A 230,686-nucleotide genomic window follows, 5' to 3' on the forward strand; every position below is an offset into this window, starting at 1 on the left:
AGCCATAATCCGAAGTCTTCGTAGATTTCTTCATTCTTCAAGACTGCTTGATACTCGGAGGCGGTTTTTTCTTTAGCTTGTCGTTTGATTAGCTGCTGGTATTCTTCTTCAATACTGTTTCGCGCAATCGGCAAGAAAGCCAAAGCTGCTTCAGTGATCATTTTCTTGGCTAATAAGTTTTGTAATTGACGTCTTTTTTGTAGATAACGCATATATTGCCAGACAGAGAAAATACCTAAAATCACTCCCGTGAAAATCACATAATCGATGAAGGGCTCTAAAGGAAGCTCATGGAGAAAGAACAAGCCTAAAAGACCGCTACTAAACAAAATCAAAAACAAATAGAACTTGCCGTAAAGCAAAAAATACTCTTTTAAGTTAATCATAGGCTTGTTCCTTTTCAATCAAATAGCCTTTGTTTTTCACTGTTTGAATCAAATCAGACAATCCAGTTTGACTTAATTTCTTTCGCAAGCGGGTCATGTTAACGGCTAATGTATTATTATCAATAAACTCTTCGCTATTCCAAAGCATTTCGATAATCGTTTCTTTGGGAACGATTTTCCCTTGCTGTTGCAAGAGTAAGGAAAGGATTCGAGATTCGTTTGGCGACAGCGGCAAAGATTCCGTTTTACTTTTCAGCAAATTTTCTATTGGATGAAAAGTGACTTCTCCTAATGAAAACGTCTGGACTTGTTGATGGGTATATTGGTAACTGCGGCGCAACAGTGCTTGGATCTTAGCCAAAACAAACGCCAAATCAAAAGGTTTTGTTAGATAATCATCGGCTCCCATGTTCATTGCCATGATTTGATTCATTTGTTGATCCATTGAAGAAAGAAAAATGATTGGCACTTCAGAAATGTTACGAATTTCTTGGCACCAATGGTACCCGTTGTAATAAGGCAAAGAAATGTCCAAAAGAACCAAGTCGGGACTTACCGCACGAAATTCCTGCAAAATTTCAGCAAATTTTTTGGCGGGATAACACTCATATCCCCATTGTCTTAAATAATCAGCCAGTACTGAAACGATCGTAGCATCATCTTCTACAAGGTATATTTTTTGCATGATTCTCTCCTATCACTAAATTGGTGAAGCTATCACAGACAGTGTACCAGAAAATAAAAAGAAACGTCTAGTTAAGATAAATCACTCTAGACGTTTCTTCAGTCCTCTAATCTGAGGACTGGTTGGCATTTATTTACACTTTTTCATTCGACTCACTTTTTTTAAGTGCATTGCGGATTGATGGGACTTGCTTGATTTTCATTAGATCTAATAAGAAAGTAAATAGTGGGATCCCCACGATCAGACCCCAGATACCAAAGAGATGCTCACCCAGATATAAAACAATGAACGTATAGAACATGGGAATCTCTGTTTTATGGGACATCAGCCGCGGATTGAGAACATAGGACTCGAGAGCATGAACAAAAATAATGATTAATAAAACATAGACAACATCATTGAGTCCGCCAATCGTATAGGCAATAAAGGTTAATGGAATACAAGAAATGATGACTCCTGCTACTGGAATCAAGCTTAAGAAGAAAATCATCATGGCCAAACTTAACAGCTGAGGAAAGCCCATGACAGCTAAAGCAAGCACTGTGATCACTGTATTAACGATAGCAATCAATAGCTGGGTTTCGATCACACTTCCGAATGCGCGGGTAAATTTCCTTGCGAGATAGTAAACATCCTCAAAAAACCAGGAAGCACTCCCTTGCAAAAAGAGCTGAGAAAATGCCACTGTTTTTTTGTTGTCAATCATAAAGAAAAAACTCAATAAGAAAGAGATCAATACAGTCAAAGCCAATTCACCGAAGTTGTAAAGATAATTGATGACGACGACGACTCCATTCTGGATTTTTTGGACATAATCGCTTGTTTGCACCAAATGTAGCAAATACTCTAATAACTCATTGTTAGAGTCTGCTTTTTGATAAAAATCGGTCACTGACTTGACCAGTTGCGCGGATTGGTTCAAAAGAATCGGTGCATACTTGGTAATGACTAAGTAAACCAAAGCGACAACGATCAAGTACAACACGATTGAAAGAAGTTTGATTGACACATTCACTTTCTTGCGTATTAGCTGGACCAGTTTGTAAATCAAATAAGTAAAAATAAAGGTTAATAAAATAATAGTCATCATACTGCGAAGCAGAAATAAGATCCCGCAAAGAAAGATCAGCACTGTCCAACGTCTTAATGGAACATTGGCAACAAACCGATGGTAGTAATTCATGAACACGCTCCTTTTTTCAAGTCGTCAATCAACGACTGTTACTTCATTCCCCAATTAATCTAACCACTTTTTGAAGCAATTATCAACTCAAATCAATTAAGAAGACTATTGTGGGTAGAGTCATATGCTAAAGCAAAAGCAGCCTGCTGTCAGTGGCAACTGGACCAAGTATCGTGAATGAAGGACTGATGATTATTTTCAAAAGATAAATGCCTATTTTTTCGAAAAGTTTATGGTTGTTTTAAGGTTACTATGACACAATAGACCTTGACATAATAATTTACAGTCTGTCTTAGCGGAAACTAAGGCAGACGCTTTTTTTATCAAAAACTGCCCTTTGTTCTGTTTGTATCGAACAAAGGGCAGTTTAAACGATTCTATATTTATTCTTATCAGTTGTTACTCCTAGACGAATTGTCTGCTTTCCTTAAAAGGACGCTCACTATGCGACTAGCTCACTATGACTAAAGAGACAATTCTTGACGAACTTCTCGAAGAATGGCATCAACGGTCAACCCATTTTCTTGTAGAAACTCATTTGCTTGATAACGGTCATGAAAGGCTTTATCTAAACCAAAATTGACAATTTTGATCGGAGCTTTTCCTAAATAACTAGCGACAGCTTGTCCATAGCCTCCTTCAAGAAGGCCATCTTCAAGAGTGAGCAACAATTGATGTGTAGCAATTAAGCCAGACAATGTGTCAGTATCTAATCCAGAAATAAATCTAGGATTAATGACCGTAGGTGTGATCCCAAGCTCGGTTTCTATCATGGCAGCTGCTTTTTTTGCCAGGCCAAGAGCATTTCCTACACCAAGTAAGGCAACTTTGCTGCCCGCTTGAATGAGTTGATTTTTGTTTAGTTGACTGTAATCTGTTTGATCGACACGACCTGATTCTAATGGACCGACAGGAACGCGAATTGCCACCGGGTGTTGGGATTGGTCAATAGACCAATCCAGCATCGCTAAATATTCTTCCTTATTGGTCGGTGCAAGATAAACAAGATTCGGAATATGACTCAAAAATGGAATATCAAAGATCCCTAAATGGCTTTCATCATTCATGCCATAAGCTGAAGCGCCATAAACTAAAATAGTTCCCGCCACATTGTTCAAAGACAAATCATGTGAGATTTGGTCAAAACTTCGTTGCATAAAGGTTGAAAAAACTGCCCAAACGGGTTTCGCCCCATTTTTTGCCAGACCGGCAGTCATGGTTGCAGCATGTTCCTCTGCGATTCCGACGTCAACAAATTGACTGCCGGCGATTTTTCGTTGTTCAGGGGTAAAAAGGATCATCGGCGTGCCAGCATTTACTGCAACGACTGTTGGATCCTGTGCCATTTTTTCTAAAAGATAATCGGTCGTTACCGTTGAATAATTTTCTCCACCAGAATTTGCAAGATAATCCCCTGTTTCAAGACTAAATGGTCCACCAGCATGGAATTTCTCGCGATTTTCTTCGGCAAATTTGAAGCCTTTTCCTTTAACGGTCTGAATATGAAGGACAACAGGATGATCGCTGTCTTTCACTTGTTTGAATAGATGCATCAAGGCTGTCAGATCATTGCCATCAGCAAGATAATAGTAGTCAAACCCTAATGACTTAAAGAAATTGTTTTCCGCTTGACCATTCGTATCTCGCAATGCTCGTAAGTTATTGTAGAGACCTCCGTGGTTTTCCGCAATCGACTGGTCGTTATCATTTACAATCACGATAGTGTTTGTTCCAGTCTCTGCGATATTGTTCAATCCTTCATAAGCCAGACCACCAGATAACGAGCCGTCACCAATGACCGCAATTACGTTCCCTTCTTCATTTTTTAAGTCTCGTGCTTTGGCAACCCCATTTGCTAAAGACAATGACGTGGATGTATGCCCCACTGTAAACAAGTCATGGTCACTTTCTTTTGGATTGGTATAACCAGAGACATCGCTATAATGCGCTGGATCCCAGAAGGCTTGACCTCGCCCAGTCAGCATTTTATGAATATAGGTTTGGTGAGAAACATCAAAAATCATTTTATCTCTTGGAGAATCAAAGACAGCGTGTAAAGCAACTGTCATTTCGACAACGCCCAAATTCGGTCCGTTATGTCCTCCATGATGGCTGATTTTTTCTAATAACACGGTTCTTGCTTCCTCACTAACTTGTTGTAGTTCTGCAGCGGATAGCTTCTTTAAATCTGCTGGATCTGTAATTGATTTTAATAACATCAAAAAACTCCCTTCTCTGTTTGATAGTATACTGCTTCACCTTCACTTTAAGTCAAGAAACTTTTGAAACTTTTTCACGAAAGTAAGCAACAGACAGGTAGAACACATGAACACAAAAAAGCCCACCCTTCAACTTGTCATGGTGATCTGTTTTATCAGCAGAAAAGTTGAAGGAGAGACTCTTTCAAAAGCATTCGTTATGAGACACGATCGTTTTCCAGCGTTAAATGATGTAAGTCAAATCACTTGCAGGAGTTGGATAAGCAAAGATCAGCGCTTCAATTTCTTGGTGAGTGAGCTGTTTTTCCAGAATCAAGCAGCACAAATTAATCAATTCATCTGCGATACTTGAAAGACAGGTAATCGCAATGATTTGTCCCTCTTGATTGTAAACAAGTTTAAGCATCGCAACAGGATCGTTGATGCGACGGTACGTAAACCAATCGGCAAGGTTGATTGGTTCACTATGGATCTGCAGATTTTGAGCGAGCTGTTTTTCACTTTGACCGATCCGAGCCAATTTCAACCCACCAAAGACGATTGTAGGAATCAGGGGATACGTGATTGCAGAACGAGAACCTTTTTGGCTCATTGAAGCGACCGCATATTTTGCTTCAAAACTTGAAACAGGTGTCAGTTTAGGTTGTTCCTTATCCAATACATCTCCACAGGCAAAAACTCGTGGGTTCGATGTTTGTAAATAATCATTGACTTTGATCCCGCGTTTGGAATAATCAACTCCTGCATTTTCTAAGTGCAAGGATTCAACATTTGGGATGCGTCCAACAGCACTTACCACGTAATCGGTGTCCAGCTCAAAGCCTGTACCTTGCAGCGTGTATCCTTCATTGATTTGGCTGATGCTTTCAATCTCAACATTGAAATGAAAGGAAATTCCTTGCTTTTGTAATTGCTCAACAAAGGCATTCACCAATTCTTGATCAAATGCTTTCAGTGGTCTGTCGTTATGATGAATAATGTGTACCTCTGCTCCTGCTGCTTGAGCGATTGTCGCGAGTTCAAAAGCAACATACCCCGCTCCTAAAAAAGTGATTTTCGCGGGCATTTTTTCCATTGCAAGAAAATCGGTGCTTGTATGCAAATATTCTTGTCCTTTAATCGGGAGTAGCGCAGGTCGTTGTCCTGTAGCAATCAAGAACTGATCAGCTGAAACGATTTCTGAACCAATCCGCAGCGTTTGTTCATCGATAAATCCCGCTTCTCCTTCATAGGTCGTGATTCCAGTATCCACTAAGCCCTGCTTCGTCTGTGTGGGAACAGTGTCCGTGTAACTGCGCTTGAAAGCCATCAAAGTTTTCCAGTCAATACCCAGCTCTCCAGTGATCCCTTTTCCTGCTAAGTGAGCAGCCTTCGCCTTTGCTTCAACGGCACTCATTAAAATCTTCTTGGGGTCGCACCCGCGGTTGGGGCAAGTTCCTCCCCAGAGATCGGCTTCAACGATTGCGACAGTCTTCCCTTGCTCGCTGAAAGAATAGGCCGCAGCAGTTCCGGCTGGTCCACCACCCACAACGATTACATCATAGTTTTGCATCTTGCTCCTCCTGACTTAGAAAATGAAAGATATCTGTACGGCTAACTTCACCAATCGCTTGTCCTTGTTCTGTAACAACCAAATGTTCGTGGTTGGCCAAGACTTCATATACTTGTGAAAGAGGGACTTTCACATCGAGGGACACTCCCTCTTGTGTAGTTGATTGTTGGTAGTAACCAGCATCAATAATCGCTTGAAGACGTTGTTCTTGCTGTGCTCCTTGTGTTTCGTCAAAAAAGGCGCGAACGAAATCCGTTTTTGGCTCTGTCCGTATTTTTTCAGGCGTATCACATTGTACCAGTCTGCCTTCATTCATCACACCGATTCGATCTCCCAATTTTAAGGCTTCATTCATATTATGGGTAACAAAGACGATCGTATTGCCTAATTTTTTATGCAAATCTAATACGAGATCCTGAAGATTGGTTCGAGAAATCGGATCAAGGGCGCTAAAAGGTTCATCCATCAAGATGATGTCCGGTTCTGCAGCCAACGCACGTAAGATTCCGATCCGCTGGCTTTGACCACCTGAAAGTTCAGCCGGCATCCGTTTTTTGAACGTCTCTGGTTCAAGTCCAACCTCAGTGAGTAGTTCATCGACACGTTGATTGCGACGATTTTTATCCCAACCGAGCATTTCTGGAATGATTTCAATATTCTCCTTGACGGACATCGTTGAAAACAAAGCAATTTGCTGCAACACGTAACCAATTTTCCAACGTAACTTTTGGAGTTGATAGTCTTTCACTCGTTTTTGTTTGAAGTAAACATTGCCTTCCGTCGGTTCGATCAGCCCATTGATCATTTTAAGGGAGGTTGTTTTTCCGCTTCCTGAGGGACCTACTAAGACAAAGATTTCTCCTTGATGAATGGAGAGATCCAATTCTTTTAATACGACTTGTCCCTCAAATTCTTTGGCAACTTGTTTAAATTCGATAATTGGTTCCATTTAGTTTCCCTCCCCAATAATCTTTTCTTTTTTTAGAAATTCACGAGCAACATCTGCCGGTTGTTTTCCTTCCACATTCACTTGATAGTTCATGTCAATCATCTGGTCCTCTGTGATTTTTCCTGATAGTTTTTCCAATGCTTTGACGACTTGCGGATGTTCTGCAGCAAATTCATCTTTCATCAATGCGGCTCCTTGATAAGGTGGAAAGAGCTGTCGATCATCTTCTAAAACGACGAGATCGTATTGTTTGATCTCACTATCTGTCGAATAAGCATCGATCACATCGACATCCTTGCTTTGGATCGCTTGATAGCGCAGTGCCGGTTCCATACTTTGGACAGAATCAAAAGTCAGCCCGTACTGTTTTTGGATCCCGCGATAGCCATCTTCCCGATCAATAAACTCTAAAGTAAAACCAGCCCGAAGCTCTGACTCATGAGCAACTAATTCAGAAATCTTCGTTATACCCAACTCTTCTGCTTGTTCACGACGCATGGCTAAAGCATAGGTGTTTTCGTAGGTCATCGGCTCTAACAGGCGCATATTAAACTGGTCACTAAGCAGTTTTGTTGCTTCTTGATAAGTTGATTCTGGAGAACCATCTATTTGGGTATTTTCTGGGACTTTGACTAGACTTTCTAATACTGTTCCCGTAAACTCGGGATAAATATCAATCTGGTCATTTTCAAGGGCGCTAAATAAGAAACTTGTTTTACCAAAGTTTGGTTTGATCTCGACGGTTAAACTAGGATCTTCTTCTTCGATCACTGCTTGATACATATTGATAAGGATATCTGGTTCTGAACCGAGTTTACCAGCAATCGTTACCGTTTTATTTGAAATAGGATTATACTGTGCGAAAAGAATTCCGCCGATTCCAAGAAAGATAACACCTAAAGAGATCAGTGTGGTTTTCATACTGCGGTTTTGTAAAAAACGAATCAGTCCACTGAATAAGATTGCTAATAGAGCCGAACTAACCGCCCCTATGAGTGTCAAACTCGGATCATTACGGTCGATCCCTAACAAAATAAAGGTTCCCAATCCACCAGCACCAATCAATGCTGCCAACGTGGCCGTTCCAGTGATCAACACCAATGCTGTACGTACCCCAGAAATGATGACAGGCATTGCAATAGGTAACTCAACTTTGAAGAGTTTTCGCAAGCGAGACATACCGAATGCATCCGCCGCTTCTTCAATCGACGGATCGATTTCGGAAAGCCCAATATACGTGTTTTGAAAAATGGGCAGTAACGCATAAACTACCAATGCTATTAGAGCGGGAACGGTGCCAATACCAACAAAAGGAATCAATAATCCCAATAATGCCAATGATGGAATTGTTTGTAGAATACTTGTGATCTGTAAAACAAATTCTGCCATTCGTTTCTTTTGGCTCAACAAAATTGCTAATGGAATAGCAATTAAAATGGCTAAAATCAACGCACTCAGCGAAATGGCCAAGTGTTGAAAGATTGCCCGCAGCAACTCCTCCTTTCGCTCGCTAAACGTTTGAATGATTTCATTCATATATTCCATCCTCCACTATTCTAGTCTGCCTTAAGTATAGCTGAATGCCCAAACGCAACAAAAAGATTCGCTCAGCAGGATTGGGAGAAAAGTTGGACTTTCGCATCTAAATAGGATCCATTTTTTCCTGACATTCTGTTACAATAAGTCTAAAAGAATGAGGTGCTTCTATGCCATTACTGGTTTTGATTGGTGCTCAGGCTGTTGGAAAAATGACTGTCGGTCGCGAACTTGAAAAAAGAATTGATGGTAAATTACTATTTAATCATCAAACTATTGATTTATTTGCCAATTATCTTGGGTATACGCCTGCGGCATTTAAGTTGTCTGATTCCACTAGGATCGAACTTTTCAAAGCATTTGTGGCTGGTGAACAGAATACAGTTAAGACAATCATATTTACTGTTTTAGTGGGATTTGATCAGAAAGAAGATATTGCTTTTTTACACAAAATTTCTGAGATCTTTTTAAGCGCTGGACAACCGGTTTATTTTGTTGAACTTGTTGCGCAATTAGAGGAGCGCATCGCACGTAACCGTCAGGAAGCACGTTTAAAAGCGAAGCCGTCAAAACGGGATCTTGCTTTTTCGCATCAAGAACTTCTTACTTTTAATGAAAAATACCGTTTGGAAAGCCATTCGACGGAATTGGCATCCCTTTTTCCAAAAGTAAAAACGATGAAAATCGATAATACTGAGTTGTCACCCGAAATGGTCAGCCAGAAAATTATTGCTAACTTCCAACTTGAATGAAAGATAAGAAGGACACTAATCTTAGGAAAGCAGATTAGTGTCCTTCTTTATTCTTATTTTAGTCAAACATCCGATGTCGCTGTGAAAAAACCATCAGCAAAAGAAAAGACTTCCCCAAGCACTTCTATTACTGATGGTTATTAAAATTCACGTTGCCTTTTTATGATAAGCGACGTGTATTGACACTACCAAATCTATTTTTTCATTCCTTCATGAATATTATGACTATCGTATAAAAATGAATAATCAGCTGATTCGAGTTTCCTTTTATAAAATCATCTTTCTACCTGATATCCTATCACTTAGGGAAAAAATAGTATAATCACTTTTTGCACTGGAACATGAAAAAAAAGAAATTAAAGACTTTACCACTTTTTTATTCTCAGTACTTGAAAAGCTACTCCATCTAACTGATTAATCAATCGTACTAACTCCTGTCACCGGTACAAGCATTTCTAAGTTCATTGACCATGATCATGGTCAATCAAGTCTGTCAATCCGCATATATCTATATTAGTACTACTGATTATTTATCTTTTTATAGAGACTTATAGCCCTTTCAATGCTGCGCTGTTTATTTGGCGATTGAAACGTTATGTGATTTTTTTAGTTGAACATAAGCAATATTCAAAATAAAGCCGACGACTGCTAAAGCAATTGCTGCATAGAATGCGTTTGTAAAATCTCCATTGTTGCTGGCAGCCATTCCTGCTGCTACTCGTGGTCCAAAGAAAGCAGCAGTAGAATAACCAACAAAGACGATTCCATAGTTGACTCCTTGGTTAGCTGGTCCGTAATTTTCCATTACGATCGATGGGAAACCCCCCATCACTCCGCCAAAGCAGAGTCCTAGCCCAATGATTCCCACTGCAAAGATCATCGCTGCACTTGAAAGTGTCAAAACGAGTAAAGATAACGCAACGACACCGTAAATGATCATCAATGTATTGGAGCGCCCAATCTTATCAGAAACTGTTCCCCAAATCACTCGACCTAAGCAATTGCTTAAAGAATATAGACTAACATAAAAAGCGGCTGTTGTAGCTGTTAATCCGAACATTTCCTGCCCAATCACAGCAGCATTGGAAGCAATCATCAAACCAGAAAATGCACCAACTCCGAGCATCAAGATAATCAAATAAAAAGCAGGTGTTTTCATCATCTCTTGCCAGGAATAATTTGCTGCGGTTCCTTTAGCCGCAGAAGTTTGTGGGACCCATCCTGCTGGACGATAATCTGCAGGGGCTTTTTTGATAAAGAAACTTGCCATTACAACGACGATCATATAAGCAATACCGATAAAACGAAAAGCAGTCAACACATCTCTTGATTCAATAATTGCATTCGCGATCGGTGCGGCGATGATGGCTGCACCGCCCATACCTGCAGTGATCAATCCTGAAGCAAGTCCACGTTTGTCTGGGAATAAACGAATCGTATTACTTAAGCAAGCAGAATAAGCAAATCCTTGACCAAGACCTGAAAGCACACCATAAGTTAGATAGAGCATCCCAGGTGATTCCACAAATCCAGTTAAGAAGAAACCTAGCGCAAATAATAAACCACCAAAAGTAATCGTCCATTTTGCCAATCCACGGTCGGTCAAGAATCCTCCTAAAATCATTGTGATAGGTCCGACAGCAGCATTGATTGTAAATGCCAGCATGATTTCTTCCATTGTCCAATTTTTTAGTTGACTAAGCGGTCCAGCGAAAACGCTAAATGCATAAACGGCACCTGTACATAACAGAACAGCAGTTGAAGCAATCAAGACTAGCCAACGGTTGAGTTTTGTTTCCATATTTTACCCCCAAAAAATAGTTTTGTTTAAATAAATTGAATGAATACACCTCATGTTACTTATTTCACATAACGTTTTGAAAGAAAATGTGCAGTGCGATTCTCTGCACATTTCTTTTAACCTATTAAAGATTTTCTGCAACTGCTGTCTTACCAGCGATCCGTCCAAAGGTAAAGATATCAGTCAATGAGTTACCACCAAGGCGATTTCCTGCATGGATTCCTCCTGCTACTTCACCAGCTGCATATAGACCTTTGATCACTTGATTTTCTTTTGATAACACATGGGTTTGTGTATCGATCTTTAACCCCCCCATGGTGTGATGTACTGCCGGTTTTCTTGGAGTTGCATAAAATGGAGCAGTCGTTACTTTAAGATCAAACACATCTTTGCCAAATTCAGGATCTTTTCCTGCATCGACATAGGCGTTGTATGCAGTGATCGTTTCTTTCAAGATGGTTGGATCAACATTAATTTGTTCTGCTAATTCTTCAAGGGTATCGGCGCGGAATAATGTTCCGTTAGCTACTTGTTTGTCGATTTTTTCTTGGGACGTATTGTACGCTGTTTTCTTGATTTCTTCATCAGCAATCAAATAGAATAGGCCACCATTATCGATTGCTGCTTGTGTCAATACATCACGGCTTTCATATTCATTGACGAAACGTTTGCCTTCTTGATTGACCATCACAAAGTTTGCGGGAGGTACTTGCAGACCGCTGAATAATGCTCCCGTATTCGGATCAGATACCGGCATCATTTGTGAGAAGCCCATTCCAACTAGATCCGCACCGGCACTTTCCCCTAGTTTGATACCATCTCCTGTGATTGCCGGCGAATTGGAAGTTTTGATGTCATCTTCGATTTCAGTCCAATACGTGTTGTACTGCTTCAGCATTTGTGTATTCGCACCGAAGCCACCAGAAGCTAAGATAACTGCTTTGGCATGGATCGTTACTTTTTGTCCATTGCGACCTTCCCCAATGATCCCTACGACTTGTCCCTCTTCGATGATCAATTCTTTGACTGGTGTGTCAGTAAGAATTTTCCCACCATTTTCATTGACGAAATTGTGTAGGGCAGAAACAAAAGCGTACCCTTCATTTTTCAATGGTTTATGGCCTCGGCGCCATTTTGCTCCAACTGGCATATCGACATGTTTGTAATCAAATTCAACGCCGATTTCTTCTAGCCATTTCACAGACTCTAGTGCACGATCAGTTAGGATTTTTACTAAGTCATATTGACCGTAAATCACATTTCCTTCTAAGTCGGTCCGTTTGCCGCCTAAATAAGTTTGGATACGATGCCAGATGGCAGAGTCAAATAAGAATTCTTTTTCTGGAGTCGTTGCTTGTAAATACGTTGTGATTTGTTCTTTCAACAATCGAAAATCAGCCAAGTATTCTGCATCAATGGTTGCTTCATCTACGGCAATGATTTCTTCTAGCGCAGCCCGTTCACCTGGAAGCGCAGCAAATGTTTTTTGCCAATCCGGATCTGCGGCATTCATTGGTCCACCCGTGCGAACGGTATTCCCACCGATGGCTGGGTATTTTTCAACTAAAATCACCTCTTTGCCTTCTTGGAGGATACTTGCTGAGGCACTCAATCCTGCCCCACCACCACCGACAACGATGATATCCGTGGTGTAAGTTTCATCTTCAGTTTTTAGCGCACTGGCTGCCTTAGGACGTTTTCTTAAAACATCTGGGTTTGCACCAGCCATTTTCACTGCTTTCGCGACACCATCAACGACACCGTTACTGGTAACGGAAGCACCTGAGATCGCATCGACGTTCAATGTTTGGCCTTCAATGATTTCTTGTGGAACACGCGCAAAGACCACATCTGCGATTCCTTCCGATTCACCGGAAGTATCGATATTGATTGCTTCGATCCGTTCTTCACTTAATGTAACCACCATTGGTAAATCACCATTGTGTCCTGGTGCCGTGACAGTATAATCCCCAGGCTGATAAACTACTTCTTCGGGAACATTCAAGATATTAGCAACTTCTGTAAAGCGAATGAATTTTCTAAAACAGCTTTCCAAAAAGTCAACAGTCCGTTGATCTTTCAGCTGCCCATTTTCATCGAATGCTTGATGCGCACGACCTAAAAGAAATTCATTACCAGGCATAACCGTTGCATTGACACCAGGTGCATCAAGAATTTGACGCAAGTGTAGTTGTGCCCGTGAAGAACCTTGGACGTCATAAGAAGCACCCACGATCATCACTGGTTTGCCATCAAACGGGTGTAGATTGAAGGACAACCACTCTAAGACACTTTTTAGTGCGGATGGTATGGAATGATTGTGTTCTGGTGTCGCGATAATCACGCCATCGGCAGCCAAAATTTTTTGATTTAATGTTTGAATGACTTCACTATTGGTTTGATCCTCTGTTTCATTGAACATAGGAACTTGATCAATTTCTAAAATTTCGATTTCTGCTAAATCGGCAAATGCTTGTTGCATATATGTCACCAGTTGGCGATTAGTCGATTTCTTTGCATTTGTACCGATCATACCGACAAATTTCATGGACATTTCCTCTCTTTCTTATACCTGTTCCCAAGAAAATTTCTTTGAGCGCTCTTTGGCAGTCGAATATTCACTGACGAGACGATTCGTGATTTCCACGAATAATTTGAATTCATTGAAGCAATCTTCTAATTCAGCGACTTTTTCCTCATCTTTTAAGCATCCTTCTTCATCAAAGGCTTGCATCGAATGACCGAGTAAAAATTCGGCACTAGGCATGATTCGTGCTTTGACTTCCGGTGCATCAAGAATTTGGCGAAGATGTGCTTGCGCTCGGGAAGAACCTAAAGCACCAAGTGAGGCACCAGTGATCATCACTGGTTTGTCGATCAAGGGACGGGTCGTATAAGAAAGCCATTCAATCATGCTTTTTAGTACTGCTGGAATGGAATGATCGTATTCAGGTGTACTGATAATCACGCCATCAGCAGCCTCGATTTTTTCTGCTAGTTCTCGAACTGCTTCAGGTGCTGTTCTGTCTTCTGGTTCATTGAATGCTGGCAGATCTTTGATTTCACAAAGCTCGATTTCTGCCTGATCTTTGAAATGGGTTTGGATAAATTGCAATAACTGGCGATTGGTCGAACGTGCAGAGTTAGTGCCAACGATTCCGATCAGTTTCATACTCATCTCTCCTAAATGTGATAAATTTAACAATTGATTCGATTATAACTCGCTTTTAGATCAATTGTTTCAAAAGTTAATCGTACAAATAGTCGTCTTAGAAAGATAAAAATGGTCAAACTCAGCTTAAATCTCTCTGATTTCATTCCGATAGAAGGATCTGAAGGACAATTTATTTGTTCCAATTAAGTACTTCTACAGTTTAGTCTGACCATTCACATTTGTGAAATATTTATTTAATTATATTATGATAACTTTTTTGTTATAATAGACATATTTCTACGGAAGGAGCAACTTCTATGTCTCTTAAAGATTCCCATTTGATGCTGCAGTACATCGACACATTACTAAAGTACAATAACTATACCAAAGCAGCGAAAGACCTATTTATTTCTCAGCCTTATCTTACGCAAGCCATCAAAAAAGTCGAACAAGAGTTGGGAACGGCCATCATTATTCGTCAGTCAGGTGTTTTGCATTTGACTGAAGCCGGTAAAATCTATTATCAATACCTTGAAACATTGGAAACCGCTTCCGCGAAATTTCGTCATCGGTTACTGCGCTACACATCACCAGAAACCAAAACATTGCGATTGGGTATCTTGCCCAGTCTGGGCTCGTTCTTGCTCCCACTTTTTTTACCTGACTATTTGGCAGAACACCAGGATGTGACCGTTTTTTTGCGTGAAGATTTGCCAAAGCACAATGAGAAACGTTTATTAAGTAATCAATTGGATTTTTTTGTTGGCCAGAACCCGGAGACTATTTCACCTAATTTGACGACTTACGCCACAAAGAGTGAAAATTATTTTGCGATCATCCCCCCTATTTCGCCTTTGTATCAAGCAAACAAAAAATTTCTCTCTCAAGACAGTGTTTCAATGAAAGAACTGTTACAAAGCCCGTTGATATTGACGACAAGCGGCTCCGCGATTCGTCGGCAAATTGATCAATTATTGAAAAAGTACAAAGTTGAACCAACCATTCTCGTAGAAAGCAGCAATATTTATACTGCAGCAGCACTTGCTGAAAACAATCTCGGGTTGGCCATCGTTCCTGAAAGTGTCTTGCAAGCAGCGACAATGACGCCTTTCAACCTTTATCCGATACCTGAAGAAATGCTAACGTTAAATTATTTTATCGCTCATCAAGCAGAGCGTCCGTTATCGATAGCTGATCAAAACTTGATTCGCTATTTTCTAGAAAAAGTATGATCGCTAAAACCGCCATCAAAAGTAAAAAAAACATACTCAAAGAAGAAAGAGTCAGAAGTAATGGTATGTCAAACGAGCTAAACAGATTAAGCAGGCACTTTAAGATCGTGCAATTGCCAGGGGGCGCAGTCATTCTGCTGTCTTGTTTCACCAGTTTAAATACTTCATTTACCAGACTCTGAAAGCTGCTTTGTCAAGGCAGTTTCGTCTCTATCTTTGAGTATGTTTCAATTAGGCTTTTTGATTCGTTTCAGGTAACTCAATCAGTGGTTGTAGCGTAGAGGGATAAAGCAATTGGCCTTGTCGGGTTACGATTAATCCAGTGATGCCATCGAGTTGGCTGAGTTGTTTCATGATTTCTTCAGGTTTTTTACCAAAGAGACGTGTGGTCCAAATTTCGCCATCCACTGAACGATCGGAAATAATCGTGATACTTGCTAACGCTGATTCTATCGGATAACCGGTTTTACGATTGAAAATATGATGATAGGTCTTACCGTCGACGGTGTGGGAACGTTCATAGATCCCTGAGGTTACGATAGAACGATCGCGGATTTTTAAGGCTGCCACGAAATTTCCTCTTGGCAAAAAAGGATTCTGAATTCCGATACGCCATAAGTGATCCGCATGATTTGGTGTTTCACCAAAGGTAACAACATTCCCGCCCAGATCAATCAAAGCGGCACTGACACCAGATTGCTTAAAAAAATCTGCCAGCTGATCTGCGAAATAGCCTTTGGCCACAGCACCTAGGTCTATTGACATACCGGCAGCTAAGGCAACGCTCTGCTGTTTGTTATCCAATTCGATTCGTTGAGGATCGGTCACCTGTAGTAATTCCGTCACTTTTTCGGCAGTCGGCACTTTGGCATCTGAGAAACCAATACGCCACTCCTGAATCAGGGGTCCCATCGCGATGTTCAAGAAACTATCCTCTGGCAAGCTGTGCTCTTTTGCTAAGGCGATCAAAGCAAACAAGTCTTTGGCTACTTTGGTCGGCTGAATTCCGGCGTTTTGATTGACTTTCATCAGATCTGAAGCAGGATCATTGGCACTAAACCGTTTTTCAAACGCTCTGATTTGTTGGACTGCTGCTTCCAAAATTGGTGTGGGATCTTCATGTTGGATCCAAAGCTGAATGATCGTTCCCATCGCTTTGACTTGTCTTTTTCCTTCTTGCATCCGTTCGTTTCGCCCCTAGTTTTTTTTGTTCATCATAGCAGTTTTTCAGAAAAAATTGAATGCCTTTAGCAAATAAATGCACCTATAAGAAAGTCGCGGACAGGCTTTAAAACATTAAATCACCCGGTTCAATGAAATCATTTCGATCAATCCTTGCGCCGCTTCTGAACCTTTATTGCCCGCTTTGGTTCCGGCCCGCTCGATGGCTTGTTCGATAGTTTCTGTAGTTAGAACGCCAAACATGACTGGAATGTCTGCCGCTAATCCAACTTGGGCCACGCCTTTCGCGACTTCATTGCTAACAAGCTCATAATGGGTAGTCGCACCGCGGATAACTGCACCCAGTGTGATCAAGCCATCGTATTGCTTCACGTTGACTAATTTTTTTGTTATATAGGGAATTTCAAAGGCACCGGGTACCCAGTAAACATCAATGTCTTCTTCTTTTACTCCATGCCGTATCAAATTATCTTGGGCGCCACTCAAAAGTTTCGCCGTAATAAACTCGTTAAAACGCGCAACCACGATCCCTACTTTCATTCCTTGTCCGTCAAATGTTCCTTCAAATTGTGTCATGTTGTGCTCTCCTTCTTTCTCAAAGTGATAATAAATGATGGAATTTTTCTTTTTTTGTTTGAAGATAACGATTATTTTCTGCAACTGGAGTTATTTCCAGCGGAATTCTTTCAGCAACATGAATGCCATGAGCTTCTAACTCGGTGATTTTTTCTGGATTATTTGTCAGCAAGCGAATCGTATCGATGCCAAGAGACTTCAGAATAATCGCCGCAAAACCATAATCCCGTTCATCTGGACGAAAACCTAATTCAACATTGGCTTCATACGTATCCAAGCCTTTTTCCTGTAATTGATACGCCTGCAGTTTCTGTTTCAAGCCGATACCTCGGCCTTCCTGACGCAAATACAAGATGGCTCCGGTACCTTCTTTTTCGATTTGACGCATGGCTTCATGTAGTTGTTCCCCGCAATCGCACCGCTGGGATCCAAAAACATCTCCGGTCAAGCATTCTGAGTGAAGACGAACCAATAATGGTTTTGCGGGATTAGTCAAATCCCCTTTTGCTAATACTAAGTGCTCAAGATGATGCTGATCTTCAAATAAGGTTAAATCGAAGGATCCAAATGCGGTTGGCAATTGAACGGTTAACTGACTTGTTGCCATATAAGTCGCTAACTCTTCGATAGTGATCATCGGCAGCTGCCATTTTTCCGCGAATTGAGCCAATTGTGGGCGGCGAGCCATCGTTCCATCCTCATTTAGAATCTCACAAATATAGGCCGCTTCACTTTGATTGGTCAATTTTGCTAAATCCAATGCAGCCTCGGTATGGCCCCTTCTTTCCAGCACCCCGCCTATTCTTCCGATCAACGGGAAAATATGACCTGGTTTTTGAAAGTCCTCTTCCTTAGTTTGAGGATTAGCCAATGCTCGGATCGTTCGCGCGCGTTCTTCAGCAGAAATTCCTGTTGTCGTTGAACGGTGATCGACACTTATAGTGAAGGCTGTTTTGAAAGTATCCGTATTTTGCGCGACCATTTCAGTTAGCTGCAAGCGGTGAGCTAGTTGAGCTGAGATAGGTGCGCAAATCAACCCTCGAGCAAATTTCGTCATAAAATTCACGCTTTCCATCGTAGCTAGATTAGCGATCCCAACAAGGTCTCCTTCCGCTTCCCGGTCGTCATCATCAGCAACAATAATTAATTGCCCATTTCTTAAATAGTCTAATGCTGTTTCGATTTTATTTTTACTCATAGGACATTTCCTTTCTTCCGCCACGGATCAGTTGATTGGCTTTGACATATTTTCCTAATAGATCTGTTTCAACATTCACTGCTTCACCGCGGTTAAGTCGCCCCAGATTGGTTTGATTTTTGGAATGAGGAATCAGTCCAACGGAGAAATAGCGCAGTGTGGTCTCGATAATCGTCAAACTAACCCCATTCAATGCGATAGAGCCCTGTGGAATGATCTCATTTCTCAGTTCGTCGGGATAAGCAAATGTCAGAATCAGCGCATTCTCCAACACACGCTTTTCTAGCAGTGTTGTCGTAGTATCTACATGACCTGCCACCAAGTGTCCTTCCAAGCGGCCGTTAAAAGCTAACGCTCGTTCCAAATTGACTTCGTCATTGATTTTTGCGGTCGAAAAGGTGGTTCGTTGATAAGTTTCCGGCATGATCTCGACAGTGAATTCTTGTTTGCCAGTCTTGATCGCTGTCAAACATACGCCATTGATCGCCATACTATCGCCAACCCGATAATCCGTTAACAATGCTTCAGAAGCATGACAAGTCAATGCAATGGTGCGACCACTAGGCACGATCCGTGTGATCTTACCCTTTTCTTGAATGAGTCCGGTAAACATTTTCCTGCCTCCTTCCAACGATCCTTAACTCTTCTCCGACCGGTTCAACAGTGACTTCCGTTAGCGCAAACATCTGATTCACTTCTCGAGAACTAGCAAAACTCGCTGTTCCATTGCCGCCGATAAGTTTTGGCGAAAGATAGGTGATAACTTGATCCCAATAACCATCCGCCAGAAAGGCATCATGAATGCTGCTTCCGCCTTCAACATAAACCGATTGAATCTTGCGTCGATACAATTCTTTCATGACAAACGAGAGAGTCAGTGAAGGCGTGGTAATGATTTTCACGTGATTTGAGAAAACAGTTTGGACTTTTTTCGTAGTAAAGACCAGTACAGGACTACTGGTATCCTCAAAAAGAGTTAGCTGCTGTTTCAAGGTTTCTCCTTTACGATCTAGGACCACTCGATAAGTCGGAAAGGCAGCCTCTGTCCGCAAAGTAGGATTATCGATTAAGGCAGTGCGGCTCCCTATCAAAATAGCCTGGTAGTCTGAACGTTCCTGACGAACCCGGCGCAATGCAGCTTCACCGGTTATCCTTGTTCGCTGACCAGCTAAAGCGATTTTTCCATCGAGTGTGGTTGCTTGCTTTAAAGCCACAAAAGGACGTTGCTCTTCGTGATACGTATTATAGTGGCGATTGATTTCACGTACCTCCTTTTCTAAAACACCTGTGATCACTGCTATTCCTTGTGATTCTAAAAACGCTTTGCCCTTGCCAGATACCAACGGATTGGGATCCAATTGACCAATTACCACTTTTTTGATGCCGCTTTGTAGAATAGCAGTTGTACAAGGTGGCTGTTTTCCGTAATGGTGGCAAAGCTCAAGGGTCACATAAATGGTTGAATCAATTAGTTTTTCGGGGGAACTACATGAATCGATGGCGTTCTTTTCCGCATGTGGCTGGCCATAAGCCATGTGGCTGCCTACAGCAACTATTTCCTCATCTTTCACAATGACAGCACCGACTAAAGGGTTCGTGAAGGTTTGTCCTTTGCCTTTTAGTGCTTCGGATATGGCGCGCTTCATATACGTTTCATGCATAAGCATTCCTCCTTTCTTTAAATAAAAAGACCTCGTGCATAAGTACACGAGGTCATGATTAGACAAACTCAAAGAAACGATGACAAAAAGGATAGACTCCTCCCGTCAATATTCTTGTAAGTTTTTCTTCTCCCATCCAGACTTTAACTGTCGGTTCCAGAGTTTCACTGGATCAACCGCACGAATGCGGGTCACGGACTTCAAGCATTGCTTGTCACCGTCGGTCGGGAATCACACCCTGCCCCGAAGAAACATATTCAATTCACGTTAGATACTACTATTTTTTAATTCAGGTGTCAAACCCCTCTTCTATCCTTTTTAAATAACAATTAAAACAAATGTTTAAGTGCAACATTCGCCGTTATCTGAGAAAACTTTAAAAAGTTTTTTAGGAATTAGCGACCTCCAAACAAACAATTAAAAGAGGTTTCCTGGATAAATTATTTCTCTTTTTATATTTTATTTATTTCGGTTGAATAACACGTTTTTTGAACAGATAAAAAAGACTTTTAAAGAGTTTAAGAAACAATCTCTTTAAAAGTCTTGTGAATGGAATAAATATGTTATTTTGCTGTAGTGAAATAAAGTTTCTGACTCGTTAAGTTTTCCAAAGAAAGCAGAAAGAAACTGGCAGCTAATAAATCGGCACTTCCGCCGGGTGAAACATTTTGCTGTTGACAATAGTTGTTCAATGCTTCAAAAGCGGCGCTAGGAATGGGCTGTTTATTGGCTTGCTTTGCCAACTGTTGAACATGGTTCAGCACTTGTTGATCGCTGCGATACAAAATACAAGTATCATCAAGAGTGGCCATGATCGCTAGGAGCATATGGAGTCTTTTTTCTGGTGAATCTTTTATTTGTCGTGACAAAAAATCAGATAATGCCACTTGAACATGAGGAAAACCTGCTGCTGCTTCCCCAAAAGCACCCGTATAACCATATTTTTGTTTGACTTTGTTTCCGTGACTTCCAGTAGCCGCAACTTGTATCCGACGATCTGGATAAGCGACCAGTTGTTGAATCTCTGTAAAAATCTTTGGTAAAAACAACTGACGATCACAGCTGTATTGGCTACTGATCACACTGATAAACAATCCCATTGCCCAAATGGCCCCTTTATGGGTATTGACTCCACCAGTAGCTGCAAACATGGCTGTTTCAGCACGGCGACCAATCTCAGCGATCGCTTCTCTGACGGCTTGGCTCGGTCTTTTTTGCCAAGAAGCCAGCGCCATTTCTTCAAAAAATGGTGTCAGCGTTTGTGCAGATAAGACAAATAGTTCGTGATTCATATCGCTATGTGAACCAGTTGTAAAACGATCGACTAAGCCTGGCTTGGGTGAGAGTTCCACTTCATCGATCAGCGCTTTTTCAACTAGTTTTGCCAGTTGATGACAGGTAGCGAAGGCAGATTGTTCTTCCATAAGATCCCCTCTTTTTATGAATTAATTACTAAATGGTCCTTTGATCCCTGACCAAATCACATGCAGAAGATAGCTTAATAAAAAGCTGCAGCTGGCAGTAGCTAAGTAGGCAACAAGAATCATGATTCCCGTTGGCAATTGTAATAGTGTATCTTTGAAACAAACTAGAATAACTTGAAATACAAATACATTGGCTAAATAGGTACGGTACGCATATACAGATAACCATTTGAATGCACGAAGCTGTGGTGCATTGTTCTTGATCATAGTTGAGCCTAACATAAAGACGCCGAAGATCACCACTAAGCTATAAAGACTTTGTAATGTATTCAAATAAGGTGCATGAGCGAAAGAAAGATCTCCGCTAAAGTGTAATAAATGATCAGCTGAAAATAAAGCTAATACTAAGCCAACTGGCAATAGTGCATAGCGCATTTTATATAAAAAGCGGTAAATGGCTTCATGATACATCAATGCCGCTTCGCCATAAATACCATAAATCACAAAGCTAGCAACGAAACGATCCAATAAGTACCAGTTGTCATGATGAGGTCCGGCAAAAACTTGCGCATCATAGAATAAATACCAAGCTACATATAAAACTGTCGCAACGATTAGGACAGGCCAAACATTTTTCTTGTTTGAAAAGACTTTGTAGCCTAACCATACGAAAAACGGCATCAATAATTGAATTTGAAGCATCATCACGGTATACCATAGATGGGGTGCGCCGTCACCGGTAATATATTTCAATAAGAATGAAGCAGTATCTGTGTAGGGTTGACCTTGTTGAACGGCTGGAAAGAGCCATAAGTATGCAGTCGTCCACAACAGATAAGGAACCACTAATTCAAAGAATTTTTCTTTCATAAATTCCCAATAAGAAAGATGTTGGCTTGTTTTTACCATATTATAAACAATTGCAAAAATAAACATTGGTGCGGTGTATTTCACGATGACATAAAATATACCAATAAAGGCGGCGGTTTTTTCGTTTTGGACATTTGCTAAAGCAAAACTCAAAACAGTCTGCATCATAACGGCGGTCACAGCAAAGACTTTTAGGAAGTCGCTGATATTGATTTTGATTTCTTTATTCTCGAACATTTTTTTCGCTCACTTTTCTTATATTTACCAAATCTCGTTGGTGAGTTTTGGCCCCTCGTCTGTCTTAAGTAATAGTTTCTTTTGGGGGTTCCTCAAATATTCTTTTAAGGAAAAACCGCCTTTTTTAGTTATTACTTGAATATCTAAATCATTGAAAAAATCTTTATTGTCCTGAATGAGTTGTAAAGGAAGTTGAGTGGCAGAATCAGCATAAAGCAAGAGATCCAAGTCACTGGTTACTTTGATCGCGGTTTGGTCTGAAGCCAATTCAAACCCCAAACTGCCACCCACACCCCACTGACAATCACACAACAATCGTTGTGCCTCACGATATTGGCGATAAACAGGATAATCTGCAATGTTTTTTTGGCGAAAACTTTCTTTGGCAATCAGCTGCCATGGATGAATGGTCGCCATCACATACTTGGAAAGTATCTCGGTGCCGAAGCGCTGTACCCGTTTTGTTCCTCGAAAGCCGACAAGGATATGTTGTGGGCTTTGAGGAATGCCTCTACGGACAGTCGCATACATTTTTTCCCTTTGTTGCAGCCAATCTGGTAAAACGAGATCAGCAAGCGCTTGGTTATCGATCAATACAATATCGTGGGCAAAGTTCATTGTTTAATCAGTCCATTCTTCATTCATACGGGCAAAAACTTTATTTGTTTCTAAACGACCGCCTTTAACAGCAATCTCGTTGGTGTATCGGTTGGTCAACATAGTGTCGTTTGTTTGACGAACATCAAGAATCGCTGCATTGATGGCGTCGATCACCGCATTGACATGGTCAGCGCTGGTTTCTTGATCCGTAATTGATTCTAAGAAAGTGAAAATCGCACCAAGCTTCGTATAATTTTTGATGTCGTAGGCAATACTTGGCACTTTTTCTGCTGCTGCTTCGATCGCTGCGATTGACCGTTTTGTTACACGGCTGGCGCTTTCTTTAGACATTGCTTGAACAGTGATATTGGTACTATTCAAAGCGATCAAGCGACTAGATTGTAAGCCATGGGCTAAGAATGCACCAGAGATCGCATTCCCAGCGATAAAGCCAATCACTGGATGACCTGCTTGACGCAATTTTGCATAAGCTGCAGCACTATTTGCTAAGGCTACGTGGATTCCAATCAATTCTTCGTTATAACCGTAAGCTTGACTTGGTACGTCGATCACGACAACAACCGGACGTTTCACGGCCTTCTCTTTGTCTTCTTGATAAACGGTTTCTAAGACATGAGCCATTTCAAAACCTTCGATCAAGCCAACTTCCCCATTACGAACACGGTACATTGGGTTTTGTGCATTTGGGACAATGGCTGTGACAACCGCATCTTCGTTGAATAAGTTTGAAGCTGCAGCATAAACCGTGGCACTTGTAGAAGTTGGGTGTTTCAACCCTGTCAATGCCGCAAACCAGTCGTAACCAACACTTGTAGCAGCATCTTCTGTCCCTTCTGTTACGTTGATTTCCTTCACAGCTGCTGATTTGTGAGCGGCTAATGCTTGATTGTACGCGTCAATCGCCATTGGTTTGGATAAATCTAGTTTTGCCAACAAAGAAAGATAAAAGTCGGCGTTTTCGCTGCGATGGCTGTCTTTCTTTTCGTTGATTGCTGCAATCACAGCTGCTTTGATTGCCTCAACGCTATCTGTTACTAATTCATCAACGATTTGCGCATTCAACCGTTGCCGGGCACCGATCGTGTTCCAGATCAAGTCTTTATCACTGGAATCAAATTCGCGAACACCCGCTTCTTGTTCAATCACTTCTGGTCCATTTAAACCGATCCGGGCTTTTTTGGTAGCAATCAAATAGCTCATTAAGGCTGAAGTGATGGACATCCCACCAAATGAACCAACACGACCAGGAACTAAGCCGATGACTGGAACATATTTTTTCAAAGCGACGATCAAATTACCAATTTCAGAAATCGAGAGCAACCCGTAATTGGCTTCTTGCAAACGGACACCACCAGTATCCAATACAATGATTGGATAGATTTCGTGGCCGTTTTGGTTTTCTTCCAGTACATGGGTCAAAGCGGCAATGATTTTCGCACCGGAAACTTCACCGATACCGCCACCTTGGAATTTACCTTCCATAGCAATAACGACAACTTCTTTGTCAGCAATTTTACCGCGGCTAACCACGATCCCGTCATCACTTTGGGGAACAATATCTTGTGCGACCAAATTAGGCGCGATCATTTGATCAAAGGGATCAATCAATTCACGGCCATTATCAACTAACGCATTGACACGTTCGCGGGCATTTAATTCAACAAAACTATTTTTCATCTGAAAGTTCCTCCATTGCTTGTGTTAATCGAAGATAGACAACTCCAGGAGTAGCACCAAAGTCATTGATAACCATGTCTGCGGTGATTGGGTAACGTTCAAAGAAGCGTGTCAAAACATTTTGCCAAACATCGCCAAAGCCGTCACTTCCGGTACAAATCTTCACTGAAGTTTCCGCTTTATCTGTTGGAAAAAGTAAAATTTCTAAATCGCCTGAACCCACCACACCAACATGGATTTTTTCTTTGATGGGTTTGGTTGTTTTATAGGTATATGCTAATTGTTCCATTTTATTCTTCTCTCCTTTATGACCAAGTTCTAAATTTCATAGGTGGTTGATACAAGCCATCAGACCATTCAATCAAATCATCCACGGTTTGCGCAGCTAGTAATGAACGTTTCGCATCGCTGCGTTTGATACCAAGATCTTCTGGTAATTTTACAATGCCAGCAGCACGCAATTGATCCAATGATTCTTTGGTACTCGTCATACCTAATGGGGTGACACCGCCGATTGCTGCGATTGCTGCTTGTTTTTGTTCTTTAGAAGTGGCTTTATAAAGGTAAGCAATTCCTTCTTCGGTCACAATATGAGTTGTGTCATCACTGTAGATCATTACAGGGGCGTTGGCTAATCCCGCTTGTTTTTGAACGTCCAATGCATCTAGTGTTTCAACAAAGACTGGTTTTTTGTTTGAGCTGTAAGTTTCGACCATTTGAACAACTAATTTTTGACCTTTGCCTAATGGATCCTTTTCGTCACGCAATGATTGCCATGCCGGTGTTGAGTGACGACGACCGCCAGGGTTATGACCCATGTTTGGCGCACCGCCAAAACCAGATAAACGTCCTTTGGTTACGGTTGAAGAATTTCCTTCATAATCCAATTGCAGAGTGGAACCGATGAACATATCAACCGCATATTGACCAGCTGTTTGCGACAAAGCACGGTTACTACGCATCGTACCGTCTTTCCCAACAAAGAAAATATCTGGACGAGCAGCAATATATTCTTCCATCCCTACTTCGCCGCCAAAACTGTGAATGCTTTCGACCCAACCAGATTCAATAGCAGGAATCATTGTTGGATGTGGATTTAAGACCCAGTTTTTAGCAACTTCCCCTTTGATTCCTAACGTTTCGCCATAGGTTGGTAAAAGTAGCTCGATCGCGGCAGTGTTGAACCCAATCCCATGATTCAATGATTGAACTTCATGTTCGGCATAAATTCCTTTTAATGCCATCATTGCCATCAAGATTTGTAATTCGGTGATGTTTTGAGGGTCCCGAGTAAATAATGCTTCTAATTGATAAGGTTGATCAGCCAAGACAACGATATCGATCCAATCACTTGGAATATCGACCCGTGGCAATTCGTCTACCACTTCATTGACTTGCACGATGACGATGCCATCTTTAAAAGCAGCAGCTTCAACGATAGTTGGTGTTTCTTCTGTATTGTAGCCTGTATAAAGATTTCCTTGTTTATCGGCTTTGTCTGCAGCGACAAGAACGACATTAGGAATCAAATCAACGAACAAACGTCCGTATAATTCTAAATAAGTATGAATATCGCCTAATTTCATTGTGCCGTCTTCGATCATTTGAGCGACACGTGTGCTTTGGGCACCAGCGTATGAAAAATCGATTTTTGCTGCGATGCCTTTTTCAAAAATAGTTAAATGTTCTGGACGAGAAATACTCGACATGATCATATGCAATTGATTGACTTTATCTGTATTGACTTGTTCCAAACTTTTTGAAAGGAAGCTTGCTTGTTTTTGGTTATCTCCTTCTAGAACGACTTTGTCACCTGGTTGAATAACCGTTTCTAACACTTCGATAATGGTTTCAGTTGGTACATATTTTCCATCAAGCAAATGTTCGATTTTTTTCATTGTTTGGGCTTTTTGCTCGCGTTTGCTGCCCCAGTTTCTTGCTGGTTTTTCCATTGTGTTCATCTCCATTTTTGATATAGGAATATGGCATCATCAATACCGTGTTGGTCCAAGTTGATGGTTCGGATCACCTTGTTTTCACCAAATTTCGCATGAATCAGCTTTGTTAAGGTATTGCCGGGAGGAAATTCAAGAGCGATATCGGTTCCCATTTCTTTTATGACATCCATCATTTTGTTCCATTGCACTGGATGAGCAATATTTTGTAACAGATCTTTGCGGATCTCCGCTGGATCAGTTGTCAATCGTCCGTCAATATTTTTGACATAAGGACAAGCTGGCGAATTGATCGTGACGTTCTGCAAGAAGGGCTCAAAGTTTTTGACGGTTTCGTCCATCAATTCACAATGAGATGGAACAGGAACTGCTAGTAGCTTTGCGGTCTGGGCATGATACGTTTTCGCATGGTCTAATGCTTGCTGCAAACCCTTGATATGTCCAGATAAGGTATGTTGCATTGGGCAATTTTCATTAGATAGATACACGGGAAAATTGATGTCAAAACTTTCTGCAACTACCTTTTCCGCTTCTGATCTTGTCAGCCCAACGATTACACCCATCGCATAGTCCGCAGGATACGCTTCTTTCATCAGTGTCGCTCGATGATAGACCAGACTGGCAGTATTTTCAAAGCTCAGACATTCACTAGCCAATGCTGCGCAAAAAGCGCCGATTGAATGACCTGCGACCAAATCAGGATAAATGCCTGCTTTCTTGATCTGGTCGGTATAATAAGCAGCTTTGACAAGCATAGCTAATTGAATATAGACAGTGTCATTTTCAATGTTCGATGCCTTTTTCAATTGATAGCCAGTAGCTTGTTCCAAGCGAATGAAGTAATCATCTGGTACATCATGCAACATGTCGCTTGTTTGACTGCCTTGACCTGGGAATAAGAAACCTGTACTCATGAAGAACCTCCTTAACAATTTCTCTTACACTGTTATTCTAGTCAAAGTTTGTTATAATAAAAAATACCAATTTGATGAGTATCCATAACAAAAAGGTATGGAATAAGGAGTGTCCTATGAACCTCGAACATTTACGTTATTTCCAAAAAGTCGCGGAATCTAAAAATATTACTCAATCTGCGCAAGAACTGTATATTTCGCAACCGGCATTGAGCCGGGCCATGAAACATTTAGAAAGTGATTTAGGCGTGCCTTTGTTCTATCATACTGGCCGTCACATTGAACTGACGATGTATGCGGAAGAATTTTACCCTTATGTCACTAAAACACTGGAACAATATGACCAGGGATTAGAAGCGATTCGATCTCTTAATGAAGAAATCATTCCTTCCATCACGATCTATTCTGAAGTTGCCTCGGTATCAATTCCCAATTTGGTCAAAACTTTTGTTGAGAAGCACCCAGATATTCAACTTTCAATCAAACAACACGGAAAAGCTGAAAAGGAAAAAGGTCGGGTCTTTTACATTACTTCTGAACCGAAAACCGGAATGACGAATTTACCCATTTTTACCGAACCGATTTTGTTGGCCATTCCTAAAAATCATCCATGAGCGAAAAAAGCAGCGCTATTGACCGCTGATATCGTTGATTTGCCACTAATCATGCTGGTATCGAATACACCATTACGACGTACTATTGACGAAGCATTTGAATCAAGGAAAATTGCTTTGAGTATTGGCGCCACCACAGATGATCCGGCAACATTGCGTTCATTAATCAATCAGGGATTAGGGATCACCTTCTTTCCTAAAGTGACCTGGGGCTACAAAGAAAGTGCCCCATTCGTATTGCGCACCTTGGATGATTTCCCGCTCTCTCGTACGATTTATCTGTCTTCCAGCTTTACCGAGGGCCATCCCATCGCAAAAATGATCGCGAAAACGTTGAAAGAGTTTTATCTCTCCTAAGATCGAAATAAAAAGACGAAGTGCTAATTGCCTTTTCGTCTGCCACCTAATTTAAATGAAAATCACAAAAAAAATTCACTTTATACGAGTGGATTTTTTTTTGTGATTTTTACTGTTTTGCTTGATTAGAAGTTGGAAAAGACCACATCATTGATACCTAAGTAATTCAGGACATACAAAAACAGGACTGCTCCGTTGATGAATGTAGAGATCAAAATAATCCCATACCTAATAGAAACGACCCGGTAAAAAAGATGAGGCTGGATACGAGCAAATTTTTTACCGCTATAGGTGAAAGCGATAATCAATAAAATGAGGGCAAAGAATACTTGTAAGATCATTCCCAACAAGTACAAGGATTGTGACGGTATGGAATGCAATTGAAAAAAGTAGCTAGCACAAGTAATCAAATCAATTAAAATAGCGATGACTGGCATCGAGAATTCCTTCTTTCACTAATAGGGTTTACACAATATAGCACGAAAAATGCCAGTCAGTAACTATCATTTTTGTCATCTCCAATCAAATCCTTCAATAGTAAAGAGAACAAAAAGGGCTAATTGAAGAAGATCAATTTTTTTAAGTAATTCTTTTCATTCTTTGATACTATAATAGTAATCCACAACATTGATTTGAAAAATGACGAAGGAAAATAGTGATTCACTTCTCTCAACTACTTATAAAGGAGCGCTGTTATGACCTACTCGGAACGGTTTACCTATGAAATGATTGAATCAAAATTTGATACGACAAGTTTTGACCCAACACCGTATATTAAAAGCACTTTGCTGGACCACTCGTTAAGAGAAAAATTAGTTAAAAATGTCATTGATGGCAAGAATCACATTAATTATTATTTCAATAGTTACTTGATTATTGAACGAGCTTCTCTGTTGGAGCCAACACTTTTTTATCCATACTGGGAGGATTTTTGGCAACTGCATGCCCATAAAAACTCCTATCATCGACGAATCGCCCATGATCTGGTCAGCCATTTAGTTGCTTGTGATGTTGAGAATAAGTTTTCAAATATCAAAGACGATTACCTGGGGATGATTGAAACTGAAAAAATCAGCAACTTGCTGATTATGCTTCAAAATGCGATTCGTGTTGCTCAAATTACCCCTCTTGAGGCATTGCCTGATCTGTTCTCCAAGTTAGAAAACCTACCGCACCTGACAGATAAGCAGAAACAAAGAATCAGTAAACTGCATCGGGAATACGAAACAGCCAGTTAATAAAAGAAGGCGAACAGCAACATTGCCTGTTTGATTTTCTTTAGAAGTTTCTTATTTAAATGGGTTTAGTATTTAAAGAGAGTGCCACATAAAAGTAGAGGCGAACTAAGCATTTCTCCTTTCATAAGCTTGTCCCCTTCTACTTTTTAGCGCTAAAGAAGCTTTTCTAGGACACGATTAAGAAAAGGAGATTTTTATGAAAGCTGAAACAAGACTTTTTGAAACGGTTAAATCGGAGTTACTTCAGCGGTATCCGACAGGTTGGGGTGGTGTTGCCGGTGCCTATTTAGATACTGATGAAATAGTAATTGGCATCTCGCCAGACTTTCCGAATGCCGGTTCCAGTGTGTGTATGGAACTAGGTTGTATGTTGGAAGCGGCTAAAATGAATGCACGAATCACCCATACCCTCTGTTTGGTTCGAGAGGACGAAAATGCTCCCTTCAAAATTTTTTCTCCCTGCGGCATATGTCAAGAACGGCTTGCTCTTTGGGGTGGTGATGTGTTGTGTGCATTGACCACAAAAGATGTTGACAGGATTGAATTTGCAGAATTGAGAAGCTTACAGCCTCATCATTGGCTTGAGGCTTATCAGAAATAAGGATATAATCGAAGGGTGTTTATAACAGATGATGGAAAACCAAATGAATATAATCGAAACAGCCATCCAGTTAAGAAAAGCTGGAAAATTTCAAGATTCAAATGACTTATTGCTAAAAATCTATCCAACTAATCCTGAGAATGCCTATCTAAATTATCAAATTGCTTGGAGCTTTGATGTCTTAGGAAAAGAATCTCAAGCGGTGCCTTATTATGAACGAGCGATTCAATTAGGATTGACTGAGCCAGATCTGGAAGAAGCCTACCTGGGATTAGGCAGTACTTACCGGGCTTTAGGGAACTATCAAAAAGCGGAACAAGTTTTAAGTGAAGCACAAGATAAATTCCCGACTAATAATGCGCTAAAGGTGTTTTATGCGATGGCTCTATTTAACCTTCAGCAATACAGCCAATCCAATCAAATTTTATTAGAACTGCTGGCACAAACTTCATCGGATCAAAATATCAGAGATTATCACAAAGCGATTGCTTTTTATGCTGACAAAATGAATCAAACTTGGGAATAGAATTCCGTAGAAAAAGGACTAGCGAAACAGCTAGTCCTTTTTCTATAGAATTTATGGAACTAGTTGAATCAGAAATGATCTCACACAACTATTACTCCTTATTGGTAAAGTGCCAGTCTTTCTAAGTGAAAATACCAAGTTTTTTAGCAAAAAGTCATTTGGTCTTGCGATAGTAATCTTACTTACTAGGAGTACCTTTATCTGTAGTTTTTTTGTTCTCTGAACTAACATGGTAAGCAACTGAAAAACCTATAAATAAGCCCCCAGTTATCCACCATTTGAAAGGTCTATCGATTAGAATAGATAGTCCCAAATTCAAAAGCAACCCGGCTAAAAAAAGAACCAAAAAAAATTTATAATTTTTCATGTCACCTACCTATTCTGATCTTAAATGATGATCGTTTAGTTGTAGCGCTAAGATATTCTGACATATCAACACAAGAAGATTGTTGATTCTCCTTTTCTTGAGGCAAATTAACAAGACAACATTATCTGACTCTGGGTCAATAATGTTGTCTTACCAAAATTTTAAAGTTTTTTTCTCTACCATCACTAATTATTAAGGAGCCAATGTTCCTCTAATATTTAGCGATGGATTTTGTTGCTCAAATTACCTAGTCTGGTGCATCTTCAAAAGTCCATCGTAAAGAACCATGATAGCTTCCTATATTATCAGAAGGATGGACAGCCAATTTTAGATCTTTCGATAAATCAAAAGAAGCACTTCCACTTCCTGACCAGATTTCTTGGTTATCAGCATTAATTTGCCAGTCCGTCTTATTCCCTTTTATGATTAAACGCTGAGCTAGTATTTTTTGATCTTCGTTCGTAAGTGGTTGTTCTTCTTTGACTTTCACTTTCCAGCGACTTCGATCTAGCTTACTATGATCTTCGATTTGTGCCTTATCTTTAGTAATTGGAAAGACGACTTTGTCCTCTGTAGGAATAGCAACTTCACCGAAACTGATTTCATCGGGAAGAGACAAGCTAGGGCCTTTTTCCTTTTCGATGATCCGCGTTTCCATATTCGATTCTTGACCATCTGTATCTTTCATGTAAAAAGAAACCTCATGACCAATCCATTCTTCAGGAAATGCGAAGGTAATTTTAGCAGCCCCTTTTTGAGGAGCAGACGGAATTTCTTTTACAACTTTTTCTTCATCCTGATACTTGGCAACGAAAGAGAGAGTTGACGCTTTCTCTTTTGAAGGGTCTTGAGAGTATTGGATAGCTAACTCCCTTTTGTTGTTAAACCTTGAGACCAGTAGGGGACTTTCTTTATTAAGAAGTTCAAAGTGTAAAGGTTGTCCTTTTTTGTAATAATGAGCAATCACTTGCTCATCTGGCAAAAAAAGTCCTCTATCTTTTTCTGTCCTTTTTATTGGATAGTATCCTTCTATTTGCGGATATTCATCAGAAAAATCAAAGGAGGTTGTAACGATCCCCTCTTTAACAAATGGCGCCTGCAAAATATCATCATTCTCATCTAGGAAAGGGACAGTCACTTTCCCTAGATAATTCACCAAAGATTCTCCAGGAAGCTCTCCTATTTTTTGCTCATTTCGGAATGTTTGAGTGCTAAACGGCAGTGATAGCTTCTCCTCTTTGACGAGGTCAACATTTACTGGGTATGATGCACCTTCCCATGTTAGATCTACAAAATAGGACAAAACAGTATCATATAACTCTGGGGAATTAAAATCTTTAATTTTAAAACTGATAACATCACTATCTGAAACATTTTCAATGGTAAAATATTTTGTCACATCTTCCCCGCTAAAATTGACGACTTTGGCATTTTTGATGGAATATTGTTTTGTATTATACATATCTTTTAAATTGAAAGAAACTTGGATAGAATTATTTTTTTGCCAATTTTCTATATTTGGAATAGTTTGCTGCGCTTTCAAGTAGACATCCTGATTTGCTTTTTCAAAAGATGATTGAACGCCGTATGCAGCAGGAAATTCTGGTTTTGCTAAAAATTTGGTATCATACTTTACCGACGAAGTAGTGGCATCATTATTATGGATCACAAATTTCATACTAGAAATCGCCTTGGTAGTTATTTCAAAACTTTGCCTTGGATCAACTGCCCATTCCCCGCCGCCTGCTGGATTTTTGAAATATACCCAATAATCATCTGCTCCTCCATCCCAAACATCATACCTGACATTTGTAGGATTGTTGGCGTACAATCCTTTGATCAGAGAACTTGGAGACAAAAAGCCGACATATTTATTTTGATTTAAGCCATAATAATTTAAAGTTGTTTCCAAAAATAGTGGGTTCCCGTTTTTATCCAAAAAATCATAGTTAACGATCATTTCCCCATAAATATAGATTCGCAAAAAATCTTTTTTCGTGAAATAAATCGATCCTCCATCTAGATTTCCTTTATTTCTTTCAAGTGTTATCATCAGATTAACTTCTTGCCCTTTATAGAAGCCGACATTTTTTACTAATGCTTTACTTCGATTCGTATTTCGGTTAACTTCTATGAAACTCTTACTCGCTTTTCCTTCTAGAGGTGTAACTGACAAACGATCATTGTAGTGCATGACAAATGTATTCTCAGCTGGTGTCACTGATTGATTGGCCCAATGAAAGTAGCCTAGATCAGTTAAAGGTCTTGGTGCAGCTTCTGCTGTAACTGCACCTAAAAAAATGCCGGAAAATAGTATCAACCAGTAGATTAGATGCTTATATCTTCTCATAAGGCATCCCGTTTATCCTTCTGATTCTTCTTCAATAAGTAAAGCGTAATAGCTGTGCCTAGTAATAGTACACCGAATCCTTGTAAGAAAAACGGCCTTTCTTCTCCAGTTTTTGGCAATGTTTTAGGTCCTACAGCCACACCATTATCCCCAACCGCTACTTTTTCCATTGGGATTACTTGATTTTTATTGGTAGGCTGATAGAAAGAGATTCCTACTTCGCTTTTGACTTGTTCACTTGCTGATACTGATACTGCTCCCCCAAGTAATACCATCAATAAGAATAGACTAAAGATTTTTTTCATTGTTCTTCCCCCATTCTATTGCTTTTTACGTTTCATATTGTAAATATAGCCGACTAATACCAGAATGATCACTAAGAACAGTGCAGCAATCACATAAATGAAGGTGTTGTCTTTTTCTTTGTTTACTTCGACTGCTTTCGTGTTAAGTTCTTCATCTTTCCCTTTGATTTCAAAGTCTTTCTTCAATTGCCATGCTTTTCCTTCGTCATTTTTCAAATCAATGACTAATTCATAGGTTCCTTTTTTTAACGGATCATTGTTCCAGCTGATTGGCAGACTGAATTTAGTCCGAGGAGCAAAAGAGACTTTTTTATTCATTTCTTTTAGCACATCTTTTTGGCCTTTTTTAGTGACCGTAGCATGCATATCCAATTTGCTCATGAGTATAGGTTGCGAATTCTCCAGGTCAGCAAAAACTGTTAAATAGCCATTATCTAAACCCGGCGTAACCTTTGTCAAAGCAAAGTCTGGTTGCACTTTTTTACCAGAACAAATCAATTTCGCTCCAATCGTATAGGCAAATTTGTTGTTTAGAGTAAACCCTTTGGATTGTTCTTCTTTTCCTTCCGTGTCTTCATAGCAATAAAATCCGCCTAGCACAGTTCCATCGAACCCTGCTTTAGGAATTTTCAGTTCAAAAGTAACATCTTTTTCTTCTTTCGGTTTTAAGGAGATTTTTTGTGACTTTGAAATCAGTTCTTCAAAAGAAGGTCCTCCGAGAAGTTTTTCCCCATGTTTAGAGTAGTCAATTGCCCCATTCTGATTGGTTACTCCATTGTTTGCTTCTACATTGACCTTGATGTCCTTTGTACTGGTATTTCGCAGTTTAAGAACTAACTTTTGTGAACTTCCAGGAGCAACTTTCAAATCGTAATAACTTGCTTCTGATTGTTGATTTTCCGGTAAAACAGCTTGTGCATCAAAAGAAACTTTATTGTCTGTTTTTGAATCGTCCTCAGCAAAGCCATTTAAGGGAGATGTACCTAACAAGAAGAAAATAGAAAAAATAAAAAAGATGGAGAATGCTATTCCCCATCCTCCGTGATTCTTAGGCTGGCGCATCAGTTAACACCCACGTTAGATCTGCTGTATAAGCTTGTGCCTCAACTCCTGCTCGTGGAACATAAAGCTTCACGTTTTGGTTATTGCCGTCTTCCCCTTCAAAAACAGCAGCAAAGCCACCAGCACCTTGCCCCTCTTTAGCAAGCATTAAGTCTTGGTATTGTTCATTCAATTCGAATGATGTGTCTGCCATCTTAGGCATAGGAGATTTGTTGTTTTTAGTGACAACTTTACCATTAGACAATGTCATTTTGGCTCCAGTTAGTTCGTTCCCATTTTCACCAACAAATGGTTTCAATGTCACACCAAGTGACCAATCTTTTGCTCCGCCCCGGGTGTCGTTTACTTGTACGTGTGGTTTTTGGTTCAATGCAAAGTACGTTTCGTCTCCTTGAGAGACTTCATGTTGACCAAATGTGATGTTCGAAGCGAAAGGAATTGATAATGAACCGGTATCTCCTGTACTTGGATCGTCATCATGGGTATCATCAGGAACGATTGGATCTACATCTTCTCCTGATCCAGGCGTAAAAGTTACGTCAGTTTTGTTCGTAATGCTTGTCAAAGGACTTTCTTGACTGTCTGCTAAAGCAGTCATACTTGTTGCGCTAAGTGCGAGTAGTCCTAGCGCGGTTGTAGCAACCAAAGTTTTTTTCATTTTGTAATTCCTCCTAAATAATAATTGATCTAATTAAGATCTAAGAATATTTTGCCATGCCCTGATTGCTTTTTCTAGTTCAAGAATTTTCTTGTTTCGAGAAGAAATTACGATTTAAAAAAGCAAATCTGCGTTTAACGCAAACTTGCTTTGATAGTTGTTAACTGAAATAACACTTCTCCAAGTTGGCGCCAGTTGCGCTCTGTAGGAATGTTTTTCATTAAAATCAATGGAATTTCACCAGTGTTGAAGTAGTAATTTGAAATCACTAAATCAACCTCCCTAATATTTGTTTGGTAATCATAAAATGCAAAGGTATAAGAATGTCCGAAAAGCGCATTGATTTTATTCATCAACCACAGCCGGTGAGTATGATGCAAATCATCATGAACTAAAATTTTTATCGGATCAATATAAAATGAGAAAAGATCGTAGTAATCGAGAATAAAATAATAATTTAAGAATAATTGTTCCCAGTTCTGCAAAAGAAGTGCTAAATCTTGATCTGTTGTGTCAGTCAATCGCTGATGGAATTCTTCAATAATGCGATATTTCTTTGGGCTTTCTTCTTTTACTTCATCGATGTAGGAACGATTAAAAAAAAGATCCGTATTTCCAAAGAAAAAGGAACTACGCTCATGAAACGCAATAAAATTAAAAATTAATTCTTGATCATCAACTGCTAGATTAAACTTAAACATCTCTCTTAAAACTTTATCCAAATGTAAAACAATTTTATAAGAACGGGTTTGATGTTTTTTTTGAACAGTAGCATAACTATTTTCATATTGGCTATTTCCATCGATAATACCAAAAGAATAAATTACTTGATAAAGAAAAAAGAGTTCATTTTCATCAAGAAACAAACCTGACTGATTGTTCCATTTTTGCAATCGCTCAAAATTAGGATCTGCTTGGATCACTGACTGATCATCAACAGTGACAACGACCTTTTTGATTTGACTTCGCTCTAAATTGATCGCCAGCCAATAAGAAAAGACCCTTTTTTGTAAAGGTTCTAATGTGATCTGATAGTTTTTTTCAAAAGAACTTATCAGATGCTCTATTTTGCTTAAAGTTATTTGGAAAGGCCATTTGTCACCATTTTCTCTAGTAGCATTCCAATAGAAGTAATAGAAAAAGCTGCGGATTTTTCTCTCATCTGCAGTTAAGTGCAATCGATATGGATGGAAATGTATTCGGTAACGATTAAAGTACTGTTCAAGAAGTTTCGCATAACGAAGAACAGTCGAGACACTAGTAAATTGTTTTTCAGCAAAGTCTTTCAAGGTTTTTTCTGGGTGATTGTACATGAACTGAATCAAATGATAATTATAGGATGCTTTGTAAAAATGAAGATAGATAGTGTATATCGGAAAATCTTCTTCTTTTTGGATTTGAAATCGTTTATTATTATCATTCAGCAACAAGATTTTGCTATCATATTTTTCGAATAATTCTGTTAGTTCGTCTATATAATTTAAGATTGATCGATCTGTTACATGAAGGATCTTTTTTAATTCGTCGATTTCACAGGGAGCGTTCTGTTCAAGTAAATAATCTAGTAGAACGATTTTCTTCAAGGATGTTTTTGTTAAAAAAGTTTGCATTGTTCGCACCTCAAATCTTTTGAATTATTTGCTATTCTCTGAAGTTCTTCATTCTAGCCGATCAAGTAAGGTCAGAGAAAAATAACAGCTTCTGGAACTTAAAAAAATCACCTACATATCTTATGGACGTAGGCGAATACTGAAATTAATCATTTAAAAAATCTTTTTACAGACTGATGTTCATTCGTCTATGAACATATATTGTCACGCTAAGTTTTTTGCTGAAGCCCCCATTTAGAAATCAATCTTTTTGATTCTCCAATTAGCTATCAGATAAAGAATAAGGATCATAAACGCTGTATACACAAGATCGATTGCTGCAACGGACCCTACTCCTAAAAAACTAAGTAAATACAATGGTGTCTCAAATAGAAAAGAAAGCCCGATATTGGCAGCACCAATCGAGATCAAAATTGGTAACAGGATCAGCAACAAAATAGTGATAGTCATCAGTGTTACCCCTTCGTATTTAACAAAAAACGCTAAAATCAACGCAATGCTCAAATAAAAAAGCGGACACAAGAGATAAGCCCCTATCGAAAGCAGAACTGGTTCCCAGGGAACTGTCACTTGAAAGCCAAATTGAAAGACTAAACTAAAAATCAATAATAACATTCCTGCCACAATACCTAGAGCAAATGCAGAGAGCAAAAGCGAAAGAAGATAGTTTCTTCTGCCTTTCTTTGTTTTAAAGAAGAAATCGCCAATATGCGTGTTTTGATCGTCTATTAGGAAATTAACAGCTAGTATAGGCAATAAAATAGGGAAAATAAAGTTAACCGCGCTCAGATAATCAGTGAAATCCAAAGGATCTCCCATGAAATAGTTTAGGAATGGCAATGCCAAACAAACCAGGCTTACTGCAATTAAATACTTGCTGCCAAAAGAGACGACGCGTCTTCGAATATCTTTTCTTGTTAATACGGATACATTCATCATTCTTTCTCCTTCCTACATTGAAAAATACAGCTCTTCCAAATTTGATTGGTATTTTTTTATTTCAGTTGGAAATAAATCAAAACGAACAAGTAATTTCATTAATTCAACTCTTACCGAAGCGTCTACGATAAAGGTTTCATTCAATTGTTCATATTCTCCAATTTGGCCGATCAATTTCTCAACGTTGGCTATGTCTTCTTTTGAGAAAACAAATTGATAACGCTCTTTTGCGCCGAGTTCCGCATGATAGACAATTTCGCCATTCTTGATGAAATAAGCTCTGTCACAAAGTTTCTCTAAGTCTCTTAAAATATGGCTCGATATGATTATCGAGAGATTTAAATCTTTCGCAAGGTGTTTCAGTGTGTCAATGGTTGCTTGAATTCCATCTGGATCAAGACCGTTCATCGGTTCATCCAGAATCAATAAATCATTCTTATTAATGAGTGCGATTCCCATCCCTAGACGTTGCTTCATGCCTAAAGAGAAGTTCTTTACCTTTTTGTTTTGATAGCCTTCCATGTTAAAAAGCGACTCGATATATTCTAGCGGGTAACTATCATTAGACATAGCCTGAAAATAAGACAAGTTTTCTCTTGCTGTCTTGTTTGGAAAATACTTTGGTCCATCAATCAACATCCCCACTCGTTCATCGCCAGTCACTTCCCCTGTATAGTTAACCGTTAAACCGCTCATTATCTTCATCGTGGTGGTCTTACCCGCACCATTCGGACCGATCAAACCAACGATTTCTCCCGGTCGAACGTCGAGGTCGATGTTGTTCAAAATCGGTTTGTTCTCAATCGTTTTAGAAATTTGTTTTAATTCCATTCTACCCACTTCCTTTTCATTTACTATCACCAACCGTTAAAATCACGCCTTTTAAACGAATTTCTTAAAATATTTCTTCCGCTAACTTGTTCAGACTTGTAATTCCTAATGCTTTAGAAAGAAATGTTTTCTTTCTGAAGCGGATAAGTCCGCCATTACCTTCTTGAGAGGAAAAAAATAACCCTCATCTACAATCTAAAGACATGAAAGTTCCCACAACAATTTTTTAGAATCAGGCCTTTTAATTTTTATACCTTTTATGAATAAACAGTGATGTCTTAATTATATGATGAGACGATCTTTAAGAAACGTCAATTGATAACCTCTTTTAATGAAAAATTGTCATTTTCTCTTTGTACAACTTATTACAGAAACTAGGGTCCAAAATCGACCAAAAATTATTTTCCCATGATAGGCAAAATTTTTCTAGTTTAATAAATTTCGCGAGAAGCGAATAAAAATGAACGTGTAGGGACAAAATGAAAAAGACCAGCTTACTTTCTTATGTAAACCAGTCCTTTCTAATAAAATGATTACTTTAGATTTTAAAAACAGCGGTTTTGAACTAGCACCGTGTATGAATTATCGGATTTGAAAGAGTCCTCCTTTATTGTTCATCTCCAGGGATTAGAACGATTTTACGTTTTTCCTCATTTCTTTCGAGGATCGAATGAGCCCAAGAGGCATCGGAAAAATGTTTGATGAGAATATTGTTTTCCAGTAATTTTCCCTGACCAAAATAGCGATTTATCTGTTCCCCAGCAGACTGAAGTTGAGAAATTGTAGCTAAACTAATCACAAATCCTTTGATTTGTTTATTCTGGGTATAGAAAGACTGCAGGGAAAAAGCAGCTGGTTGAATCGGTGCTGTGATGAGTCCTAGGACACCATTAACAGATAAGCAGTCCAGGTTTGTTTGTAAAGAGACTTGTCCAGAAGTATCAATCACAAAATCGACCCCTTGAGGATGCTTTTGATGAATCAGCTGAATTAGATCATCTGTATGATAACTGTAACACTCTTGGGTGCCTAAACTTCGGAGCCCACCAAAGGAATCAGGATGGCTCGTTGTTAAAACATGAGCACCTAAGTCACAAGCAATCTGAATCAACTTCTTTCCTAAATGCCCCGCGCCTCCCTCAATCAATAGTGTTCTTTCACCAGATAGATTTAGCACATCCTTCAGCAAAATAGCAGCAGTGGCTGCTGAATGTACAGAAGCAACAAGTTGCAATGGATCACAGTTTTCCGGCACGCGAAACAAGCGCTCCTCTGGAATGGCAGCGAGTGTACTGGTAATTCCTTGACGGCCTCCATAGCCCATGCTATTGGTCCAAACCCATTCTCCCACTTTAAACTTACTGGTTTTCTCACCTGCATCAATGACTTTTCCTACTGCATCACGTCCAATAATAAAAGGCAAAGGAATGGGTGTTTGGTAACTTCCAGAACGAATAAAGGTATCGACATGATTCACAGCAACACCGCATACTTCAATCAAAACTTCATTTGGCGAAATTTTCGGATCTGGCAACGTTACAATTTCTATTTTTTCCGGCGATCCAATGTGTTTAATCACTGCTGCTTTCATGTTTCTTATCTCCTTTTTATCCTTATGACGGCTTAAATGAATCCTTATTGTTCGTTCTTGGCGGCATAACAAGAACAAACGTTAAAAGCTTTGTTTTCGTTTTGAAAATCACTTTATTATTGAGGACCATTTGTCAAAGTCCAAGTTAATTGTCCTTCATATGTTCCTTTTTGATCTGTCGGATGAACCGTCATTCGAAGACATTCTGCGAGTTTAATCTTGGCAGCTCCTTTGCCTTCAAAAACCGGTTGGTACGTTGAGTTGATTTGAGTTATCTGTTCTTGTTCAACAATGCTCAATCGATGTTTTAGCTGATCCCCGTGACTATTCTGCAGAGGTTGTTCTTCGCGAACAGACAGGAACCACTCCTTCTTTTTACTGCTAGTATCATTCACTCGTATTTCTTGGTTACTTGGCAGATTCACAAACTCATCCGAAGCTGGAATTTCTTGCTCTTTGAAATCGAGGGTATCTGGTATTTCGAAGCGAGGTCCAACGTATTTGACTATTGTACTTGCATCGGATGATAATTCATTCAATGTTGCCACTGCAACAACTTTCGTCCCTTCTTTTTGTTGTGGAATTGGCAGCAGATATTTTCCGTTTTTGTTGACCGTCCCTTTTGCGATTTCGTTATCATTCACTTTGATTACAATTTCCGCTTTTGGCTCAGCCGTTCCACTTACTTGTGTACTTTCAGTGGTCAATGCATCAATCGTAGTTGGGGCGATCTCTGTTTTCTTTGAAAAACTGCCGCCAACAATTTTCCCAACTTTTCCTGAATCAAAATTCTTTAAGAAAGCTGCATTAGTTGATTCCAAGTCTAACGTTCGTTGGCCAGTTGTATAGGTATCTAGAACAAAACTTGCGGTTAAGGGGCCTTCATAAACAGCATCTGGTTCTTCTGATTCGGTATTCTTTACTTTCCACGTACTTAGTCCTTTTGACGAATCAACATGAACAGTTGTTGGAAGCGCCCAGGCCCCCAAAGCAGGCCCCTTACTATTGGAAATCTTGAAATTGGAACCTTCAAGGAGATTTAATTTGTTCCCAGTTTGAAGTGTTGCCTGCAGTCCTTCAGAGGAAGCAACCAATGTCCCATTGCTTTTGACTGTCACTGATCCATTATAAAGCAGAATCGCTTCTTCATCAGTTACCTTTGAACTTGTGTCTAATGTTCCAGCATGATCAATTACCAAGTTTCCTCCTGCTGCACCACGAATGGCAGAGTCCACATCGGAGTCGATCGTTACATTTCCGTGGACAGCAATGTTTCCGTTAGGATTATACATAGATAGTCCTAATCCTTTTGCAGCTACTTTTACATTTGCTTTTGCACCAACGTTTAGGCCGTCGCCTGTATTAAGAGCAATGTAATTTGCGGTATCTGTAAATTTCACCATCGCATCTTTTGCGATGTTTAACTGCTTTCCTTGAAAGATTTCTTCTAAATTGGCACTTGCTTCTATGGTTCCTTCCAAATTTGCCGTTCCATTCGCCAAATAAATAAACTGATTTCCTGTTGAAGTCACGTTCTTATAGTTAACGGTCACGCCTGGATACTCGGACCAGAAAAGCGGATAGATAGGCTGATTGGTTAAGTGAATGACTTCGATCCCACATACAGCGTTGTTTAACGCTACACCAATTTTTTGATAATTCATATCGATTGTATGACCATTTCCAAGAATCTTTTTATTATTGAAGATATTAAATGTTTCCAATACTTTAAGATCCTTAGCTAAAGTAATCGATTGTACCTTTGAGTCAAGCAACGCAGCCTTAAATTCAGGATATGTGTTTACCGTCACAGAGTTTTCTATTGATGCCTTTTTCAAGTCTTTTTTTGCAGGGTACTCTTTTTTTCCTTCTGACTCCATTTGCTTGTCCGAAATCGAATCTTCAGTTGTATTTAGAGTTTTTTTATCATTGGATGGTTGTTCGTCACTAGTTTTAACTTCAGTACTTGAAGATGAAGACTCAGAATTTGGACATTGCGATGCCGCTATTGAACATTTGGATGAATCATTCTTGAATGAATCAATAAAAGCTGAACTATCAGAACTAGCAGAAATTGTTCCTTTCTCTTCAGCAAATCCTATTTCAGTTTTGCTGATACATCCAGCTGTAAATACGACCAGAACTAGTAAACAATAGATTTTTGCTTTCTTTTTCATATCAATACTCCTTCATCTTTTTTAGTTATTCCATTTTTCATCGGTACATCCGTTACTTTTCGTCGGAAAGAATCACATATTGTGCAAAGAGGCGAGCATCACGTTCCCATTTCCCAATTGATACAACAATCTTTTAATTATCACTTTGCATAACTAAATTTCTTAAATCATAACTATCATTGGTTCCGTAATTGTTCCACCTACCGCAATCATCCAACACTTCGATTAGTCTGAGATGCGAGCATTTAAAACTTTCTCTTTAATATAAAGTGGATCACCATATATTTTTATTCTCTCATGAACAATTTGTCGCTTCTAGTGCAATGTTTTTCTTGGGAGCTGAAAAAATGCTGTTAATAAAATAATAAACAAAAATGGTTAAAGGGAACGCCCTTTCCTTTTATCTATAGCTGAGCCCATAGAAAAAAGATCTGAACGGTAACTACCATCTCAGATCTTTTTTCGTTTTTATGCAATTTGTTAAAAACACCTGTTGAATATTCTCAAAGGTTTCAGTTGATCATTTTTATCAAGCTTTATCCTAACAAAATCTCATACACGATATACAGTTCCCAAGTCGATACTTTGATTTTATAAAATTGCTCTAGAGTATAAAAAATCATCTGTGCATTCTGATAAAAAGGTTTCTGGTTTATTTTTAACTTATTGATGTCTTCCGGTACAGGATAATCTTCGGCTCCAAGAATTGTTCGTTCCACCATCAACGCCAAATGCATCATCAAGTTGAATTTCATTTTTGCATTCAATCTTAAGTTGAACCTTTTCTCGCACTTCTCTACCACATCTTCTACTTGACGAATAATGACATCAGGGTTCAAGAACTCTAGCTTTTCTGACAGTCCTTCTTTTGAGAAAAAATGGATGAACTCTTTGACTAATAATGGCACGCTACTTGGGTGAATCAAGTTTTTCAGTTGTTTATTCAAATGTCCCTCTGCATCTTCATCTAGTGCGTCAATCAAGTTGATACTAGGAACAGCCGCCGAATTATCTAGGTAAGAAGTGGTTACGATCAATGCGGTTTCTTTCAAGTAACCTTCTTCTGATGAGGCGCGCTCTAATGTATTCACTAGTTCACTATAATTCAATACAATCAGCTTGATATCAGGATTAAAATATTTCTCGCAAATGGCTTTGATTTGTTTGGCGATGTCTCGGCCAGATATACTGGCTATGATGACATTTTTTTCTACTGCAAACCCTTCAAAATATTGAATATTCGTAACAAAATCCTGCTCTGCCGTTTTGGCAATCTCGTAAAAAAAATGTCCATTTATTAGCTGCTGTCCGATCTCTAATGCGAAAGAGGTGGTTAAATTATTGATCACTAATAGTTCACCAAGAATCTGAGGTTTTAAACTTTTATACAAATGTGTCAATGAGCCCATATCTACTAGCATGATGACCCCTTCAGAAGTATCTCTTTCTGATAGCCAATCGCTAACTTTCAAAACGATATCTCTTGCGGAAGAAGTCAAAGGCATATCAATGGCATCAAAAACATAGTCACCGCACATTTTATTTGCCACAGCTTGGATGCTACTAGCGGTGGTATTTCCATGAGCAACAAGAAGCGCTTGATAGTATATATCTTCTGTAACTTTGCCAATAAGCAGCACTGCCAGAAGAAAATTTGCTATAGGTTGAATCTCATCGGGTAATGTCTTTGTTAAATTTGTTGATAAAAGCAAGGTTCTTGGGTATTCTTTTGAAAGAAGATGACGTTTCTCTGTTATTTTTTTCGTAGTAGTCTCGGTTTGTAATACTTGTATTAGCCGACAAACTAAGGAAGCAGCATCCTCTGTCAAAGACTCATTATCAATCACTAATCGGTTTTGCTGTTGAATGCTAGTGATAATGTTTATTGAAAGACTATCGTTCATCCAGGATATAGTTCGTTCAAGATACTTGTTATCAAAATCTTGTAACTTTTCTTTCATAACAATGAAATCACTTATATCAAGTAATGAAATCAGTTTCTGCTTCAAAAGATGAAGATTGGCCGAAGTTGCCTTTGGTGATGGTGGATAAGAGATTTGAATAGTATGTTCATTGTCCGATCCGATAAATAATGTTGAACTGTTTGGCGCTATCCGTAATGCATTGGCGCAATCCATTCTTACCTGGTTTGACAAGCTGCCAATGTTACCTGGAAGTACTTGGTGGGTTAATTCAGAAAAAACATCATTTGAAATGACGATACTTTTCTTGATGCGCTTTGCCTCCCGCTCAAATAAATGGGTGACCAAATCTACTCTTTCGAAAATGGGTCGTTCATGAAAAGAAGGTAAATCCACAATTACTGAAATTCGACGATAAAAAGTAGGCAGTAAAACTTCTTCAGGTGCTTCTGTCGTCGCAAATAAGAGTCGCACATTTGCTTGGACCATCTCTGCTTCTTCGCCAACTGGACGAAATCTCCCGGTATCCATAAATTGAAAAAGCTTCTCCTGATTCTCATGCGAGAGTCGATGAACTTCATCTAAAAACAATACCCCATTGTCTGCCAAAGCTAAAAGTCCGCTTTTTTCCTTTTCTGCTCCAGTAAAAGCTCCTCGCGTATGCCCAAATAGAATGGAAGACAATAGTTCGGGGTTATTCGCGTAATCAGCGCAATTAAAGACCAAAAACTTTTGTGCGCCTGGATATTTTTTCATTTGAAGATAATCAAAAATCAACTCCGCCAAAAAACTTTTACCTACACCGCTCGCCCCATGTAAGAGCAAGGGCAATCCTAATGGAGGGTATAAAACGGCTGACTTACACTTTTCAATGGCATTTTTTGCACTACCAGTACTGCCTATATACTGAGAAAAGACGTCTTCCACAAAAGTGTCATCTGAAACAAGCTCCCAGTAGACAGGCTTCGTTCCAACTTTACTTACGATGTTTTGATTTAGCAGTTCATTTAAGTACAAGCTGGTTGCTGAGCGACTCAACCCAATAGCGTTGGCAATTTCTTGCGTCGTCATGGCCTTTTCTTGTACTACTAGCTGTAGTATCTGTTCTCGTGTTTCTTTTCGCATATCTTTACCTCCCCCATAAAAAATACAGCATAGAAGAAAAAAAGTCACTCCGTCTCTGTAAGAGAATTAGTTCTGCTATAAACTTTCTTGTTAGGGGATAAAAATTCCTGTACTTTTTAAAAACGTTGATTGATTCCCCGATTTATACCCGATTAGAAAGCAATTGTGACAAAAGTAAAACGACAGCTTCTTCTGCATTTTTTGCTTGAATAATAGCTGATTCTCCCTTATCGCCAAACCGATTTAGCCAGATTGGCCGCCAGCCTGCCATTTGAGCGGGGATAATATCATTCGAATAGCTGTCTCCTAAATAATAGATTCGTTGTATTTGCTCTGGTAATTGCTTTGCCACTTTCTGAAAACAGCTTACATTGGGCTTCGCATCATCTATCTCTTCTGAGATAAACTGCCAATTTGGATCAATAAATTGATTAAGCATCAATTGATCGATTTTATTCTGCTGTTGCAACGTAAATCCATTGGTCAGCACGCCACATAAGATTCCGCTTTTCTTTAAGCTTCGCAAAAGAAGTTGCATCTCTTTTGATAGGAGTTGTTTTCCTTGGCGTAGATGGTAATAGTCGTCTAACTCAGAAATATTAACGATTGAAGTTGGCTGTAATGTTTGAAGAACTAACCGCCAGCGATCAGCCTTGTGCTTCCTGTTTCCATCTAAGTAGCTTTGATAGATCTTTTCACTGTTTTGGCGAAAGTTTCGATACAACCGTTTCAAAGCGAATTCATTCAGAGATCCAGGAAAGAATTCCTGGATCGTCTCCTTGAAGGCACAATAGTTATCTAATAATGTATCATCAATATCGAAAAAAACAGCTTGCTTATCTAACATATTCCTAACAGTCCCAAAATAATACCAAGAAACATAATCCCAAACATCACGGCGTTGACGTTCACTTTTTTCCGTAAGAGCCAAAAAGCAATCAATGTGACTGTTAATGGGACAATCCCCACAAATAACTGATCCAAATAATCTTGGATCTTCATTGCTTCCTTACTTCCTTCAACGCTTACTTCGAGAATGGTTTTAAACTTCACGTTGGATGCTGTCATTGAACCCATCATCATTAAACCAAGCATGCTAGATGCTTTCGTTAAAATCTTCATACCACCGGATTCATACATCCGCTGAATAAAACTAGCGCCAACCGAGTATCCGCTATAAAGTGCATAATAGTGAATCAAGAAGGCAGGAACGTTATAGATCACTAGAAATAAGATAGCACCTAATGGTGAGCCAGTCGCCGCGAGTGAAATACCGATTCCAGCTGCAATGACCCGCAAAATGCCCCAAAAGAAAGAATCACCGATCCCAGAAATAGGTCCCATCAATGAAGCTTTTACCGCTGTGATCGAACTCGGATCAAATTGGTCATCTTCGCTATTTTGTTTTTCCATAGATGCAACTAATCCCATAATGAAATTGTTGATATGCATCGTTGCATTGAACCAGGTCGTGTGACGGACGATCGCCTCTGCACGCTCTTCCTTCGATTGATAGAAACGATTGATTACTGGCAATAACGTATAGATCACACCTACTGCGTGGTATTGCGTTGCTCCTGTACGACTGGCGTTCATCGTCCATGAACGCCAAAAGACGGAGCGCATCATTTTCTTTTCTTCTTTGGATAAATTCTCTTGAAATTTCATGCGAAAAAGTCCTCCTCTTCTTCCGCTTTTGTCATCGGTCCAACATGGCGACTGTTTCCTCCATTGTTCACGTCGCGGATCTCTAAGCCTCGTTGCGCACTGACCACGCAGATCACTACACCAATAACTGCAACCGCAACTGCGGGCAATTGCAAATAAGCGGTTAGGACAAAACCTAAAATATAAAAGACCGACAGCTTCTTGTCCCACAAAAGTTTCATCAACATAGCAAATCCCACAGCCGGCAACAAACCTCCTGCTGCACTAAGCCCGTTCATCAAATTTTGAGGAATATTTTCAACAAATGTATTGACCGGACCACTGCCAACTAAAATACCAATAAAAGCGATAGAAGCGATAATCAAATAATAAATAAGCCACGTTCCATAATGCAAAAGCACGATCATTCTTTGATTATCCTCGCGAGCCGCCTTATCCAAGGATGGAGCAAAGATATTCATGAATACATTTTTTAAGAACATCACTACGAATGCAGCTAGCATACCGATAGGAACCGCTAATGTCATTGCTGCATTTTGTTCCACATTCGAAATAATTGCAAAAGTTGTTGCTAACGTTGTCGCTGTCACTGGTTCTGCAGCAATTACTCCACCAATATTTACATTTCCTAAAAAGACCGCCTCTAATGATGCACCCATTAGAATTCCAGTTTTCATATCTCCCATCAATATACCAGTTACAAGCCCTACCACTAATGGGCGCTCCAACATACTTTGACCAGTCAAATAATTTCCGGCAAAACAGATAAAGACCGCCAGAGCTGCCATCGTTGCATGCATTAACATTTCTTTCCCCTCCTATTTTAAAGCATCTTTTAAACTTAATTGCGGATTAGACGGCAAAACTTGGTTATAACAGGTAACACGGTCCAAACGCACCAATTCCCTTGCCGCAGCCAACTCATCAGGATTTAATTGCACACTCGGAAAAACCATCGTCTTTGTTGCTTTATCTGATTTGTCGAATCGACCAGCATTAGCAATGTTCACAGTTTCAACGGTTTCAACATTTTGAGCAATTTTGTTGGCATCTTTCACACTGTTTACAATCACAAAAATTCGTTTATCAGCTCCTCTAGGATCATTAAATAGTTGAATGGCCTCCTCGACGGATCGGATCAATAACTTCATCCCATTAGGCACCGCCATTTTCAATGTCATTTGCATCACTTCATTTTTTGCTGCCTCATCGTTGGCAACAACTAATAAGGGAGCATTCAATTCTTTTGTCCAAACGACAGCCACTTGTCCATGAATCAGGCGATCATCTACGCGTATTTGTGTTATCATCTTTTTTCCTCCTATAAATTCTTCTTATTTATCTAAAAAAGTGCTTCTTCCTCTGGTAATTGAGTGGACACTAAGCGAACCTGACAATCATTAATTGCTTCATTGATACTATTGTGAGTGAAAATTTCACTTTCAGGAGTCAGAACTAATGATAAAATAATTGCCAAATTACTGTTAGAAATGACAAAGATCTGCTCCTTCTTGTTTCTCATCAGCTCGGTCACCGCTGTTTGATTGACACTACCACCATAAAGGTCAGTAAAGATAATGCCTTGTTCATCAGCGTTGATCGAGTTGATAAAATCACTAATGATTGGCGTATAATCCTCATTTGTCAAATATGCATCAACAACGATAAGATCAGCGCCTCGACCAGCTAATATTGTCAACGAATTTTGAAAACCGCTGGCTAGTTTTCCATGTGTTGCCACTAAAAATTTTTTTTTCATATCCTTCACCTCACTCTATTAAAAGCAAGATTCATGCCAAAAAAGGAAAGGGTAAAAAGCCCTAAACTACAAGCTTTTTACCCTTTTTGGTCTGTTTAAACAGATTTTTTTATTTTAAACACATGATACTTTTCTTCACCTTCTAGTCCATTGACTTTGAGTCCCAAAAAGTATCACTTAATGACTTTTTATTGTAAATGGAATGGTTTGTAACAAGGAAAATTGTCTCTGATTCTAATTTATCAGAGATTGGATGGTATCCAAAACAGCACCAGAGTTATTCGTTCCAATCACAGTTGTCGCTGCTTCTTTAATCTTTTGTTGCGCATTTTCCATAGCAAAACTATTTTTGACACCCCTGATCATTTCTAAATCATTGCCGCTATCTCCGAATGTTGCCATTTCGTCTAAGCCGATTCCCCACTTTTCTCCTAAAATTTTTAGTCCGTTCAATTTATGAACTCCCGGGAGGATTAAATCGATGTCTCCATGTCCACTTGACACTGGAATCAGTATACCGGTTAAGGATTTTTTTAGAATGTGTAATTTTTCATTCGCGTCCTCTTCATCAAATGAAAGAGCCAGCTTAAAAATCGCATCATCTTCATCACCTATATCATATAGGTTAGCTATTTTTTTTAGTACAGGATAATAAAATTTTGCTTCATTTAGCGCGGAGTCTGATATCGTTTCAGAAATATAAGCGCTTTTTTTGCCGCATAAAATCAAATTTTTCGGTTGTAATTTTTCAAGAATTGCCAATGTCTTCTTGATATTCTCAGACGGGATTTCTGCATTATAAATATGTTTCCTTCCAATTAAAATATTTGCTCCGTTTTCTGCTACAAAAGCCATTCTTTCATAATGAGAAGGAAAAAAGGAACGTAACTGAAAATACTGATTGCCACTTGCTACCACAAATTTAATTTTCTTTTCTTCTAGGACCTGAAAAATCTGATTGAATTGAACGACATTATATTTCTTTTCATCATTTAAGAACGTCCCGTCCATGTCAACAGCGATCATTTTTATTGTCATTTTTATACCACCCTTCAAGGTGATTATAGTTAATGAAACGCGTTCCATGTCAAGAAAAATAAGCAAACGTAAATTTTTAATCATGATCTTCAAAATTTTAAAGCCGCCTAGGATAAGGCGGCTAATTTTGCTATTTTTTTCCATATAGTAAATCATTTTTATTCCATACGGATAACCAGATCGACCCGCTATCTTTCAAATGAACATTCGACCAGAACCAGCCACCTGTTCCTTTTTGGGCATTCGTCGCACTGATCACTTTTGCTGAATCAAAAACGAAATAGCTGCCTTTTTCAATCACTTGATCGCTAGTTTTGTTCCCATTTCGATCAACCTCAATCACATCACCTACAGCAATCCCATTATCTGTCCAATTAAAGCCAGTCGGTACGAGATCATTGGATTTGATTTGCCAAAGCCCATTTATATGCTGTAGATCATCTACTTTATAAACTTTTAGCCTTTGGTTGGGTGTAGGATTTGGATTGGTTTGATTGTTGAACGGTGGTCTGATCCACCCTTTGATAACACCCCATGAGTCATTGTATTTAATATAATGCTTTTGAACTCGTTGAACATTGTTAAAGTTTTGATCCGCTACCGTCATCCCATTCTTATCAGCATTAATAACAATTCCTGTATGTCCCCAAGGTGAGCCATATACCTGATATATAAAAATATCTCCTGTCTGAGGATAAAGATTAGCGCCATCTCTGATAACTTTGAAACCATTCTTATTACCCGTATTCAATAAATCAATTGCGCCAGCCCCCGAAAAACTTGTTCCAAATAGATCATAGGCATACTTGTTGATATAATCAAAGCATTGCGCCCCGTACACGCCATCAAAATCATAAGATTTACCAATAGAGCTATTTACCCAGGATGTTGCCTGAGAAGTCGATGTGGCAGAGGCATTTTCAGAGAAGAAAAGACCACCAAAAGTAACAACAAATAAGCCCGCAACAAACAAAAGACTCTTACGAAATTTTTTCATGTTCATCTATCTCCACACTCCTTCGTTTCTTTATATTAAAACCCATCATGATGGCTTAATACCTTATCCTAAGTCAGATTAAATAGCAATTAATAAATTAGTAAAAATATATTTTTTATTTTCTTAATTATACTATGCTCGTTTTTTTGAATCAATAATTTATTCATAGATTATTTTATTATCAAAAGAATATTTGTTGTTTTGTTTGACATACGGTTCCTTAGCAAAAAAAAGATCTTCCCAAAATGGAAAAATCCTTATTCTTAAGTATTATTTTTTCTAAGAGAAGTTATTTTAATGAGCAATGGTGCTTTGGAGAGACATGAAGACTAATTATCCTCTTTTCTCTTTTCTAAATATTTGTAAGTGACTATTTTTTATCGTGGTATGATTTAGTAAAAAGGAGGAGTTCAAAATGTGGCTTTTCAGTTTTGTTTGGTATGGTTTTATTGGCTTTGTCTTATACTGGATCATTCGGCTTGCTGTTAAACATGGCATCAACGATTCCAAAGAAGTATGACACTTCTTTAGTTTGACGACTGTTTGATAACAATACTAAAGATTAATGTAATAATCACCTATTCTTAACGAACTAAGGAAAAATTGAATTGAACGTAAAAATCTCTCCTACTTAATTCCGTGTAAGAGAGATTTTTAGTTACAATAATCATTCTGTAAATAATATTTACTTTTTTGGTTATTATGTGACTCTTTTGAGAGAAAACTGATAAACTATTATGGCTCTATGGCTCATCCATCAAAAAGCAAATACTTGGAGACACTAGCTAATAGATTAAACTTAAAAATATAACTTTTCGTGAGACCCTATTAACAAATTTGATACGGGCTCGATTACATTATCTTGTGTCTTATCTGATCAATTAGGTAGTGTATTTATAATCAGTTTGTTCAACAGTCTTTTTGAAAAGTCAGAAAGGCAGAAATTATTTTGCGCTTTTTTAAACTCCCCAATTGCCATAACTATCTCACTTGTTCTTTTGTACGAATTTCATCCACTAATTTCTCTTTTCATCAATAATACTTAGTGGTCATATGTTTAAAAATAAGACTTAGCTTGTTTAACATACATGTTGCTTTGACGTTTTATTTATTCGTCTTCTTGGCATGGTAAATTTCAATAAAAAAAGAAATGGTAAATGTGATCGTTACTATCCAAATCGAATACATTTTTAAAGACTGGCTGATAAAGGCTAGTAAACATGCACCAACTATGAAAGAGACAACGACTATAGTATAGTTGTGTGCATTCCGTTTTTGCATGGAAGATTTATCTTTTGAGGTCAAATACAAGTACCACTCGTTAAGCATCTTACGATAATTCCCCGAGGTCATCATAATCGTATAAGGATTTCCTTCAATTTGAGTACCGCTAAACGTCAGCATAAGTAAACCACTCCCGAAAGCAAGAATACCAATTTTAAAAAGCTGAAGATCTTGAGGTAATAATGGAATGACAAAACTAGATAAAATCGCAGGCAACATGGTGTAACTTCGCCAGTAGTCACTGAAGTTACTCCGTTTAAGAAGAATCCCTAATAAAAAACCTACTGTGAACATGATGATAGATAGGATTTTAGGAAGCATTTGCTGCCAATCATTGTGAGATAAATTCGACGCCATCAATATTATATTTCCGGTCTGTGTAGCAACTAGTCCATGTAAATAATTGTGACAATAGACATCTATTGCTCCTCCTGAAAAAGCCATTAGAATAGCAAATAAACGACTATTGTTCGAAACAGCAGGAACTTTGGGAAAAATTTTTTGCATAGTGGACTCCTCAACACTTTTTAAATTTTGTAACCAGATTTACACTTAACTATTCTACAGAAACACACCATTAGGAGGCTGTCTCATCAAAGAAAGCATCCACTTAGCATTCATTCATGTGAGCTAAAATGTTCTCCTCTATTCTTAGGGAAATCAGTTAATTTTCTTTCGTGGTTTTCATTTAACAGAAGCAGTATACTCCTCAGAATGGTTAATAAATGGGGATAATAATAAGTTTTCGCTAAAATATTCTGAAGTCTCTAGCTTTTTTGATGAAAAAACCTATTATATTCTATAAGTATTTTGAACTTTTATTTGATAAAAATCCAGTTATTTATAATATGAAAGTGATTTTATAAATTGTTTTCAATAAGTAAGTATGCAAAAATGTTTTAAAAAAATTTTACTTGTTATATGAATCAATTAACAAGTCTCTATTGTAAACAAAGCCCACTACAATTCAAAAAGCATCAAGTGAATTTATGGAAAATGATATACTTTCACTAAAATGAAAGCAGGAAAGTTATGAGTAAAAACTTTAAGAGACATGTAATACGGCCATCAATCTATTCTTAGTGTTACTAGTGTTCTTCTCTATTGCTACGATTATTTTATTTATTCAAAAAAATTACCTCTTTTACCTACTAAGTTTTATTTTTATTCCAATGATATCTTGGTATTACTATTTATTAAAAAGATCGATAAATAAATTCACAGATGATTAAAACTAATGTAGTTTGTTGCGAAGAAGTATTCGGTGATTATTAAAACGAAGATTATGATTGAATTTGAAGCAATGAAGAAAGGCCTTAGCATGGCTAGGGTCTTTGATTTAGTAAAACATTATTGTTAGATTTTATGTTTGTGATTGGACTAGCAAATAAGAATTCTGTATCTCTTGTTTTTTTATTTTTTGAGTATAGCTAATCATATTCGTACTTTTGTGCTACACTTCATACAGTTCTGATAGTTGAGGACTATGTCTCACATCATTTCGAACGTATGTTTGTACTTTGACAAAAAACCTCCTACCCAGAATCGAGTACGAGGGATTTTGATTTCTACACATAAAAATCTATTATTTCTCTATTGATTATTGATTTGTTAAACCCATTAACGTAATAAATAGAAAGATACCAAAACTAATAATTGATACGAGTGCCATGCCTCCAAAAAATATTTTTTGGGAGCTATCCTTCTCATTAAAAAGGCTATAATAACAACCAATTATTGACAATAAAGGAATTCCTAAAAAAAGAATTAATGTTGACGCAAGATTGTTTTGTACAACACTATCTAAAAAATTAGATAGGGCCATAAAAGATTGGTGAAACACAGACATTTTACCAAAAGTACCATAGGCTAAATGCAGCCAAATCAATAATAGAAAAGGAACTATTCCTACCATTTTTTTCATAATTAATGTCTCCCTATATAAGTTGATTTGTAACTATTCGAAAAAGTTGTCGGAAGATTTTGGGGTGGTATTAAATTCCAAGAATATCTAATCAGAAAAGTTTAAAATTATTCTTGCTGTAAATTCGTATTATCAATTCTTCTATTCAACTTATTGTATTTAGAAACAAATTTCCCTAATTGTTCTCGCCCTTCAGAGACCGTATCGATATACTCTTGGATAAAATCCATTAACTTGATTAGATCATCACGTAATTCATACATTCGATTTTGGGATTCATGATATGCCATATTTTGTGCTATTTCGAGAGAAGAATTGTCTTCTAGGTATCCAATTGAACTATGTTCCAATTCCTCAACCAAATTCATGATGAATTCATACTCATCAAATTTTTTTCCTTCTTCGATTCTCAATCCTAAGTTAGCTATTTTAGTACAAAGAAATTCGGTAGTTTCATCATAAAATTTCTTGAATTCTTGTAGGTCCTTATCATAATTAAAGTAGGTACTATCTAAATCAGTTAAATGGTCACAAAAAAATTCTAGCATATCTGATACGTGAATTAGTCTCTTCCAACGCAACTCGTCAGATGAATCCTTACAATCGTTAAATTCTTTTCCTACTCCATATTTCGTACCAGTAATATAAAAACTTGTTTGAGAAATATCTGTTAGTACTCTTTGAATATAGTCCTCAACATAAAATAGAGCTATTATATTATCCAATAAAATCTCACTTTCAATTGAGTCGTAGTATCCTAAAGACTCCTTTTCAATCTCTGGAATAATTTTATTTGTCAAGTGTCTTAAAAAAGAAGGATTTCGTGATATTATCCCTGATTCATAATTATTACCACTAGCCTCACTGAAATTCGCTGATCCTACAAAAGCGATCTCATTTGTCATGATAATTTTAATATGGTTATTAAAGTTGAAGTACATAGTCAACAGATAACCAAATTTTTTTGGATTGAAACTCTCTACATATTTACTTATTTTTTGTCTTGATTTACTTTTACTTCCTTTATTATAATACTCTTCAAATCTTCCAGGAATATTTGTAATAATTTTTACTGGAATTTCGTTTTTTGTAGCTTCTAAAATAGAATTCATTAAAAAACTATCTTTACTATTTTTACTTGTCGGAAGTGAATATGTAACTACAACAATAGATTTTGCATTACTGAATGAATCAATAACTTCTTGAAAACAAAGACTATCTTTACTAAATATAAATTTAGTATCTGATTCATCAAAATGAAAACTTTCAAAAAAGACCAATGTTTTTCTCCTATCATAAAAAATTTTTTTACTCCATATCTATGAAACCTTATTTAAGTGTACATGCCAATCTAATGTTTCTGTGTTAGAAATACCTCGATTTTTTGTATATCAATACATAGAAGAATCACTAATCTTTTGAAAAAACTCTGCTTCTTTGAACCAATTTTTTACCATACAAACAACTTATAAACCATCAATTTTCGCATTTGTCTTTTTTAGTGGTGTCCTACTACATATTTCTTATCTAGAAACATCAAGCATTTCTGATAACACTTGTTGAGTTATCTCTTTCTCCGTTTGTCTTAATATGAGTAGATAAACTATCGGTTTTCGGATTTTTCACATAAAATTTTTTTCAAAATTGAGAATGGTTCCTACTTAATATCTAAACTAGGTATTTGTTTTCCATCCGCATAACATATTATATTTTGACGAGTAATCCCTATCATTTTTAACAACTTCTTTGGACTTAGTTTATTTTTTAGAATTTTCCTTATCTTAAATCTAGGCTCTTGTTTAATTTGAATGCAAAAAAAAAGCATCTCCTCCATAAGATACTTTTATATTATACCAATAGCAATAAAACCACAACTGAAAATGTAATATTGTTTGTAACCCACTCCTATTGATCTTACTTTTAAAATCTTATTTCTTCGGCTCATCCTCGTCCATTTTCAAAACGGCCATGAAGGCTTCTTAAAATATCTCATTTTTATACCCTTTTCTATCCTTTTATCCAGATCTATTTGAGCGTTTATAATCGACTTTAATACAGTGATGTATTTCTATGTGCTCTTTTATATAGAGTTATTTTAATTTCTGGAATATTATATGTTTTTACATTTTTCGTGGGAATAATGTGGGAATTAATAATCTGTTCGCTTTACAAAAAAACGAATAAAGGTTCGTACAAATTCCGTGAGGAGTGATAATTATGGGAATGATTAAACATTACGAGAACCGGAAAAAATTAAAATGGATAGGTTTCTTTTTATCGGAACATACAACAAGTGTAAATAAAGTTGAAAAGGAACGAGCTACACTTACCCACCTAAACCGGAAATGGAAATTGAAGAAATTGGAGAATTTCTTCAAGAGGCTCTCTTGAAAAATAAAAAGATTGCTGTTCAGCTTAACTACACCCAGAATGACAAATTCTTGCCGGACATTGTAGGCTGCCTTTCCGGGCATAATGAAATAGGAATTTACGTTGATTCTACTCTCGTTGAATATGAGGAAATTCGAAATGTAGAATTTTACGCCGGGGAGCTAAAATGGTTTGATCTCTCATGAATGTAATCAGTCAGTATGAGCAGGGCTATATTTCTTATTCAGAGTTTGTACAGGAATTTCCTGATAGTATATCTGAATCTCAAGAGTGCGTTTTTGGAACTCGTTGCGTTGATCATTATGTCAAACTTACTTTAGGGAAAACTAATTTTAATTACTATGTACAACGATACGGTGGCGATAATCATGAAGTCATTGAAAGGTGTAGTTTCGAAGCCACGAGTGTTGAAAATATCGAGGACCCCTTTAGTGCGTTTCTCGCTGGATAATGTAAATTGTTTGATCGCTGCACACAGTCTCAACTTTTTAGCAGATGTGGACGAAGGAATGCGGATAGTAGTTGCTGGTGAGTTTAACGATCGTAAGCAGTTTGTTGTGAAGAAGTATTCGGTGATTGGAAAAACGAAAATTATGATTGAATTCGAGTCTTTGAACAGATCCTTTTGAGCCCTGAAAAGGGCTATTTTTTTACAAAAAAGGCAGGAAAAGCTTGATTATCCATACTATCGATAGTATAATATAAATATAGAAAGTGAGACATAGAAAAAAGAGAGCCCGAAAATTAGAAGTTGGCTTCGAAATCACACTTCTAATATTCAAGTTCTCAATCAAACTTAGCTGGGGTGGTTAACACCCCCTAGCTTCTATGTTCATTATACCATGAAAAAAGAATGGAAAAATATAATTATCACTTTAGAGAAAATTAAATTAGATTGGAAAGTGACTCTTGCCTGGATAGGTTTCATCGGATTAATCATTTGGCTTATTTGGTTTAAGTAAATAAAGGAGGCGTGTACCCTTGGAAGAAAATAGCAAACAGACTGAAGCAAATAAGAAATGGCAAGAAAAAAATCGCGAACACGCAAGATATTTGCGCAATCGTAGTACAACTAGATCTTTTCTTCGCAAGCAAGCTACTCTTGAGGATATAGAAGAGATGGAAAGATTGATATCAGAACGAAAAAAATCCCTCCTACTCGATTCTGAGTAAGAGGTTTTTTCATATTTTCATCTAAATAATAACTCGACATAGGTTTCTACATTTATTTTTGTTCTAAATTATTTATAAATGACCAAAAGGTTTACGTCATTTCATTTATTTCAGACGAAAAAATAGTCCATATATTATTAATTTTTACTAATAATATATATTTAAGATAGCTTATAAAAGTAATATAAAAATAAAAATTGAAAATAGGGAAAATATGAAAAAGTCAAGGTTAAAAAGTTTTGTTGGTATAGCATCTGCTATAATTCTTTTTGGTGCGTTATCGCCTACAGCGGCTGTAATGGCGCATGCGAGTGAAATAACTAGCAATGAAACATCAAAAAATGAGTTGTCTACGATGGAAAATACTGTTATCGCTGAGGATAATCAATACATCGAAGAAGAACAGCGAAGCGAACAAGCTCTCGAAATCATAGAGGAAAAGTATGCTGAAGCAGCAGAGGAAACAAATATTAATTCTGCCGAAGAAGTGGTGAATAGTGATGAATATACGCTAACTGCAGAAGATGAAGCACGAATAGATCAAGCAACAACTGAATACTTGAATTTAGTGGGTTATAGTCCTCGTCGATTAAGAGGATTCGGACGTCACTGGTGGAATAGTCGAAGTTTTGTTGGTAGTGTGATCGACGTTGCTTTCATTGTTCTGGGATTTGGAGCTGGTGTCAAGTCTGCAAGTCAAGCAATGAAAATAATTAGAGCAAATAGACGAAATATCACACGTGCAATTGAAAAACAATTAAAAGCTCGAATCGGTATAAGTATTGGTTCTTGGTTATCTGCTGGCTTAGATGTTGTGGGTGTCCTATCTGGAGTAAGTCTAGGATATGCTGTAGCATGGGGGATTGACTATGTTGATGGCAGAAGACTTGATGGATATATATTAGCGTAATATGAGTAAAGAATTCCGGAAATATTTAGCCAAAATAAATATATTTCTTATTGTACTAATAGTGTTCTTCTCAGTTGCTACTATTATACTATTTATCCAAAAGCAATTTCTTTTTTGTGTACTAAGCTTCGTCTTTATCCCGACGATATCCTGGTACTACTACTCTTTTAAAAAGGTACTAAAAGAGGATAAGGATTCCAATAAAAAATAAAATCTAGTTTGTCCTATATTACTTAAGCCAACCTATAACATTTGTAGAAACTAGCCCGCCTAAGCGGGCTAGTTGTTTACCATGGAAGTCTATTGTTATTCGATGCTCTCTGTAATGCTTTAACCATATCAGATACTGGACTGATAATTCCGTCAACCGTAATTCCTAATGCTTTTTGCATCGCTTTGATTGTTGCTTCACCACATAGACCATCAATTACACCAGAATAATATCCTTTAGCTTTTAGCCCCATTTGGATTGCACGAATCACGTCGGACCCGATCAAAGTAGGATCAAATTCTGCGGAATAGATATTTTGATTGTACTTTTGTTTGTATTGATGACTAATCACTTTATCTCTAGCTGTATTGTAGTATTCTTGCAAACGTAGAGTGACGAGTGGTCCCCATTGGTCATCGATTGCCAATTTAATCATTTGTGCGCTGTTGTCAGTGTTTGCATCAGAATTGCCGATTGTAACAATTCGATAGAAATGATGCGTTAATCGAGTGCTCATGTATGAATCATGGCTATCAGTATGGATTCCGTTCCAATAATACCGGTATGCCCTTCTGATCCATGAGAAGCCCCAGGAGTTCCGGCGATAAAGATATCCCCTCTGCTCACTTCTGCACGACTAATTTATTTGAGCACTGTTCCATTCATGGCAAATAGCGTTTCTGTTTCACACGTTTTAACACTTTAATTCCATTAACTTCCGTTGTGCATGCTCTTTGTATACTTCTGGCGCTTCACCGATCAAATCCATCAAAGAAGGATAAAAGAACGGACCTGTTGGCTGTCACTTGGTAATATAGAAGTCTGTACCTTGGACAATTACATGAGGAATACCGTATATAGCTTTCAAGTCAACCGCAACATCTTGAGCTGGTATAAACCATGCTGTTTGCGAATAAATTGGTGTGACTTCGTCTGGCAAGTCTTTGGGTCTAGCTTTACCGACTAGACCTGTCCCAAATTAGCGAAACATAGCCTGTTGCTTATCAGTAATTGTATAGGATAGTTAACTTAGCTCAAAAACAGTCAATTATAATAATGGATTGTCTACGATTCATCGGCTTGTTTTAGTAGTGTGGGGTTCTCGTAAATTCGGCATTCCACGCATTCTTGCTAAAGTTGCTGCAGTACGTCTGAACCTATGAGCATGGACGTTTGTTACTCCTGCTCGCTCCCCTAACCGGTTTACAAGCTTCTGAATTCCTGCTGACGTCATTTGGTTGCACAAAAGAAAATGATGAACCAGTTACACCTTACTCTATTAAATGGTCAGCAAATAAAGTCAAAAAACTTTGGCTCTCGATTTCCATTATCATTCATTGAGACACACTCATGCGACTATGTTATTAAAAGTAGGAACAAAGCCGAAAGCTGTTCAAAAGCAATTGGGTCATTCAAGAATCTCACCCATTTTAGATAAATATATACACGTTACAAAACAAATGAAAAGCGAGACAGTTGATCTCTTCTAAGAATCGCTAGTATCAAAAGTTGCTCTATTTATGTAGCTTTTATATTGTGTAATATCAGATACAGTATGCGCAGCGTAAACTACCTTTTGCAATAATGGATCTGCTTTAAATCTGTTGAATTTACCGATCCATTTTATTTTTCTTCTTTTTACGTAGGGACAAGCAAGCAGTTTCTATTCTTTTTCTTCAGAATAGACTTCCCCCACGACTTCCCCTACAGAAAATCTTTCGGAATTTTGCGAGGGTACTAAAATTATATGTCCGGGCCTTATATCATTTTGAAACTTAATCATTTGCTTAGCAGCAGATCCCATTTTTCTTTTGTTTCTAGAGTTGAACACAAGTCCATTTTCACTTATCAATTTAGCCCTAATTGTATCTGAATTCCAAACGTTCTGATCAACTTCCTCTGCAGAAATTCGTTCCATCCTATCGCAATATAGTTATTGATAAGAAAGTCATCATAAAATATTCCGCCTTCGCCTCTTACAAGCCAGTATTTAGTGTTCGGATCAAACTGTGGTAAATTTCTTATTGTGCTTTCTTGAATAATATTTTCCATAAACTCCGCCTCTTCTGATTCATATCTGCTAAATAAATTAAACCAAAAGGAAGCCTCGAAAACAAGCGTTTTCCTAGGCTTCCTATAGCAGATATAATCGTATGAGGATTATGTAAGAATTATACCAAACGACAGTTTGCATTTGAACAAAAAGGAGACAAGACACTACTACTAAATCAATAAATAAATATTGTATTCATGTTTTTATCCGTTGATTTTACATCTACATCGTTTTATAATATATTTGTACTAATTAAATAAAGAGAGAGGGTATTTTTATGAAGAAACTGTCAGTCACCACTTTTTCTATTTTCACGCTCCTTTCAACTTTTTTATTGTCAGGTCCTAGTGTAGCAAATGCAACTACTGTGCCCCCTGCTCAACAAGCAACTTCTGCACAAGTTGAAGAAACAGATGTACAATTTTATTTCATCTCAAATCAACAAGCATTCGACGCAGCAGAATCTGCAGGTATAAATGTGAAGAGTATTTTAGGCGAAGATAAATACAAAGCCGCTCTAAGACAGGATATGCTCCGTACAGGTAGCTCTTGGATCAAAACTTATAAGGTTGGCAAAGAAACAAGAATATCAATTGGAGTAAACTCAGCAATAGTAAAAACATGGAAGTATGGTGGACGAGCAGCTATTTATGCTATCCAAGCTTATGGAGCAGTTGTAGGACTCCCTTTGGATGCAATGGTGGCAAATGGAATGCATAATCAATTAAAATCCGTAAATGGCAACCGTGGTCATCAATGGGAAATTGGTACTAAGCCTTGGAGAATTATATCTAGTCGGACCCAAATGGGTGGTGGAGGAAGAGGCTTTTAGTCTACAGTCTAAAAAAGCAGTGAAAATCACTGCTTTTTTATTTTGTCTTTTAATTGTGAATAAAAAATTTTTAATTGCTCCGTTACCGGAATTCCTGTTTCTTTTTTTATTCTTAGCATCTCACCAATATGAACTGCAAAAATACCATAGAAAAAATAAGCTAAAACAGCCGCTACTAAAATGGATATAATAGAAATGATTATTAGCATTCTTAACCCTCCAATTGTTTATGGAATCTTTTTATTTTAGTCTATAAGAAATATATAAAAATTAATAGTAAATTTTTCTCAAATTAATTTTTATTTAATATACGATTTGTTTTTTTACTGCAACATATGTATTGACCGCCGAAGCGGGCTATTTGTTTACCATGGAAGTTTATTGCTATTCAATGCTCTCTGTAATGCCTTAACCATATCGGATTGCGGACTGATAATACCATCAACCGTTGTTCCTAATGCTTTTTGCATCGCTTTGATTGTTGCTTCACCACATAGACCATCAATTACACCAGAATAATATTCTCTTGCTTTGAGACCCATCTGGATTGCACGAATCACGTCGGATCCGATCAAAGTAGTATCAAATTCTGCGGAATAGATATTTTGATTGTACTTTTGTTTGTATTGATGACTAATCACTTTATCTCTAGTTGTATTGTAGTATTCTTGCAAACGTAGAGTGACAAGTGGTCCCCATTGCTCATCGATTGCCAATTTAATCATTTGTGTGCTGTTGTCAGTGTTTGCATCAGAATTGCCGATCGTAACAATTCGATAGAAATGATGCGTTAATCGAGTGCTCATGTATGAATCATGACTATCAGTATGGATTCCGTTCCAATAATACCGGTATGCCCTTCTGATCCATGAGAAGCCCCAGGAGTTCCGACGATAAAGATATCCCCTCTTCTCACTTCTGCACGACTAATTTTTTTGAGCACTGTTCCATTCATGTCAAATAGCGTTTCTGTTTCACACGTTTCAACCTGGATACTAGAATGTAGTTTTTTATTTCGTCGGATAACTGACTTTTAAAACATCTTTTATTTGCTATAATTAAAGTAAAAAGCAGGTGTAAGGAATGGATACTGCATTAAAACTTCGATTGCTTAAAGAAAAAAATTTACTCAAAAACCAGACTCATATAGAAGTGATGCGTCTATTAACAGACTCAAAGCTTATTGAAAAGTTGACGAGTATTGAACATAAAAATCTATTGAGTTATATCTGGAATTTAATCGGAATAGCAGAAATACCGAATTCAATTTACCTAGAACACACAAAAAACTTAATGCTCTTTATTAATAAAAATTTATCCACTGACAAAGGTTTTTCTTACACCGGATCAATTAATGATATTGTTCCTTGTTACAATGCAATGATTTTTGAAGCTTACTGCCGACTTGGTTTACATCAATCTACGGAGGCTCAAAATGCGCTTTATTGGATTAAAAACTATCAAGTTTTTGATCGTGTTACGAAAACTACTTGGCCCTACAGTGGTATTTGTAAACATGGCGGATGTATGAAGAATGTTCCTTGTTATATTGGTATAGGTAAAACAATTCGAGCATTAATTACCTATCGTGAATTTTCTCCTGTTCCAGATAAAGAGGTAAATCATTTAATTCATATCGGATTAGAATATATGTTACAGCACAATATGTTCCAACGCCTAAGTAATCGTCAACCGATTAGTGCTCATATTACCGACATTATGTTTCCTCAAAGTTATATGCTCTCCTTTACGGATCTTGTTTATATAGTCAGTAAAACAAATAGTTTTAATCGCCCAGAAGTTTCCCCACTGTTGGAAGTGCTCCGAAAAAAACAAACATCTTCTGGCGGATGGAAAACTGATTACAACTATTCTTATAACGGCTATACTCCATTTGATAACAGAAGAAAAGATTCTGAATGGATAACTGCATTATTCTCTAGCTGGTTAGGGTCCATTATTTTATGACCGCTTCGAAGTCAACTATTTCGGTGGATAAATGAATCGGCATAAAATAACATTGCCTTTTTATTTTATAGATGTATAATTTTGGACAAACGCTATAAGGGGTGATACTTCGTGTTACAACATTTGATTAAAAGACTAATTGCAACTTTTTTCGTTGGCATCGTATTCTATTTATTTTGCCTTATTACTAATACTCCCCATCCAGAAATAATTAGTTCCCTAGTTAAATTTTTTATTGCGGTTTTACTTGTTGATACTGCTACTTACTTTCTCAAGAAAAAGTCACCGAAGAATATCTAATCTCTATTTTAAACTAGCTTTCTAGCTAGTTTTTTTGTTGGATTGCTGACTTAATCATGTTGTGCCTAAATCAAGAATGTTGTAGTTATCGTTGTACTCCAACTAAGGTTCTTCGCATACTTCCCCACCAACTGTTGTGGTAACTTTTGCATCAGATGGCTAGTTTTTTAGTTCCTCAATTAGTTCAGCAACTGTCATTTATTTCCCCCCTATTCCGCTATTTCTGTCGATACTAGACTAATTCCCATTGATTATTCTTTTGGTTAAATTTAATTTTTTCTAAATCTACATTTTGATTGAATCTTCAAATCAGATTTGTTGAATACAGATAAACTTTGTACTTACCTTCACAAAAGTTAAGAGACTCATACATGGATGGTGAAAATCTTTCTGGCATATAAGCCCACATATTAATTGTACCAATTAAATAGTTTAGTTGTTCTCTATGTTCTTTTGTGTCTCAGTCTGTATTCCATGTCTTCTTGCTAAAGTTGCTGCAGTACGTCTGAAACTATGAGGCTGGACGTTTACTACTCCTGCTCGCTTCCCTAATTATTTTACAAGCTTCTGAATTCCTGCTGACATCATTTGTTTGCACAATGGAAATGGTGAACCAGTTACACCTAACTCTATTAAATGGTCAGCAAATAAAGTAAAAAAAAATTTGCCTACGAGCTAATCTAATCGTAGGCAAATGGTAGACAAAATATATCTTTGGACATGAAAAACTTAATTCATTTTCAAGAATCCTTTGCTATTTCTTCGGTTCATCCTCATCCATTTTCAGAACGGCCATGAAGGCTTCTTGCGGAACTTCTACTGAACCGATTTGTTTCATGCGTTTCTTACCTTCTTTTTGTTTCTCTAGGAGTTTCCGTTTACGAGAAACATCCCCACCATAACATTTCGCTAAAACATTTTTGCGCAGAGCCTTGATATCGGAGCGAGCCACGATTTTTTGGCCAATCGCTGCTTGTATCGGTACTTCGAATTGTTGACGCGGGATGAGTTTTTTCAATTTTTCTACGATGGCTTTTCCGCGTTCGTAGGCAAAATCTCGGTGAACAATAAAGCTTAATGCATCGACTTTTTCAGCGTTCAACAAGATGTCCATTTTAACTAACTTGCTGGTGCGGTAACCGGACATTTCATAATCCAGTGATGCGTAACCTTTTGTGCTGGATTTCAGTTTGTCAAAGAAATCAAAGACGATTTCAGATAATGGAATTTCATAGACGACATTGACCCGATAATCATCTAGATAGTCCATGGTGACAAAATCTCCCCGCTTACGCTGTGAGAGTTCCATAACTGCACCTACATAGTCATTTGGTACCATGATTTGTGCTTTGACAAAAGGTTCTTCGACATTTTCAATAGTACCTGGTTCAGGGAAATCTGCTGGATTATCGACTGTCACGGTTGTTCCGTCTGTCTTGTTGACATGATAGATAACAGAAGGCGCTGTCGTGATCAATTCCAAATTGAACTCACGTTCTAAACGCTCTTGAACAACATCCATATGCAAGAGACCTAGGAAACCACAACGGAAACCAAAGCCTAGCGCTTGAGAAGTTTCAGGCTCGAATTGGAGTGCCGCATCATTCAATTGCAGCTTCTCTAATGCTTCCCGCAGATCATTGTAACGAGAAGTATCGATTGGATAGAGTCCACAATACACCATTGGATTCATTTGACGATACCCTTCCAAAGCTTCTTGGGCTGGATTATTTGCTAGTGTCACAGTATCCCCTACTTGTGTATCTTTCACTGTTTTGATAGCTGCTGTGATATAACCAACATCTCCCACCATCAATGCATCCCGTTGGATCGCTTTAGGTGAAAACACCCCAACTTCGGTGACATCAAAGGTTTTTCCATTACTCATCATTTGAATTTTATCCCCAGGTTTGACCATCCCATCCATGATACGGACGTTCAGAACAACCCCTCGATAAGAATCGTAGACAGAATCAAAGATCAATGCTTTCAATGGCGCTTCAATATCTCCAGCTGGTGCCGGTACATATTCGACAATTTGTTCTAAGATATCTTCGATGCCAATTCCGGCTTTGGCACTAGCTAAAACCGCTTCACTTGCATCAATACCGATAACGTCTTCGATTTCTGTACGTACTCGTTCTGGGTCTGCTGCTGGCAGATCGATTTTATTGATGACTGGTAAGATCTCTAAGTCGTTGTCCAGAGCCAAATAAACATTGGCTAATGTTTGAGCTTCAATCCCTTGAGCTGCATCCACAACCAATACAGCACCTTCACACGCAGCCAAACTCCGCGATACTTCATAAGTGAAATCCACGTGTCCTGGTGTGTCGATCAGATGGAAAATATAGGTTTCACCATCTTTTGCGGTATAATTCAACTCAACCGCATTCAATTTAATGGTGATTCCCCGTTCCCGTTCTAAGTCCATGGAGTCTAATAATTGATTTTGCATTTCTCTGGACGTTACCGTATGAGTTTGTTCCAAAATCCGATCGGCTAGCGTAGACTTTCCGTGGTCAATATGAGCGATAATGGAAAAGTTACGAATCTTTTCCTGTCGTTTTTTCATTTCTTCTATATTCATGGATACGTTCCTCATTTCTTTTAGTCAGCTTTTCTATTATACCAACGAAATGCTGATAATTAAAGTATTTTTCTTGACCGATATCTAAACAAATTTGTTCAGGTTTTGCTATACTATAGCTAGTAAATAAATTGGAGTTGAAAGAATGGACAATAATTTTCATCAAGATTTGCATATTCGACCAGTAGAAGAAAAAGATGTCGATCAGTTCAATGAGCTTCTAAGCTATGTTTTTCAAATCACTGAGTCGGACATCGAGGAAAGCGGTTATGAAAGCAAGCGTGAAATGATCAAATCAAAACGACCAATCTTGGAATTATCTAAAGTGTTCGGGTGGTTCAACGGTGATCAGCTTGTTTCACAAATTGCTGTCTATCCCTGTGAAGTGAACATTCATGGAACTCTTTACAAAATGGGCGGCGTGACCGGTGTCGGAACTTACCCTGAATATGCGGGACATGGACTGATGAAAGACTTGATCAAACTCGCTCTTGAAACGATGCGAGCAGATCAGCAATGGATCTCTTATCTCTATCCTTATAATGTCCCTTATTATCGTCGTAAGGGCTGGGAGATGATGTCAGATAAATTAACCTTCAAAATACGTGATACCCAGTTACCAAAAACGGTGGAAGTTCCAGGGATCGTTGAACGAAAAGAGGTAGATGATCCTGACGTTTTCACTGTCTATAATCAATTCTCAAGAGAAAATCATGGCGCATTACAGCGGACCGCTTTCCACTGGGAAGAATACTGGCGCTACGAAAACGAAGAAAGCCGAACAGCAGCTGTCTATTATAATAAAAGTGGTCACCCCACTGGTGTACTTTTTTATTGGGTCGCCGAAGAAGTCTTTCACGTGAAAGAAATGTTTTACTTGAATCAAGAAGCCCGCAATGGATTATGGAACTTTATCTCTGCTCATTTCTCCATGGTCTACTGGGTCAAAGGCGATATTTATAAAAATGAACCTTTGGCTTTCTTATTGGAAGACAGCCAAATCAAAGAAACGATCGAACCTTACTATATGGCACGCATCGTTGACGTAACAGAGTTTTTGAAAAAATTCCCCTTTAAAGCATTCGATCAGCCTTTTCATTTCGTTGTCTCCGATCCTGTTGCTGAATGGAATAATGGTATTTTTGGATTGAACTATGCTAAAGGTGAAGTCATCGTTTCGAATGATCCGATCGGAAAAGCGGTCCAATTAGATATCCAAACGTTAACTTGCGTACTGATGAATTATCGAAGACCTGCGTATTTGGCTCGAATCGAGCGTCTCCATACCGATTCGGATACGTTACAGTTATTGGAGACTATTATTCCTGATATGGAAGCTTATTTTGGCGACTATTTTTAATCATGTTGATAAATGAAGGAGAATGAAAATGAATATTTACTTTGCAGCCCCCCTCTTTGCTAAAAGTGATCTGCTTTATAATGCCGATCTAGTCAATCAAATCCGAAGCACCTATCCACAAGCAGATATCTATTTGCCACAAGAAAATGCATCCATTAATGATAAGTCTGCTTATGCTGATAGTAAAATGATAGCTCAAGCTGATACAGAAAAAGTATTGGAAAGTGACCTAATGATTGCATTATTAGATGGTCTAACGATCGATCCAGGCGTAGCTTCAGAAATCGGCGTGGCTTTTGCCAAAGAAATCCCTGTCTTAGGGCTATATACAGACAGTCGCCAACAAGGAGCAGATAATCAGCAAAAGATTACTGCACTGAAAACTGTAGCCGAAAATCAATTTCATTATTTGAATCTCTATACAGTCGGTTTGATCAAACTGAATGGAGAGATCTATTCTTCAGAAACTGCTTTACTAGAAGGCTTGGCTGCCTATCTCGGGGAGGAACAATAAATGGGTGATAATTATAAACGTTTATTAAAACTATTTACACTATTTGGCTTCCTTGTTTTCGCATTTTCTGTTTGGGAATTCTTTCAAGGTGTCTATCCTAAACAGCAAGCACTGATTTTTCTAGTTCAAGCATTACTAGGTATTTTGTTGATCTATGTACCTGAATTCAGTAAAAAGCTGTTCCGTATTCAACTTCCCAATGCGACTATTTACTTTTATTGGTTCTTTCTGTTGATCTCGGTCTTTATGGGAACGATTTTGCATCTGATTGAAATTATTTCCTTCTGGGATAAAGTACTGCACACAGTTAGTCCGATGGTTCTGACAGCAGTTGGTTATGGGCTGATCTGTATGTTCCTAAAAGATGTTCCAGTACGAGAAGTTTCTCCATGGCTTTTTCTTCTGATGGGATTTGCTTTTGCAGGCCTGTGTGGTGTTTTTTGGGAGTTCTGGGAGTTTATCTGCGATTCGCTTGGTGGAATGAATCTGCAGCGCTATGCGACGCTAGAAGGCACCCCATTCATTGGCCGCGAGGCATTGATGGATACGATGGGTGATCTTTTGACCAACACGATCGGAGCTGTATTGATGGGATTGATTGCTTACTTCCAAGGGCGAGGCAAGCCTGATTATTTTGAAAGCTATCGTATCAAAAAAATTGAACAGTGATTTTTATCAACTGTCTGAACTAATAAAATTAGTTCAGACAGTTTTTTTATCCTAATGATTTCGCAAAAACTAATTTTGACAATGATCTTTTTTTAGCAAAAATCTCCCAAATTCATTGAACCCGCTTTCATTAATAAAGGAATAAACGTTATTTAATAATTTATGTTATTGGACGAGTCCTCTTTATACCAATAATTGCAAAAAGAATTGCCTGAAATGCAGTGTATTTGATTTCACGATTCTCAAAAGGTCTGTTATAATATTTAACAATAAGTCGACCTGGAAGTCAGTAAGGAGATCGCCATGATTTTGACGGTATTTTTTCTTTTGTGCTGCATGATCTTTTCATCTATTACCTATGCCTTTTCTAAAGATGCACGAAAATTCGTCCAACCCCTGCCTATTAAAATCATTTTCATTGCTTCTGCGGCGATTGCCGTTTGGACAATGTTCTTTTCCGTGATTGCGCTAGTAGCTTGGGTCGTTTAAAAAAGCATTCTTGCATGTTTCGAGTGAAGACTCGCTCCTGTGCAAGAATGCTTTTTTACTGTGCTTTTAAAATAATGAAATTTCACTTAATGGCCAGTAACGCAAGATAACTTTTCCTTGCATTTGATCGGCATCCACCACACCGAAAGAACGGCTATCTCTTGAAATCAGACGATTGTCTCCCATAACAAAATATTTTCCCTTAGGGACGGTAATAGAGAAATCTTCAGTGAATTGGGTTGCACTGGCCGCGATTTGCTGGAATAATTCCCGGTAGCTATATTCCTTTTGCAACTGATCATCCGCAAATTGCTTCTTAAAATCTTCTAAGTATTCTTCGTGATACTCTTTGCCATTGATTGTCAGGACGTCATTTTTCATCTCGATTTTATCTCCAGGCAAACCAATTAGGCGTTTCACCGCAATTTTACTGGTATCATCCGGTTCTACGCAAATAATCACGTCTTGCCGCTGATAACTTGAAATCTTGGAAGCAATCAAGCGTTGCCCATCAGCCAAAGTCGGATCCATTGAATGCCCGCTGACTTTGACAGGCGTTAAAATAAACAATCGAACGACAACAATCACCACAATAAAAGCGAGAATAAACCAATTCTCTTTTAAAAATTTCTGCATCTTATTTTATTTGCTCCTTCAACTATTTTCTCAGTAGATCCTTTATTAGAAAATAGACCTGCGTTTTGCGTTTACTTCTCAATCTTACGTTTAATTTGCCTTTTCGGCAAGTAAAATCTTTTTACGAAAGTTTTTTTTTACGAGAAATTTACCAATCTTTGTTTAATAAAAAGAAAGTTCTTAAACCACATTGACGTAGCATAATAACATGATGATTTTTTTATTCAAAAGAAAAAACCTGAAAAATAGCGGAATAGGCAGAAGACTTTATTCAGGTCTTTCCCACAGTATCATTCCGTCTATCATTCAGGTAATTCAAGGGGTATTTTTCTCGTTTAAGTTAGATGACTAAGAAATCTCTTATTCACTTATCGGTGTATTTTCAAAAACAAGCTGGTCTTTCAACACTTCTATCGTCACTTTTGTTTTCGGCAGAACACGTCCTGCAACGATTTCTTTAGCCAGAGGTGTTTCTACCTCCCGTGTAATGAAACGTCGCAATGGTCTTGCGCCATAAGCGGGTTCGTACGAATGCTCTGCGATCCATTTTTTGGCTTCTTCTGTAATGGATAATTGAATGTCTTGATTTTCCAATCGTTGAGACAATTGAGCAATAATTTTATCCACGATACCTGTAACATTGGCTAGGCTTAGTGGCGTGAACAAAATTGTATCATCGATACGGTTCAAGAACTCTGGTTTAAAATGACCGCGTAATAGCGAACGAACATTTTCAGCCACCGATTCTGGAATCGTTCCTTCCCCAGTCACACCATCTAATAGTATTTGCGAGCCAATATTGCTCGTCATGATCAAGACCGTGTTCTTGAAATCTACTACTCGACCTTTTGAATCCGTCAATCGGCCGTCATCCAATACTTGCAATAAAATATTGAAAACATCTGGATGGGCTTTTTCGATCTCATCCAATAAGACGATCGTATAAGGGTTACGGCGAACAGCTTCTGTCAGTTGGCCACCTTCTTCAAAACCAACATAACCTGGAGGTGCTCCGACTAAACGTGACACAGAATGTTTCTCCATGTACTCACTCATGTCAATCCGCACCATATGATCTTCTGAATCAAACAGATTGACGGCTAACGCTTTGGCTAACTCGGTCTTACCGACTCCTGTTGGCCCTAAGAATAGGAAAGAACCTAATGGTCGATTTGGATCTTGGAGACCTGCACGGGAACGGATCACCGCATCACTTACTGCATCGACTGCCTCGTCTTGGCCAATCACGCGTTGATGGAGTGTTTCATTCAATTTCAGTAGTTTTTCCCGTTCGCCTTCTACCAATTTCGCAACCGGAATGCCTGTTAGGCGACCAACAACTAGTGCAATTTCGTTTTCAGTCACAGATTCTTGCACCATTCGAACGCCTTCCGCTTGGTTTTTTGCTTCCAATTCGGCAAGTTCTTTTTCTAATTGCGGAATCGTTCCATGGCGTAAAACAGCAGCGCGCTCTAAATCATAATTATTTTCAGCATCTTCTAATTCATGTTTGGCTTTGTCGATTTCTGCCCGTTTATTGGAAACCGCATTGACTTCATCTTTCTCAGTTTCCCATTGCATCTTCATGGTATTGGCTTCTTCCCGCAAATCAGCTAATTCTTCTTGCAGGTTTGCCAACCGTTTTTTAGAAGCATCATCCGTTTCTTTTTTCAATGCGGCTTCTTCAATTTCCAGCTGCATCAATCGTCGAGTGACTTGATCAAGTTCAGTTGGCATTGAATTCATTTCTACGCGGATCGTTGCACTCGCTTCATCAATCAGATCGATTGCTTTATCCGGTAAAAAGCGATCTGTGATATAACGATCGGATAATGTCGCTGCAGCAACTAGTGCATTGTCATGAATGTTGACCCCGTGATGGATCTCAAAGCGTTCTTTTAGTCCCCGCAAGATCGAGATGGTATCTTCAACCGTTGGTTCCTTGACTAAAACTTTTTGGAAACGACGTTCCAAAGCTTTATCTTTTTCCATATATTGACGGTATTCGTCCAATGTTGTTGCACCGATCGTATGAAGTTCGCCACGAGCCAGCATTGGTTTTAGTAAATTACCAGCATCCATGCTGCCTTCCGTTTTGCCGGCACCCACGATATTGTGGATCTCATCAATAAATAAGATGATCCGTCCTTCAGATTTCTTGACTTCTTTCAAGACCGCCTTCAACCGTTCTTCAAATTCACCACGGAATTTTGCTCCAGCGATCAATGCGCCCATGTCTAAAGAGAAAATCGTTTTGTCTTTTAAGTTTTCCGGTACATCTTTTCTAACGATTCGTTGCGCCAGTCCTTCAACGATCGCTGTTTTACCGACACCAGGCTCTCCAATCAAAACAGGATTATTTTTGGTTTTTCTTGAAAGAATACGGATCACATCGCGGATCTCTTCATCCCGGCCAATGATCGGATCCATTTTTCCACTGCGGACTTGTTGAACGAGGTCCACACCATATTTTTCTAAGGCTTTGTATTGTTCTTCTTGGTTTTGAGATGTCACACGTTCTCCCCCTCTCAAAGATTCAATGGTTGCTTTTAATTCTTTTTCATTGATTCCTTGACCTTTTAAGTAATTGGTCAATGGATGGTTTTTTAGTTTCATTAATGCGAGTAAAACGACTTCAGTCGATAAATACTCATCATTGAACTCTTTTTTTAGTTGGTCTGCTTCAGAAAGCAAACGAAATAAGTTTTGACTCATGCTTTGTCCGTATTGAACATTGCCACCTTCAACAGATGGGATTTCATCCAATAGTCGGTCAACTTCCTTCTCGAAAGCATCGACATCAAGACCAGCGTCCGTATAAAAATTGCGGCCAAATTGATTGGCTTGCAATAAAATTTTCCATAAATGAGCGATATCTATCTCCTGATGATGGCGTGTTATCGCTACTTGTTGTGCTTCTGCAATGGCACTTTGTAAAGTTGTTGTCATTTTTTCTGGGTTCATTGTTCTACCTCCCCGTCATTTCTAGGATTTCTCCTACATTGTAGTATACCACTTTGGTCAGTAATGGTCAAAAGATATGCAAGCACTTTTTGACTTTCTTTTTTAGCAAACTATCAGCAAAAGTTGACACGAGGAAAGCTAAGATGTTATGCTTAATGAACAATTTCTACGGAGGAAAAGCAGATGTCACGCTACTATTTTAAATTTATCAGAAAATCTGCTCTTAACAAGAACACGATGAAGCATTGTTAAGAGCCTACAAGCGCCTAGCGCATCTGCTTCATCAAAGACTCGGAGTGAGGTTTCTTTCTCATGCCCTGGTTTTTGATGGATACTAAAAAGATTGTAAGCTGTAGACAATGACTGTCTATGGCTTTTTTATATGGAGGAAAATCATGTTAATACTATCAAATCTATCGCAACAATTCGGCGACAAAATCTTGTATGAAGAAGTCAGCGTTCAAATCAATCGTGGCGAGAAAGTCGGACTGATTGGACGAAACGGTGCCGGAAAAAGTACCTTGATCAAAATCATTACCGGGGAGATTCTTCCTGATGAAGGCCAGGTCACTTTCCCAAAAAATCTGAAAATGGGCTATTTGGATCAATATGTCAATGTGGACGAAACCCAAACCATTCGCGATTTCTTACGCTCAGCCTTTGCTGCTGATTTTGAAAAAGAGGCAAAAATTGCTTCACTATATGGTGAATATGCTGAAACATTGGATGATGAGTTACTTGAAAAAGCCGGTGAATTACAAAATCAATTGGATCAAGGTTCCTTCTATCAAATGGACACACTGATTGCTGACTTAGCGGAAGGTCTGGGCATTGCCATTCTTGGTATGGAGACCCCACTGGTCAATTTAAGTGGTGGGCAGCGATCAAAATTAATCTTAGCAAAAATGTTATTGGAAAAACCCGATATGCTGATCTTGGATGAACCAACCAATCACTTAGATGATGAGCACATCAAGTGGCTGGTTCAATTTCTCCAAGATTTTAATGGCACCTATTTGGTGGTTTCTCATGACCAACAGTTTCTCAACCAGATCACGACGCATATCATCGATATCGAGTTTGGCAAATTAACGAAATATACCGGCAATCTCGAAAAATCACTGAAGCTCAAAGCGTTGCAAAATGAAAGTTATTTGAAACAATATGAAGCCCAACAGGCACATATCAAGAAAACGGAAGCCTATATTCGAAAATATAAAGCGGGTTCTCGTTCTACGATGGCTAAAAGCCGAGAAAAACAATTAGCGAAAATCGAACGATTAACGCCACCAACAGATGCGCCGACACCGCATATTGCTTTTCCTTATGCCCCTATCGTCACAACATTGGCGTTGGAAACAACACACTTAGAAATTGGCTATGACAAACCGCTTTTGTCACCGATCGATTTGACGATACGCTACGGTGAAAAAATCGCTATTCGCGGGTTTAATGGAATTGGGAAATCAACGTTGATCAAGACACTCTTAGGTCAGATACCGGCTATCAATGGATCGGTTTCATTTCCCCAACACACAAAATTCAATTATTTCTCGCAAGACTTAACTTGGGAACAACCATTACAAAATCCTTTGCACTATATGAGCGATAAATTTCCTAAAGCTACAATCAAAGAACTACGCCGCCAATTATCCCGTGCAGGATTGCCGAGTCAGCTGGCACAAGAAGCGCTAAAATCATTGAGTGGTGGCGAACAAACAAAAGTCAAACTTGCTGAAATGATGATGATCAAAAGCAATTTTCTTCTATTGGATGAGCCTACTAATCATATTGACCAAGCAACCAAAGATAATCTGAATGCAGCACTGGCTGATTTTCAAGGAACTGTCTTAGTGGTTTCCCACGAAGCCGATTTCTACGAAGACTTTGCAGATCGAATTATTGAATTAAGTGAATAAGTACGACACTAAAAAATCTCGAAGAAGTGCCGAAATTTCAGCGAACTAGCTGAAGTTTTTGAGGCATGCCTTCGAGATTTTTTTGATTTAGATTTAATAGGAGAAAGAAAAAGTTTCATTCCTTTGCTCACGCTTTTTCGTTCTTCAACTCTTCCAACTCAGCACTCATGGTTTTGCGTTTTTCCAAAATGACATAGACGAAACCGATCACGAATGGCCAAATAAAAGTAGCAAATCGATAAAGCAACATCGATGACGCTGCATCAACAGTTCCTACCATTGGTCCAAAAAGTAACATATAAACAAATTCAAACGAACCGATTCCAGCCGGCGTAGGAATAACACCCGATAGGATCACTGCAAAACTGACAAAAGAAAGCGTCAGTAAGAAGTCGATTTCTGGATGTTTAGGTGCCAATACTACATAAGGAATCACATACCAAGCAGCCAATTTAACGACATTCCAGAAATAGATCCGTAAAAAAGCCGTACGATCACGGAGAATCGAATAGACTGTCTCCCGTAACGAGTAAATCTGCGTATTGCAAGTATCGATGATTTTGCGCATGCTCTTACTTTTGAAAAGTTTGTCGCTGATTACCACAAAAGCGACTTGAACGTTGACACTTACAGAAAGTGCAAGTAAAAAGGCAATAATCAGAAAAGTAACGACCATACCAGCTAATATCACCCAAATCATATTTGGGGCTTTCTCAAAGAATAAAGAAAATTGAATCACTAGCCCTGCGATAGCATAAGTCAAGACCGCCAATTTATACATGACCATATGCAACGTAGTCACACCCACACCTTGTGACAATTTCAATCCATTTTTACGATAAAAATTGACTTCTGATATCAACCTCCCAGCACCAAAAGTAATAATTCGATAGAATCCAGAGTAACAAACGGTAAATAAGCCGTCTTTCGTTGTAAACTCCGGTTGAAATCCTACAGCGATCTCTTTGACGGAACGTCCTTCAATAAATAAGTAAATTGTTCCTAACGCCATCACTGCTGTAACGATCGACAGACTGGTTTGTCTTAATTCCGCCAAAATATCAGTCATAGAGCTGCGAATAAAATAGTACATCGCACCTAAGATCACGACCATTAATAGCAGGTTTAAGGCAAATTTCACTTTTGCTTTCATTTTTAACTCCTTAGGCAAACTTAATAAACAATAGAAGATCTACAATCACACCGAAAGCAAAAAAAATATAAAATTTACGTTTGCGTGTTTTATGGTGAAAAACGCGTTGCGCGATCAATCCACCGATTCCGCCGCCAATCAATCCCATAAACAACAGATTCCATTCAGGGACACGCCATTTTTTTCTTACGGCTTGGTATTTATCATACCCCATCAAGCCAAAAAGATAAAGATTCGCTATAAGTAAATAAAACCACAATGGATTTTGTATAAATTCTGTCATCATTTCTCCCCTGGTTGATATTATTTAGCATCCAAGTCTTCTTCTTGAACACGGACACGAAGGGCCTGTTTCATCACCTTCATTTTAACAGGCAAATTATCTGTCGGATCGCCATCAGTTCGTGTATAAACAGTTTTTTCCTGAGCACGAATCTCAATTTCATTTGCAGTAAAGTACTCGACACCTGGCACTTTCGCAATACGACCACGTATGATCCGGGGCAAATAAATAATGAATTCCAATAGATTGAGTTTTGGCAATAAAATCATGTGAAACAGCCCGTCATCTGGTCGTGCCAACTCATCGAAATTGGTAAATCCGCCAGCTGAATTGGACATGACTACTGTTAACAATTGACTCTTGCCACGCCAGCGTTTTCCGTCTGCAATAATTTCTAATTTGTATTGTTTCTTTTTGAATAAATAATGGAAAAACCGCTTGGTAAAAGCGAGTGGTCCGAACTGTTGTTTTTCTTCTTGCGAAGTAGCCGCTGCCGTATCGGCCAGCAATCCGATGGTCATCGTCGAGATCATCATGGAGTCATTGACCAATCCATAATCAATTTGTCGATCAGTCCCATTCAATATCGTTTCAAATGCTTCTTCAGGTTTGAGAGGAATCCCTAACATACGGGCAAAGTTATTGACCGTTCCGCCTGGAATAATTGCCACTGTCAGCTTATCTAACTGATCCACAAATGTTTGCAGCGCATGATGGATTGTACCGTCTCCACCAATGATTGCAATCGTATCGATTTGGTGTTCTTTCGCATTTTTTTGGATTGTTTCCGGCTCAATATCAGGATTGGAAGGTTGCAAGACTGCTTCACTTTTAGGATCATGTTCTTCTAGATAGTTCTTAAAAGACTCTGCAGTATCCTTGGCATCGCTTTTACCAGCCGTATCATTATATAAAACCATGATCTTCATATTTTTCACTTCCTAAATAAAATAGGGCTGCGAATGGTGCAGACTTCTGCATCAAGTCTCAGCCCATTATTCAACTCATTTTTCATTATCAAGCGATATTTTTCCACTTGAAAACGAAACAAAATAAAGTTCTACTGTGCGTTTTTTTCGGCAATCTTCACGATTACATCAGTTGCTTTTTTCATTGATTCCAAGGAAACAAATTCATAGCGTCCATGCATATTTTCACCACCGGCAAAAATATTTGGTGTCGGAATCCCTAAATAAGAGATCTTCGATCCATCTGTTCCGCCTCGAACTGGTTCGATCACTGGCTCGATACCCAGATCTTCCATTGCAGACTTAGCTAACTCAATAATACTCATGTCTTTTTCAATGATTTCTTTCATGTTGTAATATTGATCATATAAATCCATTTGGATTCTTGCTTCGTCAAATTGAGCATTCATTTTTTCTTGGATTGTAAGCAATTGTTTTTTACGATTTTCAAACGTTTCACGATCATGATCACGAATGATATACGCCATTTTTGCTTCTTCGACGGTTCCATTCAACGCCATCAGATGGAAAAACCCTTCAGCACCATCTGTTTTTTCCGGCACTTGATCTTTTGGCAATTGATTATGAAAATCAATCGCCAATTGCAAAGCATTGATCATCGTATCTTTTGCGGTTCCTGGGTGCACATTTTTCCCTTGGATCGTCAGTTCAGCTTGTGCAGCATTGAAAGTTTCATATTGCAACTCACCCACTGGACCGCCATCCATGGTATAAGCAAAATCAACATTGAAATCAGCCACATCAAATTTATCAGCCCCCACCCCAATTTCTTCATCTGGTCCAAAGGCGATTTTGATTTCTCCGTGTTTGATTTCAGGATGGTTAAGCAAAATTTCCATCGCCGTCAAAATCTCTGCGATACCTGCTTTGTCATCGGCTCCTAAAAGCGTGCTGCCATCTGTCGTAATCAATGTTTCTCCACGATAATTTTTCAAATTAGGAAAGTCTTTGATATTCAGTGTAAATTTGCCCTCTTTATCCAATTTGATCGTTGACTCACCGTCATAGTTTTCAATAATTTGGGGATCCACATTCACCGCGTTAAAATCCGCCGTATCCATATGTGCGATAAATCCAATGGAACGAACTGGTTCGGAAACATTACTTGGTAACGTACCAATCACAAAACCATTTTCCTCATTATAATGGACATCATGAAGTCCTAATTCTTCCATTTCTTTTTGCAATGTCTTGGCAAACGCCACTTGCGTTTGTGTGGAGGGTGTTGTTTGGCTTGTCGCATCAGAACGAGTTTCCGTCTTTACATATCTTAAAAAACGCGGTAATAAATTTTCGTACATAATTGATCACTCCTATTTATATTGGAATGGATTTGTGGAAGTCTCTGAAGGAATAAAGTCTACCTGCCAACCTTCTTCCGCTTTCCATTCATTGAATTTTTTGATAAAACGAGGGATACATTCCCGTTCAATGTTATGACCTGGATCGATTGCCGTCAAGCTGTTTGCTTGTATATCATGAGCGGTGTGATAACTGATGTCTCCAGTAATATACACATCTGCTTTGGCCTTCACGGCTTCTTGATAAAACTGTTCGCCACTGCCGCCGCATATAGCAATCCGTTGAACGTTTTGCCGCTTTGCTTTTGGTTCGATCAAACGCAACCCCTCTAACTGAAAAACACTTTTGATTTCATCGATGAAATCTTCCAACAAAACAGGTGCTTTTAATTGACCTACTCGCCCGATCCCATAATGCTGAGACAAGTTATCCAAGGAATAAAGGTCATAGGCGGGTTCTTCATAGGGATGCGCCTCAACCATCGCTTGCAACACCTTTTCGGTGATGGTTTCTGGGAAAATCACTTCGATTTTTGCTTCTTGTACCGACTCTTCTTCCCCAATTTCACCAATCGCAGGATGCGCATCCTCTTGAGGAGTAAAACGGCCGGTACCAATCAGTGAATAGCTGGTGTTTTGATAATTGCCTTGCTGTCCAGCTCCAGCTTTTCCTAAAGCTTTCCTCATTGATGCGCCTTGCTCAATTGGAACAAAAACAGCCAATTTTTTCATTTTGATTGTATGGGTGGGAACGAGATACGTGGTTTCTTCTATTCCAAGCATTTCACAAAACCAGTCATTCAGCCCATCATGAATAATATCCATATTCGTATGCGCAGCATAGACTGAAATATTATGTTTGATCAGATCCATATACATTTTTTGTTGCGGATCATCGGCTCTCAAACGACGTATGGAACGAAAAATCGGTGGATGTTTGGCAACAATGAAGTCTACTTGTTTTTCAATTGCTTCTGCAACGACTTCTGGACGAACATCTAGTGTCATCATTACCCGTTGGATCTCGTTGTCCAACGTTCCGATATGCAATCCCACTGGATCACCATCTTCTGCTAACCATTGCGGACAATATCTTTCGAAACGTTCAATAAACGTTCTAGCTAACATTATTCCAGCACCTCCTTGATCCAATCAATCTGTTCGTTTAACTCACTTATTTTATCTTGAGGAGGAATTGCCGCTTTCTCTAGTTCTTGCAAAACGATTTCTCGCTGCTGCAATTCATGGGCCCATTTTTTATAAAAAACGAGATTTTTTTCTTTCAATAAACACGGGCCAAAAAATAATTCTTGTGGTGTATAGATTTTACTGCCTTCTTCAGCTACGATGATTTCGTAGTTTTTATGGTTTTCTTCAATCAGTTCTTCGTGTAAAATCATGTAATTATTCTCTTGAAGCCATTCTCGCAAAGTTCGCTCCCCCACATTGGGTTGCAAGACAAGGCGCTCCTTCCCAGTAATTTTCTGCTGAGATTTTCCATTTTCTAAAATTGTTCGAATCAAAGTGCCACCCATACCAGCAATAACCACCGTATCAATCTGATCATCAGGTTGGATTGCAGCTAACCCATCTGCTAAGCGAACAGTGATTTTGTCGCTCAAGCCATTTTTTTCGACTTGCCGTGAAGCAGATTCGAATGGTCCTTTTACAACTTCACCTGCTACTGCATACTGAATTTTATTTTGTAGCATCAATGCCACGGGTAAATAGGCATGATCTGATCCAATATCTGCCAAGCGGGCTTGATCCGGAATCTGTTCGCCAACACGAGTCAATCGCAGGGATAATGATTGTTCGTTCATAACGTCACTCCTTCAGAAATAGTATATCATTCTTTATTGCATTTTAAAGGGAGAGTTTTTACTCCTTTTATTTACGGCTTTACTTCGCCTAGAGTTGCTTTTGCACTTTTCGTAAAGAAAACTTGCATATCTTGCTTTTCAAACCAATCGTTGTGGTTCATACGAAGGTTACTACTCTCCCTTCGGTCGCCTAGTACTGCTCATCATCTGCTCTGTCTTGCTTCGCAAGCCAATCGCAGTGATTCGCAGCAAAACGCGTTGTCCGTTGGGACAACGCGTGGGGTTATTGCACGATTTCAACTGTTTTGATTGAATTTCCTGGAACTTGAGGTGGGATTGACATAGTCATTACTGGCAAGCCTGACAATGTGACTTGGACCGTTGTTCCTTTGGTCAACTCAGAAACTTGACCTTCAAATGATTCTTGCGGTGCGTGTAGGATCACGCCGTCTGTTTGAAAGTTAGGAACAATCGTTTCTTGATCGTCGACTGCTTCGATATCATTTAGAAAAATCTGTATCGTTTCGTTGTCGCCAGCTGTTGCATTTTCTTGAAGAACTCCTGTAAAAATAGTCGTTGCCTCGCTTTCGACAGTGCTATTTGTCGTGCTTTCATCGTTTTTAGTTGTTTCACTCATCGAATCATTATCTGACGGCGAACCGCAGGAAGCTAATAATAAGGTTGTCAAAGCCAAACCTAAAATCGTCAATTTCTTCATAAGAAGTTCTCCTCTCTTCTATATTTCCGAATTCCGGCGATTTTTGCCAGTCATTTGGATCTCTTTTGTCAAGTAACGAATTCGTTCCATGATCCGCTTGGCTTTCAATGGCTCTGATTCTCCACGTTGAGTAACGGATAGATGCTTCTCTAACTCTTGCATGGAAAAGTTGGAGGAAAAGAACGTTGGCAGTTGTTCTTGCATCCGATATTGCAGAATGACACCAAAGACTTCATCACGGATCCAGCTGCTCATGGCATCTGCACCAATATCATCCATCATTAGGATGGGGGCTTTTTTAACTGCATTGAGTTTGTCGCCAACCAAGTCTTTGCCGATTGCTTGTTTCATTTCGACAGCAAATGTCGGGAAGTGAACAAGGGTCGTCGTATAACCTGCTTCCGCAAGGTCCCGGGCAATTGCCCCTAGTAAATAAGTTTTGCCGATCCCAAAACTACCCACCAGATATAATCCTTTGTGAAAAGCCCTTGGATCGTTTTTTAGGTTTTCAATAAACTCGACTGCAGCCATCAAAGCTTCGCCCCGGCCGGGAGTACTTTCATACTGAGCAAAATTGGACTCTTGAATATCTTTCGGCATATCCATTGCTTTGATGCGACTACGGATCTCTTCTTGTCGTTGATGCGCTAAAAGCTCTTGCGTGGGCACATAAGTGACATCGATAAAATGAAAGTTCAACGCTAGTCGTGGCTCATATCCAGGTGCAATCATCGTAGGGTCATTCAAACGAAACTTTCGTTTTTCTTGAACAAATTCATAGAGTTTCGCATAACTTTTTTGGATATCTGCATCTGTCAGTTCCTCCCGATGTTCTGAAATGAATTCTTTGACATCCGGATCTTTCAATACGTCCCCCATCATTTCTGAGAAACGATCGCGATAGTTTCGTTTGTCTAAAATTTTTGATAGATTCTTCCCAACATCTTCCATTAATTGTCACCTGCTTTCTTTTGCAAGTAGGCTTGCAGTTTTTTGTCGATCTCTGCCTGACGTTCTGGGGATAATGTCGTTTCTTCAACTGGTTTTTCGGCCCAGCTTGGCAGTTTTTCTTCACGAATGATCTTTTTAGACGGGCTTTGCAGCCGTGTGCGTTTTTCTTTTGCTTCTTTAACTAAGTCCCGTACATGCTTGATCGCTTCTTCCGCGGTTTTTACTTGCAATTCAGACCATTGTGCCGCAATGTTATTGACATAACTTGCTGGCAAAGCCGCATTGTTCTTTACCACTAACACATAATGAATAAGAACATTGATCACACTATTGGATAATGGCGAGCGTTCCACTAAGCTTTTTAGCAGCCATTGTTCGGAGTCTGTGACAAAGCTCTTTTTTTCAGCTTTGATTGCTTTCAAGAATGCCATCGGCGCATTATTCTCACTTTCGCGGATCAATGCTAGATCGTTATCACTATACCCATTTTGTTTTAATGTATTAAATCGTCGGATCTCTTCATCTGAAGTGGGATCCACTTTATTTACAGTTTTGGTAAAACGCGTCCGTGCTTTTTGTAAAATCAATTGTTCTAATGCCTTCTGATCGATTTTTCCAGTAGTTAAAGAAACCGAATCTGTCATCAGATCCAACAGCTCCATCACATCATAGCCGTATAATGAATGGTATAGGAGTAGTTTTTGCCGAAAATCTTTATCGAAATTGTCTGCACGGATGTAGCGGCGTTGTGCTTCATAAAGAAGAAAATCCCAATCTAGTTGTTGTTCATCTAACACCAGTCTGCTTTGAGTGTCTTGGAATTTGCCATTGACTTCCTGTAATTCCTCTTCATTGGCTGCAAATTGTTGTGTATCCAAGCGATAAGCATCCATAAAAGAAGCCGTAACTTCTTGATAGCCTTCTGCTTGCCATTTTGCTGGTTGGAACAATGAAACAAGTTGTCGAAACTTTCGCTCGCCAACATGGTTAAGCAATAAGAAACTATAGAGTTCATCTTGAAAGAAATCGCTCGCATGAACTGGCTCTTGCAGGTGATACAAAAATGTGATTCCTAACTCGTCATCTTCTTTTTCAAACGTTTTGAGTAAGCCGATTCCTTCTAACTTATTTCGTGCTTGAATAAAACGCTGTAACCCTACATTCATCGCATTCAAAATATCTAGATGAATAAACTCACTTTCTTGCGGATCCTGCTGATCCGCAGTCAGTGTCAGATAGAGTGCTAAGGCATCACTTTCGATGATTGGCTGATAAAGATGAATCAGCGCATCCTTCCCTTCAGTTGTTAGTGGACGACTTTTGAAGACACGATACAATTGATTTGGTAATATGTTGCCCACCATTCAGGGACCTCCTATTCTTCTTGATTCTCTGCTGTTTCTTGCGGATCACTTGGTTCTTTTGCCTTTTCAACGATGTCCTGCAATTCTTTTAAGAAGACTGACATATCTTTGAATTGGCGGTAGACACTAGCAAACCGAATGTAAGCAATCTCATCTAAGTCGACTAGATCTTCCATGACATATTCGCCAATCATCGTTGTCGAAACTTCATTTTCACCTAGTGCTCGCACACGATTCTCCACATGATCAACAATTTTTTCCATTTGTTCCATTGTAACGGGTCTTTTTTCAGCAGAGCGTATCAACCCTCTTAATATCTTTTCACGATTAAATTCTTCACGAGCGCCATTTTTCTTAATAACTAATAATGGTGCTTCTTCAATTCGTTCAAATGTGGTAAATCGATAACCACAGTTTTCACATTCGCGGCGGCGGCGAATCACGCGACCATCGTCGGCTTGGCGGCTATCAATCACTCGAGAATTGTTATGATGACATTTTGGACATTGCATAGTTCCACCCCGTTCTCTCTTCCGTGTCTCGAATGATGGCGAGACAGCGATGATTTATATGCTTAATTATAACATGAAATTCTTTTATCTAATAGGTAAAGTCTTTCAAGCGAAAGAAATATTACAAATTTTAAATAATGTGACGGGTGTTTTTTTAGCCACAAAAGAAAAACGACAGAATCAATTCTGTCGTTCTCCTCCTTATCTCATTTGTAACAGTGACACAAACTCATCCAGAGTTTCCCGTTGTTCCATTTGTTGGTTGCATTGCTCACTGTCGCGACAAATGTAATTTCCTCGTTTGGTGTATGTTCCATCGCCACCACTTTTTGTCAACGATAAAAACATGGAGACAGTAGACTCATGCTGACATAAAGGACAGATTCCTTTTTTTACTTCTGTAGATAAATGACCATAGATTCCTTGGTAGCCTTTTTGAGTATTTACGATCATAAATTTACTTTGACTGCCGATGTCATCCCAAGCCAAATACGTATAATCACGAAGGTCTGTTTGGGAAAAATCAGGTACTTTTAATTTTTTTACTTTACGAAACAGTTTCTCTGTTTGTTTGACTGAAGGCACTTGAAAAGGTCGGACATTCTTTTTTAGTGCTTCAAGAATGGTCAAGCTCTTTGACATCGTCAAAGATGAATCAAAAAATTGACGAATCAGAGACTGTGCTTCTTTGTCCTCCTCAGAAAAAAATGGTTGAATGGCTTCTTTAGTTAACATTTCAACTGTGCGAATCGTATGGCGATCATTAACAGACTGATAAGTCCGAACTAATTGTTGGACTTGATGTTTGATGAAATGAAATTGATAGGGTTCAATGGTGGTCATAATAGATATCGATCCTCTCTTTAATGAAAAAACAAAAGATATTACTGATAAATTCCTCTGACCACAGTCAAGGACAATGCAGAATTCAGCATTTGTTGACCACCTCCTGGACTTCCCTTTTTTTGTGGAAAGTCATTGGCTATTATAGTTTTTCCTTCAGGGGTTGTCAATCATTGTCCGCAGACAGCATTCTTTTCTTGTCAAAGTGGAATTATTGATACCTTTTAAAACAGGATTTCCTTCTTTTTTATCTATTTATATTGATTGACGAATATGGTTTATCATAAAAAAAACTCCAGATCCTGTCTAGAGTTTTTCTTCGATTCCTGTATAATGTTTCAAATGATCAGCATCCCGTCGTTCGGTTGAAGAGATCTTTGCAGCATCTGTGTCTTCATTTTCGTTTAGCAATCGGTCCCGACCAAGTGTTTCTGATGTTTTATCACCTGGTTGAGCATCTAATTCATCATGCCGATCCTCAATTTCGTCTACCTGTTGTTGACGGTGATCTTTTTTGGCTTTTGCTTCATTTGCCTGTTCTTTTCCTTCTTGTTCCATTTTTTCATTATTGATCCATTCACCAATTTTTTCTTTTGCAGAACCAACAATTACATCTTTTTCGTCTTTCAATGATCCCATGATGATTCCTCCTTTTTTATTAGCATAGCAAGAATTTCTTCGATTGACAAAAGATACGTATGCGCTTCATTTAAAGATATGGTATACTGAATCAAATTTTCAGAATATTCTTTGACAAGGAGCAGTTTATGGACATCTTAAATTTTGAAGACATCCAGTTGGTTCGCAAGCAAACTGTTTTGTTGCAAGACATCAACTGGCAAATTGCTAAAAATCAGCATTGGGCACTTTTAGGATTAAATGGTGCTGGCAAAACACTTTTATTACAACTGATCATTGGGATGATCTGGCCGACTTCTGGCAAACGGCAAGTCCTAGGTCAAGTCTACGGAAAAACATCTGTGCCAGACCTTCAACGCAGAATTGGTTGGATAAGTGCGACCTTGCAAGAGAAGATTCCTGCTCAGGAGCTCTCAGAAATGGTCGTTCTATCGGGAAAATATGCTAGTATCGGTATTTATGAAGACTACCAAATGAAAGACTTGAACCAAGCTATTGCCATTCTTTGTTCAACTGGCGGCAGTCAACTGATTGGCCAGCCATTTCATCAGTTATCTCAAGGGGAACGTCAATTAGTCTTAATCAGCCGCGCTTTGATGGCAAATCCCGAATTGTTGATTTTAGATGAACCTTGTAATGGATTGGATCTTTTTGCTCGAGAAGAATTGCTAAGTCGAATTGGCGAGATGGCGCACAAGGAATCACCTACGTTGATTTATGTGACCCACCATACAGAAGAGATTTTACCGATTTTTGACCATATCATGATGCTGAAAAATGGTAAAATCCACGCTTCTGGCAAGCGCCAGCAAATTTTTAACGAAAAAACGTTATCTGCTTTTTATGGGAAACCTGTTTTTTTCCATGAAGTCACTTCCGATCGTCTGGCAGTTTTACCAAAAAGCAACTCACTAAACAAAAAATGAAACAAAAAAAGAGACAGCGACAACCAAAGCCTCTTTCCAGATATCCTTTCTAACTTCAGTTTCCAGCAAACGACAAAATAATGCGTCAACTGTTAGCTTTTCAGAAATAAAGGGGGCTCCTTTGTGCCGGTGTCTCTGTCTTAATTCTTTCTTTTAGCAAGCCATTCTTGTACTTGCGTCTTAACTTCTTCAATGGTTCCTTGATTGTCAAAGAGGATATCTGCCCGTTTGCGCTTCTCTTCTATTGGCATTTGACTATTGATACGTTGTTGGGCTTCGATGCTGGTTAAATGGTCTCGCTTCATCAGTCGCTGCAACTGGATCGATTCCGGAAGATAGACCACCGCTACTTGATCTAGCAGGGATTCATAACCAGTTTCGTATAACAAAGGAATATCTACGATCACAAGATCAGCTTTTGCTTTCATGACTTCAATCTGTCGTAGGATTTCTTTACGGATAAAGGGTCCTAATGTGCGGTTCAGCAATTCCCGTTTATTGTCATCCGCAAAAATGATTTTTCCTAATTTTTTCCGAGCTAGTGTCCCATCGGGATTGATGACCTCTGGCCCAAAAACAGTTTCGATTTTTTCAAGCCCTGGCATCCCTGGCTCCACCACTTCGCGAGCAACGATATCAGCATCGATGATTGGGATACCAGCTTCTTCAAAGCACTTGACAACGGTACTCTTGCCAGTAGCAATCCCGCCCGTTACACCTACAACCAAGCTCATCTTTCTGTCCCCGCGTGTAATTGCTGGCAGAATGGACAATAGTGGGTCCCTCGTTGTGCAACTTTTGTTTTTACGATCGGGGTACCACAGCGGACACAAGGATTGCCGGTTTGACCATAAACGTGTAGAGAGACTTGGAAATGCCCCGCTTCGCCTAACGCATTCAAATAGGTCCGAATCGTTGTGCCTCCTGCCTCCACTGCTCGGGCTAAGACATCAATGATCGCCCGATGCAACAAGTTAATTTCGGCTTCATTCAGTGTCGCTGCCGATTGCTCGGGATGAATCTTTGCTTCCCATAAAGCCTCATCCACATAGATATTGCCTAAACCTGTCACAAGCTTTTGATCTAAAAGCAGCGGCTTGATGGCTTTTTTTGATTTCTTTAGGTCACGAGTAAAGTCTGTCAACAGAAACAGTTCCGGCAATGGTTCCGGCCCCAACTGCATGATTCCTTTATACGTACTGCTCTGGTCTTTTTCAACTAAAGTCATACGTCCAAATTTTCGCACGTCCCGATAATGCAATTCACTGCCATCAGTGAATTGAAAAATCACATGCGTGTGTTTGTCCGGCACCCCTTCTTTTTCAAAAAATTCATACTTGCCTTCCATGCGTAAATGGGAAATCAGATCATAATCGGTCAATTTGAAAATCAAGAATTTGCCTCGACGATCAAAAGCTTGAAATTGTTGTCCTTTTAGCATCGCTGCAAAAATCGGTACTTCTGGAGATTCAATGATCCGGGGCCAACGAATCTCCATTTCTTTGATCGTTTTATTTAAAATCAGTTTCTCTAGTCCTCTGCGAACTGTTTCCACTTCTGGTAATTCCGGCACAACATTTCACCTCATTTATTTTGCTTCATACCACGTTTTGCCCCAGTTACTATCTGTCAACAATGGCACATGCAGTGAAACAGCATTTTCCATGACTTCTTTGACAAGAGCATCTAAGCGTTCTAATTCATCTTCTGGTACTTCGAAGACAAGTTCATCGTGGACTTGTAAAAGCATCGTTGCTTGTAATTTTTCATCCTTTAGACGACGATCCAAATCAATCATGGCAATTTTCAAAATATCTGCGGCACTGCCTTGGATCGGTGTATTGATTGCTGTACGTTCCGCGAATGTCCGCAAATTAAAATTGCGGGAATTGATATCTGGTAAATAGCGACGACGATGATACAATGTTTCCACATAGCCTTTGTCTTTCGCTTCACGGACAACTTCTTCCATATAAGTTTTGACCCCTGGATATTTTTCAAAGTAGGTATCAATATATTGCTGCGCCGCTTTGCGAGTGATCCCAAGATTTTGGGAGAGTCCATAATCAGAGATACCATAAACGATCCCAAAGTTGACCGCTTTTGCTTGACGTCGCATGTTTGGTGTAACTTCTTCTGGAGTGGAGATCCCAAAGACTCGCATAGCGGTACTTGAATGAATATCTTGTCCTTCTACAAAGGCCGCTTTTAAATGCTCATCATTCGAGATATGGGCTAAAACCCGCAGCTCGATCTGAGAATAATCCGAAGAATAAATGACCCAATCTTTGGCTCTTGGAACAAAGGCTTCTCGAATTTTCCGCCCTTCTTCTAATCGGATTGGGATATTCTGCAGATTTGGATCAACGGAACTCAAACGTCCAGTTTGTGTTAAAGTCTGCACGTAACGGGTATGGACTTTGCCATCTCCTTGAATCACTTTAAGCAGTCCTTCCACATAGGTGGATTGGATTTTGGCAATTTGACGATAGATCAAAATGTCTTCGACGATCGGTGCCTGTTCCTTCAACTGTTCCAAAACATCCACTGCCGTTGAATAGCCAGTCTTAGTTTTCTTGATCACTGGCAGCCCCATTTTTTCAAATAAAATCACGCCTAATTGTTTTGGCGAATTTAAATTGAATTCTTCGCCAGCTTCTTGATAAATCTTTTGTTCGATTTCATGCAAACGTTCTGCAAATTCGCCCTTCATCTGATGCAAACGAGAAGCGTCCACGCGAATCCCAGTGATTTCCATCTCTGCTAAAATTTTTGATAATGGCAATTCCATATCAGTAAAGAGTGCAGTCTGATTTTTCTCTGCTAGCTCTTTCGCCAAACGGACAGAAAGGTAGTTGATCGCCGCAACTTTTCGAGCTAAATGAGCGAAAAAGACTTCTTCATCTGCCGGTAGTCCTCGTTTCGCACCTTTGCCATAGATAGCTTCGTCCGATTGAATCGCATCAAATCCATAATGCTTAGCAACACCTGCAATATCATTATTTGAATCATTGGTATCTAGCAAGTAAGCAGCTAATAATGTATCAAAGACAATCCCTTGTGGTGCAGTCGCATAACGATTCAGCGCCACATACGTTCGTTTTGCATCATAGACTTTCTTCTGTGAAGAGGCATTTTTTAGCCAAGCAATAAAATACTCATTTTCAAAGAGATCATCTTGATTGGTCACATAAATTTTTTGCTGATTCCCCCAAGCGACACCAACGATATCTTCTAAATGATAGTTATCGCCCAGCATCTCGATATAAAGAGCCATATCCTCAGTAAACATTTCCGGAGTGACCTCTGTTACAACGTCAAAAAGAATATCTTCCATTTCTTCCGGTTCAGTCACCACATTTAATTTTTCCAAGAAAGAATTGAAGTTCATTTCTTGATAGAATGGAATCAATTTATCCAGATCTTTTCCTTCGTACTTCAATGAATCAATGGCCACATCCACTGGCGCATCCACATCGATCGTTGCCAATTTTTTTGACAAAAAGGCTGTCTCTTTATCATTGAGCAAGTTTTCTTTCATCTTGCTTGGTTTCATCTCATCGATATGCTCGTAGATTCCTTCAACTGAACCATATTCTTTCAAAAGTTTGATGGCCGTCTTTTCACCGATTTTTGTGACACCGGGAATGTTGTCAGAGGCATCTCCAGCTAATCCTTTCATGTCAATGATCTGTAATGGCGCTAAACCATCATATTTTTCTGCAACATGTTCTGGCGTATAACTTTCGATCTCGCTGACACCCTTTACTGTGATATCAACCTTCACATGGTCGGTAGCCAATTGGGTCAAATCGCGATCTCCAGATAATACCACAACATCAAATTGCTCTTTGTCAACTTTTTGTGCCAATGTGCCGATAATATCATCCGCTTCATAATTGTCCAGTTCATAATACTGAACACCTAAAGCGGTGATCAATTCGCGAATATAGGGCATTTGTTCCTTGAATTCTCCAGGCGTTTTTGAACGGCCGCCTTTATATTCCTCATACATCGCAGTCCGAAAAGTTGTTTTGCCCGCGTCGAAAGCCACCAGGACATGAGTTGGCTGTTCTTTTGCCATTACATTTTCAAACATGGTGTGAAAAGCGTAAATCGCATTGGTATGCAAACCATTGTTGTTTTTAAAACGTTCCAATGAATTGTGCAGTGCAAAAAAAGCCCGAAATGCGACACTATTTCCGTCAACTAGCAATAATTTATTTTTTGTCATTTGAATAACTCCTCACCTCAAAAGTTCTCTCTTATTCTATCAAAGAAATCCATGAAAAGCGATGGATTGCCTTTGTTCGATTAAGCCAATTGCAAAAAAAAATGCGAGTTTCCTCGCATTTCCTCATTAGTTGTTTTTACCAAAGATTCGCAAAATCGCTAAGAACAAGTTGATAAAGTCAAGATACAACTGTAATGCCATGAAGACAGCCATTCCAGTATTTGCTTGGCCATTCGTCGCTTGGTATAGATTACGGATCTGTTGGTTGTCATAGGCTGTGATTCCCATAAAGACAAATACTGTCACGATCGACAAGAAAAAGTCAACTGGACCACTATGCAAAATAAACACATTCAGCAATGTCGAAATGATGATCCCGATCAATATGCCGTAGCCGATTCGTCCCACAACACTTAAATCACGTTTTGTCATGATACCAAATGCTGACATTACGCCGAAAGTGATCGCTGCGGAAACAAATGCACCTGCGATCGATCCGAAGTCATAATACATTAGTGTAACTGACAGCGTCACCCCATTTAAAAGGGAGTAAACCAGATATCCTGCTATGGTCAGCGAAGGATTCTTTTGCGCTTTTGCGCCTAAGACCAAGACCAAAATAATTTGAAGGATCCATAACCCTGTAAAGCCTAGTGGAAAATTACGGATAAAATTCATTGTTTGTTCTGCAAATACTTGTCCGAAAAAGTAGGCAGACACTGCGCTGATTCCTAGTCCTACAGCAAAAAATAGATAGACTTTGGAATAAAAACGATTGAGCCCTTGGGCATTAACTACTTCATTGTTCATTTTCTTCACCTTCCTCTACGATTTTTGGAGGTTGGACCATCACTACTGCATCCAACACACGATCTTCTTGCGTATTGACAGCTTCAACAGAGATCGTCACTACGTCTTTCATCTTATCGACTTTGATCACTTCGAAATCGAAGGTCAACGTCTCATAATGAAAAACAGGTTCAATAAAGTTCACCGAAAAATTCACCACATGAGAACCTGGTCCTGGCAAATGTTTAGAAATCGCACTTGTAATAATCCCCATCAACATTACCGAAGGCACGATTGGCCGTTGGTATTCTGTTTTTTGGGTATAGTCATGCTGAATATAAAGCGGATTGGCATCATTTGTCAAACCGAGATACAACAAAAGCTGACAGTCTTCGATCGATTCTGTTAAAGATAACGAATCGCCTTCCTCGATTTCATCAATTTTCTTACCTAATTTTCGCGGTTTACCAATGTTCAAATTTATTTCCTCCAAAATAAATAATTTTACTCTGATTTCATTTTATCAGATGCAGATAAAAGTGCAAGTTCGTGGTGCGATGTCCCAAAAAAGCAAAAACGGGGCGCTGACTTTTGTCAAATCGATGCGAGCAATAGCAACGAAGGCTAAATAGTAGGTCTCACTGGTTGATTTTGTATCATAGTTCTGTTGACAGCCAGTGCAAATGAGATACCATTTGTTTCGTTGATCTGCTCGGGTGATTTGATTTGGTCATCGCTCCGTATTTTTTATAACACGTTTCGAGTCGTATTACTCAACAACTTTTCATAGGCTGATTCAAACTTTTGTACGTCCCCAGCACCCATGAAAATGATCACAGCATCTTGATGATCCAATAATGGTGAAACATTCTCTTCTTTGATCACTTGTCCACCCTTTTGAATCTTGTTCCCAAGATCTTCAATTTTCACATCGCCGCGAGATTCCCGAGCCGAGCCAAAGATATCGCATAGATAAACGCTATCGGCTAGATCCAATGCCTCTGCGAATTCGTCCATCAATGCAATCGTTCGGGTAAAGGTATGGGGTTGGAAAACAGCGATAATTTCTTTTTCAGGATATTTTTGGCGTGCGCCGTCAATTGTTGCTCTGATTTCTGCCGGATGATGAGCATAATCATCAACGATTGTCATATCAGCGACTTTCTTCTCACTGAAACGACGTTTAACACCAGGAAATGACAACATTTCTTCCGCAACTTCTGTCATATCCAGCCCTTCTTTATAGGCTACTGCAATGACCCCTAAAGCGTTGTTGATATTATGTTGGCCAAATGCCGGTAACACGAAATGACCGATGTTTTCGTTATGGATATAGGCATCGAACTCAGAACCTGTCGTTGTACGCTGAATGTTTTTTGCTTGTACATCATCATCATCATTCACACCATAATAATAGATCGGTACATCTGCTTCTAATTTTCTTAAATAGGCATCGTCACCAAACGCAAAGATTCCTTTTTTGACTTGCTTGGCCATCGATTGAAAAGCTGAGAAAACATCGTCGATCGATTGATAATAATCAGGGTGATCAAAATCGATATTCGTCATGATCGCATAATCTGGAGAATACGCTAAAAAGTGACGACGATATTCACAGGCTTCAAATGAGAAGAACTCTGCGTTAGGGTCTCCATGACCTGTTCCATCGCCAATCAGAAAACTAGTTGGACGAACACCGCTCAACACATGGGACAATAGACCTGTCGTACTGGTTTTACCATGAGAACCAGTGACTGCAATACTTGTGTAAGGTTGAATGAATTTACCAATAAAATCATGGTAACGCGTAATTTCTAACCCTAATTCCTTCGCACGAAGGATTTCTTCGTGGGTATCCGGAAAGGCATTTCCTTGGATAATCACCATTTCTGGCTGAATATTCTCTTTATCGAAAGGCAGTAATGTGATTCCGGCTTTTTCCAGATCACGCTGTGTAAAGAAGTACTCTTCCACATCTGAACCTTGTACATGATAGCCCTTTTCATGCAGAACCAAAGCCAATGAACTCATGCCGGAACCTTTGATTCCAACAAAATGATATACTTTGTCTTGATTTTCCATTTTTTAAAATCCTCTTTTCTCAAGTTCACATTACAATAAACGCATGTTTATTAACATTTAGATTTGTTGCACGTCCTACATTATCATACAAAATGAAAAAAATAGCAACGAGTTTTGTTTTTGGGCTTGACTTTTTGCTCAAATCGCTATTTCTTTCAAGCGTCCGCGACACTTTCCACAGCCAAAACGTTTAGTGTTCAGCCTTCTCGTTCGCTTGATCACAGCTCCACATTGTTGACACTGGTACTGATGCTTCGTATTTTTCATCATACTTGGAGCATAACGAAGTCCACCAGTAGCTGCCAAAAGAGCTTTGAATTCTGGATCTCGGTGTCGGTAGCCTTTGCCAGCTAAATGCAGATGATAGTGACACAACTCATGCTTGATGATTTGAATGAATGTATCTACACCAAATTCAGCTAATAAATGCGGATTGAAATCTAAATGATGATCGCTTAAGTGATAACGTCCACCGGTGGTCTTTAGCCGCCCATTGAAATACGCCTCATGTTGAAATGGTTTGCCAAACGATTCTAGAGAAACTTTTTCAACGAGCTGCTGCAATTCTTTGGTGGTCATTTTCCGTGTGTTGGATCAACCATTGTCAGGCTGATTCGGCCTTTCGTGGTATCGACTTGTTCAATCCAGACAGTAACGATATCTCCGACAGCGACAACGTCTTTCGGATGCTTGACAAAATTTCGGCTTAATTTTGATAAATGAACCAAACCATCTTGTTTGACACCAATATCAACAAACGCACCAAAGTCAATCACATTCCGGACAGTTCCCATCAATTCCATTCCTGGTTTAAGGTCTTCCATGCTCAGGACATCTTTACGCAATAATGGTGCCGGCATCTCATCTCGCATATCTCTTCCAGGTTGCATCAGTGATTTCAAGATATCTGTGATCGTTTCTTTTCCGATCGCTAGTTGTTTAGAAAGATCAGCAACATTTAACTGTGCGAGTCGTTCTTTGGCTTCTGCTGATTGGGCTCCTAGTTGAGTTAGTTTAACTCCAGCAACTTCTAAAATTTCTTTGGCTGCAGTATAACTTTCCGGATGGATTCCAGTGTTGTCTAAAATATTCTTCCCACCAGGGATCCGCAAAAATCCAATCGCTTGTTCATAAGCTTTAGGTCCTAAACGAGGCACCTTTTTTAATTGGCTTCTTTGCGTGAAGCTACCGTTTTCTTCTCTGTAAGCAACAATATTTTGTGCAGTCGTTTTATTCAATCCTGAGACATGCTGCAGCAGTTGAGGACTAGCAGTATTGACATCGACCCCTACTTGGTTGACGGCAGTTTCGACCACAAAATCAAGTTGGTCACTCAATCGTTTTTGTGAAACATCGTGCTGGTATTGACCAACCCCTACAGATTGAGGATCGATTTTGACCAGTTCAGCTAAAGGATCTTGGAGTCGGCGCCCGATACTAATGGCGCTGCGTTCTTCCACCTGTAGATCCGGAAATTCTTGACGGGCGATTGGGCTGGCGGAATACACGGATGCACCCGCTTCATTCACAATCACATAAAATGCTTCATGATCGATTTGTTTCAATTGTTCGGCAACGAATTGTTCTGATTCACGACTTGCCGTCCCATTCCCAATAGCGATCATTTGGACACCGTATCGATTGATCAAACGTTGCAGTGCTGGACCAGCTGCTTGGCGTTTATTCATCGGTGCCGGTTTATGAGGGTAAATAACTTCGATGGCTAATACTTTCCCAGTTTCATCAATCACAGCTAATTTACAGCCTGTTCGGTAAGCCGGGTCAAACCCTAAGACGATTTTTCCTTTTAAAGGTGGCTGCAGCAAAAGATTTCGCAAGTTTTCACCGAAGATGGCAATTGCTTGTTCATCTGCTTTCTCTGTTAATTCATTGCGGATTTCCCGCTCAATCGATGGTGCAATGAATCGTTTATAAGCATCAAGATAAGCCTCACGAACAAATGGAGTTGCTGGTGAATTGGCGAGCTTAATGAGTTGCCGTTCAAAATAATCAGTGATTTTTGACTCATCGACAACTAAGGCAACCTTTAAAACATCTTCTTTTTCACCGCGATTCGTTGCCAAAATACGATGAGAAACCATTTTATTGATGGGGTGCTGAAAATCGTAATACATTTCATAAACACCTTTCTCATCCTTTTCAGCATCGCGAAGTGTACTCGTGTAACTTCCCTTATTTGCAAAATAACTTCTGATCCAAGAACGATAGATCGGCTCATCACCAATGGTTTCAGCAATGATCTCGTGGGCACCTTGTAACGCAGATTCAGGGTCAGGGATGGCTTCATTGGTAAATTCTGCCGCTTTTGCATAGACATCTCCTGTTGTTGGAAATGCCGCTATCCAGTCAGCTAACGGCTGCAAGCCATTTTCTTTTGCAATAGTTGCTTTCGTACGCCGTTTTTGTTTGTAAGGACGATAAAGATCTTCGACCTGCTGCATTTTTGTTGCTTGCTGAATCGATTGCGCCAATTCACTAGTCAATTTTCCTTGTTCGTCGATCAACCGAGCAACTTCTTGCTTGCGTTTTTCCAAATTCTCCAGATATTGATAGCGCTCTTCAATTTCACGAATTTGTACCTCATCTAAACCGCTAGTCATTTCTTTGCGGTAGCGAGCGATAAACGGAACGGTGTTTCCTTCATGGAGCAGTTCCAGTACTTTCGTGATTTGTCGTTGATTGTAAGATGTGGTTTCCTGCATTAGTAAGTGCAACACATCATGATTTAATTCTGCCATATTCGTTCACCTTTCAATTTAACTGCTCTAAGTTTAACATAAAAAGTTTAACATAAAAAAGACACCTCAGAAAAGAGACGTAAGTAACAGGCTAAAAACAGAACATACAGAACATGAGGTGCGAAATTAAAGCTCAAGGTATAAACCAGCAAAAAACACTTCCGCTGAATCATCAGCAGGAAGTGTCATCTACATTCAAAATCTTTCTTCAACGTCCTCGAAAGCCTTAGTTATTACCAAGCATGGATGTTTCCTTTTTACTATGCGGATCCATCTTAACTAATCTGTTTGGAAATAGTTTGTATACCCTATCTTTTTCCAAGGACCTTTAGACCCAATAGTCATAATGACACATAGATTCCTCTATGATTAGAAGAGTTTTTTAAAAGTCTGGATGCCAAGGGCCAGTTAAATTTTGGTATTCAATATCTTGTACAATGCCGTCTTCATCAAAAATCACGCCGTGAACAGAACCACCAAAAACTGCCCCTCCATCGATACCAATCTTATTATCATGAAACCATAAATCCGTTGTTTCCATGTCACCATGAAGCATGGGTGTGATGGTATGCCCAAAGACGATTGTTTTTCCCGTATGATTTTCTCCAGTATGAAATGGCTCTCGGATCCAGATAAAATCATGGTCAGAAGTATCCTGCCAATGCCTCTTGGTCAAATCAACACCAGCATGAACAAAAAGATATTTTTGCCATTCATAAGAAAGCGGCCTTGCCATCAAAAACGCCACTAAGTCACGGTAGCGACTCCGGATCATTAATGCAATCTCAGTTGGCGAGTACTCTTCTGTTGCTCCCGGATGTAAAAGACTTTCCATCGTCTCCTTGCCTCCATTGCGGACATAAGCGGAATACCAGTCTTCTGGTGCGTTCAAAAATTGCAGAAAATATTCTTCATGGTTCCCGCGCAAATAAATCGCTCCTGTCTCTTCCACCAATTGTTTACCCAACAAGAGACACTCTTTACTTCGTGGCCCTCGATCATTCAAGTCCCCAATCAGAACAAGCTGATGCAGTGATGGATCGTAATCCAATAAAAGTTTTTTAAAAAGATCATACATCCCGTGGATATCACTAATGACGTAAATGAGTTTTTTCATTTGGGTTCATCCCCTTCTTTAAATTATTATAAAAAAGCCAGCGAAACTTTACAACTGTTAGCCCTTTCCTTATAATAAAACCAACTAAAGGAGCGAGAAGATGAATTGGCTGCATCAACAATGGATCCATTTTAAAAAAGACATGCGAGAAGCTTTTGATACAGGAGCTATCGCTGCACATGGTAAGAAATAGTTTGAATTTTGAACGTTAATTGATTGAATAAAAAAAAGAGAATTCTCCAGTTAAGTACTGGGAATTCTCTTTTTTTTATTTTCCAGAAACAGCAAAGTAATTACCATCTGGATCTGCAAAATTAAAGACCATTCGTTCTTCCATCTGGATCAGGTCGCCAACTTCTACATTTGTATCTAGTAATTTCTTGTAAAGCGTTGTGATATCTTCTGAAAAAAACATGATCGATGGTGAGTTCAATGCTACTTCAGGAGAATGGGCTTCAATAAAGCCTTTATCATAAAGCACAAAACGAGCATCTGATTCTCTGCTTGGTGCTATTTCAACGACAGAAGTCCCATCTGCCGTTTGCTCATCAATGATTTCAAATCCCAATGATTGCCAAAACGCAACGGATTTGGGCACGTCCTCTACATATAACATGATCTGCATTTGATTCGCAAACATATCTCTCACTCCTCTGTTGTTGATGATTCTGATGTTTCTGAGGCTTCATTTGACGTATTGAAATTCAATTGCAGACCTGGTTTGTCGGTAATGATTTCTGTTACTTCATAGGTTAAGCGTTTGATAATATCAAACAGCGGCTCCACTAAGCGGTCTGTCTCCGCTTTGCTTAAGTCTTCACCTGAACGGACTTGCCGGTTCAAGATGTGGTTGACCTGCCCTACCCGACCGGACAGCACATATTCAGGAAAAACGAGTTGAAATTCCAAGCGGGCGCCAATAATACTATTTTGTTTCATATACTCTTCATCTTGTACCTTCAACGGGGCAAAGCCAACATTCAATTTGGTTTCCATTTCTTTGTCTTTAGGCTTCATATCGAAATGATAAGCTTCGACGATTGGTTGTTGTCGTTTGATTTCCACAGTCTTCACACTCCTTGATTAAAAGTATAGCATACCGATGACATCCAGCCTACCTTCATTAAAAAAATCCAGACAAAAAGAAGCAAGATCTCCTCCATGCTAGAAAACTTGTTCCGTCGTTACAATTGGATCGTTAGGATACAATCTTGACTTGATAAATTGTTTTTCTATCTGATGGGTTCTTGCTTCTATTTCGTTAAGTAAAATTTTTTATTTAAGCGTTTTGAGATAATCTAGTGCGTCTTGCACATTTGAGACTGGTACAATCTTCATGTCAGTCCCTAGTTTCTTCGCAGCTGCTAAAGCTTCTTGATAATTTGTTTTGATCGAAGGATCAACTTCTTTTTCTTCCTTCGTGATTTCATCCTCTGGTGCAAAAAAGATTTCTACACCACTTTCACTTGCGCTTGCTACTTTTTTATCGATACCACCAATGCGGCCAACGGTTCCGTCACTGGAAATCGTTCCAGTACCGGCAATATTATGCCCTTTACGCAGGTTTTGCTGCGTCAATTGTTCGTAGATTTCTAATGTGAACATCAAGCCTGCTGATGGCCCACCGATATTTCCTGCATCAATAACAATATCTTGATCTGAACTAATTTCCGTATGGTCAACTAACGAAATGCCGATGCCGGCTTTTTTATTCGATGGCAATTCAATCAGCGATCCGGTTGCTTCTTTTTCTACATCATCTTGGAGATACGTCACTTGGATCTTATCACCGACTTTTTGACTTTGAACATAATCAATAAAATCTTGACTGTTGTCAAATCGTTTTCCATTGACAGCTACTACTGTATCACCAACAGAAATTTTTCCTTTGAAGCTAGAGTTGGATTCTACACCCATAACATAAACACCTTTATAGTTCATTGTGTAGGGAATATCTGCTAGCTTCAGTGCTTGCTCAATGGCACTATTTTGAGAGGATTCCATGTAGTAACGTTGGATCCGATTGTACTCTTCATCCGTTGCACCGCCAAAAAGTTCTTCTTCAGAAACCAAGTCTTGAAATTGATTAAATTTACTGCCAATTGCCGTAAAAACGGTTGCCTGCCGAATACCGACACTGGTCAATGAAAACGAGCCATCGTTTTGATCTTTTTGGTCATTGACTGTAATTAGTTCTTTCAAATTGATCGTTGCCCCAGGCTGTTCAATATAATAAGGGATTGGTAAAAAGGCACAGGCGGCAACTACTAATGCTGCAACAAGTAATAAGGTATATTTAACGGTTGATTTAAGATTCATGAGCATCACGCTTCTTTACGATTGCTTGGTAAATATTTGGTGGTAAATAGGCTTCCACATCGCCACCGAAATGCAAGATTTCTTTTAGCAAACTTGAACTAATATAACTGTATTTGGCATTTGCCAATAAAAAGACTGTTTCGAGCGTCGGATCTAAGTGGTGATTCATTTCCATGATATCTCGTTCGTACTCATAATCCTTGACACTCCGAATTCCTCGCAGTAAAAATTGGGCACCCATTTTTTTGGCAGCCGTAACGGTCAATTCCGTCTCTTGCGCAACAACGCGAACATTCGGGACATGCGCTAGTGCCTCAGTGATCAATTCCACTTTTTCGCCACCGGTAAAGAAGTTGACTTTACTAGTATTCACAAAGACACCAATGATCAATTCATCAAAAAGGGAAGCTCCCCGTTCGATCAGATCTACGTGACCAGCAGTCAATGGGTCGAAACTGCCCGGAAATAATGCTATTCTCTTCATCTTATCCCTCATTTCTATAAATCGTGACTGCCGTAATCCCATAAACCTGCCGTCTACTTTGGACCAATGTGCCAATCCTCTCTGGCAAATCCACTTCTTTTGCTGTTTCGCAAACAATGACCGCATGAGTTGCCATAAGATCCGCTTGTACCATTTGTTCCAGCTGCAAAACCAGCTCTTGCTTCGCATAAGGAGGATCCAAAAAAATATAGTCGAACTGCTGTTGAGTGCCCACAAAGTCTTTTAGGGCTTGTTTGGCATCCATTTTTAAAACAGTAAACTTTTCGGGCTCCTTTGTGATGCCAACATTTTCTCGAATAATCTTAATCGCTGGATAACTGCGATCGACACAGATGGCATGTGCGGCGCCGCGAGAAACAGCTTCAATAGCTAATCCGCCACTGCCCGCAAATAAATCCAATACTAAGCCGCCATCTAAATAAGGACCAATCATATTAAAAATCGATTCTTTCACTTTATCGGTGGTTGGCCGGGTATTATCCCCGCTTAAGCTCTTCAATTTTCTTCCTCGATAATCTCCTGCAACAACACGCATATGCGTTCCTCCAAAGGTTCCATAATTTCTTAAAAAAGTATTCCAGTGACCGTCATCTTTTTGAGCAACAAAAATGGGTGCGATTGGCACCCAAACTTTTGTTATACATTTTCTGCCAGTCGAATCGTCGTATTTTTTTCTTCCACATCAAATCCATCATCACTCACTTGGTATGCTGCGTCAGTGCCGATTTTTTCCGCAAAATTCATCTCAACATCTGGTCGATATGAAGGTTCCACTTGCCGTACGAAATGAAATTGTTCGATTTTATTTTTTTTCATTTCATAGTCTTCTTCATTCAAGTACATGACCACATATTTCATTTTGCGTGACACATAATGGACAAATCCGAATCTGCGTAAATTTTTTAATTGGCGTAAACTATAGACCCATACGATCAGTCCCCGTCGTTTTTGGATCTCAAACGTTTCTTTCGTCTCCTCTTGCATGACAACTTCCTCCACATGTTGATTTCGATTGAAAAAAAGGACTTCCAGCGTCCACTTTGACTTCCTCTGAGAAACAATCAGCAATCGACACTGTGATCTCATCAAGCAAGACTTGCAGCTGGTTTTCACTGTGTCGAAATTCTCCGACTTGAGGATTCAAATCAAGTGCCCTTTTGGCTTTGCGTAATGCCCGCTGCTGTTCTTTATACCCGGGAGCAAACGTGCCATAAGCAGCTATTTTTTCAAAATCGGTCTTTTTATGTACAAATGAATCAATTAATCCCAATACTTCTTGGTCTTGGTACATCGCCTTCTTGTTGTAACAATAAGAGCGAAACAACTGACTATTCTTGATACTGGAAATTAATTGTTCAATTTGGTCTTCAATTGCATATAAATGGTCATTATAAATCATCTGATGTGCTATCCTCTGTGTGTTCATTCTCATCTTCTTGGATTAAGACTACCATATTTGCTTTAGAAAAAGCAATTCCTATCTTCTCAGGGGTTTGATTCGATAAAACATTGTAAACCGAAGGATCACTATACCATGATAAAATCGTAAATGTCGGATCGTAGACAGGTGCTTCAAAGATGGAAGAAACGGTTGAAATTTCCTTTTCCTTTAAAATATCCTGCCATTCTTCTTGGGTCAGAGTGAAGGTGCTGGTTCGTTCTGCTGTCAATGCTTTTTGATAGGCATGAATCCGTTGAGATGTTAAGTGATCCGAAAGATTCTCCGTGATTTCTTGAAGGAGATCTTTGGCTTCACTATGAGTATCTAAAGCCATTCCAAAACTTTCCAGCTCTTTTTGATCACGCATTTTTTGGATGATCACAAAAGCTAACGTTTCTTTTTCAAGAGCAGCTGTTTCTTGGTTCACTGTTTGAGACTCTTGAAACAGCGGCAGCTCCCCTTCTGTTAATTGATAAGGAGACAGCTTCAATAATGTCGTTTGATCCAGATAAGTGACTGCTGCTAATTCCGATGTCTTTTGATCAAAAAACAAAACCGCGAAAGTGCCATTGTCAAACGCCACTAAGGGACGATAGTTCATATCTTGTTCCATAAGTTCAAAACTCACTGAACGATCATTTTGACTCAATGTAAAATTCGGATAGATCATCGTAAGCTCTGTAAGATCTGTCATTGTCATCCCAATCGAAAATGGGGCTAAGGATGCGCCGCCCTGGCCAATCACTTTGATTGCCTGAACACTTTCGCCGTCGGTGTTGATTTCGAGATATTGTTGATCATCTAGGTGATTATATACGCGAACTTCAAAGTCATATCCTGTGCGATACGTGCGTATCGGCGAGCCAAAATCTTCTTCAAAATCAGAAAGAGGTTCACCGATCGCTTTTGCTAAGCCATCTGCTTTGATTGGTTCATAATTCAAATTGGTAGGCGCTTTTACAGGATTATCAAAAAGAGGTCTTGAAGGAGAAACCCGCTGAAAAAATACTGGCTGCAGATAGACGACGACCAGCGCCAAAATAAACAAGCAGCAAAATAAAATTCCTCTACGTTTCATCTTCAAGACCTACTTCCTACTTCTCTTTGATTTCGATCAGCAAATCACCTGATGTGATGGCTTCTCCTTCTGCAACATAGACGTGTTCTACCACACCTGAGAAACGAGCTTCGATCGCTGTTTCCATCTTCATCGCTTCAGTTACTAGAACGGTTTGTCCTTTCGCTACCCGATCCCCTTTTTTGACTAATACTTGTAGAACAGAACCTGACATCGTTGCACCAATTTGTTCTTTATTTGTTGGCTCAGCTTTGCGTTTTGTTTGAACGGAGCTGATGATCGAATAATCTTTGACTAAGATCTCCCGACGTTGTCCATTCAAGTTAAAGAACAACGTGCGGTTGCCTTCAATATCTGGTTCGCCGATTTCATCCAAGCGGATGATCAAGATTTTCCCTTTTTCAAGTTCAACATTGATCGTTTCACCTAATCGCATCCCATTAAAGAATGTTGGTGTATCTAGGACCTTGACGTCGGCAAACTGTTCATATGCTTTTCGGTAGTCTAAAAAGACTTGCGGATACATCAAATAGCTCAATACTTCTTCTGTTTTAGGCTGGTAGCCGATCTTTTCTGCTAATTCGGCTTTGACTTTTTCAAAATCTACTGGTTCAGCAAACGCACCAGGACGTTCTGTGAATGCTGGCCGACCTTTCAGAATGATCCGTTGTAATTCTTTTGGAAAACCGCCGACTGGTTGACCTAGTTCACCTTGGAAGAAAGTAACGACTGATTCTGGAAAACTTAAGGTTTCACCTTTATCATAAATGTCTTGTTCAGATAACCCGTTTTGTACCATGAAAAGAGCCATATCGCCAACCACTTTTGATGATGGCGTGACTTTGACGATATCACCGAACATCATATTGACTTCATGATAAACTTCTTTGATTTCGTCCCATTTTTCCCCAAGTCCCACTGCTTTTGCTTGTTGTTGCAGGTTCGAATATTGACCACCAGGCATCTCGTGTTTATACACTTCTGTCTGAGGAGCATTCAACCCATTCTCGAAAGGATGGTAATACATACGAACATCTTCCCAGTAATGATTCAACTGCTGGATATTATCGACATTAATTTCTGGACAACGTTCGCCGTTGACTAACGCATAGTAAAGGCTACTCATACTTGGCTGGCTAGTTGCTCCACTGACTGCAGACATAGCAACATCGACAATATCGACACCCGCTTTGGTTGCGGCAGAGTAAGTGATGATGCCATTGCCACTTGTGTCGTGGGTGTGCAGATGAATTGGTACATCAATACTCGCTTTCAGTTCACTGATCAAGCGATACGCCGCTTGTGGTTTCAGCAATCCTGCCATATCCTTGATCGCAATGATATGTGCACCAAGATTTTGCAACTCCTTGGCCATATCCTTATAATAATCGATCGAGTATTTTTGACGAGTCGGATCATTAATATCTCCGGTATAACAGATCGCTGCTTCTGCAATTTTGCCTGCGTCCCTTACTGCTTGGATGCTTTTTTCCATTTGCGGAACCCAGTTCAAGCTATCAAAAATTCGGAAGACATCGATTCCTTGCGCAGCAGATTCTTTGATAAATTCTTCTAACACATTATCTGGATAATTTGAATATCCCACCGCATTTGATCCTCGAAACAGCATTTGTAACAATGTGTTCGGCATTTTCTTACGAAACATACGCAGCCGTTCCCATGGATCTTCTGTCAAGAAACGGTAAGCAACATCAAACGTTGCTCCGCCCCACATTTCACTGGAGAATAGTTGAGGAATCCCCTCTTCTGTCAACGCAGCGATCTTCTTGAAGTCCTGGGTGCGAACTCGTGTAGCCAGCAAGCTTTGATGCGCATCACGGAAAGTCGTATCCGTTAGTAAAACATTTTTTTGCTGATTGATCCAACGAATGACACCATCAGCACCTTGAGTATCTAAAATGGTTTTAGCCGATACGAAATCAGGCAATGTCTCGATCTGTTGCGGGATTCTTGGATCATTATAAAATGGTTTTTTCTGTTTCTCGATTCCCGGAAAGCCATTGATCGTAATCTCACCGATATATTTCATTGTTTTATTTCCGCGGTCGCGAATGCGAGGAAACTCAAACAATTCAGGAGTATTATCAATAAATGTCGTTTTCGCTTCGCCAGAACGAAATTGCGGATGAGAAACAACATTACGCATAAAGAGAATATTGGTTTTGACTCCACGAACCCGAAATTCTTTCAAGCAGCGCATCATTTTTTGAATCGCTTGATCAAATGTCGCTGCATGGGTACAAACTTTTACCAGCAATGAATCAAAATAGGGAGTTACAACGGCGCCAGCATAGGCATTACCAACATCTAGCCGAACGCCAAAACCACCAGGTGAACGATAAGTATCGATTTTTCCAGTATCAGGCATAAAGTTATTGGCAGGATCTTCTGTCGTTACACGACACTGGATCGCAACCCCTTCAAAGTGGATATCCTTTTGTTGCGGGATACCGATTTCTTTGTGCAAGTCTTTCCCTTGAGCAATCAAAATTTGTGTCGTTACAATGTCCAAGTTAGTGATCATTTCAGTAATGGTATGCTCTACTTGAACCCGAGGATTCACTTCGATAAAGTAAAAATTGTCTCCTTCTACCAAAAACTCTACGGTTCCCGCATTGATATACCCGACATGTTTCATCAACTGTACCGCAGCTTGACAAATTTTTTCTCGTTGGGCAGCATTCATTGATACACATGGAGCGACTTCCACCACTTTTTGGTGTCGACGTTGGACAGAACAATCTCTTTCAAATAGATGGACAACATTGCCATGACTGTCCCCTAATATTTGCACTTCGATATGTTTTGGATTACTGATGTATTTCTCTACATAGACTTCATCACTACCAAATGCCGCTTTCGCTTCGCTTTTCGCTCGTTCGTAACCTTCTCGGGCTTCTTTCTCATCGTGAGCGACCCGCATGCCGCGGCCACCACCGCCTAAGGCTGCTTTGATCATGATTGGATAACCATGGGTTTCAGCAAACAGCAAAACGTCATCAATAGTGTTGACGGGTCCGTCGGAACCTGGAATGGATTGGATACCAGCCTCGATTGCAGCTGTTTTGGCTTTGATTTTATCGCCAAAGATATCCAGATGGTGTGTCGAAGGTCCAATAAAAATCAAGCCTTCTTCTTCACAGCGTTGCGCAAACGCTAAATTCTCGGATAAAAATCCGTAACCGGGATGAATCGCTTCGGCACCGGCCTTTTTCGCGGTGCGAATAATATCTTCTATGTCCAGATAGGCTTCAATGGGGCGCTTGCCTTTTCCGACAAGATACGCTTCATCCGCTTTAAAACGATGGACTGAATATTCATCTTCTGCAGCGTAGATCCCCACTGTTTTGATGCCCAACTCTGCACACGCACGGAAAACTCGAATCGCGATTTCTCCACGATTAGCGACTAATACTTTTTTCATCATACCACTCCATTCCATTGATCAATAATTCAAACTATATTGTTTCCTCTTTTCTTCTGCACTAATGTTCAAAATAAAGCCGATACAAATCGACAACATTAACAAACTTGATCCTCCTTGACTCAAAAAAGGAAAAGTGATCCCCGTTAACGGAATCAAGCCGGTGATCCCACCTAAATTAATAAAGATCTGTGACATAAATAATGTCCCGATCCCAATACACATCATGGAATTAAAGGAATCTCTTGATCGAATGCCAATCAAAAACATTCTTCCTACCATATAAAAGAGAATCCCTAACAAAACGATTGATGGAATCAAGCCAAGTTCTTCCATCACGATTGAAAAAATATAATCGGTATGGGCTTCATTCAAGAAGCCTCGTTTTTGAATACTATTTCCTAATCCGCGACCAAATAATCCGCCATTGAACATGGCATAATATCCATTGACCATTTGATGTCCTGTATCAAATTCATCGGCAAAAGGATTGGTGAAAGCGGCAAATCGATTGTAGATATATTCAGGCAGAAATTTCCCACCTGTCAAATTGACAAAAGTAATCGCCAAAAAACTAAAGAGAACTGTGGCCCCACCTAATATCAAGGTATACACATAGTTTAATCCGCTAGCCAGCAAAACCACAAAAGCCAGCATGAAAATAATAACAGCGTTCCCGAAATCGGGATAGAAGGCCAAAATCACTGTATAAGCCAATACGATCGCCATTGGTCTTCTCACAGAACCCCAGAAGTCTTGCTGGATGCCCTCTTGGCGATAAGAGAATGTGACCGACAAGAACCAAATGATAATAAACTTTAAGTACTCCGCTGGCTGAACAGAGAATCCTGCAATCGAGAGCCAGCCCCATGCACCATTCCTTTTTTGGAAGAAAAAGGCGGCAATCAAAAGAAAGAAAATAACGATCATGGCAATTTGGACAAATTTCTTATTGCGAAAGACATCAGTTTTCATCTTGTACATGATCGTGATCATAATCAAACTTACCACCCAAAAAACGGCTTGATTGATCACATAAGCTGCTGAAGTAGTCGGTGGCTTTGCTGTCATTGCGACATATGAGGTCGAACTGTAAACCATCATCAAACCAGTTACGCATAAAATAAGGTAAGGTATTAAAATGCTATAGTCTAAAAGGTGTCTTTTTTTAACTTTTTCTGGCAAGATTATGCCTCCTTGCCGATTTCAGTAGATTTTTGTTCTTCATATACTTCGCTATACAATTGATTTAGGTCTTTTTCCAGATCTGCCATCAATTGTTGGCCAGCAGCATTGTCTACAATACCCAAGCGTGTTGCGAAAGCGACTTGTCGTGATAAGCCATACATTTGTGTGTCAACGACTTCCTCGAATGCTTTACACTGAGCAATACACAAACTATTTTCTTGATTGCGAATCAATCGTTTGATTCGTTCGGCATCCTCTAAAAGCAGATTCAATGCCATTTCTGAATCAATCTGCGCCATTCTGGTCCCCCCATTTCTTAGTTTCATTATTATAGCATATTCTATACCGATTTGGCACAGTAGGATGTCATAAATTCAACCGCAAATAACGAACATAAATTTTTTTTTGCTAACAAAAAAAGCGAATTATCGACTGATATAAAAAAAAGAAGTATTTTCATTCGTTTTTTTCTATTTCATTGGGTTCCGCTTTGCTTTGTAAATCGTGAAACACGAACCAATTGTGAAACATTCTTTGCGATTCTCTTAATAAGGAAAAAGATAAAAGATTGATCCAGCAGCCTTTATTGAAAAAAAAGAAGTGGAATTGTCCACATGTTCTTTTTTCCTTTCAAAAAAAGAACAGGAAGCGCACCGCTTCATGTTCTTTTGATTACTACTGTTTCTGCTTTTCACCGATAAAGCCATCACCGTTGATGTCCTCATCTGATAACCGTTCGACTTCTTTGATGAATCCCTGACTAAGTTCTTCGTAAGATTCCCCAACAACTGCGTCATCTGGAATTTGATCTAGGTTAGCAAAAAATTCAATATGATTATGCAAGTTGGTAAAGATCATCGGGGCATCGCCGCCGTATTCACCATCTAAATTGATCATCAAACGATCTTTTGCATCTGGCGCATCGACTTCTAAACGAGACGTTTTTGTATAGATCAAGCGTCGGTCATTGATATGTTTGCCACCGTTCATCATCAATGCAATCAGATGAACGATCTCAAAAATATTTGCCGTTTTCACTATGATCAGCGAAAATTTCCCATCGTCAAGTTTCGCATCCGGGGCGATTTGTTCAAAACCTCCCACTGAATTCGTCAATCCTAGGAAGAACATCGAAGCGCCGCCAATATATTCTCCATCGTCATATTTAAAGTGCATCTTGATTGGTTTGACTCGCGGCAACAATTCTGCGCCTTTTGCAAGATATGCCAAATAACCGAACACACTCTTCAACTCTGAAGGAACATCATAGGTCAACTCAGTCAGGTGTCCACCTGCAGCGATATTGATAAAATAATCCCGATCAGTTTTTCCAATATCCATTTTGATCGTTTGTTCCTTGAGAATGACTTCTGCAGCAGCCTTCACATCGTTTCTAGGAATCTTCAATGCACGAGCATAATCATTGGTTGTTCCGCCTGGGATGATCGCCATTTTGGGGCGCTTTTTTAGCGGAGCGATACCATTAACTACCTCATTAATGGTTCCGTCGCCTCCGGCTGCAACAACCAGATCAAATCCGGCTCTCCCTGCCCTACTCGCTTCATCGCGAGCAGAGAATGGGAGAGCAGTCGTCGCAAAAGCACTGGCTTCATAACCGGCTTTCTCTAAGACTTCTAATATATCGGCAAGATGTTTACGAATCAGTTCTTTTCCTGATGTTGGATTATAAATGACTCTGGCTCTTTTCATATTCCGCCTCTTATCGTTTTGCTAATTCTTCTTGAAGTAATTTGTTCACAACGCCAGGGTTCGCTTGTCCTTTAGTTGCTTTCATGATTTGACCAACTAAGAACCCAACTGCTCGGTCTTTTCCGTTCTTGAAGTCATCAACAGATTGTTGATTCTTATCTAAGACTTCATTGATCATTGGCAGAAGTTGTGCTGGATCGGATAGTTGGATCAATCCTTTCGCTTTGACAACTTCTTTGGCATCGCCGCCATTGGTGATCAATTCTTTAAAGACTTTTTTCGCAATCTTAGAACTGATCGTTCCATCAGCAATCAGTTGGATCATTCCTGCAAGATTATCCGGCGTTAATTTGGTTACTTCTAATTCCAATTTTTCACTGTTCAAGTAGGCCGAAACTTCACCCATCAACCAGTTTGATGCTTGTTTTGGTTCTGCCCCAGCATCGATGGTTGCTTCAAAGAAGTCGGACATTTCTTTGGTCAGTGTCAAGACCATTGCGTCATATTCTGGCAATCCAAGTTCGTTGATGTACCGTTGGCGGCGTTTTTGTGGAAGTTCTGGCAATGTTTGCCGTACTCGTTCGATCCATTCGTCATCGATAACAAATTTAGGAATATCTGGTTCTGGGAAATAACGGTAATCAGATGATCCTTCTTTGACCCGCATCAAGATTGTCTTATTAGTGGTTTCATCAAAACGACGTGTTTCTTGTTGGATCTCACCGCCAGAAAGCAATACTTTTGCTTGGCGTTTTTCTTCGAAAGCCAAGCCTTTTTTGACAAAGGACATAGAGTTTAGGTTTTTCAATTCGGTTTTGGTACCAAAAGCTTCTTGACCATAAGGACGTAAAGAGATATTGGCATCACAACGCATGGATCCTTCTTCCATCTTCACATCAGATACTTCTGTAAATTGGATGATAGAGCGCAAAGCTTCCAAATAAGCATAGGCTTCTTCTGGCGAGCGCATATCTGCTTCAGAAACGATCTCGATCAACGGCGTGCCCTGACGATTTAAATCCACATAGGAATAGCCGCCGATGCCATGCATATTTTTCCCAGCATCTTCTTCAAGATGAACCCGCTCAATACGGATTTTTTTCTTTTTGCCTGCTACTTCGATCTCGATCCAACCATCATGACCGATTGGTTGGTCAAATTGAGAAATTTGATAGGCTTTCGGATTATCCGGATAGAAATAGTTTTTGCGGTCGAAATGAGTATCTTTGGAAATTTCACAGTTTAACGCTAGTGCTGCTTTCATCCCAAATTCTAACGCGGCTTTATTCATCACCGGTAATACCCCTGGATAACCCCAGTCAATCACATTCGTATTGCTATTTGGCTCGGCACCAAAATGTGCTGGCGCCGGTGAAAAGATTTTTGAGTTGGTTTTTAATTCTACGTGGACTTCAAGCCCAATGACTGTTTCGAAGTTCATGCGTTATTCCCTCCTAAAATCACTGGTTTTTTCGTATGAAAATCAGTTGCTTGTTCAAACGCATAAGCCGCTTGATACATCGTTGTTTCATCAAAATGTTTACCAATGATTTGCAAACCGACTGGTAATCCTTCAGAAAATCCTGCTGGTACAGACATACCTGGCAATCCAGCCAAATTGACTGGAATCGTTAAGATATCATTCATGTACATTGTGATTGGATCATTGATATTTTCACCTAGTCCAAAAGCAACGGTTGGAGATGCAGGACCAATAATCAAATCGTAATCTGCAAATACTTTGTCAAAATCTTGTTTGATCAATGTACGGACTTGTCCAGCCTTTTTGAAGTAAGCATCATAATATCCAGCACTTAATGAGAATGTCCCTAACATGATCCGGCGTTTTACTTCTTCTCCGAATCCTTCACTACGAGAATTGACATACACATCGTCTAGATTTTTTACGTTTTCTGAACGGTAGCCATAACGGATTCCGTCAAAACGTTGCAAGTTAGAGCTTGCTTCAGAAGAGGCAATAATATAATAAACGGAAACGCCATATTTAGAATGAGGCAAGCTGACTTCTTCGACTGTTGCTCCTAATGCTCGGAATGTTTCTGCCGCTTTCAACACAGCTTCACGGACACCAGGTTGAATCCCCTCACCCATATATTCTTTTGGCAGCGCAACTTTCATACCTTTGATATCGCCAATTAACCCTGCAGCAAAATCTGGTACTGCTACTCCAGCAGAAGTGCTGTCTTTGGCGTCAAATCCACTAATGGCAGACAATGCCAGTGCATTATCTTTTACTGAACGAGTCATTGGTCCGATTTGATCCAATGAAGAAGCAAACGCAATCAGACCAAAACGTGAAACACGACCATATGTTGGTTTCATTCCTACGATTCCATTGAAAGAAGCAGGCTGCCGGATCGAACCACCTGTGTCACTCCCTAATGAGACTGGTACTTGCCCAGCAGCTACTGCAGCTGCAGAACCACCAGAAGAACCGCCAGGAACTTTGGTATGATCCCACGCATTCTTTGTTTTTTTGAAGTAAGAAGTTTCCGTACTTGCTCCCATGGCAAATTCATCCATGTTCAATTTACCGACTGGTATCATGTCTGCTTGGTAGACTTTTTCCATCACAGTTGCATCATATATTGGTTCAAAGTTAGCCAAGATCTTAGATGCAGCTGTAGTCAGTAGGTCTTTGGTCACGATATTGTCTTTGATCCCAATCGGAATCCCTGCCAAAACATTGCTTTCAGAAATACCCTTCTCATCAATTGCTTTGGCTAATGCCATCGCGTTTGACTCGTTCAATGTAATAAAAGAATCCACTTTTGGTTCAGTCGCTTTGATTTGCTCGAATGTCTCTGCTGTCAAATCGACAGCTGAAATTTCTTTGGAAACAAGCATGCCATGGAGCTCTTCCAAACTTTTACTTACTAATTCTGTCATTACGCACCGGCCTCCCCATTATCAATAATTGCTGGTACTTTAATGAAACCATCTTCTGATTCCGGCACATTACGCATCAATTCTTGTCGGTTCCAGCCTTCTGCTGCGATATCTTCACGCATCACATTGATTGTTTCAGCAACGTTTGATGTAAATGGCACACCTTCTGTGTCTACTTCCTCTAAGGTTTCTACCATATCAATAATTTTTCCTAGCTGAGAGGTAAACTCATGTAATTCATCATCTGAGAATGATAATTTTGCTAGCTTGGCAACGTGTTTGACTTGTTCTTCGCTTATCGCCATAAAATCCTCCTCTTTCTCGCATCCATAAAAATACGTTTACGTTTTTCCAATGTATTGTATCACTTTTCCAGCAAATCATGAAATACATTTTGAAAATTATCATACTTAATTGAAAATGTAGGTCTCAATTTTTTCTGCTCCATCTTTACGGGCAATAAAAGCTTGCTGTTTCCCTAGAGAGCCAACTTGGACTTCGATCTCGCCAGGAACTCCTTTGAAGACAGATTCCACTTGCTTTGCGCTATACTGAACAAAACTGGTGATCTCGGTTTTACTGTAATAATTCGACTCGACTTTCAAAACAAGTTTTTGGAGTTGATCATCTACGTAATACGCATTGCCGGTCACACCACTCAAGTCAGGAAAGAAACTAATGACAGCATCACGAAATGTTTTGAACTTATTATCCAAACCATCATCGGTGGCAGCATTGGTGACCCCCGCAGCTACAGGTAAAATAATGTGGGCCTCTGCTACTTTCTCATACTGATCGATAGTTGTTCCTCCATCTTGGCTGACTGCTTGATAAACATAATTGCCTCCGGCGATATCATCTTTAGCAGCTTGTTCGAATAAACCGATCACGATAGGTACAGTCTCCAACCCTTTGATTTTTCTTACTTGTGTCAAAACAGCATTGACTGTCTTCCGCGCGTTTGCCATCCACTCATCACGAGAGATAGAAATGGTCTCGTCGCTGCCATAGTAGACGGTATTAAAGGCAAAGCCTAAACTAATACCTGCCAATGTTTTGCCGTCTTCTTTAATAAAATCTTGCTCCATCAATTGTTGAAAAATAAGCGGCTGATCTGAACCGGCAGGGTTAAGACCTTGCGGGTTATCATCAGAGACACGTTTCAGCCAATTCTTGATCGTATCAGCAGGAATTTTTTGACCTTCTTGAAAGTAGCACGTATCGACAGAAAAAGTCTGCTTGGACAGCCTCAGCAAGCCATTCTCAAAATTGGTTTGATTGAACCCGCTGTTCATTTGCTCTGCATTCAATCCTCTAGCAGCACTCGGTTGGTACTTGCCGTCTGTCATGACTGCCTGATAGACTGAATTATCGACACGGCCAGTGGTAATATTACCGCTGGCCGTCTCTTCACCTTCGTTGATATTCGTGATTCCTTTGTTGAGATTGCCGCAACCTGACAAAAAGCTTAACGACATCGCGACGATCAAGAAGTGTTTAATCTTCATGGTTATGGCTCCCTTCAATCGCTGCCACCATTTGATTCTCTTCCCAAACTGTAATGCCCAAGCTTTGCGCTTTCGTCAATTTACTACCAGCCTCTTCTCCCGCTACGACGATATCTGTTTTCTTTGAGACACTTCCCGTCACTTTTCCGCCAAGGTTCTCAATTCTTTCCTTTGCTTCTTCCCGAGTGAAATGAGTCAACTTTCCTGTTAAGACAACTGTCTTACCTTTAAAGGGTGAGTCAATAGCCGAGAGCTCCTCATTTTTTAAACCAAGGTAATCAAAATTGACCCCTGCTTTCTCCAACTCATCTAAAAGATCATGGACTTCTTCGTTGTTGAAATAAGTGACAACACTATCCGCGATGGTTTGCCCAATCGTTTCTAAAGAAACGATCTCCGACTCATCCGCTTTGCTTAGATTACGCAGATTGCGATAATGTTCCGCAAGAATTCTTGCTGCTTTAGATCCGACATGGCGAATCCCTAAGCCAAATATCAAACGCTCAACAGAATTTTCTTTACTGGCTTCGATTGCTGACAAGATATTGTTTGCCGATTTTTCTTTGATTTTGTCTAATGTCAACAATTGTTCTTCCGTCAAATAATATAGGTCTGCAACATCAGCAACTAAGTGCTTTTCATACATTTGTTCAAGAACTCGTGGGCCTAACCCTTCAATGTTCATAGCATTTCGGGAAACAAAATGACTCAATCCTTCTTTCATTTGTGCAGGACACTTCGGATTGATGCAGCGCAGTGCCACCTCTTCATCTAAATGGACCAATTCACTGTCGCAAATGGGACAATGGATAGGAATCGGATAGGGCTCACTGGCTTTTGACCGCTTATCCGTCAATACGTTGGCAACTTCTGGAATGATGTCTCCTGCTTTATAGATAATCACAGAGTCATTCAAGCGAATATCTTTGGCGCGAATATAATCGACATTATGCAGGCTGGCACGACTTACTGTTGTACCAGCTACTCGAACCGGCGTCATGACCGCTGTTGGTGTCACAACACCTGTGCGTCCAACTGTCCATTCAATATCTTCAATGGTCGTTTCTGCTTCTTCGGGTGGAAATTTATAAGCTGCCGCCCACCGAGGAGCTTTAACCGTAAATCCTAGTGTATCTTGATCGGAGAAGTCATTGACTTTGATGACAACGCCATCGATTTCATAAGGCAGCTCACTGCGTTTTTCGTGAAATTCTTCGATATACGCCCAAACTTCATCGATCGTTCGGCACAAACGCCGTTCATGATTTGTCCGGAAACCCAAACTGTCTAATTCATCAAGCGCTGAGAATTGATCGTGTGCCTCGATAGGACCGAAATCTGCCAGAGTATATAAGAATGTGCTCAAATTACGGCTGGCAGCAATCCGTGTATCCAGTTGCCGCAAGCTTCCTGCTGCGGCATTTCGAGGATTGGCAAATACCTCTAAGCCCTCTTCTTCCCGTACTTGATTCAAACGGATGAAAGAAGCTTTAGGCATGTAACATTCGCCTCGGACTTCTAATGAAACAGGTTCTTTCAATTTTAATGGAATTGACTTGACTGTCTTCAAGTTTTCCGTAATATTCTCGCCGACTGTTCCGTCACCCCGTGTTGCACCACGCACAAACCGTCCATTCTCATATTTCAAAGAGATTGATAGCCCATCGATCTTCAATTCACAGACATAATCAACGGCACGACCTAGCGCTTTTTGGACTCGCGCATCAAAAGCGATGATTTCTTCTTTATCAAACACATCATTCAAACTGTACAGAGGAATATCATGGATGACCTTTTCAAATCCAGGCAGAACGATTCCACCCACTCGCTGAGTAGGAGAATCTTCTGTGACCAGCTGCGGGTAATCCGTTTCTAATTGAACAAGTTCTTTATAAAGTCGATCATAGACGTAATCTTCGACAGACGGCTGATCCTTCACATAATACTCATAGGCATATTGATTCAAAGTGGTTCTTAATTCTTCCGCTCGTTGTTGAACTTCAGTTGATGGCACAGCCATTTCGATTCCTCCTTATAGTTTTTCGATCGGAGCAAATGCTGCAAGCAGCCGTTTTACTCCTTGTTGGGGAAAAGCGACATCTAATTCTAGATCCTGGGCGGCCCCTGTGGTCCGAACGATCATGCCGATACCCCATTTTTTATGGTTGACTTTTTCCCCCACTTGCCATTGATTGCCGGCTGCAGTCGTGGTTTGTCTCGACGAAACAGTGGACTGACGAGGTTGGGTATACGTTGGTTTGAAAACTTTAGGCTGAAAGAAAGCAGCTGCCCCTTTCGGCTGAGTTCTTTCTCCCAGTGACTGCAGAAGATCTTGTTCAATCTCTTCCACAAACCGAGAAGGACGATTGTATTGAGTGCGTCCATACAATGTACGAGAAAATGCGTTTGTCAAGAATAGCTCTTCTTCTGCACGAGTAATCCCCACATAAGCCAAACGACGTTCTTCTTCCAGTTCGCTTTCTTCCATCAATGCTCGAGATAACGGGAAGATGTTCTCTTCTAGTCCAATCAAAAAGACCACAGGAAATTCCAATCCTTTTGCCGCATGCAATGTCATTAATGTCACTTGACTGCTTTCTTCTTCATAGGAATCAACATCGGAAAGTAAAGCGAGGTCATTGAGGAAGACAGTCAATTTTTCTTCTGGCGCATCGGCATCATCTTCATTTTGCGCCTCAAAGCGTTTGTCAAATTCTTGGGTCACTGTTAAGAACTCTTCCAAGTTCTCCAGCCGGGATTGTGATTCCAGATTGTTCTGATTGATCAAATCTTGTTTGTAACCTGTTTTATCCAAAATTTCTTTCGTCAGTTCTGTCACTGACAGATAAGGAATCATTTGGGCAAACTGGTCCATCATCATGCCGAAGCTACCAAGTTCTTTGCCGGCCTTGCCTGAGATATTGGCTAAATCGACATTCATCGCAGCTTCTAACAAGGACCATTCATGAAGCGAAGCAAACTCACGAAGTTTTTCGACAGAAGTCGCCCCGATACCACGTTTAGGCACATTAATGATCCGTTCTAGGCTTAGAGAATCGCTTGGGTTAGCAATGGCCGAAAGATAAGCCAAGATATCACGGATTTCTTTCCGATCATAGAATTTGCGTCCGCCCACCATTGTATAAGGTACGTTTGCTTTTAATAGCATTTCTTCAATCACCCGGGATTGAGCATTGGTCCGATACAAAACAGCAAAGTCGCCGAATTTACGTCCTTTATCTGCAATTTGTTTTTGCATCTCACTGACAATAAAACGAGCTTCATCTCGTTCACTATCCCCGCGATAGTAAGTGATTTTTTCACCGGCTCTATTTTCAGTCCACAAATTTTTGTCTGGACGGTTGCGGTTGTTTTTGATGACTTGATTCGCAGCATTCAAAATCGTCTGAGTTGAGCGGTAATTTTGTTCCAACAAAATCACTGCTGCATCCGGATAATCTTTTTCGAAGTCCAAAATATTTTGCATATTGGCACCCCGCCAGCCATAGATACTTTGATCCGCATCTCCCACGACACAAAGATTTTTGAAGCGGTCCGCTAATAAATTAACAAGCGTATATTGGGCATGATTCGTATCTTGGTATTCATCCACATGGATATAGTGAAATTTTCGTTGATAAAACTGCAGTGCATCTTCATTTTCCTTGAACAAGCGAATGGTATTCATGATCAGATCATCAAAATCCATACATTGATTATTTCGTAATTCCTTTTGATACAGCGCATAACAGCGGCCTACGATCTGTTCAAACAAGCTCCCTTGTTGATTTTCATAATCTGCCGGAGTCAACAATTCATTTTTGGCATTGGAGATCGCTCCTAAAATGGAACGCGGGTCATATTTTTTTGGATCAATATTTAACTCTTTTAAGACTCGTTTCATCAAAGTGTTTTGTTCAGAGGTATCAATGATCGTAAAGTTTCTAGAGTAGCCGATCTGATCAACATCTCTTCGTAAAATCCGGACACACATCGAGTGAAACGTAGAGACCCAAACATCTTCTCCCCCAGATCCAAGAAGCTGATTCACCCGTTCTTTCATTTCTCTAGCCGCCTTATTCGTAAAAGTAATGGCTAGAATATTCCAAGGATTGACATTTTTTTCTTCAATCAAATAAGCAATCCGATGGGTTAAGACCCGCGTTTTGCCACTACCGGCTCCGGCCATTAACAACAGAGGTCCTTCTGTATGCATCACGGCCTCTTTTTGCCGGGGATTCATATTCGCAAGTAATTCATTTTTGGATGACATGGTTTTAACCATCCTTTCTTTCTCAATCCATTCAATTATAGCATTATCCGATTGTAGGGAAAACCGAACGCCTTGAAAAGTTGCTAAATTTTTCTTTTTTGTCCTTCAAAAAAATTCCTTGTTATCTATTCAAAAAAGGGCTAAATTAAATAAGGAAAGTGAGGAGTTTGATGAAGAAACATGAAATCCATTATTTAGATACAACCCGCCTGGCCTTTATAGGCAAAGGAATCTTGGTAGGAGCATTTGTGGGGATCGTGGTTAGTTTGTTTCGCCTTGCGATTGAATGGATAGGCGAAAAAGTTGCTGCTGTCTATCGATACCTTGCTGATCATCCAGATCAGATCATACTGTGGGTAATTCTCTCTATCATCACTGCAATTATTGTGATCCTTTTAGTAAAATCAGAACCTCAAATCAAAGGCAGCGGTATTCCTCAAGTTGAAGGGAAGTTAAGTGGCGAGATTGATTATAATTGGTTCTCTGTCCTTTGGAAAAAGTTTATCGGGGGCATTTTATCCGTCGGATCGGGTCTTTTTTTGGGGCGGGAAGGTCCTTCGATTCAACTAGGTGCTGCTGTCGGACAAGGTTTAAGTCAGTTCTTCAAAGCCCCAAAGTCAGAAGAAAAAATATTGATTTCCAGTGGCGCCAGTGCAGGATTGTCGGCGGCTTTCAATGCACCGATCGCCGGTTTATTGTTCATTTTAGAAGAGATCCATCATTCCTTTTCACCTCTTGTATGGCTGACATCTTTTGCTTCAGTGATTACTGCTAACTTTGTCTCTTTAAATTTTTTTGGATTGAAACCTGTCCTTTACCAAGGAAAGATCAATGACTTGCCTTTGAAATATTACGGTGCTTTAGTCATCTTAGGTATCTTACTAGGGATCTTAGGACGATTTTACCAGTGGACATTGCTGTCTTTGCCTAAATGGTATGGAAAACTACCCATATCCTCTGACTGGTATGGATTGATTCCTTTTGTACTGATTATTCCAATCGGTCTATTTTTACCAGACTATTTAGGCGGCGGGAATCAAATTATCTTGACTTTAGGAGAAACCGGGGCTCCACTGTTGTTTTTGGTCATGTTGCTGATTTTGCGTTACTGTTTTTCCATGATTTCATATGGAGCTGGACTGCCTGGGGGGATTTTCCTACCTATCTTAACATTAGGTGCGCTGATTGGTGCGATCTTTGGTACCTTTTTGGCACAGTCGATCGGTCTGGATCCTATTTATATCAAGAATTTCGTGATCGTAGCAATGGCTGGTTATTTTACAGCGATCGGTAAGGCTCCTTTAACTGCTATTATTTTAGTAACAGAGATGGTTGGATCAATCAATCACCTAATGCCGTTAGGACTAGTTAGTTTAGTAGCTTATATCGTGGTCGATGGTCTTGGTGGTCATCCTATTTATGAGTCTCTCCTTGAAAAGATGCATAAAGAACCCGCTGTGAATATCCGAGGAACGAAAACAGTGATCGAGTATCCGGTAACCGCAGAAAGTTCATTTGATGGGATGGCCGTTCGAGACTTTCCTTGGCCAGAAAACATGTTGCTGATTTCCATTCGTCGTGGCGAAAACGAAATTTTGACCCGCGGAGATACGATCATGAAAGTTGGTGATGCCCTTTTGATCCTAACGGATTCGAATAGTGTTTCGGAAGTGAAGAAAAAAATCAGCTATTTAGCTGATGGTCCTCTGACTTAAACATTGGCTGCCAAATTGCCGTCAACATTCTCCTGTTTTTATTTATCGATCAGAAAAAAATCGAAGGAGCAAAGCTACAGACACATGTTCTGCAGTTTTGCTCCTTCTTTCATTGCCATACAATCGCTGTCGTATAATATTGCCAAACGGTTCTTTCTAAAATCAGCTTCTGAAATTAGCTATAGTATTTTTCCACCAAACGTTCATCCACATAAACGGAAACTTGACCGTCATTGACTGGGAAAATTCCTTTACCTGTTTCGTCTAAGACAACTTTTGCTTCATTATTTTTCAAAATATCTACGTAAGTTTCACCACCATGAATGGCGCTGATGGTCATTTCTTTCTCAGCACCTTGGGCATTCGTCATGACCACGGCCAAGCCAGACAGTTCGTGCTCATAATCTCCTGTCAGTACCCAACCGATACAATTTGGGTCATCGAAATAATCAACTTGATTGCCAAAGGAGATTTTCTCACGCAATTTCAGGAGATTTTCTAAATCTTCTCCAACTGGTTCAATACCTTGTTCAGGAATACCGAATAGATCCCCCCAGAAAACAACTGGTACTCCAGCTTTTCGCAACAAGATCAACGCATAGGCATGCACTTTAAACCAGCCATCTACCCATGACTGTAAACTCTGACCGACTTGCGTATCATGATTATCGACAAAAGTCACAGCGTAGTCTTCTCGAGAAGCAGTCAATGTACCTGCAAAGATTTGACTCATATCGTACGCACCATTCGAATGAGATGCTTCATAGAAATTGTAATGCAGTGGCACATCGAACAGATGGATCAGATTTCCGGAAGAATCGAGATACTCTTCTAGTTTCGGCAGATCACCCGACCAATATTCTCCCACCACAAATAAATCTTTGCCTTTTTCTTCCCGGCGATTCAAAAGCCAATTAACATAATAATTAAACTCAATATGTTTGACAGCATCTAGGCGATAGCCATCCACATTCGTTAACTCTTGATACCATTTGCCCCATTTATCCAGCTGTTCGATAGTTTCTGGATTCTCCATATCCAAATCACAGCCCATTAGATAATCATAGTTGCCCATCTCATCATCCACTTGATCTTCCCACCCTTTTTGGGCAAAGTTAAACAAGGCATGATCGTTGGTTCGGTCATCATAATCAACGCCAGAAAAATTTTTCCACGTCCAGACATAGTCATTGTATTTCCCTTTTCTTCCAGGGAAAGTGAACTTCGTCCAAGCTTCGATCTCTTCTTCATCACTTATCGGCTTGTTGCGATTGTCCCAACTGTATTTGACCGCTGGTGCCGTTTCTTTTTCATCGGCTCCTATCAAATGATTGAATACAATATCTGCGTAAACCTCCAACCCTTGATCTTGCAACGCTTTGATTGCTTCAAGATATTCATCTTTGGTTCCGTACTTGGTTGGTATTGATCCCTTTTGATCAAATTCTCCAAGATCGTAGTAGTCGTAGACACCATAGCCAACATCTTCGACGCCCGCTGTACCTTTATATGCAGGAGGCAACCATACCGCTGTAAATCCATAATCTTTAAGCTCACTACTCATTTCTTTCAATCTATTCCAATGTTGACTGTCTGCAGGCAAGTCCCATTCGAAGCCTTGCAATATCACTTCATTCTTCATATAATTCCCCCCTTAAAATAATTAAGCCAAAGAATAGCCATTCTTGTCAAATATTAACCCATTTCGATTCTTTTCTGAATGATTTACCGACCGTTTTTGACCGTTTAAAAATGTATTACCCTTACATTTTGACCGTTTTTAACCGATTGTGATTGATTATGACTGTTTTATGTGCTATCATAACAATTGAAGAGGTGATGTAAATGCTTACAGAAGAGCGTCATCAAAGGATTTTAGCCCTTTTAGAAGAAACGGATATCGTGAAAGTCAGCGAATTGATCCATCAATTACAAGCATCTGAGTCCACTATCCGTCGCGATTTACAAGAACTTGAAGCACAGGGAGTTTTGGTCCGAATCCATGGAGGTGCCAAAAAGATCCAGCACCTTGGATTTGAACCCAATATGAAAGAAAAAACGCAAAAGTTCCAAGTAGAGAAACAAAAAATCGCCCAATATGCCGTCTCATTGATCAAAAAGGATGAGGTCATTTACTTGGATGCTGGAACCACAACTTTAGAAATGATCCCTTTCTTGTCATCGATCTCAAATGTGAAGGTTGTAACCAACTCTGTCAAACATGCGGCATTACTGATCGATCAAGGAATCGAGACATTGATTTTAGGAGGAACGATCAAAATCAGTACGAACGCTGTCTTGGGGAGCGGTGCCAGTGAGCAATTGCGAAAACTGCGCTTCAATCGCTGTTTTATTGGAATGAATGGTGCTCATGTAGACGCAGGCTTTACGACTCCAGATCCTGAAGAAGCAATGATCAAAAAAATCGCGATTGAAAATAGTCAAAAAGCTTATGTATTACTGGACCATTCTAAATTTCAACAAACTACTTTTGCTCAAGTTGCTGCCATTGAAGACGCAGAGATTATCACAGACTTCTGTCCGAAAAACTATGCGGCTAAATTTCGAACACAAACAACTATTATGGAGGTATCCGAATGATTTATACTGTCACACTCAACCCATCAATTGACTATATTGTCCACGTCGAAGCATTACAATTGGGCGAACTTAATCGAATGAAGCAAGACTTTAAACTTCCTGGCGGCAAAGGCATCAATGTTTCTCGTATTTTACAGCGGATCCAGATCCCTTCCACTGCACTTGGATTTATTGGCGGATTCACTGGACGTTTCATTGAAGATTGGCTGATCAATGAAAGAATCACGACCGGTTTCACACAAGTTGCTGCCGATACAAGGATCAATATTAAATTAAAATCTGGCGAAGAAACTGAAATCAATGGATTAGGGCCAACAATCTCAAAGGATGAAAGTCAGCAATTGAAAGACAAACTGTCTTCTCTTACCAAGGAAGATATCGTCATTTTTTCTGGTAGCAAACCAAATGGACTGACGGCTGACTACTATCAAGAGTTGATCGCCATCGTCAAAGAAGCTGGAGCCGAGTTCGTCATTGACACAACGGGTCCAGAGTTGTTCGCAGCATTACCCGACCAACCGTTGCTGATCAAACCCAACAATCATGAATTAGCGGAATTGTATCAAACGACATTCCACTCCTTCGAAGATATTTTACCTTATGGACAAAAATTAATCGCTGATGGCGCCAAGAATGTCATTGTCTCCCTTGGCGGAGATGGAGCCATTTTCTTTACTGGAAACGAAATCTACCGCTCGAATGTTCTGAAGCGATCACTGAAAAACTCGGTTGGAGCTGGCGACTCAATGATTGCTGGCTTTATCGGACAATATACAACAACAAAAAATGCACTGGAAGCCTTTAAATGGGGAGTTGCTTGCGGCAGCGCCACTGCTTTTTCAGATGATTTAGCCACATCAGCATTTATTCAAGAATTATTGCCAGAAGTTGTTATTGAAAAGATACTTTGACTTAACATAAGGAGGATAAACAATGAAAATCAACGATTTACTCTTAAAAGATGCCATGATCATGGACCTTCAAGCAACGGATAAAAAAGGTGCGATTGACGAAATGGTTGCCAAACTTTATGAAGTTGGCCGCATTTCAGATATTGATGTCTACAAAGAAGGGATCTTGGCTCGCGAAGCCCAAACATCAACCGGTCTTGGCGACGGTATCGCAATGCCTCATGCGAAAAATCAAGCAGTCAATGAAGCGACTGTTTTATTTGCTAAAAGTAAAACCGGTGTGGATTATGAGGCACTGGATGGTCAACCTACTTACCTCTTCTTCATGATTGCTGCTCCTGAAGGGGCTAATGATACCCATTTACAAGCCTTAGCTGCTCTTTCCCGCTTGTTGATTGATCCAGAATTTGTTGAGAAATTAAAGAAAGCACCAACTGCGGATGCAGTCCAACAACTATTTGCTGAAGCAGAAGTACAAAAAGAAGAACAGACAGATGTCACAACTACAGAGTCAGTGAGTGATCGCCCTTATATCGTTGCTGTTACAGCCTGTCCAACAGGTATTGCTCATACTTACATGGCTGAAGATGCATTAAAGAAAAAAGCCAAAGAACTAGGCGTAGAAATCAAAGTTGAAACGAATGGTTCGGAAGGCATTAAAAATCGATTAACAGAAGAGGACATTGCGCGAGCAGCTGGCGTCATTGTCGCTGCTGATAAAAAGGTCGAGATGGATCGTTTCAACGGCAAACATCTAGTGAATCGTCCTGTTAGTGACGGGATTCGTAAGACGGAACAACTGATCAATGAAGCTTTAAGCGGTGATGCTCCTGTCTTTCACAGTAGCGGACAAACAGTTGCAGAAGAATCTTCTGCTGATGGTACGTTTGGTCAACGAATCTATAAAGATTTGATGAATGGTGTTTCCCATATGTTGCCATTCGTTATTGCAGGCGGAATCATGATCGCTATTTCCTTTATGGTCGATCAATTCATGGGTGTACCGCAAGACGCTTTAAATCAATTAGGTAGTTATAATCAACAAGCTGCTTGGTTCAATCAAATCGGTAATGCCGCTTTCGGATTCATGTTACCTGTCTTGGCTGGATTTATTGCATCGAGTATCAGTGATCGCCCAGGTTTGATCGTTGGTTTTGCTGCTGGCGCATTGGCAAACAGTGGTGGCGCAGGATTCCTTGGTGCATTGATTGGTGGATTTTTAGCAGGATATGTCATCAAATTCTTGCGCAATCTTTTCAAAGGTTTGCCTAAGTCATTAGACGGAATCAAAACGATTCTCTTTTACCCTGTTTTTGGTTTGTTGATTACTGGGTTCCTCATGCTAATGATCAATGTCCCAATGAAAGCGATCAATGACGGCTTAAACAGCTTCTTAACAGGATTGAGTGGAACAAATGCCGCTTTACTAGGTGCTCTGTTAGCAGCTATGATGGCAGCCGATCTAGGTGGTCCAATCAACAAAGCTGCCTATGTGTTCGGTACAGCAACACTTGCCACAACGGTTGCCGAAGGTGGTAGTGTCGTAATGGCCTCAGTCATGGCTGGTGGAATGGTGCCGCCATTGGCGATCTTTATCGCAACAGTTTTATTCAAAAATAAATTCACTAAAGATCAAAAAGAAGCAGGTTTGACGAATATCGTGATGGGCTTATCTTTTGTTACTGAAGGTGCGATTCCTTTTGCAGCAGCTGATCCTCTTCGGGCCATTCCAAGTTTCGTGATTGGTTCTGCTTTAACTGGTGCCCTAGTCGGTGCATTCAATATTCAATTGATGGCTCCTCACGGCGGGATCTTTGTGGTCCTTTTGCTATCAAAACCATTATTATTCCTATTGTTCATATTAATTGGTGCGATTGTTTCAGGAATCATCTTCGGTTTGTTAAAAAAAGAAGTAACTACCGCTTAATACGTGTTGTGTGAAACAACTAGCGTCTCCTATGCAAAAAAATCTCCAGTGTGTTTGAAACACACTGGAGATTTTTTTGCGAGAATCATTCAACTTTCTTGTCTTTGCTATTTTATATGGCTCTATTTATTTCCGGAAATGGATTGGTGTTCAGCTAAGCGTTCCATATTCATAAAATAGACCCGCAAGCGATGGGTTTCTTTTTTTAGATTGACCCAGGTATATTTTTTGCTGCGATGCAAAAAACCAAAGCGAACATCTGACATACGATCTTTCAATTCGTCAATAGGTATATCTGTCATCGCCTCTTGCGGCAAATAGAACTGCAAACAGACGGTGTATTCTTCAAAATGTTCCGTAGTGTAATCCGCCTCTAAATGACTGCGAATATAAAATTCATAAGCATCTAAGCCATTATCGAGCGTTAACTGTGGTTTTAAGACAATGTAATCCATCATCCGCATGCCTTCTTGGTCGATCCAAGGGAAATAAGCCTGTGCATTCAATAATCCCCTCACCCGACGTTCTTGGTAAATCTCACGAACTAAATCAAAGTTCCGAGTGATAAAATGGGTCGCTTTGCGTTTGACGGTGGGCTGTAAACGATCATTTTGATATTGGATCGTTTGGATCAACTGATGGCCAAACGCGTATTCAATAAACGGTTCTCGCAAAATCCCTACTCCGTTATCCCAAGTAAGTTGATCCACCCCGATTTGGTCCCGAAACAAACGTTGATAAGAAAGGTTGGCAGGATGATCCCATTGAAATGGATCACGGTAAAGCTCCACCATGACAACCCCTTCCTCCATCGTTTGGATTTGTTCTACTTGTTGGGCATCTTTAATAATCACTAACGGCAACACTCGCTCATAGTACTCTGAGAAATACATGCGCCAACAGGAAGTTAAACAAAACCCGTTATAAAAAACATCATATCCGGCAAATTGATTGCAATCGATCACGATTTCTTTGGCATGGTTTTTTCGCTTTGGTAATTCAGCGATTTCTTCTGGTTTCTGAAAGTTATAGCGTTTCTCTACACTTTCGACATTATGATTGAGGAATTCATCATAAGCTCGAATATAACTAAAGAGACCGCCTTGTTCCATTGTGGTCTTTATATAACTCAGTAATAGTTCTCGCGATCCCTGAAAAACATCAAATGTAAAAAGATGTCGTTGCAGTACGGCTTCTTGGACAACGTGTATACTGGATTCATTTTGTCCATCGGTTAAAATCAGTTCAAAATTGACCTCATCAATACTTCCCTCCAGCAATGAGCGTACTTCAGCGATATCATAGGAGTGGATTTCCTTTTGATTTAAATAGTAGCTGGTGGGGGTAAAGGAAAGACGGACCAAAGCGAACCAGTTGGCTATTTGTTCACGCATCAGAGCATCGGCGAGTTGTGCCGATTGAATAAAGGCATAGATTTTCTTCGTTTTGATCATCTTTCTCACCTCTTTATGTACTTCTTATTTTATTATAGTAAAGGGATTCATGATTGAACACTATTTCGCTTACTTTTGAGATGAAAAACTTTGGTTTTCATGGTAAACTAGAGGCGCTTGGAGGTGGGAATATGGGATTAAAATTCCAACGTGAAGATTCTCTTGATAAAATGTTCGATGAGTTTGCTATTCTTCCCGACAATGACAAAAAAGAAAACAAACCCGACATCGAACGCTTCTTGAATGCGAAAGAAGATAAAGAAGAAACTGAAAAAAATACGGATCTTAAAAAACAAACAAAAAAAACATCTTAATTGATGTTTTTTGTTTGCACAGAATTTTTCCGATAAAAGATGTTCCGGAGCAAACTTTCTCCGTTTATTTTCTAGTCCTGAGAGATTGCCCCATGCATCTTACCTCTTATCTATTATTGCTTGATGGCCGCTTCTATCGCTTGCCAAGCTTCTTCTTTCCCCTGTTTAGTGATGGAAGAAAAAAGAATAAAGGTGTCTGCTGGATCGAATTCCAGCGCTTTTTTGATCACACTTTCATGCTTGTTCCATTTCCCGCGAGGAATCTTGTCTGCTTTCGTGGCCACCACGATTACTGGGATCTCATAATATTTCAAAAACTGATACATTTGAATATCTTCCTGAGAAGGCGCATGGCGCAGATCCACTAGAGAGACGACTGCCCGCAGCTGCTGTCTCTCTGCAAGATACGTCTCGATCATCTTCCCCCACTTTGCCCGCTCCGTTTTTGAAACTTTCGCATAGCCATATCCTGGCACATCCACAAAATGCAAGGTGTTTTCAATCAAGTAAAAATTCAATGTCTGGGTCTTACCAGGTTTCGAAGACGTTCGCGCTAAATTTTTTCGATTAATCAATGTATTGATAAAGGAAGACTTCCCAACATTGGAACGTCCCGCTAACGCGATTTCCGGTAAATGCGTATCCGGATATTGTGCCGGTGAAACAGCACTGATCACAATTTCTGCATCATGTACTTTCATCTGCTCGCTCCCTTCTAATAAAATCTCATATGCTTTCAGAAAGAAAGTCGGATAGTCATCAAACTATCCGACTTACTAAAATCAAACTGCTTTTTTTGTTTCTTCATTATAAATGATTGTCGGTTCACCGATTTCTTTGGCTGCATCTTCGGTAATAATGACTTTCTCAATCGACTCATCAGAAGGAACATTGAACATCACGTCCATCATGATATTTTCGATAATCGAACGTAAACCACGAGCACCCGTATTGCGTTCGATCGCTTTATCCGCAATCGCGCGTAGAGCAGCTGGTTCAAACTCAAGCTCAGTATCGTCTAATGCTAACAGTTTTTGGTATTGTTTGACTAGCGCATTTTTCGGCTCCGTCAAAATACGGACCAAGTCATCGGTCGTCAATTTGTCTAAAGCTGCCATAACCGGCAAACGGCCAATAAATTCTGGGATCAAGCCGAATTTTAACAAGTCTTCAGGAATGATATGTTGCATGATGCTTTCATCTTCTGAGAACCGTTTGTTGTTCGTTCCAAAACCGATCGTTTTTTCACCCATCCGGTTTTTAACGATGGTATCAATCCCGTCAAATGCACCACCAACGATGAATAAAATATTCGTCGTATCGATTTGAATCATTTCTTGATGAGGATGCTTCCGTCCACCTTGAGGCGGTACACTTGCTTGTGTCCCTTCCAATATCTTCAGCAACGCTTGTTGCACCCCTTCACCCGATACATCTCGCGTAATCGAAACATTTTCGCTTTTACGAGCGATTTTGTCGATTTCATCAATATAAATGATACCCTTTTCTGCCATTTCAACGTTATAGTCCGCTGCTTGCAGAAGTTTCAGCAAAATATTTTCTACATCTTCTCCGACATATCCAGCTTCTGTCAAGCTGGTGGCATCGGCGATAGCAAATGGCACATTCAATGAACGGGCCAATGTTTGAGCAAGGAACGTCTTCCCAGAGCCCGTTGGTCCAATTAGACAAATATTGCTTTTTTGCAACTCAACGTCTTCTGCGGTCGGCTCAACGTTCACTCGTTTGTAATGATTGTAAACCGCTACAGCAAGTGTCTTTTTCGCACGATCTTGTCCGATGACGTAATCATTTAATATATGCAGCAATTCTTGTGGTTTAGGTACCTCGGTAAATTCACGAATGGCTTCTTCGTAGAACTCTTCGTCAATGATCTCCTTGCACAAGTCGATACATTCATTACATATGTATACACCAGGACCGGCAACGATCTTCTTTACTTCCTCTTGCGTCTTCCCGCAAAAAGAACAACGAACAGCGTCATTTCCATTTGTATTGTCGTACATACTGTTCACCCCTTGATAAATTTCTAACCTGTAAAGGAGTGGAATTGGTTTTACTATCTTTACAGTCTTTAATCATCTTATCATAACTCATTTGAAAGAAAAAGCTATTTCTCATGGCCGTTACGTTTTCTTAGCAATTGACCACGTCCGCAAAATAAGTCAAGATCCTCCTGCTCAAAAAGGCAAAGTAAGCAAAAAACGATCGTATGAAATATACACACCATTGCTTTTTGATCAATCAAAAAGGGCAAACATCGGAAAAGACGTTTGCCGCTCTTTTGATGAAAATTAAGCTTCTTTCGCCGTACCAGTTACGATTTCAACGGCTTTCTTCATTGTGATGTCATGTTTCAACATATCTTCTGTCAAGACGCGTTTGATTTGATCAACAGGCATGTTGTAAGCTTCTGAAAGCTCTTGAATTTCTTTTTCGATGTCTTCTTCAGTTGCTTCCAAACCTTCTGCTTTTGCGATTGCTTCAATCACAAGGTTAGTTTTCACACGGGTTTCTGCTTCGCCTTCAAATTGTTGATGCAAGTCAGCTTCCGTTGAACCAGTCAATTGATAGTACATTTCTGGTGAAATTCCTTGACGTTGCATGTTGTTCAAGAACTCATCCATTGAGCGGTGAACTTCGTCATGGACCATTGAATGTGGTAATTCAACGATTTCTGCGTTTTCAACTGCTTGGCGAATCGCTGCTTCATCTTTTGCATCTTCAGCAGCTTTTTCTTTTGTTTCTGTCAATTCTTTGCGGTATTTTTCTTTTAGTTCAGCAAGTGTTTCAACGCTATCATCAACATCTTTGGCAAATTCATCATCTAATTCAGGCAATTCTTTTGCTTTGACTTCGTGAACTGTTACTTTAAAGACCGCATCTTTACCTGCTAGATCTTCTGCTTGATAATCTTCAGGGAAAGTGACGTTGACTTCTTTGCTTTCGCCAGCTTTCACGCCTACTAATTGATCTTCAAAACCTGGGATGAAAGAGTTAGAACCCAATTCTAATGAATAGTTTTCGCCTTTGCCGCCTTCAAATGTTTCTTCACCTAAGAAACCTTCAAAGTCGATAACGACTGTATCGCCATTTTCAGCAGCTTCGTCTTCTTTGATGACTAACTCAGCTTGTGCTTCTTGTTCACGTTTGATGCGAGCATCTACGTCTTCTTCTGTTACTTCACGATCTTGTTTTTCAACAGTCAACTCTTTGTAATCACCAAGTTTAACTTCTGGTTTCACAGTCACTTCTGCTTTGATCACCCAGTCTTGACCTTTTTCCATGCTGTCAACATCGATTTTTGGTTGTGATACTGGATCAATACCAGCTTCTTTAACTGCTGCTTCATAAGCTTCTGGCAAGACAGCATTCAATGCATCTTCATACAATGCTTCTTCTCCGTACATACGGTTAAATACTTGGCGAGATACTTTTCCTTTACGGAAGCCAGGTACGTTTAAGTTGCCTTTCACTTTATTAAATGCAGTCGTCAAGCCTTTTTGGATTTCAGCTTGCTCGATCGAAAATGTCAATACACCATCATTGGTGCCTGTTTTTTCCCATTTTGCAGTCATTTATTTCCCTCCGAATAACAATTATATTTTACATATGAAATAGTTTCATGCATACCTTTAAATAGTACACTAACGTTCTTTAATTGTAAACATTTTACCTAGAAACTTCTCGTTTTTTTCTTGAGTGATCTGCTTTCAGAATTAGAAAGAACCCAAAATCTTTCGTAATCTTGTTTTCTTACGTTGGATCTCTTCGTCGATCGCTTGTGGTTCGCTTTTTGCAAAAAGATCTTGATACTCATCTATATAGCTTTGTACCCAGCGATCAATCTCTTGGGTTTCTGGCAAGAACGGATAGCTTAAAGCAAAATGATCATTCAACTCTTCTAAAATGCCTTCTGCTAAGGTTGGATTTTCTTGCCCGATTCGTTCATTCACAGCTTGTCGCATTTGGCTGAAAACTGGCACATCCCTCAATAAAGATAACTGATTAGGAATGATCTGCCGTTGATCCCCCATGTAGTCTATCAATTCAAACTGCTGTGAACTTCCTAAACGGACAAGCTCTTCTACTAGTTTTGGTAACAAAAAAGGATTCGTTAACTGAGGAAGCAGCTCCGTCATCAACGATACAAACTGATCCTTTGTGAGTCCTTGGGAAAAAACGTGCCATGTGTGCCCGCTAACTGGTTGGTTGCTGCTGTCCATTGCAAGCAATGACTGTTTTTTTCCTAAAAAATCTTCCAAACCAAGTATTTGTTGAACTTCTTCTACTTTATCCAATTCTTTCACTAAATTTTCGCTTACCGCTTCAGAGATCACCGGAAATTCCTCTGCGAGTCTTATCCATTTTCTCGCTTGCAAGTATTGACCATCAAGAATCAACAAATGACCAATTTGAACAAAACCATTTGGATCTTGTAGGTATTCATCCAAGAAATCATCTGCCACTTCCAACGCTTTTGCAAAATCAGCCAGTTGCTGTAAGCACTTAACGAGAGACTGATTGATCTCAAAAGAAGAATGCTCAGTATAAATTTCCTGGTAATCATGGTAAGCCTTCAGATAATCTTTTGCCTGATATGCTTTTTCTGCTGAATGACGCAGGCGGTCTTCAGGTTTTGGAAACTGGATCGTGTCTCCCATATCTCATTCTCCTTTATCTGTAATCGATCTGCAATCGCACTTCCGCTTGCATGGTGCAATCTTCTGGTAGCAAGACCGCTTTTCAACGGGTCAGTCTTCGTTTGCCTCAAATAGAGACTGACCGCTCATTACGTTATTGTCTATTCTTGTTATATATTGGCATTTGCCTGTTTATTGAATGCTTTAATCAAATTGATAGTAACCACACTGGTCTCAGAAAAATAATCTCCGGCATGCTGCTTTTCTTTAGTAAAAATCACTGGCAAATAACCGCAATAAAAGAAAGGATTGAATTGCAAAACGTAGCGCATACACAGTTCTCTTGTCAGAACTGTTTTCCAACTCAAATCAGCTTCTGTAAATGACACGACCCGAATACCGAAAATCATCTTACCTACCGTTTGTCCCTGATTGAACTTTGTTAATAAAACAAAATAGCCTAAGTAGATGGCCAACGAGAGTAACTGGTAGAGTCCAAAAGGATGCCCGCTACTTGACCAACCACCTAAGTGATAGATCGTATCCAGAGTAATTCCTGTAATAGCTCCGATACAAAGTACATCTACGAGATAAGCAAATAGCCGAATCCAAAACCCAGCAAAAAAGTAATCTGGAAAATCATTCACTCGTCTGCGTTCTTTCTGTTTGTCTTCTATCCCCTCATACCGTTGCCATTCTTTTTGACGCTGATCAATCTCTTCCTCGCTAAATTCTTTTCTCTTAAACGAGCCCAATACTTGTTGATAGAAATCATCTGGATGATTCGTCACAGCGGCCTCTTGATTTGGGGTATCCACAGCTAGTTGTGCTTCTTGATTCGCCTGCTCTGTAGAGATTCCAGAGGTCGACTCTAGATTTTCCAGAGTTACGTTTTCTGCTCCCTGTTCAACAGGTTGTTGTTTGATTCGTGGCTCTTTCGTTTCTTTTTCAGGCATAGTTATTCACCTCCATAATAATAAAGAGGTTTCGGCGCATCCATCGTACCTAGGCTTTCCACTACTTGCAAAAGACGACTAGACTCAGATGCCTTCAGCCCTTGAAACTCTGCCAGCTTTGAACCCAGCCATGTAGAAGCGAACCCTGTGGAACCGACACCATATTCAAAAATTTCCGCATCCTCTAACCCTTGATCTGCTTCTAATGCAGCGAAGGCGTCCTCAGGAAACCCAATTTCGTCAACTAACCCGTTCTCCACTGCTTGTTGACCATCATAAATCCGTCCGTCAGCAATTTTTCTTACAGCTTCTTCTGACATGCCTCGTCCGTCAGCTACAATGGAAACAAAGCGTCCGTATGCATTATCCACGTAAGTTTGCAGAACTTTCTTGTCCTCATCGGTAGCGGCTCTTGTAGAGGAACCCATATCTTTCAAGGCACCACTTTTATAGGTGCTATCTTCGATCCCTAATTTATCCAATAAACCTGAATAATTCAATCCAGACATAATAACTCCGATAGAACCTGTCACAGTTTCATCTGTGGCAAAGATTTTGTCCGCACCCGCTGAGACATAATAACCACCGCTAGCTGCGGTGTTCTTCATACTGACATAGACAGGAATTCCAATTTCTTTGATCTTTTTCATTTCACGAGCAATCTCTGCACTTTCGTAAACTCCGCCCCCAGGCGAATTCACTTCAAATAGAATCCCTTTGATCGTTGGGTCCTCTTGCGCGGCACGTAATTCTTCAAGAAATAATTGATGATCATATCCTTCTGATGAGAACAATCCACCACCTGAAGTATTCGCAATCGTCCCTTCCAAAGTCAAGCGAAGGATACGGTTATTGCTATCTCCAGCCGCTATTTGATGTTCCTCCAATTCATTGCTTCCGTATAAAAGAGCATTCAATCCGTCCAGTGACGACTCTTCATTTGCTGGCGGAGCCATCAAAGCAAAAACACCTGAGCACACAAACAATCCAATTGCAATCGCAACAGCCACCCATCTTCTCTTATTCATTTTTCCACTCCTTTTTAATAGCGGTTCTCAATCACAATTACCGCTTCAACTAGTCCACTTGCATCGAATTTTTCGCTTTTTTCTTTCAATGCGTAGCCGCCGAAATATTCTTTAGTTAATTCATCTTGCACTCGAAACGCTTGTGCTTCTTGAACAGAGATTGCACCCGGAAGAATTTCCTGCAGGCTGTCCCAACCAGTGTCTAACATGATTTTTGTATCATCATTGACATTTTCTTGTTTCTCTAATCTTTCCACTATTTCCTTTAACTCGGAAAACGTCATACATTGTACAGCTTCTGACATCTTCATCCCTCACTTTCTTCTGTCATTGTATCGAAATTAAAAAAAAAAGGATAGTCAAAAACGACAATTCCAATTTTACGAATTGGATCATCCGCAATTCTCCTTCTTTAAATCTCCATTACAGAACAAACATTGCCTCTAATAACATCTATACCAATTATTTTTTTTAGCTTTTTCTCTTGACTAACGTCCTTATAAATATTATGATAATGCATGTATTTCTACAAAATAATTTAAGGAGGATAGATAGACCAATAGGAATAGCGCCAGATCTGTACAACAGATGACGAGGAAAGAGTTTATCGAAGTTTTCGGCGGGTAACTCTAGGGACTGCACTCTATAAGCAAGAACAAAACCTCATCGTGAGATGAAAACAAACCTCTTGCTGCGCAGGTAGAAATACATAACGAATCGTAAATAAGTAGTGGAAAGTAGGATTTGTCATTATGTGTGGAATCGTAGGAATTGTAGGAAAATCAAATGCTGAACAAGTCATTTTGAATGGTTTGGAACGTTTAGAATATCGTGGGTATGACTCAGCAGGTTTATATGTTGCTGATCGTACTTCTGGCCACTTAGTCAAAGCACAAGGGCGTATCAAAAACTTGGAAGACAAAGTCACACCAGAAGTAACAGGAACGATCGGTATCGGACACACTCGCTGGGCAACTCATGGTAAACCATCAGAAAAAAATGCCCACCCTCATACTTCTTCTAACCAAGAATTAGTACTGGTTCATAACGGAGTAATCGAGAATTTTGAAGAATTGCATCAAAACTATTTAAGTGATCATCACTTCGAAGGACAGACAGATACAGAGATTGTCGTCCACTTGATCGAAGTATTGAAAAAAGACCTTTCGACTAAAGAAGCGTTCAAAAAGGCACTCTCATTGATTCGTGGTTCTTATGCCTTTGCATTAGTTGATAAAAATGACCCTGAAACCATCTATGTAGCAAAAAATAAAAGTCCGTTATTGATTGGGCTTGGGGATGGGTTTAACGTTATTTGTAGTGATGCATTGGCTATGTTGGATCAGACTACTCATTTCGTTGAAATTGAAGACGGTGAAATGGTAACTGTGACGGCAGAAACGATTGAAATCGAAGACCTAAAAGGAAATCTTGTTTATCGCGAGTCTTATGAAGCACAACTTGATTTAACAGACATCGAAAAAGGAACGTATCCTTACTATATGCTGAAAGAAATCGACGAGCAGCCAGCTGTGATGCGTCGTCTCGTTCAAGAGTATCAAGGCACAGGAGAAGTGACGATCGATGACGCATTAAAGGATCAAATGATTGCGAGCGACCGCATCTACATCGTTGCTTGCGGAACCAGTAATCACGCTGGTTGGGCCGCAAAAGCGATTCTAGAATCTCTGACACAGATTCCTGTTGAAGTACATTTATCAAGTGAATTCGGCTACAACATGCCTTTGCTGTCTGCAAAACCTTTCTTTATTTTTCTATCACAAAGTGGAGAAACAGCCGACAGCCGACAAGTCTTGGTAAAAATCAATCAAATGAATTTGCCTAGTCTGACTATTACAAATGTAGCAGGCTCGACTCTTTCTCGTGAAGCTGACCATACATTGTTACTTCATGCCGGACCTGAAATCGCCGTAGCTTCTACCAAGGCCTACACTGCTCAAATCGCTGTGTTAACCTTATTAGCAAAAGCAATCGGTGATGCTAAAGGTATTGCTGCAGCACGGGACTTCGATGTTTTTCATGAATTAAGTATCGTTGCTTCTGCTATGGAAACATTAGTTGATGAAAAAGCGGTCATCAGTCAATTAGCAGAAGAGTATTTGTCTGACAGCCGCAATGCGTTTTATATTGGTCGAAGCAATGACTATTATGTTTCCATGGAAGCTGCACTGAAGCTAAAAGAGATTTCTTATATTCAAGCAGAAGGATTTGCAGCTGGCGAATTGAAACATGGAACCATCGCACTGATCGAAGAAGGAACCCCAGTCATCGGAATCATCACTGAAGAAGTGACCGGCTCCCATACGAGAGGAAATTTGAAAGAAGTTGAGTCTCGTGGCGCTCATACTTTAGTCATCGTCAGCCAAGAACTAGCGAAAGCGACGGATCACATTGTTTTGCCTTCGGTCCATCCATTGGTTACTAGTTTAGTTGCCGTGATTCCTACGCAACTGTTGGCTTACTTTGCAACATTGCAACGAGGGTATGACGTGGATAAACCTCGAAATTTAGCTAAATCAGTGACTGTCGAATAAAACTTTTAAAAGTTTTTAGGCAGAAAAAAGAGCTGCGACAATCGTCTTGTCGCAGCTCTTTTTTTCGTACAACCAATTAAAAGCAATTTTTTTAGACAAGCTGAAACTGCTTGGAATTGCCTATTTTGATCATCCTTTCTTTTCTCGTCCCTCAATTTTTTTAAAGTCTTTTAAGTAATGCACAAAACAGCAAGCAGCATTCATCTCAGATTCATTGCACCTCTGTTGATCAACAGAGGAGAAATGTATCATTTCTTTACACACCACGTGCCATTTATGATGATTATCCCTACTATCGTCAGTAAACTAGTTGCAACGAATAAAATATTCCCCATTAATGACCAGTGATCACTAAAAAGTAATGAAAGCAGGATGAAAGCACCCAGAACCAACATACCGATGCCATTCGCTACATACAAACGATCTAAATCATACTGTGCCTTTTTTTCTTCAGAAGCCATATTGTATCCAGCAATCAATTGCCATCCATGTCTGCTTAAAAATAGGATACCTGTAATAAAAAACAAACCCACGACTAACCATCCTGTTGTATTTCCCATCACACATTCATCCTCTCTACACATCTGCCTAACGTTTAGATCCATTCAACCAATCGGTTTCTTGCGCTTTATACAGTGAGTATACCACATGAAAATCATTATTTGGATTATCATTATATTTTCACAAGATAAAAAAACCAACGAAAACGACTTTCGTTGGTTTTTGATCTCATTTATTCCGCACCGATTTCTTCCCGTACGACAGCTGCAATTTTATCGACATAATAATCTACTTTTTCTGTTGTTGGTGCCTCAGCCATCACGCGCAATAGTGGCTCTGTTCCAGAAGGGCGTACTAAGATTCTACCTTCCCCATTCATTTCTGCTTCTGTTTCTTCGACGATTTTTCGGATTGCCGGTACATCCATCGCGCCATTTTTATCTGTCACACGAATATTAACTAATTTTTGCGGATAGATCGTAACTTCCCCTGCCAGCTCAGAAAGTTTTTTCCCAGTCTGCTTCATGATATTCAATAACTGGATACCAGACAGCATTCCATCCCCTGTCGTATTGAAGTCTAAGAAGATCATGTGTCCGGACTGTTCCCCGCCAAAGTTGTAGTCATTTTTGCGCATTTCTTCTACAACGTAGCGATCACCCACTTGAGTAATCACATCTTTCAAACCAATGGCTTCAACAGCTTTATGAAAACCTAAATTGCTCATCACAGTTGTAACGATGGTATCTTGTTTCAAACGTTTTTGTTCAGCTAAGTATTTTGCACAAATGTACATGATCTTATCGCCGTCAACAATATTACCTTGTTCATCAATAGCGATCACCCGATCACCGTCTCCATCAAAGGCTAGTCCAACATCGGCCCCTTTTTCGACAACAAACTCTGCTAATTTCTCAGGATGAGTGGAACCAACACCATCATTGATGTTCAAACCATTCGGCGAAGTTCCCATGGTATAAAAATCAGTTTCTAAGTCTGCAAACAACCGATTGACACTTGTAGCAGTCGCCCCATTGGCTGCATCTACACAGACGGTGATGCCCTCTAGATCACCCGGGATCGTTTGACGGAGAAATTGGGAATACTTCAAAAGACCTTCTGGAAATTCATCAACGGTTCCTAAACCTTCAGCTGACGGCCGTGGTAACGTATCTTCTGCAGCATCTAATAAAGCTTCGATCTCCGCTTCTTGTTCGTCCACCAATTTGAAGCCATCATTACCGAAGAATTTAATTCCGTTGTCTTGTGCTGGATTATGTGATGCTGAGATCATTACTCCAGCACTAGCTTTTTGGACCCGTGTCAGATAAGCCACACCCGGCGTTGAGATGACGCCTAGTTGAAACACTTCGATTCCCACAGATAGCAAACCAGCGATCAGTGCATTTTCTAATAACTGACCAGAGATTCGTGTGTCTCGCCCAACTAAGACGCGAGGTCGACGATCGTCTGTTTCGTGTTGACTCAATACATATCCGCCATAGCGGCCAAGTTTAAACGCTAATTCTGGTGTAAGTTCCTTATTTGCTTCTCCACGAACACCATCTGTACCAAAATATTTTCCCATAATGTATTACCCTCTCTTATTCTTTACTCTCATCTGAAGTTGTAACAGTTGTTTCGCTTTCTGAATCACGGTTTTCTTCACTAGATGATTCACTAGTTTCATCTGATCGAGATTCGGCAGATGACTCGTTGCCAGTTTGACCATTCGTTTCCGTTGATTGGAAAACAGGTGTCACTTGGATCGTCACTACTTTAGGATCAATCGTCACACCATCTGGCACTGGCACTTCAACAGTTCGCTCAACAGTTGAGGTGATTCTTGAAATATCGATTGGTATGCCAATTTGATCTAATGTATCTAAAATAGACTGGCTACCAGAAATCGTTCCGCTGATTGCACTCATTCTATAGATAAAATGGGAGATGCCGTTAGGAACTGTTCCTTGCTGGGTGACGAATAATTCCACTTGTTTTGTCGGGGCTTCTAATGTTACCGTTACGTTAACTGTTTCGGGATCTGGCAAAATTGCTAATGCATTTTTAGCGGTATCCCACGCTTGTATCGTTCCTTTGACTGTTGAAGAGGACGTTCCGATCTCATTAGGATCAATAACAGCCACCACACGATCGATATCATTTAAGGTGCGATCACCCGTTGTGATCGCTACTTTCTGAGGATCTGCCTCTAGAGAAGCGATAGAATACCCTTCCTTTAAATCTGCGCCCGATATGACTGGTTCAACAGTAAATGTTTTTGTTACTTTCTTTTCAATAGTCACTGTGATGGTCTTCGGCTCGATTTCAGCTGTTACACCCGAACTCAAATTCTGAACTTCTAAAGGAACTTCATGCGTTCCTTCCCCTAATTCAGAAAGATCCGCCATCACGCGAAAGTTTCGTGTCTCATCATTTTTTTCTGCATTCAACTGGATACGATTTCGACTTTTCAAGGTGACATTCACGGTGGTTTCATACCCTTGGATAAAATAGCTATCTGTATCATACGTCGTTTGGATGGGAACATTGCTAAGATGTTCTTCATAACCACTAGTAGAGCCGGATAGATTGACTTGCAGTGTGGAACCACTAGCAATAAAAAACAACACCAAACTAAAGAACAGCGCTAGTATACCATAAAAAATATTTCGTTGGCGTTCTTTCTTAATCATTTTCTTCCCCCTTTGTTCACACCGTCAAGGAAAGATTGCAGTAGATTACGTTTTGCTGTTTTTTCTTCAGGCACAAGCTCTCGATTCAAAATATCCAAGTATTGTTCTCGAGATAACCCAGATAACAATTGGTTGTTCATAGTGATACTGACATCCCCAGTTTCTTCAGACACAACGATCGTCAAAGCATCACTGACTTCTGACACCCCCACTGCCGCCCGATGCCTAGTCCCGAATTCTTTAGGAATCAACAAGCTTTCTGAAAGGGGCAGATACGCACTCGAAACCGCAATTTTGCCGTCTCGTATAATGACTGCTCCGTCGTGCAAAGGTGTGTTGGGAATAAAAATATTGATCAATAGTTCTCCGGTAATATCGGCATCCAAGGCAATCCCAGTTTCGACATACTCTTCCAAACCGGTAGTTCGCTCAATTGTAATCAAGGCACCTATTTTGCGTTTCGCCATATACTGGATCGCTTTATCTAAAGATTGGACCATCACTTCGTCTTCGTGCTTTTCAGACTTAGAGGTCTTGAATAGCGAACTCCGACCTAAATGTTCCAAACCTCGCCGAATCTCCGGTTGAAAAATGACAATAGCAGCGATCACCCCATAGGTGATTACTTGATCCATCAGCCATGAGAGAGTTCTCAAACCAATCAAACCCGCTAAAAAACGTAAGACGATAAACAGCCCGACCCCTTTGAATAGCTGGATCGCCTTGGTCCCTCTGACTAACTGAATCAATTTGTAGACCACATACCAGACAACTAAAACATCCAAAACATTGATTAAAAACGAAATAGAAAATATATTAAACGAGAAAACTTCTCTCCAATAATCAAAATTAAAAAAATCACTGAAATTCATCGACATAAACAGCCTTCCTTTATTCTTAAGACTTCAAATAATAGTATAACATAGGACTTCTTTTAACACGTTGAAAAAAAGCAAATTTATCTCATTTTTCCAAAAAAAAAATCTCACTTTTTTCTGGACTCTCGATTATTGGATAACACGGTTGATCTTTACGTAATGGAGCTTAAAAAAAACAGCTCTGCCAGATACTGGCTAGAGCTGTGACACTTGTCTATTCTGATTTTTTTCTCCGCTGCGCTCTGGCAGCTCTTCTTGCCGCGCGAGCTGCTTCGACTTCAGGATCAGAGACTGATCTACGCTGTTTAGTTCTAACAGATTCTCCTTGTTTTTCCACCGATTGAGGTTCTGCTTCAGACAATGGCTCTTTTTCTAATTTTGCTCGAATCTTTTCTTCTTGCCCAGCAAGACGCGCATAATTATAGAAACGGTTTTTGGCATCCAAGACTGTTTTTGTGAATAATGCACTTGCAGCACTTGGGTTAGCTGCATCTAAGGCTGAAAAACGAACCTGTGTTTTCATAAACGTTGGCATCAACGAAAAATCAGGTTTTTTATAGTCTAGTGTCATTGCTGGCTTACCTTTTTCAGTCATTAATGGGTTGTAACGGTATAGAGACCAATAACCGGAAGCTACTGCTTCTTTTGCTTCTTTGATGGATTGTCTCATGCCACCTGCTAATCCATGGGTGATGCATGGTGTATAAGCAATGATCAGAGATGGTCCAGGGAATTTCTCCGCTTCTTCGAAAGCTTTGATCGTCTGCATTTGATTGGCTCCGGAAGCAATTTGCGCCACGTATACATGACCATATGTCATAGCCATCATCCCTAAATCTTTTTTCGACACATATTTCCCACTAGCTGCAAACTTAGCAATCGCTGAAGTTGGGGTTGCTTTAGAGACTTGCCCGCCAGTATTAGAATAGACTTCATTATCTAAAACTAGAATATTTACATCCGCGCCTGAGGCCAAGACATGATCGATTCCGCCAAATCCGATATCGTAAGCCCAACCATCGCCACCAATCATCCATTGACTTGGCTTAACAAACAAGTCGCTGTCGTCAAGAATCGCTTGCAAACTTGGCTGTTGATGAATTTCTTGTTGTAAAGCAGCCTGTAATTTTGCCGCCCTCTGTTGGCTTCCTGCACTTTCTTCCCGATGATCGATCCAGTCTTGCATAATCCCTTGTAGATCTATCGGAACAGTGACTAAGGCTGCCTGCATTTTTGCTGCTAAGGCTTCTCTTCGTGTTCGATTTGCTAGAAACATCCCATAACCAAATTCGGCATTGTCTTCAAATAGTGAATTGGACCATGCCGGTCCTTGCCCTTGGTCGTTGGTCGTATAAGGAGACACCGGAGCAGCGCCGCCCCAAATCGATGAGCAGCCGGTGGCATTTGCGATCATCATGCGGTCCCCGAACATTTGAGTCAACAGTTTGACATACGGAGTTTCGCCACATCCTGCACAGGCTCCTGAAAATTCTAGAAGCGGTTTATTGAATTGGGTGCCCATTACGGTACCCGGTTTTGCCGGATTCTCTTTCTGACGTAGTGTCATAGCAAAGGCCCAATTCATTGCTTGCTCTTTTTGGCTTTCATAGGAGCGCATGACCAAAGCTTTGTCCTTTGCGGGACACGCTTCAACACAAAGCCCGCAGCCAGTACAATCTTCGATTGAAACTTGGATTCGATACTTCTGACCATCTTTTCCTCGCATTTCTCGAACAATAAACCCTTCTGGTGCCTCTGTCAGTTCATCTTCATCCACTAAGAAAGGTCGAATCGCTGCATGCGGACAAACAAATGCACATTCATTGCACATCGTACAACGGTCGGATAACCATTCTGGCACTTCTAAAGCAATCCCTCGTTTTTCCACTGCAGTGGTCCCTAGAGGCATCGCTCCTTCCGTCATTTGATTCCGAACGAGCGTCCCCACTGATAATTGATTGCCTTCCTGTCGATTGATTGGCTCAACGATCTCCCGAACATAACGGGATGTTGCAGTTGATTTCCGTTCAGGCACATCAATGAAGGCCCATTCAGCTGGCACTTGAATCTCGCAAAGCAATTCAAGGGTCCGATCAATCGCTAAATAGTTTTTTTCGACAATTTCCATGGACTTATGTCCGTAATTCTTTAATACCTCCGCTTTTAAAATCGGCAGAACCTCGTCGAAAGGCATAATATCAGACAAATAGAAAAAGGCAGTTTCCATTGCTGTGTTGATGCGTCTGCCGAGCCCAGTCTCCATCGCTAATTGCATGGCATTGATGGTATAAAAACGGATGTCATTTTCTGCAATGTAACGCTTGATGTGTTTAGGAAGACTAGTTGCAATTTGTTGCTCATTCCAGGTGGTATTTAGTAGGAAGGTACCGCCTTTTTTTAGCCCCTTCAGCAAATCATATGTATGCAGATACGCAGGGGTATGGCATGCGACAAAGTCAGCATGCTCGATCAAATAAGTCGAGCGGATCGGTGTGTCTCCGAAACGCAAATGGGAGACTGTTAATCCTCCTGATTTTTTGGAATCATAATAAAAATAACCTTGAACATACTTATCTGTGTGATCGCCAATAATTTTGATCGCTGATTTATTGGCACCCACGGTTCCATCGGAGCCAAATCCCCAAAATTTCGCCTGAAATGTATTGGGATTGGTCAAGTCCAAAGTAGCTTCCGTGTTCAACGAGAGATGGGTAACATCATCCATGATCCCAATCGTAAACCGTCTTTTTTGCTCACTTTTTGGTTTCGTCAGTTCTTCGTATACAGCAACGATTTGATCTGGCGTTACATCTTTTGAACCCAATCCATAGCGACCACCAATGACAGCTGGCCGGATCGCTGCATCATAAAGGGCACTTTGGACATCTAAAAGCAGAGACTCACCGTTTGCTCCCGGCTCCTTGCTACGGTCTAAAACGGCAATTGCTTTGACCGTTGATGGAAGTTTTTCCAAAAAGACTTCTAATGGAAATGGTCGATACAAATGAATTGTCAAGACCCCGACTTTTCTTCCTTGTTTGAGCAAATGATCCACCGTCTGTTGTACAGTCTGAGCCGAAGAACCCATTGTTACAATTACTTCTTCTGCATCAGCACAGCCGTAATAATCGACCAAATCATAGTTGGTTCCGCGCAAATCATTAATGGCTTTCATGTATTTGCGAATTGTTGCCGGTAACGCATCGTAATGGGCATTGACCGTTTCTCGCTGTTGAAAATGAATATCGGGGTTTTGATTCGTTCCGCTAACCGTTGGATGGTTTGGATTCATTGCCTTTTCGCGAAAAGCTGCTAATTTTTCTTGATCAATCAATTGAGCCAACTCACTGTATTCAAGTACATCAATCTTCTGGATTTCATGGCTGGTTCGAAAACCATCAAAGAAATTCAGAAAGGGAATCCCACTTTCAATCGCCGCTAAATGAGCCACAGGTGCAAGATCCATAACTTCTTGAACACTGCTTTCCGCCAACATCGCAAAGCCTGTTTGGCGAGCCGCCATCACGTCTGTATGGTCACCAAAAATATTCAATGCATTCGTAGTGACTGCTCGGCTGGCAACGTGAAATACGCCAGGCAAACGTTCTCCCGCGATTTTGTACATATTTGGAATCATCAACAGCAATCCTTGCGAAGCTGTATAAGTCGTCGTTAAAGCTCCAGTCTTTAATGAACCATGTACTACACCAGCTGCTCCGGCTTCTGACTGCATTTCAACCACTTTCACTGGTTGTCCAAAAATATTTTTCTTTCCGCTGGCGGACCATTGATCTACCAATTCCGCCATTGTTGAACTAGGGGTAATAGGATAGATTGCGGCTAATTCTGTAAAAGCATAAGAAATGTAGGCTGCCGCTGTATTTCCGTCCATTGTTTTTTTCTTGCGCATCTCTCTAACTTCCTTTATCTTCCATTTTGAGCATTCTCACACAATCTATTATAGCTGAAAAATCTATTTGAATAAATACTGCAAATCAAAATAGCAGCGATTTAGTGAAAGAGCAAACGATACAGTTTCTATCTAATCTAAGATTTTTTCACAAATTTCATTTGGTTGTTTCTCCTTTTCTTTCTAGTTGAAATTCTGTTAAACTTAAAAAAAAAGGAGGATGAAACATGGATATTTCAATTATCAAAGCTAAAGAAACAAATACGACTACAGGAATCAAGATTGGTGATGAAAATGCTAAGCCAATCATTGAATTCATGAATCTTCGTTGTCCTTATTGCCGCAAATGGTTTGAAGAGTCATTGCCGATCCTAACCGAAGCTGTTGCTGCGGGAAAAGTTCAACGAGTGATCAAATTATTCGATAAAGAAAAAGAGTCTCTTCAACGGGGAAATGTGATGCATCGGTTTGTAGCAACGGATAATCCTGCTCAAACGATCGCAGATATTACTAAAATCTATCAAACACAAGATCAATGGGGACATTTAACTTTAGAGGAGGTTGCAGAATTTGCGCAAAAACAGTTAGGATTAACCGAACATAACCATTCCACGTATGCTGGTGAAATCGTGGAAGAAGCCCGAAAAGCAAATATTCAATTTGTGCCGACCGTTATCGTAGGCAGTCACATTTTCGATGAATCAATCTCAGCGGATGAGTTGACACAATTGATCAATGAATAAAACCTGTGCCACAGTTCTAACAGCAACCCACTCTTGAAGGATAATCGACTCGCACGTGCGGTCCAACGAAGCCAAAACTACTTGATACTTAGCCGTTTTAGCTTCATTCTATCCCTTCAACTGTTGTCTTGTTATGACCTGTGGCACAGGTTAGTTTAACTGACTTTATCTCGCAAACGATCCGCAAATTCATTGATTTTACGGATTCGATGGTTGATGCCTGATTTGGAGATCGCTCCAGAAGGAATCATCTCTCCCAACTCCTTCAAGCTGACTTCAGGATGTTCCAATCGCAATTCGGCAATTTCCTGCAGCTTCTCTGGAAGAGCTCCCAGCCCCACCCGTTGTTGAATAAATTCAATATTGTCAATCTGTTTGGAAGCTGCATCGATGGTCTTGTTCATATTTGCTGTTTCACAATTAACCAAACGATTGACTGAATTGCGCATGTCGCGGACAATCCGAACATCTTCAAACTTGAGCATCGAATTGGTCGCGCCGATCAGTGTGAGAAAATCGGCGATTTTTTCTGCGCCCTTTAAATAAGAAATAAAGCCATTTCGTCGTTCAAGGGCTCGCGCATTCAATCCATAATAGTTCAACATATCGCAGATATCTTGATTGTGCTCTTCATAGATCGAATAGATTTCTAAATGATAGCGGCTGGTCTCTGGATTGTTGACTGAACCTGATGCCATAAATGCCCCCCGTAAATAGGAACGCATTTTTTGGGCATTCCCCATAATTTCATCCGATACATGACTATGAAACATCAATCCATCCATAATATCCAAATCTAGCAATACACGTTTGGTCTCTTGTTTTAAGCGAACGATGTAAACATTGTTCTTTTTCAACTTCATTTTTCTACGAACCAACAGCTCACTTCGGACATTGTAGTGATCTTTCAATAAGGAATAAATCCGCCGAGCAATGGCAGCATTTTCTGTTTGCACATTGAGAACGAACTGCTGGTTATTAATACTTAACGATCCATTCATTCGTATCAAAGCAGCTAATTCTGCTTTTGCATGTTCCCGATGTACTTCTAGTGATGTCAGTTCCTTTTTGACTTCTGCTGCAAAGGACATAGCGTCGCCTCCTTTCTAGATTTTGGCACCGTAGACGATCCGCAGTAATTCATCGATCACTTTATCACCGTCATGAAAGACACCGCCATCACGTAACTCTAAGAAATCCGCTGAAACCACGCGACAACTTTCATTCCGCAGTCCTTGGAAGTCATGTTTCACTTGGACAAGGTATTCATCGTAGATTTCTGGATCCATATAGCCTTCTGGGACCTTCTCTGTATTGACTAACACGGTATCAATAAAAGACTTCCCTAAATGTTGATGCAAAACTCGAACATGATCTGCATCAGTAAAGTGTTCTGTTTCCCCTTTTTGCGTCATGATATTGCAGATGTAAACAGTCTCCGCTGCCGTTTCTAGCAACGCCTGTCCGATCTCACTGATCATCAAATTCGGCAAGATACTCGTAAACAAGCTACCCGGTCCTAATACGATCATATCAGCTTCTAATATCGACGTCACAACTTTACGTGCAGCTTTGGGTTCATTTTCGTCATCTTGATTCCGCACAAACACGTGATCGATGGTTTTACGATCCAAGGCAATTTTGGATTCTCCCACTGCTTCTGTCCCGTCTTTAAAAACAGCGTGCAGAATCAAAGGTTGGTCAGAAGAGGGATAGACATGGCCATCAATGTGCATGATTTTTGAAAGTATCTGGATCGCTTCATAGGTACTGTTGCGCATTTCCGCAATGGCGGCAATGATCAAATTACCTAAGGCATGGTTTGCAAGAAATTTGTCTTCTTTCTTGAACCGATACTGAAAAATATCATTATAGAGTTGCGGCATATCTGACAAAGCAGCCAGCACATTGCGCAAATCACCTGGAGGCGAAATAGACGAAACTAGGTTGCGGATCTCACCACTGCTGCCACCATCATCTGCGACCGTCACAATTGCTGTGATATCAACACCTTGATTCCGCAAACTTTTTAAAATGACCGGCAGGCCAGTTCCGCCCCCAATGACAACGATCTTAGGTTTACGGATTCGATAGGTTTTCATTTTCATGATCGATTCACCGTCTCTTTGCGCTTATCTTTGTCACGATGGGTCACATTGACTTTGTAATTTTTTGCTAAAGCAGCGCTGATCCGTTCAGATAAAGCGACCGAACGATGTTGTCCGCCCGTACAACCAATTGCGACCGTCAAACTGCTTTTTCCTTCTTTGATATACCCAGGCATTATAGTTTCAAGCAATGTCTCAAATTGCTGATAAAACTCTTCAGTTTCTGGAAAAGACATGACATAGTCATATACGGTTTCATCTTTTCCCGTTAGCGGACGCAATTCGGGTATATAATGTGGGTTTGGTAAGAATCGCACGTCCATCACGATATCCGCATCGATAGGCAATCCGTATTTGAAGCCAAAGGAAACAACTTCCACCCGAAATCCATGTTCATGGGAAGAACGAAATTCTTGATTGATCTTTTCTCGCAGCTGTCTTGGTGTTAAAGTTGTCGTGTCGATCACGATATTCGCTTTTGTCTTCAAGTCTTCCAAGATCGCACGCTCTTTACGGATCCCTTCCGTTATTAAGCCGTCCATCGCAAGGGGATGGGCTCTGCGTGTCTCTTTATAACGAGAAACCAACTCATTGTCTGTAGCATCTAAGAACAATATTTTTGTATCGATGAATCGAGTATTCTCGATATCGATCAGCATGCTTTGGATTTCTTCAAAAAAGGAACGCGAACGCAAATCAACGACCAATGCAATTTTGGTCACTTTCCCTGACTCTTTGATCAATTCCCAGAATTTAGGAATTAAACTCGGCGGCATGTTGTCAATACAAAAATAGCCCATGTCCTCAAAACTTTGAATAGCAACGGTTTTTCCTGCTCCACTCATACCAGTGATGATCACTAGTTCTAAATTATCTACTTCTGTCATCGTAAAACTCCTTCCTCACTCATTAACAGTATATCATGCCGGGCGTATCATTTAAACACTACCGCACAAAAAAAGCATCAACATGAGAGTTGACTCCCATGTCAATGCCTCGCTCAATTTCGATAAGTTAACGCTTTTTCAATTGTTCGATCGACTAAAATCGATTGCGCATCGACTACCGGATAAGGATTATTTTCCGTGAATTCTTCCATCAATGAAAGTTCGGTACAGCCTAGAACAGCTTTCTCACAACCAATTTTATGCGTTACTTCTTCTAAGATCTCAAAATAAAGATCTTGGTCTAATGTATCAGATTCTTTGATCCGATCATAAATCAATGTATTTACTTTTTGTTGTAATTGCGGCTCAGGCAAGTAGACATCAAAGCCACAAGCACGTAACTCGGCTTCATAAATCCCAGCCTTGATACTACCTTCTGTTCCTAAAAAGGCCACTTTCCCGGTAACACCTTCTTTTTGCAAAGATTTAGCAGCTTCCCGTGGCATGTGAAGCAGCGGAATTGGTGTGGCTTCTTGCAACTGATCAAAGAAATAATGCGCAGTATTACATGTCAGCACAATAAAATTTGGCTGTAATAAGTTCTGTTTAGCGATATCATCAAGCAAATAAGGAACAGGATCTTCTAAATCGTTGTTCAAGATATACGCAGTGCGATCTGGCACTGTCGCATGATTGAATAACACATAGTTCAAATAATCTTGGTCTTTATGAGCAACGGTTCGACGGTTCAAGATTCGTACAAAACTTTCAGTCGCCATCGTTCCCATTCCACCTAAGATACTAAAGAAGTTTTCCATAGACTAGCCTTCTTTCGAATGGAAATGCAGTTTAAATCGTTTGTTGTAAAGATAGAACATTCTTTTTAGTAGAATCCAACGTTTGATTGAGAAATCTTTGTCATAAAAAACGGTAGTCCCCCAGCGATTTTCGGCTAGCAGCTTTTTAGCCCGTTCTTTTTCTTCATTTTCATTGGCATAATCCAAAAAGATGTTTTTCGGTACACCCAACCAAAGCTTCGCTGTTGGAGCGTCTGCTTTCCCATAAACAGTTTCTTGGAAAGGCACATCAAATACTAAGTCTTCTGTCAGAAATTTAGCAAGATTCAATCCACTTAATGTGATGAAAAAGCTACTTCTCCCCTGACGAAGATTGATTTCAAATAATTTGTATTGCCCATCTCGGCTATCATATTTCAAATCAAAATTGGCAAAGCCAACATATTGAATTTGTTTTAAGAACGTCGAAATCATTTGATAGATTTGTTGGTTTTCATCCGGCAGAATAACCACGTAATTGCCGACTGCTCCAGGAGTTGGATCTTCTAAAAGTGGATGACCCAATGCCATCACTCGTACATTATGGTCTTTATCAACATAGGCATTCAGCACACGCATATTGCTGTCATCCCCTGGAATAAAATCTTGCACGATCATCTCGTAATTATAGCCAGCTTGATAAATCCGCTCAACAATCTTATCGAACTCGGCACGATCTTCAATAATAAAGGCTTTCTTCCGTCCTTCGAAATCAACAGATAACCAGGCGACACTATTTGCCGGTTTCAATGCCACGGGAAACTCAAATGGCAGTTCTTGAGTAAAGCGGCCATCCTCTAATAGATCTGGTGTCAAAATAAAAGTTTTTGGATAAGGTAAGCCAAACTCTTCACACACTTCATAGAAACTCACTTTATTGATTAATCGTTTCAACAAAGAATAATCATTCGCAATAAATGTGTAATATGACGCTAAATCTGCTTTATGTTTCGCTAACAATTCAGCATAACCATCCCCGCAAGGAATCAACAAATAAGCCATAGAGGGATCGTTATAAGTGGTTTTTGCCAAATCAATCAATGTATCTAAAAAACCAGGATCATGATCAAATCCTGCTACTTGATTGACCTTGACGATTTTGCTATAGCGGGTGGGGGCAAGCTGTGTCCCAGCATAAGCAATTGACTGGATGCCATATGCTTCGTGAAAGGCTCTTGCCATACCATAGACATTCATATCGCTTCCTAACAAAATAGGAACGAATTTTTCCGGATTCATAAAACCACTCTCTCTTTTGCATATATAAATTTAGATTTTTACCTATTTACTTTGTTACAACAGACCTATAATACCATAAAGAAAAAAGCAATCAAAGTATGTACCTCTGATTGCCTTCCTCTTCTTTGAACGGATAGAACTTATAGGTCGTTTATTCTGTTACGAATAGACATTTACCTATTGCTATTTTAACAAATAAACGGTGCATTACAAGAGTTATTTGAGAATTTGCAGAATTATTACAGTAAATATTAAATTTTGCTAAAATCCCCTTTATCTCCGCCTTTATCCTACCTCTCTCATAAGACTTTCTTGAGGTATTTTCCGGTATAGCTTTCAGGAACTGCTGCTATCTCTTCAGGTGTACCAGTTGCAAGGATCGTTCCTCCGCCCTCGCCGCCTTCTGGACCTAAATCAATCACATGATCTGCTGATTTGATCACATCAAGATTATGCTCGATCACTAGAACTGTATTCCCTGCATCAACAAAACGCTCCAAGACTTTCAATAAACGAGCAATATCATCCGTATGCAAACCAGTTGTAGGTTCATCTAATATATAGAAGCTTTTTCCATGAGAATTTTTGTGGAGTTCACTGGCAAGTTTCATTCGCTGTGCTTCCCCACCTGATAAAGTGGTTGCCGGTTGCCCCATCGTGACATACCCTAGACCTACATCAACGATCGTTTGTAATTTTCGATGGATCTTAGGAATATGTTTGAAGAATTCGACAGCATCTTCGACCGTCATCTCAAGGATCTCTGCTATATTCTTCCCTTTGTAATGCACTTCGAGGGTTTCTGAATTGTATCGTTTGCCGTGGCAAACCTCACAAGGAACATAGACATCCGGCAAGAAATGCATCTCGATCTTGATGATCCCATCTCCTTTACATGCCTCACAGCGACCGCCGCGGACATTAAAGCTGAAGCGACCTTTTTTATAACCGCGGACTTTGGCTTCATTGGTTTTTGCAAACAAATCACGAATGTCGTCAAAAACACTTGTATAAGTTGCCGGATTACTTCGAGGGGTTCGCCCGATGGGACTTTGGTCAATGTCGATTAGCTTTTCGATTGCTTCATATCCGGTTAGTTTCTTATATTTTCCCGGTTTGTTCGAATTGCGGTTGATTTTTTGTGCTAAAGCTTTTTTCAAAATTTCATTCACTAATGTTGATTTTCCCGAACCAGATACCCCAGTCACAGCAATAAACTTTCCAAGAGGGAAATCAACGCTGACATTTTTCAAGTTGTTCTCAGCTGCTCCAGTCAAGCGAATGGACTGTCCATGTCCTGCTCGACGTTCTGCCGGCGTTGGAATCTCCCGTTTTCCTGAAAGATATTGTCCAGTCAGCGAATGTTCATTAGCCGCAACTTCCTCTGGGGTCCCTGCTGCAACGATCTCGCCGCCAGCATGTCCAGCTCCCGGACCTACATCAATCAAATAATCGGCAGAACGCATGGTGTCTTCATCATGTTCGACCACAATCAATGTATTGCCAAGATCTCTCATCTTACGCAATGAATCCAATAAGCGGTCATTGTCTCTCTGATGAAGACCGATCGAAGGTTCATCCAAGATATAAAGCACACCAGAAAGATTGGAACCAATTTGTGTCGCTAAGCGAATACGTTGAGCTTCGCCCCCGGACAAAGTGCCAGAAGCCCGACTTAAAGTCAAATAATCCAATCCCACATTGCGCAAAAAGCTTAACCGGTCATCCACTTCTTTGACGATCGGTTTTGCGATCATCTTTTCTTGTTCAGAAAGCGTTAATTTTTCGACAAATGATAAGGCGTTGTTAATTGCCATCTCACTAAGTTCACCAATATGCTTGCCATTCACTTTGACGGATAATGCTTGCGGGTTTAGCCGGTAGCCATGACAGGTTTTACAGGTCAATTCTGTCATGTACAGACGCATTTGTTCCCGGGTGAAATCACTATTGGTTTCATGATAGCGACGTTTGATATTAGGAAGAATTCCTTCAAAGGGTACTTCAACGTCCCGTACACCGCCAAAATCATTTTCATAATGAAAATGGAACATTTCGCCATTGGAACCATTCAAAATAATTGCTTGGTGTTCTTCTGGCAATTCTTCAAAAGGCGTGTCCATGTCAATATTGAATTCCAAGCAAGCTTGTTCCAGCATTTGTGGATAATATTGTGAACTGATGGGATTCCAAGGAACGATCGCACCTTCACGCAACGTTTTGCTAGTATCAGGAATCACTAGATCAGTATCAACTTCTAATTTTACCCCTAATCCATCACAATCCGGACAAGCCCCAAAAGGTGCATTGAAAGAAAACAAACGTGGTTCTAACTCGCCTACTGTGAATCCGCAATAAGGACAAGAATAGTGTTCACTAAACAACATTTCTTCTTGACCAATCACATCTACTACAGCGTAGCCATCTGCCAAACGTAATGCGGCTTCAAAAGAATCAAACAATCGCGAACGAATGCCCTCTTTGACAACGATCCGGTCAATCACGATGGCGATGTCGTGTTTTTTATTTTTTTCCAGTTCAGGCGCTTCAGAAACATCATAGATTTCACCGTCTACTCGAATCCTCACATACCCTTCTCGTTGAATCATTTCAAAAACTTTTTTGTGCTGGCCTTTCTTTTGATAAACGATCGGTGCCAACAACTGGATCTTTGTCCGATCTGGCAATGCCAGTACTTCGTCGACCATTTGTTCCACTGATTGACTAGTGATCTCAATATGATCATTCGGGCAGATCGGGTGTCCAATACGGGCGTACAGCAAACGCAGATAGTCATTGATCTCGGTCACCGTACCGACCGTTGAGCGAGGATTCTTACTCGTCGTTTTCTGATCAATGGAGATCGCTGGACTCAGTCCATCGATACTATCCACATCTGGCTTATCCATTTGTCCTAGAAATTGTCGTGCATATGCAGACAAGCTTTCCACATACCGCCGCTGTCCTTCTGCATAAAGGGTATCAAACGCCAAAGAGCTCTTTCCTGAACCAGACAAACCGGTCACAACAACCAGTTTATCTCTAGGAATCGTCACATCAATGTTCTTTAAATTGTGTGCGCGAGCGCCATGGATTACGATTTTATCATTTGCCATTCTCTTGTCTCCTTTTACTCAGCTGCTTTCAATTCCAAGATCGTGTCTCGTAAAGTAGCTGCAGTTTCAAAGTCTAATGCTTTTGCGGCATCTTTCATTTCTTTTTCCAGTTTCAGTAAGAGAGTTGCTTTCTCTTCACGAGTCATGTCTTCATACGAAGTGGTTGTATAATCGCCTGACTCTTCCGCAACTTTCGTAATAGCGATCAAATCGCGAATTTCCTTAATGATCGTTTTTGGTTCGATGCCATGCTCTTTATTATACGCCTCTTGGATACTGCGGCGGCGACTTGTTTCATCAATCGCTCGCTGCATAGAGTCAGTCATTTTATCCGCATACATGATCACTTTACCATCAGAATTCCGAGCAGCTCGACCAATTGTTTGGACCAAAGAACGCTCACTACGCAAGAATCCTTCTTTATCTGCATCTAAGATCGCTACGAGAGAAACTTCAGGAACGTCGATCCCTTCTCGAAGCAGATTGATCCCGACTAATACATCAAATTCACCAAGCCGCAAATCGCGAATGATCTCTGTCCGCTCAAGTGTCTTGACGTCGCTATGAAGATATTTGACTTTGATTCCTAACTCTTTAAAATAATCGGTCAGATCCTCTGCCATTTTTTTCGTCAATGTGGTAACAAAGACCCGTTGATCTTTCTCTACCCGCTCATTGATTTCTCCTACAAGATCATCAATTTGCCCCATGATCGGGCGAACCTCTACTACTGGATCCAATAACCCTGTTGGACGAATGATCTGTTGGATAACGGTATCCGTTTGTTCATGCTCGTAAGATCCCGGCGTTGCTGAGACATAAACGATCTGATTCACATGTTCTTCAAATTCTTCTAAACGTAACGGCCGGTTATCTAACGCAGACGGTAAACGAAAGCCATAATCCACCAGCATTTGTTTGCGGGCACGGTCGCCGTTGTACATCCCACGAATCTGGGGCATCGTTACGTGAGACTCGTCAATCACGATCAGGAAATCATCAGGAAAGAAGTCCAGCAACGTGTAAGGTGGTTCGCCTTCTTTGCGCCCATCCATGTGTCGTGAATAGTTTTCGATCCCGGATGTGTAGCCCATTTCCCGCAACATTTCGATATCATAATTGGTGCGTTGCTCTAAACGTTGTGCTTCCAATAATTTGTTCTCACTTCGAAGAACAGCTAATCGATCTTCGAGTTCTTTTTGTATCGAAGCGATAGCATGTTCCATATGGTCTTCGTTGGTCACAAAGTGAGTAGCTGGGAAAATAGAAACGTGTTCTGTTTCCCCTAAAATCTCCCCAGTCAACGCATCCACTTCTCGAATTCGATCGATCTCATCGCCAAAAAACTCGATGCGTAATGCCCGCTCGTCCCGCGATGCCGGAAAAATTTCTACCACATCTCCTCGAACACGAAAGCGTCCTCGTTGGAAATCGATATCATTGCGTTCAAATTGTATGTCGATCATTTCTTTCAGTAGTTGATCCCGCGGTTTTTCCATTCCTACTCGTAAAGAAACCACTTGCTTAGCATATTCGATTGGTGAACCCAAACCAAAAATACAAGAGACTGAAGCAACCACGATCACATCGTTGCGTTCCAGTAATGAACTGGTCGCCGAGTGCCGCAGCTTGTCGATCTCATCATTGATACTTGAATCTTTCTCAATGTAAGTATCACTGGAAGGTACATATGCTTCTGGTTGATAATAGTCATAATAGCTGACAAAATATTCTACTGCATTATTAGGAAAGAATTCCTTGAACTCACCGTATAATTGACCCGCCAACGTTTTGTTGTGTGCGATAATCAGTGTTGGCTTATTGACCTCTTTGATCAAGTTTGAAACAGTATAGGTTTTACCTGTTCCAGTTGCCCCCAACAAAATCTGCGCCTTCTTGCCCCCAACGACGCCATCGACCAATTGATGGATGGCTTCTGGCTGATCTCCTGCCGGCTGATATTTTGAGATTAATTCAAATTCATGGGAAGTCGTTCTTTCGATCATCTTCATTCCCCCTGTATTTATATTTGCGAAGCGTCCGTGAAACAAAAAGAAAGCTGACGCTTTTCCATAGAATAGTATACCATAGCGAACATACTTTCGCCATCTTTTGTACTTTTTATTCTGCTAGTTTAATTTTACTTAAGATGTCAGTTTTTCTAACACCCAATGTCAGAAATAGCGCTGTTTTTTGCAAATATTGACCGAAAGACTTGTGTGTTTTTACAAAAATACCTATAATCTAAAAATACGTTAAAATCAAAAGGGGGAATTTTCTTGAAAAGAAAATATATGTTTTGTGCACTGTTTTCAGTGATTTTCTGCTTTTTCGCTTTTGCGAACAAGCCAGTCAGTGCAGCAGAAACAACGTATAAAATCGGAACAGACCTGACATTTGCTCCTTTCGAATTTCAAAACGAAAAAAATGAGTATGTAGGGATCGACATTGATCTGTTAAATGCTATTGCTGAAGATCAAGGCTTTGCTGTTGATTTGCGCCCATTAGGCTTTGATTCCTCGTTACAGGGCGTCCAATCCAATCAACTTGATGGGATGATCGCTGGGATGAGTATTACAGACGAACGGAAAGAAACCTTTGATTTTTCAGATCCTTACTTCGACAGTGGGATTCAGATGGCTGTCGCAAAAGACAACCAAGATATCAAAACTTACGCTGATTTGAAAGATAAAACAGTTGGCGCTAAAGTTGATACCGAGAGTGCTCGTTTTCTAGAAACCAATCAAAAAAAATATGGCTACTCTATCAAAAACTATGATGATGCTAGCGGGCTTTATGGTGCCGTTCGCAATGGAACAGTTGTGGCCATCTTTGATGACTATCCAGTCTTAGGTTATGCGATTAGTAATGGTGAAGCTATGAAACTTGTGGGTGAGCCTGAAAAAGGGGCATCTTACGGGTTCGCAGTCAAAAAAGGCCAAAATTCTGAATTACTGGCTAAATTCAACGCTGGTCTAAAAGAGTTGAAATCCAGTGGTAAATACGACGAAATCATTGCTACTTATATTGCTTCATCAGAAAGCACTTCTGATGAAGCAAGTGAAATGGTTAAAGTTGAACCGAAAAAAGACGTCTATCGAATCTCAAGTGACTCTGCATTCGCACCTTTCGAGTTTCAAAATGAAGACAATGAATATGTCGGAATCGATGTCGATCTCTTAACTAGAGCGGCGGAAATGCAAGGATTCAACATTGAGTTTAATTTCATTGGTTTCTCAGGAGCGCTACAAGCGTTAGATGGGAATCAAGCGGATGGTATGATTGCTGGGATGAGTATCAATGATGAACGCAAAAAAGCGTATGACTTCTCAGACTCCTACTTTGAAAGTGGTATTCAAATTGCGGTCAAAGAAGGAAACGATAGTATCAAGTCTTATGAAGATTTAGAAGGAAAAACAGTTGGTGCTAAAGTTGGTACCGAGAGTGCAGACTTCTTGATTGAAAATGAAGACAAATACGGCTATACCATTAAGTATTATGACGCAGCTGATCAACTTTATGCTGCAGTCAGTGGCGGTCAGATCGACGCCATGATGGATGATTACCCAGTCATTGGCTACGCCATCAGTCAAGGACAAAAACTAAGTACGCCGATTGAAAAAGAAGTGGGCGGACAATATGGGTTTGCCGTCAAAAAAGGGCAAAATCCTGAATTGATCCAAATGTTCAATGAAGCGTTAAAAGAAATGAAACGAACTGGCGAATACGATGAAATCGTCGGCCGTTATATCAAAGACGGTTCGGCTACAGAAAAGAAAGCCGATGAATCAACAGTCGCTGGTTTAATCAAAAACAATTACAAAGTTTTGCTAAAAGGTTTATGGAATACCCTGCTGCTTGCATTGATCTCCTTTGCTTTAGCGTTGATCATTGGGATCATCTTGGGACTCTTCAGCGTGTCCCCAATCCGAGCTTTGCGTATCTTCGCCGGTATCTATGTCGATATTATTCGCGGGATACCAATGATGGTGTTAGCTTTCTTCATTTTCTTTGGCCTTTCGGATGCAATTGGGATAACAATCCCCGACTTTGCTGCAGGAGTCATCACTTTGACACTGAACGCTAGTGCGTATATCGCAGAAATCGTTCGCGGAGGGATCAAGGCTGTTCCTGTAGGCCAAATGGAAGCTTCCCGCAGTTTGGGATTGACCTATACCCGAACCATGCAAAAAATCATTTTGCCGCAAGCCATCAAGATCATGATCCCATCTTTCGTCAATCAATTCGTTATCTCGCTGAAAGATACGACAATCATTTCGGTTATTGGTGTTGTGGAGCTGCTGCAAACTGGTAAGATCATTGTCGCAAGAACCACACAAAGTACCTATGTTTATCTAATCGTTGCTGTCATGTATCTAATTGTTATCACAGCCTTAACAAAACTTGCTAAAGTTTTAGAAAAGAAGGTGAAATAAATGAAGGAAAAAATCTTAGTCGAAAATCTTGTAAAAAAATATGGGGATAACACTGTTTTAAATGATATCAATGTCTCGATCCAAGAAGGTGAAGTCGTTTGTGTCATCGGTCCTTCTGGCTCAGGAAAATCTACTTTCCTGCGTTGCTTGAACCGTTTAGAAGAACCTACTAGTGGTGATATCATTATCGATGGTGCTCATCTAATGGATAAAAACACCAATATCAATGCCGTCCGTCAACACATTGGCATGGTTTTTCAACATTTCAATCTGTTTCCTCATCTTTCTGTACTAGAGAATATTATCTTAGCACCGATGGATTTAAAAAAGATGTCCCGTAATGAAGCTGAATCAAAAGCCATTCAATTGCTGGACACAGTGGGTTTGGCTGACAAAAAAGACATGTATCCAGACAATCTATCTGGTGGTCAAAAACAACGGGTAGCCATCGCCCGTGCATTAGCTATGAATCCTGATGTTATGCTGTTTGATGAACCTACATCTGCGTTGGACCCTGAAATGGTCGGCGATGTTTTGAATGTTATGAAAAAATTGGCAAAACAAGGCATGACGATGGTTATCGTTACCCATGAGATGGGTTTTGCTAAAGAAGTAGCCAATCGCGTCATGTTTATCGATGGCGGAAATTTCCTCGAAGACGGCACACCAGAACAAATTTTCACTAGTCCGAAAAACGAACGGACCAAAGACTTTTTAGACAAAGTCTTGAATATCTAAACAAAATCCGCAGAAAACTTGGTCGTTTTCTGCGGATTTTGTTATTCATCTGACATTTTAGTTTCTCGTTGCTGCTTTTTGTGCTGTGCTTCTAAAGCGATTCGTTTCTGCTTTTCACCAAAATAAACTTTTGTATCGATTGGATTGGCTTTGTTGAATCCCCCAGCACCAGTATCCATCATTTGCCCCCAGCCTTTCAGCGGATCTTTTCCTTGTTTCCTTAATTCAGCGTTCTTTTTACGCAATTCTTGTTTCTTCACTTCTTTCTTTTGCTGCCGCTGCTCCTTTATTTCCTTGAAAAAACTCATCCCATACCCTCCTTTGATCAATAAAGAATTGTTCCAATGACTATTAATAACAAAACAACAACTGGATACATCAATTCTCTAATCCAGTGTTTTTCTTTCCAAGCAAGATACAGCAAACCGCCAATGATCAGCAATAAAATAGTCGGTTCAAACAATAAGCCAATCAAATTACCTGAATAGGTTCTGGTTGTTAGTTGATCACCCCCTGTGCTTAACCTAAAAGAACTGAAACGAAAAAGAATGAAACGACTGAAAACATAACAAGACAAAAACACCAATGAATACCCTTTTGCAAACCAACGGAATAGTTTGCTAAATGGAATTTTTTTCAACAATACTCATTCTCCTTCCGTGATTACATCTTGGACCATGATATCTGAGAGCTGCTGCAGCTGGACTCTCATGACAAGCGACCGATTCTCCGCTAACCATCGAGCTAATTCAGTGCAAGAGGCCGATACATGAACGGCACTTACTTTCACACCATTATCTTTGACATAATCTAGAATGTCGCCGAAATCATAGAAATTGATTTGATTGGTAAGATCATTGGTAAAATGGAGATTGTCAGGACTATCCCAGCCTAGATCCCCAAAAGTCGGATAATATTTTTCCAAAAAATCCAGTCCTTGCGTGACGCTTTCTGTTACTTGCCGATCATAATCATTTCCTGTTGTCTGACGAACCATTTCATCTGAATAACCAAAAATATTGCCTGAATGATAATCAATACTATAATGTTGAACAGACAAATCAGCCAGTTTTTCCCTTAGCTCACTAGGAATTTGAGGATTTTTTAAAGTAATAGAAATTTCAGCCTGCTTGTACTCGCCGAGTGAACGTAAATAGGCGAGAAAGGAGTCATAGGTCGAAACCGCATTGCCTGGCTCATATAGTGTTGCAGAGGGAGCAAATGCGGTCAGCGTATCGCTGGAAACAATTGTCTGAACTGCCTGATCAAAAATATAGCGATTTTCGACTGTGTACGCGACCGTCTTCTGATTTCCTAAACGAGAAATGACCGGATAAACGTCCTCTTTCCCCAAAAATGCAAGCAGAGATTGCCGATTGATAGGATCGTAATGGAGGTTTCGCTGTCCCATCTCATACCAATAGTAGCGGTACTTCTCTAACGTATCATTCTTGAGCGCATCTTCCGAATATGGAGCATTCATCGCCGAAGGAATCGATTGATAATCCTCGCGGTCATTTCCGGTTGCACGATAATAGGCTAATGGTAAAAAGTAGCATAAAACAAGCACTACCATCCCCCAAAACAACACGCTATAGATCATTTGGAGTACCATGCTTTTCTTTGTACGATCCACTGACTTTTGTAATCGCTGGTACTGTTTTTTATCCATGTGACCACCTGCTTTTCACTTGTTTTCTCGCTTGAAAAACACGAGATTTCACTGTACTTAACGTTAGATTTAATATTTCTGCTATTTCTTGATAGCTATAGCCGCGAATCGCCAATATCAAAGGATGCCTTAATTTGTTAGGCAATTGATTCACATGACGGAGTGCTTCTTCTTTTTCAAGACTATCTTGGTCTTCGATAGGAATCTCCTGCATCAAAGTATCGACTTCTTCTGCTACCAAAAGATACCGCTTACGACGGTAAAAATCATATAGTGTAAACTTAGCAATCGTAAAGAGCCACCTCTCAAAGTCATCTGGCTTTGTCTTTGGCAAAGCCAAAAAAACTTTAACAAATACATCTTGCGTTAAATCCTCTGCTTGATACTCATCCCCCACTCTTTTTTGAAAGTAGTGCTGAATTTTCTCGTAATAGATCTGATAAATCTCCTCCAACACTACCCCTCCTTACTTATATAGACGAGTGAACAACAAAAAAGTTGCAAAAAAATATTATAGTAAGAATAGTATATCACTGTTACTAACGTATTCAGAAGGTTCTTTCTACGTAACAAAACAAAAAAAGCTGTAAACCACGCTGAAATGTTTCGTGTGGCTTACAGCTTTTTAGAATGGATTTAAGCAAAGACGGTTGACCAGTTCTCCCGTTCGGCTAAAAACTCCCTTGCCAATTGTTGGGCGCCTTCTAAGGTATGGTTGGCTGCCCAGCCGCATTGGACTTCGTTACTAGCTGGAACTTCTGTCGCTTTCAACACATCTTCCATCGTTTTTTCTAACACAGTTAAAATTTCATCATAATCTTCATGATTTAAAACCGTTAGATAAAATCCTGTTTGACAGCCCATCGGAGACCAGTCAACAATGTAATCGGCATGATTACGAATCAATTCTGCGGTCAAGTGCTCTAATGAGTGGAGGCTAGCCATCTCCATATGTGCTTGATTCGGTTGTTTCAATCGAACATCATATTTGATAATCGTATCTTTTGTTCCTTGTTTTTTGTCAGCGACCCGTACATAAGGTGCCTTGACTTTCGTATGATCTAGATTAAAGCTTTCCACGTTCATTTTCATTCTTTTTCTCCTCTCGCTTCGACGAGCCAAACAAAAGCATTGATTTGTTTAAAGCGACTGGTATAACCATTGGCTCGAAAATAGGTTTCAATATCTGGTATGAATGGGTAGTATTCTCGTTGCAGATCCGCTGCTAATCGTAAGTGATTGGCTTTGATTGCCTTTCTTAGGATGCTTTCTTTATGCTCAGGGGATAAAAACATCGTATCCCCTATAATGACTTTTCCGCCTTCAGAAAGCAGCGCTTTATATCTTTTGATCACTCGCTGTTTCTCTGTTTCATTCAAGTGATGAAAGACATAACTAGAAACGATCGTATCGATTGGAAAATTGATCTGTGGAAATTGTTCCATATCTCCATCAATAAAAGTTACCTGTGACAACTCCGGCTTTGCCTCAGCTACTTGACGCATCGCAGCCGATGGCTCGATCGCGAACACTGTTTTCTTTCTGCGAATCAACTCCAACGTCAAATTTCCCGTACCACTACCAAATTCTATCACAGAATCTCCTGCTTTTTCAGCAATATTTGCTAACAATTCTGGATAATGAAGAAAAACCTCCCGATATTCTTCATCTTTCCCTTTGACGGTCTCGTCATATTGCTTGGCCCACTCAGAAAAAATCGGAATGAATTCACGCCCCATCTTCCAGCACCCTTTCTAATCCTTGCTTTAAGTCCGTCCATAAATCGGCAGCGTCTTCAATACCAATAGACAAACGGATCAAGCCATCTTTGATTCCCGCTTTTTCTCTGATTGAAGGTGGAATTGAAGCATGCGTCATGACCGCAGGAACTTCAACTAAACTTTCAACGCCACCTAAACTTTCAGCTAGTGTAAAAATAGTTAGCGATTCAACAAACGCAGCTACTCGGTTTTCGGCTTTTAATTCAAATGAAATCATCCCGCTAAAACCAGACATTTGTTTTTTGGCGATCTCATGTCCTTTATGGCTTGATAACCCCGGATAATAAACTCTAGCTACAGCTGCATGTTCTTGAAGAAATGTGGCGATTTTTAGTGCATTGGCTTGATGGGCTTCCATCCTCAAAGCCAATGTTTTGATGCTCCGCTGAACTAGCCAGCTGTCATGAGGCCCTAACACACCACCTATAGCATTTTGCAGAAAACCAATTTGCTCAGCTAGTTCCGCTTGATTGGTTACGACTAACCCAGCAACGACATCACTATGGCCCCCCAGATATTTCGTTGCACTATGAATGACAATATCGGCACCTAATGCCAGTGGGCGCTGAAAATAAGGTGTCGCAAATGTGTTATCAACGATGGTCAAGAGATCCTTTTTCTTAGCAATCGTGGCAACTTGTTGAATATCTGTGATTTTCAACAAAGGATTAGTAGGCGTCTCCAGAAAGATTCCTCTTGTTTCTGGCCGAATCGCTGCGGCAATTCGCTGAATCGCTTGGGGATCATCAGTCTTGACCAATGTATACGTCAATCCATTTTTTTTGAAGATTTTCTGAAGCAGTCGAAAGGTGCCTCCATAGACATCATCTCCCAACAAAATATGGTCTCCGGACTGAAATAAAGAAAAAATAGTATGGGTTGCTGCTAAACCTGAAGCAAAAGCAAACCCACGTATGCCTTCTTCTAGTTCAGCAATCAGTTCTTCTAATGCAAACCGTGTAGGATTGCCCGAACGAGAGTACTCATATTGTTTTGGCTGTCCCACAGCTACTTGCTTGTAGGTAGACGTTTGATAGATAGGTACACTGACAGCCCCCGTTTCTTGATCTTGACTGATCCCAGCATGAATCAATTTTGTGCGAAATTCCATGTTTATGCCTCCTCTAGTTGACCATAAATATTTTTTGACAAGTAGCGATCTCCACTGTCAGGAAAGATAGTGACGATCGTGCTTCCCTTTGGCAGTCGCTTGCTTTCTCGGATAGCGGCTGCAAATGCTGCACCGCTGGAACTGCCTACCAATAGACCATGACGGGCTGCCAGCAACCGGGTATAATAAAATCCCTCTGGATCACTGATAGTCTCAATGCTGTCTGGCATAAGACTCTTAAAAAAGATCGGCCTCTCTTCAACGCCTATCCCCTCGATCGCATGTTCATGAGCAGGCCCGCCATTCAAGATCGATCCCTCTGGTTCCACAGCAATCAAACGTATAGTAGAATCTATCGACTTTAAATACGCGCCTGTCCCGGCGAAAGTCCCGCCACTCCCCACTCCTGCTACAAAACTGTCAATTCTCTCAGGAATTTCTTGAACGATTTCCGGACCTAACGTTCGATAATAGGCAGCCGGATTTTGTTCATTTTCAAACTGTAGCGGCAAAAAAGAGTTTGGCAATTGATCAGCAAGAAATTTGGCTTTCCTGATTGCCCCTTGCATGCCTTCTTGATTAGGCGAGTGAATGATTCGTGCTCCTAAGGCTTTGATTAGTTGTTGCTTTTCTTGACTGAATGTCTCTGGAATCACAAAAAGCATGTCTAATCCATATGCCAAACCGGCTAAAGCTAAGCCAATCCCAGTATTGCCAGCGGTGGGTTCAATCACGGTTGTGTCTTTCGTTATTCTTCCAGCAGCAACTGCTTCTGAGATCAAATAACTGCCTAATCGGTCTTTGATACTACCTCCAGGGTTTAAGTATTCTAATTTCGCATAGATCCGGCTTTGGCTTTCTCCGCCGTAGTCAGTGGCTAAAAACTGAAAAATCGGTGTCTTACCAATTAATTCTTTAATATCTGATACGATCATGGGCAACCTTCTTTTCAATGAAATTTTTGTTGTCAGTCCGCTAAAGTGCTGCAGCAAATCAGAGGCACTGCGTTTTACAATTGGTCATTCCTAGGTGATCACCTGCTTAAAAAGGCATGATCTGTCTTTGTTTACAGATCTTTGCAAGGTAAATCAAAGCAAACAAAAAGAGGCACTGACTATTCAATCAGTACCTCTTAGAGAATGACTCTAGGACTCTTTCCCAACGAAAGAGACTCTTAGAGTGATTTATCCAGATGAGGGAACGATTAATAGGCATGACAAATCAGTATGCTGCTTTTTAGCACCATACAACAACAACATACCAATGCAAAGTTGTTGTTTGTCATGTCTACGTCCCCTCCTTTTTAAGCTTGTAAACAAAATAGCATGGGAAAAAATAGAAGTCAATCTTTTTTTCTTTGTGAAAAATTTTTGGTGACATATGCATCGACAGCCTGAAATGCATTTGCTACCTCTTCTGCTGTGATCTTAAAGGGCATTCGATGGATCGTTTCATTAGGGATAGTGGCTTGAATACCGATTGCTAGTAATTCCTGATCGCTAAGTGATTCCATCTGCATTTCTGCTAACGTTGTTGGTAACCCCAGAGCTTGATATAAAACAATATAACGTTCCAACTCGTTTGTATCTTGTTCCAACAGCAATTGCATCAACGTCGTATAGGCAATTTTTTCTCCGTGAGAAAGTTGGTGGAACTTCCCAGTAGCGGCTGTCAACCCATTATGGATCGCATGAGCTGCTGCTAGTCCTCCACTTTCAAATCCTAGTCCGCTCAAAAGTGTATTCGCCTCCACTACTTGATCGAAAGCGGCTGTTACCTGTTGCTGCTGATTGGCCTTATAGGCAGCGACCCCATTGGCAAACAGCACTGCTTCACATTTCTCAGCAATTGCCAGAGCTGCTAAAGTCGGCCGGCCTCCTACGAGATTCTGAGCGCCGCTTTTAGCTACTGCTCTGGCTTCAACATACGTCGCCAATCCATCGGCGATGCCGAAAGTTAATAATTTTGCAGGTGCCTTGGCTAACAGAGTTGTATCAACCAAGACCAGTTCTGGATTCTTCGGATAATAACCATATTGTTCAAACTTCCCTTCTTCCGAATAAAGAACCGAGATGGAGGAGGTAGGGGCATCTGTTGAGGCAACTGTTGGTACGACAGCAACCGCTCGCTTCAATTGATGGGCCACTGCTTTACCGGTATCGATCACCTTTCCGCCACCAAGAGCAACAACTGCTGCCACTTCTGCTCTTTCTGCTTCTTTTGCAATACGTCTGATTTCTGCATTGGAGGATTCACCGCTGAAATTTGCTAAGGTTACTTCGATTCCTAGATGGGCTAAATCGCTTGCCAGTTCTTCGCCAGCAATCCTCCAAACAAATGGATCGGTTATTAGTAATAATTTATCTCCTAATGAGCTAATATAGTGCAAGCCTTTTTTTAATACGTTTTCTCCTTGAATGTAGCGCTGCGGACTAACAAATATTTTTTCCATGAACTCTCCTACTTTCAGTTTTTTATACCAATTCCCGACTTTGTTAAAAATTTCACAAAAACTAGTAAAAGCGCAGCCTGAAAAAGTGGTTTTCTTCAGGCTCCGCTTATTATTTTTTCTTACCACCAAAGGCATCTTTCATTTTATCAAAAAATCCTTCGGGTTGTTGCTCGTTGGTTACATGGCCGCTTGCTTTTGCATAAGCCCGTAACGCTTCTTTTTGTTCTTCATTCAAATTCTTTGGTGTGATCAACTTAACTTTGACTTGTTGGTCACCATTGCCATTGCCACGTAATTTTGGTGCACCTTTGCCTCTTAGACGGAAATTCGTGCCCGTCTGGGTACCAGCAGGAATCTTCAATTTGACATTTCCGTGAACAGTCGGAACATTGACCTCGTCACCTAAAGCTGCTTGAACAAAGTTCAATGGTAATTCGTAATAAATTTCGGATCCATCACGATCGAAGATATCACTTTCCTCAACACGGAAAACGACATACAGGTCTCCATAAGGTCCGCCATTGCTGCCAGCTTCTCCTTGACCGGATAGGCGCATTTGTTGGCCATCTTCCACGCCAGCAGGTACATTGACTTTGACGCTATGTTTTTTCTTTTCGTGTCCTGTGCCATGACAAGTCGTACAAGGTTCTTTGATTTCTTTCCCTGTACCATGACATACATCACAGGTTTGACGACTCATGACACGACCAAGAGGTGTTTGACGTTCCACATTGATCGTACCTGAGCCATGACATTTATGACAGGTCTCAGGTTGTGTTCCTGGTTTTGCGCCATTACCGCCACAAGTATGACAGGTTTCTTCGCGGTTATACTGAATATTTTTTTCCACACCAAAAATCGCTTCTTCGAAAGAAAGATCCACAGCATATTGCAAATCAGCTCCTTGTCGCGGAGCATTTGGATTTGCCGTTCTGCCACCGCCGCCAAAGAATGATTCAAAGATGTCTTCAAATCCACCAAAGCCGCCACCGGAAAATCCCCCGCCGTTAAAGCCGCCAAAGCCGCCGCCATAACCACCACCGTAGTTCGGATCAGTTCCCGCGTGACCATATTGATCGTAAGCAGCTCGTTTTTGAGGATCGCTCAGTATTTCATATGCTTCAGAAATTTCTTTGAATTTTGCTTCTGCATCAGGTTCTTTATTGATGTCTGGATGATACTTTTTGGAAAGCTTCCGATATGCTTTTTTTATTTCGTCATCCGAAGCCCCTTTTTGTAGACCTAAGACCTCATAATAATCTCTTTTGTCTGCCATTGGCTTCCCTCCACTATTTTCTTGCGTCCCTCGTATTTTAGCATATAATTTGCTTCAGAAAAATACGTTTCAGAAATTCATAAGAAAAAGCCAAAGTGGTGACTTTGGCTTTTTCACAAACAGCGATTATTTATCGTCGCCGTCTACTTCTTCAAAATCGGCGTCTACCACATCGTCTGCGCCGCCTTGTGCAGCTTCTGGATTTTCTTGTGCTTGTTGTTGTGCAGCTTGCTCATACAACTTCACTGTCAAGTTTTGTACGATTTCATTCAATGCATCGCGTTTTGTTTTCATTTCTTCGATATTGTTTGCGTCGACAGCAGCTTTCAACTCATCACGAGCTTCTTCCGCTTTCTTCACTTCATCGGCATCTACCTTGCCTTCAAGCTCTTTCAATGTTTTGTCAACAGTGAATAGTAATGCGTCGACATCATTACGCAAATCAACTTCTTCTTTACGTTGTTTGTCTGCTTCCGCATTTGCTTCCGCATCTTTAACCATCCGTTCAATTTCTTCATCGGTTAGACCTGAAGAAGATTTGATCGTGATTTTTTGTTCTTTTTGTGTTCCTAAATCTTTTGCAGATACATTTACGATACCATTTTTATCAATATCAAATGTTACTTCGATTTGTGGAATTCCTCGAGGTGCTGGTGGAATTTCCGTTAATTGGAATCTTCCTAATGTCTTGTTGTCAGCAGCCATTGGACGTTCGCCTTGTAGGACATGGATGTCTACAGCAGGTTGATTGTCTGCAGCTGTTGAGAAGACTTGTGATTTGCTTGTTGGGATCGTCGTATTGCGATCGATCAACTTCGTAAAGACGCCGCCCATTGTTTCGATACCCAATGATAATGGTGTGACATCAAGTAAAACGACATCTTTCACATCACCAGTGATCACGCCACCTTGAATCGCAGCCCCCATTGCTACTACTTCATCTGGGTTCACTGATTTGTTTGGTTCTTTATTGGTTTCTTTGCGAACTGCTTCGACGACTGCAGGAATCCGAGTTGATCCACCGACTAAGATCACTTCATCGATTTCAGATTGTGAAAGACCAGCATCTTTTAGCGCTTGACGTACAGGAACTTTTGTCCGTTCGACTAAATCAGCGGTTAATTCATCAAATTTTGCCCGTGTCAATGTCATTTCTAAGTGCAATGGACCAGCATCGCCAGCTGTAATAAATGGCAAGCTGATTTGTGTACTTGTCACACCTGAAAGGTCTTTTTTCGCTTTTTCAGCAGCATCTTTCAGACGTTGCAATGCCATTTTGTCTTTACCTAAATCAATGCCATTTTCTTTTTTGAATTCTGCAACCATGTGATCGATAATCTTGTTATCAAAGTCATCTCCACCTAGATTGTTGTCCCCAGCAGTAGACAACACATCGAATACGCCATCCCCTAATTCAAGGATCGATACGTCAAATGTACCCCCACCAAGGTCGAAGACTAAGATTTTTTCGTCTTTGTCTGTTTTGTCTAATCCATAAGCTAAAGCTGCTGCTGTTGGTTCGTTGACGATTCGTTCTACTTCTAATCCGGCAATTTTACCAGCATCTTTTGTTGCTTGACGTTGTGCATCATTGAAGTAAGCAGGAACAGTGATAACTGCTTTGTCTACTTTTTCTCCTAGATAATCTTCAGCAAATCCTTTGATATATTGTAGGACCATTGCAGAGATTTCTTGAGGAGTGTATGATTTCCCTTCAACTTCTACTTTATAGCCAGCTTCACCCATATGACGTTTGATTGATGAAATCGTGTTAGGGTTCGTAACTGCTTGACGTTTAGCAACTTCCCCTACTTGGATCTCGCCGTTTTTAAATGAAACAACAGATGGTGTTGTACGATTTCCTTCTGGATTGGTGATGATTTTTGCTTCGCCGCCTTCTAGGACAGCAACAGCTGAATTAGTTGTACCTAAGTCAATACCGATAATTTTACTCATAAGTAATACGCTCCTTTTCATTCATCGTTCTTTTTATTTATTGTGCTACGATAACCATACTTGCACGCAAGACACGATCATGCAGCTTATAGCCCTTTTGCAATACTGTGACGATCGTATCCGCAGGCACATCTTCTGTCGCAGGTACGGTCTGTACCGCTTGATGAAGATTGGGATCGAAAGTTTCTCCTTCAGCAGGAATTTCTTCGATTCCTTCTTCTTTCAACGCTTGACGCAAACTTTCCAACACCATTTCGACACCTTTTTTCAAGTTAGCCGCTTGGTCTTCTTCCACATTTGCTGCCATAGCGCGTTCCAAATTATCGATCGCTGGCAATAATTTTTTGCCCAAATCTTGCGAACGGTATTTTTGCAACAATTCACGTTCATTACGGTTTCTTGCTGTAATATTAGCGATTTCGGCCCGTGCGCGCAGAAATTGGTCTTCTAGTTCATTGTTTTTTTCTTTTAAACTGTCGATCTCGCTTTTTTCTACTTCTGCTTCTGATAGACCAGCTGCATCGATTTCTTCTTCTGACGGTTCTGTCAGAGGCTCTTCAGTTGTCTCAAGATCTTTTTCTACCTGTTCTTCTTTTTCTGACACTTGCTACCATCCCTTCTATAATTCACTTATTTGATCATTCACTGTTTGCATCTAGTGTGCGATAGTAATCAGCCAATGTCATTGCTAATTCTCGACGAAAGGCATCCATCAGTCCAAACATTCGCGAATAAGGCATACTAGAAGGACCTAATAAAGCAATCGTCCCTTGGCCATGACCTTCAATGTCATAGCTTGCTTGAATCAAACTCATATTTTGGAGTAATTCATTCCCTAGTTCCTGACCAATGCGGATCTGAATCGTGGAGTCTCTCGGTGCCAATAATTGTGTGAGTTCTTCTGCATTTTTCATGAAAGAGTACATCGACTTAAACTGACGAACATCTTGACTTGGTTCAAAATCTAATAGATTCATCCGTCCGCCGACGTAAATTTTCTCTTCAAAGAGATGACTCAACATATCATCGAATAAATCAATGATTCCTTCTGTTGTTTGAAAATACTTGTGCAAAATCATCGGAATCTCTGTTCGCAATCGATGATAGACCGTCATGAGCGGTTCACCCACTAATTTTTCATTGATAATCCGAACCATCTTTTCTAAGTCGCTGCTATCCATCGATGAAGGTAATGAAAAAATCTGATTTTCAACATTGCCTTTATCCGTAACAATGATAGCAATGATTTGTCGTGCATTCAAAGGTACGATCCGAAAGCCAGTTAATTTCCGTTCTTTGACATCCGGTCCTAACGATAATGCGGTATAGCTCGTAAGATTGGATAGGATCGTAGCAGATTGCTGAATAATTTCATTGATTTCATGAAATTCTTTCCCCAAGGAATGGCGAATTGCTTTGATCTCATTTTGATTGACTTTTGATGGTCTTAATAAGTGATCAACGTAATAGCGGTAGCCGGCCATTGAAGGAACACGTCCAGAAGAGGAATGTGTCTTCAATAAGAGACCCGCTTCTTCTAAGGCCTTCATCTCATTGCGGATGGTAGCCGAACTTGCTTCAACCCCATCCTCCATCAATCGTTTGGAGCCCGTAGGCTGACCAGTATCCGTATAATTTTGGATGATGAGGTGTAAAATAGTTTGTTGTCGTTGTGTCAACATCTTATCCACTCCTCCGTTAGCACTCTTTCACATTAAGTGCTAACACGATTATTAATATACCATATTTCCTACGAATGTCAAGAATTTGACACAGATTTTTAGCACTCTTATAGAGAGAGTGCTAATCCACTTCATTGTCAATTAGCTCCAAAAAAAGAAGATCGAAAACAGCTCGATCTTCTTGGTTATTCTTAACTTAATAAAAATTTTTCAAATACATCATTGCCGATAAACATCCCAGCCTTTGTTAAATAAACGCGGTCTCCTTCTGAGACTAACCAGCCATTTTTAGAAAGTTCTTCAACGACATTGCCATAGATCGAATCAAAAGAACAGGCAAATTTATTTGAAAAGGCTGTTTTCGATACACCTTGTTTCTTCCGTAATCCAAGAAACATTTCTTCTTCCATTTGATTGCTGGTCGTTAACGATTCTGTTTCATGGATCGGCAGTTGATCTTCCCTCAATGGACGCAGATAGTGCTGGATCGGTCCAAAGTTTTTGTATCTCGTCTGTCCGATATAACCACTCGCTCCTGCGCCAAATCCGTAATAATGTTCATTATTCCAATAAACAAGATTGTGCTTAGACTCATATCCTGGCCGGGCAAAATTACTGATCTCATATTGCGATAAGCCAGCTTTAGCCATTGCAGTGATGGCTTCTTCAAACATTTGTGTCTCAGATTCCTGAGAAGGCAACTCCATTTTCCCTTGCCTAACCCAATTCATGAACATCGTTTTGTTCTCTAAAATCAGTGAATACATAGCATAATGAGGCAAACCCAAATCAATCGCTCGTGTTAGCGTATCTCGAAAACTTTCCATCGTTTGTCCAGGTAAAGCATAAATCAGATCGATCGTAATATTTTGAAAATCATGTTTATCTAACAACCGAATCGTTTGATAGACATCCTCTGCCGTGTGCTTGCGGCCGATTTTCTTTAACAAGCGGTTATCAAAAGTCTGCACCCCCATCGACAACCGATCAATGCCCAGATTTTTCAAAACTAGCAATTTATCTTCTGTTAAATCCCCAGGATTGGCCTCTACCGTAAATTCTTTGGTCGTTTGCGTGGGCAGTAATTCATGTATGCCCGTAATCAGACGGTCTAGCTGCGCAGCCGAAAGGGAAGTCGGTGTTCCGCCGCCAATATAAATCGTCTCACAAGTAGTGATTGGTTGTTTGCTCACCGTTAGAGCGATTTCTTTCAGCAAACAGTCGATGTATTCATCAACCGGTTGCCCTTCTAAAAAAACTTTATTAAAGTCACAGTAATAGCAAATATGTTCACAGAATGGGATGTGAATATAGGCAGAAGTACTGGTGGGAAGTGTATTGATTGGAATCTTATTCATGGTTTGCATATTTTTATTCCTTTCAGAGATCAAATCAACGTTCAACTGCACAAATACGGCTCGCAGCAAATGAACCTGATCCGAGGTATATCCGCTCCCCATTCTATCATAAGTAAGATTATCTCGAAACGCCTCTGCATTAAAAGTAGTTAGAAGCAGATCTCACTGCTATCCGTTAATAAGAATACAATCGCATGCGCAAAATTTTAAAATCTTCACCGATAAATGGGAAATAGGCTTCATCCCCATTCAGGCGACGATTTGTCCGCCATTGCCCATCTTGTAGAACCCCCTCTTCTAAAGAAAGGATACCTAAAGGATTAGAACCCTGCTGCGCTTGCAGATCCAATGCGAAATTAGCACCGGTGAGATAGTAATATTCTTTGTGTTTAATGATCAGACCTGCGGAATTGATCATTTTGTCTCGAGAAAATAATTTGACTGCCCGGCGATCCTGTCCATTTTCATACACAATTTGGTTCTGAGCCCCTTCTTTTTTAAATGAGAAGATTTGAGCTTCCTGATCTTGCAACAGTGGCTCAAGGGCGGCGATGATTCGATACCCTTGGTTTAAATGAGGCAGTGTATCGGAAGAATCAAAGGCGTCTTTCGCTAATCCTAACTGGGATAAAAAGCGGTAATCCTGACTAGTATCATCCGTTAGAAGATCTTCGATACCAAAAGGTGAATAGCCGATTGCTCCTTGACCAAAAGCATAAAATAGATTCGAAATATATCTTTTGTCAATTCGGGTTTCCGGAATTAACAACGGCTGATCATTCCCGTATTCCGCGATGATCGGTTCGATTTCTTCTTCGTAAATATCTGGGGCAATAAAATCCAACTGAGAGGCAATAACTTTCCAAACTTGCCAAGTGGTGGATACAGCGCCACCACTAGGATATTCTCCCGGCCGCCTGTCTGGCTTTTTGAGCCATACATTCGTAAATAACGGCAACGCTAAACGTTTTCTTGCAATCTTTGCATAGTCTTGGATTGCTGCGGCATAATGATATGCCATAAACACTTCATCCCCAAAGGGTACTTCTGACCATTGTTTAGCTCCGGGATAGAGGTTTCTGATTTCTTGCGGCAACTCCATCTGATAGACTTTTTCTGCTGCTGACGAATGATCACGACTAGTGCCAAGACTACCAATCTCGTTTTCAATCTGCACCATTCTGATAAAGGCCCGCAAAGGATGGCTTCCCAAGTAGTCGCAGATGGCGGCAAAGGCTGAATGAGCCTGTGCTATCACATCTTGACATAGCGGACTATAACTATTCATCTTGTTTCCGGCGCTATCCTCTATGCGAAAATATTTGGGATCCGTTTTGATCCATTCAGGAACATACGTGGATAAGCCATTCTTCCAAAGGCCAAACCACAAAAAAATCACATCGATTTTCTTCTCAGCGGCATTTTCCAAATGGGAATCAATTAATGAAAAATCAAACTGATTAGGCTGTGGTTCGATCAGCTCCCAATAAATAGGTATCAAAAGGGTATTGATCGCAACCTTGTCAATCTTGTCCCATACTTTTTCCTCCATGTAAGCGATAGATGAAGCAGTGGAGTTATGGACTTCTCCTCCTAGTATCAATTTTTGAGAATGCTGTCGTTGTTTCATCATTGTCCTCCTTTTTCTTCTCAGACAGATAGTCACGTTTTGATCGACTATCCCTCTCAGGTAGTTGCAAGCTTTTTTAGTCGTAATTCTATTATAGGAATCTTCTAAAATAAGGTATACTAAAAAAAGAGAATTCATACTAAAAAAACAGAAATGAGGTTTTTGATGAATCGAGCAGCACTAGAATCAATTGTGAAAAAACTCTACGATAAATATTTGATTCCTTTATTTATCTTCGATGAAAAACAGCAAGTGGTGATTCCTCGTAATTCCTTCATAACTGATAAACAAGTGGCGGAACATTTTTTCCTTACCAGCCAATCGACTGAATTGGATGTGGTGATGTTTTTTGAAGGAGATGACTTTTTTTTCAGCAGCTTTACTTGTGATCTACCAGATTCTTCAATTGGCAATGTGCTGATTGGACCTTGCGGGATATTAGGTACTAACAAAAGATCATTTCCTTTTCAAGGATATGATTACATTGCTGGGGTCCATTACTCGAAAGAAAGTCGAGAATCTTTTGTCGCTTTCGTTGAATTGTTTTACACAATCCTAAAAGGAGCCATCCCTGATGCCAACAAGTTTCGTTGGAGCGTTCCAGAGAAACAAGCAAATTCCAATACGTCCACCCTATTAGAAGAAAATCTTTATCAACGACGGTTAGAGGATCCTTATTTGGACTCGTTTGAATTTGAGAAACGTTACGTAGAGGCTGTACGCCGAAATCAACCCGAAAAAATTCTTTGGCTATTCCATAAAATGAGCAGCACCTACAGCGTCGAACTAGCAAACAACAAGCTAGAAAGTTTGAAATACAAGTATTCAGGATTGATTACCATTCTAACTCGGGTCAGTATCAATGAAGGCGTTCCGGTGAGTCAAGCCTATGGGTTATCCGATACACTACTCCAAAAACTACAAAATATTTATGACGTTCAGGAATGTTTGACCCATATTCAGGAAAGTACTTATCATTTCATGAGGTTGATTCATGCATTTCCTACCCAGAAAAGTTTTTTGATCAGAAGTCTCATCAATTACATTGATACGCATATTTACGATAAAATTACATTAAACGATTTGGCTGAATTTACTGAAAAACACCCCACCCATCTGAGCACAGAATTCAAAAAACATGTAGGCCAAACGATCCACACCTATATCAATCAGCAGAAAGTAGCGGAAGCAAAGCATTTGTTATTGTTTACTGATTATAGCTATAAAGAAATAGCTGCATTGCTTCATTTTTCGAATCAAAGCCACTTTATCCAAGTATTCAAGCAATTTGCGATCATTTCTCCTAAAGAATATCGCAAAAACTATTTCTCAAGTGTCTTTTGTTCAACTGATAGTTGATGGATCAACTTATAAACTCTCTCTAAATAAGGTTGTTAATCGTTTTTTTCTGCCATCCATAAAAAAAGAGTGGATTTCTCCACTCCTTAAAAGACTCATGTTTTGGGTTAACTACTGCTCACAGTAATTTTTTGCTAACAACGACTTATTTAACTAGGTCTGACCTTAGCATGCTATAGTGAGAAAAAAAGCTCTTCAGGCTATACGTTTTCCTATCATTGAATAAACATCCGCAAGAGCGAAATCAGATAACGAATCAATCGATAGATCAAAAACAAGAAAAACAGGTTACCTAAAATAAAGCGGAAGCCATTTCCAATGGAGGCACGAAATGAGCGGAAACTAAAGTAACGGGACCATTTGCTAAAAGTAGTTTGTCCATTTCTTTTAATGCGATAGGCTTCATCATAAGTATTCTCCAACATATCATAGTAAAAGATAAAAAGAGGTTGTTTAGGGAAAAATGCTTTTTTGAATCCTGCCATCAACGTGTACGTTTTATTAGCAGACGGAAAATTCCGATTGCCGTTTTTCTTGATTCGCACTTGCTGCCCGTTTTTATTTTTGGCAGCATAATAATCTTCAAATTCTACGATTTGATATATGATCGGTTCGCTATTTTCTTGTTCAAATTCAGCAATTATTTGATCGACTTCTTGCCAACGTAGATAAAGCCAAGCAAACAGCACGAGCAAAACAGCAATCAAAAACAAGTTTAGTAGAAATCCCTCTTGGATCAGCGCTAGATAAGCACAAATAATCAAAAGAGCGATTCCAACAACAATCATTCTTCGTTGGAAATAACTGCGATACATTTGTTCAAAAGATCGCCGATAATAGGCAAAGTCATCTTTTACAAAATTCATGATCGTCCCACTTTCTGAAAAGATTATTTGGTTCAATTTATCAATATCTTATGAAAATGTCAATTTATCTCTCGAGTGATCGTTTTTTTATTTAAATAGAATCATTTCCCTTGACTTCTTATAGGCTACTCGGGTTAAAGTAATAGATAGGAAAACGCTTTTAAAAAAAATAGAAAGTTGGGAAACTATGAGTCTACTGAATGAAACATTCACACTGAAGAATCAAATCAAAATACCTAAGATCGGATTGGGCACTTGGCAGTCCTCTCCGGAAGATGCCTATCATGCGACAAAATTTGCTCTTGAAAACGGCTATCGTCATGTGGATACTGCTGCTGCCTATAAAAACGAAGCGGCTGTGGGCAAAGCCCTCCGAGATTCTGGTGTTCCTCGAGAAGAGATATTCGTTACGACAAAAATTCCTGCTGAACTGAAGTCTTTTCAAGAAGCTGTCGATAGCATCAAACGCTCAATGGCAGAGCTTGACACTGAGTATATCGATCTTGTTTTGATCCATGCTCCACGACCTTGGAAAATCATGCGGGATAATCCGGAGCAAAAAAAATATTTCGAAGAAAACATTGATGTCTGGAAAGCACTGGAAGAAGCGTATCAAAGTGGTTTGATCAAATCGATTGGTGTTTCCAATTTTGACCAAGATGACCTGCAAAATATTTTTGACCATTGCGATGTGAAACCAATGGTCAATCAAATCATTTATCATATTGGAAAAACAAATGAAGAGTTGCTGCAATTCTGTAAAGACAACGACCTTTTAGTGGAAGGTTATTCACCAATCGCGACTGGTCGCTTGCTGGATAATGCCGACATCAAGAAAATTGCCGAGAACTATCAACGCTCGATCCCTCAATTATCTATTCGTTATCTATTGCAAAAGGACATTTTACCATTGCCAAAATCCGTTCACGAAGAATATATTTTGGATAATGCAAAAGTTGATTTTACCATTTCCGATGAAGATATGGCCTTTTTAGATCAACTCTAAACGTCCCTAACGCAAAAAATCGCTCACCTGCAAAATGATCAACTTGCAGGTGAGCCTTTTTACGGTTGTTTTATACTAATTGTTCAAAGGTTCCCCAGACTTTCACGTTTTTTTTATCGACCATCACTTTTCCTTTAGCGATCACCGTTTCAACATCTAGCGTATCTTGATTCAACAGGCAAAGATCGGCGTCCATTCCAGGAGCGATCCGGCCTTTTTGAGCCAACTTCAAAATCTTTGCTGGATTAGAAGTAATTGCACGCAATGCAATCTCCAAAGGAATCTGTTCTACTTGTACAGCTTCTTTGATTCCTACCATTAAAGCTCGGGAACTGCCTACCCCAAGCCCAATGAATTGATTGTTTTCATCAAAGTAAGGCAGGCTTCCTTGACCATCCGATGTCATGGTGAATTGATCCAACCCGATACCTTCATCTAACAAACGTTTTAGTCCTTTACTAAAGCGAACTTCATCATCTTCTCTTTCCCAAAAATCAGGATCTTCACTTGCGGTAAAATCGATGGTACCGCCCATTTTAGCAAAAGCGATACTTGCTTCAAACAACTCACTTGTCCGATTTGCATGAGTCGGTAAAAATTGACTAATAGGGATCTCAGTCTCCTCCACAGTTTGTAGCAAGAGTTCGTATTGTCGCTTGCCACCACCTAAATGCACATTGATGATCCCTGCTTTTCCTGAGAGCATGCCCCCTACTCGAGCATCTGCTACAGCACGAGTAAATTCTTCAAAACTAGGTTGTGAAGAACGGTGATCTGAGACCGCAATTTCACCAATGCCAATCACTTTGTCGATCGTCAAAAAGTCCTTGATCAATGAATCCGTCACTGGATCAAGAGGCAATCGATACGAACCGTCATAGACATAAGTCGAGATTCCTTCCGCTTCTAAACCTTTGGCTTTGCTGATCAATGCCACCATATCACGCCCAACACCATCGGTTCCTAAACAGCCGACAACCGTTGTGACTCCAGCAGTTGTTAGCTGGCTAAGGGTTACTTCAGGCGTTCGGTTCTGGTAGCCCCCTTCCCCGCCACCACCTAAGATATGGAAATGACAATCGATGAATCCGGGTGTCGCAATCAATGAAGAACCATCGATTTCTTCGACAGTTAGTTGATCAAAGCCGCCACTGATTTGATCTTCGATGGCAACAATTTTGTCATTGATCACTAAAATATCTTTCTTTCCTAAATATTCTGGCGCATAAACTTCCGCTTGACGAATAAGTTTCATTCTCGCAGCTCCTCTCTTATTGCAGACCAATCGCTACAGCGATAAAGATAAAGATCGTACCTAACACAAACAGAAATCCTTGCATTTTAATTTGGAACTTCGCCCATTTTGCCCATTCGATTCGGGCAACGCCAAGCACACCGATCAAACTGGCAGATACTGGAGTGAATGCATCCATGAATCCGGAACCTAATTGATAAGCTAAAACGGCGATCTGTCTGGAGACACCCACAAGATCAGCTAATGGCGCCATGATCGGCATTGTCAATGCTGCTTGACCTGAGTTCGAAGTAACAACTAAATTAAATAAGCTTTGGAAAATATACATGAACCAAGCACCGATAAAGGCTGGCACACCGCTTAGCAATCCGCCGATGCTGTGTAGGATCGTATTCAACGCTGAAGGCACATTGGCATCAGAACCACCTAGAACAAGCAGGATTCCTTTTGCCATCCCAACAACAATCGCTGTTCCGGCCAAATCAGCTGCACCTGATTGAAAAGCACTTGCTACATCGTTCAAGCCCATGTCTTCTAACTTAAAGATCACAGCAATCAGGCCTGCACCTAAGCCCATCACGAAGAACTGTGAAGCAATTTCTGGAATATAGTACCCTTTTTGTGTTACTCCCCAGACGATCCAAATCAAAACTGCCAGCATTTCAAGCAAAATCAGTTTATGCCCCAAAAGAAACGGCTTGTTTTCATCAGATGTCTTCTGGATATGGTCGCGGAAATAGGCATCCGATTTGTAAGTCAATGATTTCTCCGGATTCTTACGAATACGTTCTGCATACACCATCAAATATGCAGCTGATAAGCCAGTAATGACTACCCACATGATAATTCGGAAAGTTGCCCCTGAAAGAACTGGGATACCCGCGATCCCTTGCGCAACCGCCACACTAAACGGACTCATCCAAGAAGTTGCATTCCCGATTTGCGAGGCCACATAGGTGACCGTTACCGCCACGATCGAATCATACCCAAGTGCGATCACAAATGGCACCATGACCATAGAAAAAGGAATTACTTCTTCCGCCATCCCAAAAGTCGCTCCTCCAAATGAAAAAGCAAAGAATAAAAGCGGTAAAGCCAATCGTTCTAATCCTCGTGTCTTACTGATAAAGGCAAAAATCCCAGCATCAATCGCTCCGGTCTTCATAATGATCCCAAATGCGCCACCGACTACTAAGATCAACGCAGCGATCCCCACAGCGGAACCATATTTATCTCCTGAAACCAATCCTTCAAACACAAAGTTCAAGAAACCAAAACCGCCAAAATCATCTGTTCCCCAAACCTTTGCTGTCTTATGAAGTTTTTCTGATGTATCATAGATTTTATCTCCATATAACTCATAAAGAACATCATCCGTTAGGGAGAGCTCATCGAGCTTTTCTTGATCAAGTTTCGACTCCCCTTCGTCTAGCACACTTTGCAGTGCTGCTTGATCGACACCCAATTCTTCTAGCTCTGCTGGATTTTCTTCTAAATTCTCTAACTGCTCGAAGACAAAATCGGTATTAAGCGGATACGCATAACGGAATGAATCTTGTTTCAAAACCGTTCGCGTGCTCACTTCACCATTTGCATCAACATATTCAATCTCTTCCGTACTGAATTTTCCGGCAGGAATCAGAAATGTCAATACCCATGCTACCAGCACTACGCCAAAAATGATCACATACGTGTGTGGCGTTTTCATTTTTGTTAAATCTTTTTTCTTTTTCACCAATTTTCTCCCTTTCACCTTATACATTGACTGCATAAATTATCATTTTCCATCTTTTTTAGTATAGCGGAATTTTGCCCTTTACTCATTGGGAAACCATTAGAATTTGTTGTAAATTCTAGCGAAATAAGCTAGGAGAACACTGATGTACCAAACAAGTAATAGACAAGAAAAAGTCTTCAAGACAGTAAAATATCTTGAAGACTTTTAGGTGATGCATCTTCTATTTATTCACACGTTTTGCGATCATTGGTAAAATCAGTCCAATCAAGATAAAGATGATCGGTGTGATGATATTCAATGACAATTGGAACAACCAAGCTTTTGGATCAGCAGCATAATCTAATTTTGGTACCATCCCTAAGATACAAGCAAATGCTGTAAATAAGAAACACCACAAACCAATACCAAAGCCTAGTTTTGTATTTTTAACAAACTTATAATCTGATGAGAATCGATGGGCTTGTTTATTGATCAGCATGAAGGCTACAAATACCCATAAGTAACGTAATGGCATCACAACCGAATTCAAGTTCAACAACCAGCGATACAATTCAGTCATATTTCCGATACCTAACGCAGGAATGATGATCAAGATGCTGACTAAGATCCCTGTCATGATATATCCATTGATCGGTGTACCTTTTTTGTTCAATTTTGCCAAACCATTTGGTACAAATTCTGGATCTGCATCAGAAAGCAAAATTTTCAACGGCGCATCAATAGAAAATGCTAATGCTGAAATTTGCGCTAATGCATTGGCGATCGAATAAAGAATCACAAATGTATTGCCAATCCCATAGAAATTGCCAAGACGTTGGAATGCTTCATAAGCGCCATTTACCATCAAATCTTTAGGAATATTGTTTGCATCGAACAGCATCCCCATTGCGATTGATCCTAGTAACGCACATAAAGCGACCATTCCAGCTAAAAAGATCATTCCTTTAGGAAATTCCTTGGCAGGGTTTTTCGTGTTATTAACGTAAGGCGAAATTTTTTCACAGCCACCTACCGCAAACACCAGCATCGAAATCGTCGTTAAGTAAGTAAAATCGAATTTAGGAATATAAGTTGAAACAGTTGTCATATTTGGTGTTGCTACTTGAGCTCCAGTCATCGCTGGTGCTGTTACTGCTAAAATAATAAATAAGATCGACATGACAAACATCGCTGTTCCGGCAATATTACCGATCATCTTCAATGTAGTCAATCCTTTAGATGCGATCCATAAAAAGAAAAGAAAAATAGCTAAACAAATTAATGAGACTTCCATTGATCCGACAGTCGATACGAAAGAGCCGTTTCCTTTAAATAACCAACTCAATGATACCAGGATCCCTTGTGGTTTTTGTGCGAGATATGGGACGTGAACGACCCAGTAAGTCCAAGCAGCGAAAAAGGCCAATCGTTTGGTTGAAGTTTCTTTGATCCAAGAGGATACACCACCGCTTGATTCCTTGAACGTTGATCCTAGTTGACCTACACTCAATGCGTAGGGAACAAAGTATAATGCCATGATCAAGATCCAAGATACAACAACAGTCAATCCCTGTTGTGCATAGTTGTTCACTACATTCCCGAGTCCCCAAACAGAGACAAACGCCATTAGCGCAATATTATACCAGCGCAATTGTTTCTCGTTCATTACTTTCTCCTTTAAACATATGATTTCAGTGATCGAACCGAATTCTCGAATGATCATGATTTCCATGTATCGAGCAAAGTTTATTTGTAAGTCGAATGAGCTGTCCACAACGCTTTTTCACTTCTAACGAACTTCTCGATAACTGTCATTAACATTGACCAGAAATTGAATAGAATATCATTTTTTTTGACCATTCATTTCGTTTCAGTCATCACCTCATTTTAGAATAAACCCCAAAATTATTTTGGTCAAGAGAAAATAATAACAATTTTCATCGTTTTTTAACAATGGGTTAAGCGATATATAAATAACGAGATAAAAACCATTATTTAGATTAAAATAACTTCTATTGCGTTCCGTTCCTTTACTGGAAATTAGCACCTAAACAAATTTTTTAGAAAAAAGATAAAACAGAATTTTGGAATTTTTCAGACTTTTAACTATTAATGATTAGAAAAATAATTTTATTCACGCAAGATATCCCCTTACACCACTCATCCCGCTAAACAAAGTGAATAGTAATAGAAAAAAATCAACTTATATTTTGTCTAGACTACAATAAAAACGATAACATTCGTCATAAAACTCTTTTAACCATTATTTAAAATAACAAAAAATCTTAATTAGATCAGTTTGATTGACACTTTCCGATCCTCTTAAGATTTTTTACGAGTACTAAAGGTAGCTCTTATTTATTCGAAGTATTTCCTAGTATCAATCTCGTCTTGTTGCAGTTGTTCAATCAAGGCTTCTGCGCCACTAAAAGCAACTTGATCTCTCAAAAAGTGGTGCCAGCGAATCGCAACAGTCTCTCCATAGATATCTTGATGGAAATCTAAAATATAGATCTCCACTGTTAATTGTCGGCCTTGACCAAAGGTATCATTATGACCAATCGATCCCATAGACGGATACCAGCGATCACCTACTTTAAGCTCGGTAACATAGACCCCTTCTTTAGGCAGGCGCACTGTACTTTTGACTTTAATATTCGCTGTCGGAAAGCCAAGTTCGCGTCCCCTGGCATCGCCATGTACAACAGTTCCTTCAAACTCATAAGGATAACCTAACAGTCGATTGGCTTCTGCCATTTCTCCGTTCTGCAAAGCGGCGCGGATTCTTGTTGAGCTGACTTTCTTCCCTGCCAAAGTTTCCTTGGGAACGGTAATCACTTCAAAACGGCCTTGGGCATAAGAAGGTAAAAGTGCCATGTTTGCTGTCTCTTTCTTTCCATAGGTATAATCGAATCCAGCCACGACCACTTCCGCATGTAAACCTACCATGTATTGATCGACAAAGACTTGCGGCGCTAAATTTGCAAAAGCTGAAGTGAAATCCACTTCGTAAAGATAGTCGACTCCTAAATCAGCCATATGGGCTTCTTTTTGTGATAAGCTGGTTAGATATTGCATTGCCTCAGGATCCACTTTTTGAAAGACAATAGATGGATGCTGGTTGAATGTCATCAATGCCAGCTTTAATCCTTTTTCTTTTGCTGCTGCTTTTCCTGTTTCAATAACTTTTTGATGACCTAGATGCACACCGTCAAAAAAGCCTAGAACCAAAACGACAGGTTCTGATGGAATGACATCTTTATTATATGGATGACGTAGCTCGATAATTTCCATTCTTACTCTCCTATTTCTGTACGAATAACTTTCGCAGGTTTTAATAGCCCCTGTTTCCTTTGATGCGGCATATAGATACTAACGACTTTATCTTGATAAAACAATGCCACAGGTGTTGCAGGAGGTTCTTGAAGACCAAAACTACGATATGGCAAGGGCATGCCATTCTTGACATTCTGCCACAACTTCTCATCAATTGCAATTTTGAGAAAACCGCTTACCCCATATTCAATGGGCTGCAGCAACTCATTGATTCGCCCTGATTCCATTGCTTCACGAACTTCTGCAAGCGTAACAGATTGATCTTTGGTAAAGCCGCCGCTTGCTAACCGTGTCAAGTCAGACATATGAGAGGCTACTCCCAAAGCAGCACCCGTATCGACGGCTAACGTACGGACATACGTTCCTTTCCCACAGCTTACTTGAAACCGCCACGATTGGGTGCCACTTGTCTCATCAAAGATTGGATCGCTGATCCGCTTAAATGAATGAATCAAAGCTTGCCGTTTTGGACGCTGCACTTCTTCATTTGCCCGGGCATATTCATACAAACGTTTCCCATTGACTTTAACTGCGGAATACATTGGCGGAATCTGGGTAATTTCACCAGTCAAACTTGCCATTGCACGATCGACTTCTGCTGTAGTAAAAGGTTTTGCTAAAGGCGTCCTTTCAACAACTTCACCCGAACGGTCTTCGGTCGTTGTGGAAAAACCTAGCGTGATTTCTCCTGTATATATCTTTCCGGAATCCACCAAGTATTCCACGACTTTGGTTCCTTTGCCAATGCAGATCGGCAATACACCGTCTACATCAGGATCTAGGGTTCCACTGTGTCCGACTTTTTTTGTATGTAAAATTTTTCGTAGTTTAAAGACACAGTCGTGACTGGTTTGACCACGTTCTTTCCATAATGGCAAAATTCCATCCATAGTATCCCTCCGCTTCTTTTTCAACTTGACCATTATACCATATTCTAAAAAAACTTAGTATGGTCTTAAAGTCTTTCAGAATGATATTCGTTCATGATACACTTATATTATAAGGAGGTGCCACATGATTGTATTCGTTTGTTCATTGATTGGTTTCATACTTTTTTTATATTTAGTTCAACGTGGTACGCTGCAACAACAAGAGGAGGCACTGGCTTTATTTGTTATCAAGAGCCGAACACCTGCTTTAACACGGATGATGCTCTTTTTTACAAATTTCGGTAAAGCATTGCCCACGATCATCTTATTGTTATTGCTTTATGTTTTTCCAGCTACACAAACTATCCTAGCACCGAAAGCAGCAGCGAGTGTCTTACTTGTCTCTGCATTCGCTTATCTGATTAAACGGATCGTCCGCAGAGAACGACCAAACGATCATCGGTTAGTCGAAGAAAAAGACCACAGCTTCCCTAGTGCCCATGCTGCTACTTCTGCCGCACTTTATGGAACTGTAGCGATGAATATGGCTTTTCTTTTGCCACCTGCTGTTCTGCCCATGAGCATTCTTGCGGTCCTGCTCAGTTTTATGATTGGGTTCAGTCGCGTTTATTTAGGGATCCATTTTTTGACAGATGTTATCGGTGGGTGGTTTTTAGGATTAGCAGTTGCTGCATTGATCACCATTTTGTTATGATTTTTGGCCTTGCACAGTATCTGTTTGATCATTATAGAATAGCCTCACCCCTCAGTAATAAAAAAAAGACCGCATATACGCGGCCTTTTTTTATGTGATTCTTTATTCGCCTTTATGCAAATCGCGAATCATTTCATCGATCTTATTTCCATATTGAACAGATTCATCTAGTTCAAATTGCAACTCCGGAACTTTATATAATGACAGTGCCTGTCCCAATTCACGACGGACCAACCCTGTTGCTTTCTCTAATCCGGCTTGTGCTTTTTGCTTTTCAGATGCAAGATCACTCAAAGTGCTGTAGAAAATCGTTGCTTGCTGCAAGTCCCCTGTCACGCGAACATCTGTGATGGTAACATCTTGAACACGAGGATCACGTACTTTCTTACGAAGTATTTGATTCACTTCTTTTAAGATTTCTTGGGCAACTCTACGGTCACGATAATTAGCCATTCAAAAAACCTCCCTGATAACTAGTGTCTTAATTCATTGGTACTTCTTCCATTACGTAGCCTTCAATCACATCGTCTACTTTGACATCATTGAATTTCTCGATCATGGCACCACATTCAAAGCCTAGTTTTACTTCTTTCACGTCATCTTTGAAACGTTTCAAACTAGCTAATTTTCCTTCATAGATCACGATGCCGTCACGGATTACCCGCACACCGCTGTCACGGCGAATGCTGCCTTCCGTTACATAACAACCGGCGATCGTACCAACTTTAGAAACTTTGTAGGTTTCACGAACGATCATTTGACCAGTGATTTTTTCCTCAAATTCAGGATCAAGCATCCCTTTCATCGCTGTTTCGATTTCTTCGATAGCTTTGTAAATGATTCGGTGTAAACGAATATCGACTTCTTCGGCTTCGGCTTGTTGTTTAGCTTGCGGAGTTGGCCGCACATTGAAACCAATAATGATCGCGTTACTTGCTGCTGCAAGTGTCACGTCACTTTCATTGACTGCTCCAACTGCTGAATGGACAATATTGACCCGAACGCCTTCTACATCGATTTTCTTCAATGAAGCACCCAACGCTTCAGCAGAACCTTGAACATCCGCTTTAATGATTACATTGACTTCTTTTAATTCGCCTTCTTTTAGGCTTTCAAACAGATTGTCAAGCGTTACCCGGCTGCTGGAAGCGCGTTGTTCCATCACGGCGCGTTTCGCGCGTTCTTCCCCTGCTGCACGAGCTGTCTTTTCGTCTTCAAATGTAACGAATCGATCACCCGCTTGCGGCACATCATTCAATCCGGTAATTTCAACTGGTGTAGCTGGTCCCGCTGTTTTGTCCCGACGTCCTAAATCGTTGGTCATCACACGAACTCGGCCGAAGGTGTTCCCGACGACGATAGGATCACCTACATGTAACGTTCCTTGCTGTACCAATAAGGTAGCAACCGGACCTTTTCCTTTATCCAGACGAGCTTCGATCACTGTACCGATCGCCCGTTGTGATGGATCTGCTTTCAAATCTTCTACTTCAGCAACAAGTAAAATCATTTCCAGCAATTCTTCAATATTTTGACCAAATTTAGCAGAGATTTCTACAAAGATGGTATCGCCACCCCAGGCTTCTGGAATCAATTCATATTCACTTAATTCTTGCATGACATGTTGCGGGTTCGCACCTGGCTTATCGATTTTGTTAACCGCAACGATGATTGGTACTTTTGCTGCTTTAGCATGGTTGATTGCTTCGACAGTTTGTGGCATTACACCGTCATCTGCTGCTACAACTAAAATCGTAATATCAGTGATACTTGCTCCCCGTGCCCGCATACTTGTGAAGGCCGCGTGTCCAGGAGTATCCAAGAAAGTAATTGGTTTGCCATCGATATCGATTTGATAAGCACCGATATGCTGCGTGATCCCACCAGCTTCTCCGCTTGTCACACGAGAATGGCGCAATGTGTCTAATAACGTTGTTTTCCCGTGGTCAACGTGTCCCATGATGGTAACTACCGGCGGACGAGAAACAAGATTTTCTTTGTTTTGTTCTTCTGGTTCAAAGAATTTATCGATATCCGCGATGTCGATTTGAACTTTTTCTTGTGGTTCAATACCGTAATCAGTTGCTAACAATTCGATCGTATCTTTATCCAATGGTTGGTTTTGATTGACCATAACTCCCATCATAAACAACTTCTTGATGATCTCAGCAGGTTCACGATAGATTTTTTTCGCGATATCCGCTACATTCATGCCTTCTGTATATTCCAATACTTCTGGTAATTCACGGAATTTACGTGCTGGAACAGGTGGTTTTTTCTCTTGCTGTTGACGACCTTTTTTCCCTTTTTTGTTAAACTTGTTGCGGTTATTGTTATTGAAATTATTGTTGCGTCCGTTGTAGTTTGACTTACCACGGTTTTGATTTCCACCGCGATTTTGGTTATCACCAGCTGGACGGCTTTGTTGTCCTTGACTGCTAGCCCCTTGGTTTGGACGACTTTGTTGTCCTTGTGCTGGGCGATTTTGACTTTGATTTCCTTGGTTCGGACGATTTTGTTGTCCCTGTGCTGGGCGATTTTGTTGCCCTTGACCGCTAGGACGGTTTTGTTGTCCGGGTTTATTGCTTGATTGATTCGTTGGACGGTTTTGCTGTCCTTGCCGATTGTTTGTGGTTTGATTATTTGGACGATTTTGTTGTCCTTGTGTTCTATTTTGGTTCGTTGGACGATTTTGTTGTCCTTGATTGTTACGATTTTCTTGGTTATTCACTCGATTTTGACTTCCTTGGTTATTTGGTCGATTACTTCCTTGATTTGTTGATCCGTTGCTTTGACTTGTTGGGCGGTTGGGTTGTCCTTGACCATTAGGACGAGAATTCGTCGTGTTCCGCTGCCCTTGATTATTGTGTCGGTTCTGGAAGTTAGGATTATTTCTCTGCGTTTTAAATTTCTTTTGCTCTTGTTTTTCCGGCTGGTTGGCTGGTTTCTGATTTGCGGGAGTTGGTTTTGCTGATGATCGATCATTTGGATTGCCGCCTAATGACTGCCGCAATTTTTGCGCCTCTCCATCTGAGATCGCGCCCATGTGATTTTTCACATCAAAGCCTAAAGATTGTGCTTTTTCAACAACCTCTTTGCTCGATTTGTTCCATTCTTTTGCAAGTTCATAAATTCTTTTTTTTCCCATGCAATCACCTTCCTAACCTAATATTAATTCCTGCACCTTCTTTGCAAATCCTGCATCTAGAATGCCCACCACCATTCGCGGTTTGCCAATAGCTGAACTGATTTCATCGGCAGAAAATGTATCTAGGAGCGGAATTTCATAATAAGAACTTTTGTCCTTTATTTTCTTTTGTGTATTTTTACCAGCGTCACTAGCGACAAGTACGAGAGCTGCTCGTTGTTGACGAATCTCTTTTAACGTCATCTCTTCGCCAGTGATCAATTTCCCAGCACGCATGGCTAGTCCTAACATATTCAATGCTTTTTGTTTATTCATTTGCAAATAACTCTCTTCGGGCTTTTTGATGCGTCACATAGTCTAAGAGTTCTTGATAAAATTCATCTGACAATTTCGTCTCTAATACTCTATCCAAGATCCGCTTATCCCAAGCTAATTGCGCTTCCTCTGGTTCGATAGCGATGTACGCTCCTCGACCCGGCATCTTGCCGGATGGATCGATCGCAACGGTTCCTTCTTTCGAACGGGTGATGCGCAGCATTTCTTTTTTGGGAATCATTTCCCCTGAAACAACAGATTTTCGTAAAGGAATTTTTCGTTTTTTCATCGCGATCTCTCCTTGACTTATTTTTCGTCAAAATCCATGTTTTCGTAATCGTCTGCCGTCATATCAGAAGCAATGATCATTTCGTCGTAAGACTCATTATCTTCGATAGTGCTTTCTTGACTTTCAACAGCCTCGCCTTCATCGATATAGGCGCCTTCTTCTAATTTTGCATAAAATTCTTCCATGTCTGACTCCGATTTGATATCGATCTTAAAGCCAGTCAATTTCGCAGCCAAACGGGCATTTTGTCCTCGTTTACCAATGGCAAGCGATAGCTGATAATCAGGTACGACCACCGTACAAGCTTTCGGATTATCCACATCAAAAATAACATCAGTCACTTCTGCTGGATTCAATGCATTTGCAATAAATACCGCTGGATCATCATTCCACTCAACAATATCCATGTTCTCACCTTTTAATTCATTGACGATTGCTTGAACCCGTTGTCCCTTTGGACCAACACAAGTTCCGACAGGATCGACATTAGCATCAAATGAGCGCACAGCTACTTTAGAGCGGTCTCCTGCTTCTCTGGCAATGCTGACGATTTCAACTGTACCATCATAAACTTCCGGTACTTCTTGTTCAAATAAACGGCGTAATAAATCAGGATGACTACGGCTTACAAAAACTTGAGGCCCTTTCGAAGTATTTTCGACCCGAGAAACAAATACTTTGATCCGATCGTGAGGTTGATAGAATTCATTTGGCATTTGATCTTGTTTTGATAATACTGCTTCGATTTTTCCAAGGTTCACATAGATATAGCGATTGTCCTGACGTTCAACGATCCCTTGCAGGATATCTTTTTCATAGGCACTGAATTCATTGTAGATGATTGTCCGTTCTGCCTCGCGCACCCGTTGCAAAATGACCTGTTTTGCTGTTTGAGCAGCTATCCGGCCAAAATCTTTCGGGGTCACTTCGAAACGGATCTTATCGCCAATCTCGTAAGCAGGATTGATCGTCATGGCTTCTTTCAAAGACACTTCCAATTGAGAGTCCATTACTTCTTCGGTCACTTCTTTGACTGCATAAACGTGAATATTGCCTTTTTTCTGGTCAAATTCAACTTCTACATTTTGCGCTTGACCATAATGACGTTTGTACGCTGACACTAACGCGGCTTCCAATGCGTCAATGACGATCTCTTTTGAAATGCCTTTTTCTGCTTCCAATGCATCAAGTGCATTTAACATTTCTTTACTCATGATTCTTCCATTCCTCCGTGTTTAAAATTGGATTGCTAAACGAGCTTTGGCAATATTTTTCCGTTCGATCGTTAGTTCTTTTTCTCTTGTTTTGATTCGAATCTTAATGACTAGTTGTTCTTCATCAAAGGACTGCAAAAAGCCTTCAAATTGCTTTTCGCCTTCCACCGGCTGATACAAGGAAAGATGGATATATTCTCCAACTGCACGGTGATAGTCCTCTTCTTTTTTGAGGGGGCGTTCAGCACCAGGCGAGGATACCTCTAAGAAATAGGCTTGTGGGATCGGATCTGGATCACAGGCATCCAATTTATCACTCAGTTGTTCACTGACAAAGGCACATTCTTCAATATCGATTCCGCCCTCTTTGTCAATAAACACCCTTAGAAACCAGCTTTTTCCTTCCTTAACAAATTCTACCTCAACTAATTCAAAATTTTGCGCTTCCAGAATGGGGGTCACAATTGTTGTGACAGTTTCCACCACTGTACTCACACGACATCGCCTCCTTTATTTCTCAACGAAACGAACTTCATTCCATTAAAAAGAGTGAGCGAAAAAAACGCTCACTCACTCTAAGTATCATTACTATGTAAATATAACATAGTTTACTAACAAATTCAAGTATCCTAGCATTTTGTGGCTTTTTCTGAAAATTTTACATCCTATTTCTTAAGATTTCTTCCTTCAGAATACTTCCTTGTTCCCTCTATCTCAAAATAGGCAGCTGTCTTTCTTGATTCAAGCAATGAAGGCGACAAGCTTCGTGATGACTTGTGGAAGCAAAGCTTTCGGATCAAAGTCCATCGGCGCTTGATCAGGAAAAAAGTGCCACATGCGATAGCCATAAACGCCCAGAACAGCAATCATCAGTCCAAGCCAAAAGTAGCGATTTTGATTGATACGCTGAACCATGGGCTTTTTCCAGAAAATGACAAGTAGCACTAGCAAAGGAATGAGCCAAAAAAGTGGATGAAAATAAAAAGCGCCTTGTATGTCACCTTCAAAAAGATGCAAATAGGCGCGAGTCATTCCACATCCAGGGCAAGGAACCCCCGTCAGCAGTTTAAACGGACACATTAATAATCGGTCCAATCATCAGTGTCTTGAGTAACTGATTGGCTTGCAGAATCTGCAGACTCCCACACTTGATTCATATCCGATTGTAAAATGGCCATATTGATAATGTCCAAACCAAAAATCGCTAAGACAACAAACAACACTTTATTATCATTGATACGTGGAAATTTCGTTTTTTCCTGTGCAGTGATAAAAATGTCCGCGATTCGATACCACCAATAAATTTGGTACAACCCGCAAGTAATGATCGTCAACAACACAGACATGCCTGGGGTAAGGCGATAATCTTCACTATATTCTGTCAAATCTTGCGTGGTTTGGTATAGCCAGAAAAGTGAATAGATGCCGCAAGTAATAATAGTTAGTAAAATCACCATTAAAATGGACTTTTTCTTGGATTGATAATTTTGATACATCGGTTACTCCTTCTAAAAGATTGAATCTTTTTACTTTTCTTCCAATTATACACCAATCCAAAAAAGTAGAAAGTCCTTTTAAAGGAAATTTATTTCAATAATAATGAAAAAAAAGGATGTAATCTAAGCTTTTTAATAAACGAAACCTCTGAAGGACATTGGGGATGCTGTTAATCTCCAACTAGTCACCAGTAATAACGCCAGCTGGACAAACACTTTATTCCCACTGTCATTCGGATAGTCTCATTTTTTGCTTCTATTACAAACCTTTTATTACAATCCTTTTATTACAATCCTTTTAATTGATTTATGCGCGACTATAATTTTTTACTTCTGCTGCCATTGCATCAACAAAGATATTTAGTTCTTCAACGTTCGTTTCTTTGCTGCCGTAACGACGAATATTGACAGTTGCATCTTTGACTTCTTGATCTCCGACAACTAACTGATAAGGAATTTTTTGCATTTGTGATGCGCGAATTTTGTAGCCCATTTTTTCATTGCGATCGTCCACTTCCACACGTAAACCTTGTGATTGAAGACGTTCTTTGATCTCATAAGCATAATCGCTGTGTGCATCGACTGAAACAGGAATGATCGTTGCTTGGATCGGTGCCAACCAAGTTGGAAATGCGCCTTTGTAAACTTCTGTTAAGTAGGCAACGAAACGTTCCATTGTTGAAACGATCCCGCGATGGATCACGACGGGACGATGTGTATTTTCACCATCTTCACCAACATAAGTTAAGTCGAAACGTTCTGGTAATAAGAAATCTAATTGGATCGTGGAAAGCGTTTCTTCCATGCCCAAAGCAGTTTTTACTTGAACGTCTAATTTTGGACCATAGAACGCTGCTTCCCCTTCTGCTTCGAAATAATCCAAATTCAATTCATCCATCGCTGCTTTCAGCATGGTTTGGGCATTTTCCCACATCGCATCATCATCAAAGTATTTATCTTTGTTTTCTGGATCACGATAGCTTAAACGGAAGCGGTAATCTGTTACATTGAAATCTTTATAGACTTCAACCATCAAATCCAAAGTCCGTTTGAATTCATCTTTGATTTGATCAGGACGAACAAATGTATGTCCATCATTTAGAGTCATTTCCCGAACCCGTTGCAACCCAGAAAGAGCGCCAGATTTTTCGTAACGGTGCATCATCCCTAATTCAGCGATTCGAATCGGCAATTCACGATAAGAGTGAATATCGTTTTTGTAGACCATCATATGATGGGGGCAATTCATTGGACGAAGAACGAGCATTTCCCCATCTCCCATGTCCATTGGCGGAAACATATCTTCATGATAATGATCCCAGTGTCCTGAAGTCTTATAAAGATCAACATTGGCCATGATTGGTGTATAAACGTGTTGGTAACCCAAGCTTACTTCCTTGTCCACGATGTAGCGTTCAATGGTACGACGAATGGTTGCACCTTTTGGCAACCAAAATGGTAGACCAGCACCAACTTCTGGAGAGAGCATGAATAAGTCTAACTCTTTCCCTAGCTTGCGGTGATCCCGCTCTTTGGCTTCTTCTCGTAAACGAATGAATTCTTTCAACTCTTTTTTGTCAAAGAACGCTGTTCCATAGACCCGTTGCATCATTTGGTTATTTGAATTTCCACGCCAGTAAGCTCCTGCCACAGATAAAAGTTTGAACACTTGAATCCGTCCTGTTGATGGCACGTGAGGCCCGCGGCATAGATCAACAAACTCTCCTTGTTGATAGGCAGTAATCGTTTCATCTTCTGGTAGTTCACTGATCAATTCTACTTTATATGGATCTTCAGCAAATAGTTCTAAAGCTTCTTTTTTCGATAATACACGACGTTCGATCGGTAGATTTTCTTTCACGATTTTCATCATTTCTGCTTCAATTGCTGGTAAATCTTCGGCAGTTACAGGGCTTTCTCCATTATCTGTATCATAATAGAATCCTGTATCGATAGCTGGTCCCACGCCAAAATGAATGTTTGGATAAAGGCGACGCATCGCCTGAGCCATTAAGTGAGCTGCTGAATGGCGAACCAAGCCTAAAGCATCCTCATGATCCGGTGTGACGATTTCGATTTGTGCATCCTCTTCAATCCCTCGATCAAGATCAATCAACTGACCATTGACCTTTCCTGCTAAGGCTTTTTTCGCTAAACTTTTAGAGATTCCTTCAGCAATTTCTTTTGTTGTGATGCCAACTACAAATTCTTTTTTCGCCCCATCTGGGAATGTAATTGTTAGTGTCATTTGTTTTCCCCCTACTGATTTATTTGATCAATGAATGATTCGAACCAAAAAAAGTCCTAGTATCAGATAACGATACTAGGACGAAGATTTCGTGGTTCCACCTAATTTCAAATACAACAACGCTGTATTTCTTTGACGGGATAACGGTACGACCGCCTTTGTTTCAACAAAGGTTTGAAAAAGTGGTCATCCATTGGTTTTCTTCCAGGAAATTTTCAGCCGTGATTTCCCTCTCTTATCGAAGACTCTCAAATTCAGGTGTCTTTTTCATCAATCAATTATGGCTTCATTTAACCACTATCTGCTTAAAAAATCAAGTAAATTATTTCCAATCACCATTAACTGCATACTGTCCTTTTTTCATCTCGTTGATAATGACATGAATATGTTCTTTAGGTGCCCCAGTATTTTTGTGGACTGCTTCAGTGATTTCTTTCATCATATTGGTCAATTGTTCTTGCGATCGGCCTTCTACTAATTCTACATGAATAAATGGCATAGTCATCACTCCTCTGTTCATTAGTATACGCTTCTTAATTATGCTCTGCAATAACCTGCTCTATTATCGAATGACTGTCCCTTATCAAGAATAAGCGTTTCTGACAATCTAAAGATTCTTCCATTTCATTTGGCTAGATCTTCACGCCATTTTCTCGAATGCCATTTTTGAACATACTTCATCACCTTACTGGCTTCCTCTTCATGGTACAAAAATTGATGTTGTCTGCTTACATAACGAGCAATCTCATCAAATAGTTGAACGATTTTCCATAATGATTCGCCGCAAGTTTCAATAGATGAAAAACAAAGTGCCGTCAACCGCTCATACTCTTCTTCTGATAAATAACTTTGAAGATATTTATGGCTCTTTCCGGTACTGAGACAATAGTCTGCTTGATGCGCTAGATACCAGTCATATTGCCGAAGCAACTCTTGCCAGCAAATTTGGTACAAATGGTCGGCGGCATAGAAAAGCTGATTTCTGACAAGCCCTTTGACGACATAAATCGCTACCCACCAAAATTCGTTACAACTGTCATGAAACGCTTTTTCTGTCGGTGGTTTAATCCAAAAGATAGAGGCATCAGGAACTGTCATTCCCTGCAGAAGTTCTTTTGGATCATAGAGACGCTCAAGAAAGGGTTCAGCTTGCAACAAATGGATCAATTCAACCGGGCAAAGCATCAAGTCTATGCGATTGCCATCTTCAAAATGCATCAAGAATGTAAAACGTCCTCCCAAAGAGGGTTGCGAAAGCACAGAACTTTCTGGAGTCTGCATGATCATGATCTGTCCGAATTCTTCCAGCCAGCTAGGTTCTGCTATTAGTTCTTGCATATTGTCAACAATATAAACGATATCATAATCTTGAAACCGATCGCTTATTGCATCAGGTTCTCGCCGGGACCCAGAGATTGCGATTGCTTGGACACCTATTTTTTGACCAACTCGTAAAATCACTGCTAGCATTTCAGCTTCATTCCGCACAGGTATCCTCCCTTTCTTTGATCCAATTGATCTCAAAAGCATACTTAAATTTTACCATAGAACGATTTTTCAGACGACATTTGCAAAGATTATATGCTATAATTTTATGTCGCAATTTTTTTAAGGAGGATTCCTTGTGAACGAACGTCAAAAAGAACAACTACATGTCGATGATATGATCGCATTGATTCGAAGAGAACAAATGGTCTTAGCGCAGCAAAAAGCGGACTTGGCTACAAAAATGGAGGATCAGTTAAAAGAGATTTCCGAAAAGAAGATTCGTGGTGGTGACAGCGAAGCTTTTTACGAATCTGTTGTTGAATATCAGCAACACGAGCAAGAATTGCTGTTAAAATATCGAACAGCGGAATCTCAAGAGAAAAGGGTCAAAACATTGGAAACAATGGCTAGCAATCCTTATTTTGCCAGAATTGATTTTCAGGAAGAACAAGAAAAAGAAACACTTTATCTAGGGATCGCCTCTTTAAGGGATCAGCAAGAAGAAACAATTGTCATCGATTGGCGGGCACCTATCGCAAATTTATATTACGAAGGAGAATTAGGCGAAACGTTTTATGAAACAGAAACCGATCGCTTTACAGTTGAGTTGTTGCTGAAGCGTCAATTCAAAATTCAAGAAGGCCAGATTTTGTCTATGGTGGACACGTCAGAAATCATCAATGATGAGTTTTTGCTGGAGATTTTAGACGAAGCCTCTTCTTCTCAAATGAAAAATATTGTCTCAACGATCCAAAAAGCACAAAATCAGATCATTCGTGATACTACTAGCAAGTTCATGCTGATTGAAGGAATTGCCGGCAGTGGTAAAACATCGGCACTGTTGCAACGGGTGGCGTTCTTGCTTTATCGCAACCGCAAATGGCTGGATGAAGAACAAGTCTTGCTTTTCTCTCCCAATCATTTATTTTCTGATTATATTTCAATGGTCTTGCCTTCTCTTGGGGAAAGTGAAGTGCCAACACGTACGTTCCACCATTTCATCCAAAGAGCTCTGCCCAATTTCCAAATCACAAAAGAAACACAGCTAGAAGAAACTTTCTTATCAGGAGCAGACGATCGGATTGAAAAGATCAAAAGCAGTCTGAAACTTGTCAAATTGATTCAACGATACGTACAGAAGATTTCTGCGATCGGTCCGTTATTTCGTGATTTAAAAATTCAAGGACAGACATACATTACGAAAGAACAAATCCGTCGTTGGTATCAAGAAACAAATCAAGAGCTTCCTTTGTATCAACGGAGTCAATTATTACAAACAAAATTACTGAAAAAAATCGGTGGTCTTGAAAAAGATGAGGCCAAAAAAGATTGGGTCAAAGAAGCAACCGAAGAGCAGTTGCAGCAACATTTTGCCAAAGATCCTTATCAGGAGTACACCGAAGAAAATGAACGCCGATTGCGTAAGCAAATCCGGCAGCAAATCGTTAAGAAAAAATTCCGCTCACTAACTCGTGGTGTCAAACAATACCAGTTTATCAACCAAACCAAGCAGTATTTACATTTCTTACAGGCAGTTCCTAAGACGTTGTTAGACGATCAAGCGATCCGTGACGAAGATTGGCAACAACATCTCCGACTTCTGCGAGAAGGTCTGCGGCAACGCCAATTGACCCAAGAAGATGCCGTGCTATTCTTTTTGCTGATCAAACAACTTTACCCAATCTATGTGGATGAAAAAGCACGGTTTATTTTCATTGATGAGATGCAGGATTTTCCGCCTGCTCAAGTGGCTCTCTTACGTCAATTATATCCTAAAGCCGGAATTACTTTATGTGGTGATTTAAATCAAAAGGTCTACGGTAATGAAACGATCGTTGGTTCGTTGGAAGAGTTGTTTCCTGCTGACAGCGTGACTCGGTATCAATTAAAAACCAGCTATCGTTCAACGAAAGAAATCACGGATTTTGCCAACCAATTCTTAACTGGTTCCGATCAAGTTGAATTGACAGCACGCGAAGGGGCTCTCCCTCAAGTCATTCAAACCGAGAACGAAACAGTTGGTCTGGACTACTTGCAGCAAGCATTAACCAAATCACAGTCACACTGGCGCACAGCTATCATCTGTAAGACAGCTGCCGACTGCCGAGCGCTTTATGCCCAGCTCTCTGAAGAGATGCAGGATCAAGTTCAATTAATTACTTCAGAGGAAGATTTTATGAAACGTAAAATCATGATTTTTCCAGCCTTTTTAGCTAAAGGGTTGGAATTTGATCAAGTATTCTTATGGACGTATGGGACTTCTTTTGTGACGGAGCAAGATCAATTGATCTTCTATACCATGGCGACCCGTGCCATGCACCAATTGATTGTTTTGCAAAATAACACCAATCAATTGCTAGAGAAAGCTGATCCCGCAACCTACGCATTACAATTGCTTTAAGGAAAGCGATTGATACATCAAAAAAACGAGAGCAAGCGGACAATCCCTTGCTCTCGTTTTTGCTTAGCGATAAATGATCAATCAAACAATATTCTTCTCGACAAAAGCCTTGTTTGATCGGTATTTGTTTTGTCATTTTTTTACAGGGTTCGATCACCCCTTCAATTCACCGATAAAGAGTCTCGTTTCTGGATATTTCATCGCGACAATCGTCAAAATCATCTGAAGTTCTGAAACATTTTCTTCATTGTCAGGATCAAAGATTTTACTATGTTTTCCAATACTGCCATTGTCGATCAATCGATAGATCCGGTTCCATTCCATAAATTGTTCGACATCTGTAAAGTGACTGAGGGGAAAACCAGAACCATCTAGAATTTCTGTTAAACGAAAAGCAATATAAGAACTGTCGATCACATATTCCCTTTCAGGATCAATTTGACTACTTTTCTGAAAATCAATGATTGCTTTTTCTGGACGATGATGCAGCAGCCACTCTAACAACAAGAAAAAGCCTTCCATCCGATAATTGTCCAAAAATAAGCGTTGGGACGCTTCTGATACTCGAAAAACCAGCGGGATCAAAAAATTCCGTTTATAAATCAGTAAAGGCGCACGATCTACCGTCACATTCAAGTAACGATTCAAATAGGTGGCTCCACGAAAGCCGCCCAAACGGTATCCCTCTACACCGTATTTTTTGTATTTGCGGCACAGTGCAGAACAATCAGAAACTGAGACAGATACTTCTGCTAATTTATCGTATCCGCTTAAAATCCGATCAAAAGGCTCTAAAACGATTTTTTCTTCCAACTCTGCCGCTCCCTTCTTGCTCATACTGCTAATTACTTAAATAATAACATAAAAAAAGCGATTAAACCAAAAGAAATACCCCTTTGTTTTTTGAAAACGATAAAAATGAAAGTAAAAAAACACCCCCGAAAGCACAGATAAACTTTCAAGGATGTCTTACTTTTATTCTTCTTCGCTGTCTGCTACATTATGATAAACGTTTTGGACATCTTCTAAGTCTTCTAATGCATCAATCATTTTTTCAAATTTTTCAAGATCTTCTCCAGTCAAAGTGACTTCATTTTGAGGAATCATCTGCATCTCAGCAATTGAAAACTCAGTAATTCCTTTTTCTTTTAAAGCTTCTTGAATCACATGAAAATCACTAGGTTCTCCATGGACGATGATTTGACCATCTTCTTCAAGAACATCGCGCACGTCGATGTCTTTTTCCATCAAGTATTCTAAGATGTCATCTGCATCCGTACCAGAAAAACCAAATAATGCCGTATTATCAAACATGTAAGCAACCGCGCCAGAAACACCCATGTTTCCGCCATTTTTACCAAAAGCTGCTCGTACGTCTGCTGCTGTACGGTTAACATTATTCGTCAATGTATCGACGATAACCATTGAACCATTTGGTCCGAACCCTTCATAACGCAATTCGGAGTATTGTTCATCCCCTGAACCTTTTGCTTTCTCAATTGCTCGGTCAATGATGTGTTTTGGTACATTGTATGTTTTTGCACGTTCAATAACAAAGCGCAATTTTTGGTTCGCATGAGGATCAGGATCACCTGATTTTGCTGCCGCGTAGATTTCGATTCCAAATTTTGCATAAACTCGGCTATTGTTTGCATCCTTAGCAGTTTTCTTTGCTACGATATTTGCCCATTTACGACCCATAATTTCACTTCGCTTTCTTTATAATCAAAATTCCTTAATCATTATACTTGTGATTTCCTGTTCTGTGAAGTAATTTCAGTTCAATTCTTTAGAAAAATAGGGGAACGGCCAAAATTTTGTTCTACAATCTGTGGTGATGCCAACTGATAGATTTGATCTACCCGTAAAGAATACCCAAAACGCTCGCTTTCCTTTTTGCCAAATTTAGAAATGAGCGGCAGGTCTGTCTTCTTTTTAACTTGCTTTAAATAAGTTTGACCTGCTGTTGTAAACCCCAAAATACGAATCCCGGTATTCTTTTGCGCTTGTTGGACTTCTTCACTGGTTGCTTGAAACAATAGATAACACATCAACCGCTGAAGTCTAGTTCTAGTATACCGTTTTGTTTTCAGAAGTGCCATAAATTCCGCAAAAGAAGTGGCGTGTAAACAATCTTTGATCCGATATTCTAATCCTTCGGTCACTTGATACCGGGTTCGCAATTGTTCAAGAGGGGTTGCGATAAGTTGGTACTGCAACAATGGCCAAAAAAACTCCCAATCAATCGTTTGGTCTAATAAATCATTTCTTACACTTTCAGGAACGTACCCTTTAATCTCTTGACCTGCCTTCACAGCTTTGCGAATAGCCGTCGCACTGGCAATCATCCCACCAGACAATTCTTGCGAGTGATAGGCCGCTTGTTTCCTTGAAATCGGAAACAGTTTCATTGGTGATGGATACTGACACGTTTCACGAGCATAGCGCATGCCCAATATGTGATTAGGCAAATGAGCCTCTGCCAAAAAGTCTGGATAGACTGCTGCAAAAGCCGCATGCATTTTTTGTGTATAGGTTTGGTTCTCAGAAGCATTCTCTTGAAAAAACTGGTCGATGACTTCTTGATTGTTTTGCTCAAAATGCGCAAATGCTTCATAATCAAACGGTTCGGGAGCGTCCGTTCCAAAACATAAAAAGGAGCAATCCAATGATTGCAGAATTCTAATTGCTCCTTTTGCAAAGAAATCAGCTGATTGAACTGACCAAGCCGGCGGTAATTCTACAATTAGATCCACGCCATTTTCGAGTGCAGCTCGAGCACGCTGCCATTTGTCAACGATTGCCGGTTCTCCTCGCTGCAAAAAGTTGCCACTCATCACCGCCACAACAACATCCGCTCCGGATGCTTTTCTAGCTTGCTGGACATGAAATTCATGGCCATTATGAAAAGGATTATACTCTACAACAATACCGCATGCTTGCATTTCTCCACTCCTTTCTCCCATCAGCAAAAAAATTTAAGTTCTTTTTAATCTAAAAAAACCGCAAACAATCAAAGCTTGCGGCAGACAAAGAACCAACGACGGCTCTTTTCATTTGGCGGACTATCAATAAAGTCTGCATACATTTCGATTTCAGAGAAGCCAGCATTTTCTAACATCCGCTGATAACTTTCAAGCGAATAGGTGCGTTCTCGGTGTAGTTCATCCATTCGTTGGAAAGTTCCATCCTCATTTTGCACAAAAAAAGTCAAAAAATGTTCAATGCTGTGAGGAACTTCTCCTTGGTAACTTTCCCAGAGAAAGGCAAACTCATCTGTTTGATAGTGGTAGCTGTAATCAGGGAATACTTCATCGATCTGGTACGTTGAGTGTACATCGAACATAAATACCCCATCGTCACGCAAACTGTTATAAACCCCATCGAAAACTTGCTGGACACTTTGCTCATCTTCCATATAACAGATTGAGTCAGAGTAACAAGTGATCGCTTCGTAGGTTCCCACATCTGTCAGATCCAGCATGTCCCCTTCTACCAATTGGATGGGCGTATCCTCTTGTTCCGCCCGCTGACTGGCGATCATCAACATTTCTTCTGAAAGGTCTAAGCCGGTTACATCAAAACCCGCTTTTGCGAATTCTACTGCTAATGCACCTGTTCCGCAGGCTAGTTCCATAATTTGTTTTTTTTCACCTAAATGACGGCAAGAAAAATCCAGCCACTTTTGATAGAGACTGGAATCCATTACTTCGTCATAGACAAAAGCAAATGTTTCGTAGGCCATTATTAAGCCACGACCCATTCGTTCAGATCAACAAGCGGTGCATCTGACCATAATTTTTCTAAATTATAAAACGCACGTTCTGAAGCGTTGAAAACGTGAACGATGACATCACCAAGATCAATCAAGACCCATTTACCACCATCTTTTCCTTCAACACGGCGAACCTCCACTTGGTTTTCTTCTTCTTTGTCAAGAACTTCATCAATGATGGCATTGATTTGTCTTTCACTGTTCCCTGAACAAATCACAAAGTAATCGGCTAATAATGAAATTTCACGAACGTCTAATGCCATAATATCTTCGGCATGTTTTGAATCTGCTGCTTTAACAGCAATTTCTAAAATTCTCTGGCTATCTATGGTAATTCCCTCCTAATGGTTTGCGACCCAATGATTGTATGTTTCAATCGTCTTGGGATAAATTGGTGCTTCCTTTTCAATCAAATAAAGCAATGTATGTTTCGTTTCGTAAGCTACTGCAGCGTCAAGATCAATCATAGCTAATTCACGGGCTTCTTTCACACCAGGAAATGATCGACCAGGTTCGATATAATCGGCAACGTAAATGATCTTATCCAACAAACTCATTTCTGCAGCGCCAGTCGTATGGATACGAATGGCTTGTAGGATCTCTTCGTCATCGATGCCTAACTCTCGCTGAACAAAATCGGCTCCCACAATACCATGCCAAATAGCATTGCTCCAATTGAGCAAATCCAGATCAAAACCATCTCGCCGAATGACAAGCTGGAATTCTTCATCTGGACGCTCTTTGGCATAATCATGAGTCAGCGCAGCGATACTGGCTTTTTCCGGTGAAGCACCGAATTTTTCAGCCAATGCGACAGCCGTTTTTTCTACCCCTAGTACATGCTGAAATCGTTTTTGGCTCATATGCATTTGTACTTCCTGCATCAATAATTCGCGTTCAGCAGGCGTATACTGTTGGCTATTCATCCAGATACAGCCCCTTTTCTTGAATATAGTTTAACACATTTTCCGGCAATAAGTAGCGAATCGAGCATCCTTGTTGCACTTTCTTACGAATTATTGTGGAGCTGATATCCATCAAAGGCACATCGATCCAAATGATCGGATAGGGTGTTTCAACGGGATAGCTAGGACGACGAACCCCGACGAAGGTGACCAACTCCATCAATTCATCAATCCGATGCCACTTCGGCAAGTATTGTACCATGTCGCCGCCAATAATAAAGTAATAACTTGTATCAGGGTTCTTTTCAGTCAGTTCCTTCATTGTATCAAAAGTATAGCTTTTCCCTTTGCGTTTCAATTCAATGTCTTCAATCGCAAATCGGGGATTATCCGCAATCGCTAACTGTAACATTGCCAGTCGGTGAGCAGCCGGGATCGTCTTTTTTTCATCGACATGCGGCGGAAGATACTCAGGCATAAAATAGACTTTATCCAAGCCCAAAGCTTGCCCAACTTCTTCACCCATGACCAAGTGGGTATAGTGAACGGGGTTGAAATTCCCCCCCAGTATGCCCACTTGTTTTTTAGGCGCTTGATAAGCCGCTTCTGTTGTATATAAGGTCTGAACTTTGCCAAACGAATTTCCTTGCATGTCAAATCACTCCTATAATGAACGTACGTTTACAGAGATTTTTTGATATTTTTCTTTTGTAGATGGTTTGAATAACACAATCACGCGTCCAATGATTTGAACAACCTCGCATTGAATCGCTTCACTGATTGCTGTAGCAGCGTCCTCCGCCACTTCGTCGGTATTTTGCAATAAAGATACCTTGATCAATTCTCTTTTTTCTAGCGCTTCTTCGATTTGATTGATCATTGCCTCATTCAACCCGCCTTTGCCAATCTGAAAAATCGGTGTTAAATGATGCGCTTCACTGCGTAAAAACCGCTTTTGTTTTCCTCGTAATTCCATGTTCTGCCTTCTTCCTTTAAATTAATGCTTTCCGTTTGATCACATCAACGCCTTTGGGTGCCCAACCAGCAACAACTCCTGGTTTTGTGACTGTGATCCATCCTAAACCTGCAAAAACAATATCTGTTTTTTCTTTGATCGAAAATTCAAAGCGAACTAACTCCGGAAAATCAGCTAACTCATCAGGACGAGGCGGTTGTAAAAGACCACCAACATGTTTTTGATAAAAAGCATCAGCTTTTTCTAACTTCGTGCGATGCAGTACCACATCATTTGCTACATAAGCAATGAATGAGCTGCGCTCTCCTTGAATAAAGTCAAAACGTGCCACTCCTCCGAAAAAGAGTGTTTGGCCAGCATTCAATTGGTAGCTTTTCGGTTTGATTTCCTTATTCGGCGCCACGATTTTTAAATCTTTCTTTCCAAGGTAATGAGCCATCTGATGTCGGTGGATGATCCCTGGAGTGTCGATCAAAAAGTGACCGTCGTCGAGAGGAATTTCGATTTTATCAAGGGTTGTCCCTGGAAAACGAGAAGTAGTAATCAATTCTTGGACTCCAGCCGTCTGTTTGATGATTTGATTGATCAATGTCGACTTACCAACATTCGTAACACCTACCACATAGACATCTCGACCTTCTCGATAATGATCGATCGCCTGTAACAATTCAGTCATTTCGGCGGCTTTTTTTGCACTTGTCAATAAAACATCGATTGGACGCAGCCCTGCTTCATGGGCACGCTCTCTCATCCATTGGGTCATTTTTGATTTCTTCAATGACTTTGGCAAGATATCCACTTTATTGCCCACTAGCAACACAGGATTGTCTCCCACAAAACGATGAAGTCCTGGAATCAACGAACCGTTAAAATCAAAGATATCCACTACATTTACGATTAATGCATCTTTTTGACCGAGTTCGTTCAGTAAACGCAGAAAATCATCGTCTGTCAGCGAGACATCTTGGATTTCATTGTAATGTCGCAAGCGGAAACAGCGTTGGCAATAGACTTCTCCGGTTTCTAACCCTTTCTCTAATGCAGAGAGCGGTGTATAACCAAGCTCTGTTGGATTTTCTGTCTGGATCAGCGCGCCACAGCCAATACAATGAATCATTTCTTCATTCATTATCAAATTCCACCTCGCCATTTCATTTCTGGATTGTGTTTCAATAAATACTTCATAATTCTTCGCTCCAGCAAACGGTTGAATTGTGTTTTCCATGAATCCGTATTAATGATCGGCTTCACTAAGATACTACGGACCCCTGCTCGATTAGCACCTTGAATGTCGGTCATGATTTGATCACCGATCATCACAACATCTTCTTTTTGCAAGCCGAGTTGGCGGTATCCTTGCTTGATGCCACGAGAAAAAGGTTTCAATGCTCGATGGACGTATTGCAAACCAAAGGGCGCCACTGCCCGTGCGACCCGTTCACTATTATTGTTTGAAACGACAATCACCGGGATTCCCGCATTCTTCATTTCTAACAACCAATTTTTTAGCTCTTCACTACCGTCAGGGTCATTCCAAGCAATCAGGGTATTATCAAGGTCAGTTAGAACAGCTTTGATGCCTTGCTTCTTAAGTTGATGGGGAGTGATCTGATAGATGGCATCGACCATCCAAGTCGGTTTAAATTTTGAAAACATAGATTCTCCTTGATTCTTTTATTCATGTGACAAAAATAGTCAATTTGTTGACACGTCTAGATAAAAACAGCTTGTCAGCTGACAAGTCGTCAATCAGTCCCCACAGGGTCACTGATGATTATTTAAAGGCATCCTACTTATAATGCTACTTTCAACCTGTAATTATACAATAGAATCGTGTGAAATACTAGACTGAGCTACAACTCTCAGCAATAGATTTTCATCTAGTTGAAAAAAGCAACGGATCATCCACTGCTACTTTCTTTAAAAAATAAAAAAGCCGAACGATCAGAGGAGTGAGCAATCAATGCAGATTACTTCTGCAGCTTCCTTCCTCAAGAATCGTTCAGACAATTCATTGTTTTTCATCTTGACCGATATGAACGCACATCACACTAACCAACTTCATGGTCTAAAAAAGATCATAAGACTTTTGCCAGAAAATCGATTGTCCGCGGATTTTGCGGTGCATCAAATATTTGAGCAGGAGTCCCCTCTTCCATAATGACCCCTTGGTCCATGAAAAGAACGCGGTCGCCAACCTCTTTGGCAAATCCCATTTCATGGGTAACGATCACCATCGTCATCCCTTCTTGAGCCAAACGCTGCATGACACTCAATACCTCACCGACCATTTCCGGGTCTAACGCCGATGTCGGTTCGTCAAACAACATCACTTCTGGCTGCATCGCCAATGCGCGAGCAATAGCGATCCGTTGCATTTGTCCTCCGGATAAGCTTTGGGGATAAGCTTTTGCTTTATCCGGCAACCCTACGTCAGTCAACAGTTTCTCTCCGATTTTCCGAGCGTCTTCTTTAGACATTTTTTTTACTTTGATTGGCGACAATGTAATATTATCCATTACTGTCAGATTGGGGAAGAGGTTAAAGTTTTGAAAAACCATGCCTAATTTTTCCCGCATTTGATAAATATCATTTTTTTTGTCAGTAATGTCCGTCCCTTTAAAGTAAATATTGCCGCTTGTTGGTTCTTCTAACAAATTCAAGCAGCGTAAAAAAGTACTCTTTCCCGATCCGGAAGGTCCAATCACAACAACGACCTCACCTTTTTTGATTTCAGTATTGATACCTTTAAGCACCTGATTTGTTCCAAATGTTTTGTGTAAATTCTTTACTTCGATCATTGTATCCATCTTTTTTCCTCCTATCGCCGGTAACCTTTGCCGAGTTTTTTCTCCCATAGATTCAACAAGCGGGAGGTGGTAAACGTTAAAATAAAGTAAATTACAGCGGCAACATATAAAGGAGTTAATGGCTGATACGAACTTGTCACAACAATTTGTGCGCTATTCATCAATTCGTAGATACCGATAGTAGATAACAAAGAAGAGTCTTTGATCAAAACAATAAACTCGTTTCCTAGAGGAGGCAAGATATTACGCAAAGCTTGAGGTAAAATAACATACCGCATCGCTTGTGCAGGACGCAATCCTAGCGAACCAGCTGCTTCTGATTGACCAAAATCGACTGCATTGATACCACCACGAACGATTTCAGCAACGTAAGCCCCTGAGTTCAATGAAAGGGCGATAATCCCTGGAAATAGTCGTCCAAAGTCAAGATTCAACACACCAAACGAAATCGTCGGCAGTGAGAATAGCCCCTGCAATAAACCAAATGCAATCAATATCTGAACCAGCATCGGTGTTCCCCGTAACACTTCGATATACGTATTAGCGATCCAGCGTAATGGTTTTACTTTTGATAACTTCATCAATGCAAAGGTGATTCCGAGGATGGTGCCTAGGATCACTGTAATAATGGAGATGACAATCGTAATCAATACCCCTGAGATAAAGTAAGGATAATAAGTCGACAAGAAGGAAAAATCCATAAATTTACTACTCCGATCTATTCAGCCGCATTTTCGTTGGCTAAGTCTGTATTCTTTTGAACGTATTCATTAATTGTCCCTTTATCATTCAATTCTTTCAAAATACGGTTCAATTCATCTTTTAATTCTGTGCTGCCTTTTGGTAGAGCGATAGCATAAGAATCATCTGGTGAAGCTTCCAAAGCAATGTCAGCCACTGCCAAATCATCATTTTGAGCAACATATGAGTCTGCAACGGCACTTTCAAGTACTAGCCCATCGATCGATCCTTGTTTCAATTCATTGATCAAGTTAGGCACTTTCGCAATCGAAACCAATTGTGAGTCAGCTAATTGGTTTTGAACCACAGCCTCTTGGATCGATCCTTTTTGGGCGCCTACCTTCTTTCCTGAAAAGTCATCGATTGCAGACAATGCATCCGTATTGTCCTTTTTAATCACGATTTTTTGTTCAGGTGTAAAGTAGTTGTCAGTAAAATCAAATGTTTGTTTTCTTTCATCAGTTGCTGAGATCCCAGAAACCGCAATATCCGCTTTTCCTTGGCTCAATGCAGTTAGAACAGCATTGAACTCTAAGTCCATTACATTGACTTTGACGCCTAATTCTTTGGCGATTTCATTTACCAGATCAATGTCCGCGCCGACGATTTGGTCTTTGCCATCAATCAAAGCATGGAACTCAAAAGGTGCAAAATCAGCTGATGTCGCTACATTTAATACACCAGCAGACTTGATAGCTTCTAGCTGATTTTGCTCTCCTTTTTTTGACGAATCAGTGCTTGATGATCCACCATTCCCACATGCAGCTAAAGTTAATAAAGCAGCAACTGTTATAAATCCACTCATCAATTTCTTCATTTGTTTTCTCCCCTTATAAAATAAATAATTATGCATATATTCCCATCTTTATTCAGAATATATACATAATACCACAATGTTATTGAATTTCAAACAACTATCTGCTGATGTTTATTATATTAGAGAAATTTCACAAGGACAAATAAAAAAGCTTGAAATCAATGACGGATCAAAAATCGACATTGATATCAAACTTATGATTAAAATTTGCGAAAACGCTGATAGCGCTCAGCAAGGAGTTGGTCTATATTCTTTTGTGCGAGAGCAGCGATCTTTTTGGTGATTGCCGATCGCATTTCCGCGATCACTGTCTCTTTCGACAACAGTTCACCGTCGATGGTCTCGGGAATCACTTTTTCGATCACTCCAAGCTTGTGCAACTCTTGCGCTGTTATTTTCATGAGTCCGGCAGCTTCTTTCGCACGGCTTCCATCTTTCCAGAGGATCGATGCAAAGCCTTCCGGGGATAAAATCGCATAGATAGAATGTTCCATCATCCATACTTCATCCCCTAAAGCCAATGCCAAAGCTCCACCACTGCCGCCTTCGCCAATAATTATTGCCAAGATTGGTACTTTTAAATCTGACATTTCTAAGAGATTGCGCGCAATCGCTTCTCCTTCGCCACGCTCTTCAGCGCCGACGCCGCAATAGGCACCTGCTGTATTGATCAATGTGATAACAGGCCGTTGAAATTTCTCCGCTTGTTTCATTAGCCGCAACGCTTTTCGGTAACCTTCTGGATGAGGAGCACCAAAATTTCGTCGAAGGTTCTCTGGCAGGTTCCGCCCTTTTTGGATACCGATCACTGTCACAGGTTTCCCATCTAAGGCAGCGACCCCGCCCACAACAGCTTCATCATCGGCATAGAGACGATCCCCATGGAATTCCTGAAAATCGCTAAAAACATGTTCAAAGTAATCAAGTGCCGTCAAACGATCTTTGCTGCGGGCTAACTCAACGATCTCATGTGCCGCTTCAATCATTTGTCATCCACCCCTTTGTCGTATGCAATTTAAGCAATTGGGAAATTCGTTCCCTTAATTGTGTCCGTGGAACGATTTGATCGACAAAACCATGTTCCAACAAGAACTCTGCTTTTTGGAAGTCTTCTGGCAGTTCTTGTCGAATCGTTTGTTCGATCACTCGTCTCCCCGCAAACCCAATCAATGCCTGAGGTTCAGCGAGAATCACATCTCCTTCCATTGCAAAACTTGCTGTTACGCCTCCGGTAGTTGGATCTGTCAAGACTGTCAAATAAAATAAACCGGCTTCACTATGACGCTTCACTGCTGCAGAGATCTTAGCCATCTGCATCAATGAAAAAATCCCTTCTTGCATCCGTGCACCACCAGAAGCAGTGAATAATACAACGGGTAAGTTCTTCGCAAGCGCTCGCTCAAACAATCGAGTGATTTTTTCACCTACGACAGTTCCCATACTTCCCATAATAAAGTTGGAATCCATGATTCCTATTGCCACAGGTTGCTGATTGATTGTCGCTTCTCCAGTTAACACGGCTTCATGGAGACCAGTTTTTTCCTGTACGGAAGCTATTTTTTCGAGATAATCAGGAAAGTTGAGAGGATCTTCTGTTTTCACATCTGTATCCCATTCTTCCAAGCTTTTTTCGTCGATCGTTAATGCGATTCTTTCCCAGGCACTGATACGGAAATTATAGCCGCAATGAGGACAGACTTTTTCTGCGCCCATTTCTTTAGTATATAAGGTCCGTTTACAGCTGGGACATTTCGCCCAAAGATTGTCGGGCACTGTTGGTTCATTGGCAGGTGCCTGGCCGCGATTAGGATTGATGCGAATGTAATTCTTCTTTTTAAATAAAGCCATTCTCTTCCCTCCTATTGTTCAGGCGTCCAGTTTGGCAAGAATTCCTCTTGTAAAAAGGCTGTGTTGTAGTCTCCGGCAATCACTTTTGGATGACCGATCAGATCCATTTGGAATTCTGCATTCGTCACTACACCCTCAGTCACTAATTCAGCCAAAGCTCGCTGCATTTTCATCAATGCTTCAAATCGATTTTCTCCATGAACGATGACCTTTGCAATCATCGAATCATAGTAAGGAGGAATCGTATATCCAGAGTACATGGCACTATCCACACGAACGCCCAGACCTCCTCCAGGTAAAAATAAATTATGAATTTTTCCAGGGGAAGGAGCAAAATTAAAGGCTGGATTTTCCGCATTGATACGACACTCGATGGCAGCACCTTGCATTTTGACATCTTCTTGTTTGATATCCAGCGGTTCGCCGCTAGCAATCTCAATTTGTTTTTTTACGAGATCGATATTGGTCACCATTTCTGTGATCGGATGTTCGACCTGGATGCGAGTATTCATTTCCATGAAATAGAATTCGCCAGCTTCATCCATCAGAAATTCGATTGTACCAGCATTGCGATAGCCAACAGCCTGAGCGGCGCGAACTGCTGCAGCTCCTAGTTCTTGACGTTTACTAGCTGATATTACGACCGATGGCGATTCTTCCAAAACTTTTTGATTGTTCCGTTGTAAAGAACAATCCCGCTCGCCCAAGTGAATGATATTCCCAAAAGAATCTCCTAAAACTTGGACTTCGATATGTCTTGCGGGATACACGATTTTCTCAATATACATTTCATCATTACCAAAAGCGGCTTTTGCTTCTTGCTGAGCGGAAGAAAAATGCTGCGGCAATTCTTCTTTTGTCAATACTTTACGTATGCCTTTACCACCACCGCCTGCTGCTGCTTTAAGCATCACTGGATAGCCAATTTCTTCAGCGATCGTCAATGCTTCTTTCACATCAGAAATCGCTCCTTGACTGCCGGGGATCACTGGCACTTGTGCTTCGATCATCAACCGTCGGGCATTGATTTTGTTCCCCATTGCATCGATTGTTTCACTCTTAGGACCAATAAAGACAATATTGCATTCTTCACACATAGATGCAAAACGGCTATTTTCTGATAAGAAACCAAATCCGGGATGGATGGCTTCAGCTTTGGTAACGATCGCGGCGCTTAATATTTGTTGCACATTCAAATAAGAGTCTGCTGCTTTCGCCGGGCCAATACAAATGGCTTCATCGGCAAGTTCTGCATGTAACGCTTCTTTATCTGCTTCTGAATAAACTGCGACCGTTTGAATCCCAAGTTCGCGGCAAGCACGTATAATGCGAACAGCGATCTCACCACGGTTAGCTATCAATACTTTAGAAAACATTTTTCACCTATCCAATCATGAAGGTAAGTTCTGCTTCTGCAACTTTTTTGCCATCAACATAGGCAATCCCTTTGCCGATTCCTGCTGCAGATTTTACCTTGAGTATTTCTACTTCTAAGATCAATGTATCTCCTGGTGTTACTTTTTTGCGGAATTTTGCTTTATCAAGTCCGCCGAAATAAGCGGTTTTACCTCGAAAATCCGGTAAAGACAAGAGTGCAACTGCCCCCGCTTGGGCCATTGCTTCAACGATCAATACACCAGGCATGACTGGTTCATGAGGAAAATGGCCTTGAAAAAAAGGTTCGTTGATGGTCACGTTCTTCTTTGCTACCACCCGTTTTCCTTCTTCTAGTTCTTCAATGCGATCCACTAAGAGCATAGGATAGCGATGTGGAATGATTTCTTTGATTTCTTGAATTGACATAACTGACATAGCTTACCCTTCTTTCACACGGAATAATGGTTGATCGTATTCAACGATCTGCTCATTTTCAACTAAGATTTCAACTAATTCGCCATCAACATCGCTAACAATTTCATTCATTACTTTCATTGCTTCAACGATACAAAGGACATCCCCTTTTTTGACAGAATCGCCGATTTGTTTGAATTGGCTTTGTTCAGGACTAGGTTTTAAGTAAACCACACCCACTAAAGGTGAAACGATCTCCGTTCCCGCCATAATTGGCTCTGAACTAACCTCGAAGGTTCCAGCAGCTGTTGGTTGTACGCTTGGTACTGGTGCAGCTGCAGGGATGCTTTCAACTTTGACATCTGAACTCTCGGATGATACTTGACGGCCACTGAACGAATTTTTATTAAAATAAAGTTCGATGTTTTCTTTTTTGAGCTGCAATTCAGTCAAAGAGGACTGATCAAATTGGGAAAGCAGATCCTTGATTTCATTTGTTTCCAATTAAGCTTCCTCCCAACGTTTCAATAAGATGACTGCATTGTGTCCACCAAAACCTAGTGAGTTACTCATTGCATACGTAATTTCTGCTGGCTGGCTTTGGTTTTTCACAATATTTAAGTCGATTTCAGGATCTTGTTCACGAACATTGATGGTCGGTGGAATAAATTGATGCTGCAAGGCTAAAAGCGAGGCAATTGCTTCGATTCCTCCTGCTGCCCCCAATAGATGTCCTGTCATAGATTTTGTACTGCTGACGTAAGGTTTGCGATAGTCGTCCCCTAAACCATATTGGATCGATGTAGCTTCAGCTACATCATTAGCTGGTGTGCTTGTTCCGTGAGCATTGATATAGCCAACTTCGGCTGGAGTGATCGCTGCTTCAGACATCGCGAGTTTCATTGCTTTTCCAGCACCTGAACCGTCAGGATTCGGTGCAGTCATATGGTAGGCATCACAATTGGCACCATAGCCAACAACTTCCCCGAGAATCTTCGCTCCGCGCTTTTGGGCATGTTCAAATGATTCTAGAATCAAAACCCCAGCACCTTCTCCCATCACAAACCCGCTGCGGTTTTTGTCAAATGGTGTGGATGCTTTGTCTGGATCAGATTCCGTTGTTAATGCCGTTAAAGAAGCAAAACCAGCGATACCAATCTCACAAATCGTTGATTCAGATCCGCCAGCAATCATCACGTCTGCATAACCATGTTTGATATTGCGGAAAGCCTCACCAATCGAATGAGTACCGGATGCACAAGCAGAGACCGTAGTTGTACAAATGCCTTTTGCCCCCACACGCAATGCAATGTTTCCTGCCACCATGTTGACGATCGACATGGGCACAAACATTGGAGACACACGATTTGCACCTTTTTCATGCATTCGAATCACTTGGTCTTGAATAGTTGGCAAACCTCCAATACCTGATCCGACCATGACACCGAATCGATCGGCATCTAACGCTTCAGAATTCAAACCCGCCATTTTCATTGCTTCAAGGGCAGCATAGATCCCATAAATCGAAAAAAGATCCATCCGTTTCGTATCTTTTTTGACAAAGTATTTTTCTAGTGGAAACTCTTTGACTTCAGCTGCTACTGAAATCCCTGTTCCACTGGCGTCAAATTTGGTGATGGGGCCAATCCCATTGGTTCCATTTTGCAAACTAGCTAAAAATGTTTCTGGATCATTCCCAATTGGGGAAGTCACACCGTATCCTGTAATAACTACTCGATTCATAAGTATCTCCTTTCTATCCTTGCATGGCCATTCCGCCATCTACGCTGACTACTTGACCTGTGATATAAGCGCTTTGGGCCAAAAAAACCGCAGCTTTTGCGACATCTTCTACAGCACCAAATCGCTGCAACGGAATATTATTGATCGATTGTTCTTTTACCTTATCAGAAAGAACTGCGGTCATCTCCGTTTCAATAAATCCTGGTGCGATCGCATTACAGGTAATGCCTCTAGCCGCTCCTTCGCGGGCAACTGATTTGGTAAAACCAATCACGCCAGCTTTACTTGCTGCATAATTTGCTTGACCAATGTTGCCAGTCAATCCTACGACACTAGTCAAATTAATGATACGTCCTTCGCGTAGTTTCATCATCTTTTTGAGAGCTACTTGCGTCATGTTGAAGGTTCCAGTCAAATTGATCTTCAATACACTTTCAAATTCTTCTGGTTTCATGCGCAACAATAACTTGTCATTGGTGATTCCTGCGTTGTTGACTAAAATGTGGATCGGTCCTAATTCAGCTTCCGCTTGTGCAAGCATCGAAACAGCTTGATCGTATTCGGATATATCACCGTTGACTGCGATGCATTTCACACCAAAACGGGTAATCGTCTCTATAAGAGTTTGAGGTATCTCTTTCCGCCCATTCAATACGATATTGGCTCCTTCTTTGGCAAATGCTTCTGCAATGCCAAAGCCAATCCCTCTTGAACTACCAGTAATAAAGACATTTTTATTTGTCAGTTCCATAAATTCCTCCTAATCAAACCTTGAAAGTGTGTCAAAAAGTGTTTGAGCATCTTCCACTCTCGAAGCAGCAATGGTTTTGTCGATTTTTTTCAAAAAACCGGTCAATACTTTTCCGGGACCGATCTCGATCATCTGCTCAATTCCCATTTGTTTCAACTGCTCGATGCTTTCATAAAAACGCACAGGTGATTTGACTTGCTTCTCTAATAATTCTTTGACTTGTTCTTGTTTCATCGGTTTCGCAGTCGTGTTGCTGATCACCGGCACCTGTAAATCTTTGATTTCAATTTTCGCCAGCTCTTGAGCAAGTTGTTTAGAAGCGGGTTCTAAAAGTTTCGTATGGAAAGGGCCGCTGACATTTAATGGAATCATTCGTTTGGCTCCCGCCGCTTGCAATAACTGAACGGCTTGGTCAACCGCAGCTACTTCCCCACCGATGACAATTTGCTGCGGCGTATTGTAATTAGCTGGCGAAACGATCCCTACTTGGCTAGCTTCTTTACAAATCGCCTCAATGGTTTCAGCCGGAGTATTCATCACAGCGACCATTTTACCCACACCCTGTGGTGCGGCATTTGCCATAAACTTGCCGCGTTTTTGCACGAGGGCTACAGCAGTTTGAAAGTCTAATGCGCCGCTTGCTACTAATGCGGAATATTCACCTAAGCTCAAACCAGCCAAAGCATCGGCCTGGAGACCTTTTTCTTTTAACAAACGCCAAAAAGCCACACTGACGGTTAAAATGGCTGGCTGCGTATATTCAGTTTGATTCAAACGGTCATTTTCATTAAAACATAGTTCAGTCATATCATAGCCGAGCATCTCACTTGCTTCCGCAAAGGTTTGTTGAACACTTGATTCTTGCTGATATAACTCCTGACCCATTCCTACATATTGGGCTCCTTGACCGCTGAATAAAAATGCTGTTTTCATTTTAAACTCCTTTTTTGAACTGAAAGATTTTGGAGAAAATGGCATCTTCACTCGCAGATCTCAGCGAGTGAAACACACTCTTTCTATTACAAGGAAAGGCTAGGCTGTTTGCCTAGCCTCGTTTTTTATGCTTGTTGTTTTTCAACGTATTTAACTAGATCTTCGACAGTTTTGATGCCGTCTTCAGTTTCGATTTTTACATCGAATTCATCTTCGATCTCGTTAATGATTTGGAAAAGGTCTAAGCTGTCTGCTTCAAGATCCTCTTGAATGTTTGTGTTTAATTTGATTTCTTCTTTTTCTTTTCCTAATTCTTCTGCTACGATTTCTTGAATTTTTTCGAATACCATGTGTATATTCCTCCAATGTGTTTTCTTCAATATTGATTGTGAACAGGCTATAAAGCTGCCAGCATGGTCCCCCATGCTAATCCGCCGCCGAAACCTGAGAACACCACTTTTTGTCCGCTGCCTAAAGACAGCGTGCCGCGTTTCACTTCTTCATCTAACAAAATCGGAATTGAAGCGGCTGAAGTATTGCCATAAAATTGCATATTTTGCAAAAACTTATGTCGCGGGACCTTTAATTTCCGAGCCACTTTATCTAAGATTCGGGAATTGGCCTGATGCAACAAGTAATAATCTACCGATTCATGCTCACTGATTGCATGAATGGATTGAACGACATCGCGTGTCGCAAAATCAAAAATTTCACGACCAACCATCTGCATACAAGCACTGTATTGGGTTGACGAACTTCCGTAAGGATTCTTATTTTCAACAAAACCTGATGTCAGAGAGAGTCCTCTGGTTCCATCAGACTGCAGCGATTCCTTCAAGAGATGCTGATGGTTGGTTGCTTCTAAAAGCACCCCGCCTGCCCCGTCTCCAAATAAAACTGCGGTTGAACGATCTTCCCAATCCAAGACCTTTGACAGCACTTCACCGCCAATGACGAGCCCTTTTTTAGAACCGGTCCGAATCAATTTTTCTGCTAAAGACAATGCATAAACAAATCCGGCACAAGCTGCGCTGATATCAAAAGCAAAAGCTTGATGGGCGCCAATATTCCCTTGAACTTGGCAAGCAACTGCCGGTGTATTGAAATCCGGAGTGATGGTCGCTACTAGGATAAAGTCCAATTCATCTGGAGCAAGTCCCCTTGATGCCAAAAGTTTCGTAGCAACATTCGTACATAAATCGGAAGTATTTTCTCCATTACTAATTCGACGTTCTTTGATTCCTGTACGTGAAAAAATCCAGTCATCTGATGTATCCATAATTTCTGAAAGTTGCTGATTCGTCACGATTTGTTCAGGAACATAGCTTGCTGTTGCGGTAATCTTTCCAAACATATTCATCCGTTACACTCACTTATAATCTTGTAAAAAGTCATGCAGATTTTTTAAGGCTTTAAGTAAAGCTTGCTCTTCATCCGTAGACATCTGGCTTAGAACGCCTTTGACCATCTCACGGTGAAAATGTTGATGTACCCGATAAAGCAATTTGCCTTTTTTTGTCAACGCAAGTTTGACTACGCGTCGATCGTCTTCACTGCGAATGCGTTCTACATATTCTTTTTTAACCAAACGATTGATTGCAATGGTGAGGGTCCCAACAGTAATAGAAAGCTCTTTAGCGACTTCTGAAGTTGTTTTCTTCTTGTACATGCCGATTGCTTCAATCGTATGCATTTCTGTGATTGAAAGATCTTTAAATTGTGATTTCTTTAATTCTGATTCTTCGATCACGAGAATGTCATTGAAGACACTGACTAAATAGTCGTTGACCGTTTCTAAATTTGGTTCCATATCTTTCACCATCCGAATAGTTTGATAATCAAATCATTTGATAGTCAAACTATAAAGTAACTTTTAGAGAATTGCAAGAAAATTTTTTGATTTTTATTTTTTTTAAGCGCATTTTTATTTTCAGTACGCTTTTCTAACCTTCACAAGTTCTTAAGTTGACAATTACCAGAGAATCGTGTAGTTAAAAATTATTTTGATTATCAAAGATTTCTTCCATCATTTCACGAAAATGATTATCGTGTCAGAACATCACTTGTTCTGCACCTTAAATTTTGGTATCGTTGCAGTGTAGAAATGAGGTGATGGACATCAACGCACGGATCGAATACTTAAAGCAAAAAGCAAATGCGTTACCCCAAAAACCTGGGATTTATTTAATGAAAGATTCTCATGGCGGAATTCTGTATGTTGGAAAAGCTAAGCAATTGAAACAACGAGTTTCTTCTTATTTTCGCAAAAATACACAGCATACAAACAAGATTCTGCGTTTAGTTCACAATGTCGTAGATTTCGAAACAATTTTCGTAGACACAGAACTCGATGCGCTATTGATAGAATGTCAGTTGATTCAGCAACATCGTCCCATTTATAACCGTCAAATGACCAACTTTCTTAATTACCAATACATCCGCTTTGATGCAGGAAACATCGTTCGAACAAATGAGGCAGCAGAGGATGCAATAGGACCTTTTCGCCGATCCAAGCAATTGCCGGAAATCATTGAGATATTGACAGAAACGTATCAATTACCTTCTGTCAATCCTTATAAACTTCTCTCGTTGTCCAAACAGTTGCCGTTGATGCAAACTATTCCTTTGGAAGAAAAACTGAATGAGCTGAAACTTTTCTTTCGTGCAGAAAGCAAGACAATATTTCGTTATCTCGACCAACGATTGCATTATTTTGCGGAACAGTTACTTTTTGAACAGGCTGATCAACTACTGTACCAAAAAAAATTGCTTCAATCCTTTTATCGAGAAATTCTCGAGGTGAATACTCTGATCGCTCTCCCAGAAGTTCGTTTTGAGATTCCTCTTGAAACCTCTCTTGAAGCTTCTCTTGCTGCCGATTCATCACAAGTAAAAGTCTATCAACTCTCTTTTGGACAAATCATTCATAGCGAAGTTGTATCAACCTCTGATGCTTTTGTTCCAGCACCTTTAACAACAGCTAAACGATTGCTGCCAACAGACCTTGACCCTCTACATATAATTTTGCGCCAGTTAAGACAATTAAATTTTGTGCTCTCAAATACCTAAACGCTCAAATGATTGCAACAAAAAACCAGCGTTCCTCTTTAAGGAACGCTGGCAATGCGTATGGCATTTTTCATCTGACCGCTGATACGTTTATTGGATCAAATCATAAATTTCCATGGCTACAATATCAATATTATCAAATTGATAAGGCTGACTTGACTCTGCTTCCGTTAACTCAAACGTTTCTGTGGTGTTATCGTAGGTCACTGTGCATTTTTCTACGCCTTCTTTTTCGAAACGGCGAACTTGAACCTCGTTGTCTTGCGCTTCGACCATCGCTTCTAAACGTTTGATGATAGCGACTAATTGCGAACTTTTCATTCGTAAGCCTCCTTTTTCTGTCCGTTATATTGTATCAAATCATATTCTATCTTGCATTGATTTTTTACAATTTATTTTGTCATTTTAAGATTTTTTTCCATCTTGCCACCAAAGCTTAATCAGGGCTTGAGTCCCATCACTTTCATAGCCAGCTTCCGCTAAGCGATCGTACATTTTTTTTGCCAAAGCCGTACTTGGCAAATCCAGTCCCATTTTCGCTGCTTCATCAAGTGCGATACCTAAATCTTTGATAAAATGTTTGACAAAAAAACCAGGTGAATAATCTTCTTTCAAAATACGGGGGCTGTAGTTGGCCAATGACCAGTTTGCGGCGCTGCCACCAGATAATGTCTCAATGACTTGCGGAAGTTCTAAACCTGCTTTATCGGCATAGACGAGCATCTCAGTCATTCCAGTCATCGTGCCAGCAATCATGATCTGATTGGCCATTTTTGTGTGCTGGCCTTTGCCGGCAGAGCCATGAAGATGACACGTTTTTCCGACAATCTCAAATAGTGGTTCAACTTTTTGATAGGCTTCCTCGTCACCACCCGCCATTATCGTCAACGTTCCATTTTTTGCTCCAAGGTCACCACCAGAAACTGGCGCATCAATACTTGCCGCACCTTGCTCTTTTGCCGTTTGATAGATTTGTTCTGCTAATTTTGGCGTACTAGTTGTAAAGTCAACTAAATATTTTGCCGCGACATCGGTTTGAAAAATTCCCTTTTCTCCATAGTAAACTTCCTCAACATCTGCAGGATAGCCGACCATTGTGAAAACAACTTCACTTTCAGCAGCAACTATTTCAGGCGTATCACACCAAACCGCTCCTTTAGCGACTAATTCGTCTGTTTTGCTTTTTGTACGATTATACACATTTACATGATGTCCGCTTGCTAAAAAGTGACCGACCATTGATTGGCCCATGACACCCGTTCCAATAAAACCTAGCTTCATAGTCATACCTCCAAAAATAAAAAAATTCACGTCTTTAGTATACGCTAAAAACGTGAACTTGACTGCAATAATGTTTAATCAATTGTTCGTTTAAATGATTTCAATTTGACTTTGAATTTTTTCAATGTTTCTTCGGTTTCCTTGTCTAGACGTTCTGTCTCATAGTAAGCGATCATATCATGGTAAAAAGAAAGCATCGATTCACCAAAGTGTGCCGCAGAGATTTCATACATTTTTCGTGCTAAGACACTTTCATCCCTAGGAATCTGCTGTTGATAATAATGAATAAATGCAGAAGCAAAATCTTGATCGGTGTCAAAGGTCACACCAAGAGATGGATCATCGATCAATGTATTTAAATAATCATTGCCTTCAACGACTAAAGGCGTACCTGCTGCCATTGCTTCTGTATACGTCAGTCCTTGTGTCTCTGAAGTAGAAGCACTGACGAAGAAATCTGCTGCATGATAATAGATGGCGACTTCATCATTTGCAACCTCTCCAACAAAATGAACATGGTCAGACAAGTTCATTTCTTGAACTTTTTCTTCCAATTTTTCTTTGTAAGGCCCTTTGCCCACGATCACTAATTTGGCTGAAGGAATTTCTGCTAGAATATCAGGCAGTCCATCAACGATCGCTTGGATATTTTTCTCATAAGAAATACGACTCAATGATAATAACATTGGCTGGTCTTCTTCAATCGCCAATTCTTGACGCAAGGCTCGTTTCATTTCCAGAGTGATATCCGGGCGGCAAAATTTCTCTACCTCAATACCAGTGGGAATGATGCGCATCGGCGACACAACGCCATAACTGCGTAGTGTATCGATGACCCGTTCACTCGGGCAGACAACCCCAGTAGAATGATTGGCAAACAGACGAGAGAAATACTTTACGTGTGTAGGTCGCAAAACTTTTCCTTTCGCAATATAATGCAGATAATCTTCATACATTGTATGATAGGTATGAATCACAGGAATCTGTAGTTTTCGACCCACCATTTTTCCCAGTAGTCCCGCACCAAATTCAGTATGGGTATGAATCAGTTCTAGTTCCAACTCTTTCGCAATCAAATAGGCATACCACATGCCCCGCACCACGATTCTACGGTCTTTGAAAGACACGAAAGGCACACTAGGCATACGAATGATATCTTCCTCATCCATTTCTGCATTTGGATCTGTAGTCGTAAAGATATAGACCTTATGGCCCTTCTTTTCCAACTCTTCTTTTAATGTTTTGATCGATGTCGCTACACCGCTCACTTGCGGAAAATATGTGTCTGTAAAAAATCCGATTTTCACAACGGTACCTCCAAACTTGCCGTCAATCAACGGGTTTTTCTTCTAAAACGCTTTGATAAACTTTCTTTAACTCTTTTCCAATTTCTTCAATACTCCGTTCTGCAGCTGCTTGATAGCCGGCAGCTGACAGATCTGGTACACGACCTTCTACGATGTTAGCAATTTGTTCAACGAACTCATCAACTGTCCGTCCCATATAAGAATTGTGATTCTCTTGCAACCAACCATGGTAAACAGGAATGTCACGCACTAGAACTTTCTGCTTACTAGCAAGCGCCTCTAACACAACGATCCCTTCTGTTTCTTCATAGGAAGGAAAGAAAAACAGATCTGCTCCAGAATAGGCCCCCTCAATGACATCTCCTTTGATATAGCCAGGAAAAATAACATTTTCAGGATGGTTTTCTTTCACGAGATCTCGAACCGCTTTAGGGATCGTATACATAGGTGTATGTCCAAACCAAATAAAAGTATACTCTGGCATGCGGCGAGCAATCTCAACAAAATCGACAATTCCTTTTCTCTCAAAATACAAGCCAACAGAAATAATCACTTTTTGATCCGCCGACAATTGGAAATAGTCGCGAAAAGCCTGTTCTTTTTTTGGTTCCGGACGATATTTGTCCAAATCAATCCCATTAGAGATCGCACAGATCGGTACCTTGATGCCATACCCTTCCAATAGTTCTTTTGCGTAGGGCGTTGGGGTTATCAATTGATCGGCTCGGGAATATAAATTGATCAAATATTTTTTGTATAATGGCGATAACTGGTTTGAGCCGATAAATGAATTTCGAAAATCTTCTTCAGTCGAATGCGCATGGTAAATTACCTTTTTGCCTTGTTTCCTTGCTTTATTGATTTGATTCAACGAATTGATCCCATACGTATTAATATGAAGTATATCATAATCCTCAGCTTGTTTGTCTAATGTATATTCAACACCGATACTGCTCAGTGCACGTTGCTGATGCTCAAGTGCTCTGCCGATACCAGATTTCTCTAAAAGCTTTTCACTTTCAAAATAGAGAAGTACTTTCAAACGAGATTCCTCCTTCTAAACTGTTACATCTAGTATAACATAGCTAGACGAGAACACCCTCCAACTCAAGGCCTAGTTTTTGTATTGATTTCTATCATACGTCAAAAAGCTGGTTTATCAAAGGTCATCAAAACAATATGACAAAACTGTTCGCTCCCAGACCATAAAAAAGCAGCAAGCGAATTCGCTTGCTGCTAACTTTTAACTACTTTACATATTGATTGATCAATTCCACTACTTCTTCCATCGTATCGCAATCTTCCAAAGCACGTTTTGCTAATTCTTGCATGTCAGTTGTTGACAAGCGTTTCATTAAGCTCCGTGTTTTAAGTACAGAAGTTGCGCTCATAGAGAATTCATCTAAGCCCATACCGACTAGAAGTGGCACAGCAGTTTGATCGCCGGCCATTTCTCCACACATACCAGCCCATTTACCTTCAGCATGTGCTGAATCGATTACGTTTTTGATCAAACGTAGAATAGATGGGTTATATGGTTGGTAAAGATATGAAACTTGTTCATTCATACGGTCTGCAGCCATTGTGTATTGGATCAAGTCATTGGTACCAATACTGAAGAAGTCTACTTCCTTGGCAAATTTGTCAGCTAAGACAGCTGCTGCAGGAATTTCGATCATGATACCTACTTGAATATCTTCAGAGACAGTTACGCCTTCATCGATCAATTTTTGACGTTCTTCTTCGTACATTTTTTTCGCAGTACGGAACTCTTTCAATGTTGCCACCATCGGGAACATAATACGCAAGTTTCCGTGAGCAGAAGCACGTAACAGCGCACGAAGTTGTGTACGGAACATGCCGTCACCCAACTCAGACAAACTGATACGCAATGCACGATAGCCTAAGAATGGGTTCATTTCGTGTGGCAATTTCAAGTAAGGAAGTTCTTTGTCCCCACCGATGTCCATTGTACGAACAACGACTGGTTTACCAGCCATTCCTTCAAGAACTGCTTTGTATGCTTCATATTGGTCATCTTCTGTAGGAAAATCAGGAGAATCCATGTACAAGAATTCTGTCCGGTATAAACCGACAGCTTCTGCACCATTGTTGTGAACACCTTCAAGATCTTTAGGCGTTCCGATATTTGCAGCTAATTCAAAGTGCTTGCCGTCAGCTGTAACGGTTTGAGCATCTTTCAATTTTTCCCATTCTGCTTTTTGTTCCGCGTAAGCTTTCCCTGCTTCAATAAATTCAGCAGCTTGGTCTTCAGTAGGATTGATGATAACATCTCCTAAGATTCCGTTAACTGCCAGAATATCACCAGCATTCACTTTAGCTGTGATTTCTTTTGATCCTACGATTGCAGGAATTTCAAGAGATCGAGCCATGATTGCTGAGTGAGAGGTACGTCCCCCGATATCAGTTACAAAAGCTTTAACGAAGTTGCGGTCTAATTGCGCAGTATCACTTGGTGTCAAATCGTGAGCAACGATAACAACTTCTTCGTTGATCATTGAAGGATTTGGCAACGTCACATTTAGCAAATGTGCCAAGATACGTTTCGCAACGTCTTTGATGTCCGCTGCACGTTCTTGCATGTATGCATTGTCATCCATTGCTTCAAACATGCCGATATACATGTCAGTGACTTCTTTCAATGCAGCTTCTGCATTGACTTTGTTATCTGCCATGTTTTGTTTGATTTGTCCGATCATTTCAGGATCTGACAGAACCATTAAATGAGCATCAAATACTTGTGCTTCTGCCTCGCCTAAAGATTGCGCTGCTTTGTCACGGATTTGTTGCAATTCCGCTGTTGACTTTGCTAGTGCTTCATCTAAACGAGCTTCTTCTGCTGCCGTATCTTCAACATTTACTTTTGAAAAAGATAAATCAGGTTGTACTAACAGGTAGGCTTTGGCAACGGCTACACCATCACTAGCAGCAATTCCTTTTAGCATCTCAACCATTATTCAGACAAACCTTCTTTTTTCATTGTTTCAACGATTGCAGCGATTGCATCTGCTTCGTCAGCACCTTCAGCAGTGATTGTAACGTCAGAACCTTGACCAACACCTAGAGACATAACGCCCATGATTGATTTAAGGTTTACTGATTTACCTTTGTACTCCAAGTTGATATCAGAGTTGAATTTGCTTGCTGTTTGTACTAATAAAGTAGCTGGACGTGCGTGAATCCCTGTCTCAGCAACTACGTGAAAATCTTTCTTTTCCATATTGATCAATCTCCTTTATGATACGGTTTTTTTGTGGTGAAGGCTTTTTTTGACTCAGTCAATTGTCAGACTCAAAAAAACGCCCTTTCAACTGTTAAGATTACCATTTTTTTCTCTGATAGACAACCGTTTTCTCTTAAGAAAACGACTGAAATGAACCTATATTTGTTTTTATGGTTGGTACCGATAGATGATCTTGCCATTCAAGCCAGCCTCGCCGACAAATTTCATGCGGTCTTCCAATTTTAACCATGCTTCTCGAAATAGCAGAAATTCGGATTGTTCTACCAGCAATTCGTCGATTTCTCCAGAGCGCAACTGTTCAATTTGTTCAACAAATCGATTTTCATTCATCTCTATCACCTCTTCATCTTCTCCATTATAAACGATTCTTTTTTCAGGGAAAAGTTGTTTCCGTCATCAAAGCTGAAATCCTTGCAGTCTGAAAAAAAAATTGTATAATAAAGTTATGGTCAGTAAAGGTCAATGAAATTTTTGACGCTGCTGACAATTATTCACCGAATCTGCAAGTGTATCTTTTTACCATGAGTAAAAATCGCGGTAGAATGATAGATGAGCAAATGATAAGAAAGGTCGTGAACATATGCTTTGTCAAAATTGCGGTAAAAATGAAGCTTCTATTCATCTTTATGCCAATGTCAATGGTCAAAGAAAACAACTCGATTATTGTCAAAGTTGTTACCAAAAATTAAAAGCACAATCTGGAAATCCAACAAATATGATGGCTCAGGATCCCTTCGGCTTCGGAAATCTTGATGACCTTTTTCGACAAATGTCTCGCCAAATGCAACAAGGAAATTCACCTTATGAACAAACGCCTCCAACTCAAACTGGAGGAAACGGCATAATCGGCGGACAACCTCCGCGCAATGGCCAAGCACCTTCTGGTCTTTTAGGCGAATACGGCATCAATATCACACAACAAGCTCGAGACGGCGGGATCGATCCAGTCGTAGGACGTGACGATGAAATTCGTCGGGTGATCGAGATCTTGAATCGCCGAACGAAAAACAATCCTGTATTGATTGGTGAGCCTGGTGTAGGTAAAACCGCTGTCGTGGAAGGTCTGGCACAAAAAATTGTCGACGGTGACGTTCCTCAAAAACTAATGGATAAAGAAGTGATTCGCTTAGATGTTGCGTCACTGGTTCAAGGAACGGGTATTCGCGGACAATTTGAAGAGCGGATCCAAAAATTGATTGAAGAAATCAAACAAGCCGAAAATGTCATCTTATTCATTGATGAAGTCCATGAGATCGTGGGCGCAGGGGCTGCTGGTGATGGCAACATGGACGCTGGAAACATTCTGAAACCAGCATTGGCTCGCGGCGAATTACAAATGGTCGGCGCAACGACATTGAACGAATATCGCATCATTGAAAAAGATGCAGCATTAGAACGTCGTTTGCAACCTGTCCGAGTCGATGAACCTTCTGTAGAAGAAACCATCAGTATTTTGAAAGGATTACAGCCTCGATATGAAGATTACCATCATGTAAGATATACGGATGAGGCAATCAAAGCTGCTGCTACCCTTTCCAATCGCTACATCCAAGACCGTTTCTTGCCTGATAAAGCAATCGATCTTCTGGATGAGACCGGCTCGAAAAAAAATCTGACTATTCAAATTGTCGATCCGAAAACAATCGACAAGAAATTGCAAGAAGCAGAAGAACAAAAACAAGCTGCTTCTAGAGAAGAAGACTTTGAAAAAGCTGCTTACTACCGAGATCAAATCAATAAGCTGCAAAAAATGAAAGAACGTCAAATCAGTGAAGAAGAAACACCCGTGATCACCGAAAAGGATATGGAGCAAATCGTTGAAGAACGGACAGGCATTCCGGTTGGCGAACTCAAAGAAAAAGAACAAACTCAGTTGAAAAACTTAGCTCAAGATCTGAAATCGCATGTAATCGGACAAGATGAAGCAATCGATAAAGTTGCCAAAGCGATCCGTCGTAATCGTGTGGGATTAGGAAAACAAAGCCGTCCGATCGGTTCGTTCCTTTTTGTCGGACCAACTGGTGTTGGTAAAACAGAACTTGCTAAACAACTTGCCTATGAAATGTTTGGCTCTGAAGAATCAATGATTCGTTTTGACATGTCAGAATACATGGAAAAACACAGTGTCTCCAAACTGATTGGTTCTCCTCCTGGTTATGTTGGTTATGAAGAAGCTGGACAGTTAACGGAAAAAGTCCGTCGTAACCCTTATAGCTTAATTCTTTTAGATGAAATCGAAAAAGCTCATCCTGATGTTCTGCATATGTTTTTGCAAATCTTGGATGACGGTCGTTTAACTGATGCTCAAGGACGCACGGTCAGCTTCAAAGACACATTGATCATCATGACAAGTAATGCCGGCACTGGAAAAGTAGAAGCCAATGTTGGTTTTGGAGCAGCCCGGGAAGGTGTCACACGATCTGTCTTGAATCAGTTAAATAACTACTTCACACCAGAATTTCTGAATCGCTTTGATGGCATCATTGAATTCAAAGCATTAAGCAAAGAAAATCTGTTATCCATCGTTTCTTTGATGCTCGCAGATGTCAATCAAACCTTAGCCAATCAAAAATTGCATATTGAAGTTCCAGAAAATGTCCAAGAAAAATTGGTAGAGCTTGGTTATAGTGCTACGATGGGGGCTCGCCCATTACGCCGAACGATTCAAGATCATATCGAAGATGGTATCGCAGAATTTTATCTTGATCATCCTCAAGTCCATGATCTACAAGCAACTTTGGATTCTGAAGACAAAATCATTGTGACAGCAAAAACTGTTGACACACCCGAAGAGCCAAAGGAACAAGAAAAACAGCCTTCTGATGATGAGTAAAATCCTCGCAACAGCCAGACATCGTACCTTATTTGTCTAGATTTCTATGCCAGACGCCTGAATAACCTCAAAAAAACCAAGGTTTTCAAGCTGTCTGGCTTTTCTTTTTAAAAAAAACGCCCTATAATATTAGTAAAAATACATAGAATGTGAGGTGAGTATGGTGAAATTGATCAATGTGACAAACAGCCATTCTCGATTAGTTATGAATCAGCTTGAAAATACCGATGCTGAAATGGTAAAAGTATATACTGCCGGAGACATCACAGTCATCTTTACTTCTGCCCCAAATCACAACGAAATATTGCTGATCAACAAAAAACGCGCAATCAAACCTACCGAAATTGAAGAAATCAAACATTACTTCTTGAAAAAATTACCGCCTGGTTCTTATGAACCTGAAACGATCTCAGTTATTGAAATGCCAGATATTGTAGAAATTTCTATCCAAAAATCGCTTTCTTCGCAAACCTAATACCAATGAAATCACTATAAAAAATATCTATAAAAGATGACTGTCACAGCCCTCTTTTATAGATATATTTTTTTGACTTATTTATCGTTGCCCCTGCGAAACAATCAATCTTTAAGTAAAAGCATCTGTGCCATGACTCAATCAACAGATCGATCCTAGCTAATTTTGGGGGCACTTTCAGATCGAATTCGCCGTTCGATGATCCTCCCATTGATAAATATCCCTAACCTTTTCCATGTTTCAATGTTATGGATATCCTCAAGAAAGAAAAAACACTGATTCTTTTTTGATTCAACAAATCGATCAGAAATAACGATATCTGCTTCTGCAAGGTTTTCTACCATAGTTACAGTTTCCTTTTTATATACACCTGTTATATAATTTTTTACTAACATTACATAGTTGGCATGATAGGTAATATTAATCATGACATTCAAAGGTTCCGCCATCACATGTCCAACATAGGAGTATAGCAGCTCTGTTAGTTGTGTACTAAATATATCCAAATCTCTTTCCGCTATGCTTTTTTTGTAAACTGATTTTATCATCTCTTTTATTTTTAGAAACTTATCGTTCAACAACAATTTCTTATCTTCGTGGTAAAAGAAGGAACTTAAACTCAGCTTATCCGTGATCAAAAAACGATATACAAGATGAAAAACAAATGTGCTATGAAGGTTGGCAGGAATACTGTAACTCTCCTCCATTTTCTTCAAAGCTTCACATGCATGATCTACGATAGGATTTCCAGATAATTTCATTAATCGCTCCCCCAATCGTTCACAGATTTCAGATGTCAAATATTCTGGAAAGAAATAAATAGCGAAAAGATAGTAAAAGAATTTTTCTGACTGATAAATAGAATGATTGATCTTTTTATCTAACGGATAAAAAGTCTGACAAAATCCTAGTCGGATTTCTTCATATAAACAGTCGCTTATAGCCGTCTCCTCTTTTGAATCTATATCAGTATAACTTCCTATTTTATGGGCATCCATAAAAACTCTAGTTATTCTAGAAAGTTTCTCTTGCTTGATCCTCGTTACATTCTTTTCGTTATGATAACTATAATAATTGTCCTCAGCAAATGTCGAAGAATGTGTATTCAGAATATAAGAAAGTACTCGTATCTGGCTTTCCTTACCTTCCACAACTAAATAATTCATTTTCTCTTTCTAATCTGGCAATCGACTCCAATCGTTCGAATGATATCGTTTGCTTTATTGACTAATTTGTAACAATAAGACTGACTATAATTAAATTGCATTGATAACTTGACCATCCCTACTTTTCGATGTTTAAGAAAGTAATTCAGGACTTGGAAAACAGAACTTTGTCTAATATACTGTATCTTTAAACTTGAATACAAAGACGTAAAAGTTTCTGGGGTCTCTACATCAGAAAGTCTAAATAATCTATTTTCAAATTTAATGAGTGAGTCGGTTATATTCAGTTCTACTATGTAATCCTCATTGATCTGCATAATCAATGACTTCACCTTGCGATTAGTCAGCGAATGCTTACAAGCTAGTTCATCAATTGATGTTTCAGTCTTTGAAATAATATCCTCTAACAAGTTTAATTTTTGTTCTTGCCTCTCTGTCAGAAACAACTTCCATAAATCCATGATGCTCTCCTTTTTAATGATAGTTACTTCGATAATTTTGTCTATCTCTGAAACGAAACAATTATTAAGTACAGTTACCTATTGAGATGAAAAGATACTCTTTTTATCGGTGGAAATAGTTTTTTTAGATAAATAGTGATAAAAAATAAGAACCTCTGGTCGTCGCTGAGAATTGTCGCCCTAGGATGATAGGTATGTTTAAACTAAAATGAGCTAATCTACAATGATTGCGAATCATTTAATCTACTCATGAGTGAACACTTTCTTTTATCAAAATTAAAAAGCTCCAGTTCCGATATAAAAGAACTCACGAAGACAATTTGTATCAAACAAATAAAACAATTCTTTGAGGAAATAAAAACTGCCAGGAAAAATTTCAGCAAGCGCTTTTCTAATAACAGATGACAGAAGCGGACTTTTAAGCAACAAGAAAAGTTTAGAGGCGAAGTACGTCCCTAAACTTTTCTTATTTTTTTAGCAATTTTACAAGCGAAAAAATAAGCAAAAATGAAACTAGTGATAAGGCGATGATCAACCAAAGATTGACTTTTGACTTCACTGTAACATTATTACTAAGATCTGTAGTCTCCTCTATAAACTGATCAATTTCTTCTTTCGTATAATTAAAATACGTTATCGTCTCATCTTCGCCATCGGATAAAACAAATTGATACTCCCCAGACATCAATTCAGCTTTATCTAACAATGGCGCCTCAAACATTGTTTTTATATACGGTGAAAGCACAATCTTCTCTTGTTCTATCTCCCCTTCAGCTATGATCTCTTGATCAGGATTGATTACTCGATAGGAGCCACCTTCTGCATAAGTAACAAGTGGATTCTTGTTGTAAAGGTAATAAGAAAGAGTCGTTGCGTTTCCTGTAATCGTAAATTTAAAGTCCCCAATGATCTGTTTTGTTTCTTGAGCCCATTCATTTTGTTTCAAGCGAACAACGATTACTTTTTGATAAACTTGCTGAACATTTACGGAATCTTTATTTTCTTGTAAACCAATTGCTTGAGAGAAATTGATTCCACCTAATACTTCCCCAATAATCTTTTTATTTACATTAATTATGATTTTGATTTTTTTGCTTTGCTTTGCATCTATTTTTAAAAGACCATCTTCCAATTTACCTTCAATTGGTAAGAGTTTTACGTACTTCTTTAAATCATAATCTTTATTTAGCAAATTGTTTGTTTCCGCAACATAAGTCATTGAAGTCCTAGTTGAAACAGCGATACTAGGAAAAACCGATACTTCAATGGCATGACTTTCATGATTAGTAACAGTTGCTGTATAAGTATACTTTTGGTTCAGATCAGGCGAAAATTGAATATCTTTTACTATACTTGAATTCTTGTCTGCTTGGATCTGAACTTCAAAAGAAGAGCCAATCGATTCTTCTGCCAATGCTTCTGGACTGAAAAAAAATATTCCTAAGCACAGGAACAAAAGAAACACCCTAAAAGAATAAGATTCATTCTTGTAGCTAGGATATAACATACGATTAAGGAGTGACGTCTGTCACTTCTGATGCAGTTAGTGTGATTACGTAATCACTTGCCTTAGTGTTGTCAAAAGTTGAAGGATCAATTGTATAATCAAAAGTACCTTCTTCAGTCGTTTCATAGCCTTGACTTGCTTCAACTTTGAATACTTCACTCGTTGCAATCGTTAAACCAGGTGCTGAGGTTTCTCCAGGAACTGCTGCTGTTATCACTACTTGCTTTGCTCCAAATGACTTATTCGTTAATGTTCCAGATAACGTGAAAGTACCTGTTAGCGGATTCGCTTTCGTTTCTGTGAAACTAATATCTGCAAAATCTACAGTTTTTGTTTCAACAGGAGTAGCTAAAGTAAATGTTGCTGCTCCTTCTGTGACATTTACAGTAACTACTTCTGCACTTGCTGATGCTCCAAAAAATAGAGCAAGCAATAATGTTGTTACTAAAGTAACCTTTTTCATTAATTTCATTCCTCCTTTATTATTTATTTTGTAAGAAGATGGTCTTACAAAAAAACTATACACTATTTTTTTTGATAATATTCTCTTCTTTTTGCAATTTTATTCACAATAAGAATAAAGTATTCTTTAATTTTATCTAGTAATGTTTTAATCTTTTGCGCCTGTTATTAATTTGCAAAGATCGGATTCTTGTTTAACACAGAAATCTGAACCCCGACCGTCTGATAGGCAGATCTTGGGATATTCATTATGTGCCATAGCTGGAATTAACCTGCTTCACAATTAGATGGGAGAATTAGTCTGACAATCGAATGATTCTTGGGAAAATGAAAATACAGTACTATGCGATTGTGCTTCTTCCATAAAAAAG

General features: G+C 40.0%; 215 protein-coding genes, 2 pseudogenes and 1 riboswitch (1 of these 218 cut by a window edge). Of the genes and pseudogenes, 36 read left to right on the top strand and 181 right to left on the bottom strand.

Features of this window, described 5'->3' with window-relative positions:
• The 7 genes from IGJ28_RS11345 to IGJ28_RS11375 form a co-directional block, all read right to left on the bottom strand.
• Positions 1-386: the beginning of a sensor histidine kinase gene (locus IGJ28_RS11345; protein ID WP_252711960.1), read on the bottom strand. The gene continues 598 nt to the left of window position 1, outside the view; 386 of the gene's 984 nt are visible here — the first part of the coding sequence; it begins with the start codon at positions 384-386; its stop codon lies off the left edge, out of view.
• Positions 379-1,071 (bottom strand): response regulator transcription factor, encoded by a 693-nt coding sequence (locus tag IGJ28_RS11350; RefSeq protein WP_103300846.1) that lies wholly within the window; start codon positions 1,069-1,071, stop codon positions 379-381. The genes IGJ28_RS11345 and IGJ28_RS11350 overlap by 8 nt, the downstream gene beginning before the upstream one ends.
• A gap of 133 nt (positions 1,072-1,204) precedes the next feature.
• Positions 1,205-2,254, bottom strand: a complete 1,050-nt coding sequence (locus IGJ28_RS11355; RefSeq protein WP_005471541.1) for an AI-2E family transporter — start codon at positions 2,252-2,254, stop codon at positions 1,205-1,207.
• Between the two features lie 464 nt (positions 2,255-2,718).
• Positions 2,719-4,473 carry a 1-deoxy-D-xylulose-5-phosphate synthase gene (locus IGJ28_RS11360; RefSeq protein ID WP_252711959.1) on the bottom strand — a complete coding sequence of 585 codons (1,755 nt, stop codon included), beginning with the start codon at positions 4,471-4,473 and terminating at the stop codon, positions 2,719-2,721.
• A 223-nt stretch (positions 4,474-4,696) separates the two neighbouring features.
• Complete coding sequence (locus IGJ28_RS11365; RefSeq protein ID WP_252711958.1) at positions 4,697-6,025, bottom strand: dihydrolipoyl dehydrogenase family protein; 1,329 nt, start codon at positions 6,023-6,025, stop codon at positions 4,697-4,699.
• Entirely contained in the window at positions 6,012-6,974 is a 963-nt protein-coding gene (locus IGJ28_RS11370) for an ABC transporter ATP-binding protein (RefSeq protein ID WP_254005494.1), read from the bottom strand. Before IGJ28_RS11370 ends, IGJ28_RS11365 begins: the two co-directional genes overlap by 14 nt.
• On the bottom strand, positions 6,975-8,510 hold the full coding sequence (locus tag IGJ28_RS11375) for an ABC transporter permease/substrate-binding protein (protein WP_438845401.1): 1,536 nt from the start codon (positions 8,508-8,510) through the stop codon (positions 6,975-6,977).
• Between the two features lie 170 nt (positions 8,511-8,680).
• Between IGJ28_RS11375 and IGJ28_RS11380 the strand changes: the two genes are divergently transcribed.
• A complete protein-coding gene (locus IGJ28_RS11380) occupies positions 8,681-9,262 on the top strand; it encodes a hypothetical protein (RefSeq protein ID WP_113849682.1) in 582 nt (193 codons plus the stop codon).
• A gap of 574 nt (positions 9,263-9,836) precedes the next feature.
• On the opposite strand, the gene IGJ28_RS11385 is transcribed toward IGJ28_RS11380, so the two are convergent.
• The 3 genes from IGJ28_RS11385 to IGJ28_RS11395 all read right to left on the bottom strand — a co-directional run bounded on the left by IGJ28_RS11385 (position 9,837) and on the right by IGJ28_RS11395 (position 14,235).
• The gene (locus IGJ28_RS11385; RefSeq protein WP_252711956.1) at positions 9,837-11,063 is read right to left on the bottom strand and encodes an L-lactate MFS transporter; all 1,227 of its coding nucleotides are present in this window, start codon (positions 11,061-11,063) and stop codon (positions 9,837-9,839) included.
• A gap of 124 nt (positions 11,064-11,187) precedes the next feature.
• Positions 11,188-13,611 carry a flavocytochrome c gene (locus IGJ28_RS11390; protein WP_252711955.1) on the bottom strand — a complete coding sequence of 808 codons (2,424 nt, stop codon included), beginning with the start codon at positions 13,609-13,611 and terminating at the stop codon, positions 11,188-11,190.
• Positions 13,612-13,629: 18 nt separating this feature from the next.
• Positions 13,630-14,235 carry an NADPH-dependent FMN reductase gene (locus IGJ28_RS11395; protein ID WP_103300839.1) on the bottom strand — a complete coding sequence of 202 codons (606 nt, stop codon included), beginning with the start codon at positions 14,233-14,235 and terminating at the stop codon, positions 13,630-13,632.
• Positions 14,236-14,534: 299 nt separating this feature from the next.
• Here IGJ28_RS11395 and IGJ28_RS11400 point away from each other — a divergent pair, with 299 nt between their 5' ends.
• Complete coding sequence (locus IGJ28_RS11400; RefSeq protein ID WP_041120131.1) at positions 14,535-15,449, top strand: LysR family transcriptional regulator; 915 nt, start codon at positions 14,535-14,537, stop codon at positions 15,447-15,449.
• Between the two features lie 231 nt (positions 15,450-15,680).
• On the opposite strand, the gene IGJ28_RS11405 is transcribed toward IGJ28_RS11400, so the two are convergent.
• The 12 genes from IGJ28_RS11405 to IGJ28_RS11460 form a co-directional block, all read right to left on the bottom strand.
• Positions 15,681-16,631, bottom strand: coding sequence for an FAD:protein FMN transferase (locus IGJ28_RS11405; protein ID WP_113849678.1), 951 nt, complete (start codon positions 16,629-16,631; stop codon positions 15,681-15,683).
• A 114-nt stretch (positions 16,632-16,745) separates the two neighbouring features.
• Positions 16,746-17,207 (bottom strand): 6,7-dimethyl-8-ribityllumazine synthase, encoded by a 462-nt coding sequence (ribH, locus tag IGJ28_RS11410; RefSeq protein WP_003126533.1) that lies wholly within the window; start codon positions 17,205-17,207, stop codon positions 16,746-16,748.
• A gap of 19 nt (positions 17,208-17,226) precedes the next feature.
• Complete coding sequence (gene ribA / locus IGJ28_RS11415) at positions 17,227-18,405, bottom strand: GTP cyclohydrolase II (protein ID WP_252711954.1); 1,179 nt, start codon at positions 18,403-18,405, stop codon at positions 17,227-17,229.
• A complete protein-coding gene (locus IGJ28_RS11420; protein ID WP_021149731.1) occupies positions 18,398-19,018 on the bottom strand; it encodes a riboflavin synthase in 621 nt (206 codons plus the stop codon). Before IGJ28_RS11420 ends, ribA begins: the two co-directional genes overlap by 8 nt.
• Entirely contained in the window at positions 18,987-20,066 is a 1,080-nt protein-coding gene (gene ribD / locus IGJ28_RS11425; protein ID WP_438845402.1) for a bifunctional diaminohydroxyphosphoribosylaminopyrimidine deaminase/5-amino-6-(5-phosphoribosylamino)uracil reductase RibD, read from the bottom strand. Before ribD ends, IGJ28_RS11420 begins: the two co-directional genes overlap by 32 nt.
• Before the next feature lie 120 nt (positions 20,067-20,186).
• A riboswitch (FMN riboswitch) is annotated at positions 20,187-20,321 on the bottom strand.
• Between the two features lie 308 nt (positions 20,322-20,629).
• Entirely contained in the window at positions 20,630-21,490 is an 861-nt protein-coding gene (locus IGJ28_RS11430; RefSeq protein ID WP_252711953.1) for a triphosphoribosyl-dephospho-CoA synthase MdcB, read from the bottom strand.
• A gap of 21 nt (positions 21,491-21,511) precedes the next feature.
• Positions 21,512-22,597, bottom strand: a complete 1,086-nt coding sequence (locus IGJ28_RS11435; RefSeq protein WP_252711952.1) for an acyltransferase family protein — start codon at positions 22,595-22,597, stop codon at positions 21,512-21,514.
• A gap of 24 nt (positions 22,598-22,621) precedes the next feature.
• Positions 22,622-23,215: a malonate decarboxylase holo-ACP synthase gene (locus tag IGJ28_RS11440; RefSeq protein WP_252711951.1), complete on the bottom strand. Its 594-nt coding sequence runs from the start codon at positions 23,213-23,215 to the stop codon at positions 22,622-22,624.
• A gap of 3 nt (positions 23,216-23,218) precedes the next feature.
• Positions 23,219-24,895 (bottom strand): biotin-independent malonate decarboxylase subunit beta, encoded by a 1,677-nt coding sequence (mdcD, locus tag IGJ28_RS11445; protein ID WP_113849672.1) that lies wholly within the window; start codon positions 24,893-24,895, stop codon positions 23,219-23,221.
• A complete protein-coding gene (locus IGJ28_RS11450; RefSeq protein ID WP_060814921.1) occupies positions 24,885-25,184 on the bottom strand; it encodes a malonate decarboxylase subunit delta in 300 nt (99 codons plus the stop codon). Before IGJ28_RS11450 ends, mdcD begins: the two co-directional genes overlap by 11 nt.
• 16 nt (positions 25,185-25,200) lie before the next feature.
• Positions 25,201-26,847: a malonate decarboxylase subunit alpha gene (gene mdcA / locus IGJ28_RS11455; RefSeq protein ID WP_252711949.1), complete on the bottom strand. Its 1,647-nt coding sequence runs from the start codon at positions 26,845-26,847 to the stop codon at positions 25,201-25,203.
• Between the two features lie 5 nt (positions 26,848-26,852).
• Entirely contained in the window at positions 26,853-27,764 is a 912-nt protein-coding gene (locus IGJ28_RS11460; RefSeq protein WP_252711948.1) for an ACP S-malonyltransferase, read from the bottom strand.
• Between the two features lie 116 nt (positions 27,765-27,880).
• On the opposite strand from IGJ28_RS11460, the pseudogene IGJ28_RS11465 reads away from it, so the two are divergent.
• Positions 27,881-28,735: pseudogene (locus tag IGJ28_RS11465) on the top strand (LysR family transcriptional regulator).
• A gap of 125 nt (positions 28,736-28,860) precedes the next feature.
• Here IGJ28_RS11465 and IGJ28_RS11470 read toward each other — a convergent pair.
• Positions 28,861-29,172, bottom strand: coding sequence for a hypothetical protein (locus tag IGJ28_RS11470; RefSeq protein ID WP_195957223.1), 312 nt, complete (start codon positions 29,170-29,172; stop codon positions 28,861-28,863).
• A gap of 258 nt (positions 29,173-29,430) precedes the next feature.
• On the opposite strand from IGJ28_RS11470, the gene IGJ28_RS11475 reads away from it, so the two are divergent.
• The 3 genes from IGJ28_RS11475 to IGJ28_RS11485 all read left to right on the top strand — a co-directional run bounded on the left by IGJ28_RS11475 (position 29,431) and on the right by IGJ28_RS11485 (position 31,100).
• Positions 29,431-29,973, top strand: a complete 543-nt coding sequence (locus IGJ28_RS11475; RefSeq protein ID WP_252711947.1) for a hypothetical protein — start codon at positions 29,431-29,433, stop codon at positions 29,971-29,973.
• A 196-nt stretch (positions 29,974-30,169) separates the two neighbouring features.
• Positions 30,170-30,574: a cytidine deaminase gene (locus IGJ28_RS11480; protein WP_252711946.1), complete on the top strand. Its 405-nt coding sequence runs from the start codon at positions 30,170-30,172 to the stop codon at positions 30,572-30,574.
• A gap of 43 nt (positions 30,575-30,617) precedes the next feature.
• The gene (locus IGJ28_RS11485) at positions 30,618-31,100 is read left to right on the top strand and encodes a tetratricopeptide repeat protein (protein ID WP_113850305.1); all 483 of its coding nucleotides are present in this window, start codon (positions 30,618-30,620) and stop codon (positions 31,098-31,100) included.
• Positions 31,101-31,714: 614 nt separating this feature from the next.
• On the opposite strand, the gene IGJ28_RS11490 is transcribed toward IGJ28_RS11485, so the two are convergent.
• The 20 genes from IGJ28_RS11490 to IGJ28_RS11585 all read right to left on the bottom strand — a co-directional run bounded on the left by IGJ28_RS11490 (position 31,715) and on the right by IGJ28_RS11585 (position 55,987).
• Entirely contained in the window at positions 31,715-33,817 is a 2,103-nt protein-coding gene (locus IGJ28_RS11490) for a hypothetical protein (RefSeq protein WP_252711945.1), read from the bottom strand.
• On the bottom strand, positions 33,814-34,122 hold the full coding sequence (locus IGJ28_RS11495; protein ID WP_103300824.1) for an LPXTG cell wall anchor domain-containing protein: 309 nt from the start codon (positions 34,120-34,122) through the stop codon (positions 33,814-33,816). Before IGJ28_RS11495 ends, IGJ28_RS11490 begins: the two co-directional genes overlap by 4 nt.
• Before the next feature lie 15 nt (positions 34,123-34,137).
• Positions 34,138-35,184, bottom strand: a complete 1,047-nt coding sequence (locus IGJ28_RS11500) for a DUF916 and DUF3324 domain-containing protein (RefSeq protein WP_252711943.1) — start codon at positions 35,182-35,184, stop codon at positions 34,138-34,140.
• Positions 35,171-35,842 carry a WxL domain-containing protein gene (locus tag IGJ28_RS11505; RefSeq protein ID WP_252711942.1) on the bottom strand — a complete coding sequence of 224 codons (672 nt, stop codon included), beginning with the start codon at positions 35,840-35,842 and terminating at the stop codon, positions 35,171-35,173. Before IGJ28_RS11505 ends, IGJ28_RS11500 begins: the two co-directional genes overlap by 14 nt.
• Positions 35,843-35,976: 134 nt before the next feature.
• Positions 35,977-37,452 (bottom strand): helix-turn-helix domain-containing protein, encoded by a 1,476-nt coding sequence (locus IGJ28_RS11510; RefSeq protein ID WP_438845403.1) that lies wholly within the window; start codon positions 37,450-37,452, stop codon positions 35,977-35,979.
• Between the two features lie 234 nt (positions 37,453-37,686).
• A complete protein-coding gene (locus IGJ28_RS11515; protein WP_113849660.1) occupies positions 37,687-38,388 on the bottom strand; it encodes a hypothetical protein in 702 nt (233 codons plus the stop codon).
• Between the two features lie 15 nt (positions 38,389-38,403).
• Positions 38,404-39,222 carry an ABC transporter ATP-binding protein gene (locus IGJ28_RS11520; RefSeq protein ID WP_103300819.1) on the bottom strand — a complete coding sequence of 273 codons (819 nt, stop codon included), beginning with the start codon at positions 39,220-39,222 and terminating at the stop codon, positions 38,404-38,406.
• A gap of 607 nt (positions 39,223-39,829) precedes the next feature.
• Entirely contained in the window at positions 39,830-40,813 is a 984-nt protein-coding gene (locus IGJ28_RS11525) for an alcohol dehydrogenase catalytic domain-containing protein (RefSeq protein ID WP_252711941.1), read from the bottom strand.
• A 116-nt stretch (positions 40,814-40,929) separates the two neighbouring features.
• Positions 40,930-42,990 (bottom strand): pectate lyase-like adhesive domain-containing protein, encoded by a 2,061-nt coding sequence (locus IGJ28_RS11530; protein ID WP_252711940.1) that lies wholly within the window; start codon positions 42,988-42,990, stop codon positions 40,930-40,932.
• A gap of 536 nt (positions 42,991-43,526) precedes the next feature.
• The gene (locus tag IGJ28_RS11535; protein WP_252711939.1) at positions 43,527-46,037 is read right to left on the bottom strand and encodes a sigma 54-interacting transcriptional regulator; all 2,511 of its coding nucleotides are present in this window, start codon (positions 46,035-46,037) and stop codon (positions 43,527-43,529) included.
• 142 nt (positions 46,038-46,179) lie between these two features.
• Positions 46,180-46,884, bottom strand: coding sequence for an HAD family hydrolase (locus IGJ28_RS11540; RefSeq protein WP_113849657.1), 705 nt, complete (start codon positions 46,882-46,884; stop codon positions 46,180-46,182).
• A complete protein-coding gene (locus tag IGJ28_RS11545; protein ID WP_060814759.1) occupies positions 46,878-47,705 on the bottom strand; it encodes a PTS system mannose/fructose/sorbose family transporter subunit IID in 828 nt (275 codons plus the stop codon). The genes IGJ28_RS11540 and IGJ28_RS11545 overlap by 7 nt, the downstream gene beginning before the upstream one ends.
• Entirely contained in the window at positions 47,702-48,511 is an 810-nt protein-coding gene (locus IGJ28_RS11550; protein WP_438845404.1) for a PTS mannose/fructose/sorbose/N-acetylgalactosamine transporter subunit IIC, read from the bottom strand. Before IGJ28_RS11550 ends, IGJ28_RS11545 begins: the two co-directional genes overlap by 4 nt.
• 12 nt (positions 48,512-48,523) lie before the next feature.
• Positions 48,524-49,015, bottom strand: a complete 492-nt coding sequence (locus IGJ28_RS11555) for a PTS system mannose/fructose/N-acetylgalactosamine-transporter subunit IIB (RefSeq protein WP_103300813.1) — start codon at positions 49,013-49,015, stop codon at positions 48,524-48,526.
• 32 nt (positions 49,016-49,047) lie between these two features.
• Positions 49,048-49,464: a PTS mannose transporter subunit IIA gene (locus tag IGJ28_RS11560; RefSeq protein ID WP_138371925.1), complete on the bottom strand. Its 417-nt coding sequence runs from the start codon at positions 49,462-49,464 to the stop codon at positions 49,048-49,050.
• A gap of 234 nt (positions 49,465-49,698) precedes the next feature.
• Positions 49,699-50,646: a Cof-type HAD-IIB family hydrolase gene (locus tag IGJ28_RS11565; RefSeq protein WP_252711938.1), complete on the bottom strand. Its 948-nt coding sequence runs from the start codon at positions 50,644-50,646 to the stop codon at positions 49,699-49,701.
• Positions 50,633-51,505: a lytic exoenzyme target recognition domain-containing protein gene (locus IGJ28_RS11570; protein WP_103300811.1), complete on the bottom strand. Its 873-nt coding sequence runs from the start codon at positions 51,503-51,505 to the stop codon at positions 50,633-50,635. The genes IGJ28_RS11565 and IGJ28_RS11570 overlap by 14 nt, the downstream gene beginning before the upstream one ends.
• 1,098 nt (positions 51,506-52,603) lie before the next feature.
• Positions 52,604-53,290 carry a YoaK family protein gene (locus tag IGJ28_RS11575; RefSeq protein ID WP_438845405.1) on the bottom strand — a complete coding sequence of 229 codons (687 nt, stop codon included), beginning with the start codon at positions 53,288-53,290 and terminating at the stop codon, positions 52,604-52,606.
• 1,093 nt (positions 53,291-54,383) lie between these two features.
• Positions 54,384-54,707 (bottom strand): hypothetical protein, encoded by a 324-nt coding sequence (locus IGJ28_RS11580; protein ID WP_176333571.1) that lies wholly within the window; start codon positions 54,705-54,707, stop codon positions 54,384-54,386.
• Positions 54,708-54,814: 107 nt separating this feature from the next.
• Complete coding sequence (locus tag IGJ28_RS11585; RefSeq protein WP_175413550.1) at positions 54,815-55,987, bottom strand: phospholipase D-like domain-containing protein; 1,173 nt, start codon at positions 55,985-55,987, stop codon at positions 54,815-54,817.
• Between the two features lie 1,065 nt (positions 55,988-57,052).
• Here IGJ28_RS11585 and IGJ28_RS11590 point away from each other — a divergent pair.
• From IGJ28_RS11590 to IGJ28_RS11605, 4 genes are all read left to right on the top strand, one after another.
• The gene (locus IGJ28_RS11590; RefSeq protein WP_230320924.1) at positions 57,053-57,283 is read left to right on the top strand and encodes a hypothetical protein; all 231 of its coding nucleotides are present in this window, start codon (positions 57,053-57,055) and stop codon (positions 57,281-57,283) included.
• A gap of 183 nt (positions 57,284-57,466) precedes the next feature.
• Positions 57,467-57,727, top strand: a complete 261-nt coding sequence (locus tag IGJ28_RS11595; protein WP_138372222.1) for a hypothetical protein — start codon at positions 57,467-57,469, stop codon at positions 57,725-57,727.
• Positions 57,728-58,079: 352 nt separating this feature from the next.
• Positions 58,080-58,271 (top strand): hypothetical protein, encoded by a 192-nt coding sequence (locus IGJ28_RS11600; RefSeq protein WP_252711936.1) that lies wholly within the window; start codon positions 58,080-58,082, stop codon positions 58,269-58,271.
• 214 nt (positions 58,272-58,485) lie between these two features.
• Positions 58,486-59,181, top strand: a complete 696-nt coding sequence (locus IGJ28_RS11605) for a hypothetical protein (RefSeq protein WP_252711935.1) — start codon at positions 58,486-58,488, stop codon at positions 59,179-59,181.
• Between the two features lie 287 nt (positions 59,182-59,468).
• Here IGJ28_RS11605 and IGJ28_RS11610 read toward each other — a convergent pair whose 3' ends face one another.
• The 3 genes and pseudogenes from IGJ28_RS11610 to IGJ28_RS11620 form a co-directional block, all read right to left on the bottom strand.
• Positions 59,469-59,909, bottom strand: a complete 441-nt coding sequence (locus tag IGJ28_RS11610; protein ID WP_252711934.1) for a peptidoglycan-binding domain-containing protein — start codon at positions 59,907-59,909, stop codon at positions 59,469-59,471.
• Entirely contained in the window at positions 59,906-60,019 is a 114-nt protein-coding gene (locus IGJ28_RS11615) for a peptidoglycan amidohydrolase family protein (RefSeq protein ID WP_252711933.1), read from the bottom strand. The genes IGJ28_RS11610 and IGJ28_RS11615 overlap by 4 nt, the downstream gene beginning before the upstream one ends.
• 487 nt (positions 60,020-60,506) lie before the next feature.
• Positions 60,507-60,626: pseudogene (locus IGJ28_RS11620) on the bottom strand (site-specific recombinase); the annotation flags it as partial.
• Positions 60,627-60,750: 124 nt separating this feature from the next.
• On the opposite strand from IGJ28_RS11620, the gene IGJ28_RS11625 reads away from it, so the two are divergent.
• Positions 60,751-60,882 carry a hypothetical protein gene (locus IGJ28_RS11625; protein ID WP_252711932.1) on the top strand — a complete coding sequence of 44 codons (132 nt, stop codon included), beginning with the start codon at positions 60,751-60,753 and terminating at the stop codon, positions 60,880-60,882.
• A 173-nt stretch (positions 60,883-61,055) separates the two neighbouring features.
• Here the strand turns inward: IGJ28_RS11625 and IGJ28_RS11630 are convergent, their stop codons facing one another.
• Positions 61,056-61,310 carry a hypothetical protein gene (locus IGJ28_RS11630; protein ID WP_438845406.1) on the bottom strand — a complete coding sequence of 85 codons (255 nt, stop codon included), beginning with the start codon at positions 61,308-61,310 and terminating at the stop codon, positions 61,056-61,058.
• Positions 61,311-61,722: 412 nt separating this feature from the next.
• Here IGJ28_RS11630 and IGJ28_RS11635 point away from each other — a divergent pair, with 412 nt between their 5' ends.
• Positions 61,723-62,277: a hypothetical protein gene (locus IGJ28_RS11635; protein WP_252711930.1), complete on the top strand. Its 555-nt coding sequence runs from the start codon at positions 61,723-61,725 to the stop codon at positions 62,275-62,277.
• Between the two features lie 26 nt (positions 62,278-62,303).
• On the opposite strand, the gene IGJ28_RS11640 is transcribed toward IGJ28_RS11635, so the two are convergent.
• The 3 genes from IGJ28_RS11640 to IGJ28_RS11650 form a co-directional block, all read right to left on the bottom strand.
• A complete protein-coding gene (locus IGJ28_RS11640; RefSeq protein WP_103300809.1) occupies positions 62,304-62,486 on the bottom strand; it encodes a hypothetical protein in 183 nt (60 codons plus the stop codon).
• A gap of 156 nt (positions 62,487-62,642) precedes the next feature.
• Complete coding sequence (locus IGJ28_RS11645) at positions 62,643-63,083, bottom strand: peptidoglycan-binding domain-containing protein (RefSeq protein ID WP_252711929.1); 441 nt, start codon at positions 63,081-63,083, stop codon at positions 62,643-62,645.
• Positions 63,080-63,232 carry a peptidoglycan amidohydrolase family protein gene (locus IGJ28_RS11650; protein ID WP_176333567.1) on the bottom strand — a complete coding sequence of 51 codons (153 nt, stop codon included), beginning with the start codon at positions 63,230-63,232 and terminating at the stop codon, positions 63,080-63,082. Before IGJ28_RS11650 ends, IGJ28_RS11645 begins: the two co-directional genes overlap by 4 nt.
• A gap of 128 nt (positions 63,233-63,360) precedes the next feature.
• Between IGJ28_RS11650 and IGJ28_RS11655 the strand changes: the two genes are divergently transcribed.
• On the top strand, positions 63,361-64,245 hold the full coding sequence (locus IGJ28_RS11655) for a hypothetical protein (RefSeq protein WP_252711928.1): 885 nt from the start codon (positions 63,361-63,363) through the stop codon (positions 64,243-64,245).
• A gap of 1,054 nt (positions 64,246-65,299) precedes the next feature.
• Here the strand turns inward: IGJ28_RS11655 and lepA are convergent.
• Positions 65,300-67,135, bottom strand: a complete 1,836-nt coding sequence (gene lepA, locus IGJ28_RS11660; RefSeq protein WP_003126516.1) for a translation elongation factor 4 — start codon at positions 67,133-67,135, stop codon at positions 65,300-65,302.
• A complete protein-coding gene (locus IGJ28_RS11665; RefSeq protein ID WP_021149742.1) occupies positions 67,092-67,298 on the bottom strand; it encodes a hypothetical protein in 207 nt (68 codons plus the stop codon). The genes lepA and IGJ28_RS11665 overlap by 44 nt, the downstream gene beginning before the upstream one ends.
• Between IGJ28_RS11665 and IGJ28_RS11670 the strand changes: the two genes are divergently transcribed.
• The 4 genes from IGJ28_RS11670 to IGJ28_RS11685 all read left to right on the top strand — a co-directional run bounded on the left by IGJ28_RS11670 (position 67,281) and on the right by IGJ28_RS11685 (position 70,167).
• Complete coding sequence (locus IGJ28_RS11670; protein WP_005471423.1) at positions 67,281-68,495, top strand: GNAT family N-acetyltransferase; 1,215 nt, start codon at positions 67,281-67,283, stop codon at positions 68,493-68,495. The genes IGJ28_RS11665 and IGJ28_RS11670 overlap by 18 nt on opposite strands.
• A 28-nt stretch (positions 68,496-68,523) precedes the next feature.
• Positions 68,524-69,009, top strand: coding sequence for a nucleoside 2-deoxyribosyltransferase (locus IGJ28_RS11675; protein WP_113849648.1), 486 nt, complete (start codon positions 68,524-68,526; stop codon positions 69,007-69,009).
• The gene (locus IGJ28_RS11680) at positions 69,010-69,678 is read left to right on the top strand and encodes a hypothetical protein (protein ID WP_156247474.1); all 669 of its coding nucleotides are present in this window, start codon (positions 69,010-69,012) and stop codon (positions 69,676-69,678) included. It abuts the gene before it with no gap.
• A gap of 303 nt (positions 69,679-69,981) precedes the next feature.
• A complete protein-coding gene (locus IGJ28_RS11685) occupies positions 69,982-70,167 on the top strand; it encodes a hypothetical protein (protein ID WP_003126511.1) in 186 nt (61 codons plus the stop codon).
• 66 nt (positions 70,168-70,233) lie between these two features.
• Here IGJ28_RS11685 and lepB read toward each other — a convergent pair whose 3' ends face one another.
• The gene (gene lepB / locus IGJ28_RS11690) at positions 70,234-70,803 is read right to left on the bottom strand and encodes a signal peptidase I (RefSeq protein ID WP_113849647.1); all 570 of its coding nucleotides are present in this window, start codon (positions 70,801-70,803) and stop codon (positions 70,234-70,236) included.
• A 360-nt stretch (positions 70,804-71,163) separates the two neighbouring features.
• Complete coding sequence (gene clpB / locus IGJ28_RS11695) at positions 71,164-73,767, bottom strand: ATP-dependent chaperone ClpB (RefSeq protein WP_252711927.1); 2,604 nt, start codon at positions 73,765-73,767, stop codon at positions 71,164-71,166.
• A 395-nt stretch (positions 73,768-74,162) separates the two neighbouring features.
• Here clpB and IGJ28_RS11700 point away from each other — a divergent pair, with 395 nt between their 5' ends.
• Positions 74,163-75,686 carry an ABC-F family ATP-binding cassette domain-containing protein gene (locus tag IGJ28_RS11700; protein WP_252711926.1) on the top strand — a complete coding sequence of 508 codons (1,524 nt, stop codon included), beginning with the start codon at positions 74,163-74,165 and terminating at the stop codon, positions 75,684-75,686.
• Between the two features lie 127 nt (positions 75,687-75,813).
• Here IGJ28_RS11700 and IGJ28_RS11705 read toward each other — a convergent pair whose 3' ends face one another.
• From IGJ28_RS11705 to IGJ28_RS11760, 12 genes are all read right to left on the bottom strand, one after another.
• Positions 75,814-76,839 carry a lysylphosphatidylglycerol synthase transmembrane domain-containing protein gene (locus tag IGJ28_RS11705; RefSeq protein WP_438845407.1) on the bottom strand — a complete coding sequence of 342 codons (1,026 nt, stop codon included), beginning with the start codon at positions 76,837-76,839 and terminating at the stop codon, positions 75,814-75,816.
• 10 nt (positions 76,840-76,849) lie between these two features.
• On the bottom strand, positions 76,850-77,122 hold the full coding sequence (locus IGJ28_RS11710) for a DUF1294 domain-containing protein (RefSeq protein ID WP_005471409.1): 273 nt from the start codon (positions 77,120-77,122) through the stop codon (positions 76,850-76,852).
• A 20-nt stretch (positions 77,123-77,142) separates the two neighbouring features.
• On the bottom strand, positions 77,143-78,051 hold the full coding sequence (locus IGJ28_RS11715) for a diacylglycerol/lipid kinase family protein (RefSeq protein ID WP_103300801.1): 909 nt from the start codon (positions 78,049-78,051) through the stop codon (positions 77,143-77,145).
• A gap of 131 nt (positions 78,052-78,182) precedes the next feature.
• A complete protein-coding gene (gene pepT / locus IGJ28_RS11720; RefSeq protein WP_113849645.1) occupies positions 78,183-79,412 on the bottom strand; it encodes a peptidase T in 1,230 nt (409 codons plus the stop codon).
• A 12-nt stretch (positions 79,413-79,424) separates the two neighbouring features.
• Positions 79,425-80,540, bottom strand: coding sequence for a Nif3-like dinuclear metal center hexameric protein (locus tag IGJ28_RS11725; RefSeq protein ID WP_103300799.1), 1,116 nt, complete (start codon positions 80,538-80,540; stop codon positions 79,425-79,427).
• The gene (locus IGJ28_RS11730; RefSeq protein ID WP_103300798.1) at positions 80,540-81,235 is read right to left on the bottom strand and encodes a tRNA (adenine(22)-N(1))-methyltransferase; all 696 of its coding nucleotides are present in this window, start codon (positions 81,233-81,235) and stop codon (positions 80,540-80,542) included. Before IGJ28_RS11730 ends, IGJ28_RS11725 begins: the two co-directional genes overlap by 1 nt.
• A 283-nt stretch (positions 81,236-81,518) precedes the next feature.
• Positions 81,519-81,953 (bottom strand): hypothetical protein, encoded by a 435-nt coding sequence (locus IGJ28_RS11735; RefSeq protein ID WP_003126500.1) that lies wholly within the window; start codon positions 81,951-81,953, stop codon positions 81,519-81,521.
• 18 nt (positions 81,954-81,971) lie between these two features.
• Positions 81,972-82,904 (bottom strand): primosomal protein DnaI, encoded by a 933-nt coding sequence (dnaI, locus tag IGJ28_RS11740; protein ID WP_438845408.1) that lies wholly within the window; start codon positions 82,902-82,904, stop codon positions 81,972-81,974.
• Positions 82,904-84,265, bottom strand: a complete 1,362-nt coding sequence (locus IGJ28_RS11745) for a replication initiation and membrane attachment family protein (protein WP_438845435.1) — start codon at positions 84,263-84,265, stop codon at positions 82,904-82,906. Before IGJ28_RS11745 ends, dnaI begins: the two co-directional genes overlap by 1 nt.
• A gap of 14 nt (positions 84,266-84,279) precedes the next feature.
• Positions 84,280-84,780, bottom strand: coding sequence for a transcriptional regulator NrdR (gene nrdR / locus IGJ28_RS11750; RefSeq protein ID WP_103299819.1), 501 nt, complete (start codon positions 84,778-84,780; stop codon positions 84,280-84,282).
• A gap of 201 nt (positions 84,781-84,981) precedes the next feature.
• The gene (locus IGJ28_RS11755) at positions 84,982-85,623 is read right to left on the bottom strand and encodes a FusB/FusC family EF-G-binding protein (RefSeq protein ID WP_138371989.1); all 642 of its coding nucleotides are present in this window, start codon (positions 85,621-85,623) and stop codon (positions 84,982-84,984) included.
• A 306-nt stretch (positions 85,624-85,929) separates the two neighbouring features.
• Positions 85,930-86,262 (bottom strand): CsbD family protein, encoded by a 333-nt coding sequence (locus IGJ28_RS11760; protein WP_135172123.1) that lies wholly within the window; start codon positions 86,260-86,262, stop codon positions 85,930-85,932.
• A gap of 128 nt (positions 86,263-86,390) precedes the next feature.
• Between IGJ28_RS11760 and IGJ28_RS11765 the strand changes: the two genes are divergently transcribed.
• Positions 86,391-87,188 carry an ABC transporter ATP-binding protein gene (locus tag IGJ28_RS11765; RefSeq protein WP_003126492.1) on the top strand — a complete coding sequence of 266 codons (798 nt, stop codon included), beginning with the start codon at positions 86,391-86,393 and terminating at the stop codon, positions 87,186-87,188.
• 140 nt (positions 87,189-87,328) lie between these two features.
• Here the strand turns inward: IGJ28_RS11765 and coaE are convergent, their stop codons facing one another.
• The 27 genes from coaE to pcrA form a co-directional block, all read right to left on the bottom strand.
• Complete coding sequence (gene coaE / locus IGJ28_RS11770) at positions 87,329-87,922, bottom strand: dephospho-CoA kinase (RefSeq protein ID WP_156247466.1); 594 nt, start codon at positions 87,920-87,922, stop codon at positions 87,329-87,331.
• Positions 87,919-88,761 (bottom strand): DNA-formamidopyrimidine glycosylase, encoded by an 843-nt coding sequence (gene mutM / locus IGJ28_RS11775; protein WP_003126490.1) that lies wholly within the window; start codon positions 88,759-88,761, stop codon positions 87,919-87,921. The genes coaE and mutM overlap by 4 nt, the downstream gene beginning before the upstream one ends.
• A 15-nt stretch (positions 88,762-88,776) precedes the next feature.
• Positions 88,777-91,422 carry a DNA polymerase I gene (gene polA / locus IGJ28_RS11780; RefSeq protein ID WP_103299812.1) on the bottom strand — a complete coding sequence of 882 codons (2,646 nt, stop codon included), beginning with the start codon at positions 91,420-91,422 and terminating at the stop codon, positions 88,777-88,779.
• 126 nt (positions 91,423-91,548) lie between these two features.
• Positions 91,549-92,241, bottom strand: coding sequence for a Bax inhibitor-1/YccA family protein (locus tag IGJ28_RS11785; protein ID WP_003126488.1), 693 nt, complete (start codon positions 92,239-92,241; stop codon positions 91,549-91,551).
• Entirely contained in the window at positions 92,222-92,689 is a 468-nt protein-coding gene (locus tag IGJ28_RS11790) for a MaoC family dehydratase (protein ID WP_438845409.1), read from the bottom strand. Before IGJ28_RS11790 ends, IGJ28_RS11785 begins: the two co-directional genes overlap by 20 nt.
• 269 nt (positions 92,690-92,958) lie before the next feature.
• The gene (murC, locus tag IGJ28_RS11795; RefSeq protein WP_252711923.1) at positions 92,959-94,293 is read right to left on the bottom strand and encodes a UDP-N-acetylmuramate--L-alanine ligase; all 1,335 of its coding nucleotides are present in this window, start codon (positions 94,291-94,293) and stop codon (positions 92,959-92,961) included.
• 138 nt (positions 94,294-94,431) lie between these two features.
• Positions 94,432-94,872 carry a SprT family protein gene (locus tag IGJ28_RS11800; protein ID WP_103299808.1) on the bottom strand — a complete coding sequence of 147 codons (441 nt, stop codon included), beginning with the start codon at positions 94,870-94,872 and terminating at the stop codon, positions 94,432-94,434.
• Complete coding sequence (locus tag IGJ28_RS11805; protein ID WP_138371995.1) at positions 94,869-97,052, bottom strand: Tex family protein; 2,184 nt, start codon at positions 97,050-97,052, stop codon at positions 94,869-94,871. The genes IGJ28_RS11800 and IGJ28_RS11805 overlap by 4 nt, the downstream gene beginning before the upstream one ends.
• Before the next feature lie 382 nt (positions 97,053-97,434).
• The gene (locus IGJ28_RS11810; RefSeq protein ID WP_138371996.1) at positions 97,435-98,169 is read right to left on the bottom strand and encodes a metallophosphoesterase family protein; all 735 of its coding nucleotides are present in this window, start codon (positions 98,167-98,169) and stop codon (positions 97,435-97,437) included.
• Between the two features lie 268 nt (positions 98,170-98,437).
• Positions 98,438-98,809 (bottom strand): VOC family protein, encoded by a 372-nt coding sequence (locus tag IGJ28_RS11815; RefSeq protein WP_103299805.1) that lies wholly within the window; start codon positions 98,807-98,809, stop codon positions 98,438-98,440.
• Positions 98,810-98,814: 5 nt separating this feature from the next.
• The gene (locus tag IGJ28_RS11820; RefSeq protein WP_005471385.1) at positions 98,815-99,234 is read right to left on the bottom strand and encodes a DUF1149 family protein; all 420 of its coding nucleotides are present in this window, start codon (positions 99,232-99,234) and stop codon (positions 98,815-98,817) included.
• Positions 99,235-99,444: 210 nt separating this feature from the next.
• On the bottom strand, positions 99,445-100,488 hold the full coding sequence (locus IGJ28_RS11825) for a SepM family pheromone-processing serine protease (protein WP_021149767.1): 1,044 nt from the start codon (positions 100,486-100,488) through the stop codon (positions 99,445-99,447).
• On the bottom strand, positions 100,478-100,972 hold the full coding sequence (gene coaD, locus IGJ28_RS11830; protein ID WP_003126473.1) for a pantetheine-phosphate adenylyltransferase: 495 nt from the start codon (positions 100,970-100,972) through the stop codon (positions 100,478-100,480). The genes IGJ28_RS11825 and coaD overlap by 11 nt, the downstream gene beginning before the upstream one ends.
• A 1-nt stretch (position 100,973) precedes the next feature.
• Entirely contained in the window at positions 100,974-101,528 is a 555-nt protein-coding gene (gene rsmD / locus IGJ28_RS11835) for a 16S rRNA (guanine(966)-N(2))-methyltransferase RsmD (RefSeq protein WP_252711922.1), read from the bottom strand.
• A gap of 101 nt (positions 101,529-101,629) precedes the next feature.
• A complete protein-coding gene (locus IGJ28_RS11840; protein WP_003126468.1) occupies positions 101,630-101,977 on the bottom strand; it encodes a YlbG family protein in 348 nt (115 codons plus the stop codon).
• The gene (locus tag IGJ28_RS11845; RefSeq protein WP_003126467.1) at positions 101,949-102,392 is read right to left on the bottom strand and encodes a YlbF family regulator; all 444 of its coding nucleotides are present in this window, start codon (positions 102,390-102,392) and stop codon (positions 101,949-101,951) included. The genes IGJ28_RS11840 and IGJ28_RS11845 overlap by 29 nt, the downstream gene beginning before the upstream one ends.
• Complete coding sequence (locus IGJ28_RS11850; protein ID WP_003126457.1) at positions 102,382-103,512, bottom strand: CAP-associated domain-containing protein; 1,131 nt, start codon at positions 103,510-103,512, stop codon at positions 102,382-102,384. Before IGJ28_RS11850 ends, IGJ28_RS11845 begins: the two co-directional genes overlap by 11 nt.
• 16 nt (positions 103,513-103,528) lie before the next feature.
• Positions 103,529-106,957, bottom strand: coding sequence for a pyruvate carboxylase (locus IGJ28_RS11855; protein WP_252711921.1), 3,429 nt, complete (start codon positions 106,955-106,957; stop codon positions 103,529-103,531).
• A 21-nt stretch (positions 106,958-106,978) separates the two neighbouring features.
• A complete protein-coding gene (locus IGJ28_RS11860; RefSeq protein WP_003126454.1) occupies positions 106,979-108,142 on the bottom strand; it encodes an FtsW/RodA/SpoVE family cell cycle protein in 1,164 nt (387 codons plus the stop codon).
• A 2-nt stretch (positions 108,143-108,144) separates the two neighbouring features.
• Complete coding sequence (locus IGJ28_RS11865) at positions 108,145-108,444, bottom strand: YlaN family protein (RefSeq protein ID WP_003126453.1); 300 nt, start codon at positions 108,442-108,444, stop codon at positions 108,145-108,147.
• A 376-nt stretch (positions 108,445-108,820) separates the two neighbouring features.
• On the bottom strand, positions 108,821-109,855 hold the full coding sequence (locus IGJ28_RS11870) for a diacylglycerol kinase (protein ID WP_003126452.1): 1,035 nt from the start codon (positions 109,853-109,855) through the stop codon (positions 108,821-108,823).
• 10 nt (positions 109,856-109,865) lie between these two features.
• Positions 109,866-111,296, bottom strand: coding sequence for an Asp-tRNA(Asn)/Glu-tRNA(Gln) amidotransferase subunit GatB (gene gatB, locus IGJ28_RS11875; protein ID WP_252711920.1), 1,431 nt, complete (start codon positions 111,294-111,296; stop codon positions 109,866-109,868).
• Entirely contained in the window at positions 111,293-112,765 is a 1,473-nt protein-coding gene (gene gatA, locus IGJ28_RS11880) for an Asp-tRNA(Asn)/Glu-tRNA(Gln) amidotransferase subunit GatA (RefSeq protein WP_252711919.1), read from the bottom strand. The genes gatB and gatA overlap by 4 nt, the downstream gene beginning before the upstream one ends.
• Positions 112,765-113,070 (bottom strand): Asp-tRNA(Asn)/Glu-tRNA(Gln) amidotransferase subunit GatC, encoded by a 306-nt coding sequence (gatC, locus tag IGJ28_RS11885; protein WP_003126448.1) that lies wholly within the window; start codon positions 113,068-113,070, stop codon positions 112,765-112,767. The genes gatA and gatC overlap by 1 nt, the downstream gene beginning before the upstream one ends.
• Before the next feature lie 105 nt (positions 113,071-113,175).
• Positions 113,176-114,273: a CamS family sex pheromone protein gene (locus IGJ28_RS11890; protein ID WP_005471372.1), complete on the bottom strand. Its 1,098-nt coding sequence runs from the start codon at positions 114,271-114,273 to the stop codon at positions 113,176-113,178.
• Positions 114,263-116,293 (bottom strand): NAD-dependent DNA ligase LigA, encoded by a 2,031-nt coding sequence (gene ligA, locus IGJ28_RS11895; protein ID WP_252711918.1) that lies wholly within the window; start codon positions 116,291-116,293, stop codon positions 114,263-114,265. The genes IGJ28_RS11890 and ligA overlap by 11 nt, the downstream gene beginning before the upstream one ends.
• A 12-nt stretch (positions 116,294-116,305) precedes the next feature.
• Positions 116,306-118,546: a DNA helicase PcrA gene (gene pcrA, locus IGJ28_RS11900; protein WP_438845410.1), complete on the bottom strand. Its 2,241-nt coding sequence runs from the start codon at positions 118,544-118,546 to the stop codon at positions 116,306-116,308.
• A gap of 167 nt (positions 118,547-118,713) precedes the next feature.
• Here pcrA and IGJ28_RS11905 point away from each other — a divergent pair, with 167 nt between their 5' ends.
• The gene (locus IGJ28_RS11905) at positions 118,714-120,261 is read left to right on the top strand and encodes a ClC family H(+)/Cl(-) exchange transporter (RefSeq protein ID WP_176333551.1); all 1,548 of its coding nucleotides are present in this window, start codon (positions 118,714-118,716) and stop codon (positions 120,259-120,261) included.
• 175 nt (positions 120,262-120,436) lie between these two features.
• Here IGJ28_RS11905 and IGJ28_RS11910 read toward each other — a convergent pair whose 3' ends face one another.
• Complete coding sequence (locus IGJ28_RS11910; RefSeq protein ID WP_081132025.1) at positions 120,437-121,903, bottom strand: alpha-amylase; 1,467 nt, start codon at positions 121,901-121,903, stop codon at positions 120,437-120,439.
• A 203-nt stretch (positions 121,904-122,106) separates the two neighbouring features.
• Here IGJ28_RS11910 and IGJ28_RS11915 point away from each other — a divergent pair, with 203 nt between their 5' ends.
• The 3 genes from IGJ28_RS11915 to IGJ28_RS11925 are packed head-to-tail and all read left to right on the top strand — an operon-like array spanning position 122,107 to position 125,700.
• Positions 122,107-122,862, top strand: coding sequence for a DeoR/GlpR family DNA-binding transcription regulator (locus IGJ28_RS11915; RefSeq protein WP_003126440.1), 756 nt, complete (start codon positions 122,107-122,109; stop codon positions 122,860-122,862).
• Positions 122,859-123,773: a 1-phosphofructokinase gene (gene pfkB, locus IGJ28_RS11920; protein ID WP_252711916.1), complete on the top strand. Its 915-nt coding sequence runs from the start codon at positions 122,859-122,861 to the stop codon at positions 123,771-123,773. Before IGJ28_RS11915 ends, pfkB begins: the two co-directional genes overlap by 4 nt.
• A gap of 22 nt (positions 123,774-123,795) precedes the next feature.
• Positions 123,796-125,700 (top strand): PTS fructose transporter subunit IIABC, encoded by a 1,905-nt coding sequence (locus tag IGJ28_RS11925; RefSeq protein WP_438845411.1) that lies wholly within the window; start codon positions 123,796-123,798, stop codon positions 125,698-125,700.
• A gap of 122 nt (positions 125,701-125,822) precedes the next feature.
• Here the strand turns inward: IGJ28_RS11925 and IGJ28_RS11930 are convergent, their stop codons facing one another.
• Entirely contained in the window at positions 125,823-127,154 is a 1,332-nt protein-coding gene (locus IGJ28_RS11930; RefSeq protein WP_138372002.1) for a hypothetical protein, read from the bottom strand.
• A gap of 80 nt (positions 127,155-127,234) precedes the next feature.
• Between IGJ28_RS11930 and IGJ28_RS11935 the strand changes: the two genes are divergently transcribed.
• Entirely contained in the window at positions 127,235-127,468 is a 234-nt protein-coding gene (locus IGJ28_RS11935; protein ID WP_375826900.1) for an SPJ_0845 family protein, read from the top strand.
• 113 nt (positions 127,469-127,581) lie between these two features.
• Here the strand turns inward: IGJ28_RS11935 and yihA are convergent, their stop codons facing one another.
• Together yihA and clpX are read right to left on the bottom strand one after the other, a co-directional pair.
• Complete coding sequence (gene yihA, locus IGJ28_RS11940) at positions 127,582-128,169, bottom strand: ribosome biogenesis GTP-binding protein YihA/YsxC (protein ID WP_003126435.1); 588 nt, start codon at positions 128,167-128,169, stop codon at positions 127,582-127,584.
• A gap of 81 nt (positions 128,170-128,250) precedes the next feature.
• A complete protein-coding gene (gene clpX / locus IGJ28_RS11945) occupies positions 128,251-129,495 on the bottom strand; it encodes an ATP-dependent Clp protease ATP-binding subunit ClpX (protein ID WP_005471356.1) in 1,245 nt (414 codons plus the stop codon).
• A 91-nt stretch (positions 129,496-129,586) separates the two neighbouring features.
• On the opposite strand from clpX, the gene IGJ28_RS11950 reads away from it, so the two are divergent.
• Entirely contained in the window at positions 129,587-129,787 is a 201-nt protein-coding gene (locus tag IGJ28_RS11950) for a hypothetical protein (protein ID WP_003126432.1), read from the top strand.
• Here IGJ28_RS11950 and tig read toward each other — a convergent pair.
• The 5 genes from tig to IGJ28_RS11975 all read right to left on the bottom strand — a co-directional run bounded on the left by tig (position 129,784) and on the right by IGJ28_RS11975 (position 134,421).
• Positions 129,784-131,067, bottom strand: a complete 1,284-nt coding sequence (tig, locus tag IGJ28_RS11955; RefSeq protein ID WP_003126431.1) for a trigger factor — start codon at positions 131,065-131,067, stop codon at positions 129,784-129,786. The genes IGJ28_RS11950 and tig overlap by 4 nt on opposite strands.
• Positions 131,068-131,208: 141 nt before the next feature.
• The gene (locus tag IGJ28_RS11960; protein ID WP_242387049.1) at positions 131,209-132,153 is read right to left on the bottom strand and encodes a hypothetical protein; all 945 of its coding nucleotides are present in this window, start codon (positions 132,151-132,153) and stop codon (positions 131,209-131,211) included.
• Positions 132,154-132,302: 149 nt separating this feature from the next.
• The gene (locus tag IGJ28_RS11965; RefSeq protein ID WP_103299788.1) at positions 132,303-133,088 is read right to left on the bottom strand and encodes an RDD family protein; all 786 of its coding nucleotides are present in this window, start codon (positions 133,086-133,088) and stop codon (positions 132,303-132,305) included.
• A gap of 2 nt (positions 133,089-133,090) precedes the next feature.
• Positions 133,091-134,116 (bottom strand): signal peptide peptidase SppA, encoded by a 1,026-nt coding sequence (sppA, locus tag IGJ28_RS11970; RefSeq protein WP_252711915.1) that lies wholly within the window; start codon positions 134,114-134,116, stop codon positions 133,091-133,093.
• Between the two features lie 14 nt (positions 134,117-134,130).
• On the bottom strand, positions 134,131-134,421 hold the full coding sequence (locus IGJ28_RS11975) for a hypothetical protein (protein WP_060813438.1): 291 nt from the start codon (positions 134,419-134,421) through the stop codon (positions 134,131-134,133).
• A 447-nt stretch (positions 134,422-134,868) separates the two neighbouring features.
• Here IGJ28_RS11975 and glmS point away from each other — a divergent pair, with 447 nt between their 5' ends.
• Positions 134,869-136,671 carry a glutamine--fructose-6-phosphate transaminase (isomerizing) gene (glmS, locus tag IGJ28_RS11980; protein ID WP_252711914.1) on the top strand — a complete coding sequence of 601 codons (1,803 nt, stop codon included), beginning with the start codon at positions 134,869-134,871 and terminating at the stop codon, positions 136,669-136,671.
• A 248-nt stretch (positions 136,672-136,919) separates the two neighbouring features.
• Here glmS and IGJ28_RS11985 read toward each other — a convergent pair whose 3' ends face one another.
• The 5 genes from IGJ28_RS11985 to nifJ form a co-directional block, all read right to left on the bottom strand.
• Positions 136,920-137,231, bottom strand: coding sequence for a DUF3784 domain-containing protein (locus IGJ28_RS11985; RefSeq protein WP_005471352.1), 312 nt, complete (start codon positions 137,229-137,231; stop codon positions 136,920-136,922).
• 173 nt (positions 137,232-137,404) lie between these two features.
• A complete protein-coding gene (glmM, locus tag IGJ28_RS11990) occupies positions 137,405-138,760 on the bottom strand; it encodes a phosphoglucosamine mutase (protein WP_003126423.1) in 1,356 nt (451 codons plus the stop codon).
• 16 nt (positions 138,761-138,776) lie between these two features.
• Complete coding sequence (locus IGJ28_RS11995; protein WP_252711913.1) at positions 138,777-139,868, bottom strand: CdaR family protein; 1,092 nt, start codon at positions 139,866-139,868, stop codon at positions 138,777-138,779.
• Entirely contained in the window at positions 139,865-140,746 is an 882-nt protein-coding gene (gene cdaA / locus IGJ28_RS12000; protein WP_005471347.1) for a diadenylate cyclase CdaA, read from the bottom strand. Before cdaA ends, IGJ28_RS11995 begins: the two co-directional genes overlap by 4 nt.
• Before the next feature lie 214 nt (positions 140,747-140,960).
• Positions 140,961-144,656: a pyruvate:ferredoxin (flavodoxin) oxidoreductase gene (gene nifJ, locus IGJ28_RS12005; protein WP_252711912.1), complete on the bottom strand. Its 3,696-nt coding sequence runs from the start codon at positions 144,654-144,656 to the stop codon at positions 140,961-140,963.
• A 227-nt stretch (positions 144,657-144,883) separates the two neighbouring features.
• Between nifJ and IGJ28_RS12010 the strand changes: the two genes are divergently transcribed.
• A complete protein-coding gene (locus IGJ28_RS12010) occupies positions 144,884-145,399 on the top strand; it encodes a DsbA family protein (protein ID WP_156247453.1) in 516 nt (171 codons plus the stop codon).
• 155 nt (positions 145,400-145,554) lie between these two features.
• Here the strand turns inward: IGJ28_RS12010 and whiA are convergent, their stop codons facing one another.
• The 7 genes from whiA to uvrB all read right to left on the bottom strand — a co-directional run bounded on the left by whiA (position 145,555) and on the right by uvrB (position 155,591).
• On the bottom strand, positions 145,555-146,490 hold the full coding sequence (gene whiA, locus IGJ28_RS12015; protein ID WP_003126418.1) for a DNA-binding protein WhiA: 936 nt from the start codon (positions 146,488-146,490) through the stop codon (positions 145,555-145,557).
• A gap of 15 nt (positions 146,491-146,505) precedes the next feature.
• A complete protein-coding gene (locus IGJ28_RS12020) occupies positions 146,506-147,507 on the bottom strand; it encodes a gluconeogenesis factor YvcK family protein (protein WP_005471344.1) in 1,002 nt (333 codons plus the stop codon).
• A complete protein-coding gene (gene rapZ / locus IGJ28_RS12025) occupies positions 147,504-148,394 on the bottom strand; it encodes an RNase adapter RapZ (RefSeq protein WP_003126416.1) in 891 nt (296 codons plus the stop codon). Before rapZ ends, IGJ28_RS12020 begins: the two co-directional genes overlap by 4 nt.
• A 113-nt stretch (positions 148,395-148,507) precedes the next feature.
• Entirely contained in the window at positions 148,508-149,212 is a 705-nt protein-coding gene (locus IGJ28_RS12030) for an amino acid racemase (RefSeq protein ID WP_021149805.1), read from the bottom strand.
• Positions 149,213-149,215: 3 nt separating this feature from the next.
• Positions 149,216-150,469 carry a carboxylate--amine ligase gene (locus tag IGJ28_RS12035; protein WP_252711910.1) on the bottom strand — a complete coding sequence of 418 codons (1,254 nt, stop codon included), beginning with the start codon at positions 150,467-150,469 and terminating at the stop codon, positions 149,216-149,218.
• 299 nt (positions 150,470-150,768) lie between these two features.
• Positions 150,769-153,585 carry an excinuclease ABC subunit UvrA gene (gene uvrA, locus IGJ28_RS12040; protein WP_438845412.1) on the bottom strand — a complete coding sequence of 939 codons (2,817 nt, stop codon included), beginning with the start codon at positions 153,583-153,585 and terminating at the stop codon, positions 150,769-150,771.
• Positions 153,586-153,599: 14 nt separating this feature from the next.
• Positions 153,600-155,591, bottom strand: coding sequence for an excinuclease ABC subunit UvrB (gene uvrB / locus IGJ28_RS12045; protein ID WP_252711909.1), 1,992 nt, complete (start codon positions 155,589-155,591; stop codon positions 153,600-153,602).
• Between the two features lie 273 nt (positions 155,592-155,864).
• Here uvrB and IGJ28_RS12050 point away from each other — a divergent pair, with 273 nt between their 5' ends.
• Positions 155,865-158,021 (top strand): amino acid ABC transporter substrate-binding protein/permease, encoded by a 2,157-nt coding sequence (locus IGJ28_RS12050; RefSeq protein WP_438845413.1) that lies wholly within the window; start codon positions 155,865-155,867, stop codon positions 158,019-158,021.
• Positions 158,022-158,759, top strand: coding sequence for an amino acid ABC transporter ATP-binding protein (locus tag IGJ28_RS12055; RefSeq protein ID WP_003126409.1), 738 nt, complete (start codon positions 158,022-158,024; stop codon positions 158,757-158,759). It abuts the gene before it with no gap.
• A gap of 41 nt (positions 158,760-158,800) precedes the next feature.
• On the opposite strand, the gene IGJ28_RS12060 is transcribed toward IGJ28_RS12055, so the two are convergent.
• The 15 genes from IGJ28_RS12060 to IGJ28_RS12130 all read right to left on the bottom strand — a co-directional run bounded on the left by IGJ28_RS12060 (position 158,801) and on the right by IGJ28_RS12130 (position 173,677).
• Positions 158,801-159,067 carry a hypothetical protein gene (locus IGJ28_RS12060; protein ID WP_252711908.1) on the bottom strand — a complete coding sequence of 89 codons (267 nt, stop codon included), beginning with the start codon at positions 159,065-159,067 and terminating at the stop codon, positions 158,801-158,803.
• A 17-nt stretch (positions 159,068-159,084) separates the two neighbouring features.
• Positions 159,085-159,402 (bottom strand): hypothetical protein, encoded by a 318-nt coding sequence (locus IGJ28_RS12065; protein ID WP_081132009.1) that lies wholly within the window; start codon positions 159,400-159,402, stop codon positions 159,085-159,087.
• Positions 159,403-159,405: 3 nt separating this feature from the next.
• Positions 159,406-160,431: a hypothetical protein gene (locus IGJ28_RS12070; protein WP_438845414.1), complete on the bottom strand. Its 1,026-nt coding sequence runs from the start codon at positions 160,429-160,431 to the stop codon at positions 159,406-159,408.
• Complete coding sequence (locus IGJ28_RS12075) at positions 160,424-160,888, bottom strand: RNA polymerase sigma factor (protein WP_003126405.1); 465 nt, start codon at positions 160,886-160,888, stop codon at positions 160,424-160,426. Before IGJ28_RS12075 ends, IGJ28_RS12070 begins: the two co-directional genes overlap by 8 nt.
• 179 nt (positions 160,889-161,067) lie before the next feature.
• Positions 161,068-161,523 carry an S-ribosylhomocysteine lyase gene (locus IGJ28_RS12080; RefSeq protein WP_003126404.1) on the bottom strand — a complete coding sequence of 152 codons (456 nt, stop codon included), beginning with the start codon at positions 161,521-161,523 and terminating at the stop codon, positions 161,068-161,070.
• Entirely contained in the window at positions 161,520-162,170 is a 651-nt protein-coding gene (locus IGJ28_RS12085; protein WP_252711906.1) for a class I SAM-dependent methyltransferase, read from the bottom strand. Before IGJ28_RS12085 ends, IGJ28_RS12080 begins: the two co-directional genes overlap by 4 nt.
• Positions 162,160-163,323, bottom strand: a complete 1,164-nt coding sequence (locus tag IGJ28_RS12090; RefSeq protein WP_438845415.1) for a cystathionine gamma-synthase — start codon at positions 163,321-163,323, stop codon at positions 162,160-162,162. Before IGJ28_RS12090 ends, IGJ28_RS12085 begins: the two co-directional genes overlap by 11 nt.
• A gap of 2 nt (positions 163,324-163,325) precedes the next feature.
• Positions 163,326-164,258, bottom strand: a complete 933-nt coding sequence (locus tag IGJ28_RS12095) for a PLP-dependent cysteine synthase family protein (RefSeq protein WP_252711905.1) — start codon at positions 164,256-164,258, stop codon at positions 163,326-163,328.
• 407 nt (positions 164,259-164,665) lie between these two features.
• Entirely contained in the window at positions 164,666-165,775 is a 1,110-nt protein-coding gene (locus IGJ28_RS12100) for a glycerol dehydrogenase (RefSeq protein ID WP_252711904.1), read from the bottom strand.
• A gap of 109 nt (positions 165,776-165,884) precedes the next feature.
• The gene (gene dnaJ, locus IGJ28_RS12105; RefSeq protein WP_060813350.1) at positions 165,885-167,051 is read right to left on the bottom strand and encodes a molecular chaperone DnaJ; all 1,167 of its coding nucleotides are present in this window, start codon (positions 167,049-167,051) and stop codon (positions 165,885-165,887) included.
• A 126-nt stretch (positions 167,052-167,177) separates the two neighbouring features.
• Positions 167,178-169,007 carry a molecular chaperone DnaK gene (gene dnaK, locus IGJ28_RS12110; protein ID WP_003126397.1) on the bottom strand — a complete coding sequence of 610 codons (1,830 nt, stop codon included), beginning with the start codon at positions 169,005-169,007 and terminating at the stop codon, positions 167,178-167,180.
• A gap of 37 nt (positions 169,008-169,044) precedes the next feature.
• Positions 169,045-169,611 (bottom strand): nucleotide exchange factor GrpE, encoded by a 567-nt coding sequence (grpE, locus tag IGJ28_RS12115; protein ID WP_003126396.1) that lies wholly within the window; start codon positions 169,609-169,611, stop codon positions 169,045-169,047.
• Between the two features lie 34 nt (positions 169,612-169,645).
• Positions 169,646-170,689 carry a heat-inducible transcriptional repressor HrcA gene (gene hrcA / locus IGJ28_RS12120; protein ID WP_003126395.1) on the bottom strand — a complete coding sequence of 348 codons (1,044 nt, stop codon included), beginning with the start codon at positions 170,687-170,689 and terminating at the stop codon, positions 169,646-169,648.
• Between the two features lie 191 nt (positions 170,690-170,880).
• On the bottom strand, positions 170,881-172,047 hold the full coding sequence (hemW, locus tag IGJ28_RS12125; RefSeq protein ID WP_138372014.1) for a radical SAM family heme chaperone HemW: 1,167 nt from the start codon (positions 172,045-172,047) through the stop codon (positions 170,881-170,883).
• 175 nt (positions 172,048-172,222) lie between these two features.
• On the bottom strand, positions 172,223-173,677 hold the full coding sequence (locus tag IGJ28_RS12130) for a DUF5597 domain-containing protein (RefSeq protein WP_252711903.1): 1,455 nt from the start codon (positions 173,675-173,677) through the stop codon (positions 172,223-172,225).
• A gap of 165 nt (positions 173,678-173,842) precedes the next feature.
• Here IGJ28_RS12130 and IGJ28_RS12135 point away from each other — a divergent pair, with 165 nt between their 5' ends.
• Entirely contained in the window at positions 173,843-175,036 is a 1,194-nt protein-coding gene (locus IGJ28_RS12135; protein ID WP_252711902.1) for an AraC family transcriptional regulator, read from the top strand.
• A gap of 215 nt (positions 175,037-175,251) precedes the next feature.
• Here IGJ28_RS12135 and IGJ28_RS12140 read toward each other — a convergent pair whose 3' ends face one another.
• On the bottom strand, positions 175,252-175,902 hold the full coding sequence (locus IGJ28_RS12140; RefSeq protein ID WP_167757157.1) for a hypothetical protein: 651 nt from the start codon (positions 175,900-175,902) through the stop codon (positions 175,252-175,254).
• Between the two features lie 187 nt (positions 175,903-176,089).
• On the opposite strand from IGJ28_RS12140, the gene IGJ28_RS12145 reads away from it, so the two are divergent.
• Complete coding sequence (locus IGJ28_RS12145) at positions 176,090-176,908, top strand: aldo/keto reductase (RefSeq protein WP_029486755.1); 819 nt, start codon at positions 176,090-176,092, stop codon at positions 176,906-176,908.
• Between the two features lie 70 nt (positions 176,909-176,978).
• On the opposite strand, the gene iadA is transcribed toward IGJ28_RS12145, so the two are convergent.
• The 5 genes from iadA to truB form a co-directional block, all read right to left on the bottom strand.
• On the bottom strand, positions 176,979-178,163 hold the full coding sequence (gene iadA / locus IGJ28_RS12150; RefSeq protein ID WP_096711060.1) for a beta-aspartyl-peptidase: 1,185 nt from the start codon (positions 178,161-178,163) through the stop codon (positions 176,979-176,981).
• A gap of 16 nt (positions 178,164-178,179) precedes the next feature.
• The gene (gene yfcC / locus IGJ28_RS12155) at positions 178,180-179,871 is read right to left on the bottom strand and encodes a putative basic amino acid antiporter YfcC (protein ID WP_227760841.1); all 1,692 of its coding nucleotides are present in this window, start codon (positions 179,869-179,871) and stop codon (positions 178,180-178,182) included.
• A 250-nt stretch (positions 179,872-180,121) separates the two neighbouring features.
• Positions 180,122-181,546, bottom strand: coding sequence for an APC family permease (locus IGJ28_RS12160; RefSeq protein ID WP_003126386.1), 1,425 nt, complete (start codon positions 181,544-181,546; stop codon positions 180,122-180,124).
• A gap of 692 nt (positions 181,547-182,238) precedes the next feature.
• Positions 182,239-183,174, bottom strand: a complete 936-nt coding sequence (gene ribF, locus IGJ28_RS12165) for a riboflavin biosynthesis protein RibF (protein ID WP_438845416.1) — start codon at positions 183,172-183,174, stop codon at positions 182,239-182,241.
• 2 nt (positions 183,175-183,176) lie between these two features.
• Positions 183,177-184,106 carry a tRNA pseudouridine(55) synthase TruB gene (gene truB, locus IGJ28_RS12170; RefSeq protein WP_347083313.1) on the bottom strand — a complete coding sequence of 310 codons (930 nt, stop codon included), beginning with the start codon at positions 184,104-184,106 and terminating at the stop codon, positions 183,177-183,179.
• A 124-nt stretch (positions 184,107-184,230) separates the two neighbouring features.
• On the opposite strand from truB, the gene IGJ28_RS12175 reads away from it, so the two are divergent.
• On the top strand, positions 184,231-184,800 hold the full coding sequence (locus IGJ28_RS12175; protein ID WP_113849610.1) for a phosphatase PAP2 family protein: 570 nt from the start codon (positions 184,231-184,233) through the stop codon (positions 184,798-184,800).
• A 102-nt stretch (positions 184,801-184,902) separates the two neighbouring features.
• Here the strand turns inward: IGJ28_RS12175 and rbfA are convergent, their stop codons facing one another.
• The 11 genes from rbfA to IGJ28_RS12230 form a co-directional block, all read right to left on the bottom strand.
• Positions 184,903-185,253 (bottom strand): 30S ribosome-binding factor RbfA, encoded by a 351-nt coding sequence (gene rbfA, locus IGJ28_RS12180; RefSeq protein ID WP_005471299.1) that lies wholly within the window; start codon positions 185,251-185,253, stop codon positions 184,903-184,905.
• 28 nt (positions 185,254-185,281) lie between these two features.
• Positions 185,282-187,948, bottom strand: coding sequence for a translation initiation factor IF-2 (gene infB, locus IGJ28_RS12185; RefSeq protein WP_252711898.1), 2,667 nt, complete (start codon positions 187,946-187,948; stop codon positions 185,282-185,284).
• 12 nt (positions 187,949-187,960) lie between these two features.
• Complete coding sequence (locus tag IGJ28_RS12190; protein WP_005471295.1) at positions 187,961-188,263, bottom strand: YlxQ-related RNA-binding protein; 303 nt, start codon at positions 188,261-188,263, stop codon at positions 187,961-187,963.
• Complete coding sequence (rnpM, locus tag IGJ28_RS12195) at positions 188,256-188,552, bottom strand: RNase P modulator RnpM (RefSeq protein ID WP_003126378.1); 297 nt, start codon at positions 188,550-188,552, stop codon at positions 188,256-188,258. The genes IGJ28_RS12190 and rnpM overlap by 8 nt, the downstream gene beginning before the upstream one ends.
• Positions 188,553-188,569: 17 nt before the next feature.
• A complete protein-coding gene (gene nusA / locus IGJ28_RS12200; RefSeq protein WP_438845417.1) occupies positions 188,570-189,766 on the bottom strand; it encodes a transcription termination factor NusA in 1,197 nt (398 codons plus the stop codon).
• A 21-nt stretch (positions 189,767-189,787) separates the two neighbouring features.
• The gene (rimP, locus tag IGJ28_RS12205; RefSeq protein WP_003126376.1) at positions 189,788-190,261 is read right to left on the bottom strand and encodes a ribosome maturation factor RimP; all 474 of its coding nucleotides are present in this window, start codon (positions 190,259-190,261) and stop codon (positions 189,788-189,790) included.
• A 246-nt stretch (positions 190,262-190,507) separates the two neighbouring features.
• Positions 190,508-190,861: a DUF2752 domain-containing protein gene (locus IGJ28_RS12210; RefSeq protein WP_034704326.1), complete on the bottom strand. Its 354-nt coding sequence runs from the start codon at positions 190,859-190,861 to the stop codon at positions 190,508-190,510.
• Positions 190,846-191,262 (bottom strand): DUF4234 domain-containing protein, encoded by a 417-nt coding sequence (locus IGJ28_RS12215; protein ID WP_003126374.1) that lies wholly within the window; start codon positions 191,260-191,262, stop codon positions 190,846-190,848. Before IGJ28_RS12215 ends, IGJ28_RS12210 begins: the two co-directional genes overlap by 16 nt.
• A gap of 307 nt (positions 191,263-191,569) precedes the next feature.
• Positions 191,570-193,510, bottom strand: coding sequence for a threonine--tRNA ligase (gene thrS / locus IGJ28_RS12220; protein ID WP_252711355.1), 1,941 nt, complete (start codon positions 193,508-193,510; stop codon positions 191,570-191,572).
• A gap of 322 nt (positions 193,511-193,832) precedes the next feature.
• Positions 193,833-194,009 (bottom strand): 2-hydroxymuconate tautomerase, encoded by a 177-nt coding sequence (locus IGJ28_RS12225; protein ID WP_005471289.1) that lies wholly within the window; start codon positions 194,007-194,009, stop codon positions 193,833-193,835.
• A 125-nt stretch (positions 194,010-194,134) separates the two neighbouring features.
• Complete coding sequence (locus tag IGJ28_RS12230) at positions 194,135-194,998, bottom strand: aminoglycoside 6-adenylyltransferase (RefSeq protein WP_252711356.1); 864 nt, start codon at positions 194,996-194,998, stop codon at positions 194,135-194,137.
• Between the two features lie 136 nt (positions 194,999-195,134).
• On the opposite strand from IGJ28_RS12230, the gene helD reads away from it, so the two are divergent.
• Positions 195,135-197,399, top strand: coding sequence for an RNA polymerase recycling motor HelD (gene helD, locus IGJ28_RS12235; protein WP_252711357.1), 2,265 nt, complete (start codon positions 195,135-195,137; stop codon positions 197,397-197,399).
• Positions 197,400-197,552: 153 nt separating this feature from the next.
• On the opposite strand, the gene IGJ28_RS12240 is transcribed toward helD, so the two are convergent.
• The 24 genes from IGJ28_RS12240 to fabT all read right to left on the bottom strand — a co-directional run bounded on the left by IGJ28_RS12240 (position 197,553) and on the right by fabT (position 216,299).
• The gene (locus IGJ28_RS12240; RefSeq protein WP_081132191.1) at positions 197,553-198,212 is read right to left on the bottom strand and encodes a hypothetical protein; all 660 of its coding nucleotides are present in this window, start codon (positions 198,210-198,212) and stop codon (positions 197,553-197,555) included.
• A 162-nt stretch (positions 198,213-198,374) separates the two neighbouring features.
• Positions 198,375-199,100, bottom strand: a complete 726-nt coding sequence (locus tag IGJ28_RS12245) for a YebC/PmpR family DNA-binding transcriptional regulator (RefSeq protein WP_003126366.1) — start codon at positions 199,098-199,100, stop codon at positions 198,375-198,377.
• An 80-nt stretch (positions 199,101-199,180) separates the two neighbouring features.
• Positions 199,181-200,344, bottom strand: coding sequence for a nucleotidyltransferase (locus IGJ28_RS12250; RefSeq protein ID WP_252711358.1), 1,164 nt, complete (start codon positions 200,342-200,344; stop codon positions 199,181-199,183).
• Positions 200,345-200,412: 68 nt separating this feature from the next.
• Positions 200,413-201,144: a class I SAM-dependent DNA methyltransferase gene (locus IGJ28_RS12255; protein ID WP_021149847.1), complete on the bottom strand. Its 732-nt coding sequence runs from the start codon at positions 201,142-201,144 to the stop codon at positions 200,413-200,415.
• A gap of 2 nt (positions 201,145-201,146) precedes the next feature.
• Entirely contained in the window at positions 201,147-201,488 is a 342-nt protein-coding gene (gene rsfS, locus IGJ28_RS12260; RefSeq protein ID WP_071870132.1) for a ribosome silencing factor, read from the bottom strand.
• Positions 201,489-201,515: 27 nt separating this feature from the next.
• Complete coding sequence (gene yqeK / locus IGJ28_RS12265; RefSeq protein WP_081132189.1) at positions 201,516-202,100, bottom strand: bis(5'-nucleosyl)-tetraphosphatase (symmetrical) YqeK; 585 nt, start codon at positions 202,098-202,100, stop codon at positions 201,516-201,518.
• Positions 202,093-202,731 (bottom strand): nicotinate-nucleotide adenylyltransferase, encoded by a 639-nt coding sequence (locus IGJ28_RS12270; protein ID WP_003126360.1) that lies wholly within the window; start codon positions 202,729-202,731, stop codon positions 202,093-202,095. Before IGJ28_RS12270 ends, yqeK begins: the two co-directional genes overlap by 8 nt.
• Before the next feature lie 12 nt (positions 202,732-202,743).
• Complete coding sequence (yhbY, locus tag IGJ28_RS12275) at positions 202,744-203,055, bottom strand: ribosome assembly RNA-binding protein YhbY (RefSeq protein WP_252711359.1); 312 nt, start codon at positions 203,053-203,055, stop codon at positions 202,744-202,746.
• A gap of 16 nt (positions 203,056-203,071) precedes the next feature.
• Positions 203,072-204,184, bottom strand: a complete 1,113-nt coding sequence (yqeH, locus tag IGJ28_RS12280) for a ribosome biogenesis GTPase YqeH (protein WP_003126358.1) — start codon at positions 204,182-204,184, stop codon at positions 203,072-203,074.
• A gap of 2 nt (positions 204,185-204,186) precedes the next feature.
• On the bottom strand, positions 204,187-204,711 hold the full coding sequence (locus IGJ28_RS12285) for a YqeG family HAD IIIA-type phosphatase (RefSeq protein ID WP_003126357.1): 525 nt from the start codon (positions 204,709-204,711) through the stop codon (positions 204,187-204,189).
• A 422-nt stretch (positions 204,712-205,133) separates the two neighbouring features.
• Positions 205,134-205,865: an amino acid ABC transporter ATP-binding protein gene (locus tag IGJ28_RS12290; protein WP_301554791.1), complete on the bottom strand. Its 732-nt coding sequence runs from the start codon at positions 205,863-205,865 to the stop codon at positions 205,134-205,136.
• An 11-nt stretch (positions 205,866-205,876) separates the two neighbouring features.
• Entirely contained in the window at positions 205,877-206,566 is a 690-nt protein-coding gene (locus IGJ28_RS12295; protein ID WP_005471270.1) for an amino acid ABC transporter permease, read from the bottom strand.
• Between the two features lie 17 nt (positions 206,567-206,583).
• Complete coding sequence (locus IGJ28_RS12300) at positions 206,584-207,423, bottom strand: transporter substrate-binding domain-containing protein (RefSeq protein ID WP_252711360.1); 840 nt, start codon at positions 207,421-207,423, stop codon at positions 206,584-206,586.
• 200 nt (positions 207,424-207,623) lie between these two features.
• Positions 207,624-208,409 carry an acetyl-CoA carboxylase carboxyl transferase subunit alpha gene (locus IGJ28_RS12305; RefSeq protein WP_003126354.1) on the bottom strand — a complete coding sequence of 262 codons (786 nt, stop codon included), beginning with the start codon at positions 208,407-208,409 and terminating at the stop codon, positions 207,624-207,626.
• Complete coding sequence (gene accD, locus IGJ28_RS12310; protein ID WP_081132187.1) at positions 208,402-209,271, bottom strand: acetyl-CoA carboxylase, carboxyltransferase subunit beta; 870 nt, start codon at positions 209,269-209,271, stop codon at positions 208,402-208,404. Before accD ends, IGJ28_RS12305 begins: the two co-directional genes overlap by 8 nt.
• Positions 209,272-209,282: 11 nt before the next feature.
• Positions 209,283-210,647 carry an acetyl-CoA carboxylase biotin carboxylase subunit gene (locus IGJ28_RS12315; RefSeq protein WP_003126352.1) on the bottom strand — a complete coding sequence of 455 codons (1,365 nt, stop codon included), beginning with the start codon at positions 210,645-210,647 and terminating at the stop codon, positions 209,283-209,285.
• A gap of 7 nt (positions 210,648-210,654) precedes the next feature.
• The gene (fabZ, locus tag IGJ28_RS12320; protein WP_029486743.1) at positions 210,655-211,074 is read right to left on the bottom strand and encodes a 3-hydroxyacyl-ACP dehydratase FabZ; all 420 of its coding nucleotides are present in this window, start codon (positions 211,072-211,074) and stop codon (positions 210,655-210,657) included.
• 12 nt (positions 211,075-211,086) lie between these two features.
• On the bottom strand, positions 211,087-211,566 hold the full coding sequence (accB, locus tag IGJ28_RS12325) for an acetyl-CoA carboxylase biotin carboxyl carrier protein (RefSeq protein ID WP_252711361.1): 480 nt from the start codon (positions 211,564-211,566) through the stop codon (positions 211,087-211,089).
• Positions 211,567-212,805 (bottom strand): beta-ketoacyl-ACP synthase II, encoded by a 1,239-nt coding sequence (gene fabF, locus IGJ28_RS12330; RefSeq protein WP_003126348.1) that lies wholly within the window; start codon positions 212,803-212,805, stop codon positions 211,567-211,569.
• A 13-nt stretch (positions 212,806-212,818) separates the two neighbouring features.
• Positions 212,819-213,556 carry a 3-oxoacyl-[acyl-carrier-protein] reductase gene (gene fabG, locus IGJ28_RS12335; RefSeq protein ID WP_003126347.1) on the bottom strand — a complete coding sequence of 246 codons (738 nt, stop codon included), beginning with the start codon at positions 213,554-213,556 and terminating at the stop codon, positions 212,819-212,821.
• Between the two features lie 9 nt (positions 213,557-213,565).
• The gene (gene fabD / locus IGJ28_RS12340) at positions 213,566-214,489 is read right to left on the bottom strand and encodes an ACP S-malonyltransferase (RefSeq protein ID WP_252711362.1); all 924 of its coding nucleotides are present in this window, start codon (positions 214,487-214,489) and stop codon (positions 213,566-213,568) included.
• A 125-nt stretch (positions 214,490-214,614) separates the two neighbouring features.
• The gene (locus tag IGJ28_RS12345; RefSeq protein ID WP_003126345.1) at positions 214,615-214,839 is read right to left on the bottom strand and encodes an acyl carrier protein; all 225 of its coding nucleotides are present in this window, start codon (positions 214,837-214,839) and stop codon (positions 214,615-214,617) included.
• Between the two features lie 47 nt (positions 214,840-214,886).
• The gene (locus tag IGJ28_RS12350; protein ID WP_029486739.1) at positions 214,887-215,849 is read right to left on the bottom strand and encodes a beta-ketoacyl-ACP synthase III; all 963 of its coding nucleotides are present in this window, start codon (positions 215,847-215,849) and stop codon (positions 214,887-214,889) included.
• 9 nt (positions 215,850-215,858) lie between these two features.
• Positions 215,859-216,299, bottom strand: a complete 441-nt coding sequence (gene fabT, locus IGJ28_RS12355) for a fatty acid biosynthesis transcriptional regulator FabT (protein WP_005471259.1) — start codon at positions 216,297-216,299, stop codon at positions 215,859-215,861.
• Between the two features lie 302 nt (positions 216,300-216,601).
• On the opposite strand from fabT, the gene IGJ28_RS12360 reads away from it, so the two are divergent.
• The gene (locus IGJ28_RS12360; RefSeq protein ID WP_252711363.1) at positions 216,602-217,558 is read left to right on the top strand and encodes a GIY-YIG nuclease family protein; all 957 of its coding nucleotides are present in this window, start codon (positions 216,602-216,604) and stop codon (positions 217,556-217,558) included.
• 90 nt (positions 217,559-217,648) lie between these two features.
• On the opposite strand, the gene IGJ28_RS12365 is transcribed toward IGJ28_RS12360, so the two are convergent.
• From IGJ28_RS12365 to IGJ28_RS12395, 7 genes are all read right to left on the bottom strand, one after another.
• Positions 217,649-217,879, bottom strand: coding sequence for a YkuJ family protein (locus IGJ28_RS12365; RefSeq protein ID WP_003126341.1), 231 nt, complete (start codon positions 217,877-217,879; stop codon positions 217,649-217,651).
• 84 nt (positions 217,880-217,963) lie between these two features.
• On the bottom strand, positions 217,964-218,839 hold the full coding sequence (locus IGJ28_RS12370) for an NAD(P)-dependent oxidoreductase (RefSeq protein WP_208774013.1): 876 nt from the start codon (positions 218,837-218,839) through the stop codon (positions 217,964-217,966).
• Between the two features lie 74 nt (positions 218,840-218,913).
• On the bottom strand, positions 218,914-220,146 hold the full coding sequence (locus IGJ28_RS12375) for a glycosyltransferase family 4 protein (protein ID WP_252711364.1): 1,233 nt from the start codon (positions 220,144-220,146) through the stop codon (positions 218,914-218,916).
• Between the two features lie 22 nt (positions 220,147-220,168).
• Positions 220,169-221,188 (bottom strand): glycosyltransferase, encoded by a 1,020-nt coding sequence (locus IGJ28_RS12380; RefSeq protein ID WP_252711365.1) that lies wholly within the window; start codon positions 221,186-221,188, stop codon positions 220,169-220,171.
• Between the two features lie 205 nt (positions 221,189-221,393).
• On the bottom strand, positions 221,394-223,121 hold the full coding sequence (gene ptsP / locus IGJ28_RS12385; RefSeq protein ID WP_003126336.1) for a phosphoenolpyruvate--protein phosphotransferase: 1,728 nt from the start codon (positions 223,119-223,121) through the stop codon (positions 221,394-221,396).
• A complete protein-coding gene (locus tag IGJ28_RS12390; protein WP_003126335.1) occupies positions 223,121-223,387 on the bottom strand; it encodes a phosphocarrier protein HPr in 267 nt (88 codons plus the stop codon). The genes ptsP and IGJ28_RS12390 overlap by 1 nt, the downstream gene beginning before the upstream one ends.
• A 171-nt stretch (positions 223,388-223,558) precedes the next feature.
• Entirely contained in the window at positions 223,559-223,741 is a 183-nt protein-coding gene (locus tag IGJ28_RS12395) for a hypothetical protein (RefSeq protein WP_005471251.1), read from the bottom strand.
• A 250-nt stretch (positions 223,742-223,991) separates the two neighbouring features.
• On the opposite strand from IGJ28_RS12395, the gene IGJ28_RS12400 reads away from it, so the two are divergent.
• Together IGJ28_RS12400 and IGJ28_RS12405 are read left to right on the top strand one after the other, a co-directional pair.
• Positions 223,992-226,244: an ATP-dependent Clp protease ATP-binding subunit gene (locus IGJ28_RS12400; protein ID WP_005471248.1), complete on the top strand. Its 2,253-nt coding sequence runs from the start codon at positions 223,992-223,994 to the stop codon at positions 226,242-226,244.
• A 163-nt stretch (positions 226,245-226,407) separates the two neighbouring features.
• Positions 226,408-226,719 (top strand): DUF1827 family protein, encoded by a 312-nt coding sequence (locus tag IGJ28_RS12405; RefSeq protein WP_029486733.1) that lies wholly within the window; start codon positions 226,408-226,410, stop codon positions 226,717-226,719.
• 155 nt (positions 226,720-226,874) lie between these two features.
• Here IGJ28_RS12405 and IGJ28_RS12410 read toward each other — a convergent pair whose 3' ends face one another.
• The 4 genes from IGJ28_RS12410 to IGJ28_RS12425 all read right to left on the bottom strand — a co-directional run bounded on the left by IGJ28_RS12410 (position 226,875) and on the right by IGJ28_RS12425 (position 230,316).
• The gene (locus tag IGJ28_RS12410; protein ID WP_438845418.1) at positions 226,875-227,885 is read right to left on the bottom strand and encodes a hypothetical protein; all 1,011 of its coding nucleotides are present in this window, start codon (positions 227,883-227,885) and stop codon (positions 226,875-226,877) included.
• Positions 227,882-228,346 (bottom strand): helix-turn-helix domain-containing protein, encoded by a 465-nt coding sequence (locus IGJ28_RS12415; protein WP_438845419.1) that lies wholly within the window; start codon positions 228,344-228,346, stop codon positions 227,882-227,884. The genes IGJ28_RS12410 and IGJ28_RS12415 overlap by 4 nt, the downstream gene beginning before the upstream one ends.
• 466 nt (positions 228,347-228,812) lie before the next feature.
• The gene (locus IGJ28_RS12420; protein WP_176333519.1) at positions 228,813-229,802 is read right to left on the bottom strand and encodes a DUF916 domain-containing protein; all 990 of its coding nucleotides are present in this window, start codon (positions 229,800-229,802) and stop codon (positions 228,813-228,815) included.
• A 55-nt stretch (positions 229,803-229,857) separates the two neighbouring features.
• Positions 229,858-230,316, bottom strand: coding sequence for a hypothetical protein (locus IGJ28_RS12425; RefSeq protein ID WP_113849597.1), 459 nt, complete (start codon positions 230,314-230,316; stop codon positions 229,858-229,860).
• Between the last annotated feature and the right edge of the window lie 370 nt (positions 230,317-230,686).

This window comes from Enterococcus sp. AZ091 (assembly GCF_051714805.1).
GTDB lineage: Bacteria > Bacillota > Bacilli > Lactobacillales > Enterococcaceae > Enterococcus_D > Enterococcus_D gallinarum.

Bases quoted from the DNA above. Each gene is read 5' to 3' on its own strand.
- IGJ28_RS11595 (WP_138372222.1), top strand. From the start codon at position 57,467: ATGAAGTCATTGAAAGGTGTAGTTTCGAAGCCACGAGTGTTGAAAATA.
- IGJ28_RS11450 (WP_060814921.1), bottom strand. From the start codon at position 25,184: ATGGAACAATTAGCATATACCTATAAAACAACCAAACCCATCAAAGAA.
- IGJ28_RS12010 (WP_156247453.1), top strand. From the start codon at position 144,884: ATGGATATTTCAATTATCAAAGCTAAAGAAACAAATACGACTACAGGA.
- IGJ28_RS11630 (WP_438845406.1), bottom strand. From the start codon at position 61,310: ATGGAACGAATTTCTGCAGAGGAAGTTGATCAGAACGTTTGGAATTCA.
- IGJ28_RS12055 (WP_003126409.1), top strand. From the start codon at position 158,022: ATGAAGGAAAAAATCTTAGTCGAAAATCTTGTAAAAAAATATGGGGAT.
- IGJ28_RS11995 (WP_252711913.1), bottom strand. From the start codon at position 139,868: ATGATTAAGAAAGAACGCCAACGAAATATTTTTTATGGTATACTAGCG.
- IGJ28_RS12060 (WP_252711908.1), bottom strand. From the start codon at position 159,067: ATGAGTTTTTTCAAGGAAATAAAGGAGCAGCGGCAGCAAAAGAAAGAA.
- IGJ28_RS11580 (WP_176333571.1), bottom strand. From the start codon at position 54,707: ATGAAAAAAATGGTAGGAATAGTTCCTTTTCTATTATTGATTTGGCTG.
- fabZ (WP_029486743.1), bottom strand. From the start codon at position 211,074: ATGTCAATTCAAGAAATCAAAGAAATCATTCCACATCGCTATCCTATG.
- pcrA (WP_438845410.1), bottom strand. From the start codon at position 118,546: ATGTCATCCAAAAATGAATTACTTGCGAATATGAATCCCCGGCAAAAA.
- fabD (WP_252711362.1), bottom strand. From the start codon at position 214,489: ATGAAAACAGCATTTTTATTCAGCGGTCAAGGAGCCCAATATGTAGGA.
- yfcC (WP_227760841.1), bottom strand. From the start codon at position 179,871: ATGAAAACGCCACACACGTATGTGATCATTTTTGGCGTAGTGCTGGTA.
- IGJ28_RS11575 (WP_438845405.1), bottom strand. From the start codon at position 53,290: ATGCAAAAAATTTTTCCCAAAGTTCCTGCTGTTTCGAACAATAGTCGT.
- IGJ28_RS11870 (WP_003126452.1), bottom strand. From the start codon at position 109,855: ATGAAAAGAGCCAGAGTCATTTATAATCCAACATCAGGAAAAGAACTG.
- IGJ28_RS12140 (WP_167757157.1), bottom strand. From the start codon at position 175,902: ATGAATTTTGTAAAAGATGACTTTGCCTATTATCGGCGATCTTTTGAA.
- whiA (WP_003126418.1), bottom strand. From the start codon at position 146,490: ATGTCCTTTGCAGCAGAAGTCAAAAAGGAACTGACATCACTAGAAGTA.
- truB (WP_347083313.1), bottom strand. From the start codon at position 184,106: ATGGATGGAATTTTGCCATTATGGAAAGAACGTGGTCAAACCAGTCAC.
- IGJ28_RS11960 (WP_242387049.1), bottom strand. From the start codon at position 132,153: ATGGGAGACACGATCCAGTTTCCAAAACCTGAAGACCGCCTGCGTCAT.
- IGJ28_RS12250 (WP_252711358.1), bottom strand. From the start codon at position 200,344: ATGCAAGCATGCGGTATTGTTGTAGAGTATAATCCTTTTCATAATGGC.
- IGJ28_RS11850 (WP_003126457.1), bottom strand. From the start codon at position 103,512: ATGAAACGTAGAGGAATTTTATTTTGCTGCTTGTTTATTTTGGCGCTG.
- IGJ28_RS11560 (WP_138371925.1), bottom strand. From the start codon at position 49,464: ATGAAAAAAAAATTTTTAGTGGCAACACATGGAAAACTAGCCAGCGGT.
- IGJ28_RS12160 (WP_003126386.1), bottom strand. From the start codon at position 181,546: ATGAACGAGAAACAATTGCGCTGGTATAATATTGCGCTAATGGCGTTT.
- coaD (WP_003126473.1), bottom strand. From the start codon at position 100,972: ATGAAGAGAATAGCATTATTTCCGGGCAGTTTCGACCCATTGACTGCT.
- IGJ28_RS11845 (WP_003126467.1), bottom strand. From the start codon at position 102,392: ATGATTTATAATGACCATTTATATGCAATTGAAGACCAAATTGAACAA.
- IGJ28_RS12175 (WP_113849610.1), top strand. From the start codon at position 184,231: ATGATTGTATTCGTTTGTTCATTGATTGGTTTCATACTTTTTTTATAT.
- IGJ28_RS11800 (WP_103299808.1), bottom strand. From the start codon at position 94,872: ATGACCACCAAAGAATTGCAGCAGCTCGTTGAAAAAGTTTCTCTAGAA.
- rapZ (WP_003126416.1), bottom strand. From the start codon at position 148,394: ATGACAGAAGTAGATAATTTAGAACTAGTGATCATCACTGGTATGAGT.
- IGJ28_RS12345 (WP_003126345.1), bottom strand. From the start codon at position 214,839: ATGGTATTCGAAAAAATTCAAGAAATCGTAGCAGAAGAATTAGGAAAA.
- iadA (WP_096711060.1), bottom strand. From the start codon at position 178,163: ATGAAACTTATTCGTCAAGCGGAAGTTTATGCGCCAGAATATTTAGGA.
- IGJ28_RS11625 (WP_252711932.1), top strand. From the start codon at position 60,751: ATGTTATTAAAAGTAGGAACAAAGCCGAAAGCTGTTCAAAAGCAATTG.
- infB (WP_252711898.1), bottom strand. From the start codon at position 187,948: ATGGGAAAAAAAAGAATTTATGAACTTGCAAAAGAATGGAACAAATCG.
- nrdR (WP_103299819.1), bottom strand. From the start codon at position 84,780: ATGCAATGTCCAAAATGTCATCATAACAATTCTCGAGTGATTGATAGC.
- yqeH (WP_003126358.1), bottom strand. From the start codon at position 204,184: ATGAATGAAGAAATGATTCATTGTATTGGCTGTGGCGCGCTGATCCAG.
- IGJ28_RS11765 (WP_003126492.1), top strand. From the start codon at position 86,391: ATGGACATCTTAAATTTTGAAGACATCCAGTTGGTTCGCAAGCAAACT.
- IGJ28_RS12400 (WP_005471248.1), top strand. From the start codon at position 223,992: ATGCTTTGTCAAAATTGCGGTAAAAATGAAGCTTCTATTCATCTTTAT.
- IGJ28_RS12095 (WP_252711905.1), bottom strand. From the start codon at position 164,258: ATGATCGTATCAGATATTAAAGAATTAATTGGTAAGACACCGATTTTT.
- IGJ28_RS12410 (WP_438845418.1), bottom strand. From the start codon at position 227,885: ATGAATTATTTAGTTGTGGAAGGTAAGGAAAGCCAGATACGAGTACTT.
- IGJ28_RS12315 (WP_003126352.1), bottom strand. From the start codon at position 210,647: ATGTTTTCTAAAGTATTGATAGCTAACCGTGGTGAGATCGCTGTTCGC.
- IGJ28_RS11700 (WP_252711926.1), top strand. From the start codon at position 74,163: ATGTTAATACTATCAAATCTATCGCAACAATTCGGCGACAAAATCTTG.
- IGJ28_RS11685 (WP_003126511.1), top strand. From the start codon at position 69,982: ATGATTTTGACGGTATTTTTTCTTTTGTGCTGCATGATCTTTTCATCT.
- IGJ28_RS11645 (WP_252711929.1), bottom strand. From the start codon at position 63,083: ATGAGCACTCGATTAACGCATCATTTCTATCGAATTGTTACGATCGGC.
- IGJ28_RS11420 (WP_021149731.1), bottom strand. From the start codon at position 19,018: ATGTTTACCGGACTCATTCAAGAAAAGGGTAAGATCACACGGATCGTG.
- IGJ28_RS12350 (WP_029486739.1), bottom strand. From the start codon at position 215,849: ATGAATATGTTTGGAAAGATTACCGCAACAGCAAGCTATGTTCCTGAA.
- IGJ28_RS11530 (WP_252711940.1), bottom strand. From the start codon at position 42,990: ATGAAAAAGAAAGCAAAAATCTATTGTTTACTAGTTCTGGTCGTATTT.
- uvrB (WP_252711909.1), bottom strand. From the start codon at position 155,591: ATGATCGAAAGAACGACTTCCCATGAATTTGAATTAATCTCAAAATAT.
- IGJ28_RS11605 (WP_252711935.1), top strand. From the start codon at position 58,486: ATGAAAAAGTCAAGGTTAAAAAGTTTTGTTGGTATAGCATCTGCTATA.
- gatB (WP_252711920.1), bottom strand. From the start codon at position 111,296: ATGAACTTCGAAACAGTCATTGGGCTTGAAGTCCACGTAGAATTAAAA.
- IGJ28_RS12135 (WP_252711902.1), top strand. From the start codon at position 173,843: ATGAATCGAGCAGCACTAGAATCAATTGTGAAAAAACTCTACGATAAA.
- IGJ28_RS12245 (WP_003126366.1), bottom strand. From the start codon at position 199,100: ATGGGTCGTAAATGGGCAAATATCGTAGCAAAGAAAACTGCTAAGGAT.
- clpB (WP_252711927.1), bottom strand. From the start codon at position 73,767: ATGAACCCAGAAAAAATGACAACAACTTTACAAAGTGCCATTGCAGAA.
- IGJ28_RS11725 (WP_103300799.1), bottom strand. From the start codon at position 80,540: ATGTTAGCTAGAACGTTTATTGAACGTTTCGAAAGATATTGTCCGCAA.
- IGJ28_RS12415 (WP_438845419.1), bottom strand. From the start codon at position 228,346: ATGGATTTATGGAAGTTGTTTCTGACAGAGAGGCAAGAACAAAAATTA.
- IGJ28_RS11520 (WP_103300819.1), bottom strand. From the start codon at position 39,222: ATGGAATTAAAACAAATTTCTAAAACGATTGAGAACAAACCGATTTTG.
- IGJ28_RS11400 (WP_041120131.1), top strand. From the start codon at position 14,535: ATGTCTCTTAAAGATTCCCATTTGATGCTGCAGTACATCGACACATTA.
- IGJ28_RS11550 (WP_438845404.1), bottom strand. From the start codon at position 48,511: ATGTTAATGCATGCAACGATGGCAGCTCTGGCGGTCTTTATCTGTTTT.
- IGJ28_RS11610 (WP_252711934.1), bottom strand. From the start codon at position 59,909: ATGAGCACTCGATTAACGCATCATTTCTATCGAATTGTTACAATCGGC.
- IGJ28_RS12085 (WP_252711906.1), bottom strand. From the start codon at position 162,170: ATGGGGCGTGAATTCATTCCGATTTTTTCTGAGTGGGCCAAGCAATAT.
- IGJ28_RS12190 (WP_005471295.1), bottom strand. From the start codon at position 188,263: ATGAATAAACAAAAAGCATTGAATATGTTAGGACTAGCCATGCGTGCT.
- IGJ28_RS11515 (WP_113849660.1), bottom strand. From the start codon at position 38,388: ATGAATGTATCCGTATTAACAAGAAAAGATATTCGAAGACGCGTCGTC.
- polA (WP_103299812.1), bottom strand. From the start codon at position 91,422: ATGACAAAAAATAAATTATTGCTAGTTGACGGAAATAGTGTCGCATTT.
- IGJ28_RS11385 (WP_252711956.1), bottom strand. From the start codon at position 11,063: ATGGAAACAAAACTCAACCGTTGGCTAGTCTTGATTGCTTCAACTGCT.
- IGJ28_RS12290 (WP_301554791.1), bottom strand. From the start codon at position 205,865: ATGGATACAATGATCGAAGTAAAGAATTTACACAAAACATTTGGAACA.
- IGJ28_RS11635 (WP_252711930.1), top strand. From the start codon at position 61,723: ATGAAGAAACTGTCAGTCACCACTTTTTCTATTTTCACGCTCCTTTCA.
- IGJ28_RS11440 (WP_252711951.1), bottom strand. From the start codon at position 23,215: ATGAACTTTGCCCACGATATTGTATTGATCGATAACCAAGCGCTTGCT.
- IGJ28_RS11890 (WP_005471372.1), bottom strand. From the start codon at position 114,273: ATGAAGATTAAACACTTCTTGATCGTCGCGATGTCGTTAAGCTTTTTG.
- IGJ28_RS11865 (WP_003126453.1), bottom strand. From the start codon at position 108,444: ATGGCGCAGATTGATTCAGAAATGGCATTGAATCTGCTTTTAGAGGAT.
- IGJ28_RS11355 (WP_005471541.1), bottom strand. From the start codon at position 2,254: ATGAATTACTACCATCGGTTTGTTGCCAATGTTCCATTAAGACGTTGG.
- IGJ28_RS11805 (WP_138371995.1), bottom strand. From the start codon at position 97,052: ATGGCAGAATTAAATCATGATGTGTTGCACTTACTAATGCAGGAAACC.
- sppA (WP_252711915.1), bottom strand. From the start codon at position 134,116: ATGAATAAGAGAAGATGGGTGGCTGTTGCGATTGCAATTGGATTGTTT.
- IGJ28_RS12020 (WP_005471344.1), bottom strand. From the start codon at position 147,507: ATGAAAATGAAAACCTATCGAATCCGTAAACCTAAGATCGTTGTCATT.
- murC (WP_252711923.1), bottom strand. From the start codon at position 94,293: ATGGAAAATCAAGACAAAGTATATCATTTTGTTGGAATCAAAGGTTCC.
- IGJ28_RS11665 (WP_021149742.1), bottom strand. From the start codon at position 67,298: ATGAAAATTATTGTCCATTCTTTCAACTCCAATTTATTTACTAGCTAT.
- IGJ28_RS12370 (WP_208774013.1), bottom strand. From the start codon at position 218,839: ATGAAGCTAGGTTTTATTGGAACGGGTGTCATGGGCCAATCAATGGTC.
- fabF (WP_003126348.1), bottom strand. From the start codon at position 212,805: ATGAATCGAGTAGTTATTACAGGATACGGTGTGACTTCCCCAATTGGG.
- IGJ28_RS11975 (WP_060813438.1), bottom strand. From the start codon at position 134,421: ATGTCAGAAGCTGTACAATGTATGACGTTTTCCGAGTTAAAGGAAATA.
- gatC (WP_003126448.1), bottom strand. From the start codon at position 113,070: ATGGCGATAAGCGAAGAACAAGTCAAACACGTTGCCAAGCTAGCAAAA.
- IGJ28_RS12145 (WP_029486755.1), top strand. From the start codon at position 176,090: ATGAGTCTACTGAATGAAACATTCACACTGAAGAATCAAATCAAAATA.
- hrcA (WP_003126395.1), bottom strand. From the start codon at position 170,689: ATGTTGACACAACGACAACAAACTATTTTACACCTCATCATCCAAAAT.
- IGJ28_RS11540 (WP_113849657.1), bottom strand. From the start codon at position 46,884: ATGTTAGATAAGCAAGCTGTTTTTTTCGATATTGATGATACATTATTA.
- cdaA (WP_005471347.1), bottom strand. From the start codon at position 140,746: ATGTCGATGAATTTCAGTGATTTTTTTAATTTTGATTATTGGAGAGAA.
- IGJ28_RS12425 (WP_113849597.1), bottom strand. From the start codon at position 230,316: ATGAAAAAGGTTACTTTAGTAACAACATTATTGCTTGCTCTATTTTTT.
- IGJ28_RS11675 (WP_113849648.1), top strand. From the start codon at position 68,524: ATGAATATTTACTTTGCAGCCCCCCTCTTTGCTAAAAGTGATCTGCTT.
- uvrA (WP_438845412.1), bottom strand. From the start codon at position 153,585: ATGGCAAATGATAAAATCGTAATCCATGGCGCTCGCGCACACAATTTA.
- IGJ28_RS12360 (WP_252711363.1), top strand. From the start codon at position 216,602: ATGGACATCAACGCACGGATCGAATACTTAAAGCAAAAAGCAAATGCG.
- IGJ28_RS11380 (WP_113849682.1), top strand. From the start codon at position 8,681: ATGCCATTACTGGTTTTGATTGGTGCTCAGGCTGTTGGAAAAATGACT.
- IGJ28_RS11840 (WP_003126468.1), bottom strand. From the start codon at position 101,977: ATGCAAGAGGAGACGAAAGAAACGTTTGAGATCCAAAAACGACGGGGA.
- IGJ28_RS11965 (WP_103299788.1), bottom strand. From the start codon at position 133,088: ATGCCTGAAAAAGAAACGAAAGAGCCACGAATCAAACAACAACCTGTT.
- IGJ28_RS11915 (WP_003126440.1), top strand. From the start codon at position 122,107: ATGCTTACAGAAGAGCGTCATCAAAGGATTTTAGCCCTTTTAGAAGAA.
- hemW (WP_138372014.1), bottom strand. From the start codon at position 172,047: ATGAATAAGATTCCAATCAATACACTTCCCACCAGTACTTCTGCCTAT.
- IGJ28_RS11505 (WP_252711942.1), bottom strand. From the start codon at position 35,842: ATGAAAAAAACTTTGGTTGCTACAACCGCGCTAGGACTACTCGCACTT.
- IGJ28_RS11435 (WP_252711952.1), bottom strand. From the start codon at position 22,597: ATGTTCGAGAATAAAGAAATCAAAATCAATATCAGCGACTTCCTAAAA.
- accD (WP_081132187.1), bottom strand. From the start codon at position 209,271: ATGGCTTTATTTAAAAAGAAGAATTACATTCGCATCAATCCTAATCGC.
- IGJ28_RS11375 (WP_438845401.1), bottom strand. From the start codon at position 8,510: ATGAATGAAATCATTCAAACGTTTAGCGAGCGAAAGGAGGAGTTGCTG.
- IGJ28_RS12090 (WP_438845415.1), bottom strand. From the start codon at position 163,323: ATGGAATTTCGCACAAAATTGATTCATGCTGGGATCAGTCAAGATCAA.
- IGJ28_RS11735 (WP_003126500.1), bottom strand. From the start codon at position 81,953: ATGAAGAAATTGACGATTTTAGGTTTGGCTTTGACAACCTTATTATTA.
- thrS (WP_252711355.1), bottom strand. From the start codon at position 193,510: ATGACACTAACAATTACATTCCCAGATGGGGCGAAAAAAGAATTTGTA.
- IGJ28_RS11485 (WP_113850305.1), top strand. From the start codon at position 30,618: ATGAATATAATCGAAACAGCCATCCAGTTAAGAAAAGCTGGAAAATTT.
- IGJ28_RS11460 (WP_252711948.1), bottom strand. From the start codon at position 27,764: ATGAGTACAGGTTTCTTATTCCCAGGTCAAGGCAGTCAAACAAGCGAC.
- IGJ28_RS11475 (WP_252711947.1), top strand. From the start codon at position 29,431: ATGACCTACTCGGAACGGTTTACCTATGAAATGATTGAATCAAAATTT.
- IGJ28_RS11535 (WP_252711939.1), bottom strand. From the start codon at position 46,037: ATGCGAAAAGAAACACGAGAACAGATACTACAGCTAGTAGTACAAGAA.
- IGJ28_RS12130 (WP_252711903.1), bottom strand. From the start codon at position 173,677: ATGAAACAACGACAGCATTCTCAAAAATTGATACTAGGAGGAGAAGTC.
- ptsP (WP_003126336.1), bottom strand. From the start codon at position 223,121: ATGGTTGAGATGCTAAAAGGAATTGCTGCTAGTGATGGTGTAGCCGTT.
- IGJ28_RS11925 (WP_438845411.1), top strand. From the start codon at position 123,796: ATGAAAATCAACGATTTACTCTTAAAAGATGCCATGATCATGGACCTT.
- fabT (WP_005471259.1), bottom strand. From the start codon at position 216,299: ATGGAACCAAATTTAGAAACGGTCAACGACTATTTAGTCAGTGTCTTC.
- pepT (WP_113849645.1), bottom strand. From the start codon at position 79,412: ATGTACGAAAATTTATTACCGCGTTTTTTAAGATATGTAAAGACGGAA.
- IGJ28_RS11715 (WP_103300801.1), bottom strand. From the start codon at position 78,051: ATGAAGATCATGGTTTTATATAATGATACGGCTGGTAAAAGCGATGCC.
- IGJ28_RS11350 (WP_103300846.1), bottom strand. From the start codon at position 1,071: ATGCAAAAAATATACCTTGTAGAAGATGATGCTACGATCGTTTCAGTA.
- tig (WP_003126431.1), bottom strand. From the start codon at position 131,067: ATGACTGCAAAATGGGAAAAAACAGGCACCAATGATGGTGTATTGACA.
- IGJ28_RS11640 (WP_103300809.1), bottom strand. From the start codon at position 62,486: ATGCTAATAATCATTTCTATTATATCCATTTTAGTAGCGGCTGTTTTA.
- IGJ28_RS11395 (WP_103300839.1), bottom strand. From the start codon at position 14,235: ATGAAACTGATCGGAATCGTTGGCACTAACTCTGCACGTTCGACCAAT.
- IGJ28_RS11680 (WP_156247474.1), top strand. From the start codon at position 69,010: ATGGGTGATAATTATAAACGTTTATTAAAACTATTTACACTATTTGGC.
- dnaI (WP_438845408.1), bottom strand. From the start codon at position 82,904: ATGGAAGATGTTGGGAAGAATCTATCAAAAATTTTAGACAAACGAAAC.
- IGJ28_RS12300 (WP_252711360.1), bottom strand. From the start codon at position 207,423: ATGAAGAAATTGATGAGTGGATTTATAACAGTTGCTGCTTTATTAACT.
- IGJ28_RS11555 (WP_103300813.1), bottom strand. From the start codon at position 49,015: ATGATAACACAAATACGCGTAGATGATCGCCTGATTCATGGACAAGTG.
- IGJ28_RS12035 (WP_252711910.1), bottom strand. From the start codon at position 150,469: ATGAATCCGGAAAAATTCGTTCCTATTTTGTTAGGAAGCGATATGAAT.
- nusA (WP_438845417.1), bottom strand. From the start codon at position 189,766: ATGAGTAAAGAAATGTTAAATGCACTTGATGCATTGGAAGCAGAAAAA.
- yihA (WP_003126435.1), bottom strand. From the start codon at position 128,169: ATGAAAGTACATGATGCAGAAATTGTGATCAGTGCTGTTTCACCGGCA.
- IGJ28_RS11500 (WP_252711943.1), bottom strand. From the start codon at position 35,184: ATGCGCCAGCCTAAGAATCACGGAGGATGGGGAATAGCATTCTCCATC.
- yqeK (WP_081132189.1), bottom strand. From the start codon at position 202,100: ATGAATAGCCAACAGTATACGCCTGCTGAACGCGAATTATTGATGCAG.
- IGJ28_RS11760 (WP_135172123.1), bottom strand. From the start codon at position 86,262: ATGGGATCATTGAAAGACGAAAAAGATGTAATTGTTGGTTCTGCAAAA.
- IGJ28_RS12080 (WP_003126404.1), bottom strand. From the start codon at position 161,523: ATGAAAATGAACGTGGAAAGCTTTAATCTAGATCATACGAAAGTCAAG.
- IGJ28_RS11730 (WP_103300798.1), bottom strand. From the start codon at position 81,235: ATGAACGAACAATCATTATCCCTGCGATTGACTCGTGTTGGCGAACAG.
- IGJ28_RS11755 (WP_138371989.1), bottom strand. From the start codon at position 85,623: ATGACCACCATTGAACCCTATCAATTTCATTTCATCAAACATCAAGTC.
- IGJ28_RS11365 (WP_252711958.1), bottom strand. From the start codon at position 6,025: ATGCAAAACTATGATGTAATCGTTGTGGGTGGTGGACCAGCCGGAACT.
- IGJ28_RS11705 (WP_438845407.1), bottom strand. From the start codon at position 76,839: ATGAAAGCAAAAGTGAAATTTGCCTTAAACCTGCTATTAATGGTCGTG.
- mdcA (WP_252711949.1), bottom strand. From the start codon at position 26,847: ATGGAAAAACCAGCAAGAAACTGGGGCAGCAAACGCGAGCAAAAAGCC.
- dnaK (WP_003126397.1), bottom strand. From the start codon at position 169,007: ATGAGTAAAATTATCGGTATTGACTTAGGTACAACTAATTCAGCTGTT.
- IGJ28_RS11825 (WP_021149767.1), bottom strand. From the start codon at position 100,488: ATGAATCTTAAATCAACCGTTAAATATACCTTATTACTTGTTGCAGCA.
- lepB (WP_113849647.1), bottom strand. From the start codon at position 70,803: ATGCAGAAATTTTTAAAAGAGAATTGGTTTATTCTCGCTTTTATTGTG.
- IGJ28_RS12295 (WP_005471270.1), bottom strand. From the start codon at position 206,566: ATGGATTTTTCCTTCTTGTCGACTTATTATCCTTACTTTATCTCAGGG.
- IGJ28_RS11510 (WP_438845403.1), bottom strand. From the start codon at position 37,452: ATGCAAACTTTTTTAACAAAAACATCCTTGAAGAAAATCGTTCTACTA.
- IGJ28_RS12070 (WP_438845414.1), bottom strand. From the start codon at position 160,431: ATGGATAAAAAACAGTACCAGCGATTACAAAAGTCAGTGGATCGTACA.
- IGJ28_RS11650 (WP_176333567.1), bottom strand. From the start codon at position 63,232: ATGAATGGAACAGTGCTCAAAAAAATTAGTCGTGCAGAAGTGAGAAGA.
- IGJ28_RS11590 (WP_230320924.1), top strand. From the start codon at position 57,053: ATGGAAATTGAAGAAATTGGAGAATTTCTTCAAGAGGCTCTCTTGAAA.
- gatA (WP_252711919.1), bottom strand. From the start codon at position 112,765: ATGACAGAATTAGTAAGTAAAAGTTTGGAAGAGCTCCATGGCATGCTT.
- IGJ28_RS11855 (WP_252711921.1), bottom strand. From the start codon at position 106,957: ATGAAAAAAGTATTAGTCGCTAATCGTGGAGAAATCGCGATTCGAGTT.
- IGJ28_RS11390 (WP_252711955.1), bottom strand. From the start codon at position 13,611: ATGAAATTTGTCGGTATGATCGGTACAAATGCAAAGAAATCGACTAAT.
- IGJ28_RS11470 (WP_195957223.1), bottom strand. From the start codon at position 29,172: ATGCCAGTCATCGCTATTTTAATTGATTTGATTACTTGTGCTAGCTAC.
- rnpM (WP_003126378.1), bottom strand. From the start codon at position 188,552: ATGAAAAAACGAAAAATTCCTTTACGAAAATCTGTTGTTTCAGGGGAA.
- IGJ28_RS12285 (WP_003126357.1), bottom strand. From the start codon at position 204,711: ATGTTTTCAAAATTTAAACCGACTTGGATGGTCGATGCCATCTATCAG.
- IGJ28_RS11430 (WP_252711953.1), bottom strand. From the start codon at position 21,490: ATGGAAGAACAATCTGCCTTCGCTACCTGTCATCAACTGGCAAAACTA.
- IGJ28_RS11985 (WP_005471352.1), bottom strand. From the start codon at position 137,231: ATGGGAAATACAACAGGATGGTTAGTCGTGGGTTTGTTTTTTATTACA.
- IGJ28_RS11495 (WP_103300824.1), bottom strand. From the start codon at position 34,122: ATGAAAAAAATCTTTAGTCTATTCTTATTGATGGTATTACTTGGGGGA.
- IGJ28_RS11490 (WP_252711945.1), bottom strand. From the start codon at position 33,817: ATGAGAAGATATAAGCATCTAATCTACTGGTTGATACTATTTTCCGGC.
- IGJ28_RS11910 (WP_081132025.1), bottom strand. From the start codon at position 121,903: ATGAAGAATGAAGTGATATTGCAAGGCTTCGAATGGGACTTGCCTGCA.
- IGJ28_RS12390 (WP_003126335.1), bottom strand. From the start codon at position 223,387: ATGGAAAAGAAAGATTTTCACGTAGTTGCTGAGACAGGGATTCACGCA.
- IGJ28_RS11480 (WP_252711946.1), top strand. From the start codon at position 30,170: ATGAAAGCTGAAACAAGACTTTTTGAAACGGTTAAATCGGAGTTACTT.
- coaE (WP_156247466.1), bottom strand. From the start codon at position 87,922: ATGAGCTTGGTTGTAGGTGTAACGGGCGGGATTGCTACTGGCAAGAGT.
- fabG (WP_003126347.1), bottom strand. From the start codon at position 213,556: ATGGAACTGACAAATAAAAATGTCTTTATTACTGGTAGTTCAAGAGGG.
- rsmD (WP_252711922.1), bottom strand. From the start codon at position 101,528: ATGCGTGTTGTTGCAGGAGATTATCGAGGAAGAAAATTGAAGAGCTTA.
- ribA (WP_252711954.1), bottom strand. From the start codon at position 18,405: ATGAGTAAAAATAAAATCGAAACAGCATTAGACTATTTAAGAAATGGG.
- IGJ28_RS12365 (WP_003126341.1), bottom strand. From the start codon at position 217,879: ATGAAAAGTTCGCAATTAGTCGCTATCATCAAACGTTTAGAAGCGATG.
- IGJ28_RS11815 (WP_103299805.1), bottom strand. From the start codon at position 98,809: ATGTTTGCGAATCAAATGCAGATCATGTTATATGTAGAGGACGTGCCC.
- ribD (WP_438845402.1), bottom strand. From the start codon at position 20,066: ATGCATGAAACGTATATGAAGCGCGCCATATCCGAAGCACTAAAAGGC.
- ribH (WP_003126533.1), bottom strand. From the start codon at position 17,207: ATGACACAATTTGAAGGAACATTTGACGGACAAGGAATGAAAGTAGGG.
- IGJ28_RS11405 (WP_113849678.1), bottom strand. From the start codon at position 16,631: ATGCAAGAAGGAAAAAGACAAGTCAAAGCGATGGGAACGATCATTCAG.
- IGJ28_RS12305 (WP_003126354.1), bottom strand. From the start codon at position 208,409: ATGATTGAAGCGGCACATGAGATCGTTGAGTTAGCCCGCAGCAAAGAT.
- ligA (WP_252711918.1), bottom strand. From the start codon at position 116,293: ATGGCTGTGCCATCAACTGAAGTTCAACAACGAGCGGAAGAATTAAGA.
- IGJ28_RS11710 (WP_005471409.1), bottom strand. From the start codon at position 77,122: ATGACAGAATTTATACAAAATCCATTGTGGTTTTATTTACTTATAGCG.
- lepA (WP_003126516.1), bottom strand. From the start codon at position 67,135: ATGAATATAGAAGAAATGAAAAAACGACAGGAAAAGATTCGTAACTTT.
- IGJ28_RS12100 (WP_252711904.1), bottom strand. From the start codon at position 165,775: ATGGAAAAAATATTTGTTAGTCCGCAGCGCTACATTCAAGGAGAAAAC.
- IGJ28_RS12215 (WP_003126374.1), bottom strand. From the start codon at position 191,262: ATGTATCAAAATTATCAATCCAAGAAAAAGTCCATTTTAATGGTGATT.
- IGJ28_RS11545 (WP_060814759.1), bottom strand. From the start codon at position 47,705: ATGAAATTTCAAGAGAATTTATCCAAAGAAGAAAAGAAAATGATGCGC.
- ribF (WP_438845416.1), bottom strand. From the start codon at position 183,174: ATGGAAATTATCGAGCTACGTCATCCATATAATAAAGATGTCATTCCA.
- IGJ28_RS12395 (WP_005471251.1), bottom strand. From the start codon at position 223,741: ATGAATGAAAATCGATTTGTTGAACAAATTGAACAGTTGCGCTCTGGA.
- IGJ28_RS11935 (WP_375826900.1), top strand. From the start codon at position 127,235: ATGAAAAACTTTGGTTTTCATGGTAAACTAGAGGCGCTTGGAGGTGGG.
- IGJ28_RS11525 (WP_252711941.1), bottom strand. From the start codon at position 40,813: ATGAAAGCAGCAGTGATTAAACACATTGGATCGCCGGAAAAAATAGAA.
- IGJ28_RS12030 (WP_021149805.1), bottom strand. From the start codon at position 149,212: ATGGAAAACTTCTTTAGTATCTTAGGTGGAATGGGAACGATGGCGACT.
- glmS (WP_252711914.1), top strand. From the start codon at position 134,869: ATGTGTGGAATCGTAGGAATTGTAGGAAAATCAAATGCTGAACAAGTC.
- IGJ28_RS12270 (WP_003126360.1), bottom strand. From the start codon at position 202,731: ATGCAAGGAAATTCGTTTGGCAAAGTTCAGACCTTATATACAACAGAA.
- dnaJ (WP_060813350.1), bottom strand. From the start codon at position 167,051: ATGGCAGACAAAAGAGATTATTATGAGGTCTTAGGTCTACAAAAAGGG.
- glmM (WP_003126423.1), bottom strand. From the start codon at position 138,760: ATGGGAAAATATTTTGGTACAGATGGTGTTCGTGGAGAAGCAAATAAG.
- rbfA (WP_005471299.1), bottom strand. From the start codon at position 185,253: ATGGCTAATTATCGTGACCGTAGAGTTGCCCAAGAAATCTTAAAAGAA.
- IGJ28_RS11655 (WP_252711928.1), top strand. From the start codon at position 63,361: ATGGATACTGCATTAAAACTTCGATTGCTTAAAGAAAAAAATTTACTC.
- IGJ28_RS11565 (WP_252711938.1), bottom strand. From the start codon at position 50,646: ATGGAAAAAAATAGCAAAATTAGCCGCCTTATCCTAGGCGGCTTTAAA.
- IGJ28_RS11570 (WP_103300811.1), bottom strand. From the start codon at position 51,505: ATGAACATGAAAAAATTTCGTAAGAGTCTTTTGTTTGTTGCGGGCTTA.
- IGJ28_RS11930 (WP_138372002.1), bottom strand. From the start codon at position 127,154: ATGATCAAAACGAAGAAAATCTATGCCTTTATTCAATCGGCACAACTC.
- IGJ28_RS11370 (WP_254005494.1), bottom strand. From the start codon at position 6,974: ATGGAACCAATTATCGAATTTAAACAAGTTGCCAAAGAATTTGAGGGA.
- mdcD (WP_113849672.1), bottom strand. From the start codon at position 24,895: ATGAAAAATAGTTTTGTTGAATTAAATGCCCGCGAACGTGTCAATGCG.
- IGJ28_RS12225 (WP_005471289.1), bottom strand. From the start codon at position 194,009: ATGCCATTTATTCATGTAGAATTAGTAGAAGGCCGATCGCAAGAACAA.
- nifJ (WP_252711912.1), bottom strand. From the start codon at position 144,656: ATGCGCAAGAAAAAAACAATGGACGGAAATACAGCGGCAGCCTACATT.
- clpX (WP_005471356.1), bottom strand. From the start codon at position 129,495: ATGTACGACAATACAAATGGAAATGACGCTGTTCGTTGTTCTTTTTGC.
- IGJ28_RS11810 (WP_138371996.1), bottom strand. From the start codon at position 98,169: ATGAAAAAACTCATTTACGTCATTAGTGATATCCACGGGATGTATGAT.
- IGJ28_RS12255 (WP_021149847.1), bottom strand. From the start codon at position 201,144: ATGGCCTACGAAACATTTGCTTTTGTCTATGACGAAGTAATGGATTCC.
- pfkB (WP_252711916.1), top strand. From the start codon at position 122,859: ATGATTTATACTGTCACACTCAACCCATCAATTGACTATATTGTCCAC.
- IGJ28_RS11670 (WP_005471423.1), top strand. From the start codon at position 67,281: ATGGACAATAATTTTCATCAAGATTTGCATATTCGACCAGTAGAAGAA.
- yhbY (WP_252711359.1), bottom strand. From the start codon at position 203,055: ATGGAATTACGAGGAAAACAAAAGCGGTTTTTACGCAGTGAAGCGCAT.
- IGJ28_RS11360 (WP_252711959.1), bottom strand. From the start codon at position 4,473: ATGTTATTAAAATCAATTACAGATCCAGCAGATTTAAAGAAGCTATCC.